Genomic DNA, 188408 nt, shown 5'->3' on the forward strand with positions numbered 1-188408 from the left:
CTGGAGACGACGCTTTTCGGGGCGTACGAGTCGATGCTCAGCGAGGCGCCCCCGGAGCAGGCGGGCGGGGCGGCCGCGATCGGCGAGACCTCCTACCAACTCGGTGCGGGCATCGGCATAGCGCTGCTCGGCAGTGTGATGAACGCGGCGTACACGCCCGGCCTCTCGGGCGTGCCGGGCGTCCCTGCGGCGGCGTCCAAGTCGGCCGGGCACTCCCTGGGCGAGGCCTACGAGGTCGCCGGACACCTCGGCGGGCCCGCGGGCGTGGCCCTGCGCCGGGCCGCCCAGGACTCCTTCGTGCACGGGCTGCACGTGACCTTGCTGGTGAGTGCGGGGTTGTTGGTGCTGGGCGCGGTGATGGCGCTGCGGTTGCCGCGTGCGATGCAGTGCGGCGAGTCCCCGACGGCGGTGGAGCTTCCGTCGCCGCGGGAGGTCGCGGAGTCCCGCGTCTCGGTCTGAGGCCAGGCATCTGGACGTGCGGGACACCGCGTCGTAACGTCAGCCGCGAAGCGTAACTAGCGATGCTAGTTTTGAGCTGGCTCCCGGAGGATGTGCTCATGGCCCCGTTCGACCCCGCCGACCCCCTCGGTATCGACGACCTGCTGGAGCCGGAGGACCTGGCGATCCGCGAGACCGTGCGGACCTGGGCCGCCGACCGTGTCCTGCCGAATGTCGCGGACTGGTACGAGCGGGGGGAGCTGCCGGAGATCAGGGAACTCGCCCGTGAGCTCGGGGAGATCGGTGCCCTCGGGATGTCCCTGAGCGGCTACGGGTGCGCGGGCGCCTCCGCCGTGCAGTACGGGCTCGCCTGTCTGGAGCTGGAGGCCGCCGACTCCGGGATCCGGTCCCTCGTCTCGGTGCAGGGCTCTCTCGCCATGTACGCCATCCACCGGTTCGGCAGCGAGGAGCAGAAGCAGACCTGGCTGCCGCGCATGGCCGCCGGTGAGGTCATCGGCTGCTTCGGGCTCACCGAACCCGATCACGGCTCCGACCCCGGATCCATGCGGACGTACGCCAAGAAGGACGGCACGGACTGGGTGCTGAACGGGCGCAAGATGTGGATCACCAACGGGTCGGTCGCCGGGGTCGCCGTCGTGTGGGCGCAGACCGACGACGCGATCCGCGGCTTTGTGGTGCCGACCGACACACCGGGCTTCTCGGCGCCCGAGATCAAGCACAAGTGGTCGCTGCGGGCCAGCGTCACCAGTGAGCTCGTCCTCGACGGCGTACGGCTGCCCGCCGACGCGGTGCTGCCCGAGGTCGCCGGGCTCAAGGGGCCGCTCAGCTGTCTGTCGCACGCCCGGTACGGGATCGTGTGGGGAGCGATGGGGGCGGCGCGGTCGTGTTTCGAGACCGCCGTCGACTACGCGAAGACGCGGGAGCAGTTCGGGCGGCCGATCGGGGGCTTCCAGCTCACGCAGGCCAAACTCGCCGACATGGCGGTCGAACTGCACAAGGGGATTCTGCTCGCCCACCATCTGGGGCGGCGCATGGATGCCGGCCGCCTGCGTCCCGAGCAGGTCAGCTTCGGCAAGCTCAACAACGTCCGCGAGGCGATCGAGATCTGCCGTACGGCGCGGACGATCCTCGGGGCCAACGGGATCTCCCTCGAATACCCCGTCATGCGGCACGCGACGAACCTCGAGTCGGTGCTGACGTACGAGGGCACCGTCGAGATGCATCAGCTGGTGCTGGGCAAGGCGCTCACCGGACTGGATGCCTTCCGGTAGACCCTGCGCGGGGCAGGGCCGGCGAGCGGCCCTGCCTCAGCTCTGGTTGAAGAAGCCGTCCGTGCGGTGCGCGGACGGGTCGCCGTTCACGATCTCCGTGTTGGCGGGGGACAGCAGGAACACCCGGGTGGACACGCGCTCGATGGAACCGCGCAGTCCGAAGATCAGTCCGGCCGCGAAGTCGACGACGCGCTTGGCGTCGGAGGCCTCCATCGCGGTGAGGTTCATGATGACGGGCACGCCTTCGCGGAAGAGTTCGCCGATGGCGCGGGCGTCCCGGAAGCTGTCCGGGGTCACCGTGCCGATCCGGCGGCCCTTCTCCTCGGCGACGTCCGAAGCCACCTTGACCCGCGGGTCGGTGACCCAGGCATCCCCGGGCTCGGTCCCTTCGGAGTATCCGTCGTCGTCGTAGTAACGCTCGTCATCGTTGTCGTCAACGAGGCCCAGCCAGGCGCTCGCTTTGCGCACCGATCCCATGGACGCCTCCTCTCACAGCGGTCTCTCTTGCTTCTGTATCCCTATGGTCATCCATGATGCGGATCGCGCGCCAAGTGGATAGCCGCCGCGCGGGGGGTTTGTGACGGTACTGGTGCACAGCGAATACGTCGAGAGGCCGGGTGCCCCAAGGGTCGCATCCCATACGGCTGCTGACTGTGAGTGAAATATGATTCTTCACGGCGTACGGGTGAGGGCTGGGGCGTACGGGTGAACGGGGTCGGTGGCCCTTGGCTTTGACGAAGCCTCAGGTCAGAGCGTTACTTCAGCTCGGGTGGGGAGATGCGGGAGACGGTCGTCGCCGAGCCTTCGGTGCCCCATTTCTTGAGGATCCTGGAGTAGGTGCCGTTTTTGATGAGGTCATTCACCGCCGCCTGGAACGCCTTGGCCAGGGGCGTGCCCTTCTTGAAGGCGAAACCCACGTCCAAGCGGTGGTACTCGTTGAGGAACTTCACGCCCTGCTGGTGGGCCACCGCGTAACGCAGGCCGTTGATCGTGGACATCACGACGTCGCTGCGGCCCTGTTGGAGCGAGGACCAGATCGCGCCCTGCTCGTTGTAGGTCTGCACCTTGTAGGGCTTTTTGCAGAGGTGCTTGTTGTCCTCCAGCGTGGCTTCGAACGTCGTGCCCGCGCCGGTCGCCACGTTCAGGCCGCACAGCTGGGTCAGGTCGGTGATCCTGGTGAGCTTGCTGTCGCTGCGGGTGGCGAAGCCCTGGCCGTCGTTGATGTAGGTGACGAAGTCGATCGTCCTGCGGCGCTCGTCGGTCACGCCGAAGTTGCCGACGCCGAGGTCGTACTTGCCGCTGTCGAGGGCCGGCAGGATCGCCTCGAAGCTCGCCTGCTCGGTCTTCAGCCTGATGCCGAGGACCTTGGCGACCGCGTTGGCGAAGTCGACGTCCTGGCCGGCCAGGGTCTTTCCGTCGTCCAGGATCGAGGTGCCCGGCGGCTGGCCGGAGACGCTGACAGCGAGGGTCAGGCTCGTGGTGCCGGACGGCAGCAGTTTGGCCGCCGCGTCGTTCTTCTTGATCGCGGAGACGACGTCAGTGGTGGGGATCGCGTCGGCCCGGGCCGAGGAGGCCGTGGCGGTGTCGTCCGCGCCGGAGCCGCACGCGGTCAGAAGCAGGGTGCCCGCGGTGATGAGGGCGAAGGGAACGATCAGTCCATTTCGGGCATGCATGAGTGAGCGCACAGTGGGGCGGTCTCCTGGAAGCGAGGAACGCTGAGTGAGGGGAGGGCGCGTGTGAAGGCGGGGAGGATGCGCGAAGGCGAGGAAGGAGAACGCGAAAGGCGCCCTGAGGAATCAGGGCGCGCAGTGGGTCAGCTCAACAGGAAGAGGACCACACGCGACCGAAGTCGATGTGGGAGCGCTTGACCAGCCACTGCTGTGGATGCATGGGGTAAGTGGAACAGGCATCCGGTTTGCCGTCAACTGACTTGAGACGTACGGCTCACAGTGTGGACAGCCTTGACAACGAGGGGAAACGCACCCGTAGTCTCGAAGGGCGGCCCTGCTGAGGGGCTCGGCCGCACCCGTGTGAAGGCACCCGTCCGAGTTCTATCGACTCGATGCCACGGAGCCCTCGCATGTCCTCCGACACCCTCGCCAAAGCCTCCTCCGCACCCGGCATACCGGAGTACGCGGATTCCCTGCGGATCGTCCCGCGTCGCCGTCTCGGCCAGTGGGCGGCCGCCGTCACCGTTCTCGTACTGCTCGGGCTCGCCGTCAACTCCGTCCTGCGCAACGACGCCTTCCAGTGGGACGTCGTCGTGGACTACTTCACCACCGACGCGGTGCTGCGCGGGCTGTGGCTCACACTCTGGCTGACCGCGGTCGTGATGACGCTCGGCTTCGTACTGGGCGCGCTGCTCGCGGCCGCCCGGCTGTCCGCCAACCCGGTCCTCAGAAGCGTGAGTTGGGGATACGTCTGGCTGTTCCGGTCGATCCCGATCCTGGTGCAGCTGCTGCTCTGGTTCAACATCGGGGCGCTGTACCCGCACATCCTCGGGGTGCGGACGGTCGACCTGCTCGGCCCGGTCACCGTCGCGGTCATCGGGCTGACCCTGCACGAGGCCGCCTACGCCGCCGAGGTCGTGCGCGGCGGGATCCTCTCCGTCGACCGCGGACAGATCGAGGCCGCGCAGGCGCTCGGTCTCAGCCGATGGCGGCGCTGGTGGCGGATCGTGCTGCCGCAGGCGATGCGCTCCATCGTGCCCCCGGCCGGGAACATGCTGATCGGCACTCTCAAGGGCACCTCCATCGTCAGCGTGATCGCCGTGCAGGACCTGCTCTACTCCGTGCAGCTCGTCTACCACCGCACCTACCAGGTCATCCCCCTGCTGATGGTCGCCACCGTCTGGTACACCGTCGTCACCTCGGTGCTCGGCGTCGGCCAGCACCACCTGGAGAAGCACTACGCCCGAGGCTCGGAGCGCACCCGATGAGGCGCTCGCTGGTGATCGTCGGAGCCGGGCCGCGGGGGACCGGTCTGATCGAGCGGATCGCCGCCAACGCCCCCGAGTTGTACGACGGCCAGGGCCTCGACCTGCACCTGGTGGATCCGCACCCGCCCGGCGCCGGACGCATCTGGCGCGCGGCGCAGTCGCCGCTGCTGTGGATGAACTCGCACGCCGAGGACGTCACCATGTTCACCGACGAGACCGTGGACATGGCCGGACCCGTGCGCCCCGGCCCCACGCTGCACGAGTGGGCCGGCATCGACGGCCGTACCTTCGCGGACCGGCAACTCCAGGGCGCGTATCTGCGCTGGGTGCATGAGCAGGCGGTGGCCGCGCTGCCGGAGGGCGTTGTCGTCCACCACCACCCGAGGCGTGCCGTACGGGTCAGCGGCCCGCGCGAGGGCCGGCAGCAGGTCTGGCTGGAGGGCCGGCCGCTTCCGCTCCTCGCCGACCTCGTCGTCCTGGCCCTCGGCCATCTCGACGCCGAACTGGACGACGAGCAGAGCGCGTTGGCCGCGTACGCCGAGGAGCACGGCCTCGTCCACCTGCCACCGGACTTCACCGCCGACAGCGACCTGTCCGCACTCGCGCCCGGCGAACCGGTCCTGGTCCGCGGATTCGGGCTCGCCTTCGTCGACCTGATGGCGCTGCTGACCGAGGGCCGGGGCGGGCGGTACGACGGGGACACCTACGTCCCGTCCGGGCGCGAGCCGCTCCTCTACGTCGGATCGCGGCGCGGAGTGCCGTACCACTCGAAGATCGGCTACGACTGGACCGGTGAGCGGCCGCCGCTGCCCCGCTTCCTGGGGCCCGCCGAGATCGACGGGCTGCTCGCCCGGCCGGAGGGCTTCGACTTCGGGCGGGACGTGTGGCCGCTGGTGGTGAAGGAGCTCGGATTCGCTCACTACCACCGGCTGTTCACCGTGCATCCGGAGCGGACCGCGATGTCCTGGACCGACTTCGAGGAGAAGTACGCGGCCGGGAGCGAGACGGACATCCAGGCTCTCGCCGCCTCCGCCGTGCCCGACCCCCGTGACCGGCTCGACCTCGCAGCCCTCGACCGGCCGCTGGAGGGGGTGCGGTACGCGACGCACGAGGAGTTCCAGGAGGGGCTGCGGGAGTATGTCGAGCAGGACCTGAGCCGTCGGCATGACCCTGCGTACAGCCCGGACCTGGCCGTCTTCCTGGGGCTGCTCTCCGTCTACGGCCAGCTGGTCCGGCTCGGGAACATCGGCGGATGGTGGCACGGGTTCTTCAGCTATCTGGCCTCCGGGCCGCCCGGACCCCGGTTGCGGCAGCTGCTCGCGCTGTCCCGGGCCGGAGTGCTCAGGTTCGTCGGGGCGGACATGGAAGTCCGCGCCGAGGACGGGGTGTTCCGGGCGTCGAGCCCCACTGTGCCGGACTTCACCGTCCAGGCACGGGCACTGGTCGAGGCGCGGCTGCCCGAGCCGACGGTCCGGCGGGCCCTCGATCCGCTGCTGCGCGAGCTGCACGCCGAGGGGCTCGCCGAGACCCCGGACGGGCTGCTGCGCGTGGACCGTGCCGACGGGCGGGTCCTGGACCGGTCCGGACGGCCCCACCCACGGCGCTTCGCGCTCGGGCCGCACACCGACGGCCGTACTCCTGGCGCCTTCACCCGGCCGCGCACCGGCGGGCCCGCGTTCCGGCAGAACGACGCGACCGCGCGGGCCGCGCTGCTGTTCCTCGGCGAGCTCGCCGGTCGTGCGGCCGCCTAAGCCACCTGGAAAGCAGGGAAGTTCAGCGATGAGTGTCATGGTCGACATCAAGTCCGTCCACAAGAGCTTCGGATCACTGGAGGTGCTCAAGGGCATCGACCTCGCCGTGCACACCGGCGAGGTCACCGTGATCCTCGGCCCGTCCGGCTCCGGGAAGTCGACGCTGCTGCGCACCGTCAACCACCTGGAGAAGGTGGACCGGGGCGCGATCAGTGTGGACGGAGTGCTGGTCGGATACCGGCGCTCCGGCGACAAGCTGTACGAGCTGCCCGAGCGCGAGGTGCTCAGACAGCGCACGCGGATCGGCTTCGTCTTCCAGAACTTCAACCTGTTCCCGCATCTGACCGTGCTGGACAACGTCATCGAGGCCCCGGTGGCCGCGCTGAAGAGGCCACGGAAGGAGGCCGTGGAGTCGGCGCGGCGGCTGCTGGACCGGGTCGGGCTCGCCGACAAGGCCGACGCCTACCCGAGACATCTGTCCGGCGGGCAGCAACAACGGGTCGCGATCGCACGGGCGTTGGCGCTGGAACCCCGGCTGCTGCTGTTCGACGAACCGACCTCCGCGCTCGACCCCGAACTGGTCGGCGAAGTCCTCGACGTCATCAAGGACCTGGCCCGCCAGGGCACCACGATGATCGTCGTCACCCACGAGATCGGCTTCGCCCGCGAGGTCGCCGACACCGTGGTGTTCATGGACGACGGACGCATCGTCGAACAGGGTCCGCCGGCCGATGTGTTGGACGCCCCGCAACACGAACGCACCCGGTCCTTCCTCTCGAAGGTGCTGTGATGCTGCATCTGTCCGCCGCTGTCGACCAGCCGTCCGCCTACGACGCCGCCTCCTACCTCACCCTCGCCCGGCTCGCCGAGCGCGGCGGGCTCGACTTCGTGACGCTCGAGGACAGCTTCGCCCGGCCCGGTCCCGACGCGCTCGCCGTGCTGGCCCGCCTCGCGCCCGCCACCAGCCGGATCGGCCTGGTGCCCACCGTCACGACCACGCATACCGAGCCCTTCCACGTCCAGGCCGCCGTCGCCACCCTCGACTGGGTCAGCCGGGGCCGGGCCGGCTGGCGGATCGACGTGTCGGGCACCGAGGGCGAGGCCCGTCTCTTCGGCCGCCGACAGGCGGCTCCGGCCGACGCTCTGTGGCAGGAGGCGAGTGAAGTCGCCGACGTGGCAGCGAAGTTGTGGGACAGCTGGGAGGACGACGCCGAGATCCGGGACGTGCCGACCGGCCGCTTCATCGACCGGGACAAGCTGCACCACGTCGACTTCCGCGGCACGTCCTTCTCCGTCAAGGGCCCCTCGATCGTGCCGCGGCCGCCACAGGGCCACCCGGTCCGCATGGTCGACGCCACCGACGGTCCCGCCCGCAGGACCGCCGCCCGGTACGCCGACGTGGCCCTCGTCCGCGCCGCGAGTGCCCATCAGGCCGCCGCCGCACGGGACCAACTCCGTTCCATGGCAGCGGATTTCGGGCGCCGCCCCGACCAGCTGCGGGTGCTCGCCGGCCTCCTCGTCGACCTCGGCGACGGCGAGCACGCGGCCGAACCGGGGCACGGCGGGGGCGGCCCCCGGCAGACCCCGCAGGGGCCGCTCTACCGTGGCGGCCCCGTGGACCTCGCCGAACTGATCGCCACCTGGCACGGCGAGGGCATCGTCGACGGCTTCCACCTCACGCCCGTCGAACCACTGCGCGACCTGGAACGGCTCGTCAACGGCACGGTGGCGCTGCTCCAGCACCGCGGGCTGTTCCGCACCTTCTACCCGGGCAGTTCGCTCAGGGAGCACCTGGGCCTCGCCAGGCCCGCCAACCAGTACGCCACAACGGGGGAGCGATGAGCCGTAAGCGGATGCATCTGGCCGCGCACTTCCCGGGTGTCAACAACACCACCGTCTGGGCCGATCCGGAGTCGAAGTCCCAGATCGAGTTCTCCTCCTTCGAGCACCTGGCCCGCACCGCCGAACGCGGACTGTTCGACTTCTTCTTCCTCGCCGAGGGGCTGCGGCTGCGCGAACACAAGGGCCGTATCCACGATTTGGACGTCGTCGGACGCCCCGAGTCGATCACCGTGCTCAGCGCGCTGGCCGGCGTCACCGAACACCTGGGGCTCGCGGCCACGGTCAACACGACCTTCAACGAACCGTTCGAACTCGCCCGCAGATTCGCGACCCTGGACCACTTGAGCGGGGGCCGGGCCGCCTGGAACGTGGTGACCTCCTCCGACGCCTTCACGGGGGAGAACTTCCGGCGCGGCGGCTTCCTCGACCGCGCCGAACGCTATACGCGTGCCGCCGAGTTCCTGGAGGCGGCCAGGGAGTTGTGGGGCTCCTGGACCCCGGACGGGGTCCCGCGGCCGTTCGAGCACCGCGGGCAGCACTTCGACATCGCGGGCGAGTTCACCGTGCCGCGCTCGCCGCAGGGGAACCCGGTCGTCATCCAGGCCGGTGACTCGGACGAGGGACGGGAGTTCGCCGCATCCTCCGCCGACGTGGTCTTCGCACGGCACAGTTCGCTGGAGGAGGGCCGGGCCTTCTACGCCGACGTGAAGCGCCGCCTCGCCAAGTACGGCCGTACGCCCGACGACCTGAAGATCATGCCCGGCATCGGCGTCGTGCTCGGCGACACCGCCGCCGAGGCCCAGGAGAAGGCCGCCGAGATCCGAAGGCAGCAGACCTCCCCGCAGAGCGCGCTCCTCACGCTGGAGCAGATCTGGGGCGTCGACCTGTCCTCCTACGACCCGGACGGCCCGCTGCCCGACATCGATCCGGTGGTCGATCCGGCCCTCACCCAGGGGCGTACCCGGCGCGGCGACACGGTCGCGATCGCCGAGAAGTGGGCGGCGCTGTCCCGCGAGAAGGGCCTGTCGATCCGGCAGACCGTGATCGAGGCGGGCGGCCGGCAGCTCCTCATCGGCACCCCGGACGCGGTGGCCACCGAGCTCGACGAGTTCGTGCAGCGCGAGGCCGCCGACGGCTTCGTCCTCGTACCCCATCTCACCCCGGGCGGTCTCGACGAGTTCGTCGCCGGAGTGGTCCCGCTGCTCCAGGAGCGCGGCGCGTTCCGCACCGCATACCGGGGCACCACCCTGCGTTCACACCTCGGGCTCCCCGAGCCCGTACGGAAAGGCTGATCACATGACCACCGACGCGTCCGACGCCTGGAAGCTGTGGCACGAGCACCGCGTCGAAGCGGTGTCCGAACCCTATGGGCCGCTCGCCCTCATCGGCACTCACTGGTTGGACGACCATCCGGACGGCCGACTCCCGGGCCTCCCCGGCATCTGGGCTCTCGCGGACGACGGCGTGGTGCTGACCGCGACCGGGGCGGACGGCCTGACCGTGGACGGGCGGCCCTTCGACGGAGAGGTACGGCTGAGCGCCGACCTCGGCCCGACCGAGACCGCCCGGGTGGCGTACGGCGAGCGCCGGCTGGTCGTGCTGGTGCGCGAAGGCGTCTGGGGGGTACGGGACTTCGACCCCGCCGCCCCGGCCCGGCGGGAGTTCCGCGGCATCGAGGCCACGCCGTACGATCCGCGCTGGTCGGTGCCGGGGCGCTTCACGCCGTACGACGCGCGGCGGACCGTTCGCGTGCCGAACGCGGACGGGGTCGAACGCGGGCTCGGGCTCGGCGGCGAAGTGGCGTTCGTGTTCGACGGACAGGAGCTGACGCTGAAGGCCGCGGTCCGGGACGACGGCTCGCTGTGGGCGGTTTTCGGCGATACGACGAGCGGGGACGGCAGCTACCGGTTCCGGTTCCTGTACCCCTCCGTGCCGGACGCCGAAGGCCGTACGACGGTCGACTTCAACCGGGCGCTGCTGCCGCCCTGCGCCTTCGCCGACCACTTCATCTGCCCGTTCCCGCCGCCGGGGAACACCCTGGGCGTCGCCGTCGCCGCGGGGGAGCGCAACCCGGGCCGGTGAGCGGCCGGTTCATCCGGACCGCAAAGGTACTTCAAAGGTTGACGGCCGAAAGGCGCCCTTGCGCCTACCGTCCGTTCGGCCGAATACTCCCCCTCAGCGCTTGTCAGGGGCACGGCGTGTTCGGAATCCGGACGGCCGGACCGCTGACTGCGCCTCACGGGCCCCGACCCCACGCGGGCCCCCGACTTCCCCTGGGAGGGAACGAAACGTGAGGATCAAGCGCACCACCCCCCGCAGTGGCATTGCGAGACGGACCCGGCTGATCGCCGGTACCACCGGCCTCGTGGCCGCGGCCGCCATCGCGGTCCCCAGCGCGAACGCGACCGCTGCGACCCCGTTCAGCACCGCCGAACTCAAGAGCGCCAGCAGCTCGGTGCTCAAGGCCGACATCCCGGGCACCGCCTGGGCCGTCGACAGCAAGACCAACCGTGTGGTCGTCACCGTCGACAGCACGGTCTCGCAGACCGAGATCGCCAAGATCAAGGAGCAGGCGGGCAGCAACGCCGACGCGCTCACGATCAAGCGGACCCCGGGCAAGTTCAACAAGCTGATCTCCGGCGGCGACGCCATCTATGCGAGTAGCTGGCGCTGCTCCCTGGGCTTCAACGTCCGCAGCGGCAGCACCTACTACTTCCTGACCGCCGGGCACTGCACCGACGGCGCGGGCACCTGGTGGTCGAACTCCGCGCACACGACCACGCTCGGTTCGACGGCCGGGTCCAGCTTCCCGACCAACGACTACGGCATCGTCCGCTACTCCACCAGCTACCCGACGTCGTCGATCTCCGGCACCGTCGGCAGCGTCGACATCACCAGCGCAGCCACCCCGAGCGTGGGCACCACGGTCAACCGCCGCGGCTCCACCACCGGCATCCACAGCGGCCGGGTCACCGCGCTCAACGCGACCGTCAACTACGGCGGCGGTGACGTCGTCTACGGCATGATCCAGACCACGGTCTGCGCCGAGCCCGGCGACTCCGGCGGCCCGCTGTACGGCAGCAACGGCGTCGCGTACGGTCTGACCTCCGGCGGCAGCGGCAACTGCTCCTCCGGCGGCACGACCTTCTTCCAGCCGGTCACCGAGGCCCTGAGCGCTTACGGCGTCAGCGTCTTCTAGGCCCGCAACGGCCGGCATCGCAGCCGGCACCTGGTGGACCCCCGTACGCATCTGCCGTACGGGGGTTCGCTGTGATCATGACGGGGTCTTTTTCGAGGCTCAGGTCCCGCGCGTCCGGCGGTGCGGGTGACGCCGGCGCCGCCCGCCGTACCCGGGAGGGCAGCAGCGCGGCGCAGGCCAGGGCATGCGCGGCACCGCCGGAGCGGCCGAGCACCGAGGGCGCCGGCCGGCTCCGCCACGTCCCGGGCGGCGTCGGGCACACGGCGTCCCGGCAGACGGTCCGAATCGCCGTAGACGGGGCGGTCGCAGGCCGAAGCGGCAGCCCGGGGTGTCGTGCAGCAGCACCACCGGCGTGCCGTCCGGGGTCGCCGTACTCCTCGACCGTCAGCCGGCGGCCGTCCTGTGTCCTGATGCCGCGGACCACCTGTGTCCTCCGTCTCCCCTTCGTGTACACAGCGGAGTTACCGTCGAAGGGCACACCTTGAGCGCCTGGTTCGGACCCTGGGGGTCGCGATGGTCGAGGAGCTGGTGGCGGCGGGCGTGACGCTCGTGTCCGCCGGAACGGTGTACGTGATGGCGGCCGCGCGGGTCGTCAAGCAGTACGAACGGGGCGTGGTCTTCCGCCTCGGAAAGCTCCGGCCGGAAGTGCGCGGGCCGGGGTTCACGATGATCGTTCCGGGCGTGGACAAGCTCCGGAAGGTCAACATGCAGATCGTGACCATGCCGGTGCCCGGGCAGGAGGGCATCACCCGGGACAACGTCACGGTGCGGGTGGACGCCGTCGTCTACTTCAAGGTGACCTCGCCGGCCGAGGCGGTCGTGCGGGTCGAGGACTACCGGTTCGCGGTCGCGCAGATGGCGCAGACCTCGCTGCGGTCGATCATCGGCAAGAGCGAGCTGGACGATCTGCTGTCCAATCGCGAAAAGCTCAACCAGGGGCTGGAGTTGATGATCGACAGCCCGGCGGTGGAGTGGGGGGTCACGATCGACCGGGTCGAGATCAAGGACGTCTCGCTGCCCGAGACCATGAAGCGGTCCATGGCCCGGCAGGCGGAGGCGGACCGGGAGCGGCGGGCACGGGTCATCAACGCGGACGCGGAGCTCCAGGCGTCGAAGAAGCTGGCCGAGGCGGCCAAGGAGATGTCCGAGCAGCCTGCCGCGCTGCAGCTGCGGTTGCTGCAGACGGTGGTGGCGGTGGCGGCGGAGAAGAACTCGACGCTGGTGCTGCCGTTTCCCGTCGAGCTGCTGCGGTTCCTGGAGAGGGCGGCGCCGACGCCGCAGCAACCGCTGCAGGAGCAACGTCCGCCACTGGAGCCCCGGCTGGATCCGGATCCTGGAGGGGCGAATTCAGGACAGGACTAGACCTCACGGGCTGATGGGGTGTTACTCGCTCGTAGTGTTTGCAGCGTGAATGGCCTGGGGTGACCGTGGACTGTCAAAAATGACGGGGGCGCGCAACCGCGTTCTACGCGCGTCCGGAAGTCACCCTTGTGCGCTCCCTGCGGGGTTCGGAAGAGTAAGGGCTCGTCAACCAGCCTTCCGGCCCGTGAGATCCCCACATTCTCCCGGGCCGACCCCCCACAGGAGGACGCGAGTTGAAGCATCGACGCATACCCAGGCGCCGGATCGTCGTGGCAGGTGCGGGCATCACCGCGCTGGTCGCGGCGGGAGTCACCTTGCAGACTGCGAACGCCAGCGAGACGCCGGCCTCGCCCGAAGTCAAGACCCTCTCGGCCCTCGCGGCCGGAAAGCTCGCCTCGACGCTCGGGGCGGATCTCGGCGCGGACGCGGCCGGGACGTTCTACGACGCGAAGACCAAGAGTCTCGTGGTGAACGTGCTCGACGAGGACGCGGCACGGACCGTGTCGGCGGCCGGAGCCTCGGCCAGAGTCGTCTCGAACTCCCTCGCCGAGCTGAAGAGCGCGCGTACGACGCTCGCCGGCGACGCGGCCATCCCGGGGACGTCCTGGGTGACCGACCCCACCACCAACAAGGTCGTCGTCACCGCCGACCGCACGGTCTCCGCCGCCGAGTGGACCAAGCTCACGAAGGTGGTCGACGGTCTGGGCTCGGTGGCCGAACTCCAGCGCACAAAGGGGGAGTTCAAGCCCTTCATCGCGGGTGGTGACGCGATCAGTGGTTCCGGTGGGCGGTGCTCGCTGGGGTTCAACGTGGTCAAGGGCGGGGAGCCGTACTTCCTCACCGCCGGGCACTGCACCGAGGCGATCTCGACATGGTCGGACTCGAGCGGCAACGAGATCGGCACCAACTCGCTGTCCAGCTTCCCCGACAACGACTACGGGCTGGTGAAGTACACGGCTGAGGTCGATCACCCCAGTGAGGTGGACCTCTACAACGGGTCCGCGCAGGCGATCACGGGCGCGGCGGCCGCGACGGTCGGTCAGTCGGTGACGCGCAGCGGGTCCACGACTCAGGTGCACTCAGGCAAGGTCACCGGGCTGGACGCCACGGTGAACTACGGCAATGGCGACATCGTGAACGGGCTGATCCAGACCGATGTGTGCGCGGAGCCGGGGGACAGCGGAGGGTCGCTGTTCTCGGGGAGCAGCGCGATCGGGCTGACGTCCGGTGGCAGTGGTGACTGCACCTCCGGCGGGGAGACGTTCTTCCAGCCGGTGACGGAGGCGTTGTCGGCGACCGGGGCGTCGATCGGCTGACGTTTTCGGTGCTGCATGGAGTCCCGTCCCCTGTGTGGGGGCGGGACTTTCGCGTTTGCGGCGTGCGCAAGTCCCCTGCCATCGTTATCTGTTCGAGACCTCGCGTTGCTCACGCTGTGCTTGGGGCGGCCGTTACATTTGCGGTTCCTGGGGCGTCAACTTCCTTGTGACCGACGGAAGTTGATCACTTATCAGATCCTTCACAGGCGATCGTTTCGGGGGAAGCGCTGTGCAGAAGATCCAGTTGACCTACTGGTGGAACGAGCACGAGCCCGGTGACGTCGTGGACGTCGACGACCCGACCGCGCGGGAACTGCTCGGTGTCATCGCGCACCCCGCGGAGGGCCTTGAGGACTCCGAGAACTCCGAAGACTCCGATGAGTGAGCCGTACATCACCTTTCCGGATGTGGAACAGCTGGTCGTCGACCTCCTCAAGGACCGCAGTGAGCTGGCGGGGGTCGTCGTGGACGTCGCGCCGCCCTCCGGGTTCGACGGTTCGCAGCGCGCCGTACTGGTCTCCCGGATGGGCGGTGCCTGGGCGGAGGACGCCCGGCTCGACAATCCGCTGGTCGACCTGGAGGTGTACGGCCCCTCCAAGGCCGCGGCCCACACCGTCTCCCTGGTGGCCCGCGCCCTGATGCTCCAGCTCCGGGGTGTGCGCTACGGCGCGGCGGCCGTCATCGACGTCGTCGAGGAGGACGGTCCGCGCTGGCTGCCCGACTACCGGCATGCCGCCGCCAACCGTTACGTCTCGACCACCCGGCTGGTGGTCCGCCCGGCCTGACCGGCGGTCCGCCTCCACATCCCTTCAGCGCGTCATGTCCAACTCCCACCAAGGAGCAGTGATGGCCGGAACGAACGCCAAGGAGATCCGGGTCGCGGGCAGTGGCCGTGTGCTCATCGCCCCGCTCGCCACCGCACCTCCCGCCGACACCAGCGCGGCCTGGGGCGCCGGCTGGAAGGACCTCGGCTACACCACCACCGACGGTGTCAAGATCTCCAAGAAGGACAAGCTGGACCCGGTGGACACCTGGCAGAGCGTCAGCTCGGCGCGGTACGTCTACTCGGACCGCGATCTCAGCTTCAAGTTCCAGCTTCTCCAGCTGAACGAGGACACCCTGCCGTTCTTCTTCGGCGGCGGTCAGGTGAAGGAGACGGCGACCGGGTCCGGCCTCTACAAGTACGAGCTGGCGGCCGAGCCGAAGTTCGACGAGCGGATGCTCGGGCTGGAGTTCACCGACGGCGACGAGGTCAAGTACCGCATGATCATCGCCCGCGGTCAGGTGACCGAGACGGAGGAGCTCGCTCTCGTCCGTACCGCCCCCGTGAAGCTCGGCGTCACCTTCACCGCGCTGGCCACGGTGGACGGTGCCCCGCTGGCGACCTTCCTGATGAAGGACCCGAGCTTCAGCGCGGCCTGACCCCTTCGTTCCTCTCGCAGCAAGGAGCTCGCCCGACATGGCCCCCTTCAACGTCAACGCCGCCCGTGCCCAGCGCCTCGAAGCAGTCGGAAAGAACTGGGAGTTCGAGGTGGACGGGGATGTGTTCCGGCTGCCCACCGAGTTCCCGCGCAGTATCGCCAAGCAGATCGCCGCGCTGGAGGACAACGACATCGACGGACTGCTGGCGCTGCTGCTCGGAGCGGAGCAGTTCGAGCGCTTCTGCAAGTACGACACCAGTGTCCAGGACGTCTCCGCGATCCTGGAGGCGTACGGCAACGAGACGGGCATGACGCTGGGGGAAGGCTGAGCCTCGGTGCGCTGGTCGACGAGCACGCCGAGGCGCTGGAGGCGGATCTGCTCCGCCACTACGGGGTCGACCTCCTCGACTGGTACCGGGGGCGCCTGTCCTCCCGCCGCCTGCGGGTCCTCGTCGGACACCTTCCCGCGGACTCGTCCTACGCCCGGGCGGTCCACGGTGAACAGGCGGACTGGACGGTCACCGACCATCTGCTGGCGGCGGTCGTCGACCATCTCGCCGTAGCCAACTGGATGTTCGCGACGGTTCATCGGGACGAGGACGCGGAGCCGGCGGCTTATCCGGAGGCGGTGCCGCGGCCGGGGGAGGGCGGTACCGGGAGCCCTGAGCAGGAGCCTCGGCCGGCCGTGGAGCAAGGGGCGTCGGCAGCCCAGATCATGGCCTTCCTGAGTTCACCGAGTTGAGAGGAGCCGGTGCGTGGCTGAGGACATCAGGGTCCTGGTCGAGAGGCTGACCACTCGGGTCGGGATCCTGGAGGGCACGGAGAATTTCACTGCGCGGTTCAAGGAGCAGTTCGCGCAACAGTTCGCGAAGGATTCGAGTATTCCGGAAGGGTTCAAGAAGGCCGTACAAGGCGAGATAGCCGCCTGGAAAGAGCAGCAGGACGCCGCACAGAAGAAGCTACTGGACCCCAAATGGCATGCCGACAACATGCCGGTCACCGGCGCCAAGGCGGAGGGTGCCGGTCTGAAGGCCGACCTGTTCGGCGGGCAGTTCGAGTACGGCCTGATCAAGCATGAGAAGACGCTGTTCGACATCAATAAGATCCTGGAGAACCGCGAGCAGAGGGACAAGGACCGTGTCCTCGACAACCGGTTCGCCGAGCTGACCCGGGTCGACAGGAATCTCCGGCAGGCGATCAGCGCCACCCAGGAGCGCATCACCAGAACCGCCAGGGACGTCCGCCGCACCGCGCGCGCCGGTGACCAGCAACTGCGCCAGCAGATCACCACCCTGCGCACCAGCCTCAGGACCGCCAACCGGGTGGCCCACTCGGCGGAGCGCCGCAGCACGAGGATCGAGACCGCGGTCAACCGCCTCGTCCGAACCCAGCACACCGACGATCAACGGGTGCGCAGCCAGGTCACCGCTCTCAAGACCAGGATCAGCAGGATCAGTCAGGTCGCCAACGACGCGGACCAGCGCAGCAAGTCCCTACGGATCAAGGCCAACAATCTGGACCGGCAGGTCAGGGCAGGCCTGCAGCGGGTTCGTGAGCTGGAGGACAGCGCCCGGGGCGCGGGGCGCTCCATCCAGGGCCTGCGCAACGACCTCAACTCCCTCGAACAGACCCTGCGGCGATGACGACCCGCACGACAGCGACAGCGACGGAGCCAACCCACCATGCAGACGTCTCTCGTATCGGTCACCCGGGCGCTGAACCAGATGCGATCCGCGGCCACCAGCACCGGCGGTGCCGTCACGCGGATGCGGACCGCTGTCACCGGGGCCAGCAGTTCGGTCGACCGGCTCAAGAACGCGGCGACCCAGGCGAGCACCGCCACCGGTCGGCTGCGCACCGGCGCCGGTCAGGCGAGTGCCGGTCTCAACCAGGTGCGGACCGCCGCCACCAGGGCCGCGAGCGATGTGCAGCGGGCGGGGCGGAGTGCCGCGTCGGGTGGTGGGCTCTTCTCCCGGTTCAGCCAAGGGCTGCGTACCGCCACCACCGCCCAGCGCGGACTCAACACAGCCATGAAGGCCAACATCCTCGGCGCGATCCTCGCCCTCGTCATGCCGCTCATCACCAAGCTCATCGACATGGCGATGCAGTCGAAGACCGTGCAGGCCGTCATGCAGGCGGCGTTCAAGGTCATCGGGCAGGTGGTGGGGACGGTCATGAAAGGGGCGTCGGTCGCCATCAACTGGCTGATCGACGCCGGGAAGAATGTCGTGAACTGGCTGAAGGCCAACTGGCCGTTGCTCGTCGCCATTCTCACCGGGCCTGTCGGGATCGCCGTGCTCGCGATCGTCAAGCACTGGGACCGGATCAAGGAGGCGGTCGGGTCGGTGCGGGACTGGATCGTCGACAAGTGGAACGCCGTTGTTGACTTTCTGCGGGGGGTTCCCGGGAAGATCTGGGGCTTCTTCGCCGAACTGCCCGACAAACTCATGCACTTGGGCGGCGACCTCGTCATGGGGCTCATCAACGGCATCAAGAACTCGGCCTCGGCCCTTCTCAACACGGTGAAGAACTTCATCGTCAACACCATTCCCGGGCCCATTCGCAGCATCCTCGGGATCTCGTCCCCCTCCAAGGTGATGATGGGTTTCGGCGGGGATGTCGGTGAAGGGCTCGCCCTCGGTATGGAGGGTGCCGGAAACCGAGTGGCGGGAGCCGCCGGACGGCTTGCCACCGCGACCGCGCGCAGTGTGATCGGACCCGGTTACAGCCTCGCCGGGGTCGCCGGCGGGGCGTCGGCCCGGACCGGGGTCGCCGCGGCGAGCGGGCCCGTCACCGTCAACGTGCACCCCCGCCCCGGACAGTCCGAGTACGAGATCGGCCGGATCACCGCCCGCGAACTCGCCTGGGCGGCCAAACGATGACCGAACGGCAGCTCCAGCAACCGGTGTTCGAGGTGGACGGCTGGGCCGGGAACACCGTCGACGACGACGGCGTCGAGTGGTGGGTCACCAGCGAGCAGGGCTGGGCCGCCACCCCACCCGTCCGGCTCACCCTGACCGACCGCCCCGAGCGGCACGGTGCGTTCGACGCCCCCTCCTACCGGGGCCCTCGCGTGGTCACCCTGGAGGGCCTGGCCATCGCCCCCGAACGCGCCGTACGGGAAGCGGCCAAGGACCGGCTGGCCGCCGTACTCGCCGACGGCAGCACGCTGTCGCCGCTCGTCGTCACCGAACCGCACCGCGTCCGGCGGGCGTTGGTCCGCCTCACCGCCGAGACGAAGATCGTCGACCGCAAGTCCGGTGCCTTCGAGTTCTCCCTGACCATGACCGCGCCGGACCCGCTGCGGTACTCGTACGGCCTGAATGTCAGCACCTGCCCACTGCCCTCCTCCAGCGGCGGTGTCGCCTTCCCCCTCAGCTTTCCCCTGGACTTCGGCAGCGGCTCCTCCGGCGGCCGGCTGCTTCTCGAGAACAAGGGCACCGTCCCGACCTGGCCCGTCTGGCGGATCGTCGGGCCCTGCGTGCAGCCGGTGATCAGCAACACCGGAACCGGAGAGGAACTCGCCTTCGAACTCACCCTCCAGGACGGCGAGTTCCTGGTCGTCGACACCGACGCGCGCTCCGTCCTGCTCCAGGGCACCGCCTCCCGCCGTGCCGCGCTGCGGCCCGGCTCCGACTGGTTCCCGCTGCGGCCGGGCGCGACACCCGTGCTCTTCCGCGCCCGCGACTACGCACCGGCCGCCCGGCTGACCGCCGAATGGCGCGACGCCTGGCTCTGACCCGGCCCCTCCCAGCTCCTCAGACAGAAGGAACGCACCCGCATGGCTGACTTCGAGCGCGACTCCGGATGGCTCTCCGGCAGCGTCGTCGACGCCGAGGACGCCCGGCTGGCCACCGGCGTGCTCACCTCGGCAGCGGCCGATCCCGGCAACCCGATCGCGGCCCGCACCGGCATCAGACCCGGCCCCGGCAGCCCGGGCAACGTCGAGGCGACCTCCACGCCCTCGCGCAATGTGACGGTCCGTCCCTTCCAGGGCGTCATCCAGGGCACCCGTACGACCGCCGCGGGCGCGTATCTCATCACGCTCGCCCAGCAGAAGACCCTCGACGTGCTGACCGCGGCCCCGGCCGACTCGTCCAACCCACGCATCGCCCTCGTCGTGGCCCAGCAGACCGACCGGCAGTACGGCGACGAGAGCGACGGCATGCTCGTCCGGGTGGTGGCCGGGAAGGCCGCGGTGACGCCGGTCGCGCCCACGGTCACCGGCGACCACCTCCCGCTCGCCGCGATCACCGTCCGGGCGAACGCGGGCTCGATCACCAAGGACGACATCAAGGACCTGCGGGTCTCCACCGTCGCGGCGGGCGGGGTCCTGCCGCTCCAGGTCCACGAGTCGCTCCCGGCCGACGGCTACTCCGGACAGCGGCTGTACGACCTCGAGACCGGCCTCGACCTGGTCCGTGCCGACACCACCTGGCGTCCGGCGGTCACCGGCGCGGTCCAGTTCTTCGGCCCGGCCGACACGGGCTGGCCGCTGACCAGCGGCTCGGCGGGGGCCACCGGGTACACCTTCAACCAGGTGACCGTGCCGGCGGCGCCGTACCCCCGAATGCTCCTGGTCACCGGGCAGCTGACCGCGCAGACCTCGGGCGCCAACGAGCGCTGGGACCATGTGGTGCGCCTGCAGGACGGGACGCCGGTGTCCCTCGCCTGCTTCCACGGCGGCCCCACGGGGATCACCACCAGCGTCGCCCAGGGCCACCGGCTGCTGCCCGCGGCGACGCCGCTGGTGCTGACGCAGTACGTCGCCCGGGGCGGTGGGATGACGACCGGTACCGCCAGTGTGTTCTCACCCGCCGCGCACTACACCGGCCTGCGCGTGACGGCGTTCCCCGTCCCGTGACCCTGCGACCAGAAGAGGCACGCCCATGAGCACGCCCACCCCAGAACGCGACTCCGGCTGGATCTCCGGCGGGGTCGTCGACGCCGAGGACGCCCGGCTCGCCACGGGCGTGTTCGCCGCACCCGGGGCGAGCCCGGTCCAGGCCCGCAGCGGCATCCGGCCGGCCACCGGAGACCCCGGCCGGGTCCAGGCCACCGCCACCGTCTCCGGCAAGGTCACCGTCGCTCCCTTCCAGGGGGTGATCCAGGGGACCCGGGCCACCGCGACCGGCGCCTACCTCGTCACCCTCGACCAGCAGAAGACCCTCGACGTCCTCGGCACGAACCCCGCCGACACCGCCAACCCGCGCAACGACCTGGTCGTCGCCCGGCAGCGCGACACGCAGTACGGCGACGCCGTTACCGCCATGACCGTCGAACTCGTCAAGGGAACGGCCGCCGCCACCCCCACCGACCCCGCGGCGGCCGGCGACTTCATCCCGCTCGCCCGGATCAGGGTCCCGAAGAACGCCACGTCCATCGCCGCCGCCGACATCGACGACCTGCGCCCCTGGACCTCCGCGGCCGGCGGCATCCTGCGGGTCTGGGGCGAGAGCGGCCGCCCCACTTACCCCTACACCGGCATGTACGTCCACCGCTGGGACACCAACCACCTGGAGTGGTACGACAGTTCGGCGGGATGGCGGGCGGTGAACGACGACACCGGGTGGAACAACCTCACCCTCCTGCCCAACTGGGTGGTGTACAACGCCGAGACACCGGCGGTACGCCGGGTCGGTGCCACTGTCCATCTGCGGGGCGCTGTCCAGAGCACGGTCGCCCTGACGGCCAACGGCACCTCCCTCATCGCCGTTCCGGCCGGTTTCCGCCCGGCGGTGAGGCACCACTGGTACACGGTGATCGGTGGCACCACGCGAGGCCTCGAACTCATGCTCCGTCCGGACGGTGGCATCGCGTTGTATCCCCAGGACTCCCCGCTTCCGGCCAACCAGCTGATCTACCTCAACACCACCTGGCTGGTGGGCTAGTGACCCGCACCCCGACCCGTTACACCTACTACACCGCCGACTTCGCCACCGGCGCCATCACCGACGAACTCCCCCTGTACGACGCCACGTTCAGCACCGAGCTCAACGAATCCGGCGAGTTCCGCGCCCGGTTGCCCCTGGGCGACCCGCGGATCGGCGTCCACCGCCCCCGCGAACTCACCGAGCCCGGCCGCGCCGCCCTCTACGTCGAGCGGGACGGCGTGCTCGTCTGGGGCGGGGTGATCTGGACCGTCAAGTACACCTCCGCCGACCAGCACCTGGAGATCGGGGCGGCCGGTTTCCTGTCCTACTTCGACCACCGCCGGGTCCTGCCCGCCGACTTCGACCCGGCCGCCCCCGACCTGGCACTGGTCAACGTCCCCTTCACCGACCGCGACCAGTGCGACATCGCCCGCGACCTCGTCGCCATCGCCCAGGCGCACCCCGGCGGCGACATCCGGGTCCGCCCCGAGTCCACGGCCCGCTCGGGGATCACCCGCACCCTGGTCTACCCCGGCAGCGACCTCAAGAGCACCGGTGAGGCGCTGCGCGAACTGGCCAGCCTGGAGGACGGCCCCGACTTCCTGTTCGACATGGCGTACGGCAGCGACGGCCGTCCTGTGCGCAGACTCCGCGTCGGCACCCCGCACCTCGGCCAGCAGGGCACCCCGCATGTGTGGGAGTACGGCGCCAACCTCATCGGCTACACCTGGCCGGCCGACGGCGCCTCCACCGCGAACCGGGTCTTCGCCCTCGGAGAGCAGGGCGAGAGCAACCAGCTCGTCGCGGTCGCCGAGGACCCCGCCACCGGGCGCCCGCTCACCGAGACCGAGGTCTCCTACGTCCATCTCACCGACGCGGACCTTCTGCACTCCCAGGCCCGGTCGGCCCTCGCCGCCGTCTCCGCCCCCGTCGTCCTGCCCGAGCTGACCGTGCGCGCCGACCTGGAACCCGTACTCGGCTCCTATCAGGTCGGCGACGACGCCCTCGTCGTCATCAAGGACGTGTTCTTTCCCGAGGGCACCCGGTTCGGCGTGCGGATCACCGGGATCGAGGTCACCCCGGGCAATGACGCGGGCGAGGAGCAGGTCCAGCTGACCGTCACCCCCGCCACCAGCACCCCATGAACCGGAGGAGCACCCCGTGACCAGGATCAACCGCCCCGACACCCTCCTCACCGAGCTCCGCGACATCAAACGCCGCCTCCACGCCCTCGAGACCGCGCAGCGCGCGACGGCCGCCGGCGCCCAGCCGACCGCCGCGGCCGAGCATCTCACCGAGGAATCCACCGAGACCGGCACATCCGGGTCCGAATAGGCCGTTTCCGCAGGTGAGAGGCGATCCGATCGTCGTCGTACACACGTTCGGTTTTTGGTCTATGGTGGAGGTGAGGCGATAGGGAACTGATGCTCGACAGCGGGAGGTGCGGATGCCTGGCTTCACTCATCTGCACACCGTCTCCGGGTTCTCCCTGCGCTACGGCGCCTCGCACCCGGAGCGCCTCGCCGAGCGCGCCTCCGAGCGGGGGATGGACGCCCTCGCCCTCACCGACCGCGACACCCTCGCGGGTACGGTCCGGTTCGCCAAGGCCTGTGCGAAGGCGGGGGTGCGGCCGTTGTTCGGGGTGGGGCTGGCCGTGGAGGAGGCCGAACCCGTCCGGCAGGAGCGGCGCCGTGCTCCCGTGCGCGGAGGTGCCTTCGTCGACGAGTCGGCTCCCCGTGTCACCTTTCTCGCCCGGGACGGTGCCCGCGGCTGGGCCGACCTGTGCCGGCTCGTCACGGTGGCGCACTCGGACAAGGGGGAGCGGGGCACGCCGCTGCTGTCCCGCGCGGAGAACCGGGGGGACGGGCTGACCGTGCTGCTCGGGCCCGCCTCCGATGTCGGCCGGGCCCTCGCCGCCGGCCGTCCCGACCGGGCCGCCCGGCTGCTCGTTCCCTGGCGGGAGACCTACGGCGACGCTCTGCGGCTCGAAGCCGTCTGGCACGGGCGGAAGGGCACGGGACCGGGCTCCCTGCGGCTGGCCGCCCGTACGGTCGGCTTCGCCGCCGAGCAGCGGATCCGCCCCGTGCTCAGCAATGCCGTACGGTACGCCGACGCCGGCCTGGGCCCGGTCGCCGACGTCCTGGACTCCGCCCGCCGCCTTGTCCCCGTCGGCGCCGTCAAGGAACTGGACTCCGGCGAGGCCTGGCTCAAGGACGCGGGTGCCATGCTGGCGGCCGCCGAACGGATCGTCGAGGCCGCGGGTTTCCGCCGCGACACCGCCCACCGGCTGCTGGAGCAGACACAGGCCACGGCCGCCGAGTGCCTGGTCGACCCCGAGGACGACCTCGGGATCGGCACCGTCCACTTCCCCGAGCCGCACCTCGTCGGCGCGGGCCGCCGCACCGCCCAGCGGGCACTGGCCTCGCGGGCGGCGGCCGGGATGGTGCTGAAGGGGTACGCGGGCAAGCCCGCGTACTGGGAGCGGATGCACGAGGAACTGGACATCATCGCCCACCACGGCTTCGCCTCCTACTTCCTGACGGTCGCTCAAGTGGTCGATGACGTACGGGACATGGGTATCCGGGTCGCCGCACGTGGCTCCGGCGCCGGTTCCCTGGTCAATCACCTTCTCGGGATCGCCCACGCCGATCCCGTCGAGCACGGTCTGCTGATGGAGCGGTTCCTGTCCACGCGGCGGCTCGTTCTGCCCGACATCGACATCGATGTGGAGTCCGCGCGCCGCCTCGAGGTCTACCGGGCGATCATCGGGCGGTTCGGGACCGAGCGGGTCGCCACCGTCGCGATGCCGGAGACGTACCGGGTGCGGCACGCGATCAGGGACGTGGGGGCGGCCCTGTCCATGGACCCCGCCGACATCGACCGCATCGCCAAGTCCTTCCCGCACATCCGGGCGCGTGACGCCCGCGCGGCCCTGGAGGAACTGCCCGAACTCAAGGCGCTGGCAGAAGAGAAGCAGCGTCACGGCAGGTTGTGGGAGCTGGTCGAGGCCCTCGACGCTCTTCCGCGGGGGATCGCCATGCATCCGTGCGGGGTGCTGCTCTCCGACGCGACCCTGCTCCGCCGTACGCCGGTCATGCCGACCAGCGGCGAGGGATTTCCCATGTCGCAGTTCGACAAGGAGGACGTCGAGGATCTCGGGCTGCTCAAGCTCGATGTGCTGGGCGTGCGGATGCAGTCGGCGATGGCGCACGCGGTCGCGGAGGTGGAGCGGGCGACGGGGGAGCGGGTCGACCTGGACGCCGTACCGCCGGGTGACCCGGCGACGTACCAACTCATCCGGTCCACCGAGACGTTGGGCTGCTTCCAGATCGAGTCGCCGGGGCAGCGGGACCTGGTCGGGCGGTTGCAGCCGGCCACCTTCCACGATCTCGTCGTCGACATCTCGCTCTTCCGGCCCGGTCCGGTCGCCGCCGACATGGTGCGGCCGTTCATCGAGGCACGGCACGGGCGGGCACCCGTCCGGTATCCGCACCGGGATCTGGAGCGGCCGCTGGAGGAGACGTACGGGGTCGTCGTCTTCCACGAGCAGATCATCGACATCGTCGACATCATGACCGGGTGCGGGCGCGGCGAGGCGGACCGGGTGCGGCGCGGGCTGTCCGACCCGGAGTCGCAGGGGCGGATCCGGTTCTGGTTCGCGCAGCACGCGGCGGCGAACGGATACAGCGCGGAAACGATTCAGCGGACCTGGGAGATCGTCGAGGCCTTCGGGTCGTACGGCTTCTGCAAGGCGCACGCGGTCGCCTTCGCCGTACCGACGTACCAGTCGGCGTGGCTGAAGGCGCACCACCCGGCGGCCTTCTACGCCGGGCTGCTCACGCACGACCCCGGGATGTATCCGAAGCGGCTGCTGCTGGCGGACGCGCGGCGGCGCGGGGTGCCGATCCTGTCGTTGGACGTGAACGAGTCGGGGGTCGCCCATCGGATCGAACTGGTGTCTGAATCCCCTGCCGTGTGGGGACTGCGACTGGCGCTCTCCGACGTGCACGGCATCAGCGAGGCCGAGGCGGCACGGATCGCCGAGGGGCAGCCGTACGCCTCACTGCTGGACTTCTGGGAGCGGGCGCATCCGAGTCGTCCGGTGGCTCAACGGCTGGCACAAGTAGGGGCGTTGGACGCTTTCGGCGCCAACCGGCGGGATCTGCAACTGCACCTGACCGAGCTGCACCGGGGCGCACGCGGCGGCCGTGGGGCCCAACTCCCCTTGTCCGGCGGGCGGAAGACGGCCTCGGCCGGGCTGCCGGATCTCTCCTCCACGGAGAAGCTCAGCGCCGAGCTGGGGGTGCTGTCGATGGACGTCTCGCGCAATCTGATGGACGACCACCAGGAGTTCCTGACGGAGTTGGGCGTGGTCAGCGCGCGACGGCTGCGGGAGGCGCGGCACGGTGAGGCCGTGCTGGTCGCGGGGGCCAAGGCGGCTACCCAGACACCGCCGATCCGGTCCGGCAAGCGGGTCATCTTCAGCACCCTGGACGACGGCACCGGCCTGGTCGACCTCGCCTTCTTCGACGACTCCCACGACGCCTGCGCACACACCGTCTTCCACTCCTGGCTGCTGCTGGTGCGCGGGGTGGTGCAGCGGCGCGGCCCGCGCAGCCTCAGCGTGGTGGGCGCGGCCGCCTGGAACCTCGCCGAACTGGTCGAACTGCGGGACGGCGAAGGCCTCGACGCGGTGGCGGCACGGCTGGCGGAGCCGGTTCCGGTCAGGGCCGGAGACGCGGCCGGGGATCCGACCGGCGGCAGGCGAATCCAAATGCCGACGGGATACGAACTGCATCCATGGGCCGATCTGCGACCGGCGGGTCAAGAGCCTTCACAGATACGGAAGTTGTGGCACCAGAGCCCGGGGAGTGCGGGATGACCATCCTCTGTGTACGTTTCCAGCTGCCGCCGACGCGGGAGGCGGCCCTGCCCGAACTGCTCGGCCTCCTCGAGGAGTTCACGCCGGTCGTCGAAGCGCTGCCGCCGGACCGGGCACTGGCCGATCTGCGGGGCGCCGAACGGTACTTCAAGCGGGACGCCGTCGAACTGGCCTCGGTGATCAGGGTCCGCGCCCTCGCTCTGCACGGCGTCGACTGCGCGATCGGCGCCGGGCCCGGGCCGATGCTGGCCCGCATGGCGCTGAAGGACGCCCGGCCCGGGGTGACCTGTGCGGTCCCCGGGGACGCGGTGGCGGACTTCCTCGCCGGCCGGCCCGTCGCCACGCTCCCCGGTGTCGGCGGTGCCACCGCCCGCGTCCTGTGCGGGTACGGCCTCGACACCCTGGGCCGGGTCGCCGCCGCACCCCTGTCCACGCTCCAGCGCCTGGTCGGCGCCAAGGTCGGCCGCGAACTGCACGAGAAGGCGAACGGCGTGGACCGCGGCCGGGTGGTCCCGAACGGCGTCTCTCGCTCCCTGGCCACCGAACGCCCCTTCACCCGCGACGAGTTGGACCCCGACCGGCACCGCCGCGCCCTGCTCTCCGCCGCCGAGGAACTGGGTTCCCGGCTGCGCGCCCTCGACAAGGTCTGCCGCACCCTGACCCTCACCGTGCGCTACGCCGACCGCACCGCGACCACCCGCAGCCGTACCCTCGGTGAACCCACCGCCCATTCGGTGGCCCTGACCAGGGCGGCGTACGGCATGTACGAGGCGCTCGGTCTCCAGCGTGCCCGGGTCCGCTCCGTCTCCCTGCGCGCCGAGGGGCTCGACCCCGCCGAACAGGCCTCCCACCAGCTCACCTTCGACCCCACCGACGACAAGCTCCGCCGCATCGAGGAGGCCGCGGACCGGGCCCGGGCCCGGTTCGGACCGCTCGCGGTGCTGCCGGGGTCGCTGGCGGCGTAGGGCTCAGTTGGCCCACGGCGGAGTGATACGGGTGCCGTCGGCCAGTTCCGCCTCCAGGCCGATGGAGGTGGTGACCCAGGTGAGGGCGGTGTGATCGGTGGGGTTCTCGACGGCGAAGGTCGCGCCGGGGTTGACGATCACCGTGTCGCCCGCGGTGATCCGATGGGTGGTGTCGTCGAGAGTGATCAGGAGTTCGCCGATGAGCAGATGGAAGATCTCCTCGCGGTTGACGGTGTGAACCGGAGCCTTCGTCCCCGCGGGGATCTCGCCGCGCCAGGCGCAGAGCTCCTTGGCGCCGCTGAGGGGAGTGGCGTACGAGACGAAACGGGCGCCGTGGATCTCGTGGGTGACGGCATCGGACGAGCGGACTACGGGCATGCGGGACCTCCGGGTCCGTAGATGGTCAAGCAGATTGACTATATGAGCTCCATGGTCAAGCTGCTTGACCAATTCGTCAAGGGTTTGGAGCTGCTGCCGCTGGGGTGCGTTCGTGCCTCGGTGATGGTGTCGGTTTCAGCGAGGAACTGGCGTTCCCTCATCGAATGCGTGACCTTCACGGGTGGTGCTCGTTTCCCATGGCGACGGGATCGTCGGGTGGGGCCGGGCGGACCCGCCTCAAGCAGCTGACGCCCGGCGATGAGAAGGTGTTGCGCCAGGTCGGCGGACATCTGGGGTCGCTGGCCTCGAAGGATCTCAAGGCGCGCTGCCGGGACGGCCTGGAGCATTCCGGTCAGGCGTGGGCGGTGCGTAAGCGGGAGTTGACGCCGCTCTCGTCGTCGCGGTGGGCGGGCAGTATCACCAAGGCCTCGCACGACCAGTGGGCGCTGGCCCGGCGTGGTCAGTCGGCGCACATCCAGAACCTGGAAGCGGGCATCCGCACGATCGAGGACCGGCTGTCCCAGCCGATCGGCCACAAGGGGCCCAATGGGGCGCCGGGGGGTTACCGGTCGCGGCGGGAGTGGCATGCGAAGTCCCGGCGGCTGCGGGTGCTTCAGGACCGGCTGGCTGCCGCGCGGGCCGACCGCGAGGCCGGCATCGTGCACGTCGTGCGGGGTGGCAAGCGTCTGGCCCGCGCCCGGCACCACCTGGAGGCGGCCGGGCTGACCGAGGGCGCATGGCGCGAGCGTTGGGAGGCGGAGCGCTGGTTCTGCCAGGCGGACGGTGAGTCGGGCAAGCGGTATGGCAACGAGACGATCCGCGTCAGCCCCGATGGTGAGGTGAGTATCAAGCTGCCCGCGCCGCTCACCCATCTGGCGAACGCCCCGCACGGACGGTATGTCCTGGCCTGCCGGGTCACGTTCGCGCACCGGGGCACCGAGTGGGCCGACCGCGTCGCGGCCAACCGGGCACTCGCCTACCGCATGCACTACGACGCCGGCCGGGACCGCTGGTACCTGACCGCCTTCTGGCAGCTCCCGCTCACCCCCGCTCTCTCGATCGAGGCCGCGCTCGCGCACGGTGTGATCGGCGTCGACATGAATGCGGATCATCTGGCCGCCTGGCGCCTCGACGTCCACGGCAACCCGACCGGCGCCCCGCGCCGCTTCTTCTACGATCTGACCGGCAGCGCGCCCCATCGGGACGCCCAGGTCCGCCACGCCCTGACCGGCTTGCTTTACTGGGCCCGCGCTTGTGGTGTGCAGGCGATCGCGGTGGAGGACCTGGACTTCGCCGCCGAGAAGACCCGGGAGAAGCACGGCCGCAAGAGGCGGTTCCGTCAGCTGATCTCCGGCTTGCCCACCGGTAAGCTCCGCGCCCGGCTGGCGTCGATGGCCGACCAGACGGGCATCGTGGTCATCGCCGTCGACCCGGCCTACACCTCGAAGTGGGGCGCCCAGCACTGGCAGAAGCCCCTCACCACGACGAACCGTAAGACCACTCGCCATGATGCTGCTGCCGTGGTGATCGGAAGGCGCGCCCAGGGACACCCGATCCGGCGACGGACGGCACCGCCCCCTGCTCACCGGAGTGATGAGCAGGGGCATCGGACCGTCCAGGCCGGACCGGGCGTTCCCGGGCGTGAGGGAACCCGCCCCCGCATCCCCGGACCACGGACACGATCCGTGCCGCCCGGACGCGGAGCGTACGCGGGCAACCAGAACGCCCAACACCGTTCGGGGCGTTCGGCTGAGCACGAGACCTGGCAACAGGACTCACTCCCGCTCAGTCCCTAGGAGCGGTGTTTCAATGCCTGAGTGCAGAACTCCGAAGCCCTCGCCCTGGCCGCCGCCCTGCTCGCCGCCGCCGGTGACCTGACCCAGCGCATCAATGACGGGGTCGTGGCCCGGGGGTTCGAGGCGCGGCCCGCCTGGGGCTTCGCTTTCACGCGGCTCGCGCCGGACGGGGCCACGGTTACGGAGCTGGCCGGCCATCTCGGCGTGACCAAGCAGGCCGCGAGCCAGTTGGTCGAGGAGATCGTGCGCAAGGGGTACGCCGAGCGGCGGCCGCATCCCGTGGACGCGCGGGCCCGGCTCGTCGTGCTGACCGAGCGGGGATGGGCCTGCACGCGTGCGGCGGAGGAGGCCGCCGCGGAGGCCGTGCGGTCGTGGATCGATGTGCTCGGTGAGAGTGATGTGCGCGCGTTGTGCGACCGATTGGGGCGCATTGCTCCCCATGGTCCCATCAGGCCCGCCTGGTGATGGTTCATCAGTAGATGCATCCGGCGCGGTTAACACTGCAAGTTTTTACTGACGCGTAACTTCACAAGTGCACTACTCGTCCGTAACTTTCGAATTGAACAGCATCCTCGTGATCCGGATCACAGGGCGTAAGGCCATCGCAACTCCCTTGAGCCGCAAGGAGATCACACGATGCTGCCCTGGAAACGAGCCCTCAGACCCCTGGCCGCCCTGCTCCTGACCGCCGCGGTCGCCCTCGTCCCCGCCGCCGGAGTCGCCCAAGCCGCCCAGGCTCCCAGCCGCGGCTGGAACGATTACACGTGCAAGCCCTCCGCCGCGCACCCCCGCCCCGTCGTTCTCGTCCACGGCACCTTCGCCAACTCCGTGGACAACTGGCTGGCCCTCGCCCCCTACCTGGAGAACCGCGACTACTGCGTCTTCTCCTTCGACTACGGCCAACTGTCCGGAGTCCCCCTCTTCCACGGCCTCGGTCCCATCGACAAGTCGGCGGAGCAGCTGAAGACCTTCGTCGACAAGGTGCTCGCCGCCACCGGCGCCCCCGAGACCGACCTCGTCGGTCACTCGCAGGGCGGCCTGATGCCCCGCTACTACCTCAAGTTCCTCGGCGGAGCCGCCAAGGTGAACGCCCTCGTCGGGATCGCCCCCGACAACCACGGGACCACCCTGTCGGGCCTGACCAGCCTGCTGCCGTACTTCCCGGGTATCCAGGACCTGCTCACCACCAACACCCCGGCCCTCGCCGACCAGGTCGTCGGCTCCCCCTTCCTCACCAAACTCAACGAAGGCGGCGACACCGTCCCCGGCGTCAAGTACACCGTCCTCGCCACCAAGTACGACGAGGTCGTCACGCCGTACCGGAGTCAGTTCCTCAGCGGATCCGGCGTCCACAACGTCCTGCTGCAGGACCTGTGCGCGCTCGATCTCTCCGAGCACGTGGCCATCGGGCTGTTCGACCGGATCGCCTTCCACGAGGTGGCCAACGCCCTCGACCCCGTCCACGCCACCCCCACCACCTGCGCGTCGGCGTTCAGTTGACCGACGCCGGGGCCTGTCCGGCCTGAGCCGCCGGTCAGGCCCCGGAGATCGTTCGGTCAACGGCCGTGCCGTGCACCGCCGTTCGCCGCGCGCCGCCGCACCGAACCGAACAGGATCGCCGCGCCGGCCGCGAGCGTGGCAGCACCGCCCATCGCGAGATACGACGTGCTGCTGTCCCCACCCGTCTCGGCGAGGTTCTGCGAAGTGCCCGCCGCCTTCACGTCGTTGGCCGGAACGCTCGCCGTTTCGGCCACCGGCTCCGCCGACGTACTCGCGTCGTCGTCACCGTGCCCGTCGTGCTCCACCGTCGACTTGCCGGTGCCGTCCTCGATCTGCTCCTCGGAGGGAGCGGAGGCGCTCGGGGCCGGGGTCGGACTGCTCGCCGTGCCACCGGAGTCGCCGCCGAAGGTCACGTCCGAGCAGGAGTAGAACGCCTCCGGACTGTCCGAGCGCTGCCAGACCGCATACAGGAGCTGCTTCCCGGAGCGCTCCGGGAGCGTGCCGGAGAACGTGTAGAAGCCGCCCGAGGCGACCGGGTCGGTGGCCGTCGCGACCGGGTTCGACAGGTCCAGGTCGTCCCAGCCCAGCGGCTGCGCCGGGTCGTAGCCCGACTTGGTGAGGTACACCGTGAAGGTGCCCTTGTGCGGAGCGGTCACGCGGTACTTGAAGGTGTACGACCCACTGCTCACGCTCGTCGCCGGCCAGTCGGCGCGGGCCAGGTCGAGCCCCTTGAACTCGTCGTTGTTCGCGCTGCACAGCCGGCCGTCCGGGATCCGCTCCTGGTGGCGTCCGTTCGCGTCGCCGATGCGGATGCCGTTCCAGTCGTAGAGCGCCTGCGTGCCGCCCGCCGCCACCGCCGCCCTGCACGCGTCCGACGTCGGGCTCTCGGGGCCCTCCGCGTAGCACTGCGAGACCCGGCTGACCGGGTCGCCCATCGAGCCGTGTGCGGACGCGGGCCCGGCGGCCAGTGTGGTCAGGGCGAGCGGGGTCAGGCCGACGGCGACGACGGCTGCGGCCTTGCGGCGTGCGGGCATGGGGGATCTCCTCGGAACCGGTACTGATGGGTGCCGGATCAAAGAAACCGTGAAATCCCCAGCTTGTGACGTGCGGTGGCGATCTTTATGGCCCTCTTAAGGGAGTGCTGAGGCGGAGATCAGACAGTTACCGTGCGCGCATGACGAACGACGAGATCCGACCTGCCGAGGCGGCCGACGTGCCGACTGTGAAGGCCCTGACCGACGCGGCGTACGAGCACTACATCGAGCGCATCGGACGCGTACCGCAGCCCATGGAGCGGGACCACGCGGCGAACGTGGCCGCGGGGCAGGTGTTCGTCACCGGCGACCCGGTGGTCGGACTCGTGGTGGTCGAGGAGCACCCCGACCACCTCTACCTCGACAACATCGCCGTCCGCCCCGACGCCCAGGGGCAGGGCGTGGGTGGACGGCTGCTGCGGTTCGTCGAGGCACACGCGCGTGCGCTGGGGCTGCCCGAGGTCAGGCTCTACACGAACGCGATGATGTGGGAGAACCAGGAGATCTATCCGAAGTTCGGTTATGAGGTCGTGGAACGGCGAGTGGACGGGCCATACGACCGCGTCCACTACCGCAAGCGACTGGTCTGATACGGGGCGCGCCTGCCGCCGTCAGCCGTCGGGCCACCAGGTCCGCGCGATGTCCTTGCGGACCTCGGGTCGTCCCGCGGGGCGCTCGTCGGCCTCCTCGGGGAGTCGCCGGGCATCCGTCCTCTTCAGGGGCTTCTGCACGGTGGTACGGCGCATGGCTGCCTCCTTCAGTGCCTACCGAGTTCCGCGTTCTCACGGAGGTAGACCCTTTTGTGGAGAGTTCCTCATCGGTTACCGGTCTGTCAGTGGCGGCTGTCACGATTCGAGTGTCAGTGGCGGGTGTCACTCTTGGGCGCATGACGGAGAACAGTGACGGCAGGGGTGGCGCGGCGGACGTGGACTGGGACGCCGAAGCGGGGTCCTTCGACGAGGAGCCGGATCACGGGTTGCGGGACCCCGAGGTAAGGGGCGCTTGGGCCGAGCGGCTGCGGGGGTGGCTGCCGGGAAGGGCGTCCGACGTCCTCGATCTCGGGTGCGGGACCGGCAGCCTGTCACTCCTCGCGGCCGAGCAGGGGCATCGGGTGACCGGGGTGGATCTTTCGCCGGCCATGGTGGAACTGGCGCGCGCCAAGCTCGCCGGGCGTGACGCGGCGTTCCTGGTCGGTGACGCCGCGCACCCTCCGGTGGGGGAGCAGCGGTTCGATGTGGTCCTCGGCCGACATGTGCTGTGGGCCTTGCCGGATCCTGGGCGGGTGCTGCGGCGGTGGTGGGGGTTGTTGCGGCCGGGTGGGCGGTTGGTGCTGGTGGAGGGGGTCTGGGGGGCGGTTGGTATATCGGCCGAGGTGGTGAGCGGGCTGGCGGAGCCGCTCGGTGGGAGCGTGCGCGTGGAGCGGCTTTCGGGGGACTCTCTGCTGTGGGGGAAGGACGTGGATGACGAGCGGTATGCGGTGGTGGTGAGGGGCGACTAAAGGGGTGGGAAGGGGGGTTGGGTGTCGGCTGCGGGTTCGTGGGGGCTGGTCGCGCCGTTCCCCGCGCCCCTGATGGGGTGGGCCATGGCCTCCAAGTCGTCCAGAGCTGCCAGTGCCGCTGACGCCGCTCCCGGGTCCCTCTCCCTGAGACCGCTCTCCTCGAACTCGTCCTCGTCCAGGCGCAGTACGTCCGTGCCGTCGGCCGAGACCCACAGGTCCAGGTCCAGGTCCTCCACGACCAACTCGGCGCCGTTCAGCGAGGCCGGGCGGGTGATGTCGCAGTACCAGCCCTTCAGGGTGCCGTCCGAGGAACGGACCTCCTTGACGGCGTACCAGCGGTCCCGCCAGTAGTGCTCGGTGAAGACGTCGCCGGCCTCGAAGCGGACGAAACCGAAGTCGCGGACGCCCTCGCCCGCCCAGGGGGCTCGCACGGTGATGCGGGTGCCGTCGTCGGTGAGGAGCTCGGCCTCGTAACGGATCTTCGTGCGCCCCGCCTTGAGCAGGACGACGTCCACACGCTGAAGGGACTCAGGTGAGTTCGCGGACATGACGTACCTCCGTGGCGCAGATCTCGTATCCGAACCACTTGTTGATCGCGAGCATGGGTTCGTTGCCGGCGTCGTTGCCGGTGAGGGACTCCGTGCAGCCGGCGGCGCGGGCGCGGTGCAGGGAGGCGTTCTTGGCGAGCTTGGCCAGGCCCCGGCCGCGGAAGGCGCGGGCGGTTCCCGTCATGGCGGTGGCATAGCGGCCGGCACCGTCGGTGTGGGCGACGCTGAAGGCGGCGGGGCGGCCGTCGACCAGGGCGATCGTGGTCAGGGCATGGTCGAGGAGCGGATGTTTCCAGTTCTCCTCGATCCACGCGTCGTAGTCCGTGAACTCGGTGCCCACATCGCTCGGTTCGTCTCCCGCCGTCTCCGCGTCCAGCTCGAAGAAGGGGCGCGGGTCGTCGGCGAAGTCGGCGGCGGTGCGCAGTTCGACGCCCGGGGGAGGGGTCCGCAGCGGGGGCAGCGTGCCGTTCGTCAGGTCCAGGCGCAGGAAGTGCGCGGAGCGGCCGGCCCGATAGCCGTGCCGTTCGGCGAACGTGCGGTTCTGCGGCTCGTCCAGCACCCAGGAGTACAGCCTGGTCGCGCCGTGCGCCGCCAGATGCTCCTCGGCGATGCGGACGAGGAGGGCGCCGGCGCCGCGCCGGGTGCGGTCCGGGCGTACGTAGATGTTGAGGTAACCGCGGCCCGGCTCCGGGCTGTCGTGGGCGAGGCCGACCTGGGCCGTGCCGATCACCTCGCCCTCCTCCTCCGCGACGAGGGAGCGGTAGCGGGCGTCCGGGTGGGTGTGGATCGTACGGTGAATGACGCCGGCCGGGGCCCACAGCACGTGGGGAAGGGCCAGATGGCGGGCGTGCGTGAAGGCCTCGACGTCGGCCGGGTCCTGGGGGCGCAGATCGCGCACGATCACGGTCATGAAGGCGCACGTTACGTGGGGGCGTCGCACGAGTGCCTCTCATTTTCCGGTGGGTGCGGGACAATCGGCTCGTGACCTTGAAGATCCACATCGACGACAGCGCCCCGCCGTACGAGCAGGTGCGGGTGCAGATCTCCGGGCAGGCGCGGGCGGGGGTGCTGCCGGTGGGGTACCGGCTGCCGACCGTGCGCGGGCTCGCCGAGTCGCTCGGGCTCGCCGCGAACACCGTCGCCAAGGCGTATCGGGCGCTGGAGAGCGACGGGGTGATCGAGACACGGGGGCGCAACGGCACGTTCGTTGCCGCCGCCGGCTCGGCCGCCGAACGGGGGCTGGCATCGGCCGCCCAGGCGTATGTCGAGCGGGCCCGGCGACTGGGGCTCACGGAGAACGACGCCTTGGCGGCCGTACGGGACGCGCTGCGGGCGGCCTACGGGGAGGACTGAGACAGCGAGGCGAACAGCTGCGCGTTCCGCACGGCGGCCCCGTTCGGGTCGTTGTTGAAGTACGCGTACACGTCCTCGTCCTCGGACCAGGTCTTCTCGATCCGCTCGGCCCAGGTCTCCAGGGACCGTCTGCCGTAGTGCGGCCACGCCCGCGCCCGGCCCTCGTGGAACCGGACGTACCCCCAGTCGGCGGTGCGCCAGAGCGGGGTCACCGGGCGGGCGCGGACGTCGGCCCAGCACAGGGCCGCGCCGCGGGACTCCAGGACCTTTCTGGTCTCCGGCGTCCACCAGGACTCGTGGCGGGGTTCCACCGCGACCCGGGTCGACGACGGGAAACAGGACAGGCAGGCATCCAGCAGCTGCGGGTCGGCCCGCAGGGTCGGGGGGAGCTGGAGCAGCACCGGGCCCAGACGCGGGCCCAGCCCCTCCGCGTGGCTCATCAGGCGGTGCACCGGCTCCTCGGGGTCCTTCAGCCGCTTGATGTGGGTCAGGTACCGGCTCGCCTTCACCGCCACCACGAAGTCCCCCGGCACCCGCTCCCGCCACGCCTCGAAGGTCTCCCGGGTCGGCAGCCGGTAGAACGCGTTGTTGATCTCGACCGTCGGGAAGTGCTCGGCGTACTGCTCCAGCCAGAGCCGCACGGGGACGCCGTCGGGGTAGAGGACGCCCCGCCAGTCCTTGTACTGCCACCCCGACGTGCCGACGAACAGGGTCATAGACCTATGAAAGCACTACAGGTACAGCCCCGCGTCCGCCCCGGGCCGCGGTTCCGGCACCGCCGTCGGTGACGTCCCCCGGCGCAGTGCGTACAGCTCCGCCAGGGTCGCTCCCTCACGGCCCACGCCCTCCTCGGTGCCGAGCCAGCCCACCGCCTCCCGGCGGGTCAGCGGGCCCACCTCGATGCGGGCCAGACAGCGGCCGGGGCGGACAACGGCGGGGTGCAGGCGCTCCAGGTCCTCGTTGGTCGTGACGCCCACCAGGACGTTGCGGCCCTGGCCCAGCAAGCCGTCGGTGAGATTCAGCAGGCGCGACAGGGCCTGGCCCGCCGTGTGCTTCGCCTCGCCGCGGATCAGCTCGTCGCAGTCCTCCAGGAGCAACAGCCGCCAGCGGCCCTTGCCCGTCGAGTCGTCCTCGCCGATCGCGATGTCCATCAGATAACCGACGTCGCTGAACAGCCGCTCCGGGTCCAGGACGCAGTCCACCTGGCACCAGTCCCGCCAGGAGCGGGCCAGCGTACGCAGGGCGGAGGTCTTGCCGGTGCCGGGCGGGCCGTGGAGCAGGAGCAGACGGCCCGCGATGTCCTCCGGGGTCGTCTTCATCAGGGTGTTCATCGCGTCCGCGACCGGTGCCGTGTAGTTGTCCCGGACCTCGTCCCAGGTGCCCGCGGAGATCTGGCGGGTCGTGCGGTGCGGGCCGCGCCTGGGGGAGACGTACCAGAAGCCCATCGTCACGTTCTCCGGCTGGGGCTCGGGCTCGTCCGCCGCGCCGTCGGTGGCCTGGTCGAGGACCTTCTTGGCCAGCTCGGGGTCGGTGGCCGTGACGGTGACGTCGGCGCCGCGGTTCCAGCGGGAGATCAGCAGGGTCCAGCCGTCCCCCTCGGCGAGCGTCGCGCTGCGGTCGTCGTCGCGGGCGACGCGCAGCACCCGGGCGCCCGCCGGCAGGAGCGTGGCCCCGGTGCGGACCCGGTCGATGTTGGCCGCGTGGGAGTACGGCTGCTCGCCCGTCGCGAAGCGGCCGAGGAACAGCGCGTCGACGACGTCGGACGGTGAGTCGCTGTCGTCGACGTTGAGCCGGATCGGCAGAGCGTCGTGTGGGTTGGCAGACATGCCGCCCATGATCCGGCACGGGACCCCCACCCGCACCCGGTTTCCGTGGTGTGCCGGTTGTGTCGCGGCCGTCCCGCGTTTCCGGTCTGTCCTCGACGTCCTGTTACGGAGCTGTGCATCTCCGACATCTGCCCGCACAGGCGTGTTCGCGGATACCGTTGCCCTCAATGGGACGTCATGGGTGGAATTCGGGGGCACTGCGGTGGCGGCTCACCGCTCTGCTCGGTGTGGGCGCGGTAGCTCTGGCGCTGGTGGTGACCCTCCTCAACACGCTTCCGGGCAGCGGCGCGGGCACCGACGGCACCTCGCGCAACGGCGACAAGGTCCACGGCACTCCGACGAGCACGCCGGACGCGGAGACCCCGGAGGTGGGCTGGGGGTTCACACACACCCAGTTCAGCGCCGACGAGGGCAGCTCCACCGCCACCGAGCGCGTCGAGGGACTGCTGGCCGACGCCGGCGGCGTCCCGCAGAACCAGCACATCATGGGCTGGGGCGCCGACAACCCCGAGCCGGTCAAGGGGCGTTACGACTTCGAGGACCTGGACCGGCGCATCGACTTCATCCGCGCCTCGGGCTCCACACCGATCGTGACCCTGTGCTGCGCTCCGGACTGGATGAAGGGCGGCGAGGCGGGCGTCGGCAACACGGACTGGAGCAAGGCGGCACTGGAGACCGCGCCGGATCCCGCGCACTTCAAGGACTACGCCGCGCTCGCCGCGACCGTCGCCAAGCGCTACCCGGACGTACGCCACTTCATCGTCTGGAACGAGTTCAAGGGCTTCTGGAACGACGCGAAGGCCCGCTGGGACTACGAGGGTTACACCCAGCTCTACAACCTGGTCTACAAGGCGCTGAAGAAGGTCAACCCCAAGATCATGGTGGGCGGACCGTATCTCGTGATGGACAGCGTCGACCCGCGCTCCGAGGACGCCTCCGCCGGCTTCAAGGGGGCCTGGGGCGCCATGGACCAGCGGATCCTCGACGCCTTCGACTACTGGAACAGGAACAAGGCCGGCGCCGACTTCGTGGTCGTGGACGGCTCCAGCTACACCAACGACGACGAGCTGCTGCCGAACGAGTTCGCGGCCACCGACAAGTTCACCGCGGTGAGCCGGTGGGTGCGGCAGCAGACCGGGAACCTGCCGCTGTGGTGGGCCGAGTACTACGTCGAGCCCGCCGACAGCCGGGACGAACGCGAGGGCTGGTCCGAGAACCGCCGGGTCGCGGTGCAGGCCGCCGGAATGATCGCGCTGGCCAAGGGCGGCACCACCTCCGCCCTCTACTGGAACCCGGAGAACGAGAAGGGCACGGGCTGCGCGGGCTGTCTCTGGACGCCGACCAGCGGCAGCGGCGGCGGTCGAAAGCTGCCGATGTTCGACCTCGTCAGCCGGTTCAGCAAGGCCTTCCCGCCGGGGAGCGCGTACGAGAACGTCTCCGTCGCCGCCGACGACGTGCCCAACGTCCGCGTCCTTGCCACCGGCAAGACCGTTCTGGTGGTGAACACCGTGAATCGGCAGATCAGCGCTGAGATCGACGGGAAGAAGTTCGACATGCAGGCGTACGAGGTCAAGTGGCTCACCCGCTGAGCCACTTGACCTCCGAATGACGTCCGAAGGGCGTCACTTCATCGTCAGGAACCGCTGCACCAGCGCCGCCAGGAACACCGCGAGCAGCGGCAGCGCGAACCAGAAGCTGCTCTGCAGCCACCGCAACTGCCGCACGCCCGGCCGCACCGCGACCCGCACCACCTCACGGGCCGAGAGCAGCAGGATCAGCGCCAGCGCCGCCAGCGCCCCCACCACCGACCAGGGCGTCCACGTCACCTGCGGCCCGATCGGCCCGGGATCGGCCTTCGGGACCTTCCCCGCGGGCTGATCCCGCAGGGCGTACATGGTCACGTCGTCGTTGGTGAGGACCCGCTTGAGCTCCTTGCGGCTGTCGAGGTTGTCGAGCAGCCTCGGCTCCCACGTCCTCGAATAGCCCACGTCCAGACGCAGATACGTGACCTGGCTGACGTTGACCATCAGATACGAGTTCGGGCCCGCGTCCTTCAGCGACTTCACCAGCCCGGACACCAGCACCGGGTCGGTAGGCGCCAGCGTCGGCACGTAGGACACCTTCTCCATGTCCTTCGCGCCCCACGGCATCGCCGGCGTCACATTGTTCACCGTGTCGTTGGACAGCCACAGCACCCGGACCGTCGGATCGTCGTGCGCGTAGACGTAGCCCATGGCGGCGACCTCGCCGGGCTGGATCCGCTCGAACGGCTCGTTGCCCCAACGGGCGACCAGGAAGCCGCCGATGAGCAGCAGACCCGCCATGAGCGCGGCCACCGGAGCGAGACTGACCCGGTCCTTCTCGCGCTCCTTCGCGGTGACGCCGGTGCGCGGGAAGAGCGCCAGCGCGGCGAGCAGACCGGCGCCCGGCAGGGCGAACATGAAGACACGCAGGGCCATCTCGCCGCCGTACGACTGCATGCCGAAGCCGAGGAACGGCACGAAGGTGAGGACGAGCAGCGCGGCTTCCCGGTACTTGTGGTCGCGCCGCCGCCACCAGCCGTAACAGGCGAGGGCCATGACCCCGCCCGCCAGCAGCACGCGCACGTACAGGACCAGCTTGTGGGTCGAACTGCCGCCCTCGATGCGGCCGGAGACCGACGAGGACACATTGCCGCCGACCCCGCCGACCCCGCCGAACAGGTCGTCGAAGTGACCCGACCAGTACGGCTCGGCCATCCAGCCGATCCAGGCGGCCACCATGACGGCGAACAGGATGGGCAGACCGCGCAGTTCGCTGCGGCCGATCAGGACGAGCGCCGCCAGCACGCCGAGCATCACGAACGGGGTGAGCTGGTGGGCGGGCACGCTCGCCGCGAACAGACCGATCAACACCGCGAGCAGGACGGCTCGTTGGCGGCGGTTCGTGGGTTCGACCTCGGCCTCGCCGGGCCGCCGCTTCGTCCAGATCACGCGCGGGGCGCGGAACCAGACGAGCAGGACCGCCACGAACACCAGGTACAGCAGATAGGTGAAGCCCTGCGGGGAGAAGTAGTCCTGGCCGACCCAGCCGCTCAGCACGAAGATCCAGATACCGGTCCACTTGGCCCGCCAGCTCGCCCGCATGTGCCGTACGAGCAGGAACATCGGCACCAGGTAGAGGAGTTGGATCGCCGTCGGCCACCAGCGGATGACCTCGGTGAAGTCCGTGACCCCGCAGGCCTGCGCCACGAACGCGGCCACCGCGAAGAAGCCCGGCCAGCTCCAGCGGGCGTCCAGGTCGGGCACCGCGGAGCCGGTCCGGTCGATGTAGTCGATGAACCCGAGGTGCTGCCAGGCCGTCGCGAACCGCGGCTCGGCCTCGATCACCGCCGGCAGCGCGTGCAGCGAGAACACGGTCGCCACCAGCGTGACCAGCAGCAGCGCCTTGTGCTCACGGCCCAGCCAGAGCAGCGAGGCGAACACCACGACCAGGAGCGCCGCGCCGACCAGCGTGGGCATCGGCAGGATCGAGATCAGCCCGAGCCCGCCCATCCGGTCCAGGTCGGCCTCGCCCAGGCCGAGGGCCGGCACCCAGTACAGGAGCAGAGCGACGGCCAGCAGACAGCCGAGGAACACACCGAGCCAGGTGGGCTGCAGCCGCTCCCGCCAGGACACGGGACGCGGCGGGTCCGCGGACTGTGGCGCCTCCTCCGGTACGGCGGGCTCTTCCGGTACGTCGACCTCCTTGCCGGCGTCGAACGTCACCTCGAACGGCGCGTCCACCTCCGCCTCGGACGGCCCGAGGGAGGACTCGGAGCCCGGCTCCCTCTCCTCCACCGGCAGCCCCAGATCGGGCGGCTTCTGCAGTGCCCACGTCGGCCGGTCGCGCGTCACGCCCGGCACGGGCGTGCCCGTGGGCGGGGTGCCGGGACCCGGGCGTACGTCGGGACGGCGTTCCTGGTGGTCGAAGTCGACGTGGATGCCCAGGGCGAGGGTGTCCTGGTCGAGCGCCCAGCCGGGGCGGCGGGCGCGGCCGGCGGCCGGTACCTCACGCGCCCCGAGGTCGGCGAGGTCGCCGTCGGGAGCCGCGCTCGCGGGGACCTCGGCGGCCGGTGCGTGCCGGAGCGTCCGGTACAGCTTGGGCGCGGCGATCGCGACGATCACCGCGAGCGCGGAGATCTCGGCGACGCCCGCTCCGGTCAGCCCCATGCGGGGCAGGAGCAGCAGCGTCAGACCGAGCACCAGCAGGCACAACAGGCCCTGCAGCCAGGCGAGTCCGGAGGTGCGGCTCTGCGCGCGCAGCACCGCGAAGTACGTCTCCATGACGACCCGGAGCACCGCGCCGACGGCGAACCAGCGCAGCAGCGGGGTGGCCGCGTCCGCGTAGCCCGAGCCGAACACACCGAGGATCCAGGGCGCCCCGAAGAACAGGACGCCGGCCACCGGCAGCATGATCCGCGCCATCCGCTTCAGTGCGGCACGGGTGTTGGCGGCCAGGCGTGAGGGGTCGTGCGAGCCCTCGACGGTCAGGGAGGCGCCCATGTTGATGGCGAGCAGGTTGCAGGTGCCGCCGATCGTCGTGGTGATGTAGAAGTAGGCGTTGTCCTGGGAGCTGACCTGGGAGGCCACGATCACCGGGACCAGATAGACCACGGCGAGCGAGAACAGCGAGCCGGTGTAGTCGCCCGCGAGGAAACGCCCGATCTCCCTGAGGGAAGGCGGCTTCGCATGGTCCTCGGTGGCCTTCACATGGCGCGGTGCCAGACGCCGGAACACCATCCAGCCCAGCGGCAGCACCGAGACGGCGATCGCCGCGACCCACGACACGAAGACACCGGCCGTCGGGATCGCCACCGCGAACGCGACCAGGAGTCCCAGCTTCACCGCCGAGAACACGGTGTTGCCGACCGGCACCCACAGCGCGCTGCGCAGCCCGGTCAGCACCCCGTCCTGGAGGGTGAGCACGTTCCAGGCGATGACGGCGGCGATGAAGCCGAGGCCGTTCACCGTCCCGTGCAGGAAGCGGTACGACGGTCCCCACATGTCCAGGGTGAGCAGGAAGACGGCCGCGGCGATCGCCACGATCACCGAACTGCCCGCGTACGTACGGGCGATGAGGCGCACGGTGGCGCGGCCCGCGACCGGTATGAAGCGGGCCAGCGCCCCGGTCAGGGTCACCGCGGTCAGTCCCGCGAGGAGTTTCATCGCGGCGATCGCGGCGGAGCCCTGGCCGACCGCCGCCTCGGAGTAGTAGCGGGCGGCCGCCAGCCAGAAGCCGAGACCCAGCACGGCGGAGATACCGGTGTTGAGCATCAGGGCGTAGGCGTTGCGGAACAGCTGGTTGCCGCCTCCCGCGCCGCCCCTGCCGAGGCCGGGCAGCCGAAGACGGCGCCCCGACTGCTCGGGCGCCTTCGCCGCGGTCGACTCGGGCTCGGTCGTGGTCGTCGTGTCAGACACGGGAACGGGAGACCTTCCGGCGGACCTGTCGTGCTCTTCGGACCAACGCGTACCCCTTGGTGAGGGCACGGTCCCTGGCGAAGTCCCGGGCGATCGCACGGCCCTGGACGAGCCGTTCGAACTCCTCGGCCGTGGTGGTGCGGCGCACGGTGAGGCGGGTGAGCGCATACGGCCCCTGGCTCCGGCGCGCCAGGCCGTTGTTCACGGCGAGCGCCTGGCCGTACCCCGTCTCGCGTACCGCCTCGCGCACCCGGCGGCTGGAGTAGCCGTACGGGTACGCGAGCGAGGCCGGTGCGATGCCGAGTTCGTCGGTGACGATCTCCCGGGAGTGGATCAGCTCGTGGCGCAGCGCGCTGTCGTCGAGCTGGTCGAGCTGCGGGTGCGTGTGGGTGTGGCCGCCGATCTCGACGTCCGCCGCGGCGAGTTCGCGGACCTGGTCCCAGTCCAGCATGGTGTCCAGGCCGCCGCCCGTGTCGTACGCACCCCGGATCCAGCCGGTGGAGACGAACACCGTGGCCGTGAAGCCGTGCTTGGCGAGCACGGGCTGGGCGTGGCGGTGGACGCCTTCGTAGCCGTCGTCGAAGGTGATCAGGACGGGCCGCTCGGGCAGCGGCCGGCCGTCGCGCCAACGGGCGGCGAGGTCGGCGGTCCTGACCGGCGTGAGCCCCGACTCGGCGACGATCTCCATCTGCCGGGCGAAGGCCTCCGGGGACACCGACAGCACGCGGGTGGCGGCGTTCGGGTCGGTGGCGACCGCGTGGTACATGAGGATCGGTACGGGCGGCTCAGCCATCTCTCTCCCCCTCGATGTCCGCGACCGCGAACGTGGCACCGCCCCGCCGCGCCCGGACGGTGCCGACGACATACCCGCCGGCCGCGGTGAGCACCCCGGCGACGATCGCGCCCGCCCGTCCCGCGCCCCCCGGCCGGGACAGCGCGGCGTCCCGCAGCCCGCGCACCACCCCGGCCGGAAGCACCCGGGTGGCGTACCGGCGCTCGGACTCAAGTCCCTTGTCCGCGCCGACACTTCGGGCCACGAGCGCCTTCGACAGGCCCTCCGCGTACGCGCGCGTGCGGAAGTACCCGAAGTGCTCGCGCGCCTCGGGCACCCGGTGGTGGATCACCGCCCGGTCGTCGATCAGCAGGACCGCGTCCGGTCTGGCCCGGCTCAGCCGGATGCACAGCTCCGTCTCCTCGCAGCCCAGCGGGCGTTTGTCGCCGTCCCGTCCGATGCCGGTGGCGAATCCGCCCGCGGCGTCGAAGGCGCTGCGACGGAAGGAGGCGTTGCCGCCCAGGACGTTGCGCACCCGGACCAGGCCGGACGGAATGCCCTTGTAGGTGCAGCCGACCACCCAGTCGAACTCCTCGGGGAACCAGGCAGGCCGGCGTCCCGACGCCCAGATCGGCATCGTACGGCCGCCGACGGCCATGACCCGCGGGTCCGCGTATCCCGAGGCGAAGTGGCGCAGCCAGTCCCGCTCGGCGACGGCGTCGTCGTCCAGGAAGGCGATCACCTCGCCACGCGCGGCGGCGATCCCCGTGTTGCGGCCCGCGGACAGGCCGCGGGGGCCCGCGTTGGCGAACACGCGGACCTCCTGAACTTCCTTGTACTCCTTGGTCAGTCGGTCCAGAAGCACCGGATTGTGGTCGACGACCAGCAGCGTCTCCAGGGCCGGGTACGACTGCGTACGCACCGAGGCGACCGCCGCGAGGATGTCCTCCCAGCGGTCCTCGGTGTACACGCAGATCACGACGGAGATGTCGGGATCGCTCAAGACACCTCTCCCCGGTGCGAGTCGAGCATCGGCGAGTGATGGGCGCGGCGGCGCAGCGCACGCCGGTTCGACCGCTCCCCGAGGATCACCTTGAGCACCCGGAACCCGTCCCGGACGGCCCGCAGATTGCTCGCGCCGTGGATGCGGAGGTACTCGTAGCTCGGTATCTCCTGCACCTTGAGCCCCGCCTTGACCACCCGGATGTTCATCAGGGTCTCCACCTCGAAGCCCGTGCAGTCGAGGTCGATCTTGTCGAGGCAGTGCCGCCAGAAGGCGTTGTACCCGTAGCAGAGATCCGTGTAGCGGGCGCCGAACTTGCGGTTGACGATGGTGCACAGCGCCCAGTTGCCGAGTTTGCGGATGAAGGTCATGTCGTCGGTGCCGCCGCCGTTGGCGAAGCGGGACCCCTTGGCGAAGTCCGCGCCCGAGACCAGGGCGGACACATAGGAGACGATCTCGTTGCCGTCGGCCGAGCCGTCCGCGTCGATCATGACGACGATGTCACCGGTGCAGGCTTCGAACCCGGTGATCAGGGCGTCCCCCTTGCCCTTGCCGTGCTGCTTCACGACCTTCACCTCGGGCCACAGCTCGCGGGCCACCGCGACGGTGTCGTCCGTGGAGTTGCCGTCCACCAGAACCACTTCGTGGATCCAATCGGGCAGCGTCTTGAAGACGTACGGAAGGTTCTCCGCCTCGTTCATGGCGGGTATGACGACACTCACCGGTGGCGTGATGGCCAGGTGAGTGGAGATGGGCCGGTACTGGCTGGCTGTCGGCACATCCTGGCCCGCAGTCGCCGGGCGCAGAACTGAACTCATGAGTCTGGTTCCCTCTCGTCCGGTGGACCGCCCGCCCCTGGGCGGTCCGGTTTGTTGCTCCGGTTCGAAAGGGGGGTTCTCACTCACGGCATGCCGGAGGGAATCTCCGTACCTGCCGGGTGAGCTGGCAAAGCTGGCCGACCGCCGTCGTGCTGTGCTTGTTCAAAGAAACGACAGCCGGTCGCGCGGCACGACTCGGTGACAAGTGCGGTCACCGAGCACGGCACCCCCCTACCGCGCCCCGCGCCCCCGTCGCGGTCCTTGAGCCCTCCCCTAGAGCCGCTCGATGACGGGACGGTGCGGGTGTGATGTATGACGGTATTGACGATTGAACCCGTATGGCAAGACCTGGAACGAGGCCTCACGTTTTTGTTGGTTTGACCGTTACAGTCGCGCCGGAGCGGATCTTTCCCATTTTCTTCAGCAGCCTGTCGGCGGGTTCGAACAGCTCCGGCCGCGCCACCACGGCGTTGCGCAGTGCCCGCGCCGGAACCCGGCGGACGCGGTGTCCGACCGCGACCGGGTGCCGACGGGTCACCCACCCCTCCGACACGGTCAGTTCCCGTGTCTTCAGGGAGTCCTTGTACTCCTTCTGCCCCCGGCCCAGATCGAGGTACGCGACGCCGTCGGCGGCGGCCGCCTCGGCCATGCGCAGATGCAGGATCAGGCCAGGGGAGTACTTCGCGTACTCCGGGTCGTACGCCGGGAACCAGCACGCGAGGACGCGCTCGGTGCGCAGCCCGAAGTGGGCGGCGACCGGCTTCCCGTCCGCGTACAGCACCGACAGGATCCCCGCGAACGGCTCGGACCGGGTGTGGAACAACTGCTCCACCAGCCGGGCGATCCACTCGTGCGCGAAGCGGTCGCTGCGGCCGGTCCTGCGGTACTGGGCGGACTTCCAGTCCATCAGCACGCGCAGGGCGGCCGGGTCGCGTTCGTCGTGGACGTAGCGCACCTCGCTCGCCGTGCGGACCAGCCGGCGTTCCTTGGCGAGTGTGGTGCGGGTGAACTTCGGCGAGCGTTCCCGCAGTCCGGCCAGATACGTCTCGTACCCCTGGTCGACGTCCATGACCGGAGAGGGGAACCTGCAGGAGGCTTCCGCCTCGAACGGCCCCTGGCCCTCCACCAGATGGTCGAACTCCCAGACCGCGAGCCCGCAGGCGCGCAGCAACTCCCGGGCGTCCCAAGTGAATCCGGGCCGGTGCACCAGTCCCTGGGCGTCCGAGACGCCGAGGCCGACGGCCCGGCCGACACCGGCGGCGGTTCTCTGGAACGGTAAGAACGCGGCTGGCTCGTCCTGCTCCCGTACGACGGCGATCCGCACGCCCCGCCTGCACCGGCCCACCGCGAGCGCGAACTCGGGGGACAGGAACGGGTTCGCCAGCCCTGGTGAGCCCTGCAGATGGGCCTTGGACTGCATGGCGCTCCACGCCGCCCGGTCGGCGGCGCTCAGCTCGCCGGGGCGGTACACGCTGATGTCCACGTCAGGCGTCCTGACCCTTCGCCGTACGGCGCCGCCGCATCAGCACCAGCAGCAGGATGAGGGCACTGATCACGGCCATCGCCGCGACGCCGCCGCGCGCCGACCATCGGTGCGTGGCCAGCATGCCCTGGGCCACCAGCATGTTGAGGACGACCGAGCCTGCCAGCGAGGCCAGCACCCGGGCGAACGGATCGAGGCCGCGCAGTGCGGCGGCGATGCCGGCGGCGGGTGCCGCGAGCAGGAAGAAGAGCGTGAGCGGGGCGCGCAGCGGCGAGTCGGAGCCGGAGAACGCGAGCAGCGCGCCGAATCCCCCCACGGCGGTCGCGGCGCCCGCGAGCAGCGGTGTCAGGTCTCTCCCCGACGCCTTCGAGGATGTTCCGATACGTGTCGTCTGCATGGGCGACGTTTCCCCCCAGAAAGCGCCGGATGCCGGGCTTCAATGTCGCGCAGTGCCGGGGGAGCCGTCAAGGCCGACTGGTACGGACTTGGACATGGGTGTGGCCCCGGGAGGTGTGAGACACCTCCCGGGGCCACCTGTTCAGTTACTACGGGACGAGCTTCAGGAGCTTGTTGGGCGAGCCGGTGCCGGGGCTGGTGACCGCGTTGGACGTGGCACCGTTGACCAGGGCCGTGGCGACCTGGGCCGGGGTGGCCGAGGTGTGGCCGGCGAGATAGACCGCGGCCGCGCCCGCGACGTGCGGGGTCGCCATCGACGTACCGGAGATGGTGTTGGTCGCGGTGTCGCTGGTGTACCAGCCCGCCGTGATGGAGGAGCCGGGGGCGAAGACGTCCAGGACCGAGCCGTAGTTGGAGTAACTGGCCTGGGCGTCGGTGCTGGTGGTGGCGCCGACGGTGATCGCCTCGGTGACGCGGGCCGGGGAGTACGAGGAGGCGTTGGCGCTGCTGTTGCCGGCCGCGACGGCGTAGGTGACGCCGCTCGCGATCGAGTTCCTGACCGCGGTGTCCAGGGTGCTGGACGCGCCGCCGCCGAGCGACAGGTTGGCGACCGAGGGACCGGAGTGGTTGTTGGTGACCCAGTCGATGCCCGCGATCACGCCCGCGGTGGTGCCGGAACCGGCGTTGTCGAGCACGCGCACCGCCACGACCTTCGCCTTCTTGGCGACGCCGTAGGTGGAGCCCGCGATCGTGGTGGCCACATGGGTGCCGTGGCCGTTGCCGTCGGAGGCGGTGGTGTCGCCGTCGACGGCGTCGTAGCCGTAGGAGGCGCGGCCGCTGATCTGGCTGTGGGTGATGCGGACGCCGGTGTCGATGACGTACGCCGTGACACCGCTGCCCGCGGTGTCCGGGTAGGTGTACGTGCCGGAGAGCGGGAGCGCGGCCTGGTCGATGCGGTCCAGGCCCCACGGGGCACTGGACTGCGTGGTGTCGGCCAGGTGGACGGTCTGGTTCTGCTCCACGGAGGCCACCGACGGGTCCGCGGCGAGTCTCTTCGCCTCGGTCGCCGAAAGCGTGGCGGAGTACCCGTTGAGCGCGGAACCGAAGGTCTTCTTGACCGTCCCGCCGTACTCCTTGATGAGCCCCTTGCCCTCGCTGGACGAGGACGTGAAGCCCGCGTGCTTCTTGAGGGTGATGATGTAGCTGTCCTTGACGGCCGTGGGGGAGCCGGAGGCGAGGACCCTGCCCTCGGCCGGGGCGGCCTCGGCGGGCAGGGCGGTGAGCCCGCCGACGAGGGCGGTGGTCGCCAGGGTGGTTATCGCGGCGAACCGGAACTTCTTGCTACGCAGTTGTGCCATTACGAGGGAGTCCTCCTCATGGGCGACGCGCGCCTGGGTCGGGCGCGCGTCCGTGGGGGGTGTGCGCGTGCTCGCGCACACGACCAGGAGCGTCGCGTTCCGCTCCGGGCTGAGGTAAAGGCTGGGCCATCTACGGGGGTAGAACAAGGGAGTTGAGGAGGCGTCAACAAACCTGTCATGCCCACGAAATCATTGTCGATTTTGGCATGGACACTTCCCGTCGATTCGCGTCGTTGCTACGACAGATGTGGCAGAGATCCTGCTAAAGGGAGGTTCCATGAGACGTTCCCGATTTGCCGCGTACGTCGGCTCGCTCCTCCTCGCCCTCGCCGCCGTCCTCACCGGGACAGGCACCGCCCACGCCGCCGAAGGCCCCTATGTGGCCCTGGGCGACTCCTATTCCTCGGGTGTCGGCGCAGGCAGCTACATCAGTTCAAGCGGCGACTGCAAGCGCAGCACGAAGGCCTACCCTTACCTCTGGGCGGCCGCCAACTCACCCTCGTCCTTCGCTTTCACGGCTTGCTCAGGCGCCCGAACGGGTGATGTTCTGGCGAGTCAGCTGACCCCGCTCACCTCCGCCACCGCCCTGGTCTCGATCACCATCGGCGGCAATGACGCCGGCTTCGCCGACGTCATGACGACCTGTGTGCTCCAGTCCGACAGCTCCTGCCTCTCCCGGATCAACACCGCGAAGGCGTACGTCGACTCGACGCTCCCGGGCCAACTGGACAACGTCTACTCGGCGATCAGCAGCAGGGCCCCGAACGCCCATGTGGTCGTCCTCGGCTACCCCCGCTTCTACCAGCTCGGCGCCACCTGCCTCGGCCTCTCCGAGACCAAGCGGAAGGCGATCAACGACGCCGCCGACTACCTCGACACCGCGATCGCCAAGCGGGCCGCGAACCACGGCTTCGCCTGGGGAGACGTCCGCCCCACCTTCACCGGCCACGAACTCTGCTCCGGCAGCGCCTGGCTGCACAGCCTCAACCTGCTCAACATCGGCGAGTCCTACCACCCGACGGCGGCCGGCCAGTCCGGCGGCTACCTTCCAGTGCTGAACAGCGCGGCCTGATCACCCCTCACGGGGATGCGGTGGGGGAGGCCTCGTCCGTGTCGGACGGGGTCTCCGTCACGCAGGTCAGCGAGAACGGGACCGAGTTGGACGTCTTCTCGACGGGGTCGCGGACCTCCACACTGATGGTGTCCTCGAACGTCCCGCTGTCGTCCTCGGTGGTGACGAACCGCCTGTCCTCCTGCGTCCTGCCGCCACCGGCCGGGAACGTGAGCGTCTTCCAGCCGCCGTTCACCGAGCCGTTCTTCGACACCCAGCGGTAGGTGACCGTCGCCGGGAGCCGGCCGACCGTCAAGGTGGCCGTGAAGTTGGGCGCCGCCGACTTGTCCGGCGGACAGCTGCCCGTGTAGTCGGTGTTCGAACCGGACAGCGAGACGTTCACCGACTGCGGCGGCGGCGCGCTCGTGGTGCTCTCGCTCCGGCTGGGTGACGGGGTGTCGCTGGGCTCGTCCGTCTTGGTCTGCGCGGGTGAACTCACCGCCGGATCGGTGTCCTTGGCGGTCGACCCGTCCTTGTCGCCGTTGTCACGGTTCAGCAGTCCGTACGTCAGCCCTGCGATCGCCAGCGCGAGGACCACCAACCCCGCGATCAGGACGGCGGTCGCGCGGCGATTGCGGTCCGGGGGCCCGGAGGTCGTGACGGGGGTGGAGGTCGGCGTGGGCGCGGGACGGTACGGGGTCGTCGGCGGCTCCTGCGGGAAGGGCGCCGCCATGGTCGGTGCGTACGGCGCCCCCTGCACGGTGCCCGCCCGGGGCGTACCCCCGGCCCCGATGATCCGCAGCTCCTGCTCGGCCCGGTCGGCCGGCAGGCGCTCCGCCGGATCCTTGCGCAGCAGCCCCTCGATCACCGGGGTGAGCGGGCCGGCCCGGTACGGCGGCGGCAGCTCCTCGTCCACGATCGCGCGCAGGGTGCTGAGAGGGGTGGTCTGCCGGAAGGGGGAGTTGCCCTCGACGGCGGCGTACAGCAGCACGCCCAGCGACCACAGGTCCGACTCCGGACCCGGAGTGCGGCCCAGCGCCCGCTCCGGGGCGAGGAACTCGGGCGAGCCGATGACCTCGCCGGTCATCGTCAGCGCCGAACTGCCCTCGACCTGGGCGATGCCGAAGTCGGTGAGCACCACACGGCCGTCGTTCGACAGCAGCACGTTGGCCGGCTTCACATCCCGGTGCAGCACCCCGGCCTCGTGCGCGGCCCGCAGCGCGGAGAGCACCTCGGCGCCGATGTGCGCCGTCCGCTGCGGGCTGAGGGGGCCCTCCGCGTCCAGGAGCTCGGCGAGCGAGATGCCGCGCACCAGCTCCATGACGATCCACGGGCGGCCGTCCTGGGTGGCCACGTCGTACACCGTCACCACGTTGCGGTTGGCGACCCGCGCCGCCGCCCACGCCTCGCGCTCGAGGCGGGCGTACAACCGCTCGACCTCGGACGTCGCCAGTCCGTGCGGCGCGCGCACCTCCTTGACGGCGACCTCGCGGTGCAGCACCTCGTCGCGGGCCCGCCACACGGTTCCCATGCCGCCCTCGCCGAGCGGGGACAGGAGTCGATAGCGGCCCGCGATCAGTCGTTCACTGCCCGGTTCTTCGGACACGGGCGTCCCCCATTCGCATCCGGGCGAAATCTCCACTCCGCGTGATGTTGCACGATTCTGTACAAAAGTAGCTCAGCCGAGTGCGGATGCCGCCCCCTTGAGCACCAATCCTGCCCCAAGAGCCACCACGACGAACGCCGACATCAGGGGCGCGGTCCTGCGCACCAGGGCGGTCATCGGGCTGGCGGCCAGGCGGGGGCGCCTGTCCAGCAGCCGTGTGACTCCACTGCCCAGCCTGACGACGGCGAATCCGGCCGCGGTCAGGGTCAGGGCCAGTCCGACGCCGTACGCCACGACCAGCAGCAGACCGAACCAGGCCTGCCCGAGCGCGGCGGCACCGACGAGCACGACGACGGCGGAGGGGCTGGGCACGAGCCCACCGGCGAAGCCGAGGAGGATCGTGCCGCGGAGGGTGGGGGCGACGGCGTGGGTGTGGGTGAAGCCGCCGTGCGTGTGTTCGACGGCGTGGGAATGGGGGTGCGGGTGGTCATGGTCGTGGGTGTGGCCGTGCCCGTGCGGGTGGTCGTGGGTGTGGCCGGGCGCGTGTGCGTGCGTCCGGGCCTGGGCCCCTGCCGTCGCCGGGACTGCCGTCGCCGGGGCGGTCTCGGTGTGGGCGGCGACCAGGACCAGGGAGCGCTCTTCGGGCTCCCCGGCGTCGTGCGTGTGGGGGTGGTCGTGAGGGTGTCCGTGCCCGTGCTGGTGAGCGCGGGTGCGCAGGGCCCGGCGCAGCAGGGTGACGCCCGCCGCGGTCACCAGCACCCCGCTCGCGATGCCCAGCCAGGCGATCACCGAGGGGGCCGCCGCCGAGCCGGCCGTGACGAGGAGGCCCAGCGCGACCACGCCCAGGGTGTGGGTGACGGTCACGGAGGCGGCCAGCGGCAGAACGTCCTTCATCCGGGCCTTGCCACCGCGAGCCGCCGCCACCGCGGCCATCAGGGTCTTGCCGTGCCCCGGGGCCAGCGCGTGCATCGCGCCGAGGACGACCGCGATGAGCAGGGCGAGCGCCGCGAAGCCGACGGTGAGGTCGTGCCGGGCGACCAGGGAGTCCAGGGCGCGGGTCCAGCGGTCGGCGCCGCGGGGCAGCACGGAGGCGGCGGGGGCGTCCGACTGCTCTTCGGTGAGGGCGGGGCCGCCGGGCCGCACGCGCAGTGAGGCGGTCACGGTGTCGGCGGGGGAGGAGAGCAACTCCTGAGGGTAGGTGGTCAGTTCGTCCGAGACCGACTTCGTGGGCACGTCCGACTTCGTGAGCGTCGTCCGGTCGCCGCGCGCGGTGATCTCGCGCCAGCCGGGCCCGGAGTCGGTGCCCGCGCTGTGGAAGCCGAGGGTGACCGTGGCGTCCTCGGGCAGGCGGGCGGTGAGCCGGCACTCCACGCGGAGGGTGTCGAGCCCGGCCTGACCGGGACGCACACGCGCGTGGCCGGCTCGCACGGTCAGGGCGACCGTACGGCCGTCGACGGTGACCTTGCCGCCCTCCGCCGCCTTCTTGCAGCGCTGAGCCGCCCACTCGGTCATGCCGAGCTTCTCGATGTCCGGCTTGGCCTGGGTGGCCGGGATCTCGGCGAGGTCCTCGACGTGATCGATGCGGAGCGCGCCGGGGCCGGCGACGAGACCGTCGTACCGATTGACGGTGAAGTTGCCGAGGGGGTGGGCGCTCGCGCTGCTGGAAGGGAGCAGCGCGAGCGCACAAGCCGCCGTCAGGACGGCCGTGAGGGACGCGAACAGACGGCGGGGCTTCACTTGGACGCCTCCTTGAGAGCCTTGCGGGCCTGGCGGGCGCCGAGGGGGGAGAAACCGGGGTTGAGCTTCAGGGCGGAGCCGAGATGGCTCCTGCCTTCCTTCCGGTCGCCCGTGGCGAGTTCGATGATCCCGCGGTGGTAGAGGAAGGAGGCGTTGCGGTAGCCGGTGGCGGTGGCCTGCCGGGCGTACGGCAGGGCCTCCTTGTCGCGCCCGTTCACGTGCAGGGCCCAGGCCAGGGCGTCCGCGGTGTGCACGGTGTGCCGGCGAGCCCACTCGGCGCGGGCGGCGCGCAGGGCGGAGGCCTTGTCGCCGTGGTCGGCGGCGGCGAGCGCGGTGTCGAGGTCGGCGTTGACGCCGTTGGCCCGGGCGAGGGCCGTCCAGGCGTCCACGAGCGCGTACTGGTCCTTGGCCTTCGCCTCGTCGCCGTCGGCGCCCCGGTCCTCGTACAGCTCCCCGAGCCCGACGAGCGGCCCGGGCAGCGGATACCGGGCCACGACGGCTTCCATGCCCTTGATCGCGGAGGCGCGGTCCCCGCTCGCGGCCTGGGCACGGGCCCGGCCCTCCAGAGCGGGAAGGTAGGCGTCGTCGGCGGCGAGGGCGCGGGCGTAGTCGGTCAGGGCCGTGTCGTAGTCGCCCTGGTTCCAGGCGAGCTGACCCAGCGCGGTGGCCACGTAGGCGATGTCGCCCGGAGTGGTCGCGGTGGACAGGGCCCGCTCCAGGACCGAGCGGGCGGTACGGACGTCGCCGCGCAGCTCGTGGACGTACGCGTAGCGGGTGAACACCGGGATGCCCGGCCGTCGTTCGTCCGCGAGGTCGGCGGCCTTCGACGCCTCGACGTAGCGGCCGAGTTCGACGAGGGCGTCGATCCGGGAGGACAGGGCGCGCTCGTTGTAGGGGTTCTGCTTGAGCACCCGGTCGGCGTAGGCCAGGGCATCCTTGAAGTCGTGCCGGGCCGCGGCGAGCGCGGCGAGACCGGCGAGCCCCTGCTCGTTGTCGGCCTTCAACTCCAGCGACTTCTTGAGCGCCTGCTGGGCCTGCGGATACCGGGAGGGATCACCCTTGGTCCGCGCCTGTTCGACGTAGGCGAGTCCGAGGGTGGCCCAACTGCCGAAGTCCTTGGGCTGACTGCGCAAATGGGCCTGAACGGCCCTGATGCCCGCGTCGAGGTCCCCACTGGCCATGAGCCCGGGCGAGACCACCGACGACGAACTGGCGACGGTGGTGGTCCCGCCGTCCCGCAGCGCCCCGAAGGCGATCGACCCACCGGTCAGCGCGACGGCCAACAGAGCCGCGCACCCGGCGAGTTGAGCGGCCCGCCAGCGCCGCCCGGCCTCCGAGACCCGCCGCACGGCGGCGACCTTCTCCTCGGCGGCCTGAGCAGAGGGCTCCACGGTCTCCGACGATCCGTCGTGCTCGTTCTCGGGTGCGCTGTCGGTCGTAGACCCGGACATGCCCTCTCCTGATTGGCTCGTGATCGTGTGGTGCGGCGCGGCCCGCACCGTGGGGGATGAGTACGTGCGGGCCGCGCCAGTGAAGGGGAGTTGCAGGTTTTTCAGGCGCTCAGTACGCCCGCCGCCGCATCCGGCGCCACCACATCAGCGCGGCCCCGATGAGCACGATTCCGGCCGCGCCGGCGCCCGCGGACCCGGCCATCAGGGTCATGTTGTCCCCGGAGCCGGAGGAACCCGCCGGGGACAGCGCGTCCCCGAGCTGGTTGCGGACGTCGTTGCCCGAGGTCGTCCCCTTGGCCAGCGGCCCCCGGGAGCCCTCGGTCGGCAGCGCCACGTACGGGAACGACTTCTCGAAGTCCTTGTCGTTCTTGTCGACGGCGTCACCGAGGTCGTTCTTGGACCCGACCAGCTCACCCTCGACGACCTGGAGCGACGCGTCGATCACGTCGTCCGTCAGCCGCCGTCCGTTCGGGAATCCGGCGTTGTCGCCATCAAGCACACCGAGCCGCTTCGGAGAATCGGTGGGCTTGATGGACGTGTTGAGGCGCAGTTCCTCCGCGGGGCGCACGTAGGGCGGCTGGTTCAGCCCCTTCACACCCTTGAGGAACACGTCCACGAGGTCGTTGCGCGGCTCCTTCGGGGCGGGGATCTTGTAGATCGCCTCGATGAGCTTCGGCAGTTCGGGGTTGGTCACGTTCTTCAGGAACTGCCCGTCGTCCCACGGCGAGGACGCGTTGAACTTGTCCTTGTCCTTCAGCGGGTTGACGACCTCGTTGACGAGCGGGTTGCCCAGCCGCGAGACCTGGGAGTAGTACCCCTGCGCGTTCCTGCGCTGGGTCGTCGACCAGATGCCCACGACCGGCTGGTGCGAGGACTCGGCGATCATGTCCGTCGGGACCTGCAGGGCGATCGAGTTGACGTTGTAGCCCTTGAGCGTGTCGTTGCCGACCTCGGTGAGGTTCCCGCCGTACAGCAGGTCGAAGACGCGCAGGTCGGCGAAGAACGGGTCGTCGGCCTGGCCGGCGAACGACGTCGAGTCGTTGGGAAGCTTGTAGACCGCCTGGTCGCGCAGCTTCTCGTAGTTCGGCATGGAGGCCTTGCCGACGTTCGACGGCGCCACCGGGATGTCGTCGGCGAGCTTCGTCTTGTACTTGACCTTCTGGTTCTTCAGCTGGAACAGCTCGATGTCGTACGTCTGCGTCACGTTCAGGTCGGGGTCGTCGAGGCTCTCGACCGCGCCCGTGTTGTACAGGAACGACTTCTTGTTCTTGACGTGCGTCTTGAAGGTGAAGCGGTACAGCAGATCGCCCTGACCGTCACCGTTGTTGTCGATGTGGAGGTCGTACTGCGCGTCCTCGGCGAACTGGTAGAAGTTCGGGCCGCCGCCGGGCTCCTCGAAGGGGATCCAGTTGGCGACGATCGTCGTCGAGTCGGGCTTGTCGGGGCTGACGAACGCGTACACGTCCGTGTTGTCGTACTGGGGGTCACCCGAGATCAGCGGGGCCTCCCGGTGACTGGAGGCGGAAGCCGCCCCCGGTTCCAGCGTGGCCACACCGGCGGCTGCGAGCCCTCCGGCGGCCAGCGCAGCACATACGAGGGTCGCGAGGCTCCTGCGTCCCGAGCCACTCCTGGAGATAGGTGTCATGCCGTCCGTCCTCAGTCCAACTTGCCTGACGCCCGGTGATTCGGAGTGGTGGCCGGGGCGGATTGGTCGAATCTCAAAACTTCTTTTCTGCTGCTCGACCCGCGTTTTCGGCGTTCTGATCCGTAACCCCATCCGGAGGTGTGTTCGTTGCGAATACCTCGTGGGACGGGACGGCCCAGGTGCGGCTTTGCGGGAGGGGGCGACGAGTTGGAAGCGGACGAGCTTCTGATGCTCGTGGCGGGCGGGGACCAGATGGCATTCGAGGAGCTCTACGGGCTCGTGGCGGGGCCGGTGTTCGGGCTCGTACGGCGTGTGGTGCGTGATCCGGCGCAGTCGGAGGAGGTGTCGCAGGAGGTGCTGCTCGAACTCTGGCGGTCCGCCGCGCGCTTCGACCCGCGCCGGGGCAGCGCGCTGTCCTGGGTCCTCACCCTCGCGCACCGCCGAGCCGTCGACCGGGTGCGCAGCGCCCGTGCGGCCGGTGAGCGCGAGCAGCGCGAGGCACGCCGGGCCCACCACCCCGCCTTCGACCAGGTGACCGAGGAGGTCGAGGCGGGCCTCGAACGCGAGTGGGTGCGCCGGTGCCTGGAGCGGCTGACCGAACTCCAGCGCCAGTCCGTCACCCTCGCCTACTACGACGGCTACACGTACCGTGAAGTGGCCGAGCGGCTGTCCCTGCCGCTGGGAACGGTGAAGACGCGGATGCGTGACGGACTGACCCGCTTGCGGGAGTGCCTGGGAGGTGTGGCATGAGCCTCTTCCGCCGGGAAGATCTCCACTCCCTCGCGGCCCCGTACGCCCTCGACGCGCTGGAGCCCGCCGAGCGGGCCCGCTTCGAGAGGCACCTCAAGGACTGCGACAGCTGTGCGGCGGAAGTACGTGCGCTGTCCGAGGACGCGGTGCGGCTCGCGTGGTCGGCCGCAGCTCCGCCGCCGATGGCGATGCGCGACCGGGTGCTGGCCGCCGTACGCACCATCCCGCAGGAGCCCGCCGTACGGCCGGAGCCGGCCCGTGCGCGGCCGGAGCCGGTGCGGGCCCGCAAGTCGCAGCTGCCGCCCCATGTCTGGGGCGCCCAGCCGCCGCCCAGGCAGCGTCGGAGGCGTCCCCTGTTCGTACCGTTCGCGACGGCCACCGCGGCCGCGGCTCTCGTCGTCGCCTCGCTGTTCGCCGTCCAGGCCAACCGGACACAGGACGAACTGGACGCGCAGAAGGCTCAGGCCAGTGAGATCGCCCACGTTCTCCAGGCCGCGGACGCAGCGGCGACCCGGGGGCAGGACGCACAGGGCCGCACCATCGGAGTGATCGCTTCCGCATCGGAGGGGCGCGCGGTCGTCACCCTGAGCGGGTACAGCGCGCCCCCGAGCGGCCGCGTGCGGCAGCTGTGGCTCATGCGCCCCAACGAGCAACCGCGCTCCCTCGGGCTCTTCGCCGCCGACACGCCCTTGGTCGCGGCCGGACTCGACAAGTCCGCGACATCACTCGCTGTGACCGTCGAGCCCGATGGGGGCTCCCCGCAGCCCACTACCCAGCCAGTTGTCCAACTCGCCCTGAAATCGGTTGGATTCGGAGAGTAATCATGGAGGGGTCGTCAACACCCTTACGGGGAAGGTGAATCCTGTGACGCCGATACACGTGTGCCCCCACGGGGCGATAGGGTTACCCTGCCCGGGCCGGGTGGACTCGTACGGGTGGGGAGTGACATGGAACAGATAACAGTGCGCAGGGCGAGGGTCCCTGCGATCACCTGCGGGAGCAGCGCGACCAGTTCGCGCCTCGACCGCCATCTCTCGGTGCTGTCGGGACCTGCCGTCCCGCAGCGAGAGGCGGCTGAGGCGACGTCACTGATGCGCGAGCTGACCGCACGTGACACCACCAAGCAGGAGCGCAGTGACCGGGGTGCGCGGGTGCGCCGCGTCTCGCTGTTCGCGCCCCTGCGCCGACTGCGCCGTTCGCTGTTCGGCGGGCGCTGAGCCGTACGGCTCGCCGGGCCCCCTGGGCTCGGACGTCCCGACCCGCGCTCGACCGGTCGCACCACCCCGGCGTCGTGCTGCCCTCCCGTCCGTCATCCCCACGGCATGCAGCACGATCCAGGTGAGTCGGTCGAGCGCGGGGTACGTCCCCACCTCAGTCCACAAGCCCACCAGACTTGTCATGCACTCCGAGGTCGGCCCGGGCCCCGGCAGGGCCCGAACTTCCCTCCCGGCACGAGGCGTTCAGCCCTCGCCGTGTGCGTACCGCCGTACGGCAAGCGGCGCGAAGACCGCGAGCAGGACCGCACACCACATCAGTGACCCGGCGATCGGATGGGCCACCGGCCAGGCTGCCCCCTCAGGAACCGGGGCGTTGCCGAACAGATCCCGCAGGGCCGTGGTCACCGCGCTGATCGGGTTCCACTCGGCGAGGGTGCGCAGCCAGCCGGGCAGCCCCTCGGTCGGGATGTACGCGTTGGACAGCAGCGGCAGGACGAACGTCGCACCGCCCAGCTGACCGGCGGCCTCCTCGTTCCGGGTGAGCAGGCCGAGGAAGATGCCGATCCAGGTGGTCGCGAAGCGGAACAGCAGCAACAGTCCCAGGGCGCCCACCGCTTGCAGCGGGGACTTCTCGACACGCCAGCCCACCGCGAGCCCCACCAGCAGGAACGGCACCATGCCGGCGGCGGTGACCAGTACGTCCGCGACCGACTGCCCCAGCGGCACGGCCGCCCGGCTGATCGGCAGGGTGCGCAGCCGGTCCGTCACGCCCCGGTGGACGTCCTGGGCCGCCTGGAACATCCCGGTCATGATCCCGTTCGCCGCCGTCGCCACCAGCAGGCCCGGCACCAGGAAGGACCGGTACTCCTCGCCCGGCATCGCCAGCGCGCTGCCGAAGACGTAGCCGAAGAACAGCAGCATGGTGATCGGCATGGTCTGGGTCAGGATCAGCAGCCCCGGGGTGTTCCGGATCCGCTGCAGCTGACGGCCCAGCATCGCGGTGCCGTCGTGGGCCAACATGCTCATGCCGCAACCTCCTTGGTGAGTCGCAGGAAGACGTCGTCGAGGGTCGGCGGCCGGATGCTCGCGTCGAGCAACGGCACGCCCGCCGCGTCCAGTTCACGCACCAGCCGGGGCAGCGTGAGCGTGGTGTCCCGGGTGACCGCGCCGACCGAGTTCCGGAGGTGGTCGAACGACGGCTCCCCGCCGGTGAGTTGGTCGAGCACACCGGCGGCCTTCGCCAGGACGTCCGCGTCCGCGACGACGATCTCGACGTGCGCCCCGATCAACGCCTTGAGCTGGGACGGCGAACCCGTGTGCGCGACCCGCCCCTGGTCCACCAGGGCGATGTCATGGGCGAGTTGGTCGGCCTCCTCCAGGTACTGCGTGGTCAGCAGCACGGTCGTGCCGTCCGCCGTGAGGTCGCGCACGGCGTCCCAGATGAGGTTGCGGCTGGCCGGGTCGAGACCCGTCGTCGGCTCGTCGAGGAACAGGATCTCGGGGCGGCGGATCAGGCTCGCCGCCAGGTCCAGACGGCGGCGCATACCCCCCGAGTAGGTGGACGCGGCCCGATCGGCGGACTCGGTCAGCCCGAAGCGGTCGAGCAGCTCGGCGGCCCGCTCGGCCGGCCCCCGCACCCGGTGCAGCCGGGCGAACAGCCTGAGGTTCTGCCGCCCGGTGAGGTCCCCGTCGACCGAGGCGTACTGACCGGTGACGGCGATGGCGCGCCGTACGGCCTCCGGCTCCCGGACGAGGTCGTGTCCGGCGACCCGCGCGGAGCCGGCGTCCGGCCGCAGCAGCGTGGTCAGCAGCCGTACGGCCGTGGTCTTGCCCGCGCCGTTGCTGCCGAGGATGCCGCAGACCGTGCCCGGGGCGACCGCGAGATCGAGGCCGCGCAGGGCATGGACCTCCCCGAAGCGCTTTTCCAGACCTTCACTAAGTACAGCGTACGTAGAAGTCATGGCAGGACCATAGCGCACTACGTACGCTGTACGTAACTAGGATGGTGGCCGAGGTGATGATCGATGGCGGGCCGAGCGGCCGTACCCGAAGTGATCTGGGCGCGTCCCGAGCGCACGGGGCGTGGGCCCAAACCCGCGTTCACCAGGGCGGACATCGCTGCCGCGGCGGTGCGGCTCGCGGATGCCGGGGGTCTGGACGCGGTGTCCATGCGGCATGTCGCGGCCGAACTGGGCTGCGGGACGATGTCCCTGTACAACTACGTCCCCCGTAAGGAGGACCTGTACGAGCTGATGGTGGACGCGGTCAGCGGGGAGCACGAGCTGTTCGAGCCGACCGGTGACTGGCGGGCCGACATGCTCCGCAACGCGCGCCAGACCAAGGCGCTCATGCACCGGCACGCCTGGTTGGTGCGGCTGATGTCAGGGGTGTACGGGTTCAGCCCCAACGCCCTGCGCTACCTGGAGCACTGCCTCGCCTGCCTCGACCCGCTGGACGCCCCCAACGGCACGAAGATCGAGCTGGTCGCGATGCTCAACGGGTGTGTGACGACGTACGTCTCGAACGAGCTGTCCACGGCCGAGCGGGTGCGGTCGCTGCCGTGGTCGCAGGAGCAGGAGAACGCGGTGCGGATCGCGTATCTCGGCAGTCAGCTGGCGTCGGGGGCGTATCCGCGGCTGGCGGCCTCGTTCATGGAGGACGCGGGGCCGATCGATCTGGACGCGGTGTTCGAGCGGATGCTGGAGCGGGTCCTGGACGGCTTCGCCCCCAGAGGCTAGAGCAGGGCGAGCTGCCCCTCCGGCCCCTCCTCGTGCCCGTCCAGGACCGAGGCCGGCCTTCGTGCCGAGTCCGGGACGGGCAGAACGCCCGCCTCGCGCAGATCGCTCGCCGTGATCCGGGACGTCGACTCGTCCTGGAGGGGCTGGAGGTCCGCCAGCAGGGCCAGCACGGTGATCAGTTCGAGGAGCTCCGACGTCCATGGCTGCGGCCATGTCGCCGGACGGATCGCGGCCAGCGTGCCCGGCTCCGGTTCCGTGACGCGGGCCGTGAACCACTGTTCCAGGACCCGCACTCCGCCGGCCTCGAAGTCCCAGGCCTTCGGCGGTACGGGGGAGATGCGGCCCTCGTCCAGCAGCAGGGCCTCCTCGTCGCGGTCGTAGTCCAGGGTCAGGGGGCGGGACGGCAGAGGTGCGCGGACGTAGGGGCGGCGGCCTCCGGGCAGCTTCGGGCGGTCGCCGTCGCGGCGCATCAGCCAGAGGATGCGGTGGCCCGACTCGACGCCGCGGGACCACAGTTCGGGGTCGTCGGTGAGCGGGACGGTGAGGTCCGGGCGGACCGCCACCAGGGTCCAGGCGAGCACGTCCACGGGTTCCAGCGTGATCCCGAGCCGCGCCCGCAGGTGCTCCAGGAGCCCCGGGGCCAGGTTCGGCTCCGTGCCGCCAGGGCGGCGGTACAGCGGGCGGACCCGTCCGGGGCGGAGCAGGGGGAGGAGGGAGGTGGCCAGGAGCTGGGGGCCGTGACCGTCCGTGGGTGTCTCCACCACGAACACCTGGTCCTCGTCCGCCACCCGCCAGAGCTCGGGCCGGGCCGCGTCGATCAGCCGGTGGTCCGGGATCAGCCACTGCTCGTCGAAGGGCGCGTGCAGGACCCGTACCGGCTCCGGGCAGGGGCCGGTGGCGCGCGCGAGCCTCTCCGTGCCGCCCGTCCGCCCGGGCAGCTGCCCGACCGCCGACCGCAGGGTGCGGGAGCGGGTGGGCTCGAACAGGGCTTCCCGGTCGGGTCCCTCGGCCTTCAGCAGGGCGTCCCAGCGGGCTTTCAGCGTTGCCGCGTCGGGACCCGTCGGCCACCCCCGGCCGAGCCGCGGCGGTGCGACGGACCACGGCATGAGGTCCGCCAGCGGCGGAGCGTCGTCGTGCGTCACGCTGGGCATCGTACGACCTCCCGCCGACAGGCAGTCGGGGCCGGTGAGCTCATGTGGCGTCCAGGGTCACCGTGAAGGAGAACCGGTCGCCCCGGTAGTGGATCACCGCCACGTCGAGCACCCGGCCGTCCGTGTCGTAGGTGACCCCCGTGTAGTGCAGGATCGGGCTCAGCAGCGGGACTTGGAGCAGCCGGGCGGTCTCCGGGTCCGCGAGACGCGCCTCGACGGTGTCCGTGATGCGGCTGATGTCCGCCCCGACGACGTCCCGCAGCACCTTGGTCATCGGCCATCGCGCCAGATCCGACGGGTCGATGCGCGCGGCCAGTTCGGGGCGGACGTAGTTGCGGGCGTGGTTGGTCGGCTCGCCCGTCTGCTCGTCGCTGCGCAGTCGGTGGTACGCCGCCACCTCGTCCAAGTCCGTGAAGTGCTCGGCGAGTTCGGGCGGCACGGGCGACTTGCCGTGCTCCAGCAGCTCGGTCGTCATGCCGGACTGCTGGGCCACGATCGCGTCCACCGAGCCGAGCAGCCGGACGGGGGTGCCCCGGCGGGCGTCCGGCTCGATGAAGGTGCCCCGGCGGCGGTGGCGGCTGATCAGCCCCTCGTCCTCCAGCTCCTTCAGCGCCTGCCGCATGGTCAGCACGCTCACGCCGTAGTGGCCGGCCAGCTGTTCCTCGGTGGGCAGGCGCAGCGGGTCCTGGGGGGAGCGGCCGAGTATCGAGGCGCGCAGGGACTGCGACACCTGGTACCAGAGCGGCAGCTTGCGGTTCAGGACGATCGAGTCCGGGGCGAAGGAGGTCACGGGCTATCCGTACCTTCCGCGGATCGGTCAGTGCAACGGGCGGAAGTGACGTTCGAGGCCGCGCCACACGTCGTCGTAGTGCGGCTGGAGATGGTCCGCCCGGGCCGCGTGCGCGGTGAGCGTCACCGGCCAGCGCGTCTCGAACATGAACGCGAGCCCGTCGTCGACCTTCTGCGGCTTCAGCTCGGCCGCACTCGCCCGGTCGAACGTCTCCCGGTCCGGCCCGTGCGCCGACATCATGTTGTGCAGCGAGCCGCCGCCGGGCACGAAGCCCCCTTCTCCGGAGGCCTTCGCGTCGTAGGCGCCCTCGAGCAGTCCCATGTACTCGCTCATCACGTTCCGGTGGAAGTACGGCGGCCGGAAGGTGTCCTCGCCGACCAGCCAGCGCGGTGCGAACACGACGAAGTCGACGCCGGCCAGCCCGGGGGTGTCCGACGGGGACGTCAGCACGGTGAAGATCGACGGGTCGGGGTGGTCGTAGGAGATGCTGCCGATGACGTTGAAGCGGCGCAGGTCGTAGACGTACGGCACATGGTTGCCGTGCCAGGCGACCACGTCGAGCGGGGAGTGGTCGTAGGTCGCGGTCCAGAGGTTGCCGCAGAACTTGTTGACGACCTCAACCGGCCCCTCGACGTCCTCGTAGGCGGCGACGGGAGCCCGGAAGTCGCGGGGGCTGGCGAGGCCGTTGGCGCCGATCGGGCCCAGGTCGGGGAGTTGGAAGGGCGCCCCGTAGTTCTCGCACACATAACCCCGAGCTGACTCGTCGAGGAGCTCCACACGGAAGCGGACCCCACGAGGGATCAGCGCCACATGGCCCGGCTCCACATGCAGCAGTCCGAACTCCGTGCGCAGCAACAGCCCGCCGCGCTCCGGGACGATCAGCAGCTCGCCGTCGGCGTCGCTGAAGACGCGGTCCATGGAATCGGTGGCGTGGTAGAGGTGCACGGCCATACCGGTGCGCTGCGTGACGTCGCCGTTGCCGCCGAGGGTCCACAGACCGGCGAGGAAGTCGGTGCCCTCGGCCGGCTCCGGCAGGGGGTTCCAGCGCAGCCGGTTCGGGTCCGGGACCGACTCGGTGAAGGGGGCCGTACGGATCCGGCCGTGGTGGGTGTGGGTGAACGCCGGGTGCGCGGCGGAGGGGCGGATCCGGTACAGCCAGGAGCGGCGGTTGTGGGCGCGGGGCTCGGTGAACGCCGTACCGCTGAGCTGCTCCGCGTACAGGCCGAGGGGGGCGCGCTGCGGGGCGTTGCGGCCCTCGGGCAGGGCGCCCGGGACGGCCTCCGAGGCGTGTTCGTTGCCGAATCCGGAGAGATGGGCCAAGCCTTCGGCGGCCTTGCGTGCGTCGGCGCGCGTGCTCGCTGTGTCCCCGCTCATGATCGCTCCCTTGCGCTCTGATTCCTATGGACTACCGTAGGATTACGGTTTCATCGGCGCAAGGGGCCGTCCCGTGGAACCGATTTCCCCGCCGTGACCTCCTCAGGGAGGAGAGCGAGAACCAGACCCCAGGGGGATTCGCGGTGTCGGACCTGTGTTCTACGCTCGCCGGCATGTCGTGGACGCGGGGACTCATTGCCCTGCTCGCGGTCTGTGTCGTGCTGGTGACCGGATCCGTGAGCTGTGGCGCCAATGGAGCGCAGGAGCGCAGGGACGGACAGTCGGTCTCACCGGTGGGCAAGGTCCTCGACGACACCGATGAGGAGGGGCGGCACTACCGCGAGGTGGACAAGGACAACGCCCCCGACGTCGGCATAGAGGTGCAGCCGAACACCGACAACAGCTGGTCGGTGCGGCTGACCGTCGAGAACTTCACCTTCTCGCCCGCCGGGACGAAGCCGAAGGCGGTCTCCGGCCGCGGCGTCGCCGTCGTCTTCGTGGACGACCGCCCCGTCACCACCCTCCGCGCCCCGTCCTGCCGCCTCGCGGCCGCGTACGTCCCGCAGGGCACCCACAAGGTCACCGCCCGGCTGTACGCCGACGACGGCACCGTGTGGGCCGTGGACGGCGACCCGGTGGAGAGCACGGCGGACGTCACGGCCTCGAAACCGCAACCGACGGGCAGCGGCGCTCCGAGCCCGCAGGCCGGAGGGAGCGCGGGCGGCGCCTCGGAATCGCAGGCCGGCATGCGAGCGGGCGGCGGTGGTTCGGGTTCGCGACTCCTCATGAGCGCGGTCGGCGGTGCCTCGGAGGTGCGGCTCACCACGAGCACGGTCGGCGGCGCTTCGGCTTCGCGGCTCGCCACGGCTACGAGTGGCGGTGCCTGGGAAGTGCAGGCCACGGCGAGGGCGGGCGGCGGTGCCCCCTACCCCGAGGACGGCGTGAGCGCTGATGGCGCAGTCTCCGACGCGCGGCTCGCGACGAGCGTCGGCGGTGGCCGATGAGTGTCGCAGGCCCCCGGCCCCGTACCAGGTGGCAGGGTTTTCCGGACCACGGCGGAAAGGCATCATGAAGCCCGTGCCCCAAGCGACCTCGCTTCGCCGCGCCCCCGTGCAGCGGCGCAGCGCCGAACGGCTGACCAGAATCCTCGACGCCTGCGCCGACCTGCTCGACGAGGTCGGCTACGACGCCCTGAGCACGCGTGCCGTCGCCCAGCGCGCCGGCGTGCCCATCGGCTCCGTCTACCGCTTCTTCGGCAACAAGCGGCAGATGGCCGACGCGCTGGCCCAGCGCAACCTGGAGCGCTTCACAGAGGGCGTCACCGACCGTCTCAAGGAGTCGGGCGAGGAGGGAGGCTGGCGTACGGCGATGGACGTCGTCCTCGACGAGTACCTCGCCATGAAACGCACCGCCCCCGGCTTCTCCCTCGTCGACTTCGGCAACCAGATCCCCGTCGGCGCCCGCCACGCGGAACCCAACCACCGGGTCGCCGACCGCCTCACCGACCTCCTCTCCGGCTACCTCGACCGGGAACCGGACGACGACCTGCGCCGCACCTTCCTCATCGCCGTGGAGACCGCCGACACTCTGGTCCACCTGGCCTTCCGGATGGCCCCCGAGGGGGACGAGCGGATCATCCAGGAGGCCCGGGAGCTACTGCGCGCCTATCTGGCGAGGGTTCTGGACTGACCGTCCACAACCCCTCCCCTCCATCCCTACCGGTCGGTATGCTCGCCTGGACAGGCACCGCTGCCCCGGGAGGACCCGTGTCCCGCACCGCTCTGCGTATCTGCCCCCTGTGCGAGGCCACCTGTGGTCTGACGCTCACCGTCGAGGGGACCCGGGTCACCGGCGCCCGCGGCGACCGTGACGACGTGTTCAGCAAGGGGTTCATCTGCCCGAAGGGGGCGTCCTTCGGAGCCGTCGACGGGGACCCGGACCGGCTGCGCACGCCTCTCGTGCGACGGGACGGCGAGCTGGTGGAGGCCACCTGGGAGGAGGCCTTCGACGCGGTCGCCACCGGAATCCGGGGCGTCGTCGACCGGTACGGCGCGAACTCCGTCGGGGTCGTCCTCGGCAACCCCAACGTGCACACCATGGCCGGTGCCCTCTACCCACCGGTGCTGCTCGCCGGGCTCGGCACCCGGAGCGTCTTCACCGCGTCCACGGTCGACCAGATGCCCAAGCACGTCTCCAGCGGGCTGCTGTACGGCGACGCCAACGCCATCCCCGTGCCCGACCTCGACCACACCGACCATCTGCTGCTGATCGGCGCCAACCCCCTGGAGTCCAACGGGAGTCTGTGCACCGCTCCCGACTTCCCCGGCAAGCTCAAGGCGCTCAAGGCCCGCGGCGGCACCCTCACCGTCATCGACCCCCGCCGCACCCGCACCGCCAAGCTCGCCGACCGGCACATCGCCATCCGGCCCGGTGCGGACGCGCTGCTTCTCGCCGCCATGGCGTACGTGCTCTTCGAGGAAGGCCTCGTGGACCCGGGGGAGCTGACCTCGCACCTCCAGGGGCTCGACGAACTCCGGGAAGCCGTAAAGGACTTCACTCCCGAAGCCGTCGCCGACGCCTGTGACGTGGACGCCGGGGTGACGCGTGCCCTCGCCCGCGAACTGGCCGCGGCGCCGACGGCCGCCGTATACGGCCGCATCGGCAGCTGCACCGTCCCGCACGGCACCCTGGCCAGCTGGCTCGTCGACGTGCTCAACATCCTCACCGGCAACCTCGACCGGCCCGGCGGTGCGCTCTTCCCGCAGGCGGCCACCGACCGCACGCCCCGGCCCGCGGGACCCAGCCATGGATTCGCGCTCGCGCGCTGGCACTCCCGGGTGAGCCGGCACCCGGAGGCCAAGGGCGAGTTGCCGCTCTCCGCGCTCGCCGAGGAGATCGACACCGCGACCGCGGAGGGCGAGCCGGTCCGCGCGCTGATCGCCGTCGCCGCCAACCCCGTGCTGTCCGCCCCCGACGGCGACCGGCTCGACAAGGCCCTGGGCGCGCTCGAGTTCATGGTCAGCGTGGACCCGTACCTGAACGAGACCTCGCGCCACGCCCACGTCGTGCTGCCGCCGCCCCCGCCCTCCCAGAGCCCGCACCACGACTTCGCCTTCAACACCCTCGCCGTGCGCAACCAGGTCCGCTACACCCGCCCCGCCGTCCCGCTGGAGCCCGGCCGGATGGCGGAGACGGAGATCCTCGCCCGGCTGATCCTCGCCGCGACCGGCATGCACGGCGCCGACCCGTCAGCCGTGGACGACCTGGTCATCGGCCAGACCCTCGGCAAGGCCGTCAAGGACGCCCACTCGCCCGTGCACGGCCGTGAGCCGGGCGAACTCACCGCCGCACTCGTCGGTGACACCGGCCCCGAGCGGCGGCTCGACATGATGCTGCGCCTCGGCCTCTACGGCGACGGCTTCGGCGTACGACCGGACGGGCTGAGCCTCACCAAGCTGCTCGCGCATCCGCACGGCATCGACCTCGGACCGCTGCGGTCCCGGCTGCCGCAGCCGCTGAAGACCAGGAGCGGCAAGGTCGAACTGCTGCCGCGGCCCATCGCGGACGACCTGCCCAGGCTGCGCGAGGCCCTGCGGCACAAGGCCGACGGGCTCGTCCTCGTCGGCCGCCGGCACCTGCGCTCCAACAACAGCTGGATGCACAACGTCCCCGCCCTCACCGGCGGCACCAACCGCTGCACCCTGCACATCCACCCCGAGGACGCCGAGCGGCTCGGACTGAAGGACGGTGCCGCGGTGCGGGTCAAGGGCGCCGGGGGAGAGGTGGTCACCGAGGCCGAGGTCACCGACGGCGTGCGCCCCGGCGTGGTCAGCCTGCCCCACGGCTGGGGTCACAACCGGCCCGGCACCCGGCTCAGCCACGCCCTCAAGGACCCCGGCGTCAACGTCAACCAGCTCCTCGACGGCAGCCTGCTCGACCCGCTCTCGGGCAACGCGGTCCTCAACGGCATACCGGTAAAACTGGCCGCCGTAGCGGCCCTGTGAGCAGCGCAAAGCTGTGACCAGCAGTTTTGCGCTTATTGCTCGCATGTCAACGTCTTGTTAACGCCGCTTGACGGGTCCTAACGTCATCGCACTGCCGACTCCGGTGGGAGTTCAAGGGCGAACGTTAGGTATCCACTCATGCTGACCATCCTCGGCTTCGCCATGATCGCGACCTTCCTGGTCCTGATCATGATGAAAAAGATGTCGCCGATCGCGGCGCTCGTACTGATCCCGGCACTGTTCTGCGTCTTCGTCGGGAAGGGCGCCAAGCTCGGTGACTACGTCATCGACGGCGTCACCAGCCTCGCCCCCACCGCGGCGATGCTCATGTTCGCGATCGTCTACTTCGGCGTGATGATCGACGTCGGCCTCTTCGACCCGGTCGTCCGGGGGATCCTGAAGTTCGCGAAGGCCGACCCGATGCGGATCGTCGTCGGTACCGCGATCCTCGCCGCGATCGTCTCCCTCGACGGCGACGGCTCGACCACCTTCATGATCACCGTCTCGGCGATGTACCCGCTGTACAAGCGCCTGAAGATGAGCCTGGTCGTGATGACCGGTGTCGCCGCCATGGCCAACGGCGTGATGAACACCCTGCCCTGGGGCGGCCCGACGGCCCGCGCCGCCACCGCGCTGAAGCTCGACGCCAGCGACATCTTCGTCCCGATGATCCCGGCCCTGGCCGTCGGCCTGCTGGGCGTCTTCGTCCTCTCGTACGTGCTCGGCAAGCGCGAGCGCAAGCGCCTGGGCGTGCTCACCCTGGACGAGATCCTGGTGGACGAGAAGGCCGGGGAGAAGGTCGAGGAGACCGAGACGGTGCTCGTGGGCGCCGGCGGCTCCGGCTCCGGCTCGAAGACCCCCGTGGCCACCGGCGGCTCCGGCTCCGGCACCGACGCCGAGGACGAGGCCGGCGACGCGGCGCGCTTCCAGGTCCTCGACCCGAACCGGGCCACCCTGCGTCCCAAGCTCTACTGGTTCAACGCGCTGCTCACGCTCACCCTGCTCACTGCCATGATCATGGAGTGGCTGCCGATCCCGGTGCTGTTCCTGATCGGCGCCGCGCTCGCGCTCACCGTGAACTTCCCGCACATCCCGGACCAGAAGGCCCGCCTGGCCGCCCACGCCGACAACGTCCTCAACGTCTCCGGCATGGTCTTCGCCGCCGCCGTCTTCACCGGCGTCCTCCAGGGCACCGGCATGGTCGACCACATGGCCCGCTGGATGGTGGACGTCATCCCCGAGGGCATGGGCCCGCACATGGCCCTCGTCACCGGCATCCTGAGCCTCCCGCTCACCTACTTCATGTCGAACGACGGTTTCTACTTCGGCGTCCTCCCGGTCCTCGCCGAGGCCGGCGCCGCGCACGGTGTGACCCCGCTGGAGATGGCCCGCGCCTCCCTCGTCGGCCAGCCGCTGCACATGTCGAGCCCGCTGGTCCCGGCCGTGTACGTCCTGGTCGGCATGGCCAAGGTGGAGTTCGGCGACCACACCAGGTTCGTGGTCAAGTGGGCGGCGCTCACCTGCCTGATCATCCTCGGGGCGGGCATCCTCTTCGGGATCATCTGACCTACTCCAACGGAGGACTTGAACCATGGCGCCCGGTGGGAACCGCGGCTGGCTGCTCCGCCTCGTCATCGCCTTCAGCTTCGCGCAGGGGGCGGTGTCGATGGCCCGGCCCGCCGTCTCCTACCGGGCCCTCGCGTTGGGCGCGGACGAACGGGCGATCGGCGTCATCGCCGGTGTCTACGCGCTGCTCCCGCTGTTCGCGGCGGTCCCGCTGGGCCGCCGTACGGATCACGGGCGTTGTGCGCCGCTGCTGCCCGTCGGTGTAGTCCTGATCTCCGGCGGCTGCGCGCTCAGCGGCCTCGCCGACTCGCTCTGGACGATGGCGGTCTGGAGCGGGGTGATGGGCCTCGGCCACCTCTGCTTCGTCATCGGCGCCCAGTCGCTCGTCGCCCGCCAGTCCGCCCCGCACGAACAGGACCGCAACTTCGGCCACTTCACCATTGGCGCCTCCCTCGGCCAGCTGGTCGGCCCGATCGCGGCGGGCGCGCTGATCGGCGGCTCCGACATGGCGGGCACGAGTGCGCTGGCGCTGCTCGTCGCGGGCGCCGGGGCGGCGGTGGCGTGCACGTCCTTGTGGCGCATCGAGCACCGCGACACGGCGGCCAAGTCCCGTACCGGGCAAGGCGACCGGATTCCCGTCGGGCACATCCTGCGGTCCCGGGGCGTGCCCGGGGGCATCTTCATGAGCCTGTCCGTACTGTCCGCCACGGACATCCTCACCGCGTACCTTCCGGTGGTCGGTGAACACCGGGGCATCGCCCCCTCGGTGGTCGGCCTGCTGCTGAGCCTGCGCGCGGCCGCCACCATCGCCTGCCGTCTGGTGCTGACTCCTCTGCTACGGCTGCTGGGGCGCGCGTTGCTCCTCACCGTGACGTGTCTGCTGGCGGCCCTGCTGTGCGCGGGCATCGCGCTGCCGGTCCCGGTGTGGGCGCTGGCCGTCATGCTCGCCGTGCTCGGCTTCTGCCTCGGTGTCGGACAGCCGCTGTCCATGACGACGGTCGTGCAGGCCGCCCCCGACGGCGCCCGCTCCACCGCGCTCGCCCTGCGGCTGACCGGCAACCGCCTCGGTCAGGTCGCCGCGCCGGCCACCGCGGGCCTGGTCGCCGGGGTCGCGGGCGCGGCGGCGCCGTTCGTGATGCTCGGGACGTTGCTGCTGCTGTCGGCGGGGGTGGCGCTGCGGTCACCGGGGCCACCCGGAAAGCCCGGGCCGGACGCCGGAAAGCGGCCGAAACGCCCGGGATTGCGCCGCACGAGTGATATCTGACGGCGCGCCGGGCGCCGATGCGCCCGACCGCTGCGCGCATAAAGGAGAGTTCTGCCGAAAGAGCGATTTGTATGTAAATCGTCTGAATCGGAGGAGCGCGCATGCCCACCCCCACACTCCCACGTACCTTCCGCGTTCGCGCGGGCGCCACTGTCGTCCTCACCGCCCTCGCCGCGGCCGGCGCGTCCTGGGTGGCGGCGCCGACCGCGTCGGCAGCAGGTGAGAACGGCGACATCAGGATCCATCACGTGGGCGTGCCTTTCGGCGTCTCGAAGGATGATCCCAAGGTCTGCAAGTTCTACCTGGATGCCGTCAACTTCGACATCCTCACCACCATCGCCTACACCATCACGCCACAGCCTCCGCTGAGCAGCGCCGCCACCGTCACCGGCGCCATCCAGCTCGCAGGGGGCGCCGGTCACACCGACCCGCTGGGAATGGCGGACGGGCAGTACAAGATCACCTGGATCGTGGCGGGCATCCCCAAGGACAAGGTCTTCCGCGTCAACTGCCACGACGGAAGGCAGGGCGGGGAGCGCCGGGCGGGCGACCAGATCGAGGACCGGCAGAGCGACGGCGCGGGCTGGAGCAAGAACGACCCCAACGGCCCGAAGGGCGGTGTGCACGCGGGCGGCGGCGGGCTCGTCGACACCGCGGCCGCGTTCGCGCCGGTGACCGCCGCGGGGGCCGTCGGCCTGGTGGCGGTCGGCGGTGTCGCGTACTTCCGGCTGAACCGCCGTCGGCCCAATGGCGCCGCGTAGGCGCAGACGCAGGCCCTGGTACCGGACCCGCGCCTACCGCCTCACCAGGACGGCCCTGCTCACGGTCGTCCTGGTGACGGTGGGGGTCCGGTGCACGGGTGACCACAAGTCGACCGTGCCGGGCGGACCGTACGGCCAGGACGCCGTGGCGGCCGCCGGCCCGGAGGCCGAGGTGGCAGTCGGCCCGGACGCCGAAGCGACCGGTGAGCCGGACGCCGAGGTGACTCGTGGGCCGGACGCCGAGGTGACCGGTTGGCCGGACGTCGAGGTGACCCGTGGGCCGGCCCCCTCCGCCCGTCCCACGCCCACCCGCACGCCCCCGCTCCGCCCGCTGCCCCGGTCCCGGCCGACGTCCTTCCGCATCCCGTCCCTGGGCATCGACGCCCCCATCACGGGCCTCGGGCTCATCAAGGGACGGGAGTTGGCGACACCACCGGTGGACAGACCGAAACTCGTGGGCTGGTACCAGGGCGGCCCCACGCCCGGCGAGTCCGGCACGGCGATCGCCGTAGGCCACCGCGACACCAGGACCGGCCCCGCCGTCTTCGCCGCGCTCGCCCAGGTGAAACCCGGCAAAGTGATCGAGGCGGGACGCGCGGACGGTCGTACCGCCGTCTACACCGTGGACCGGGTGAAGGTCTTCGACAAGGAGGGCTTCCCCGACAGAGAGGTCTACGGACCGGCCCGGCGCCCGGAGCTGCGCGTGATCACCTGCGGTGGACTCTTCAAGTGGCGGACGGGCTACACCAGCAACGTCGTCGTGTTCGCCCACCTCACCCAGACCCGTGAGCCGCGGCCGACGAAGAGCGCGACGGCCCGCTGAATCCTGCCGTCCGTTTTCTCACTGGCTGGACTGGAGCGTCTGATACCGCCCAGTCTCTTCCCCCGACCGGGCGCATTCCGTTAACTTCCGTGACTCACAGCCCCGTACGACCCGCCCGGGGCCTCTCGACCGCGGAGCACCAGCGCCTGATTCAGCCCTCGGGGGCACCGTCATGACACGCGCCATCTCCTTGCACGACGTGAGCAAGACCTACACGCGAGGAATCCGGGTGGTGAACCGGCTCTCGCTGGACATCGGGCCCGGCGAGTTCCTCGTCCTGCTCGGCCCCTCCGGCTGCGGAAAATCCACCGTGCTCAGGATGATCGCCGGTCTGGAGGAGATCACCGAGGGCGATCTCCGGCTCGACGGTGAGTACGCCAACGACCTGCTGCCCGCCGAGCGGCGGATGGCGATGGTGTTCCAGAACTTCGCCCTCTACCCCAACATGACCAGCCGGGGGAACATCGGCTTCCCGCTGCGCATCGAGGCCCCCAACGAGGATCCACGCGCACGTGTGGACGCCACCGCCCGCATGCTGGGCATCGAGGACCTCCTCGACCGCTACCCCGGCCAGCTCTCCGGCGGCGAACGCCAGCGGGTGGCGATGGGCCGGGCCATCTCCCGCCACCCCTCCGCCTTCCTGATGGACGAGCCGCTGTCCAACCTGGACGCCAAGCTCCGCAACCATCTGCGGGCCGAAATAGCCGGCCTCACCCGGGAGTTGGGTGTCACCACGGTCTACGTCACGCACGACCAGGCCGAGGCCATGTCGCTCGGCGACCGGGTCGCCGTGCTGCGCGGCGGAGTTCTCCAGCAGGTCGGCACCCCCCGCTCGGTGTACGCGCTGCCGCGCAACGTCTTCGTCGCCGCCTTCATCGGCACCCCGCGCATCAACCTGCTGCGCGGCCTGGTCCGGGCTCCGCTGGACGGCGCGATGACCATCAGTCTCGGCAAGCAGTACCTGCGGCTGCCCGAACCCCTCTCCCTGGACCACCAGTTGCTCCGCGTCCAGCAGGGCCGTGAGGTGATCGTGGGCCTGCGCTCGGAGGCGATCCGCATCGCCAAGCGGACCTCCGCGCGTCCGGGCGAGATGCCGATCACCGGCCTGGTGGAGCACGTGGAGTTCCAGGGCCACGAGGTCCTCGTCCACTTCAACACCGGCTCCCGCCCCGCCCTCGTCCCCGACCTGGAGGCCCCGCGACCCGCTCTACGGCCGACCCGGCGCCGCCGCCGCGACGGCACGGTCCTGGAGCGTCTGCGAGATCGCGCGGGCTCCCTGCGGGCGGGCCCGGTGGTGGTCCTGGAGGACCCGCCGGACTCCGGCCCCGAGCCCACCCCGTCCGACCCCCGCCTCCCCGGTGACCTCGTCGTCCGCACCACCCCGGACCTCGACCTCCGCCGCGGCATGCAGGTCCCCCTCCTCGTCGACATCTCCCACCTCTTCGTCTTCGACCAGCACGGAGAACGCATCTGCCCGTCCCCGGACCACCTGCCGGACTTGGGCGAGTGACGGTCCGGGTGGGGGAGGGTGCGGCTCGGCATTGAGCCCGCCGCCGCTCCGCCGCACCGCCTCCTTCGTCGACAAGGAGGTCACGCCCGGCTTCCCGGGCGGACTGACCGTGCAGTCCGGGCACGGGCAGTGGCGGGACGTGAGCGGGAGGATCGAGACGGAGCGGTCGTACGAGCTGATCCTGCTGTATCCGGCGGGGCAGGCGTCCGCGAGCGACCGGAGGATCGAGGAGATCCGGCGGGCGTACGAGAACACGTTCGGGCAGGAATCCGTGGGGCGGGTGGACGACCGGGCCCGTGCCGACTTCTGATGTCCCTGGACGGTCCGGTCCCGCTCTGGCGCGAGAAAACTATCGTCGCTAGTTTATGAAGCCGGACGACACACGCACGGCCCAGCCCGGGAGGACGCACCATGAAGGCGCACGACGGCATGTACATCGACGGCGAGTGGCGCCCGGCCACCGCCCCGGACCTGATCGAGGTCGTGAACCCGGCCGACGAACAGGTCGTCGGCCGGGTCCCGGCCGGCACCGCCGAGGACGTCGACATCGCCGTACGGGCCGCCCGCGCCGCTCTCCCGGCCTGGGCCGCGACCGCCCCCGCCGAGCGGGCCGCCCGCCTGGCCGCCCTCCGGGACGTCCTGGCCGCCCGCAAGGACGAGATCGCCGAGACCGTCACCACCGAACTCGGCTCGCCCCTGAAGTTCTCGCAGAACGTCCACGCCGCCGTCCCCGTCGCGGTCGCCGCCTCCTACGCGGAGCTCGCGGCCACGCACCCCTTCGAGGAAAAGGTCGGCAACTCCACCGTCCACCAGGAGCCGATCGGCGTGGTCGGCGCGATCACGCCCTGGAACTACCCGCTCCACCAGATCGTCGCCAAGGTCGCCCCGGCCCTCGCCGCGGGCTGCACGGTCGTGCTCAAGCCCGCCGAGGACACCCCACTGGTCGCCCAGCTCTTCGCCGAGGCGGTCCACGAGGCCGGTGTCCCGGCCGGTGTCTTCAACCTGGTCACCGGCCTCGGCCCGGTCGCGGGGCAGGCGCTCGCCGAGCACCCGGAGGTGGACCTGGTCTCCTTCACCGGCTCCACCGCGGTCGGACGGCAGATCGGCGCGACCGCCGGTGCCGCCCTGAAGAAGGTCGCCCTGGAACTCGGCGGCAAGTCCGCCAACGTGATCCTGCCGAGCGCCGACCTCGCCAAGGCGGTCAACGTCGGCGTCGCCAACGTGATGTCCAACTCCGGCCAGACCTGCAGTGCCTGGACCCGGATGCTGGTGCACACCGAGCAGTACGACGAGGCCGTCGAACTCGCCGCCGCGGCCGCCGCGAAGTACGGCGAGCGCATCGGTCCCGTCGTCAGCGCCAAGCAGCAGGCGCGGGTGCGTGGTTACATCGAGAAGGGCGTGGCCGAGGGCGCCCGAGTGGTCGCCGGCGGCCCCGAATCCCCGCGCGAACAGGGCTACTTCGTCAGCCCGACCGTCTTCGCCGATGTCACCCCAGACATGACGATCGCGCAGGAGGAGATCTTCGGCCCGGTCCTGTCCGTCCTGCGCTACGAGGACGAGGAGGACGCCCTGCGCATCGCCAACGGCACGGTCTACGGCCTCGCGGGCGCCGTCTGGGCCGGCGACGAGTCGGAGGCGGTGGCCTTCGCCCGGCGGATGGACACCGGCCAGGTCGACATCAACGGCGGCCGCTTCAACCCCCTTGCCCCCTTCGGCGGTTACAAGCAGTCCGGGGTGGGCCGCGAGCTCGGCTCGCACGGTCTCGCCGAGTACCTCCAGACCAAGTCCCTCCAGTTCTGAGGAGCCTTCCCGTGGTTCGTGCCGCCGTTCTTCCCGCCGTGGGCGCTCCCCTGGAGGTCACCGACATCGACCTGCCGGACCCCGGCCCCGGCCAGGTCCGCGTCCGGCTCGCCGCCGCCGGGGTCTGTCACTCCGACCTGTCCCTGTCCAACGGCACCATGCGCGTCCCCGTCCCGGCCGTCCTCGGCCACGAGGGCGCGGGCACGGTCGTCGCCGTGGGGGAGGGGGTCACCGGCGTGGCGCCCGGCGCCGGAGTCGTCCTCAACTGGGCGCCATCCTGTGGGAGTTGTCACGCCTGCTCGCTCGGCGAGGTCTGGCTGTGCGCCAACGCGCTCAACGGCGCCGCGAACGTCTACGCCCGCACCGCCGACGGCACCGACCTCCACCCCGGTCTGAACGTCGCCGCGTTCGCCGAGGAGACGGTCGTCTCCGAGTCCTGCCTTCTGCCCCTTCCCGAGGGGATCCCGCTCACCGACGCGGCCCTGCTGGGCTGTGCGGTCCTCACCGGCTACGGCGCCGTCCACCACTCGGCGCGGGTCCGGGAGGGCGAGACGGTCGCGGTGTACGGCGTCGGGGGAGTGGGCCTGGCCGCGCTCCAGGCGGCCCGGATCGCGGGCGCCTCCCGGATCGTCGCGGTCGATGTCTCCCCGGAGAAGGAGGAGTTGGCGCGCGCGGCCGGAGCCACCGACTACGTGATCGCCTCCGACACCACCGCCCGCGAGATCAGGGGCCTCACCGGTAAGCAGGGCGTCGACGTCGCCGTGGAGTGCGTGGGCCGCGCGACGACCATCCGCACGGCCTGGGACTCCACCCGCCGCGGCGGCCGTACGACGGTCGTCGGCATCGGCGGAAAGGACCAGCAGGTCACCTTCAACGCTCTGGAGATCTTCCACTGGGGCCGCACCCTCGCCGGCTGCGTCTACGGCAACTCGAACCCGGCCGAGGACCTCCCCGTGCTGGCCGAGCACGTCCGGGCGGGCCGCCTGGACCTCGGTGCCCTGGTGACGGAACGGATCGCGCTGGACGGGATTCCGGCGGCGTTCGACAACATGCTGGCGGGCAAGGGCGGCCGGGCGCTCGTGGTGTTCTGATCGACGGTTGCCCGGACCCCGCCTCGGGTGCTCCGGGCAACCTTCCCGCACAACCGTTGACCCCATACCGTCCGGTCAGTATGTTCAGCCGCCAACGTCCCCACGCACCCACCGGAGTGTGCACCGCATGGACACGGCCCCTTCCGCTCACCCCACTTCCACAGCAGCGCCGGCGACTCCCCACCGCCGTCGCGTCGCCACCGCGGCCGCCCTGGCCTCCGCCGTCGAGTGGTACGACTACTTCGTCTTCGGCATAGCCGCCGCCCTCGTTCTCGGCGATCTGTACTTCCCGGCGGGCAGCTCCACCGCCGGAGTCCTCGCCGCCTTCGCCACCTTCGCCGTCGGCTTCCTCGCCCGGCCGATCGGCGGCATCGTCGCCGGCCAACTCGGCGACAAGCGCGGCCGCAAGCCGATGCTGGTCCTCGCGCTCACCCTCATGGGCGTCGCCACCACGGGCATCGGCCTGCTGCCGACTTACGACACGATCGGCGTCGCCGCCCCGATCCTGCTCGTCCTCCTCCGCGTCGTACAGGGCGTCGCGGTCGGCGCGCAGTGGGGCGGCGCGATGCTGCTGGCCACCGAGTACGCCCCCGAGGGCAAGCGCGGGCTCTACGGCAGCGTCGTCCAACTCGGCGTCCCCATCGGCGTGGTGACCGCCAACACGGTGTTCCTGCTGGCCGGGGCGTTCACCACGGACGCCGGGTTCGCGGCCTGGGGCTGGCGCGTCCCGTTCCTCATCGGCCTGTTCGTCCTCGCGCTCGCCTGGTACATCCACGCCAAGGTCGAGGAGACCCCCGAATTCCGCCAGGCAGAACGGGAGTTGGCCGCGAAGGAGCAGAGCGGGAAGAACTCCCCGCTGCGTACGATCCTGCGCCACCACCTCGGCACGGTGCTCCTCGCGGGCGGCTCCTTCGCCGTGAACACCGCGACCTTCTACATCATGATCACGGGGGTCCTCGACTACACCACCCGCGAACTCGGCATGCAACGCAGTGCCGTTCTCACCGTCTCGCTCTGCATCAGTCTCACCCAGCTGGTGCTGATCCCGGCCGCCGCCGCGCTCTCCGACCGCCTCGGCCGGATCCGGATCTACGGCCTCGGCGCGGTCGGCATCGCCCTGTGGGCGATACCGATGTTCCTGCTCATCGACACCGGGTCGCTGCTGTGGCTGGCGGTGTCCACATTCGTCGCCGGTTGCTTCCTCAGCATCATGTACGGCCCTCAAGCCGCCCTGTTCGCCGAGCTGTTCACGCCGGAGATGCGGTACACCGGCGCCTCCCTCGGCTACCAGATCGCCGCCGTGCTCGGCGGTGGGCTCGCGCCCTTCCTGATGGTGCTCCTGCTGGAGACCACGGGCACGTCGATGGCGGTGTCCGGGTACATCATCGGGCTCTCGGTGATCGCGCTGCTCTGCATCAAGGTGCTTGCGAGCAGGGCGCGTTCACGCGGGGTCTGAGGCGCTCTCGGGCTGCGGCTGCGGCTCCGGTGCCGTCACCGGGGCCGCGGCCGTCCGCCGCGCTCGGGAGCGGGACACCGCCACGCCTGCGAGGCACAGTGCCCCGCCCGCGAGCGTGAGCAGACCCGGGACCTCGCCCAGGGCCAGCCAGGACATCAGGACGACCAGGGCGGGCACCGCGTAGGTGGTGGCGCCCATGCGGCTGGCGGTCGTACGGGCAAGCGCGTAGGCCCAGGTGGTGAAGGCCAGGGCGGTCGGGAAGACGCCCAGGTAGACCATGTTGAGGGTCGCCGAGGCCGGGGCGTCGGCCGCCTCCGACACCAGTTGGCCGGCAAACGGGAGGCAGAGGACGGCGCCGGTGAAGCAGCCGAACGTCGTCACCTGCAGCGGGGTCGCGGAGCCCAGGGCCGGCTTCTGTGCGACGACTCCGCCGGCGTAGGCGATCGCCGCGAGCAGGCACAGGATCACGCCGAGTACCGAGGAACCGCCGTCGTCCGACATCGACAGGCCCACGGTGACCGCGCCGGCGAAGGAGACCGCCATTCCGGCCAGCAGCCGGGGCGGCATCGCGTCCCCGAGCAGCCGGGCGCCGAGCAGGGCGATCAGGATGGGGCCGATGTTCACGACCAGGGCCGCGGTGCCCGCGTCCACCTGCTGCTCGCCCCAGTTCAGGACGACCATGTAGAAGCCGAACCACAGGACGCCGGAGACGGCGATGCCGCGCCAGGCGGAGCGTGGGGGGAGTCCTTCCCGGCGTATCAGGCAGATCACGCCCAGAGCGAGTGCGCCGGAGAGGAGTCGGCCGAGGGCCAGGGCGCCGGGGGAGTAGGCGGCGCCCGCGCTGCGTATGGAGACGAACGCGGAGGCCCACAGGATGACGGTGACGGTGGCTGCGCCGGCTGCGAGGAGTTCGGTGCGGCGGTGGTTCATCATGCTCCTGAGGTTAGGAAGGGGAGGGTGCAAAAGCTCGCGGATTTCGGACGGGTTGCCCCTGGTGGCCTCAGCGGAGCGCCTCTGCGTCGATTCCCAGGAGGTCGGTCAGCGCCCGTTCTCCTGTCGCTGTCACCTTCACCGCTCGCTCCGAGCCGATGCGTACGCACCAGCCCTCGGCCAGGGCGTGCCGGCACAGGGCCGCGCCCGCGACCCCTGCCAGGTGCGGGCGTCGTTCCGTCCAGTCCAGGCAGGCGCGGGCCAGAGGGCGCCGGCCCTTGCGGTCGAGAGGGATGCCCGTGGCCTCGAACCACGCCAGGCCCGCGTTCGTGAGGGCGAAACCCGAGTCCTGACGCAGCAGTTGACGGGACGTCAGCGCGTCCGTCACCGCGATGCCCAGTCGCCCTGCCAAGTGGTCGTAGCACGTACGGCCCCGGGCCATCGCCGAGCCCGCGCTCGACTCCCGCAGGTTTCGCGGGCGTGGGACCGCGTCCGGGGAGACCTGTGCCGCCAGGTCCTCCACCAGGTGGGCCACCCTCGCGTCGGCCAGCCGCACATACCGGTGGCGCCCCTGCCGCTCCTCTGTCAGCAGCCCGCCCGCGACCAGCTTGCCCAGGTGTTCACTGAGAGTGGACGCGGCCACACCCGCGTGCCGGGCCAGCTCGCCCGCGGTCCAGGCCCGGCCGTCGAGGAGGGCCAGGAGGCAGGCCGCCCGGGTCTCATCGGCGATCAGTGCGGCGAGCCTCGCCAACTGAGGTGCCTGCGGGTCCTTGGTCATGTGGTCCAGCATCGCGGACGGATACTTCGGCGCCCACCGAAATATGCCTACGCGGTGGGCCCGACCTGCTCGTACTGCTGGGCAAGGCCGTCCAGCAGAGCCCTGAGCCCGGTCTCGAACGCACGCTCGTCAATCTTCTCCTGCTGCTCGGCGAGAAGGTGCGCCTGGCCGAGATGGGGATAGTCCGCGGGGTCGTAGGCACTCTTGTCGTCGACGAATCCGCCCGCGAAGGAGCCGAGCGCCGAGCCCATGATGAAGTACCGCATCAGCGCGCCGATGGACGTGGCCTGCGCCGGGGGCCAGCCCGCGTCGACCATCGCGCCGTAGACCGCGTCGGCGAGCCGGAGGCCCGCGGGGCGGCGGCCGGGGCCCCGGGCCAGGACCGGGACGATGTTGGGGTGGTCGCGCAGGGCGGTGCGGTAGGAGACGGCCCAGTCGTGCAACGCGGTCCGCCACGCGCGGCCGTCCTCGAACATCGACAGGTCGACCTGGGCGCTCACCGAGTCGGCGACCGCCTCCAGGATCTCGTCCTTGGTGCGGAAGTGGTTGTAGAGCGACGGGCCGCTGACGCCGAGTTCCGCCGCCAGCCGACGCGTGGACAGTGCCGCGAGGCCTTCCGCGTCCACGAGCGCGCGGGCCGTCTCGACGATCCGGTCGGTGCTGAGGAGGGGCTTGCGCGGTCTGGCCATGGCGCACATAGTAGGGCTGCGGAACAGAAACTAGCAGTGCTAATTTAAAGGCGTCGCTCTCAAGTGAGGTGATCTCGTGGTCGACCTGGGGTTGAGTGAGGAGCAGGCTGCCGTCCGGCGGCTGGCGCGGGAGTTCGTGGACCGTGAGATCGCCCCCCATGTCATCGCCTGGGATCGCGCCGAGGAGGTCGACCGGGCCATCGTCAAGAAGCTCGGCGAGGTCGGGTTCCTGGGGCTGACGATCGACGAGGAGTACGGCGGCTCGGGCGGCGACCATCTCGCGTACTGCCTGGTCACCGAGGAGCTCGGGCGCGGTGATTCGTCGGTGCGAGGCATCGTCTCCGTGTCGCTGGGGTTGGTGGCCAAGACGCTCGCCGCCTGGGGGAGCGAGGAGCAGAAGCGCCGGTGGCTGCCGGGGCTCACCTCCGGCGAGTACCTCGGTTGCTTCGGCCTCACCGAACCCGGAACCGGGTCCGACGCGGGAAACCTCGCCACGCGCGCGGTGCGGGACGGCGACGACTACGTCATCGACGGCACCAAGATGTTCATCACGAACGGGACGTGGGCCGACGTGGTGCTGCTGTTCGCCCGGTCGACCGACGCTCCGGGCCACAAGGGCGTCTCCGCCTTCCTCGTGCCCACCGACACGCCCGGTCTGACCCGCCGCACCCTCCACGGCAAGCTCGGCCTGCGTGGACAGGCCACCGCCGAACTGGTGCTCGAGGGCGTTCGCGTGCCCGCCTCCGCGATGGTCGGTGAGGAGGGCAAGGGGTTCTCCGTCGCCATGTCCGCGCTGGCCAAGGGACGGATGTCGGTGGCGGCGGGCTGTGTGGGCATCGCCCAGGCCGCGCTGGACGCGGCCGTCCGCTACGCCGGTGAACGCGAGCAGTTCGGCAAGCCGATCGCCGGGCACCAGCTCGTCCAGGAGCTGATCAGTGACATCGCCGTAGACGTGGACGCGGCCCGGCTGCTGACCTGGCGGGTGGCCGACCTGATAGACCGGGGGCTGCCCTTCGCGGTCGAGTCCTCCAAGGCCAAGCTGTTCGCCTCGGAGGCTGCGGTGCGCGCCGCCAACAACGCGTTGCAGGTGTTCGGCGGCTACGGCTACATCGACGAGTACCCGGCGGGCAAACTGCTGCGCGACGCCCGCGTGATGACGCTGTACGAGGGCACGAGTCAGATCCAGAAGCTGGTGATCGGACGGGCGTTGACGGGGGTCTCGGCGTTCTGAGTACCGTCTGAGTACCTGAGCGGATGTGGCCGGGGTCACGGAGGGCCGAGACTCTGGCCATGAGTGACACACCGGTCAAGCAGCAGAACACGGCCGCCTTCTACGGCCAGGCCGTCGCATCCTTCGCCGTGGCCATGGCCGCCACGGCCGTCGGCATCTTCCGCCTGAACGCCGACTCCTGGGTGCGCGGCTTCCTCGCGATCGCCGTCCTGTACCTCGTCACCTCGGCCTTCACCCTGGCCAAGGTGATCCGCGACCGCCAGGAGGCCGGCCAGATCGTCAGCCGAGTCGACCAGGCCCGCCTGGAGAAACTGCTCGCCGAGCACGACCCCTTCGAGAAGCTGTGACGGGCGATGGTCGGGAGGGGGTTTGACCTGGAGGTCGGGGCTTAGCCGGACGCAGGGCGTGGGCCGCAGCAGCGGGGGTGCAGGGCGTGGGCTTTGCGAGGCCTCGGCACGGTCGGCTTCGAACGCACCGACCGCACACGCCTTGAGCGGCCTCGACTGTGCCCGCACGTCGAGCGTCTCTCCCCGCTGCCCGCGTCCAGTGGAGCTGTGGCTGCACTTCACTGCTCCGGCTCGCGGCTTGCGGCTTGCGCCGCGCTGGTCCGGCTCGCGGCCTGCGTCCCGCTGTTCCGGCCCCCGTCCCGCGCCCCCGCTGTTCCAGTCCGCACCCCGCACCCCCCTGCTCAAGCTCGCGCAGCGCCCCCCCCCGAGCGGGGCAGCTAAGCGCTCGCTCAGGTTCGGCGGTATGGTGGGGGTTCTGACAGTGGAGAGGGGCGTGTGATGACTACGGCGGAGGAGACGGCCGGCGGCGAGACGTCGGCGTGGGGCGAGGTCACGCCCGACGCGGCGCGGCGGCTGCTCATTGCCGCGGTGGAGGCGTTCGCCGAGCGCGGCTATCACGCCACCACGACCCGGGACATCGCGGGCCGGGCCGGCATGAGCCCCGCCGCGCTCTACATCCACTACAAGACCAAGGAAGAGCTGCTCCACCGCATCAGCAGGATCGGCCACGCGAAGGCACTGGAGATCCTCCAGGTCGCGGCCCGCCGCGAAGGCACCGCCACCGAGCGGCTCACGGACGCCGTGAGTTCCTTCGTCCGCTGGCACGCCGGCGGTCGCACCACCGCCCGGGTCGTCCAGTACGAACTGGACTCGCTCGGCCCCGACGCCCGCGCCGAGATCCTCGCGCTGCGCCGGCAGTGCGACGCCGAGATCCGCGGGATCATCGAGGACGGCGTGGCCTCCGGCGAGTTCGACGTGCTCGACGTGAGGGGCACCACCCTCGCCGTCATGTCGCTCTGCATCGACGTGGCCCGCTGGTTCAATGTCGACGGCCCCTGGACGCCCGACGAGGTCGGCGCGCTCGACGCCGACCTCGTACTGCGGATGGTGGGCGCGACCAAGTAGCCGCTTACAGGTAGTACCGCGACACCGACTCCGCGACGCACACCGGCTTGTCGCCGCCCTCGCGCTCCACGCTGAAGGCGACGGTGACCTGGACACCGCCCGCCACGTCGTCGACACCGGTGATCTGCGCGGTGGCGCGCAGGCGGGAGCCCACGGGTACCGGTGCGGGGAAACGCACCTTGTTCGTCCCGTAGTTGACGCCCATCTTCACGCCCTCGACCTTGATCAGCTGCGGTCCGAACAGCGGCAGCAGGGAGAGGGTGAGATAGCCGTGCGCGATGGTGGTGCCGAAGGGGCCCGCGGCGGCCTTCTCCGGGTCGACATGGATCCACTGGTGGTCGCCGGTGGCCTCTGCGAACAGATCGATGCGCTTCTGGTCGACCTCCAGCCAGTCGGTGTACCCCAACTGCTCGCCCACCGCCCCCTTCAGGTCGTCCGCGCCCGTGAAGATCCTCGGCTCTGCCATGTCCGGCCTCCTCGCCACATATTTGCTAAGCGACTGCTTAGCATGGTCGGCCGAGGACCCCATGTCAACGGACCGCGAGGGTGACGGCATGGGTAGGGTTCGAGGGGTGCCCCAGATTCCCGAGAAGATCCATGAGCTCACGGTCGGCCAGCTCGCCGCCCGCAGCGGTGCCGCCGTCTCCGCCCTGCACTTCTACGAGTCCAAGGGCCTGATCCGCAGCCGCCGCACCACGGGCAACCAGCGCCGCTACTCCCGTGACGCGTTGCGCCGGGTCGCGTTCGTCCGGGCCGCCCAACGCGTCGGCATCCCGCTGGCCACGATCCGCGACGCCCTCTCCGAACTCCCCGAGGAACGCACTCCCACCCGCGAGGACTGGGCCCGTCTCTCCGAGGCCTGGCGCTCCGAACTCGACGAACGCATCAAGCAGTTGAACCGCCTCCGAGACCACCTCACCGACTGTATCGGCTGCGGCTGTCTCTCCCTCGACACCTGTGTGCTCTCCAACCCGGACGATGTGTTCGGTGACCGGCTGACGGGGTCACGGCTGCTGGTGGAGCAGAGCGGGGGCCGACGGAAGAACGGGCGCCGGGAGCCGGAACGGCGGGAGACGACGGACAAGCGCTGCTGAGCCGTCGTACGGGCAGTGGGCCCCCTCGGCCTGCCCTACGACAAGCGCTCGGCCCACCGGTACTGGACCAGCCCCTCGGTCACCAACTGCGCGTTGGACACGGCTCGTTGACCGTCCGGCAAAGCCAGCGTGTCCTCCAGGCCGACCCTCGTCGCCAGGCCCAGGCGGCCTGCCAGCCGCAGCACCGGCCAGGCGCCGGCCTCCTCGCCGTGCAGCAGCACGGGGCGGCCGTGGGCCGGACCGAGCTCGGCGAGGAGCGTGCGCGCCGAGGTCTCCGCGGCCTGTGTGTCCGTCACCTCCGCGAGGACCCGCAGCACCTTCGGTCCGAGCGGCGACACCGCGAACCTCGCCGCTGCGTCGGTCCCCGACCAGATACCGGCCTCCACGCCGACCCCCAGGTCGATCAGCGCGGCGGCGATCTCCTCGGCACCCGGCTCGTGCCAGTTCACCGAGGCGTGGTCGGGCAATACGGTCCAGCCCCGGACACGGGCGAGCCGGGCCGCGGGGTCCGGTTCCGCCCAGGCGCCGGTGGTCACTCCGACCGGGACCGACACCCGCGCACGGATCGCCTCGAGTGTCGCCGCGACCACCCGCGGCGACAGACTGTCCCGCCCACACGGTGTCTTGGGGTGGACATGAATGTCCGTGGCGCCCGCCTCGACGGCGTCGGCCGCCGCCTGCGCCATGGACTCGGGCGTGAGCGGCACCGCCGTTCCGTCGGCGGCCCCGCGCGGGCCGTTGAGACACACCTGCACCATTCCTCGATGGTGCCAGGCGGCACCGACGGTTCAACCCCGTCAGAACAGGGGGTGCGGCATCCCCGGCGCACCCCCGGTGCGCTCACACGCTCTAGGCCGACATCAGCAACCGTCCGCGCCTGGCGTCCGCCAGGGCGTCGGGTGTGAGCACGGGCCGCGGCACCAGGATCCCGCAGTCCGTGCAGACCGGTCCGGTCGAGGGCTCGTGGTCGAGTTCGTACTTCCAGACGAGCCGCTCTCCGTCGCACACCGGGCACACCGCGCCCGGTTCGCGCTCCAGCGCGGAGATCAGCCTGCGCAGCACCTCGGCCAGCGAGTCATCGGGGTGCACCCGGGGATCGTCGCACCATGCGACTCCGAAACCGCCCCAGGTCAGCCGGTGCCAGTCGTCCACACTGCCCGGCCTGCGCAACCCGTCGTGCTTCTCCTTCTTGCGCCGCTCGGCGAACTCGACCTCGTAGGCCAGCCAGACCGAACGCGCCTCCTCCAACTCCTCCAGTGCGGCCACGAGCCGCGCTGGGTCGGGGGAGCGGTCCTCGGGACCGAATCCCGCCCGGGAGCACAAGTGGTCCCAGGTCGCCCTGTGCCCATAAGGAGCGAACCGCTCAAGGCACTTGCGCAGCGAGTAGCGCCGAAGCGCCAGATCGCACCGCGGGTCTCGCACCTGTCTCGCCAGACTCCGGAAACCGGCCATCGCCCTGCACCTCCGTCACACCTGCACCTGTACTTCGGTCACTTCGGCGTTGTCGCCGTGCGGACTTCGCACGACGTTGCCGAATAGACGTATCGACAAGCGATTTGGCTCCATCCGATTTCCGATGCCCCCCATAAGCTCGAGAATCCCTGTCAAAACTTGACGCATGTTCATCTTCAATCTCGGGGATACCGGCGGTAACGTCCGGCCACACCCCCCGTCGGTTGGAGCTGCCATGCCACGGCGCACCTCACGCACCGCACTCGACAGACTGAGAACTCCCGGCAGACTCACCGGGTTCCTGAAGACCGCATCCATATGCGTCCTGATTGCCGGTCTTTTGTCCCCGCTTGCCCAGACGGCCTCGGCCGCCGAGGCCACGGCGGCGAACGACTACTGCGGCGGCCAGTGTTCCGACATCCTGCCGCCCGGCGAGAACGGCAACGCGACCCTCGCACAGGTCCTCCTCAACCAGGCCTTCGGAACCCAGCCCGACCACGCCGAGGACCAGCTCGGCCCCTACGCCAACCTGGCCAAGGGCTACTCGGCGCTCACCAACTCCACGATCAACACGTTCTTCAACGACGCGTCGTTCGGGGTCCCCTCCGATCAAGTCGCCTCCACCCTGAGTCCCGCGGGCCGCACCGACGTGAAGATCGTCCGTGACAAGAAGACGGGTGTGCCGCACATCACCGGTACCACCAGATACGGCACCGAGTTCGGCGCCGGCTATGCGGCGGCCCAGGACCGGCTGTGGCTCATGGACGTCTTCCGGCACGTCGGTCGCGGCCAGCTCACCGCCTTCGCGGGCGGCGCCGCCTCCAACCAGGGCCTGGAACAGCAGTTCTGGCGCAACGCCCCCTACAGCGAGGCCGACCTCCAGGCGCAGATCGACAACGCCGTCGCCAACAACGGAGCCCGCGGCCAACAGGCCCTCGCCGACGCCAACGCCTACCTCGCCGGCATCAACTCCTACATCGACGCCTCCGACAGCGGCCGTTACTTCCCCGGCGAGTACGTCCTGACCGGCCACAAGGACTCCGTCACCAACGTCGGCACCATCGACCACTTCAAGATCACCGACCTGGTCGCGCTGGCCTCCGTCATCGGCGCCCTGTTCGGCTCCGGGGGCGGCGGCGAGGTCAACAACGCGATCTCCCTGATGGCCGCCCAGGAGCAGTACGGCGTGACGAAGGGCACCGAGGTCTGGGAGTCCTTCCGCGAGCGCAACGACCCCGAGGCCGTCCTCACCGTCCACAACGGCGAGAGCTTCCCGTACGCGGCCAAGCCCGCGAACGCGCAGGGCGAGGCGCTGCCCGACGCCGGTTCGGTGACCACCGAGCCCCTCGTCCACGACGCCACGGGCACCGGCGCCGACCAGAGCGCGAGCGCGGCCTCCGCCACGGCGACCGCGAACGCCCTCACCTCGGCCAAGCGCGGCATGTCCAACGCCCTTGTCGTCAGCGGCAAGTACACGGCCGGCGGCCACCCGGTCGCCGTCTTCGGACCGCAGACCGGCTACTTCGCGCCCCAGCTCCTCATGCTCCAGGAGATCCAGGGCCCCGGCATCAGCGCCCGCGGCGCCTCCTTCGCGGGCCTGAGCATGTACGTGGAGCTCGGTCGCGGCCAGGACTACTCGTGGTCCGCCACGACCTCCGGCCAGGACATCATCGACACCTACGCCGTCGAGCTGTGCCAGGACGACTACCACTACCTCTACCACGGCACCTGCACGGCCATGGAGAAGATCGAGCAGAAGAACTCCTGGGCCCCGACCACGGCCGACGGCACCGCCGCGGGGTCGTACACCATGAGGGTCTGGCGCACGAAATACGGTCCTGTCGAGTACCGGGCGACCGTCGGCGGCAAGAAGGTCGCCTACACCACCCTGCGCTCCTCCTACCTGCACGAGGCCGACTCGATCATCGGCTTCCAGATGCTGAACGACCCGGACTACGTCAAGAGCCCGCAGACCTTCCAGAGCGCGGTGCAGCACATCAACTACACCTTCAACTGGTTCTACGCCGACTCCACGCACACCGCGTACTACAACAGCGGGAACAACCCGGTGCGCGCGACCGGCGTCGACGCCGAGTTCCCGGTGTGGGCGCAGGCGGCGTACGAGTGGAAGAACTGGAACCCGGCGACGAACACCGCCGACTACACGCCGGCTTCCGCACACCCCAACTCGATCGACCAGGACTACTACGTCTCCTGGAACAACAAGCAGGCGCTCGACTACGCGACGGCCTCCTGGGGCGACGGGTCCGTGCATCGCGGCAATCTGCTGGAAGACCGCGTGAAGAAACTGGTCGCCGCGGGCGGGGTCACCCGGGCCTCGCTGGTGAAGGCCATGGCTGACGCGTCCCTCGCCGATCTGCGCGCGGAGGACGTCCTCCCGGACCTGCTCAAGGTGGTCAACAGCTCGACGGTCACCGACGCCACGGCCGCGGCCGCGGTGAGCAAGCTCCAGGCGTGGCTGACGGCCGGCGGCAAGCGCACCGAGACGTCGGCGGGTTCGAAGAAGTACGCCGACGCCGACGCGATCCGCATCCTGGACGCGTGGTGGCCCCTGCTGGCACAGGGCATCTTCGAACCGGGCCTCGGCACGGACCTGTACACCGCCTTCCAGGCCAACCTGCCCGTCGACGAGTCCCCCTCGGCCGCGCACGGACCCACCGGCGCACACGCGGGCAGCTCCTTCCAGTACGGCTGGTGGAGCTACGTCGACAAGGACGTCCGCGCGGTGCTCGGTGAGAGCGTGCGGGGTCCGCTGGCGGACAAGTACTGCGGCGGCGGCAGCCTCAGCGCCTGCCGGGACATCCTGATCAGCACCCTGAAGACCGCGGCCGGCAAGACCGCGGCCCAGGTCTACCCCGGCGACGACCTGTGCTCGGCGGGCGACCAGTGGTGCGCCGACTCGATCGTGCAGCGCACCCTGGGGGGCATCAAGCACTACAACATCAGCTGGCAGAACCGTCCGACCTTCCAGCAGGTGGTGGAGTTCACTTCGCACCGTTAGGCCGACGGCCGGCGGCGGGTCAGTGGATACGGCCCGCCGCCAGCACCAGTTGGGCCAGCTCGCGGTGGCAGATGTCGCTGTGCGCACCCGAGGGCGGTCCGCCGCGTCTGACGACGGCCGCCGCGTCGACGTTCACGCAGCCCTTCGCGGGCAGCTTCCTGAAGGCGTCGGCCAGCTTGAAGGACGGCGTGTCAGGCACCGCCTGCACGCCGTCGTGGCCCATCGCCCCCCACTTGGCGCCCAGGGTCCGGCCGAGGTCGAAGGCCGCCACCCCCTGTGCGTCACCCGCCATGCGCGAGGCCAGCGGATACAGGGTGCCGAGCGCCGAGTCATGGCTGGAGAAACAGCACACGAGCGGCCCGTCGACGCGGTTCTGCTGTCCCTGGAGCACACCTCCCGCGCGCGTGTCGTGCGGCAGCCGGGTCGCGAACGCGTAGTGCGAGAAGGCCCCTTGGAGCAGCGTGACGGACTTGACCGTCCGCACCCCCTCCGGCAGCCCGCGCAGTGCGAACGACACCAGCCGCCCCCCGAAGCTGTGCCCCACGAGGTGCACCCGCACCCCCGGCGCGGCCTTCGCGAGCTGCCCGATCACCCGGCCGAGCCCGCGCTCGCCCACCGTGCCCGCGCGCCGCTTCATCGCGTAGTACGTCCCCTGCCGCAGCAGTTCGTGCGCCCCGTCCCACGGGTTGGGAAGGGCGAACCCCTCCACCCCGTCGGGGGATTCGAGATGGGCCAGGGCCCGCGCGAACTCCTCGCACACCGTCGCCGCGGACCCGGCGAACATCTCCGGCTCGTCCTGCGGCACCCCCTCCGCCAGCGTGTCCGCCGCGAACAACGCCTGCGGCCCCGGCGGCACGACGTCCACCAGCATCCGCACCAGCCGCCCGAACTCCTCCAGCTCGGCCTCTTCAGGAGGTTGCTGATCGAGCAGCCGGGACAACTGGTCGATCACGGTGGCCCGGCCCGGGAAGGTCTCGAGCAGTGCGTGCCGGGTGTCCTTGTCGAGCACCGGACGCGGCGGCATCTCGGCGGCCACGGACCGCGGGAAGTCCGGGATCGGCTCGTCGGAGAACCGCATCGACGGCCATACGACCCCCACGTACCCGAGCCTCGCCGCCGGCGCGAGCTGCGGGAACGGGGCGAAGAAGCTGCTGTAGAGCCGGGTCGCCCCCGAGCGGTCGCTGTTCCAGCCGTGCGAGAAGACGACCAGGTCCTTGACGCCCCGGTCCACCACCTCCGCGAGCAGCCGGTGCCGCCGACCGGTGTCCGGGTCTCCGTCCGCGTCGAACGTCAGCTCCCAGTACGGCGTCACACTCATCGCCGGATCCGCCATCACCGACCACCTCGTCCCCGCAGTGGTGCGCATCGTCCTACTACCGGGCGAAGTTGGCCATACTCCACGGCTCATCCGTAGAGGAGGTAATTCTTTCGAATCCGCCGGAAAGCCGTCAGCTCCTCCCGCCAGCCCGCCACGACCTCGTCGGTGCCCGCACCGGCGTCGATCATCGTGCGGACCCGGGTGGAGCCGGTGAGCTTGTCGATCCAGTTGTCCGCGCGCCAACCGAAGCCGGACCAGGCCTTCTTGGCGGTCACCAGCAGGGCGATGCCGGTGCGGACGGGGTCGTAGGCGGGCCGGTCGTGGACGTGGATCTGTACGCCGCCGACCGTCTTGCCCTGGAACTTGGAGAAGGTGGGGGCGAAGTACGCCTCTCTGAAGTGCACGCCGGGCAGGCCGAGTTCGTTGGCGGCGGCGGCCCAGCGGCCGTCCAGGCCTTCCGCGCCCAGCAGTTCGAAGGGGCGGGTGGTGCCGCGGCCCTCGGAGAGGTTCGTGCCCTCGAAGAGACAGGTGCCGGAGTACACCAGGGCGGTGTCGGGGGTCGGCATGTTCGGGCTCGGGGGGACCCAGGGGAGGTTCCAGGCGTCGTAGAACTCCGAGCGTTTCCAGCCCGTCATCAGGACCGTGTCCAGCGGGACGGGCGAGGTGAGGAACTCACCGTTGAAGAGACGGGCCAGCTCCGCGACGGTCATTCCGTGTGCCTGGGAGATGGGCTGTCTGCCCACGAAGGTCGCGAACTCCTTGTGCAGGACCGGGCCCTGGGCCGCACGCCCGGTGACCGGGTTCGGGCGGTCCAGGACGACGAAGCGCTTCCCCGCGAGCTGCGCCGCCTCCATGCAGTCGTACAGGGTCCAGATGTACGTGTAGAAGCGGGCGCCCACGTCCTGGATGTCGAAGACGATCGTGTCCACGCCGGAGGCGGTGAAGATGTCGGCGAGGGGCCTGCCGCTCTTGAGGTACGTGTCGTAGACGGGGAGGCCGGTCGCGGGGTCGTCGTAGCGGCCCTCGGAGCCGCCCGCCTGCGCGGTGCCCCGGAAGCCGTGCTCGGGGCCGAAGACGGCGGTCAGGTCGACGCGGGGGTCGGCGTGCATCACGTCGACGATGTGCTGCACGTCTCGGGTGACGCCCGTGGGGTTGGTGACGATGCCGATACGCTCGCCCTCGAGCTGGGCGTATCCGGAGGCGGCCAGGTTCTCGAAACCTGTTCGTCTGTGGGGGTGGGCCGCCTGGGCCGGGGGTGCGGAGGTGAGTGACGCCGTTGCCGTTGCTGCTGCCAGCAGGGTTCGTCTGGATAGGCGCATGAGGTGCACGGTAGGCGCTGCGGCGGGTTGTGGGGAGGTTTCGCTCACCCTTTCCTTCAACATACCGACCGGTTAGTCTGATCGTGCAGTCGAGCCGCAGTCGAAGGAGACCGATGGTGGAAGCCCTGCAGGGTGCCGGAGTGGTTGTGACCGGAGCGGGAGGTGGCATCGGGGCTGCGCTGGCCCGGCGGTTTGCTGCGGAAGGGGCCCGGGTCGTCGTCAATGACCTCGATGCCGGCCGTGCGAAGGCCGTGGCCGAGGAGATCGGGGGCATCGCCGTCGCCGGGGACGCCTCCGCTGTCGTCTCCGACGCCCGCGACGCGCTCGGCGGCAAGGTCGACGTCTACTGCGCCAACGCCGGTGTCGCCTTCGGCGGAGGGAACGCCGACGAGCCGCTCGACGAGACCGGCTGGGCCACCTCCTGGGACGTGAACGTCATGGCGCACGTGCGGGCCGCCCACGCGCTGCTCCCGGGGTGGCTGGAGCGGGGAAGCGGTCGGTTCGTGTCGACCGTTTCCGCCGCGGGGCTGCTGACCATGATCGGGGCCGCTCCCTACGCCGTCACCAAGCACGGGGCGTACGCCTTCGCCGAGTATCTGTCGCTGACGTACCGGCACCGGGGGATCAAGGTGCACGCGATCTGTCCGCAGGGCGTGCGGACCGACATGCTCGCGGCCACCGGGACCGCGGGGGACCTGGTGCTCCAGCCGACCGCCGTCGAACCGGAGGATGTGGCCGAGGCGCTGTTCCGGGGGATCGAGGAGGACCGGTTCCTGATCCTCCCGCACCCGGAGGTCGCCGAGTACTACCAGGCGCGGGCCGCCGAGCCCGATCGCTGGCTGGCCGGCATGAACCACCTCCAGCGCAAGTGGGAGGAGGTCCGATGAGCGAGTCCCGTTACGCCGCCAAGCCCTGGATGGCGCTGCTCAGCGAGGCCCAGCGCGGGCCGGTCGAGCCCGCCGACTCGCTCGTGCACGCCCTGCGGCGGGCCGTCGCCGAGGCGCCGGAGCGGCCCTTCCTCGCCTACTTCGACGGGCGGCTCGGCTATCGCGAGGTCGACGAGCTGAGCGACTCCGTCGCCGGACACCTCGCCGCTCGCGGTCTGGAGCGCGGGGACCGGGTGGCGGTCCTGCTCCAGAACTCCCCGCTCTTCGTACTCGCGCTGCTCGGTGCCTGGAAGGCGGGCGCGGTCGTCGTGCCCGTCAACCCCATGTACAAGGCGGGAGAGGTCGGCCATGTCCTGCGGGACGGTGAGGTGGCCGCGCTGATCTGCTCCGACCGGGCCTGGGACTCGTATCTGCGCGAGACGGCGGCCGGCTCGCCGGTGCGGATCGTGCTGACCGGGTGCGAGCTGGATTTCCAGACCCGCGGGGACGCGCGCGTGCTCACCTTCGAACGGCTGCCGCAGGCCGAGGACGCCGACGACCTGGTCACCGTCGCACGGGCCGGGCACAAGGCGCCCGAAGGACGGGACGTCACACCCTCCGACATCGCGCTGATCAGCTACACCTCGGGGACGAGCGGCACGCCCAAGGGCGCCACCAACACCCACGGCAACATCATGTACAACGCCGAGCGGCAGCGGACCGGGCTCGGGCTGCCCGAGGCGCCCGTGTACTTCGCGCTGGCGCCCCTGTTCCACATCACCGGGATGGTCTGCCAGCTCGGGGCGTGTCTGAACAGCGTGGGCACGCTCGTGCTGGCGTACCGCTTCGAGGCGGGTGTCGTCCTGGAGGCCTTCGCCGAGCACCGGCCGCACTACACGGTCGGCCCGTCGACCGCCTTCATGGCCCTGGCCGCGCATCCGGACGTCACGCGCGAGCACTTCTCGTCGTTCGTCAACATCTCCTCGGGCGGGGCCCCGCTGCCGCCCGCCCTGGTGGAGAAGTTCCGGGCCGGCTTCGGGCCGTACATCCGCAACGGCTACGGGCTGACCGAGTGCTCCGCGCCCTGCGCCTCCGTACCGCCGGAGCGGGAAGCGCCCGTCGACCCGGTGTCCGGGACGCTCGCCGTGGGCGTGCCGGGACCCGAGACGGTCGTACGGATCGTCGACGACAGCGGCGCCGAAGTGCCCTTCGGCGAGCAGGGCGAGATCGTCGTGCGCGGGCCGCAGGTGGTGCCCGGGTACTGGCGGCGGCCCGAGGCGACCGCCGAGACCTTCCCGGACGGCGAGCTGCGCACGGGTGACATCGGGTTCATGGACCCCGACGGCTGGCTGTACGTCGTGGACCGCAAGAAGGACATGATCAACGCGTCCGGGTTCAAGGTGTGGCCGCGCGAGGTCGAGGACGTGCTGTACACGCATCCGGCGGTGCGCGAGGCGGCCGTCGTCGGAGTGCCCGACGGGTACCGCGGGGAGACCGTCAAGGCGTACATCAGCCTCCGTCCGGGTGCGGAAACCGACCCCGATGCGCTCGCCGCGTACTGCAAGGAGAGACTGGCGGCCTACAAATACCCGCGGCAGGTGGAGATCCTGCCCGACTTGCCGAAGACGGCCAGTGGGAAGATCCTCCGGCGGGAACTCCGTTCCCCACCGCACAACAGCGAATGACCTCTCGGAAGGCAGGTGGCGGCACAGTGCCCAGGACGACGGACGGAGACGGTACGCCCGTCCCGCAGCGGCTGCTGGCCGCCGCCACCCGGCTCTTCGCCGAGCAGGGCTACGACCGCACCTCCGTGCAGGAGATCGTCGAGGCGGCCGGCGTCACCAAGGGGGCGCTGTACCACTACTTCGGCTCCAAGGACGACCTTCTGCACGAGGTGTACTCGCGCGTGCTGCGCGTCCAGCAGGAGCGCCTCGACGCGCTCGCGAACGCCGACGAGCCGATCGAGAAGCGGCTGCGGGCGGCGGCCGCCGACGTCGTCGTCACCACGATCGAGAACCTCGACGACGCGATGATCTTCTTCCGCTCGATGCACCACCTGAGCCCCGAGAAGAACAAGCAGGTACGCGCCGAGCGGCGGAAGTACCACGAACGCTTCCGCGCGCTCGTCGAGGAGGGCCAGGAAGCGGGCGTCTTCTCGAAGGCGACCCCGGCCGATCTCGTCGTGGACTACCACTTCGGGTCCGTCCACCACCTGTCGACCTGGTACCGCCCGGACGGCCCGATGGGCCCGCAGGAGGTCGCCGACCACCTGGCCGACCTCCTCCTGCGGGCCCTGCGGCCGTAGAGCGCCTCCTAGAGGTACTTCTTCAACTCCCGTCGCGCGAGCGAGCGCTGGTGCACCTCGTCCGGGCCGTCCGCGATCATCAGGGTGCGGGCACCGGCGTACAGCTCGGCCAGCGGGAAGTCCTGGCTGACTCCGCCCGCGCCGTGCAGCTGGATCGCCCGGTCGATGATGTCGACGACCGCGCGAGGCGTGGCGATCTTGATGGACTGGATCTCGGTGTGGGCGCCCCTGTTGCCGACCGTGTCCATCAGCCAGGCCGTCTTCAGGACCAGCAGGCGGAGCTGTTCTACGGTCACGCGCGCGTCGGCGATCCAGTTGTGGACCACGCCCTGCTGGGCCAGCGCCTTGCCGAAGGCGTCGCGGGAGACCGCGCGCCGGCACATCAGCTCGATCGCCCGCTCGGCCATGCCGATCAGCCGCATGCAGTGGTGGATCCGGCCGGGGCCGAGGCGGGCCTGGGCGATGGCGAAGCCGCCGCCCTCCTCGCCGACGAGGTTCGAGGCCGGTACGCGCGCGTGGTCGAAGATCACCTCGGCGTGGCCGCCGTGGGAGTGGTCCTCGTAGCCGAAGACCCGCATCGCGCGCTCGACCGTGACACCCGGGGTGTCCCGGGGGACCAGGATCATGGACTGCTGGCGGCGGATGTCCTCGCCGTCCGGGTCGGTCTTGCCCATCACGATGAAGATCTTGCAGTCCGGGTTCATCGCCCCGGAGATGTACCACTTGCGGCCCGTGACGACGTACTCGTCGCCGTCCCGTTCGATGTGGGTGGTGATGTTCGTGGCATCGGAGGAGGCGACCTCCGGCTCGGTCATCGCGAACGCCGAGCGGATCTCACCGGCCAGCAGCGGCTCCAGCCACTGCTTCTTCTGCTGCTCGTCGCCGAACTGCGAGAGCACCTCCATGTTGCCGGTGTCGGGCGCCGCGCAGTTCAGCGCGGTGGGCGCGAGCTGCGGGGAGCGGCCGGTGATCTCGGCGAGCGGGGCGTACTGGAGGTTGGTGAGGCCGGCGCCGTACTCGGCGTCGGGCAGGAAGAGGTTCCACAGGCCCTGCCTGCGCGCCTCGGCCTTGAGCTCCTCGACCACGGCCGGGGTGTCCCACGGCGAGGCCAGCCGGTCGCGCTGCTGCTCCGCGACGGCCTCGGCGGGGTAGACGTACTCGTCCATGAAGGCGAGCAGCTTGGCGCGCAGCTCCTCGGTGCGTGCGTCGAACGCGAAGTCCATGCGGATCAGCCTTCCTGGATGCCGTCGTGAAGCGTGGTCAGACCGTGCTGGATGAAGACCGGGACGAGGTCGCCGATGCGGTCGAAACCGCGGCCGACCGTCTGGCCCAGCGTGTAGCGGTAGTGGATGCCCTCCAGGATCACGGCGAGCTTGAACCAGGCGAACGCCGTGTACCAGGACACCGCGGAGACGTCCCGCCCGGAGCGCTCGGCGTACCGCGCGACCAGTTCGGCCGGATCCGGGTGGCCCGGGGCCTGGGCGGTCGTGGAGACGGGGGAGTCGGGCATGTCCAGCGGCATGCTGTACATGACCAGCAGGCCGAGGTCGGTGAGCGGGTCGCCGAGGGTCGACATCTCCCAGTCCAGGATCGCCTTGATCTCGTCGTCGTCGCCCATCAGGACGTTGTCGAGGCGGTAGTCGCCGTGGACGACCGTGGCCCCGGGGGACTGGGGGAGACGGCGGCCGAGGGTCGCGTGCAGCTCGTCGATACCGGCGAGGTCGCGGTTGCGGGAGGCGTCCAGCTGCTTGCCCCAGCGGCGCAGCTGGCGGTCCAGGAAGCCCTCCGGGCGGCCGAAGTCCGCGAGGCCGACCTCCGCAGGATCCACCGCGTGCAGCTCGACGAGGGTGTCCACGAGGGACAGCACGGCGTCGCGGGTGCGCTCGGGTCCGAGGGGGGCGAGCTCGTCGGCGGTGCGGTACGGGGTGCCCTCGACGAACTCCATGACGTAGAAGGGCGAGCCGAGCACCTCCTCGTCCTCGCACAGCAGGACCGCGTTCGGCACCGGCACATTCGTGGGATGCAGGGCGCTGATGACCCGGTGTTCGCGCTTCATGTCGTGCGCGGTGGCCAGGACATGGCCCAGCGGGGGGCGTCGGACGACCCACTTCGACGTGCCGTCCGACACCGCGTAGGTGAGATTCGACCGTCCGCCCTCGATCAGCCGGCCGGTCAGGGGGCCGTGCACCAGGCCGGGCCGCTCGCGGTCGAGCAGACCGCGCAGCCGGTCGAGATCGAGACCTGGTGGGTGGTCGGGGCTCATCTGGGCTCCTTACGCGCGCGTGAACGGTCCCGACCATCATGCCGACTGGTCGGTATGTCGTCCAGAGGGGGAGGGGAACGTGATCCGGACCACGATAGGCCGACAGCTCCCCGCGCGGTGCGTCGGGGAGCTGTCGGTGGTGCTTTCCGGTCGGGTCAGTGGTCGTCCCAGTGGCCCTCGTGGGCGGCGTGCCGGTGGCCGTCGTGGACGTAGTCGACGTGGTCGCCGTGCAGGACGCTCTCGTGTCCGCAGTCCTGGCCGTGCCGGTGCTCGTGGCCGTCGTGCGAGACATGTCCGCCGGGTTCGCACTCGTCCCAGTGGCCCTCGTGCTCGCGGTGCAGATGTCCGTCGTGCGCGTAGTCGACGTGGTCCTCGTGCGGCACCTCGGTGTGTCCGCAGTCCGGGCCGTGGGTGTGCGCGTGCGAGGCGTGTTCGTGGTGGAGGGTGGTCATGGTGCTCACCTTCGAAGCGACGGGCGATGACGTCGGACAGGCTGTCACGCGAAAGGTGCGTATGCGGATATTCAGGTCTGCGTGGCGTATGGGTACGCCGTAGGGGCGAGGGTGAGCACGGCCGGCTCCGGTGTGGGGCGCCGAGCCGCTCAGAACACCAGTGCCGCCCCGCACACCGCCATCGCCACCGTGCACAGGACCGCCACAGTGGCGTGTCGCGGGGTGAGGGCCCTCGGGGTGTCCGACGAGGTCAGGGTGCGGATGCGGTGGTGGGCGAGGGAGAGGAAGCCCAGCCAGAGGGCGCAGCACAGGGCGCAGGCTACGAGTGTGGCGGAGGTCGGGCCGCCGTGCAGGGCCGTCTTCACGGCGAGTACCGCGGAGACGGTGCCCGAGAGGGTCGTACGGCGCCAGGCGAGCCGGGTGCGTTCGGGCTGGAGCCCCGGGTCCCGCTCCGCGGCGCCGGCCTCGCTCATCCCTCCCACCCGACGAGCACCACGACGACCATGGCCACGGCCACCACCGCGACCACCAGGCTCAGCAGCGCCGGGAAGCGGGACACCGGCAGATCCTCGCCCCGTCGCATCGCCCGCTCGCACCGCACCCAGTGGTTGACCGCCCGCAACGAGCACAGCACGCCCGCCGCGAGCAGCGCGAGTGCCAGGCCCACCCGCCAGCCCCAGCGCAGATCCGGCAGGAACTGGTCCACGGCGAAGCCGCCGCCGATCAGGGCGAGCGCGGTGCGCAGCCAGGCCAGGAAGGTGCGTTCATTGGCCAGCGAGAACCGGTAGTCGGGGGTACGGCCCTCCTGCCGCACCTCCTCGGGGGCGAACCAGACGCGGACGTTCCGTGCGAAATCGATCACGCGCACGAGCCTATCGGCCGGGTTCCCGAACGACGTGGTGCGGGCCCCGCTCAACCCATCGACCGGTACGCCTTGAGCCTCTCGTAGGCGGCCAGCCCGTCCGGCACCCACTCCCAGTCCCGCAGGCGCAGCTCGACCTCGTCCTCCGGCAGGAAGTCGTGCCAGGCGACCTCCTCGACCTGGGGGCTGACCGGGAGCTCGCAGCGGACCTCGTAGACCGCGGACCACCAGGTCCGGCCGGCCCCGTCGTCGTACAGGAACTTGAAGAGGAACTCCGGGCGGGGCAGCCCGCTCACGCCGAGTTCCTCCTCGGCCTCGCGCAGGGCCGCGTCGTCGTAGGACTCGCCCGCGCCGACCACTCCGCCGACGAACATGTCGTAGAGCGACGGGAAGACCAGTTTGGTCGGCGTGCGGCGGTGGACGAAGAGGCGGCCCGCGGCGTCGGTGGCCCGGATGAAGACGCAGCGGTGGCGCAGCCCCTCGGCGTAGGCCTCGCCGCGTGGGGACTGGGCGACGACGTTGTCGTTCTCGTCGACGATGTCGAGGATCTCGTCAGCAGCGCTCATGTCCCCATCCAAGCAGCAGCGCTCATGCCGCCATCCAGCAGCAGCGCTCGTGCCGTCCGTCCCGGCGGGCGGGCGTCAGCTCGGCTGGAGGTCGCGCGCGGGTTCCGACCGGGCGGCCCCGCGCGGCATCGCGGGGTGCATCCCCAGCAGCACGATGCCCGCGACGACGGCCGCGAGCCCCAGCGCCTCCCAGGTCAGCGCGGGGGTGTCGGTGCGCAGCCGGTCGCCCAGGAAGCCCACCCCGCACACGATCCCGGCGAGCGGCTGGGCCGCGGTCAGCGCGGGCAGCGACATCCGCAGGGGCGCGGTCTCGAACGCGCTCTGCACCAGGACGAGCCCGGTGACCCCGAGGGCCAGCACGGCGTACGGCTGCCAGGCGGTCAGCAGCTCGGCGAGGCCGCCCTCGGAGAAGCGCTGGCCGCTGACCCGGGTGAGGGCGTCCTGGACGCCGTACAGCAGACCGGCGGCCAGGGCCAGCAGGACCGGGCCCGAGCTGAGGCGGGAGCGTTTGGCGTAGGTCGTGAGCAGCAGGGCGAGGCCGATCATGGCGCCGATGATCAGCCAGTGGCGGAAGGGGTCGGTGACCGCCGTACCGCCGCGTGGCTCACCCGCCACGATGAACGCGGTCACCCCGCCCGCGAGCAGCGCGAGCCCCGCCCAGCCCTGGCGGCCCAGTGGCTGCTTCGTCTGCTTGCGGGAGAGGGCCAGGGCGAAGAGGAGGTTCGTGGCGAGGAGGGGTTCGACCAGGGAGACCTCGCCGTGGCCCAGCGCGATCGCGCCGAGGACCATTCCGGCCACCATCAGGCCGATGCCGCCGAGCCAGCGCGGCACCTTCACCAGGTCGAGGAGGAGTCGGAGCGAGAGGAAGTCGCTCAGCGGGGCCTGACGGGCCGCGTTCTGCTGCAGCACGAAGCCGAAGCCCAGGCAGCAGGCAGCACTCACGGCGAGAATCAGAACCAGAACCGACACGCTGCGTACCTCGATCGTCCGGCCGGCGGCGGGGTGGTTGTCGCCGACTGTAGCGTCCCAGCGTCCGGCTTGCTCCTGGGAGTACCCGTATCCGGGCTGTCGACTCGGCCGCCGAGCCGTTCTCGGCGGCGGGGGTTCCTGTCATGGTGCGGTGCGAGGATGCGCGGCGCCATGGCGTACGCCACAGACGCGGGCCCTTGACCCGGTCCCACCAGCACCGCTTCGCCACAACTTCCTCTCAGGTATGGAGAGTTGACGCGTGTAATGCGCCTTCGGCTCTTGACGCAAACCATTGGCGGGCGGTTGGCTGTCCGTGATCAGTCGATGGCGGTGCGAATCGGCCCGCCGACCTGCCCGCATCGACGGTCGGCCTGCCCGCATCCGCCCAGGCGCCCCTTCCGCCCCACCCCCTCCGCCTCACCCTTCCGCCCCACCCGTCACGCGCCATGTTCCGTGAGGAAAACCCACACGGTGTCCCCGCCCCCGCCCTTCGGCCGCAGTCGAAAACGCGCCGCCCAGGCCTTCGACGCTGCCCTCGACGACGCCGAACTCATCGACGCGCGTGCCGCGTTGGCGCAGGGCAGATGGCAGGCGGCGCGGGCACTGCTCGCCCGGACGGGTGACGAGTGGGACCGGCGGGGCCACCGGATCGCGGTTCTCGCGGCCGAGCCGTACAGCGACGCCTGGGCCAGGGACTGGCTGGTGGCCGAGCCGGATTCCGGCGACGCCTCCGTACTGCTCGCCCTCGCCCTGGTCCAGCGGGTGCGTCGGGGCAAGGGAAAGCCGGCCGTCGCCCGCGAGGCCTGCCGGACCGCGGCCCGCCGCGCGCCCGCCGACCCCACCCCCTGGCTCGGCCTGCTCCTGCTGGAGCGCGACCTCGGGGCGGCGGACGAGGTGGCCGACGTCTTCGGCGAGATCCGGCAGCGGCACGCCGACCACCACCACGCCCACCATCTGATGGTCGCCCGGCTCGCCGAGCGCCGGGCCGACACGGGCCCCGATCCGCTGCACGAGGTCTACGACTTCGCGAACTGGGCCGCCGAGCAGGCCCCCGCCGACTCACCGCTCGCGATCCTGCCGGTCATCGCGCACGCCGAGCGCTACCGGGCCCTGGCCGCCGCCGGGCACGAGCCGCGCGACCCGGCCGCCTCCGGCCACTGGACCGGACGCCGGGCCCGGCAGGTGATGAAGTCGGCCTTCGACTGGTGGCTGGAATGGGAGCACGAGGGCCACCCCCGCCGCCTGGTCGACCTCAACTTCCTCGCCCACGCGAAGGTCTGCGAGGGCCGCGGCGCCGAGGCCGCCGCCCTCTTCCACCGCATCGGCGAACACCCCACCCCGGCCCCCTGGTCCTATCCGGACCACGAGCCGTACTCCGCCTTCCTTGCCGCCCGCGACAGTGCGCTCGGCACGGTGTAGCACCCCCGAACCCCAGAAGGACGGTCCCCATGGCCACCGAGAGTTCCAGCAAGAGCAGACCAGAGATCAGTACGTTCAAGGGGCAGGACCGCGCGCTGCGGGCCGGCCGCCTCGGCACCGGAGGCCTGCTGCTCTCCGTCCTCGCCGCGACCGCCCCCCTCATGGTCGTCGCGGGTGTCATGCCCACTACATTCGCGGTGATGGGGATCGTCGGCCAGCCCCTCCTCTACGTCGTCCTCGGCCTGGTCCTCGTCCTGTTCAGCGTCGGCTACGCCGAGATGAGCCGGCACGTCCACAACGCGGGCGCCTTCTACGCCTACATCTCCCGCGGCCTCGGCGGCACGGCCGGGGCAGGCGCGGCCCTCGTCGCCCTGGTCGCCTACAACGCCCTCCAGGTCGGCATCTACGGCATCTTCGGCTTCGAGGTCTCCGGGCTGTTCGCCACCTACGCCGACCTGTCGGTGGCCTGGTGGATACCGGCCCTGGTGGCCGCCCTGGTCGTCGGCGCGCTGGGCTGGCTGAAGATCGACGTCAACGCGCGCGTGCTCGGCGTCCTGCTCGTCGTCGAGGTCGCCCTGGTCGTCATCTTCGATATCGCCGCGGTCGCCGACCCCGCGGCCCAGGGCCTGTCCCTGCACGCCTTCAACCCGGACACCCTCAGCGGCGCCGGCGTCGGCACCGCCCTGTGCTTCTGCATCGCCGCCTTCCTCGGCTTCGAGCAGGCACCCGTGTACGCCGAGGAGACCAGCCGCCCGCACATCCTGGTGCCCCGCGTGATGTTCCTGGCCGTCGGCGGCGTCGCCGTCTTCTTCGCGCTCAGCAGCTGGGCCCTCACCGTCGCCACCGGGCCCTCCGCGGTCGTCGCCGAGTCGCAGAAGCAGAGCGCCGGACTGCTCTTCGGGCTCACCGAGTCCCGCCTCGGCGGCACGTTCACCGACGTCCTGCACGTGCTGTTCGTGACCGGCATGTTCGCGGCCATGCTCAGCTTCCACAACGTGGTCGCCCGCTACGCCTTCGCGATGGGCCGCGAGGGCCTGCTGCCCGCCGCCTTCGGCCGCACGAACAGTGCCAGCGGCGCGCCCGGAACCGGCTCGCTGCTGCAGACCGCCGTGTCCGTGGTGGTCGTGGTCGTCTTCGCGATCGCCGACGACAAGCCCACCGGCGACCCGACCGTGCCGGTCCTGCACCTGTTCACCTGGTTCGGCAACATCGGCTCCCTCGGCGTGATCCTGCTGATGGCGGCCGCTTCCGCCTCCGTGATCGCCTTCTTCGTCCGGCGCGGCGCGGCGGGCGCCCAGGCCTGGCGGCTGGTCACCTCGGCCCTCGCGGGGATCGCCCTGCTCGTGATCGCCGTCTACACCGTGAAGGACTTCGACGTCCTGGTCGGCGCGGGCCCGGGTTCCTCGCTGAGCTGGGTGCTGCCCGGCATCATCGGGCTCGCCGTGGTGGTGGGCCTGGCGCAGGGACTGCTCCTGCGGGCCCGCAGGCCCGAGGCGCACGCCCGGATCGGGCTCGGCAACGAGGCGTTCCAGCTGGAGAAGGCGGCGGGCGAGGCGTCGTAACCCTCCGCGAACCGGGTGCTCGCCGAGATCCGGGTGAGAAGTGGTTACGGAAGTCTGACGAGCACCCGCGATTCCTGGTCCCGCAGGCCTCGCGGGTGTTCGAATGAGTACGTGAACTCCGAACAGCCCGAGGAGCAGCGCGGTACGCCGATCGGCCGCCGTGTCCTCCTCGGCACCCTCGGCCTGGGCGCGCTCGGCGTGGTCGCCGCGCCCACCCTGCAACGCGGCCTGGAGTCCTTCCTCGGCAGCGCCGCCGACAAGGACCCCACCGGGCTGACGGGCCTGCTCCCCAACGGCGGCGGCTTCCGCTACTACTCGGTGACCTCGTCCGTGCCGCACAAGGACGCCGAGAACTACCAGCTCAAGATCGACGGTCTGGTCTCGCGCCCGCGGACGTACACCCTGGCCGACCTGCGGGCGCTGCCCCAGACCCGGATGGTCAAGGACGTGCAGTGCGTGACGGGCTGGCGGGTCCCGGACACGCCGTTCGAAGGCGTACGGCTGTCCCGGCTGCTGGACGCCGCCGGGGTGACCGCGAAGGCGGGCGCCGTCCGCTTCACCTGCTTCGACGGGGCGTACTCCGAGAGCCTCACCCTCGACCAGGCCCGCCGCTCGGACGTCCTGGTGGCCCTGCGCATGCAGGACAAGGACATCGGCCACTCCCACGGCGGCCCGGTCCGCCTCTACGTGGCCCCCATGTACTTCTACAAGTCGGCCAAGTGGCTGTCCGGCATCACCGTCACCGAGGACGTGGAACCGGGTTACTGGGAGGACCGGGGCTACGACGTGGACGCCTGGGTGGGCCGATCGAACGGGCGGGACGATGCGCCTACGAGTTGACGCCCCACCGCAGGCACGTGTCCGGCGTTTCGGCCGCAGCCAGAAGTGGGTCCACCGCGCGACCGCCGCACTGATGGGTATCTGCGTGGTGACGGCGGCCTGCCTCTACGTCCCCCAGTTCGCCGAACTCGTCGGCCGCCGTGAGCTGGTGGTCCGCGTCCACGAGTGGGCGGGTCTGGCGCTGCCGGTACCGGCCCTGGTGGGCCTGGTCTCCCGCGCCTTCCGCGCCGACCTGGGCTTCCTGAACCGCTTCGGCCCGCACGACCGGGTCTGGCTGCGTGCCGCGCTGCGCCGCGACAAGCGCCGGGCGGCCCGTCCCGCGGGCAAGTTCAACGCGGGTCAGAAGGTCTACGCCGCCTGGATCGCGGGCGCGAGCCTGGTCATGCTCGGCACGGGCCTGCTGATGTGGTTCACCCACCTCACGCCGATCCAGTGGCGCACCAGCGCGACCTTCGTCCACGACTGGCTGGCTCTGTCGATCGGCATCGTCCTCGCGGGCCACATCGGCATGGCGCTGGGCGATCCGGAGGCGAGGAGGGGGCTCAGGACCGGGGACGTGAGCCGGGAGTGGGCGGAACGCGAACACCCCCTGTGGCGGCCGTAGGCCGACAGGGGGCGCCGCAGCCGCCGTACGCCTAGATGACCAGCGAGAGCAGCAGGACCAGACCGCCCGCGAACACCGAGATGATCGTCTCCATGATCGACCAGGTCTTGATGGTCTGGCCGACGTCCAGGCCAAAGTACTCCTTGACCAGCCAGAACCCGGCGTCGTTGACATGGCTGAAGAACAGGGAGCCGGCGCCGATGGCGAGGACGAGCAGGGCCGTGTGGGTCGTCGACATGTTCTCGGCGAGCGGGGCGACCAGGCCGGCCGCGGAGACCGTGGCCACCGTCGCGGAGCCGGTCGCGAGACGGATCGCGACCGCGATCAGCCAGGCGAGGAGCAGGGCCGGTATGGACCAGTCCTCGGATATCTCCAGGACCATCTGACCCACACCGGAGTCGATCAGGGTCTGCTTGAAGCCGCCGCCGGCGCCGACGATCAGCAGGATGCCGGCGATGGGCGCGAGGCCCTTCTCGATGAGCGGGGTGAGGCGCTCCTTGCCGAAGCCGGCGGGGCGAAGCAGCGTGAAGATGCCCACGAGCACCGAGGCCAGCAGGGCGATCAGCGGCGAGCCGACCACGTCGAAGACGCGCTGCCCGGTGTTGTCGGGGTCGTCGATCACGATGTCGACCAGCGCCTTGGAGAGCATCAGGACGACCGGAAGGAGGATCGTGGCGAGGGTGGCCCCGAAGCCCGGGCGCTTCTCCAGGTCCTCCGACGCACGCTGGGGGATCATCCGGTCGGGCGCCGGGACGTCCACCCAGCGGGCCGCGACCTTGGAGAACAGCGGCCCTGCGACGATTACCGTCGGTATGGCCACCAGGACGCCGAGCGCGAGCGTCACACCGAGGTTGGCCTGCACCGCGTCGATCGCGACCAGGGGGCCGGGGTGCGGCGGGACCAGGCCGTGCATCACGGAGAGACCGGCGAGGGCCGGGATGCCGATGCGCATCAGGGAGTAGTTGCCGCGCTTGGCGACCATCAGCACGACCGGGATCAGCAGCACGACGCCGACCTCGAAGAACAGCGGCAGACCGATGACGGAGGCGATCAGAACCATCGCCCACGGCATCGAACGGCCGCCCGCCTTCGCGAGGATCGTGTCGACGATCTGGTCGGCGCCGCCCGAGTCGGCGAGCATCTTGCCGAGGATCGCACCGAGGGCGATCAGCACGCCGACGCCGGCGACGGTGGTGCCGAGGCCGGTGGTGAAGCTGGTGATGGCCTTGTCGAGCGGCGCTCCGGCGACCGCGCCGAGCACGAGCGTGCCCAGGGTGAGCGCCAGGAAGGCATGGAGCCTGAACTTGGTGATGAGCAGGACGATGACGGCGATGCCCGCCAGTACGGCGATGCCCAGCTGAGCGTGACCGGCCGAGGTGATCGGCTCCGGTGCGTCCGCTGCCAGCATCTCGACGCTGAGTCTGGTCACGGGGGTCCCTTGCAGGTACGGGGATGTTCTTCGGAAATAGGGATGAAAAGGGGTGTTACGGGAGTTCGGCGAGCGCCTTCGCGGCCCGCCCGGTGATCTCCTCCGGGCTGCCGGACACGTCCACCACGACCCCGGCCTCGTCCTCCTGGAGGGGCTGGAGCGTGGCGAACTGCGAGTCCAGCAGTGCGGTGGGCATGAAGTGCCCCTGCCGGTGCGACATCCGGTCCTCGATGAGGGAGCGGTCGCCCGCCAGGTGCACGAAGACGACCCCGGGCGCCTCGGCCCGCAGCCGGTCGCGGTACGACCGCTTCAGCGCCGAGCAGCTGACCACCCCGCCGAGTTCCGCCCGCCCGTGCGCCCAGGAGCCGATGGCGTCCAGCCACGGCCGGCGGTCCTCGTCGGTGAGCGGAGTCCCGGCCGACATCTTGGCGATGTTCGCCGGCGGGTGGAAGTCGTCGCCCTCGGCGTACGGAACGCGGAGCCGGGCCGCGAGCAGGGGACCGATGGTGGTCTTCCCGGTGCCCGCGACGCCCATGACCACGACGACCTTCGGGGTACTCATCGCTGCCTCACTGTCTGCGTGTCGTCCTCGACATCCGATGCCGACTCATGCCGACTGATGCACACGCAACTGAAACCGATTAGGTACGACGAATTCAAGAGGCTGTGATGAATAAGTCTGACTTTTTCTTGGTGTGACATGCCCCGTACTCTGAGTGCATGAGCACATCGGGCCGGGGGCTGCACGGCCGCGTACTGGATACCCTCGGCCCCGCCATCACCGCGGGCGACTACCCGCCGGGCAGCGTTCTGCGCACGGACGAACTGGCTCAACGCTTCGACGTCTCACGCTCGGTGATGCGCGAGGCGGTCCGGGTCCTGGAGTCGATGCACCTGGTCGAGTCCCGCCGTCGCGTGGGCGTGACGGTCCGCCCCAAGGCCGAGTGGAACGTCTACGACCCCCAGGTCATCCGCTGGCGGCTGGCCGGCGCCGACCGGCCCCACCAGCTGCGCTCACTGACCGTGCTGCGCTCGGCGATCGAGCCGGTGGCGGCGGGCCTGGCCGCGAAGCACGCGACCGCCGAGCAGTGCGCCGAACTCACCGAGTGCGCGCTCGGCATGGTCGCCAACTCCAAGGGCCACCGCCTCGAGGGCTACCTCTTCCACGACATCGCCTTCCACCGCGTGATCCTCAACGCCTCCGGCAACGAGATGTTCGCCCGCCTCGGTGACGTGGTCGCCGAGGTCCTCACCGGCCGCACCCGCCACGAGGTCATGTTCGAGGACCCCGACCCGGCCGCCGTCACCCTCCATGTCCGGCTCGCCGAGGCGATCCGCGCGGGCGACGCGGGTCACGCGGAGGAGCTGACCCGCGAGATCGCCGAGGGCGCCCTCCAGGAGCTGGACATACTCGCGCCGTAGGTCAGTCGAGGAACTCCCCGTCGACGTACACCCAGGCCCCGTCGACGCGCTCGAAACGGCTGCGCTCGTGCAGGGAGCCACCCTTGAACGAGGCGCGGAACGTCACCGTGCCCGTGCTGTGGAACGCCGAGCCGTCGGTCGTGCCGAGGATCTCCAGTCCGGTCCAGCGCATACCGGGGTCGAAGTCGACGCCCGGCGGCCGGGTCCGCGGGTGCCACGTGCGCAACAGGTACGCCTCGTCGCGCTTCACGAAAGCGCTGTAGCGCGAACGCATCAGCGATTCCGGGGTCGGTGCGGCGGCCGCACCCCGGTGGAATCGGCCACAGCAGGCCTCGTACGTCTCCTCAAGACCGCAAGGGCAGGAGGGCTGGTGGGCGGGGCCGGGAGTGGTAGGGGGCCGGAGATGCGAGGTACGTCGGGGCATGACCACCATTCTGCTAGAACATCGCCTGTGCGTAATCTGTGAAGCCCCTGTTGTGACACGCGCACATCGTGTGCGAGTTGCGCGCGGCACCCTCCACCGAACCTCCCTCAGGGCTGGCGTGAACCCGCCTTGCAGGGCCAACTCCCGACCCTCCACGGTGGGTTGAGCACTTGAGCATCAGGAGTCACAAGCGTGCGTGCTTGAACCCGGACGGCCGTCCGTCCGGGTACTGACGGGGGAAAACTGATGCGGTTCCGCGGACCGACGCGCCTTCGCGCGCCGGAGACCGCCGCGCGCCGCGACGAACCCTCCCTCTTCCGTCTCTTGGTGCCCGTCGATCGGTGCCCGAGAAGGGATTGGAGGGGGAATGCCGACGAATGCAGTGAGCGCCGCCAGGCCGACGTATCCCGGCGTCCATGTCGAAGAGCTTCCCAGCAGCACCCGCACCATCTCCGCCGTGACCACGTCGGTGACCGCGTTCGTGGGGCACACCCGGCGCGGTCCGCTCAACGAGCCCGTACGAGTCACCGGGTTCACCGAGTTCGAGCGCCGCTTCGGGGGCTTGAGCTCGCAGAGCGCCCTCGCCTACGCGGTCCACCAGTTCTTCGGCAACGGCGGCTCCGTCGCCGTCATCGTCCGGGTCGCCAAGTCCGGCAGCGGCAAGGCCGCCTGCGTGGTCCTGGAGTCCACCGAGGGCCACAGCGAGAGCCGCGTCCTCGAAGTGCACGCCAAGGAACCCGGCGTGTGGGGCAACGGCCTGCGCGTCGGCGTCGACTACGACACGCCGCGCCCCGACGAGACCTTCAACCTGCGGGTGTACGACGCCAAGGGCGACGCACGCGAGAGCTTCACCGGTCTGTCCATGGACGAGGCTGGGGGTACCCACTCTGGGGGAGGCCGGTACGCGCCGACCGTGATCAACGCGGGCTCGCGGCTGATCCGGGTCGAGGCCGTCGGCGACGGCCGCCCCGACCCGTCGGGCACCGTCTCCAAGCCCTTCGGGCACGAACTGCCGGACCTGGCCGTCGACCTGACGGTGAAGATCGGTGACGTCGAGCGGGAGTTCAAGCTCCACGACCCGGACTGCGACGGCGAAGCCCCTTCGTCCGTGACCGAGTTGGCGCTCCTGCTGGAGCGCAAGCTGCGGGCCCTGCCCGACGCGCCCGGCAAGCACGGCTTCGCGGGCGTCGAAGTCACCGCCTTCGGGCGGCGGTTGCAGGTCGTCGCCGGGTCCACCGACCCCGACGACGTGGTCCGCTTCCTCGGCGAGTGCGCCAACGACCTGGGCCTGGAGGCCTCCGTCAACCCGCCGGTCTTCCCGCTGGAAGGCGGCGAGGACGGCGAGGCGCCGGGGCCGCGCGATCTCATCGGCTCCGAGGCCGACAAGACCGGCATCCAGGCCCTGCGCTCGGTGGCCGACGTCAACCTGCTGGCCCTGCCGGAGCTCGCGGCCTACGAGAACATCGAGGACGCCCTCACCGTCGTCTCGGCTGCCCAGCGGCTCGCCGAGGAGCGGCGGTTCTTCCTGCTGGTCGACGCGCCCAGCACCTGGGTGAGCGTCGACACTGCGCGGGCCGGGCTCGCCGCCTTCGACGCCGTCCGTGGCAACCACGCCGGCCTGTACTTCCCGCACCTCCAGCTCACCGACCCGCTCACCGGGCGGCTGCGGTCCTTCCCGCCCTCCGGCGCGGTCGCGGGCGTCATCGCGCGCACCGACTCCGAGCGCGGTGTGTGGAAGGCGCCGGCGGGCACGGAGGCGCAGCTCGTCGGAGTGCGCTCGCTCACCGTCGACCTGACGGACCGTGAGACCGGGTTGCTCAACCCGCTCGGCGTCAACTGCCTGCGCACCTTCCCCGTCACCGGCCCGCTGGTGTGGGGCGCGCGCACCCTGGAGGGATCCGACGCCCTCGACAGCGCGTGGAAGTACGTACCGGTCAGGCGGCTCGCACTGCATGTCGAGGAGAGCCTCCAACGCGGCCTCCAGTGGGTCGTGTTCGAGCCCAACGACGAGAGCCTGTGGCAGCAGATCCGGCTGTCCGCCTCCTCGTACCTGCACACCCTCTTCCGCCAGGGCGCCTTCAAGGGCAGCACCCCGCGCGAGGCGTACTTCGTCAAGTGCGACAGCGAGACCACCACCGCCGAGGACGTCGAGAACGGCGTCGTCAACGTCCTGGTGGGCATCGCGCCGGTCCGGCCGGCCGAGTTCGTCGTCGTCAAGATCCAGCAGACGTCGGGGCAGTTCGCGCTCTAGCGGCCCTTGAATCACGGAGAGCTGAAGGAATCCGATGGCTGAGTTCACGGTCAACGCGCATCGATTCGACCCCTACAAGAACTTCAAGTTCCTTGTGCTGTGGGACGGTCGGACGGTCGCCGGCATCAGCAAGATCAGTCCGCTGAAGCGGACCACCGAGGTCGTCAAGCACCGGCACGGCGGCGACCCCTCCTCCCCGCGCAAGTCGCCGGGCCGCTCCGAGTTCGAGGGCATCACCCTGGAGCGCGGGGTCACCCACGACCCCGAGTTCGACCGCTGGGCCAACAAGGTCTGGCAGGTCGGCGCAGGTCTCGGCTCGGAGGTCTCCCTCGCCGACTTCCGCAAGGACATCGTCGTCCAGGTCCTCAACGAGGCCGGACAGGTCGCCGTCTCGCACAAGCTCTACCGGACCTGGCCCAGCGAGTACCAGGTCCTCGGCGAGCTGGACGCCAACGCCAACGCGGTGGCCATCCAGTCGCTGAAGCTCGAGTGCGAGGGCTGGGAGCGGGACTACGAGGTGCCCGAGCCGGAGGAGCCCTCGTTCCTCAACCCGGCGTGAACTGACGGAAGGTGCTGGAATCGGGGGCGGAGATGGCGATCACCGGGGCGGCCGAGCTGCTGGCCGCCTGGGAGGCGGGGCTCGGCGAGCCGGCGACCGGGCGGGCACTGCTGCTGCACCGCACGGCACGGCCGGACGTGGCGGCGGGGCGGCTGCCGGTCCTGCCGGTGGGCGAGCGCGAGGCGGATCTGTTCACGCTGCGCCGGGCACTGTTCGGCGAGCGGATGCAGGTACGGCTGGAGTGCGCCGCGTGCGGGGCGGACATGGAGTTCGACCTGGACGCGGGGGAGCTGGCGCGGTCACTGGGCGGGCGGACGGGCGGGGCATTCGGGTCCCCGGCCGGCGGCGACGGCGTGGCGGCCGGGTCCGGTGATGTCGCGGACGGGATCGCCGCCTCCGTGGCCGCGGTCCACAGCGCCGCGGAGAGCGACGGGTTCGTGGGCGGACCTGACGGTCCCGCGCCCGGCGCCGGTGACTCCTCGGCGGCCGGCCCCGGTTCCGTCATCCGGGTCCGGCAGGACGGCTGGGACGTCGAGTTCAGGCTGCCCGGAGTCGGTGACCTCGCGGCTGCGGCCCGCTCCGGTGACCCGCGTGCGGCGCTGCTCGCCCGGTGTCTGGTCTCGGCGGTGCGCGACGGGGCCGCCGTGTCCGGAGCCGACCTGCCCGCCGCCGTCCAGCACAGGATCGCCGAGGCGGTCGAGGCGGCCGACCCGGGCGCCGATCTGACGCTCAACGTGGCCTGCCCGGAGTGCGGGCAGGCCACCCGGGCCGAACTCGACATCGCCTCCTACCTGTGGACCGAACTGGACTCCTGGGCCCGGGACGTACTGCTCGACGTCCATCTGCTCGCCACCGCCTACGGCTGGAGCGAGCCGGAGATCCTGGCGCTCAGCCCCACGCGGCGCCGCTACTACCTGGAGCTGTGCGCGGATGTCTGACTCCCCGGCCCCCGAGGGGCCCGACTTTCTCGACCGGCTGATCGCCCGGCACACGGCACCCGGACCGGCGGCGACGCGCGTGCGGCCACGGCTGCCCGGTCCCTTCGAGCGGATCGAGGCGGTCCGGGCCGCCACGCCGGCCCCCGACGAGGACACACTGCTGTGGCCCTCGGCCACGCCGTCGGCCGTACCGCCGGCACAGGCGCCCCGTCCGGCCATCGCGCCGACGCGCACGCACACCGAACGGGAGCGGACCGTCGTACGGGAGACACGGGCGCCGGAGCAGCCGGCCCCGCGTCCGGCGGAGCCGACGGCCCGCACCGAGCCGCCGCTGCTGCGGCCCGCCGCCCCCGTGGCGCCGCGGCCGCTGCCCGACGCCGTGCGGCGCGCGCCGGGCCGTGGACGGGCGGAGCCGTTACGGACCGCGGCGACCGGGACCGTTCGCCCGGGCACGGACACCGCCCCGGCCGTGGCCGTGGCGCCGCGGCCCGGTACCGCCGACACGACCGCGGCCCGGGACTCCGTACGGCAGGCCGCGGCACGGCGTCCGGGCCGGGCCGCCGAGCAGGTCGTCCAGGTGCAGATCGGACGCCTGGAGGTGACCGCGGCCCCCGGAGCACCGGAGAAGGGCCCACGCCGGGGCGCCGCGCAGCGCCCCGGAGCGACCGTGAGCCTGGCCGACTACCTGGCACGGGGGCGCGAGTGAGTGGCACGACGAGAGAACCGAGGAACTGACGTCATGAGCAACGCACTGGCCATCGCCCATGTCACCCAGGCCCTCGCTCTGTTGATCGAGAACAACGTGGGGCCGGAGTTCGGCGAGGCCGTCAAGGTCGAGCCGCGCAAGCCGCCGGCCGATCCGCAGCTGGAGCAGCCGACTGTCTCGGTGTTCCTCTACCAGATCACGCCCAACACCTCGCAGCGCAATAACGATCTGCCGACCCGCGCGGCCGACGGCACGCTGGTCAAACGGCCCGCCGCGGCGCTCGACCTGCACTACCTGATCAGCGCGTACGGAGACGAGAGGGAACTGGTCGGGCAGCGGCTGATCGGCTCCGTGGTGCGCACGCTGCACGAGATCCCGATCCTGCCGAAGGACGTCGTCGAACAGGCCGGTGAGCGGCCGTACCTGGCGGGCAGCGACCTCGTCGAGGCGGCGCAGCGGGTGCGGTTCACGCCGACGGTGATGGACGTCGACGAGACGTCGAAGCTGTGGGGGATGCTCTACCAGACCCCCTACACGCTGTCCGTGGTCTACCAGGCGGCGCTCGTCTTCATCGACGGCCGGCAGAGCCCGGTGCCGGGCAGGCCGGTGGAGCGGCCCGAGGTACGGGTGCTGCCATTCGGCGCGCCTGGTGCGCCGGTCCCGCCGGGAGCTGAGTCCAAGACTGACGCAACGTCAAGTGAAGCCGCTTCCGAAGAAGTTGTGCACGAGAAGGCGGACCCGCCCGCCGCGACGCCGGCCAAGAAGGCGGCGAAGGCCCCGGCGAAGACGGTCGCGAAAACCCCGGCCAAGACCCCGGCGCGCCCGCGCAAGGCAGCGCCCCGGGCCGCCAAGCCCGCGCAGGAGTGACACGGCATGGAGACGACGGGGGCAGGTGAGGACATGGGGACGTACGAACAGAGTGCGGCGCAGGCGGATCCGGGCAGTTCGACGCTGACCGCGGAGATCCGGCGTGTCCTGGCCCGTGTCGACGCGCATGCGGCGCGCGTCACGGAGGGGAGCGGCCGTGCCCCCGGAACCGAACTCGCACCAGGCCCCGGGGCCGCTCCTCTCGACGCCCTCACCGCCTGCTTCAGCCTCACCCCCTTCGAGCGGGACCTCGTACTCCTCACCGCCGCACAGGAGTTGGAGCCCACGACGGCCGCTCGCTGTGCCGCCGCCTGTGGTGACCCGGAGCGGGCCTTCCCGACCTTCTCCCTCGCCCTCGCCGCCCTCGCGGAACCGCACTGGAGCGCGCTCACGCCCATCGCCCCGCTCAGGCGCTGGCGGATCGTCGAACCGGACGACGCGGCGGGACTGACGACCACCCGGCTGCGGCTGGACGAGCGGATCCTGCACTTCCTGCTGGGCTCGCCCTACCTGGACGCCCGGCTGCACGGGCAGCTCCGCCGCACCCCGGTGGCGGAGGCGCTGACGCCCTCGTACGACCTCGCCGCGAACCGGCTCGCCGAGGGCTGGACGAACGGGGCACTGGTCGAGGTGACCGGCGGCGACCTGCGCAGCCGGGCCGACCTCGGCGCCGCCGCGGCCGCCCGCTCGGGGCTCGGGCTCTACTCGATGAGCGCCGAGGACGTGCCGACCGACCCCGCGGAGCGCGACCGGCTCTCCCGCCTGTGGCAGCGCGAGGCGATCCTGCTGCCCGCCGCGCTGCTCGTCGAGGCCGGCGAACTGGACCGCGACCAGCGGGCGGCGACCGAGGCCTTCCTGGCCGGAGCCGCCGTACCGGTGGTGGTGTCGAGCGAGGACCCGCTGCGCTCGGAGCGGACCTATGGGGCCCGGGTCACCGTGCCGCGCCTGGACGACGAGGAGCAACTCGGTCTATGGGCGGGCGCGTTCGAGGAGATCGATCTGGATGTGGGAGAACTGCGGTCGCTCGTGGCCCAGTTCCAGCTGCCGCCGCATGTCGTGCGCTCCGCCGCGGCCACCGTACGACGCCGGCTCCCGCACGAGGACGAGCTGGACGCCGCCCAACTCGCCTGGCGGGCCGGGCTCGACGAGGCCCGGATCGGCATGGACGAGCTCGGCCGCCGCATCGAGCCGCAGGCCGGCTGGGACGACCTGGTGCTGCACGAACGGCAGACGAGCGTGCTGCGGGAGATCGTCGCGCACGTACGGCAGCGGGCGACCGTCCACCAGGAGTGGGGCTTCGGCGCCACCCTGCGCCGCGGTCTCGGCGTCACCGCCATGTTCGCGGGCGGCTCCGGCACCGGAAAGACCCTCGCCGCCGAGGTCATGGCGCAGGAACTCGGCCTCGACCTGTTCGTCATCGACCTCTCCCAGGTCGTCAGCAAGTACATCGGCGAGACAGAGAAGAACCTCCGCCGCGTCTTCGACGCCGCCGAACGCGGCGGCGCCCTGCTCCTGTTCGACGAGGCCGACGCCCTCTTCGGCAAGCGCAGCGAGGTCAAGGACAGCCACGACCGGTACGCCAACCTCGAAGTCAGCTACCTGCTCATGCGCATGGAGGCCTACCGGGGCCTCGCTGTCCTCACCACCAACATGAAGAACGCCCTCGACACGGCGTTCCTGCGGCGCATCCGCTTCGTCGTCGACTTCCCCTTCCCGGCCGAGGACGAACGCGCCGAGATCTGGCGCCGCGTGCTGCCGCCGCAGGCACCGGTGAAGGACATCGACCCTTCACTGCTCGCCCAGCTCACCGTCGCCGGCGGCTCGATCCGCAACATCGCCCTGTCCGGCGCCTTCCTCGCCGCCGAGGAGGGTGACCGGCTCCAGATGCGGCACATGCTCGCCGCGGCCCGCACCGAGTACCTGAAGCTGGAGCGCTCGCTGACGCCCACGGAGGTGCGCGGATGGGTGTGAGTCCTATCGGTGAGCCTTCGAAGTTCCGCGTCGAGATAGGGGAGTTGGTGCTGGACGGCTTCCGGGCCGACCCGGAGCGCGTCTCGGCCGCCTTCGAGCACGAACTGACCCGTCTCGTACGGCTGCACGGGGTGCCGTTGGCCGCGCACGGGTCGCTGGCCGTCGACGCCCTGTCCGGGCTGCCGCCCCTGCCCGCGGGCCTCTCCGCGCGACGCCTCGGCCAGGAGCTGGCGCGGGCCGTCCACGAGGGACTGAGCGGACACGGGGAGGTGAGCCGGTGAGCTCCCGGACCCAGGACGCCGGCGCGGAACAGACCGCCGAGCAGCGCCGCCGTAAGCGCAAGGAGCGTGGCGCCAAGTCCCGTACGCCCGAACCGAAGAACATCGTCAGCGGCGCCGGACAGCCTCTCGACCCCGGCGTACGGCGGGAGTTGGAGGAGCAGCTCGGGCACGACCTGAGCCGGGTCCGGCTGCACACCGGCCGGGACGCCGGGCAGCTGACCGAGCTGCTCGGCGCGGACGCGGTCGCCGTCGGCCAGGACGTCTTCTTCCGCGAGGGTGCCTTCAAGCCGGGCACGGACGAGGGCCGCCGCCTGCTCACCCACGAGCTCCAGCACACCGTGCAGAACGCGCACGGCCTCGGCGCGCTGCGGGCCGGCCGTGAGCTGGGCGCCGTCAGCCTGCCGCAGCAGGCCATCGAACGGGAGGCCGAGGCCGCCGTACAGGCGACCTCGCGGGAGGAGCCCGCCCCGCAGGTCGAGGAGGGCCAGGCCACCCCCGGCTGGCTGCGGTACACCACCGTCGACGCCGACCGGATGCGCGCCGAGGCCGTCGACCCCGCGACCCTCGTGGACAGGCTCGCGGGCAACGTGCTGCGCAGCCTGCGCGGCGACCCCACCGACGCCTCCGGCCGCGTCCGCCTCCAACTCGCCCGCATGTCCGAGCAGTTGGAGGACGCGGTCGTGGAGCGGCTGGAATCACGACTGCTCACACCGGAGTACGAGCGCCTCCTCGACCTCGCCGATCAGGCCGACGGCCCCGGCCCGCCCGAGTTGCAGCCCGCCGACGTGCCGTTGCCCGAGATCGACCTCTTCGAAGCGCTCGGCGTGGAACGCGTCCAGTGGCAGAAGAAGCAGGAGTCGGAGCGGAGTTCGGAGGAGCGGCGGACCGCTGACGCCCGCGAGGAACAGAAGGACGCCAGGAACCGCGACGACAAGAGCTCCGGGGACCGCAGCCGGAAGCAGACCGACGCCGCCACCGAGGACCAGGAGTCCGCGCAGCGCACCGAGCAGGAGGACGAGCGCAACGCCTCCCGCAGGCAGGCCCGCGAGGAACAGCAGCAGCAGGACGAACAGGCCTCCGCCGACCGCGAACGCACCGACCAGGCCGCCGACGCGCATGCCGAGGGACAGCAGGAGGGCACCGAACAGGCCAAGGAGGAGCGCAAGGAGCAACGCGAGCGCGAGGAGGCCGACCCGAAGCAGGCCGCCGAGCCGGGCGCCGACAAGCGCAAGCGCCGGGACGACCAGACCCAGCCCGCCGCCGGGTCCAAGCGCGAGGAACCGGACCCGAAGCAGAAGGCCCAGCCCGGCCCCGTACGCCCGGAGAAGGTCGACGAGCGCGCCGAACAGCCCGACTCCGCGCTGTCCGAGCACGGGCTGAACGAGAAGGACGAGGACGGCGGCGCCGAGACCGAACCGCGCGAGGAGGAACGGCCGCTCGGTCTCGAAGCAGGCGCCGACAACGAGGTCGCGGGCGGCGCCGACGACGACGCCAAGGCCGCGGGTGCCGAGCGCGAACCCGGGATCAAGCCCGAGGACCACCTCCCCGAGACCGACCTCGACCTGTCCGCCGTACCGACCGCGGACAGCCTCGAACCCGGCGCCCCCGAGCCGTCCCCGCCCTCCTTTCCCACCCCGCCGCCCACCAAGGCCGAGAAGATCGAGCAGGAGCGGGAGAACCGGGAACGCGAGCAGGACGAGGAGGCGGCCGCACCCGAGCCCAAGGCCCCCGGCCAGGACGAGGGTCCCGTCGAGGGCGAGGCCCCGCAGCCCGAGAACGGGCCCGCCGCCCAGAACCAGGACCGCGGCACCAAGGACCTTCAGGAGACCGAGAAGCCGCTCGACCAGGAGGTCGGCCCGGACCTCGCGGCCCAGGACAAGGAGCGCCCCGAGCCCGAGGCCGAGAAGCCCGACCCCGAGCAGCGGCAGGAGAAGGAGCAGGCCAGGGACGACTCCGAGTCCGGTGACTCCGACCGGGACGACGAGGAGCCGGACGCCAAGGACACGCAGGACGACGCGCGTGAGCAGCGGGATCGTACGGCCGTACAGCCGCAGTCGGGCGCCCAGGCACCGGCGCCCGCCGCCCCGTCCCCGGCCGTGGCCGCCGTAACGAAGCCTGCCGGGGCGCAGACACCCAGGACGCCGGTCGAGGACCGCGACCCCTCGCCCGCCGCCCGGCGTGGCGCCGAACCGCCCAGGTCCGAGCGCGAGGCCCCGCAGGCCAAGAGCCGGGTGCCCAAGGAGAGCGGGCCCGGTGCCGCACCGCGCGGACCCGTCGGGACCGCCCAGAAGACCGGGCCGACGACCGCTGCCGGACCCGGTGCCGCGCCGTCCGCCGCGCAGGCGGCGGTGAGCCCGGCCGCCGAGCAGACCGACACGCCCGGACAGACGGCGGAGGCCGCCGCGCCCCGGCCCGAGGCGTCCCTGGAGAAGGACGGCGGCGGCTGTGCACCGCCCGCGCCCGCACCCGAGAAGGACGAGGGCGGGCAGGGGAGTTGCGGCGGCGGTGGCGGCGAGGCCGCTGCCGAGGAGAAGCAGCCGGAGCCGCCGGACGTCTCGGGACAGGACCCCAAGGCGGCCGTACAGACCGTCGGCAAGCTGGCGCCCGACCAGGCGGCCGCCGCCATGCCCGGGGTGGACAAGGCCGCGGACAAGAAGATCGGCGAGGAGCAGCAGCGGCTCGACGCCGCGCCGCCCACGAAGGAACGTCCCTCCGGCGCGCCCGAGACGCGTTCGGGGCCGCCCGAGGCGGCCCCGGCGGCGGCGCAGGTCACCGGGAAGGTGGAGAAGCTCGGTCCGGAGGACCAGGCCGAGAAGCAGAAGGCCAAGGGCGGGGAGAAGGCCGAGGGCCGGCAGCCCGCCGAGAATGTGCCTCCGCCGCCGCCCCCCGCCGTGCCCGACAAGGGGCTGAGTGAGGCCGAGGCCGCCAACGTCGAGGCCGCGGCCGACGCCATTCCCACCACGGACCCGGTCCTGGAGAACAAGACGGTCGGCCCCGCGCCGAAGATCCGGCTGGAGGGCGCGAGCGACCCGACCCGCACCGACGACCAGGCCGGGGCGCTCAAGGACAAGCAGTCCGACCTCCAGGCGACCGGGCGCGAGGACGCGGCCAAGCCGCTGGGCGAGGACCAGATCTTCCCCGACGCTCCCCGGGAGCAGTTGACCGGCAAGGCATCGGGCGGCGGTGGACGCGGCAAGGGCGGCGGGCTGGAGGCGACTCCCGCCGCGAAGGCCGGAGTCGGCGCGGTCGCCAAGCAGGAGAAGGGCAGCGAGATCGTCGGCGCCTCCGGCACGGCGCAGAGCGACCTCGGTTCCAAGGAGAAGGAACACCAGCAGGGCGAACAGCGGGCCAAGCAGGAGAAGCAGACCGAGATCGACCGCGAGGTCGAGCGCAACACCGCGCAGCAGACCGCCGAACGCGGCCGGGTCGCCCAGGAGACACAGCGGCAGCGCACGGACTGGCGGGCCGAGCAGGACAGGAAGATCGAGGACGCGGACAGCAAGTCCGAGGACGAGCACGGCAAGAGCAACAAGGAGATCGTCAAGGCGCGCGACGACAAGGACAAGGAGGTCGGCGAGCGCAAGGACAAGGACAACGCGCAGATCGACACCGAGCGCGAGAACGCCGAGAAGGAGGCCGAGAAGAAGAAGGAGGAGGAGAAGCCCTCCGGGGGTCTGCTCGGCTGGATCGCCGACAAGGTCGCCGATTTCTTCAAGGGCCTCCTTGAGGCGGTCACCAAGGTCTTCGAGGCCGCCCGGGCCGCGGTCAACGGGATCATCGACAAGTTCAAGGAGTGGGCCAACGCGGCGATCGACTTCGTCCGCGACCTGGCCGTAAAGGCGATCAACGCGCTCGCCGACGTCCTGATCGCGATCGGGGACGTGCTCCTGGCCGCGTTCCCGGAGCTGCGGGACCGCTTCCGCAAGGCGATCGAGGGGCTGCGGGACGCGGCCATCGCTAAGGTCAACGAGCTGGCGGAGGGCCTGAAGAAGGCCGTCAACACCTTGCTGGACGCGCTGGCGGCCGGTCTGAACGCGCTGCTCACCGTCCTTGAGGCGGGCCTGAAGGCGGTCATCAAGGCCTACCAGGCCGTGATCGTCGGAGCGATCAAGTTCGCGCAGGCGGCGATCGAGGCGCTGGGCAAGTTCGCCGCCCTGGTCGCCGACATCGCGCCCGACCCGGGCGGCTGGATCTCCAAGGCGGGCAGCTCGGCCAAGACCGGCATCACCGACCACCTCTGGGGCGCCATCAAGGTGGCGGTCAAGCAGTGGTTCGACACCAAGGTCGAGGGGATCCTCGGGCTCGGCAGGGCCGTCATCGACGTGCTGGTCAAGGGCTGCGTGTCGATCAAGCAGATCGGCAAGATGGCGTGGGACGCGATCATCGCGTCGCTGCCCATGATGATCGCGTCCCTGGTCATAGAGAAGGTCGTCTCGATGATCGTCCCCGCCGCGGGGGCGATCCTGACGATCGTCCAGGGCCTGATGGCGGCCTGGCAGAGCATCAGCTCGATCCTCTCGGCGTTCGGGAAGTTCTGGGCCTACCTCAAGGCGGTGAAGGCGGGCCCCGCGGCATGCTTGTTCGCGGAGGCGGTCGCGGCCGGTGTCGTCGCCCTCCTGGACTTCATCACCAACTTCCTCCTCCAGCGCCTGTCCTCGGCGACCAAGGGCGTCGGCAAGCGGCTGAAGGCCATGTCCCAGAAGATCCTGGAAGGCCTGAAGAAGACCGCCGGCGGCGCGAAGAAGGCGGCGGGAGCAGCGGTCAACTCGGCACGGGGCGCCCTGCGCAACGCCCGCCAGAAGATCGCGGCACCGGCCGCCGCGCGCAGGCCGAAGGGTGAGGCCTCGCCGGATCCGAAGTCTCCGGTGAAGCCGAAGGACACGGCCACGCCGAAGGGACCGGCGAAGCCGGAGCCGACGGCGACGAAGCCGAAGGACACCGCGAAGCCCGCCAGGGACAAGGCTCCGGACAGCAAGTCCCAGGCCCCGTCCAAGAAGAAGAAGGAGATCGAGGGCCCCAAGCCGACCAAGCCCAGGAAGCCCAAGTCCCCTGCGGCGAAAGCCCTGTCGAAGGCCAAGGGCGCGGTCAAGTCCGCCCTGAAGAAGGCAGGCAACGCGGCGAAGACCCTCGGCCGAAAACTGAAGAAGACCAAGGTCGGCAAGGCCCTGAAGAACGGCGCCTCGAAGCTGCGCAACCTCTTCCGGAGGAAGAAGGACCGGCTCCGCGAGGACAAGCGGCGCCAGCACGAGCAGAAGCGGCGGAACCAGGACCGGCGGCGCAAGGACGAGAAGTCCAAGGAGTCGAAGGAGGCGCGGCTTCAGAAGATCGTGGCGCGGATTCGTCCGCGGGTGACCCGCATGCTGGACAAGGGGGTACGCCGTCCCGTCATGCGTGCCGCCCTGGCGGGCATGCGGCTGTGGTACCGCCTCACCGACCTGGGGGTCAACGGCGGCGGACGCTTCCACATCGACGCTCGCCTCAACCCGCTCCTGGAGGTCGCCAAGGGCCTCAGCATGGAAGGGACGGAGCTGGGCGACGCTCTTGACGCGATGGTCGCCAAGGCCACCGACATGCAGAAGACACGCGACCAGGCCACGGAGATGGGACCGCCGACCGGCTCTCGGAGGCCAGGACGGACGGCGAGCGCCGGGACGTCCGGACTGGGCATGCTGCGCAACGCCGGTCAGTCGCCCATGGTGCCGAAGACCCACGAGATCCTCACCCTGACGGGGCCCAACGCCCAGGCCCATTCGCCCACGCTCGGACTGAACCAGCAGCAGCCCACCTTCGGCAACGTCAAGCTGACACCGGGAAACACGGTGGTGCCGCCGGCCTACGCGGACGAGGTCGGAGCACTTGGGCAGAGCAGCGCCCAAGAGGCCGGGCAGGGCGTGCTCGACGTCCAGGCGGGCACGCGGACCAGCGGGCTGTGGCAGGCGAACGCCTCCGACCTCAGCTCCGACGAGCTCGCGAAGCTGAACCGGTACGGACTCATGGGTGTGCTGCTCGGTCGGATCGAGACCGGTCGGTCGCCGTTTTCGGCAGTTCCGAACCTGAGTGTGGCGGCGGCTTCCGCCCGCGGCGGGCAGCACATCGCACAGTCCCTCCCAGGGTTGCCGCTGTCCGGGCGCAAGGGTGACTACGGCACGACGGGCCCCGACAAGAACAAGGGCGGCGCCGCCGCAGGTCGGGACCTCGAAGCACTCCTGGGACTGCGCCGTGGAGCGGGGGCCGACACCTTCCTGGATGACGCTCTGAAGAGCCAGTCACTCACCACGTCCGGTCTGGTCATACCCAGCAACCTGGCCCAGGCCAACGAGGGCAACCGCATGCTCAGCTCCCAGCAGCCCGAACTGTCGAAGGTGGCCGCCCAGTTCAAGCTGAGCCCCAAGTTCGTGCGGGACACGTTCGGCATCGACAGCGGCCGAGGCGTCAAGGGGCTGTGGGAGGACGTCGGCAGCCAGGTCAGGAACAAGGTCGAGCCGCAGCCGTCGGGCGCTGCCGAAGAGGTCCTTCGGAGAATGGCCGCCTCCATGAAGATCTGGGCCGACTCCATGGACCTGGACTTCTCCAGCGAACAGAACAAACGAAAGGCGCAGGGCGAGTTCCTTGAGAAGGTCTGGGACGAGATGCGGGGCCAACTCGGCCTTCCCGACGACGCGGCATTCAGAGCGAGGTTGAAGCGTGGCTGAGCAGCACGACATCCGGATGGTTCTCCGCCCTCCCGCAGGGCGGGAATCCGTGGAAATGGTCACGAGCGCGGGAGAGTGGCACCTCGTCGAGACCAACGAGGGCGAGGAGTCGGCCGCCTACATGGTCTTCAGGACGTGGGCGCCGGCGACGGGCCTCTGGCTGAGCATGGTGGAGGACATCACCACGCAGGCATGCGTCGTGATCGCCTTCGGCCACGACGACGAACAGGTCGCGGACCTCGCGCATCGGATGTCCGTCTTCGTACCGGTCATGTCTCGTGCGGAGGTGGTAGCCGGTCCGGGCGCGGCAGAAGATCCGCAGGAGAGGATTCCGGCCGTCGTGCGTGTCGCACTAGCGGCCGAACCGGAATTCGATGCCGAGCTCTTCCAGGCCCTCACCGCGGCAGCTCAGGATCCCGACCCCTTCGTCAGGAACGCCGCCGCCTGGTCGACCACCTATCTGGACTGGCCGCAGTCGCTCGACCTGCTGCGGGAGCTGGCGTCCCGGGATCCCGACGAACGCGTGCGGCAGTCCGCCCGCGACCTGCTCAACGACTTCGAAGGGGGCGGCTCGTGACCCGCTACGCCGACATCCCCAAACCCATCCGCTCCGGCCTGGTCGTGGTCAACCCCGACACCGGCACCCCCCAACGCGTCATCGTCCTCCAGTTCAACCCGGACACCCTGGAGCGCACCGTCGCCCCCCAGTCCGCCGGTGACAGTGGTGATGGTGGAAGTGGGGGGACGGGGAGCGGGGACCGGAACGAGGCGTTGCGGCTGAAGGGGCCCGCGCAGGAGTCGTGGAAGTTCACGGCGGAGATCGACGCGACCGACCAGTTCGAGATCGCGGCGCCCGACGGCATCTACCCGCAACTCGCGACGCTGGAAATGCTGGTGCAGCCGACGACCGAGCAACTGCGCGCCGCGAGCAGGCTGTCGCAGAAGGGGACCATCGAGATCAGCCCGATCGAGATGCCGCTGACGCTGTTCACGTGGGGGAGCAAGCGGGTCATGCCGGTGCGGCTGACCGAGCTGTCCGTCAACGAATCCGCCTTCGACGTGAACCTCAACCCCATCCGGGCCTCCCTCGGCATCGGGATGAAGATCCTCACGGTCAGCGACCTGCCCGCGGGACACCGCGGCGCCGATCTCTACATGGCACACCTCGCGCAGAAGGAGCGGCTCGCCGCGGCCGCCCGCGGCGGAAGCCTCGGCGCGCTGGGACTGGGCGGCGGCGCACTGAGCGGAAGGGGCTGACGAAGCACACCATGGCCGGAACAGAGCCGTACGAGAACGCCCTGGGCGCGATACCCGGCGCCCATCCCTACCCCCGCACCAGCCGGTACCACGACGCCGAGATCGGCGTGCACCGACAGGCCGACGGGACCGAAGTCCGGTACACAAAGCGGCGGTTGCTGCCGCCCCTCGACCAGCAGGAGACGCAGGACCACACGGTCGGCGCAGGCGAGCGGCCCGACCTCCTCGCGCAGCACTACTTCGGCGACCCGGCCCAGTGGTGGCGTCTCGCCGACGCCAACCCCGTCCTCGATCCACGCGAGTTGACCGACGAGGCGGGGCGGACCATCGAACTGCCCGAGGCCGGGGGAGGCCACCGCGGTGTCTGAACTCCCCGTCGGGCAGGGGCCCGTCCACATCACGCTCCTCATGGGGCCCAAGCTCGCCCGGCCCGTCCCGGCCGAGGTCACCGAGGCGCTGCTGTCCGCGCAGATCACCGCCACGGCGGGGGAGCGCAGCGGCTTCCAGCTGGCCTTCGACCTCACCAAGAACGGGCTCATCAACCGGCGGCTCCTGCCCGAGGGGTTCTTCGACCCGAAGACCCGGATCATCGTCACCGTCAGCGTCCGGGGCACCCCCGACGTGCTCTTCGACGGCCTGATCGTCCGGCAGGAGGTCGGCACCAGCAACCAGCCCGGCCACTCCACCCTCACCGTCACCGGCGAGGACCTGACCCTCCTCCTCGACCTGGAGGAGCGCACCGCCCGCTACCCGAACCTCCCGCCCTCCGAGCGGGTCCTGAACATCCTGCGCCGCTACTCCGACTACGGCATCCGGCCCGACGTCTACACCGAGAAGATCGCCCAACCCCCGCACCAGGACCTGCGCGTGCACTACCAGACGGGCACCGACCTCCAGTACGTCACCGAGCTCGCGAACGCCAACGGCTACACCTTCTATCTGGAGCCGGGCCCCAACCCCGGTCAGTCCTCCGCCCGTTGGGGCCCCGAGGTCCGCCTCGGCATCCGCCAGCACGCCCTCAACGTCAACATGGACGCCAACTCCACGGTCGACCAGCTCACGTTCGCCTACGACGGCACGGCCCGCGAGGAGCCGCAGGCCCGCTGGCAGGACCCCGGGACCCGGGTGTCCACCCTGCTGCCCCAGCCGGCGATCAGCCCCCTGCGCCCGCCGCTCGGCAGACGGCCCACCCCGGCCCTCAAGCGCAAGACGCTCTCCGGCACGGCCAAGCAGCAACGCGAGCAGGCCGAGGCCGAGTTGCTGGCCCGTGCCGCCGTCTCCGCCGACGTCGTCTCCGGCTCGGGATCGCTGGACGTCAACCGGCACGGCTACATCCTCCAGCCCCGCCAACTGGTCGGGGTACGCGGTTCGGGGCGGGCGTACGACGGCGACTACTACGTCAAGTCCGTGACGCACACCCTGCGTCCGGGCTCGTTCCAGCAGAACTTCACGATCTCGCGCGAAGGCCTCGAAGCCCGCAGCGACTACGTCCGGCCCTAATACAGCGACTGTCTCAAGACCCACCAGGAGTTCCCCACCATGGCGGCACCCAGCAACCGCTACCTCGGCAAGTTCCGCGGCCGGGTCGTGAACAACGACGACCCCCTGCGGATCGGCCGCATCACCGTCGAGGTCCCGGACGTCCTCGGCGACGAGCCGTCCACCTGGGCGCTGCCCTGCCTGCCGTTCACCGGCCCGGAGTCGGGGCAGTTCGTGGTGCCGCCGCCCGGCGCGGGCGTGTGGGTGGAGTTCGAGCAGGGGGATCCCAGCTTCCCGGTGTGGACCGGCTGCTGGTACGGCGCCGCCGAGGAACTGCCGCCCGACGCCCGCCGCGAGCTCCAGGCCAACTCGCCGAACAAGCCCGTCGTCGTACAGACCCCGGCGGCCCACAAGCTCGTGCTCAACGACACCGCCGGTGCCGAGCAGGGAATCCTGCTCCAGGCCCAGGGCGGCGCGTACATCCGCATCACGAAGGAAGCCGTGGTGATCGCGACCGGCGCGGGTGCCGAGGTCATCCTGCGCGGCCGTGAAGTGACCATCAACGAGGGCCAGTTGACCGTCCTCTCCAAGCGATAGACAACGGGGGAAGAACTTGTCCGGGAGTCTGCTCGACGCGGGCGCCGTGATCGGCTGTCCGCACGGCGGCCGGGTGACCGCCGCCACCACACAGTCCGGAGGCGTACGGGCCCAGGGCGCCGCCGTCGCCACGGCAGCCCACACCTACGTCGTCACGGGCTGCCCCCACACCGTCGACCGCGTGCCCTCGCCGTGTGTCGCGGTCCGCTGGACCGCCCACGCCGGCGGCGTCACCGTCGACGGCGTACCGGTGCTGCTCGACACCTCCGCGGCCCAGTGCCTGACCGCGGCCTTCGTGCCGCAGGGGCCGCCCGTCGTCCAGGCCGCACAGCGAAAGGTCACGGTCCGATGAGTCCACGCGCCCGCACGCGCTCCGACCTCGCGTTCCCCTTCCACGCCGACCGCCGGGGCCGCACCGCGCACGCGACGCACCCCGAGCACGTCCGCGACCTGATCGAACAACTGCTGTTCACCAGCCCCGGCGAGCGCGTGATGCGCCCCGACTTCGGCTGCGGACTGCTCGACCTGGTCTTCGCCCCGAACAGCCCCGAGCTGGTCAGCACCCTGGAACTGTCCGTGCAGGCCTCCCTCCAGCGCTGGCTCGGCGACCTGGTCGAGGTGGTCGCGCTGGACATCGAGGGCGACGAGAACGTCGTACGGGTCCATCTGTCGTACGTCGTCCGCGCCACCGGCACCGTGCGCGACGACCTCTTCGAAGGGAGGGCGGCATGACCACCCGGCGTGCCAAGGTACGGGCCGCCCAGCTGGGCGGAGTCGACGCCGTCGAGGTCGGCGACGACGGCCTCCTGCTCACCGTCACCTTCCTCGGCAAGGCCCCGCACGGCCTCGGCCCCGAGAACGTCCGCATCGACGGCGGCCGCCGCGTCACCGGCATTACCGCCGTCGACGTCAGCGTCGAACGCGAGGAGGACCCCGAGCTCGACGACCGGCTCTACGTCACCCTCGACCGGACCGGCGACACCTCCCGCTACCGGCTCTCGCTCGTCGAGACCGACCCGTACGGCCGCCCCGGCACCGATCCCTTCCGCGGCTTCGACCAGCGCTACCACAGCGCGGCCTTCTCCTTCCGGCCCGACTGCCCGACTCCCTTCGACTGCAAGGAATCCCAGGAGCCGGCACACGACTTCCCGCAGGCGCCCGTCGTCGACTACACGGCCCGCGACTACGACACCCTCCGCAAGCTGCTCCTGGACCGCCTCGCGCTCACCACCCCCGACTGGATCGAGCGCAACCCCGCCGACCTGGGCACCACCCTCGTCGAACTGCTCGCGTACACCGGCGACCAGATCAGCTACCAGCAGGACGCCGTCGCCACCGAGGCCTACCTCGACACCGCGCGCCGCCGGGTCTCCGTACGGCGGCACGTGCGCCTCATCGACTACGCGATGCACGACGGCTGCACCGCCCGGGCCCATGTCACCGTGGAGACGGCGGGCGACACCACCCTCGCCCCGGGCACCTTCCGCTTCGCCTCCGTCGACGTCCGCGCCCTCGACCCGCACGACCGCCCAGAACCCGGCACGGTCATCGACGAGAACGACCTGGGCGACCTGGACGAGCGCGGTTCCGTGGAGGTCTTCGAACCGGTCGTCGCCACCGACCCGTTGGAGCTGCGCACCGCCCACAACGCCATCCGCCTGTGGACCTGGGGCGGCGAGGTCCACACCCTCCCCAAGGGCACCACCTCGGCGACCCTGCGCGACGAGTGGCGCGACCGGGAGACCTGCCGGGAACGCCGACTGGAGCTGAAGCCCGGCGACTTGCTGGTACTGGAGGAGGTGAAGGGCCCGCGCACCGGCACCCCCGGCGACGCCGACCCCGCCCACCGCCAGACCGTACGGCTGACCTCCGTCCGCCCGGCCGTCGACCGGATCGAGGACCAGCCCGTCCTTGAGGTCACCTGGGCCGCCGAAGACGCCCTCCGCTTCCCCCTCTGCCTCACCACCCGGGGCGGCCGCGACTGCCTCCCCGTCGAGGACGTGACGCTCGCCCGCGGCAACGTCGTCCTCGTCGACCACGGCCGAACGCTCCACGGGCTCCCCGAGACGGTCACCGTCCCGCCCGAGCCGGCCGTCGTCGCCCCCTGCGCCCCGCCCGTCTTCGGCTGCGGCGACCGGGACGAGGGCAACGCGCCCGCCCGGCTGATCAACTTCCTCACGGACAAGGCCGAGTCGGGCGAAGCCCTCGTACCGGACGACATCCGCGAGCTGTTCACCACCGTCGGCGAGGCGGCCACCGTACGCGCCGGACTCGGCCTGGAGCGTGCCGGGCAGCGGCACGAGCGCGTGGTGCCCGGCACGTCGTACGCCCAGGCCGCCGCCCTGCGCACCCTGCTCGCCCAGTCCGTCCACCCCGGCATCGCGACCCGCTTCCGGCCCGTCCTCGGCCGCTCCCCGGTTGTCCAGGCGGTGCCGTACCCGGAGCCGGCCACGGTCGCCGCCGGGCAGGCCGAGCGGATCGCCGCGATCCCCGGGCGCATCCGGCAGCGGCTCGTCGACCTCTGGCGCAGCGCCCGCGACCGCGACGGCCTCGGCGAGGAGGAGATCGCCGAACTCACCCTCGTCTACGGCCTCCACGTCCTCGAACGCCTCGAACTGCACCGCCACCCGGTGCGGGCCCTGCGTGAACTCCTGCACCGCAGCGACCGGTTGCTCGACGGCAAGCTGCGCCGCGTCGAGATCCTCGCGGCCCGCGCCCGCGCCGGAACCGTTCTCGACCCGCACATCGCCTGGGAGATCGCGCACAGTTGGGGTCCACGGTACGCGGCCGGGCTGCACCCCGACGAGCCGGTACTGCGCGGCCCGGCCACCGCCGCGCTCGCTCAGGACCCGCGTCAGGCGCTGCCCGCCGTATGTGTCCAGGACGGTGACGAGAGCTGGGCGCCGCGCCGCGACCTGCTGAACAGCGGTCCGCGCGACCGGCACGTCGTCGGCGAACTGGAGGACGACGGCCGCCTCGCCCTGCGCTTCGGCGACGGCCGGCACGGGGCCCGGCCCACCCCGGGCAGCCGACTAGCCGCGCACTACCGGCTCGGCGGCGGTCGCGCGGGCAACGTCGGTGCGGAGGCCATCAACCACCTCGTCGTCCAAGGGGAGAACCCCCCGGCCGCCGTGATCCGCAATCCCCTTCCGGCAGTCGGCGGCACCGAACCCGAACCCGTCGAGCAGGCACGTCAGTTGGCCCCCCTCGACCTGCGCCGCACCCGCCTGCGCGCGGTCACCGCCGACGACTACGCGGCCCTCGCGAGCGCACTGCCCGGCGTACAGCGGGCCGCCGCCACACTCCGCTGGACCGGCAGCGTCCAGGAGGCGCACATCGCGATCGACGCGTACGGCGACGCACAGCCGCCGGCCGAGCTGCTGGCCCGCGTCGAGCAGTCCCTGGAGGCGTACCGGCGCATCGGCCACGACCTCGTCGTCGGACCCGCCCGGCTCGTACCGCTGGACATCGCGCTGACCGTGTGCGCGGCCCCCGGCCACCAGCACGGGCAGATCCTGGCCGAGCTGTACCGCGTGCTCGGAAGCGGCCGGCCGGGCTTCTTCCACCCCGATGCGCTGACCTTCGGCGAACCCGTCCGGCTCAGCCGGCTGGTCGCCGTCGCCGCGGCCGTCCCCGGCGTCGAGAGCGTCCAAGTGACCCGTCTGCGACGCCTGTTCGAGCAGGACCGAGGAGAGAGGGAGGACGGCGTGCTGCGGCTCGGCCCCCTGGAGATCGCCACGTGCGACAACGACCCGGACCGGCCGGAGAACGGCCGGCTGGCGATATCCCTGGGAGGTGCGTGATGTGCGCCTCCGAAACATGCCTCTGCGGCGGCCATGACGAGCGTCTCGCGCCCGCCCCGATCCACAACCCGCCCGGCCGCACCGCCCTCGACTACCGCGTCGGCGAGTACGGCTCCTTCCTGGCCGCCCTCCTCGACCGGCTCGCCTCACCGGCGTACCCGGCCCTGAACGGCCTCACCGTCCGCACCCCGGACGACCCGGCGATCGGCCTGCTCGACGCCACCGCCGTCCTCGGTGACCTGCTCACCTTCCACTCCGAGCGGATCGCCGACGAGGCGTACATCCGGACGGCGAACGAGCACCGGTCGCTGGTGCTGCTGGGCCGGCTGGTGGGCCACCGCCCGCGTCCCGGGGTCGCCGCGTCCACCTATCTGGCGTACACGCTGGAACGTGACCCGCGCGCCGAGACCCTGACCGTGCGGATCCCGCGCGGCGCCCGCAGCCACAGCGTGCCGGCCTCCGTGGACGAGCAGTCCCTGACGTTCGAGACGAGCGCGGATCTGACGGCTCGCTGGGACTGGAACGAGTTGAAGGTCCGGCGCAGGAGGCCCTCCTTCGTCACCCCCGAGGACCTGGAGCGCCGCTCGGAGCTGTTCGTGGAGGGGACCGCGAACTCACTGCAGACCGGGGACCAGTTGCTCTTCGTCTTCGGTGAACAGGCCGGTGGGCAGCGTGTGTTGCTGCCGGTCGCCAGGACGCGGATCGACCGGGACGACGAGACCACGGCGATCTCGCTGCCGAAGTCGGCTCCGGCGACGTTGAAGGAGCTTGTGGAGGAGGTGCGGCGGTGGGTCGCCGAGCCCGCGGTGCCGGGGGAGCCTGGGGATGAGGCGCCCACGCCCGAGGTGCCGAATCCTCGGCCGGTCAGTCGGTTGATCGACGACATCGACGATCAGGTGCTGGCGCCGCTGCGGGAGGATCTGGACGGCGTCAAGACGCCTGAGCGGCTGGCTGCCCGGCTTGCGGAGCCCGTTGCTCGTCTTGGTGAGGCGCAGGTGTTGGCCGAGCCGTATGAGGATGTTGCTGCGTGGTTCGAGCAGTTGGAGGCAGTTCTTGCGGAACTGGCTGACAGGGCGAGCGAGTTGGCGCCTGCCCAGGACGGTGGTTCGTCGTCTGCCGCGCCGTCTGGGCTGGTCGCGCAGTTCCCCGCGCCCCTAAAAGCGCGAGCCGCTGCTCTTGAAGCGCTGTCCGCCCTACTTCCCGCACTGCGGCCCGCCACCTCTGCGCCAGAAAGCGGTGCCGCACGCCCCACCGCCGACCCCGCCGGTCTCCTCGCCGCGCTCAATCCCTCCCTCGGAACCCTCTACCCGGCCTGGCGGAAAGCCGCCGCCCCCGGCACCCCCCAACTCCTCCGCGAGCTGCTCGCCATGCGGGTCACCGCCGCGCCCTTCGGGGCCACCGCGCCCCTCAAGCCCGTCCAGGACGACCGCGGTCGGGTCATCCGTACCGCGGACTGGCCGCTCACCGGGGCCGTGCTGACCGGGGTGCGGGTCGCCTACGACACCGCGGCCAAGGTGCCGGTGCGGGCGGACTTCCAGTACATCGAGGGGAGCAGCTCGGACCAGCGGGCGGTGACCCTGCCCATCACCCAGCAGGTCAGCTTCGCGCTCGGCGCGGGGCAGGTCGACCTGTCGAGCCGGTTGGGCCAGGATCGCGACCTGAGCTGGCTCACCCGGCGGCCGACGGACTCCCAGGACCCCGGCGTCACCGTCCGGCTCCGCGACGGACTGCCCGACCGCACCCTGTTCGTGTCCCGTCCCGACGAGGACGGCCTGGTCCACGTGGGCATCCACAACGGCACCGCGCAGGAGATCGCGCTGCGTCCGGGCGCGAACGAGCAGTTCACCCACGGCGAGTACGAGGTGAGCCTGCGCTACACGATCGGCAGCACCGAGCCGAACGTCGAGATCGTCATCGCCAGCAAGCCCGAGCCCGTCAACCGCAGCGTGCTCCAGCTGGACTCGGTGCACGACGGGATCAACGTCGGCAGCTGGGTGGCCGTCCAGCGGCCCGCCAAGGGCGACGGGATTCCCGGCGACGCCGCGCTGGCCTTCGTCACCACCCAGGTCAAGGCGGTGCGTACGGCGGCGTACACCAACTACGGGATCACCGGCCGGGGCACCGAACTCACCCTCGCCAACGACTGGTTGGACGAGTTCGACGTCCTCCTCTCCCACATCCGCGACACCACCGTGCACGCGGGGGGCGAGCCCCTGCGCCTGGCCGACGAGCCGCTCGGCGAGGACGTCCACGGCAACGAGATCGAACTCGCCGAGCTCCACGACGGGTTGGCTACAGGCCGTACCCTTATCGTCAGCGGTGAGCGCGCCGACCTGCCGGGAGCCCTTCCCGCCACCGAGGTCGTCACCCTCGCCGCCGCCGACCCCGCCGTGGACCCCCAGCTCCCCGGTGACCGTGTCCACACCCGGCTCACCCTCACGTCCGACCTCGCGCACCGCTACCGCCGTGAGACCGTCCGGATCCTGGGGAACGTCGTCCGGGCCACCCACGGCGAGAGCCGGGACGAGGCCATCGGCAGCGGCGACTCGGACCGCGTCGGCCAGACCTTCGTGCTCTGGCAGTCCCCGCTCACCTGGCTCGCCGACGACAACCCCCTCGGCGCCACACCGGTGTTGGAGATCCGGGTCGACGGTGTCCTGTGGCACGAGGTCGACAGCCTCGCCGGACGCGGCCCCCGCGAGCGCGTCTACATCTCCGGCTCCACCGCCGACGGCCGCACCACGGTCACCTTCGGGGACGGTGTCCACGGCGCCCGGCTGCCCACCGGCCACGACAACGTCCACGCCCGCTACCGCTTCGGCACCGGCAGGGCCGCCAACGTCGCCGCCGACCGCGTCACCCAGCCGCTCACCCGCCCGCTCGGCGTCACCGCGGTCACCAACCCGCGCCCGGCAACCGGCGGCGCGGACGCGGACGGGCCGGGCCTGACCCGCCGTACGATCCCGCTCGCCGTCTCCGCCCTGGACCGGCTCGTCTCCGAGGCCGACTACGAGGACTTCGCCCGCTCCCGCGCCGGCATCGGCCGGGCCGCCGCGCGTGAACTCTTCGACGGGCGGCGGCGCGTGCTGCACGTGACGGTCGCGGGCACGGACGACGTGCCCATCGCGGAGGAGACCCTACGGCCCCTGCGGAGCGCCCTCTCCGAGTACGGCGACCCGGGCCTGCCCGTCCGCGTCGACGTCCGTGAACTGGTCCTGCTGCTCGTCGCCGCCAAGGTGAAGGTGGCCCCCGACCACGCCTGGGAGACGGTCGAGCCCCGGCTGCGACAGATCCTGATGAGCCGACTCGGCTACGAGGGACGGGAGTTGGGTCGGCCGGCCCGCCTCTCCGAACTCCTGGCCGCGGCCCACACCGTGCCCGGCGTCGACTACGTGGACGTGGACGTCTTCACCGGCGTCCCCGCCTCCGCCACCCCGGATGAACTGACCGAGCTGCTCGCCAACCCCGGGGAGCCTCGATCCCAGGTCCCAGCGCACCCGGCGACCTACGACGAGAAGACCCACACGGTCCGGGCCGAGAACGGCGAGACCCTCACCGAGATCTGCGCCCGCCACGGCGTCCCGCTCTCCGAACTCCTGCGCCTCAACCCCGACATCACCGACACCCGGCGCCTCGCCAAGGGCCGGTCGGTGTTCGTCTTCCGCGGCATCCGCCCGGCGCAGCTCGCGCTGCTGTCACCGAAGGCCGCCGACACCCTGATCCTTACGGAGGTCAAGTGACAGCCCCGGACGTCCAGTTCGACACCGCGGCCCCGGCCACGACCCGGGAACCCGACGGCCTCGCCGCCCTCCTGCCCCGCTGGCACCTGCTCCGCGACGCCGAAGAGGGCGAACCGCTGCGCGCGCTCCTCGCGGTGATCGCCGAACAGCTCGACCGCGTCCGTGACGGCGTCCAGCAGGGCTACGAGGACCTGTTCGTGGAGACGGCGGCCCCCTGGGTGCTGCCGTACCTCGGCGACCTCGTCGGCTACCGGACCCTCCCCGGCTACGAACGTGTCCTCACCGGCGGCCTGCACGAGGGCGGACGCGAAGCGCTCGCCGAGGCCGTCGCCCCGCGCGCCGACGTGGCCGCCACCGTCGCGAGCCGCCGCCGCAAGGGCACCCTGCACCTCCTGGAGGAGATCTCCGAGCAGGTCGCCGACTGGCCGGCCCGGGCCGTCGAACTGTCCCGCCTGGTCGCCCAGAACCAGTCGGTGAAGCTGCAGAGGGAGCGGGGCCGCCTCCTCGACCTCCGCGACGGCTCCGCGCTCGCCCTGGCGGGCGGCCCGTTCGACACGACGGCCCGCACGGTGGACGTACGCCGCGCGGAGTCCCGTAGGAGGCAAGGCGGTTGGACCCCCGCCGGAGTCGCCCTCTTCGTCTGGCGCCTCAAGTCGTACTCCCTGACGTCCTCCCCGGCCTACTGCATCGACCGCGCCCGCAACCTCTACACCTTCTCGATCCTCGGCAACGACACCCCCCTGGTCACCAAGCCGGTCCCAGAGCCCTCACCCACCCACATCGCCGCCGTCGACAACGTGCCGGCATTCATCACGCGGCGCCTGCTCCACGACCGGCTCCTGGACTACTACGGCCCCGGCAAGAGCCTCGTCATCCGGCGCGACGGCGAGGACCAGCCCGTACCGCCGTCCGACATCGTGGTCGCCGACCTCTCCGACTGGCGCTACCGCCCCAAGCGCGGCCAGGTGGCCGTGGACCCGGAGCTCGGGCGGATCGCGTTCGGGTCCCGGTCGGCGCCCCGGCAGGGCGTCTGGGTGGACCACCACTACGCGTACGGCGCCGACATGGGCGGTGGGGAGTACGAGCGGGCCAGGGAGCCCCGCCCCGATGCGGAGACGTACCGGGTCGGCCCCGGCCGGCCGTACCGCCAGATCATGGACGCGTACCGGGCCTGGCAGCAGGACCGGCGCGCGGACCGCACCGGACCCGAAGGCATCATCGAGATCACCCACAGCGGTGCCTACCAGGAGCAACTGGACTTCGACCTCGACCCCGGCGACCGCCTCGAACTGCGTGCGGCCGAGGGCACCCGGCCGGTCATCCGCCTCCTCGACTGGTACAGCAACCGGCCCGACGCCCTCAACATCCGTGCCGTGGACACCGACTGCGCTCCGCACGAGCGGCCGCGGGTCGTCCTCGACGGGCTGCTCGTCGCCGGCCGCGGCATCAACGTCACCGGCCCGATGGGCGCCGTGGTCGTCCGCCACAGCACCCTCGTGCCCGGCTGGTCCCTGGAGCCCGAGTGCGAGCCGCACTCGCCCGACGAGCCCAGCATCGTCCTGGAACGCACCACCGCCTGCCTCCAGATCGAGCACAGCGTCCTCGGCACGATCGAGGTCATCGGCGACGAGGTCAGCGAGGACCCCCTCCACATCCACCTCCGCGACAGCGTCCTCGACGCCACAGGACATGACCGCGAGGCCCTGTCCGCCCCGGACTGCCGCCACGCCCACGCCGTGCTCCACGTGCACCGCACGACGGTCATCGGCGAAGTCCACACCCACGCCGTCGAGATCGCCGAAAACTCCCTCTTCACCGGCAAGTTGCACGTGGCCCGGCGCGGCATCGGCTGCCTGCGCCACACCTACGTCCCCGCCGGATCCCGTACGCCCCGCAGGCACCGAAGCCCCTCGCACCCCGCCCCGTTGTTCACCTCCGTGCGCTACGGGACGCCCTGGTACGCCCAGTTGGCGGACCGCTGCCCCGAGGAACTCCGGCGCGGCGCCGACGACGGGGCCGAACAGGGAGCCTTCCACGACCTGTACCGGCCGCAGCGCGAGGACGGTCTGAGGGCGCGGCTCGCGGAGTGCACACCCGCGGGCACGGACGCCGGGATCTTCTTCGTCACCTGAGCGCACCCACAGACCGCACACTTCCTGAACCAGGGGGACCCCCTTCATGCACGCTGACCTCTCCCGCCTCACGTTCCGCCCGGAGCGGCACTATTCGGCGGTGATCGCCCAGCAGGGCCGTGTCCAGCTCGACGCCGACGCCAACGAGCAGACCGCGATCCAGCTCCACCAGGCCCGCACCCTCGCCGCCGACCTGATCGGCCGGCACGGCGGGCCGCGCGACGCCGCGGGCTTCCGGATCGAGTACGTGGGCGGCAGGCACGAGATCGACACCCTGTACATCCACGGCGGCCGTTACTACGTCGACGGCATCCTCCTCGACGCGAACCGCCCCGCGCCCGGCGTCCCGGTGCCCGACGAGGACGACGCCGAGGAGACGGCGGAGCCGCCCGCCTTCTGGACCTACTGGGACCAGCCCGATGCCTTCCGGGACCCGGAGAAGCCCGGCGACCGGCTGCCCTCGCCCGCCCAGTCGCCGTTCGTCGCCTACCTGAAGGTGTGGGAGCGGGCGGTGAGCGCGGCGGAGGACCCCGCGCTGCGCGAGGTCGCCCTCGGTGCCGCGATGCCCGACACGGCCGCCCGCCTGAAGGTCGTATGGCAGGTGCTGTCGCTGTCCCTGGCCGACCTGGCGATCGACGAGACCGACCCGTCCAAGGAGGTCGTCCGCGCCGCCTTCGACAAGTGGGCCAAGGAACAGACTCCGACCGCCCGCCTCGCTGCCCGCAGCGAACGGCCCGACCACGCCGACGAGGACCCCTGCCTGGTCAAGCCCGACGCCCGCTACCGCGGTCCGGAGAACCAGCTCTACCGGGTCGAGATCCATGTCGGCGGCGAGTCCGGGGACGCCACCTTCAAGTGGTCCCGCGAGAACGGCTCTGTGGTCTTCCCGGTCGACGAACTCGACGGCACCTGGGTGGAGTTGGCGTCCCTCGGCCACGACGACAAGCTGGATCTGGACGTCGGCGACTTCGTGGAGTTCACGGACACGGCCTACGCCTCCCGCCTGGAAGCCCTGCCTCTGCTGCGAGTCGAGGAGCTGGACCTGCCCGGCCGCCGCGTCCGCCTCTCCGCCGAGCCGGACCCCGGGGTCGGTCGGCTGCCCCACCTGAACCCCTTCCTGCGGCGCTGGGACCATCACGAGGGGCCCAGGCGCAAGGGTCGTACGTCCGCCCTCAAGGAGGGGGCCGTGAAGCTGGAAGAAGGCCAGTGGCTCCCCCTGGAGGACGGCGTCGAGGTCTACTTCGCCAAGGGCGCCGGCTACCGCACCGGCGATCACTGGATCATCCCGGCCCGCACCGCCACCGGCCGTGTCGAGTGGCCCACGGACCCGGCCCGCCGCCCCCTCCTCCAGGCCCCCTCCGGCATCGTCCGCGGCTTCGCCCCGCTCGCCCTGGTCAAGGGCGAGGGCAGCACCGTCGACCTGCGCTATGCCTTCGGGCCGCTCGCCAGCAGTGTTCCTGCGGCGAGCGAGGCGACGCTCGCCGCGGAGGAACAGGCCCGCCGGCAAGAGGAGGCCGCCGAGGCCGACCCCTCGCACGGACGGTCTCAGACCACGGCGCAGGCGGAAGCGGAGGCTTCGGAGGAAGGAGACCGGTAATGGCGAAGCCGATCAGCGCGTCCAAGATGGTCGAACTCCTGCGCGCGGAGGGCTTGAAAGTCCATGAGGTCCGCAACTGGCGCACCCACAACCGCAACACCAAGGGCCCGTGGGGCCCGGTGAACGGCGTGATGATCCACCACACCGTCACCTCGGGCACCGCCGCCTCCGTCGACATCTGCTACGACGGCTACTCCGGCCTTCCCGGCCCGCTCTGCCACGGTGTGATCGACAAGAAGGGCGAGGTCCACCTGGTCGGCAACGGCCGTGCGAACCATGCCGGGTTGGGCGACAGCGACGTCCTGCGCGCGGTCGTCGACGAGTCCGCGCTGCCCGGCGACAACGAGGCCGACACCGACGGCAACCGGCACTTCTACGGCTTCGAGTGCATCAACCTCGGCAACGGCAAGGACCCCTGGCCCGAGGCGCAGAAGGAGGCCATCGAGAAGGTCGCCGCCGCGATCTGCCGTCACCACGGCTGGAGCGAACGCTCGGTGATCGGCCACAAGGAGTGGCAGCCGGGCAAGCAGGATCCGCGCGGCTTCACCATGGACGGCATGCGCAAGCGGATCGCCGACCGCCTCGGGGGCAAGGATCCGGCGCCCGATCCGAAGCCCACGCCGTCGAAGCCGTCGTACGTCCCGTTCCCGGGCGCGGACTTCTTCCACCTAGGGCAGAAGTCCCCGATCATCACCGCGATGGGCCGGCGCCTGGTCGCCGAAGGCTGCGGCCACTACGAGGAGGGGCCCGGCCCCGAGTGGACCGAGGCCGACCGCAAGTCCTACCGGGCCTGGCAGCACAAGCTGCACTTCCGGGGCAGGGACGCCGACGGCATCCCGGGCAAGGCCAGCTGGGACAAGCTGAAGGTGCCCGTGAGCTGAAGCCCGAAGGCCCGCCCGCCTACGCCGGACCGGCGTTGGTGGGCGGGTGCGCGGGCCGCTCAGGGATGAGCGTGGGCAACGACGGCAGCGCCGTCCCGTACACCCACGCCTCGAACAGCCCGTTCAGCGGCTCGTCCGCGAACCGGTTGACATGGGCCGTGAACGTCGTCGTGGTCACGGCCCCGCCCCGGTGCAGCCCGGCCCAGCCGCGCAGCATCCGGAAGAACGCCTCGTCACCCATCGCGCAGCGCACCGCGTGCACGGTGAGCCCGCCGCGTTCGTAGAGCCGGTCGTCGAACATCGACTTGCGGCCCGGGTCGGCCAGGCGCAGGTCCTGGGGGAGCGAGGACAGCAACCGGTGTGCCGCGGCGGCCAGTTGCTGGGCGGTACGGCCCCCCGAGCGCTCCGACCACAGCCACTCGGCGTACTTGGCGAACCCCTCGTTCAGCCAGATGTGCCGCCAGTCCGCGATGGACACACTGTTGCCGAACCACTGGTGCGCCAGCTCGTGCGCGACCAGCCGCTCCCAACCCCGGGCGCCGTCCACGTGGTTGGCGCCGAAGAGCGACAACCCCTGGGCCTCCACGGGCACATCGAGCTCCTCCTCCGTGACGACGACCGCGTACTCGTCGAACGGATACGGCCCGAAGAGCTCCTGGAACAGCTCCATCATCTGCGGCTGCCGCGCGAAGTCCCGGGAGAACTCCGGCAGCAGATGCGCCGGGATGTGCCCGTGCTGCGGCACCCCGCCAGGCCCGGGGTCACCGAGCAGCACCGTCTGGTACTTGCCGATCGACAGCCCGACGAGATAGCTGGACGTGGGCGCGGCCTGCTCGTACACCCAGGTCGTCGTGGACGCCTTGGTCGTACGGGTCAGCAGCCTGCCGCCCGCCACCACCGCGTACGCCGACGGCGTGGTGATCGAGATCTGGTATGACGCCTTGTCCGCGGGCCGGTCGTTGCACGGGTACCAGGACGGCGCCCCGATCGGCTGGCTCGCGACCAGCGCCCCGTCCTCCAGCTCCTCCCAGCCGAGCCCGCCCCAGGGGCTGCCGACCGGCTTGGGGTTGCCCGACCAGTGCACCTCGACCGTGAACGCGGCCCCCGGCCGCACCGGCTTCGCCGGCCGGACCCGCAGCTTCCCGCCCCGGTGCGTGTAGCGCGCCTGGCGGCCGTCCACCCGCACCCGGCCGATCTTGAAGTCGGACAGGTTGAGCATGAACTCGGCGAGCGGCGAGCGCCCCGCTATGGCGTTGATCCGGGCGCTCCCGGCCAGGCGGTTCGGGCCCGGGCGGTAGTCCAGGGCGAGCTCGTAGCGGTGCACCCGGTACCGGGCGTCACCGTGGTCCGGGAAGTACGGGTCCGGACCCGCCGCCTGCTGAACTGCCACTGCCGCTTCTGCTCCCTGCGCTGCGTTCCCACTCGGATCCACCGGTACACCGCTCACCGACTCCGAGTGGCCCGCGTTCAGGGCCGCCATGCCTCGATCGGGTTGCCGAGCCAGCGGGTGTCGTCCGGGACGGACTCCGCGGCCATGACGAGCGACGCGGGGCCCAGCGTGGTGCGGGCCCCGATCGTGCTGCCGGGCAGCACGATCCCGCCAGGGCCCAGCGTGGCACCCTCACGGAGAACAACAGTATCCGTCCGCAAGATCCGGTCGTGGAAGAGGTGGGTCTGGAGCACGCAGCCGCGGTTCACGGTCGCCGCGTCCTCCAGGGTCACCAGATCGGTCTCCGGCAGCCAGTAGCTCTCCACCCAGACGCCCTTGCCGATCCGCGCGCCGAGCCCCCTGAGCCACGCCGTCAGCACCGGCGTACCGGGCACGGAACCCGCCAGCCACGGCACCGCGAGCACCTCGACAAAGGTGTCCGCGAGCTCGTTGCGCCACACGAAGCCGCTCCACAGCGGGTGCTCCCCACTGCGGTGCCGCCCCACGAGCAGCCACTTCGCGACCACCGACACCAGCCCCGCCGCCGCACCGGCCACGAGCAGCACCACTCCCGCCAGCAGCCAGGCCCACGGCCCGAGCACACACAGCGCGGCCACCGTCAGCACGGCCAGCCAGGCCGAGCAGAACACGGGCACGATCCGGCACAGCTCCACCAGACCACGCGCCCACAGCAGCCCCGCCGAGGGCTCGTACGTCCGGCTCTGGTCGCTGTCGGCCGCGCTGCGCGGCAGCTTCACCGGCGGCAGGCCCAGATACGACGTGCCCTTCTTCGCCTTCTTCGGCGTGGCCGACAGCACGCCCACCAGCCCGCCGTCCGGCACGGTCCGCCCCGGCGCGGTCATCCCGGAGTTCCCGAGGAACGCCCGCCGCCCGATCTCCGCGCGGCCCACCCTGACCCAGCCGCCACCCAGCTCGTACGGAGCGGTCAGCGTGTCGTCGGCCAGGAACGCGCCCTCGCCGACCGTCGTCAGGCTCGGCAGCGCGAGCACCGTCGACACCTCCGCACCGCGCCCGATCCGCATCCCGAGCAGCCGCAGCCACACCGGCGTGACCAGCCCGGCGTACAGCGGGAACAGCGTCTCGCGCGAGCGGTCCATCAGCTGTGTGACGGTCCACGCCTGCCACCCGACCCGGCTGTGCGTCGGATACGTCCCCTCGCGCAGCCCCAGGCTCAGCAGCCGTACGGCGACCAGGATCAGCAGCGCGTACGCCAGCCCGAAGGCGAGCGTGGCCGGGACGAGGGCCAGGGCGGCGCCCTTCAGGGGCGCGTAGGCGGCGAGGAACGGACGGGCGACCAGGAAGGCCGCGCCACCCGCCAGTACCGGGAGCATGCTCATGGAGAAGCCGGCCAGGCCGTACATCACCCGCCAGTACGTCCCCCGCGCCGGCCGCTCCTTCGGCCAGTTGCGCTTGGCCTTGCCCAGCTTGACCGCGGGCGCGCCCGCCCAGCGCTGACCGGTCGGGATCTGCCCGGTGACCGCCGAACCCGGCGCCACCTCGGCGCGCTTGCCGACCCGGGCGCCGGGGAAGAGGATGCTGCGCGTGCCGACAACGGCGTGCGCACCCACCTTGACCTGGCCGATCTCCAGCCGGTCGCCGTCCAGCCACCAGCCGGACAGGTCCACCTCGGACTCGACGGCGGCGCCCCGGCCCAGCTTGAGCATGCCGGTGACCGGCGGCAACGAGTGCAGGTCCACGTCCGGGCCGATCCTGGCGCCCAGCGCCCGCGCGTACCGCTCCAGCCACGAGCCGGTCAGCGAGGTCGCCCCGGTGAACTCGGCGAGTCGTTCGGCCGTCCACAGCCGCAGGTGGACGCCGCCACCGCGCGGGTAGCGGCCGGGCTGCACCTTGCGCAGCAGCACGCGCGCCCCGCCCGCCGCGATCGCCAGCCGTCCGGGCGGGCTGAACAGCAGCAGGGCACCGGCCCCGACCAGCCACCACGAGGTGCTCGGCAGCCAGGAGTACGGCAGAACGTTCCCGAGCGCGGCGAGCGGCACCAGCCAGCGCAGTCCGAGCAGCGTGAACAGGGGGAGCAGGACGAGGGTTTGGATCACCTGGGCCTTGAGCGGCACCGGTGCGATCACCCGCGCCGCCCCGTCGTCCTGCGCGGACTCCTCGAGGTGGCGGGCCAGCTTCCGCAGCGTGGGCTGCTGGTAGATGTCGAGGACGGCCGCGCTCGGGTAGCGGGTGCGCAGCCGGGTGGTCAACTGGGCGGCGGCCAGGCTGCTGCCGCCGATCGCGAAGAAGTCGTCGCGGGCACTGGAGACCGGGATGCCGAGGACTTCCGCCCACTGCTCGGCGAGCCAGGCCTCGGTGCCGTACAACTCCTCCGCGGGGCCGCCCGTTTCGAGCCCCTCGAGCGGCCAGGGCAGCGCGTTGCGGTCCACCTTGCCGGAGGTCCGCGTCGGCAGGTCGCCGACGGGAGCGATCAACGGCACGAGCGCGGCGGGCAGTTCGGCCCGCAGCTTCTCCACGGCGGCGGCGTGGTTCCAGCCGTCCTGCGTGACGACGTACCCGACGAGAAGCTGGTTGCCGCTGCGGGCGGTGCGGACGGCGGCGGCCGCTCCCGCGACCCCGGGCAGCGCCTGGAGAGCCGCGTCGACCTCACCCAGCTCGATCCGCCGGCCCCCGAGCTTGATCTGCTCGTCGGCCCGGCCGAGGAAGACGAGCCCCTCGGGCTCCGCCTTCACGAGGTCACCGCTGCGGTACGCCCGCTCCCAGCCCAACGACTTCAGCGGCGCGTACTTCTCCGCGTCCTTCTCGGCGTCCAGGTACCGCGCCAGCCCGACCCCGCCGATCACCAGCTGCCCGCTCGCGCCCATCGGCACGGGCTCCCCGGCCTCGTCGACGACGGCCAGCTCCCAGCCGTCCAGCGGCAGCCCGATCCGGATCGGCTCCTCGCCGCTCATCAGCGAGGCACAGGCCACCACGGTCGCCTCGGTGGGCCCGTAGGTGTTCCACACCTCGCGCCCCTCCGTCACCAGCCGCTGCGTCAGCTCGGGCGGGCAGGCCTCGCCGCCGAAGATCAGCAACCGTACGTCGTTGAGGGTCTCGGGCTCCCACAGCGCGGCGAGCGTCGGCACCGTGGAGACCACGGTGATCTCCTGCTCGACCAGCCAGGGCCCGAGATCGGCCCCGCTCCTGACCTGAGCACGCGGCACCGGCACCAGACAGGCCCCGTACCGCCAGGCCAGCCACATCTCCTCGCAGGACGCGTCGAAGGCGACCGACAGCCCCGCCATGACCCTGTCAGCAGGACCGATGGGATCGTCGGTGAGGAACAGGGCGGCCTCGGCGTCCACGAAGGCGGCCGCGCTGCGGTGCGAGACAGCGACACCCTTGGGCTTGCCGGTGGAGCCGGAGGTGAAGATGATCCACGCGTCGTGCTCGATGCCGGGCCGGGCGGCGGGGGAGTCGCAGCGCCCGTGGACGGTCAGCTCTTCCCCGGCGCCGACCACGGCCCGGACCTCCGCCTCCCCGAACACCAGCTCGGCCCGCTCGTCCGGGTCCTCGGCGTCGACGGGGACGTACGCGGCGCCCGCCGCCAGCACGGCGAGGATCGCGACGTACAGGTCGTTGGTGCCGGACGGGACCCGGATGCCGACCCGGTCGCCGAGTCCGACCCCGGCCTCGGCGAGCCGCCGCCGCAGCCGCTCCACCTCGACGGCCAGCGCACGGTAGGTGAGCCGGGTGGTCCCGTCGTCCAGGGCGAGCTCGTCGGGGTAGGACCGTACGGAAGCGTCGAAGACGTCGACGAGCGTGCGCGGGGAGGCGGCCGGCCCCCCGGAAAAACGGGCGGTGTCGCCGAACTGTTCGCGGATCTCTGCGCTGAGCTCTTCGTTGAGCAGGCCGAGAGCACTGCTCTCGTGTATCGCTGCCATCGGTCCTCGCGTCTCGATCCCGGAGCCCTCCGGGGCGCTGGCGGGCCGCAGGTCTGCCTGGGGTTGTCCGGCTTCAGCTCGTAACAAGCCGGAAATTTTAGTACGACGCTAGGTTCGACCCCCGGAAACGGCCACCGGGAAAGGCCGTTCGAGGGGTGTGGCAGCTCCGTCGCACGCCTGTGACCTGGTGATCTTCACACCGAGCGAGAGATGCCCCACATACAGCGAACAGGCCGTATACGACGAATCCCCCGGCCGCTGAGCGACCGGGGGATTCGGCTGGTGTCCGAGGGGGGACTTGAACCCCCACGCCCGATAAAGGGCACTAGCACCTCAAGCTAGCGCGTCTGCCATTCCGCCACCCGGACAAGGTGTCTGTCGCGCGGGGTTCCCCTCGCGGCGACGAAGGAAACATTACCAGGCTTTCGATGGACCCCGATCACCCCCCGTCGCTTTCCCCGGCCCCGCGTGAACGGCGTGTGACGGGCCGGGTCCGGTCTTGGGGAGGACCGGTCCGCGGGGGGAGGATGAGGGGAACCACCAGCAGTGACAGCGGGAGGAACAGCGTGAGCGACACGGACACGGCCAGGGGCGTCACCGGCGAGGACGAGGTCGTGGACCTCTGCCGCGAGCTGATCCGGATCGACACCAGCAACTACGGCGACCACTCGGGCCCGGGTGAGCGCAAGGCGGCCGAGTACGTCGCGGAGAAGCTCGCCGAGGTGGGTCTCGAACCGCAGATCTTCGAGTCGCACCCCGGTCGCGCCTCCACGGTCGCCAGGATCGCCGGCGAGGACCCGTCCAGGCCCGCGCTGCTGATCCACGGACACACCGACGTGGTACCGGCCAACGCGCAGGACTGGACCCACCACCCCTTCTCCGGCGAGGTCGCCGACGGGTGCGTGTGGGGGCGGGGCGCCGTCGACATGAAGGACATGGACGCGATGACCCTGGCGGTCGTCCGTGACCGCCTGCGCAGCGGGCGCAGGCCGCCCCGCGACATCGTCCTCGCGTTCCTCGCCGACGAGGAGGCGGGCGGAAAGTTCGGCGCCCGGTACCTCGTCGACCACCACCCGGAGCTCTTCGAGGGCGTGACCGAGGCGATCAGCGAGGTCGGCGGCTTCTCCTTCACGGTGAGCGAGCAGCGGCGGCTCTACCTGATCCAGACGGCCGAGAAGGGCATGCACTGGATGAAGCTGACGGTGGCCGGCACCGCCGGGCACGGCTCGATGATCCACCGGGACAACGCCATCACCGAACTCTCGGAGGCGGTCGCGCGGCTCGGGCGGCACACGTTCCCGGTCCGGGTCACCAAGACCACTCGCGCCTTCCTCGACGAGCTCGGCGACGCGCTCGGCACCGAGCTCGACCCGGAGGACATGGAGGGCACGCTCGCCCGGCTCGGCGGCATCGCCAAGCTCATCGGCGCGACCCTCAGCAACACCGCCAATCCCACCCAGCTCGGCGCCGGCTACAAGGTCAACGTCATCCCCGGCGAGGCCACCGCACACGTCGACGGGCGCTTCCTGCCCGGCTTCGAGGAGGAGTTCCTCACCGACCTCGACAAGATCCTCGGGCCCAAGGTCAAGCGGGAGGACGTGCACTCCGACAAGGCCGTGGAGACCACCTTCGACGGCGCTCTGGTGGACGCCATGCAGTCCGCGCTGGTCGCCGAGGACCCCGCCGCCAAGGCGATCCCCTACATGCTCTCCGGCGGCACCGACGCCAAGTCCTTCGACGAGCTCGGCATCCGCGGCTTCGGCTTCGCACCGCTGAAGCTGCCCCCGGAGCTGGACTTCGCCGGGATGTTCCACGGTGTCGACGAGCGGGTGCCCGTGGACGGGCTGAAGTTCGGCGTGCGGGTGCTCGACCGGTTCATCGACGCGAGTTGACGCCGCAATTCGCCCGCCCGTGCGAAGTCGGCCGGGAAGGGTGAATGTGCTCATACGCTCGTATCCCCATTACTCCCTCCTCGTTACAGGTGATGCGATCCGCTACTTGGGGTCGCTTTGCCAACAAGGAGGAATAATGATCAAGAAGGTCGTCGCCGCTGCGGCTGCCACTGGTGGCCTGATTCTCGCGGGCGCGGGCCTTGCCGTCGCCGATGCGGGTGCTCAGGGTGCCGCTGTGGGCTCCCCGGGTGTTCTGTCCGGCAACGTCGTCCAGGTTCCCGTGCATGTCCCGGTGAATGTCTGCGGCAACACGGTCTCCGTGATCGGCCTGCTGAACCCCGCCTTCGGCAACACCTGCATCAACAAGTGACGTTGTGCCTCGCCCTCGGTAAAGAGGGATGAGCCCGTCGGCCCCGGAGCGCACGCCATGCGTTCCGGGGCCGACCGGTCTATTCGAAAAGAAACAGAACCGCGATGCGGCGGTATTTCGAGGCAAGGTCGAAAGCAGGGATTCAGTAAATGCGACAAGTCACCCGCAAGGGCCTGATGACAGTGGCGGCCGCGACCGGCGTGATCGCCGCGGCAGGCGGCGCCGCCCACGCCGACTCGGGCGCGAGCGGATCAAGCGCGAACTCTCCCGGCGTACTGTCGGGCAACACGGTGTCGGTGCCGGTGCACGTGCCGGTGAACGCGTGCGGCAACACCGTGGACGTCGTCGGGCTCCTCAACCCCGCGATGGGCAACAGCTGCGGCAACAAGGGCGGCTCCGGAGCACACGGCGGCGGTCACCGGGGGCACGGACACGGCGGCCACGGACACGGCGGCCACGGCGGTTCCGGCTCCGGGGGCTCCGGGGGTTCGCATGCAGGCGGACACACCGGTGGCTCACCCGGTGTGGGCTCGGGCAACCACGTGGAGGCGCCGATCGACGTTCCGGTGAACGTCTGCGGCAACAGCGTCGACCTCATCGGTATCGGCAACCCCGCCATGGACAACGACTGCGAAAACGGCTCCGGAAGCGGCTCCGGCGGCGGGCGGCACACCCCGCCCGGCGGCGGCCACCAGACGCCGCCCGGATCGCCGGACCAGCCCGGCAGCCCGGGCAACCCCAGCCACCCTGGCAACCCCGGCAACCCTGGCAACCCGGTGGAGCCCGGCCACCCCGGTTCCCCGGCCACCCCGCCCGGCGGCCACCAGACGCCGGGCGGCGGCAACCACCCCGGTACCCAGACGGTCACCCAGCCCCTGGGCAGCGCGCAGCTCGCCCGGACCGGCAGCGACCTGCCGATCGGCCTGGCCCTCCCGGTGGGCGCCGGGGCGCTCCTGGCGGGCACGGTGCTCTACCGCAGGGCACGGGCCTCGGCCTAGGGCGCACCGCGTGAAACGGAGCGGGCCCCGCCGCGGCGGGGCCCGCTCCGTTCGGCCTGTCTCACCACGTGGCACGCACCTGGCGGATGATCCGCCGGCGCAACCGCACCCTGCGGCTGCCATCGCGCATCAGGCTCAGTCGGTCCAACTCCCAGTGTCCGTACTCGGCATGGTCCGTCAGTAGACGTGTGGCGTCCTTGCGGGAGACCCCCCGCGGTACGTACACGTCGACAAATTCGTATTCCGGCATCGCATCTATTGTGCGGGCCGGGGCCCGGTACGGATAGCGTCTGCACTATGTCTGATGCTGTGCAGCCCACCGCTGCCGAGGTACGTGCCGCCGCCGAGGCGGTCAAGACCGCGCTCGACCGCCACCTGGCCGCGGTCGAACGGAGGTCGGGGGAGGACGACCCCGGCGTCTACGAGGCCTTCAACGAACTGGCCGCGGCCGCCGAGGTGTACGACGAGCTGCTCTACGACCGTTACGACGAGGTCACCCCCTTCGAGATCCCCGGCGCGGAGGACACTCCGCCGTACACGGGCCCTGAGGAGCCGAACGCGCTGAGCGTGCTGATCCGCCGTGACTACGCCGTGGCGGAGCCGCAGCGGTTGCTGGCGCAGGCCCAGCGGGTCGAGGCGGCCGACGACGCTGTCCGCACGGAGGCCTCCGGCACGGTGCACGGCGCGCTGGGGGTGCTGTTCGGCGAGTTCGAGCCCGACGAGATCGCCTCCCGGCACAAGGAGTTCGGTCTCGAGGAGGGCGACTCCACGCTGTGGGTCACCGCGGCGGACGAACCGGCCGAGCCCGGGGAGTGGCTGGAGGCCCCGTTCGACCAGGTCGACGTGGAGCGGGTGGTGTGCCGGTTCGACGTCAGCGCGGTCTTCGACGACGATCTTGACGCCGACCTCGACGACGATGTCGATGACGAGGCCGACGGGGCCGACCTCGAGGACGAGGACCTGGAACCGCTGGACGTGGATCGTCGCTGAGACGCATGAGGCGCGGCCCCGGAGGAACGATCTCCGGGGCCGCGCCCTTTTGCGGGGCGGGATCAGCCGGGCGTCGGTGTCTGTGTCCTGAGGAGGACGGGCAGCCGAGTCGTTCGCGGCTTGGCCGGGATCTCGGCCACCGCCCTCGGAAGGGCCTGTTCCGCGCCCTGGACCACGGACAGATGGCGGTCCGCCCTGCCGAACGCCGTGTAGACCCAGGGGCGGGACAGGGCCTGGGTGGCGTCGCCGGGCAGCACCGCGACCACCGCGGGCCAGCGGCAACCCACCGCCTGGTGTGCGGTCAGGGCCCAGCCGTGGCGTACGGACTGCTCCACGCGCTCCTTCGGTACGACGACGGGGTCGCCGGCGCAGGTCAGATGCAGGCCGTCCGCGTCGGCCCCGACCACGTTGCCCGGGAGCGTATGGCCCGGTGCGGGGGAGTAGGCGACACGGTCACCGGGGTCGAATCCGCCGAAGCGGCCGGGGCCGGGGTTGAGGCGCTCCTTCAGGGCCGCGTTGAGGGCGCGGGTGCCGGCGGCGCCGCCGTGGCCCGGTGTGATCACCTGGGTCTCCTCGGCGGGCACCCCGAGCGCCCGTGGCACGGAGTCCGCGACCAGCTGCACGGTCCGGTGCACGGCCTCGCCCGCGTCCCGCACCGGCACGATCACGACCTCCTTGCCGGGGGCCTCGACCTGGTTCAGCTCACCGATGCCGATACCGGAGACCAGCTCGCCCAGGGGGCCGGGGTCCGGCCTTCGCGAGGCGACCTGCGGGCAGATCCGCGCGGCGAGCAGATCCGCGAAGACCCGTCCCGGCCCCGCCGACCACAGCACCGCCGGATCTCCGCCCAGTACCAGCCGCGCCCCGTCCGGCAGCGACTCCACGAGCAGCGCGGCCGTCTCGACGTCCAGCTGCGGCGCGTCGAGCACCACGAGCAGATCGAGATCGAACGCCCCGTCTCCATCCCGACCGGGTCCTTCGGCACCGGAGAGGAGCCCGGCTACGGTGGCGACGGGCCGGGTGCGGGGTTGTTCGTGCGCGGCGCCGTCCGAGGGCACGGAGCCGGCCGTGCCGCCCTGCCGGTCGGCTTGGAGCAGGGTGCCGAAGCGGTCGCGGCCCAGGGGGCTGTGCGTGGCCGCCCAGGCCCGCAGCCCCAGCCCTCGCGCCGCCGTCAGCAGCGCCGCGGGTTCCGTCAGGGACGCCTGGCCGCCGGTGTGCAGGACCAGACCGCCCGCCGCGACCGCACGGATCAGCTCGGCGGCCGAACCCTCGGCCGACGCGGCGGCACGCTCCCAGTCCTCGGCCGAACCGTCCTCCTTGGGCACGGAGTTGATCAGCCGGGCCAGACCGTCGGCGAGGCTCTCCTCCGCGAGGGCGTAACGCTCGAGCCCGACCAGGATCCGGACCGGCCGCTCCGCGCCCTCCTCGTCGTCCTCCGCGGGTTCCGGCGCCGTCGGGTCGAGGGCGTCCTGGAAGACCAGGGCCTCGGCCTCGGCGATAGTGCTCTGTACGGCCGCGTCGGCGTCCGGCACTCCCCGCTGGACCAGCGCGGCGGTGAGCGCCGGCATCTCCAGCGCGGTGTGCCCGGCGAGCGCAGCCTGTTCCAGGAGCCAGACGGTGACCGCCCGCCCCCGCCGCTCGTCGTCCGGCGCGCACTCCGCGCCGAGCAGCTCCCGCGCGAACCCGTCGGCCTGCTCGGGCCGTACGCCCGTGACCCGCAGCAACTGCCAGGGATCCGACCGCAGCTCCTCGTCGGCCCCTTCCCCAAGAGCCGCGGCGACCTGCGACGCGAGGGCCTTGGGCGCCCCGCCCTCGGCCAGCACACGCTCGACGGCCTCCACGGTCTCCGGCGCGGGCCCGCCGACGGAACCGGCGACACCGACCGCACCGCCGGCCCCGGTCGCCTGCGCCGACACCGGCCGGGGCCGCACCGACTCCTGGGCGGGCCGACGCGGCGGCTCGGGCTCGCTGAAGACGGCGGCCACGGGCTTCGCCCCGCTCTCCACCGCCCGTACGGCCGCGAGGAGATCGGCCGCCTTCCCGCTGAGTTTGGCTCCGCTCTCGACAGGCTGCTGCTTCTCGGCCTTCCGCCGTGCGATCCGCTCCCGCTCGAGCCGCTGGGCCGCCAACTCGGCCTCGGCCTCGGACAGCTGCGCCTTGGCCGCACCGTCCCCATCCACGCCGGCGGAGTCGCCGCCCTCGCCCGCGTCGGCCTCCGGTTCCGCGTCGCCGGCAGACCCGCCACTCACGCCTTCACCGGCGTCGCCCGCGGCCGCCCCCGCGTCACCGCTCTCCGCCACGGAGTCTCGCGCCGATGCGACGCCGTCCGTCGCCTCGCCCGGCGCTCCCTCCGGGCCCTCCGGCTCCGGCGCGGCGCCCCGCGTCCCCGGCTCGGTCTTCTCCGTGGGCTCCGGCTCCGTGCTCACAGCGTGCTCCAGTCGTGATCGGGATAGCGGTGCACGGGCACCGACACATCGTCGAGCGCCCGGCAGATCTCGTCAGGAAGACTAAGGGCCTCCACTGACAATGCCGCCGTGAGCTGCTGCGAGTTGCGCGCGCCGACGATCGGCGCGGCCACTCCCGGCCGGTCCCGGACCCACGCGAGGGCCACCTGGAGCGGTGTCACCGCGAGCCCGTCGGCCGCCGTGGTCACCGCGTCCACGATGCGGCTCGCGGTGTCGTCGAGGTAGGGCGCGACGAACGCCGCGAGATGCTCCGAGGCACCCCGCGAGTCGGCCGGAGTGGAGTTGCGGTACTTGCCGGTCAGGACACCACGGCCCAGCGGCGAGGAGGGCAGCAGCCCGATGCCCAGATCGAGCGCGGCCGGCAGCACCTCCCGCTCGATCCCGCGCTGCAGCAGCGAGTACTCCAGCTGCGTGGCGGCCAGCCGGGTGCGCGTCCCGGGCGCCGCCAGCTGCCAGGTGCCCGCCTTGGCGAGCTGCCAGCCGCAGAAGTTGGAGACCCCGGCATAGCGGGCGCGGCCGCTGCTGACGGCCAGGTCGAGGGCCTGGAGCGTCTCCTCCAGCGGGGTGCAGGGGTCGTAGGAGTGGATCTGCCAGATGTCGACGTAGTCCGTGCCGAGCCGGGCCAGCGAGTCGTCCAGCGCGGAGAGCAGGTGCCCGCGTGAGCAGTCGACGCGGATGTCCGGGTCGGGCACGCTGCCCGCCTTGGTGGAGATGACCAGGTCCCGGCGCGGGACCAGGCCTTCTATGAGACGTCCGAGCAGATACTCGGCCTCCCCGTCGCCGTACACGTCCGCCGTGTCGACCAGCGTCCCGCCCGCCTCCCAGAAGGTTTTCAGGAGGTCCGCCGCGTCGTGTTCGTCGGTGTCCCTGCCCCAGGTGAGGGTGCCGAGTCCGATGCGGGACACGCGCAGGCCGGTACGGCCGAGATGCCTCTGCTCCATGAACGCCGACATTACTGGCCAGAACCTGTCGCGTGGGGGCCTGTGGACAACGGATTGCGACAGGTGCGCGGAGATCACCGTCCGCTCATCGGCACGGGCCGCGACCTGCCCCGGCGCGCCCTGCCGCGCTAAGGTCTGGCGACAAGGACGTTACTGATCGGTAAGGGGAATCGGCCATGCAGCTCGGGATCAACCTCGGCTACTGGGGCGCCGGAATGGACGCGGACAATCTCGCCGTCGCCCAGGAGGCCGACCGGCTCGGATACGCCGTCTGCTGGGCCGCCGAGGCCTACGGCTCGGACGCGGCCACCGTGCTCACCTGGGTCGCCGCCCAGACCGAGCGCATCGACGTCGGCGCGGCCATCTTCCAGATCCCGGCCCGCCAGCCGGCGATGACCGCGATGACCGCCGCCACCCTCGACTCCCTCTCCGGCGGCCGCTTCCGGCTCGGCCTCGGCGTCTCGGGACCGCAGGTCTCCGAGGGCTGGTACGGCGTCAAGTTCGACAAGCCGCTGGCACGCACGCGTGAGTACGTCGAGATCGTGCGCAAGGCCATGTCGCGCGAGCGCCTCTCCTACGAGGGGCAGCACTGGACGCTGCCCCTGCCCGGCGGCCCCGGCAAGCCGCTCAAGCTGACCGTGCACCCCGAGCGCGAGCACATCCCGCTGTACATCGCCGCGATCGGCCCGAAGAACCTGGAGCAGACCGGCGAGATCGCCGACGGGGCCCTGCTGATCTTCCCCTCCGCCGAGCATCTCGAGGACACCGCGATCCGGCATCTGCGCGCCGGGCGGGAGAAGGCGGGCAAGACCCTCGACGGGTTCGACATCGCCCCGACCCTCCCGCTCGCCCTCGGCGAGGACAAGGACGTGACCACGCTCGCCGACACCTTCCGCCCCTACACCGCGCTGTACGTGGGCGGCATGGGCAGCCGCAAACAGAACTTCTACAACCAGCTCGCCCAGCGCATGGGCTTCGAGGCGGCGGCCGCCGAGATCCAGGACAAGTACCTGGGCGGCGACAAGGACGGCGCCGCGGCCGCCATCCCGCACGCCCTGATCGACAAGACGACCCTGCTCGGCTCCGTGGACCGCATCGCGGACCGGATGAGGGAGTACGCGGCGGCCGGCGTCACCACCCTCACCCTGGCCCCCGCCGGCTTCACCCTCGACGAGCGGCTCGCCTCGCTCAGGGCCGGCACCGAGGCCCTGGAACGGGCCGGGCTCGCATAACGGCGCCTGCGCACGGACACACGGCTTGACCGCCGGAGGTTTCCGCGGCCGTGGTGGGGGCTCGGGGGTCTACCCCGCCACGGCCGTCATGTGCTTCAACGCGCGCGTGCCCTGTGCGGTTACGCCCCTGTCGTGACCCCGGAGGTCATCCTTTCGGCGCAGTTGTCCGACACAGCTGTTGCAGCACCCCTCGCGCCGCATTTGACTCTTTCTTTGCGGATTGCCGCGAGTCCGGCAGAGAGGTGCCCCACGATGCTTTCGGCCAAGAGCCTGTTCCAGGAGATCCTCGACAACGACGAGTCCTTCCGGCTGTTCTGCTCCATCGCGGCCAGCGGGGAGTCGCAGGGCGGCTGGGAGAACGCCCGCATCGCGGCGCTGGTGCCGCCGAGCGAGCGCGGACTCGCCCCCAAGATCAGCCGGCACGGTGCCGACGAGGACAAGCACGGGCGGATCTTCAACGCCCTGATGAGGAAGCGTGGTCTCGAACCCGTGCCCGTCCCGCCCGAGACGGACTACACGATGCTCCTGGAAAGGCACGGCATCGGCCTCGCCCACGAGAAGCTCAAGGGCGACGAGCCGCTGACCGTGCAGGACATCGTCACCTACCTCGCCCACAGCAGGGTCACCGAACAACGGGCCTCCGAGCAGATGGAGCTGCTGCGCAAGCACTTCGCGGACCACCCCGAGCTCGGCCGGGCGGTGAAGATGATCTCGGGCGACGAGGACAACCACCTCGCCTACTGCCATGAGGAACTGCTGCGCTTCGCCCACGGGGGCCACGGCCACGCCATCCGGCACACGCTCAGGGAGTGCGCGCTGGCCGAGATCCGCGTCTACCGGGACGTCAGCCTCGCGGTGACGGCCCACATGGGACGCATCCTCGGCTGGTCCCGGGCGAAGTCCGCCGTCCTCGCCGCGGGCATCCACGGCGTCTACGCCTACGAACGCGCCGCGGGCTGGCGCCGCATGGTCTCCCTGAAGCCGCCGGAGCGCCGGGACGCCCTCGGCGGACCCGCCACCTCGGCCCCCGAGTTCGCCTGAGCACCCCTCTACAGCCACCCCCGGCGCTTGAACAGCCGGTACAGCAGCACTTCCAGAACGGCCATCAGCGCGATCACCGCCGGATACGCCCACACCCAGTGCAGCTCCGGCATGTGGTCGAAGTTCATGCCGTAGATCCCCGCGATCATCGTGGGTACGGCCGCCATGGCCGCCCACGCGGAGATCTTCCGCATGTCGTCGTTCTGCCGGACGCTCATCTGCGCGAGATGCGCCGACAGGACGTCCGACACCAGCCGGTCCAGGCCCTCCACCGACTCGTTCACGCGCGCGAGATGGTCGTTGACGTCCCGGAAGAAGGGCCGCGCCCTGTCGTTCACGAACGGCACCGTCCCGCCGTACGCCCCCACGCCCGCGAGCCGGGTCAGCGGCATCGAGAGCGGGACGGTGGCGCGGCGGAACTCCAGGATCTGCCGCTTGAAGGTGTAGATCCGGGATGCGGTGTGCCGCGAGCCGCCGCCGTCCGGCGAGAACACCTCCGCCTCCAGCTCCTCCAGGTCGGTCGCCAGCTCCGTCGCCACCTCCAGGTAGTGGTCCACGACGGCGTCGGCGACCGCGTACAACACCGAGGTGGGCCCCTTGCCGAGCAGCTGCGGCTCCTGCTCGAGGCGCTCCCGTACGGCCTTCAGCGGTGAGCCCACGCCATGACGGACCGTCACCACGAAGGCGTCGCCGAGGAAGAGCATGACCTCGCCGGTGGAGACGGTGTCGCTCTCCGGCTCGTACACCACCGGCTTGAGGACCACGAACAGCGAGTCGTCGTACACCTCCAGCTTGGGCCGCTGATGTGCCTTGAGAGCGTCCTCCACCGCCAGTGGGTGCAGTCCGAACTCACGGGTGACCAGGTCGAACTCCTTCTCCGTCGGCTCGTGCAGCCCGATCCAGACGAACCCGCCCGCCGATCGCGCCTCGTCCAGCGCGTCGGACAGGTCCTCGGGCCCCTCCGAACGATGCCCCTCCCGATAGATGGCACAGTCAACGATCACGGAGTGTGTTCTCCCGTCGCTCGAAGGACGCCGCGGTCCGGCGTACGCCTACCCTGGGCCGCATGCCCACGTTGATCCTTGTCAGGCACGGACGATCCACCGCGAACACCGAGGGACTGCTCGCCGGGTGGACGCCCGGGGTCGCCCTCGACGAGCGCGGCACCGCGCAGGCCGCCTCGCTGCCCGGACGACTCGAAGGAGTCCCGATCTCCGAAGTCGTCGCCAGCCCCCTCCAGCGCTGTCAGGAAACGATTCAGCCGCTGCTCGACGCCCGGCCCGGCCTCCCGGCGCACAGCGAGGAACGCATCGGGGAGTGCCACTACGGCGACTGGTCCGGCCGCAAGCTCGCGGAGCTGGGGGACGAGCCGCTCATGGAGGTCGTCCAGGCGCATCCCTCGGCGGCCGCGTTTCCCGGCGGCGAGTCCATGCGAGCGATGCAGACGCGCGCGGCGGAGGCCGTACGCGAATGGAACGCGCGCGTGGAGCGTGATCACGGAGCCGACGCCGTCTATCTGATGTGCTCGCACGGCGACATCATCAAGTCGCTCGTCGCGGACGCACTGGGTCTTCATCTCGACCTCTTCCAGAGGATCTCTGTCGAACCGTGTTCCATCACTGTCATCCGATACACACGTCTGCGGCCGTTTCTCGTCCGCCTCGGCGACACCGGTGACTTCGCGTCCCTGGTGCCGCGCGAGGAGGCCGCGGGCGGTGACGCCCCGGTCGGTGGTGGTGCGGGCGCACCGTGATCGTCGGGCGCAGTAGGGTGAAGCGGTTCACGCAAGCGCGTTCACGCATGGACGTTCCCGTACTCACGAATCCAATGGAGACAGGACGTGTCCCGTCAGGTGTTCCTCTATGACCCGCCGGACCGCTTCGTGGCCGGCACGGTCGGACTGCCCGGGCGCCGTACGTTCTTCCTCCAGGCCACGGCCGGCCCCCGAGTGACCAGCGTGGCCCTGGAGAAGACGCAGGTGGCCGCTCTCGCCGAGCGGATGGAAGAACTCCTCGACGAGGTCGTGCGCCGCACCGGCGGCAGCGCCCCGGTGCCTGCGGTGTCGCCCACCGAGGTCGCCGACACCGCCCCCCTCGACACCCCCATCGAGGAGGAGTTCCGGGTCGGCACCATGGCCCTCGCCTGGGACGGCGAGGAACAGCGCATGATCGTCGAGGCGCAGGCCCTCGTGGAGCTGGAGGCCGAATCCGAGGAGGACCTCGCCGAGGCCGAGGAGAAACTCCTCCAGGACGAGGAGAACGGGCCCCCGATGCTGCGGGTCCGGCTCACCGGCGCGCAGGCCAGGGCCTTCGCCAAGCGTGCCCTGGACGTCGTCAACGCCGGGCGGCCGCCGTGCCCGCTGTGCAGCCTCCCGCTCGACCCGGAAGGACACGTATGTCCGCGCCAGAACGGATACCGCCGCGGAGCGTGACCACGGCAGAGCTGCTCGCCAGGGGTGAGCTGACGGTTCGCGGACAGATCCGGGACGCGTCCAACGCGGTGCTGCACTGTTCCGTCTCCCACGACGGCCAGGAGGCCCTCTGCGTCTACAAGCCGGTCCGCGGCGAGAGACCCCTCTGGGACTTCCCGGACGGCACTCTCGCCCAGCGCGAGGTCGCCGCGTACGAGGTGTCCGAGGCGACCGGCTGGGGCCTGGTACCGCCCACCGTGCTGCGGGACGGACCCTACGGCGAGGGCATGTGCCAGTTGTGGATCGAGGGCGTGCCGGGCAGCGAACTGCTCGCCCTGGTCGACGCCGAGGAACCCGAGCCCGGCTGGAAGGCCATCGGCTTCGCCGAGGTCGACGAAGGCAGGACCGCGCTCCTGGTGCACGCGGACGACGAGCGGCTGCGCCGGCTCGCGGTCCTCGACGCGGTGATCAACAACGCGGACCGCAAGGGCGGTCATCTGCTGCCCGCCGAGGGCGGCCGTCTCTACGGCATCGACCACGGAGTGACGTTCAACACCGAGAACAAGCTCCGCACGCTCCTGTGGGGCTGGGCCGGGGAACCCCTGACGGGAGAGGCGGTCGACGTCCTCAAGAGCCTCAAGGAGACGCTCGGCCCCTCGGGAGCCCTCGCCCGGCGTCTCGCCGTACTGATCACCGCCGCCGAACTCGACGCCACGCGCGCGCGTGTCGAGGCGCTGCTGGACTCCGGGAAGCACCCGGAACCGAGCGGTGAGTGGCCGGCCATTCCCTGGCCGCCCGTTTAGCAGCACACTGCACACAGGCCCGTACCGCGCAAGAAGGCCTTACCGGCCATCCGGCCCGGTCCGGTTCGTATACGGAACATCCGTCCGGTTAGGCTCATGACATGCATGCCTGGCCCGCTTCCGAGGTCCCCGCCCTGCCTGGTCAGGGCCGCGACCTGAGGATCCACGACACCGCGACCGGTGGCTTGGTCTCCCTTGACCCCGGTCCCGTCGCCCGTCTCTACGTCTGCGGCATCACGCCGTACGACGCCACCCACATAGGGCACGCGGCGACCTACAACGCGTTCGACCTCGTGCAGCGCGTGTGGCTCGACACCAAGCGCCAGGTTCACTACGTCCAGAACGTCACCGACATCGACGATCCGCTCCTAGAGCGCGCCGAGCGGGACAGCCTCGACTGGGCCGCCCTCGCCGAGAAGGAGACGGCCCTGTTCCGCGAGGACATGACCGCCCTGCGGATGCTGCCCCCGCAGCACTACATCGGCGCGGTCGAGGCGATACCCGGGATCGTGCCGCTCGTCGAGCGGCTGCGGGACGCCGGTGCCGCCTACGAGCTCGAAGGGGACGTCTACTTCTCCGTCGAGTCCGACCCGAACTTCGGCAGGGTCTCCAACCTCGACGCGGCCGCCATGCGGCTGCTGTCCGCCGAGCGCGGCGGCGACCCGGACCGTCCGGGCAAGAAGAACCCGCTGGACCCGATGCTGTGGATGGCCGCCCGCGAGGGCGAGCCCAGCTGGGACGGCGCCTCGCTCGGCCGGGGACGCCCCGGCTGGCACATCGAGTGCGTCGCGATCGCCCTCGACCACCTCGGCATGACCTTCGACGTCCAGGGCGGCGGCTCCGACCTCGCCTTCCCGCACCACGAGATGGGCGCCTCCCACGCCCAGGTGCTGACCGGCGAGTTCCCCATGGCCAAGGCTTACGTCCACGCCGGCATGGTCGCCCTCGACGGCGAGAAGATGTCCAAGTCCAAGGGCAACCTGGTCTTCGTGTCGCAGCTGCGGCGCGAGGGTGTCGACCCCGCCGCCATCCGGCTGGCGCTCCTCGCCCACCACTACCGGGCCGACTGGGAGTGGACCGACCAGGTCCTCCAGGACGCCGTGGACCGGCTGGGCCGCTGGCGTGCCGCCGTCTCCCGGCCCGACGGTCCGCCCGCCGAGACGCTCGTCGAGGAGATCCGCGAGGCCCTCGCGAACGACCTGGACGCCCCCACCGCGCTGGCCGCCGTCGACCGTTGGGCCGCCGCGCAGGAGGAGCGGGGCGGAGCCGACATGGGCGCCCCCGGCGTGGTGACACGTGCGGTGGACGCGTTGCTCGGCGTCGCGCTGTAAGGCCGTACCCAAAGGGGCGCTTCCCTCCGCGGTGAGGAAGCGCCCCTTTGTCTTTCAGCCGCCGGTCAGATCCGCTGGATCCGCACGCTGCGCAGGACGTTCGGGGACTGGGTGTCCCACACGCCGACGATCTGGTGGCCGAACGCGAAGGCCTCCTGGATCTGCTGGTGGAGCTGCGGGCCCGGGTTGTTCAGGACCCGGAACTGGCCGTTGATCCGCAGGAAGATCTGCTGCGGCTGCCCCTGGAGCGGGTGCACGATGTCGATGAAGCCGTTCGCCACACCGGAGGCGAGGGCCTGCGCCTGCACCTGCTGGACGATCTGCTGGACCACCTGCTGCGCGAGCTGCGTCAGCTCCTGCTGCACCTGACGCTCCTGCTGCTGCGCCTGCTGGTCCTGCTGCTGTGCCTGCCCGAAGGGCTGCTGCTGTTGCTGCTGGCCGCTCAGCTGCTGCAACAGCTGCTGGAACGGTTGCTGCTGACCGAGCTGCTGGAGCTGCTCCATGGAGCCGGCGCCCGTGCCGAAGCCCTGCTGGCCGCCCTGCGGTCCGAAGCCCTGCTGCTGGTAGGGCGAGGTCGTCGGGAACTGCTGACCCTGTTGCTGTCCCTGCTGGCCCATCTGCGGGGTGATGCTCATGCTGGTGTCACCTTCCGTTTGATGTGACGGGACGTGCCGTGCCGGACCGTCAGCCGGTGATCACCAGGCCGACGATCTCGTCGTCCGAGAACCACACCCGGACGTCGGGCCGTCCGCCCGCGAAGGCGGTGTGGACCGCCTGCCGGATCTCGGGGGACGGGTGGTTGAGGTTGCGCCAGGCGCCCGCCACGAACAGGCGCAGGCGCGGCGGGAGTTCACGGGGGTAGGGCAGAAGCTCGTCCCAGTACCTCTCGGCCTGGCCCGAGCCGACCGCCTCCGGCAGCAGCCGGGTGACCGCCGCCTTGATGTCGGGACGGTTGCCGATCCGCTGGGAGGCGGGGCGGCCCGGTGCGTCCTGCTGCGGGGAGCCCGTGGCGCGCAGCACCGTACGGGCGCGTTCCGGGGACATCGGCGGCTGGCCGGCCGCCTTGAGCATGCCCTGCAGGGCGGCCAGCGCGCCGACCACCACCGGGGAGGCGGAGGACGTCCCGGAGAACGTGTCCGTGTACCAGGCGATCTCCTCGGGCCCGCCCTGAAGGTCGCCGGGCTTGTCCCAGAAGCCGCCGGTGGTCGTCACCTCGCGTCCCCAGCCCTGCGCGTCCACGCGCGCACCGTAGTTGGAGAACGCCAGGCGAGAGCGGTCCGGGCCGTGGTCGCGGCCGTGTGTGCCGGGCGGCGGGGCGCCCGCGCCGACCAGGACGGCACCGGAGGACTGGTTGGAGGGGTTGAACGGGTTGCGCCACCACGCGGGGAACTCGTCGGGGCGGCGCTCGTAGGCGGCGTCGTCGAGGGACTCGCCGCCATTGCCCGCGGCCGCCACGACGAGAACGCCTTTGGCGGTCGCGTACCGGACGGCCGCGTAGTCGTCCGGCCACCACTCGATCGCGATGTAGCCCTTCTGGTCGTCTCGGAGCTCGTAGTCGAACCGCGGTCCGGGACGGTGCAGTTCGACCAGGACGACGTCGCCGGGGCCGAGCCGGTCGGCCGCCGCCTGGATCGCGGCGGCCGTGCCGATGCCCTGGAAGGACGCGGCCGCGGTCACCGCCTCCGGCGCGATCCCGGTCACTCCGCGCCCGCCCGGGTCACCGCCGATGACGCCGATCACGGCGGTGCCGTGGTTGCGCCAGGCCAGGTCGGTCAGCGGGGTGCCGACGACCACGCCGGCGAGCTTGGCCGAAAGGTCCTCGTGGCCCAGCTGCCAGGCGCCCTCGACGTCGATCACGGTCACCCCGTGACCCGTCCCACCGGGGCGCTGCCAGGCCCAGTGGGCGTCGATCCCCTCAGGTGCGGGGCGCAGATAGCCCTGCCTGCTGGTGAAGTCGGGCGTGACGGGCGCGCCCTCCTTCTGCCGGCGGTCGTCGTCCACCGTCGCGGGCACGGCGGGCGGTTTGACGTACGCCGTGTCGATGCCCGGCAGCGCGGCGATCCGGGCCCGCAGTTCCGCCGCCCGGTCCTCGCCGCCGCGTACCCGGTAGAACCGCGCGAGGTCGGGCACGTCCTCGGCGCCCGGGACGGCGGACTGCTGGAGGCGCTCCTCGCTGCCGAACAGCGGCTCCAGGGCGAGCTGTTCGTCGCTGAGGAACATGTTGAGGGCCGACACGTCCGCGCCCGCCGCGGAGCGGACGCCCTCGGCCCCGGCACGCAGCCGGGCCTCGGGGCGGGCGACGACGATCAGTTCCTGTTCGGCCCCCCGGTAGGTGAATCCCGCTCCGTCGGGGCCCGGCCCGGAGGCTCCGGGGCCCTGTGGCGGCTGTACCTGCTCGGTCATCGGGTACCGCTCCCTTCGTCCGTGCGGGTTCTGCGGGTGCAGTGCCTTCCGGGGGACAACCAAGCACCGCAACGGCGGCCCGTCCAGCCCTGGTTCACCAACTCGGTTTAGAAACAAGTTGATTGGGTAACGTGTGCAATCCGTCCGGAAACCGATGTCACGCCACAATCCGGCCGAAGGCTGTGGAGACAGCCGTCATGTGATGGGGTGGGAGCTTCGCTCGTCCGTTCGGCCGGCCGTGCGCCGGCCCCCTTGCGGAAGGACGCACCGTGGCACCCGCAGACCGTTCCTTCGCACGTCGCACACTCCTGACCACGACCGCCGCGCTGACCGGAGCAGCCCTGCTCGGCGGCACCGCGCACGCGGCCGAAACCCGGCAGGCCGCGTGGCCCGCGCAGTTCCCGCTCTCCGACGGCTTCCAGCCCGAGGGCATCACCATCGGCTCCGAGCCGTACGCCTACTTCGGCTCCCTCGCGAACGGAGACATCTACCGGGCGAGCCTCGCCACCGGCCGCGGCAGGATCGTCGCCAAGGGCGCCGGACGCCCGACGGTCGGCCTGAAGATCGACCGGCACGGCAGACTCTTCCTCGCCGGCGGCGACAGCGGCGAGATACGGACCGTCGACGCCCGCTCCGGCGAGACCGAACAGGTGTACGCCACGGGCGGCACCTTCGTGAACGACGTGATCCTCACCCCGGGCGCAGCCTGGTTCACCGACTCCTTCAAGCCGGTGCTCTACAAGCTGGCCAAGGGCGCGGTGACGACCGTACCGCTGACCGGGGACTGGCAGCAGGGAGCCGACTTCACGGCCAACGGCATCGAGCGCACCCCCGACGGCCGCGCCCTGCTCGTGGTGAACGCCTTCGCGAACGGCGGCGGCCTCATGCGGGTCGACCCGCGCACCGGCGCCGCCCGCGCCGTCGACCTGGGCGCGGCGAAACTGCCCAACGGCGACGGCCTGCTCCTGCTCGGCCGGATCCTCTACGCCGTCCAGCAGCAGCAGAACGCGATCGACGTGTTCCGGCTGAACGACGCCGGCACCCGGGGCACCGCGATCACCCGCATCACCGACCCGCGCTTCCGCATCCCGACGACGGTGGCGGCCTGGGGCAGCCGCCTGTATCTGCCCAACGCGCGCTTCGACGTGGAGCCGACGCCCACCACCGAGTACGACGCGGTGGCGGTGCGGCAGGTCTGACACGCCTGAGGGCGGCGCGCATCCCGCGCACCGCCCTCACCGGCCCGACTCTCGGCTCAGACCTCGGCTCAGTCCTCCGACGACGAGTCCTCGTCGTCCGTCTCCGGTTCCGTCTCGGCCTCTGCCTCCGGCTTCGGAGGTTTGGGAGGCTTCGCGCGACCGCTGGGGCTGTCCCTCAGATAGGCCGCGCTGTCACTGCCGTCCGCGGTCGCGTGACCGCCCGGCTGCCCCGGCTGGCCGCCGTCCCGGCGCCGCAGATACCGCTCGAACTCCCGGGCGATGGCCTCGCCCGAGGCCTCCGGCAGCTCCGCGGTGTCCCGGGCCTCCTCCAGCGTCTGGACGTACTCCGCGACCTCGGTGTCCTCGGCGGCAAGCTGGTCCACGCCCACCTGCCAGGCGCGCGCGTCCTCGGCCAGCTCGCCCAGCGGGATCCGTACGTCGATCAGGTCCTCCAGACGGTTCAGGAGAGCCAGCGTCGCCTTCGGGTTCGGCGGCTGCGACACGTAGTGCGGTACGGCCGCCCACAGCGACACCGCGGGTACGCCCGCGTGGGTGCAGGCCTCCTGGAGGATGCCGACGATGCCCGTGGGGCCCTCGTACTTGGTCTCCTCCAGGTCCATCCGCTGGGCCAGGTCCGCATCGGACGTGGTCCCGCTGATCGGAACCGGACGGGTGTGCGGGGTGTCGCCGAGCAGCGCGCCCAGGATCACCACCAGCTCCACGCCCAGTTCGTGGGCGAAGCCCAGCAGCTCGTTGCAGAACGAGCGCCATCGCATCGACGGTTCGATGCCTCGGACGAGTACCAGGTCGCGCGGCTTGTCGCCGCCGACGCGGACCACCGACAACCTTGTCGTCGGCCACGTGATCTTGCGCACTCCGCCGTCCAGCCACACGGTGGGGCGGTTCACCTGGAAGTCGTAGTAGTCCTCGGCGTCGAGCGCCGCGAACACCTCGCCCTTCCACTCCTTGTCCAGATGTGCGACCGCGGTGGAGGCGGCGTCGCCGGCGTCGTTCCAGCCCTCGAACGCGGCCACCATGACCGGGTCGATCAGCTCGGGTACCCCCTCGAGCTCGATCACCCAGCGCCTCCTTCCGACGTGCCCTCGCTTAACGCACCAACCTTACGGCGTCCGGCGGTGGCGCCCGCAGCCCCCTTGCACGGGGGAGTGAACGGATCACTGCCCCGTTCGCCCCCCTGAAACACCCGGGCCTCACCCCGGGGTCTGCCCCGACCCCAGGGGCGCGGGCCGTGTCGCTATGCGGTTCCGCCGCATGGGCGCGACCAGCCACAACGAGCCGGCACCCGCACAATGACGCACCCCTACGGTCTCCGCCGCGAAACTCACAGCGTGGATCGCAGCCACTGCTCCACGCTCGCGATGTGCACCGTCGCCCACGACCGGGCCGCCTCGCCGTCCCGGTCGCGCAGGGCGGCGAGGATCGCGCGGTGCTCGTGCAGGGTGCGGCTGACCGCGTCCTCCTGGGTCAGTCCGCGCCAGATCCGGGCCCGGGTGGTGGGACCTGACAGCCCGTCAAGCAGCGAGCAGAGGACGGAGTTTCCGGAGCTCTGCACGATCCCGCGGTGGAAGTCCAGGTCGCAGGCCACCAGCTCCTCCACCGAGGGGCTGTCGCCGAGCTTGTCCAACTGGGCCGAGAGCGCGTCGATCTGCTGCTCGCTGATCCGGGAGGCGGCCATCGCCGTGGCGGCCGGTTCCAGGATGCGGCGCACGGCCAGGAACTCCAGGACCGTGTCGTCGCGGTGGAAGTCGACGACGAAGCTCATCGCCTCCAACAGGAGTTGCGGATCCAGGCTGGTGACATACGTGCCGTCGCCCTGCCGCACGTCCAGGATGCGGATCAGCGACAGCGCCCGCACGGCCTCGCGCAGCGAGTTGCGGGACAGTCCCAGCTCGGAGGCGAGCTCGCTCTCCTTGGGGAGCCGGTCGCCGGGGCGCAGCGCGCCAGAGACGATCATGCCCTTGATTTTCTCGATCGCCTCGTCGGTGACAGCCATGTCCGGCCTCCTTCTCGCCCCGCATTGCGCTGAGACGTCGGATGTCTCAGCTCATTATGAGGTCTGCTCAGACGAGCGCCTCCAGATCGGCGATCACGGCCCGCTTGTCGCCTTGAACCGCGTACACCATGCTTCAGGCCTCGGCGAGCAGTCGCAGTGCCTCCAGGGAGACCACCGCACCCCGCTCGACACCGGCCGCGACGACCTCCCGGTGCGGGTCGTAGACGCTGGTGCCCTCGTCGTCCACCAGCTCGTCCGCGTTCGCCCCGTCGATCACGAGCACACCACCGGCGACGAGCCCCCGCAGCGAGGCGGTGATCAGCAGCGCCGACAGCTCCATCTCGATCGCGGCGAGCCCGGCGCCGGCGTAGGAGAAGAGGGGGAGGAGCCCGGGCCGGAAGGCCGCCCGTGTCCAGACGATGCCCCGGTGGTGCGGTGCCCCGGTCTCACGGGCGGCGCGCTGGAGCGCGAGGACCGCCTCGGGTGCCGAGACCGCCGGGTACTCGGGCGGCAGCAGCTGCCGGGTGACCCCGTCGTCCCGTACGGCCGCCTCCGCGATGACGAGATCGCCGTCGCCGATCCCGGGCTTCATCGCGCCCGCCGTGCCGAACCGCAGGATCGTGCCGACTCCCGCGTCCGCCAGCTCCTGGAACAGCAGGATCGCACCTGGGCCGCCCACGCCGTGCGAGGCGACGGTGACCGGCACGCCCTTCCAACCGCCGCTGAACACACGGTATTCGCGGTGGTACGACACCTCATCGGCGCCGTCGAGAAGGGCGGCGACGGCGGCCGCGCGGGCCGGGTCGCCGACGACGACCGCGTGCGCCGGTAGCCCGGTGCGGGGTATGCGGGTGACGGGCAGCAGGTCCTGGCTCATGAGGCGGCTCCGGGGGGGGGCGGGTACGGCGACGGCGGCGGGCCGTCGTGCGGAAGCCGGCCGCCACGGCGAGGCCGAAGAGTAGCGCGGCGAGCGGCACCCCGAGGGGCGCGGCACTTGCCGCGACAGCGTGACCGTGGCCACCGCGAGTCCCCGGCGAGGGCGCCCCGTCTCGGTCCGCGGACCATGTGCTGGACTCCATCGCCGCTTTTCGGGCACCTGTTCGACTGTCTCGAACTATGGTTCCCCCAGGTCATGTACGGTGGCGAGAGCCACCGGAACATCAGGAGTGTCCCGAAATGCCCCAGGAACTGCGCGCTGTCGAATGGACCGGATCCGGCCTCGCGCTCATCGACCAGACGCTGCTTCCGCACCGCACCGAGACGATGCATGTCCGCGATGTGGACACCCTCGTCGACGCGATCCAGCGCCTCGTGGTGCGGGGCGCGCCCGCGATCGGGGCGGCGGGCGCCTACGGCGTCGCGCTGGCTCTCCTGCAGGGGGAGCGGGAGAGGTGGTCGGACGCCGAGGTGCGGGCGGCAGTCGCCCGCGTCCGGGAGGCCCGGCCCACCGCCGTCAACCTCATGGTGTGCGTGGACCGGGTCATGACCCGGTTCGGCGAGGGGCTCGACGCGGTGCTCGAGGAGGCCGCGGCGGTTCAGCGCGAGGACGTCTCGGCGAACCGCGCGATGGGCGCGGCCGGTGCGGACTGGCTGCTCGAACGGGTCGGTGCGGACCGGCCGTTGAGGGTCCTGACGCACTGCAACACGGGCGCGCTGGCGACGGCCGGATGGGGGACGGCGCTCGGCGTCATCCGTGAACTGCACGCGCGCGGACGCCTGGAGGTCGTCTACGCCGACGAGACGCGTCCCCTGCTGCAGGGATCCCGGCTGACCGCCTGGGAACTGGTCCAGGAGGGCATCCCGCACTACGTCCAGGCGGACGGGGCCGCGGCAGGAACGATCCTGCGCGGGGAGGTCGACGCGGCGATCGTCGGCGCGGACCGCATCGCGGCGAACGGCGACACGGCGAACAAGGTGGGCACGGTGGGCGTCGCCCTGGCCTGCGCCGACGCGGGCATCCCGTTCCTGGTGGCGGCACCGACGACCACGGTGGACCTCTCCACCGCGACCGGCGACGAGATCCACATCGAACTCCGCGGCGAGGCGGAGGTGCTGGAGTGGGGTGGGATACGGACGGCTCCGGCACAGTCCCGCGGCCACAACCCGGCCTTCGACGTGACCCCGGGGCGCCTGGTGACCGGCCTGGTGACCGAGCGGGGCGTGCTGGAGGTCTCGGCGGGCGAACTCCCGGGCGACCGGCTGAAGTAGCCCCCCACAACAGCGGAAGGGATCCCCGGCACGGGGGATCCCTTCTGTCGTGTCAGCGGCCCGTCAGCTCCAACTCCAGCAGCCACTCCACCACTTCGGTGTGATGCCGGGCCTGCCGGGGATCCGAACCCCACACATACAGGCCGTGCCCGGCCACGACCACCGCCGGCATCCGGGGGTCCCGCGCCGCCTCCAGGCGGTCCCCGAGCACCTTCATGTCCTGGCTGTTGGCGATGACCGGAAGGGGCACCTCGACGTCGTGGGCCGGCTGGCCGACACCCTTCAGCATCTCCAGATCCTTGAAGACGATCCCGCCCGGGTGCCGGTGCCCCATCGCGACGGAGGCGACCGTATGGACGTGCACCACGGCGCCCGCCCCCGTCAACGCGGCGACCCGCGCATGCAGTTCGGCCTCCGCCGACGGCTTGCCGCCGTTCACCGCGGCGCCCCGGCCGTCCACCAGCACCACGTCCGCGGGCGTCAGTTCACCCTTGTCGTGGCCGCTGGCGGTGACGGCGAGCCGCAGCGGATCACGGGAGAGCACCACGGACAGGTTCCCGGACGTCCCCCGCATCCAGCCGAACGAGGCGAAACGGGCGGACTCGGCGGCGAGGACGGCCCCCGCCTCCTCGAGGTCGAGTGCGCTGATGTCGGCGGTCACGAAGTGCTCCTTGAAACGGTGATCTCGTCGAACGTCCCCGCCGCGGCGTGGTCGCCGACGCCTTGCTCGAAGTACGGCTCCCCGGGCCGCCGTATCCCGACGGCATGCCAGCCCGCCGCACGGGCCGCGTCCAACTCGCCGGGGCGGTCGGAGAGAAAGAGGAGCTTCGCGGGCTCGATGCCGGTCGACCCGGAGATCCGGCGGTACGACTCCGCCTCCTGCTTGGGCCCGGCGTTCTCGGTGTCGTAGAAACCGGAGAGCAGCGAAGTGAGGTCGCCCTCGGGGCTATTGGTGAACCAGGCCCGCTGCGCCGCGACGGACCCGGACGAGTACACGTGAAGCCGCACGCCCGAGGAGTGCCAGGTGCGCAACTCCGGTACGACGTCGTCGTAGAAGTGCGAGACGAGGTCGCCGCGGGCGAAGCCCTCGGACCAGATGACGCCCTGCAGCGTCTTGAGCGGGGTCGCCTTGCGGTCCTCGTCGAGCCAGGCGTTCAGCGCCTTCTCCACCCGTACCGCGTCGGCCCCGGGTTCGCCGATCGCCTCGCGTACCTGGGCGACGGCCCGCGCCACCTCGGGGTCGCCGGACCGCTCGGAGAGCAGTGCGGCGAACCGTGAGCGCGCATACGGGTAGAGCACGTCGACGACGAACCCCGTGGCGCTCGTGGTGCCCTCGATGTCGAGCACCACGGCGTCGACGGTGTGGCGCAAGGTCATGCGGCGGCCCTGTCGGCCTCGTAGCCCGCCGCGATGGTGTCGTAGTCCGGGAAACGGGAGGCGATGGTGGAGCCGGTGAAGGTGCCGATCCAGCCGTCCTCCTCGTGGAAGAAGCGGATCGCGGTGAAGGACGGGTTGGTGCCCATGTCGAACCAGTGGGTGGTGCCGCGCGGCACGCCGAGGAGATCGCCCTTCTCGCAGAAGACCGCGTGCACTTCGCCGTCGACGTGCAGGTAGAAGATGCCGGAGCCGGAGACGAAGAAGCGGACCTCGTCATCGTCGTCGTGCGTGTGCTCCTGGAGGAACTTCTCGCGAGCCGCCTTCGCCTTCGCCGGGAACTCCGGGTCCTCGCTGGGGTGCAGACCGAGGACGTCGACGGTGGTGAAGCCCTCCTCGGCGTTCAGCTTGTCGATCTCGGGGCCGTAGGCGGCGAACACCGTCTCGCTGCCGGCGTCGAACGGAACGTCCTCACGGACCGGCCACTGCTCGTAGCGCACGCCGATCGGCTTCAGCGCCTCCGCGATCTCGGCCGGGTCCGAGGTGCGGCGGACCAGGGTCTCGGGGCCGGACTCGGACCAGGTGGTCAGCAGCGTCATGGGAGCAACTCCAGGAGTCTGGAAGGAAAGTCCGGATGCCGAGACAAGCACCGGACGGGCGGGGGAGGAAGAGGGGCGGCGGAGGACGGTCGGCGGCGGTCGGTCAGCCGCGACACGGCGCGCCGGGACAGCGGTGCATGCGGGGCATACACGTCGCTTTCGCGCCAGGTGTCGTCATCGGGGCCTCACTGTGCCGGGTCGGGTGCCGGTCCTGCGATGGTAACTCCAGGCAGGAGGGCGGTCCGGTGTGACGTAGTCGTCGTCTCACCTGGTGAGAAAGCGGTTCCATATCTTTGACGTGTGGCTGAAAACGTTCTCATGATCTGCATATGAAGACGCTGCTGCTCGTGCGGCGGCTGTACGTGGACTTGCTCCGGTCGACCACAGCCAGCTGTCGCTGACCCCTCCCGGAGCCCTCGCGCGCCCCCGCCACCCCTGACGTCGGTGGCGCATTCCTTTCGCTCGCTCCGGGTCACGCACTCCCTCTGTCTTCCCACCTCGTACCTGGAGCCCCTCATGTCCCGTGCCCGCCTCCCGCTTGCCGCGCTCTCGCTGGCCTCCGTCTCCGCCCTCGTCCTCTCCGGCTGCTCGCAGTCCACGGACGCGTCGACGAACACCGGCGACACCGCCGCCTCGGCCTCGGCGGCCACCGGCAAGAAGCCCGCCCCCTTCAGCGCGGGCGCGGTCAAGGTGGCCCTGGTCCGGCAGAGCGGCGCCGGCGACTACTTCGAGCAGTGGGGCAACGGCGCCAAGGCCCAGGCCAAGGCCCTCGGTATCGACCTGACCGTGTACGACGCCCAGGCGGACAACGCCAAGCAGGCCACCGACCTGTCCTCGGCGATCAACTCCGGCGCCAAGGCGATCATCATCGACCACGGCTTCCCGGCGACGATCCAGCCGGAGATCGACAAGGCCGTGAAGAAGGGCATCAAGGTCGTCGTCTACGACGTCGAGACCTCCACCAAGGGCGTGGTGAGCACCGAGCAGGACGACGCGAGCATGGCCCAGGCCGTCCTCGACGTGATGGCGAAGGACCTCGGCAAGAACGCCAAGGTCGGGTACGTCAACGTCGCCGGCTACGCGGCCCTGGACAAGCGGAACACCGTCTGGGCGAAGGAACTCGCCGCGCAGGGCTGGAAGCAGCAGTTCAAGGTCGGCAAGGTCACCGACTCCACGGCCACCGACAACGTTCCCCTGGTGTCCGCCGCGCTCACCCAGCACTCGGACGTGACCGGCGTCTTCGCCCCCTACGACGAACTCGCCAAGGGCACGGTCCTCGCCGTCCAGAACAAGAAGCTCCAGGACAAGGTGAAGGTCTTCGGCGCGGACGTCTCCAACGCCGACATCCAGCAGATGACCGCCGCCGACAGCCCGTGGGTCGCCACGGCGGGCACCGACCCGTCCGCGGTCGGCGCCGCCGTCGTCCGCACGGCGGCCCTGGAGCTGGCCGGTCAACTGGGCAAGACCTCGGTGGAGTTCCCGGCCGTCGCCATCACCCAGGAGTTCCTGCGCGAGAAGAAGATCGAGAACATGGACCAGCTGCGTCAGGCGCTGCCCGCGCTGAACCTGTCGCAGGTCTCGACCGCCGACTGGATCTCGAATGTCGCCCACTGAGACGCCTGCGGTCGGTCTCACCGACGTCAGCATGGCCTTCGGCGGCAAGACCGTGCTCGCCTCCGTCACCCTCGACATCGCCCCGGGCAGTGTGGTCGCACTGCTCGGTGCGAACGGCGCCGGCAAGTCCACGCTGATCAAGATCCTCTCGGGCGTGCACACCGGCCACGGGGGTCAGGTGCGGGTCGCGGGGGAGACCGCGGCTCTCCAGTCCCCGCTCGCCGCCCGGCAGTTGGGTATCCAGACCGTGCACCAGCGCATCGGCGAGGGCATCGTGCCGGGCCTCTCGGTCGCCGAGAACCTGGTCTTCGAGGAGCTGGCGCAGAAGCGCGGGAACCCGTTCCTGAACGGGCGCCGCGTCCTGGCGCGGGCCCGCGAGATCCAGGCAGGTCTCGATCTCGGCTGGAGCGACTCGGTGCTGCGCCGCGAGGTGAGCGAACTCGGCATCTCCGACCGCCAGTTGCTGATCCTCGCTCGCGCCCTCGCGACCCGCCCACGGCTGCTGATCCTCGACGAACCGACCTCCGCCCTGTCTGCCGCCGAGGCCCAACGCCTCTTCGCACTCGTCGAGAGGATGCGGGACGACGGCATAGCGGTCCTCTACGTCTCCCACCGCCTCGGCGAGATCGACGCGCTCGCAGACCGCCTGGTCGTCCTGCGGGACGGCCGTCTCACCGAGGACCAGACCAAACCCTTCGACTGGGACAGCGCCCTGCGCGCGATGCTGGCCCAGGCGCAGGAAGTGACGACGGCACGGCCGGTGCGGGAAGGGGCTTCCGGTGCCGTCGCCCTGTCCCTGCGCGGAGTGCGTCTCCTTGAGGGCCGGGCACCTCTCGACCTCGACCTCCGCGCGGGCGAAGTCACCGGTGTGGTGGGCCTGTTGGGTGCCGGCAAGACCGAGCTGGCCCGCGGCCTGTTCGGCGCCGAGCCCTTCGCGAGCGGTTCCGCCGAACTGGACGGCAAGCCGTACGAGCCGAAAAGGCCCTCCGACGCGATCCGCGCGGGCATCCACCTGGTCCCCGAGGACCGGCACGCCGACGCGCTCGTCCCCGGCTGGTCGCTGGCCCAGAACATCTCGCTGCCGTTCCTGAAGTCGCTGTCCCGGGCCGGCCTCGTCCAGCGGTCGAGGGAGGACGCCCTCGGCCGCGAGACCATCGAGGCACTCGGCGTCGTCGCCCGCGACGAGCACAGCACGGTGGAGGAACTCTCCGGCGGCAACCAGCAGAAGGTCGTCGTCGGCCGCTGGCTCGCCGAGACACCCCGTGTCCTGATCCTGGACGAGCCGTTCCGAGGCGTGGACATCGGCGCCCGCCGGGACATCGGCCGCCGTGCCAGGGCCCTCGCCGCCGAGGGCGCCGCCGTACTCGTGCTGTCCGCCGACGTCGACGAGGTCCTCGAGATCGCCGACCGGGTCGTCGTGCTCGCCGCCGGAGAGATCCACCTCGACGCGTACGGCGAGGACGCGGAACGCGACTGCGTCATCCAGACCATCTCCGCGTCCGTGTGACCCCGGCTCCCTGAGGACTACGCCATGACCACCACCCAGAGCACCGAGGTCCCCACGAAGTCGGCGACCGCGCCGGCGACCTCGACCGCCGTACGCGTCCAGAACGCCGTCATCAAGTACGGCTTCATCTTCGTCACGGTCGCGCTGTTCCTGTACTTCGCGCTGAGCGAGGGCTCCTTCCGCGAGTCGGCGACCCTCCTCGACACCCTCCGCTACGTCTCCGTCGCCGCCATCCTCGGCCTCGGCGTCACCCTCACCATGGCCGTCGGCGGAATGGACATGTCCGTCGGCGCGGTCGCGGGCCTCGGCGTCTCGGTCGCCGCCCAGACGATGGTCGTCTTCAACCAGGTCGGCGCGGTCGCCATCATCGCGGTGCTGGCGGCGGGCGCCCTCGCCGGCCTCCTCAACGCCCTGCTGATCGTCGTACTGAAGATCCCCGACATGCTCGCCACCCTCGGCACCATGTTCGTGATCCAGGGCAGCAAGCTCATCCTGGTCGACGGCCAGTCCATCACCCCGGGCATGACCCTGGACGACGGCAGCACGGCCCCCGGCAGGTTCACCGCCGGCTTCCTGAAGATCGACCGCGGCACCGTCCTCGGCATCCCCATCTCGGTCCTCGTCTTCGGCGGCCTGACGGTCGCCGCCTGGGTCTTCCTCGCCCGCACCCGCTGGGGCCGCGTGCTGTACGCCATCGGCGCCAACCCCGAAGCCTCCCGCCTGGCCGGCATCCGCGTCGGCGCGTACCGGGCCCTGGCCTACGTCCTCTCCGGCGTCCTCGCCTCGATCGGCGGCCTGATCCTGGCCGCCCGCATCGGCCAGGGCGACGTCTCCGCCGGAACCTCCCAGCTGCTCGAGGCGGTGGCCGTGGCACTGGTCGGCACCTCCGTGCTGGGCCGGGGCCGCCCGAACGTCTGGGGCACGGCCCTCGGCGCGGTGCTCATCGGCATCATCACCACCGGCCTGACCATCAAGGGCCTGCCGTACTACACCCAGGACGTCGTCGAGGGCGCGGTCCTCATCCTCGCCCTGGTGTTCAGCTTCACCCTGTCCAAGCGCCGTTCGTCCTAAGGAGACACATGGGCTACCGCATCCTGGAGACCGACGACATCCCGGCGTACCTGAGCGAGCGCGGGCACTGGGAGGACCTGGGCGACATCGCCGTACGGGAGGTCTCCGACGGCAACATGAACCGGGTCTTCCTCGCCTCCTCGGCCGACGGCACCCGCAGCCTCGCCGTGAAGCAGGCCCTGCCCTGGGTACGGGTGGCGGGCCCGTCCTGGCCGATGAACCCCGACCGCGCCGACGCCGAGGCCCGCGCCTACGAGCAGATCGCGAAGGTCGCCCCCGACGAGATCCCGGCGGTCCACGGTTACGACCCCGAGAACTACGCCCTCGTCATGGAGGACATGTCGGACCTGGAGGTCCTGCGCACCCTCCTGAACGAGGGAGAGTCGTACGGCCCCCACACCTCGGCCCGCATCGGCGAACTGGTCGCCCGGCTCTCCTTCGCCACGAGCGACTTCGGTATGCCGTCGGCGGAGCGCAAGGCGCTGATCGCGGCCTCGGTGAGCCCGGAGCTCTGCAAGATCACGGAAGACGTGGTGTTGTCGGAGCCGTACCTCGAGCACGAGCACAACCACTGGCACGAGGGCGTGGCCGACCTGGCGGTGTCCTTCCGCGCGGACGCCGAGCTCCGCACCGAGGTGGCCGAACTCAGGCACCTGTTCATGACCGGCGCCCAGGCCCTCCTGCACGGCGACCTCCACACCGGCAGCGTCATGGTCGGCACCCGTGACGGCGCCCCCGTGGTGCGGGTCTTCGACCCCGAGTTCTCCTTCGTGGGGCCCATCGGCTTCGACCTGGGCCTGTATTGGGCCAACGCCCTGGTCTCGGAGGAACGGGCCCGCGCGCTGGGCGGCTTGACGGACCACGCCGACCAACTCCGGCTGTCCTGGCAGGCGTTCGAGACGGAGTTCCGCCGCCTGTGGCCGGCCCGGGTGGACACGTTCTTCGACGACGCCTACCTGGACCGCTTCCTGAGGACGGTGTGGACGGAGTCCCTCGGCTACGCGGGCACGGAGATCATCCGCAGGATCATCGGCTTCGCCCACCTGACGGACCTGACCACACTGGAGAACCCGGTCCAGGCGTCACGCAGGGCACTGCTCATCGGCCGCGAACTGATCGTGAATCGCCGGGAGTTGACCGACGTGGAGTCTGTGCGGGCGGTCGTACAAGCTACGTAGGCGGGGCCGCATCGACTTGCGGCCTTCGAATGAAGGGCGGCCCCTCGACGAGGAGCCGCCCTTCCCGTGTCACCGTTCACTTCTTGTCGAGCAGATCCTGAACCTTCGCCCGGACGTCGTCCGTGGCAAGCCCCCGAATCGTCAACGTGGTCCTGCGCCGCAGCACATCGTCCGCGGTCTCGGCCCATTCGTTGTCCCGCGCGTAGACGACCTGCGCCCAGATCTCCGGCGCGTCCGGATGCACCCGCTGACCCAGTTCAGGGCTCTCGTTGGCCAGTCGGGCGATGTCGAAGGCCAACGAGCCGTAGTGCGTGGCCAGATGCTTCGCCGTGTCGGCGGCCATGCGCGGACCCGGTGCCGGGTTGTCCACCAGCAGGCGGTGCGCGATCGCGCGCGGGTTGGCGACACCGGGCAGCGGAAGCTTCTTCGGCAGGGACGCGATGGGCTCGAAGTCGTCGCCCAGGGGAGCGCCCGGCAGCGCCTCCAGCTTCTGCATGACCGTACGGCCGATGTGCCGGAAGGTCGTCCACTTGCCGCCCGCGACGGACAGCATGCCGCCCCGGCCCTCCGTGACCACGGTCTCGCGCTTGGCCTTCGCCGTGTCACCGGGGCCGCCCGGCAGCACACGCAGACCCGCGAAGGAGTACGTGATCAGGTCACGGGACAACTGCTGGTCGCGGACGGAGAACGCGGCCTCGTCGAGTATCTGGGCCGTGTCCTTCTCGGTGACCGCGACATCGGCCGGGTCGCCCTCGAACTCCTCGTCCGTCGTACCGAGCAGGAGCATGTCCTCCCACGGGAGGGCGAAGGTGATCCGGTACTTGTCGATCGGGGTGGCCAGCGCGGCCTTCCACGGAGACGTCCGCTTCAGGACCAGGTGCGCGCCCTTGGACAGACGGATGGACGGAGCCGCGTTCGGGTCCTCCATCCTGCGCAGGTGGTCGACCCACGGCCCGGTCGCGTTCAGCACGAGCCGCGCGTTCACGCCGAACTCGTCGCCGGACTGCCGGTCGCGCAGATCCGCGCCCGTCACCCGGCCCTTGGTGAACCTGAGTCCGGTCACCTCGGCGTGGTTGAGCACGACCGCGCCCGCCTCGACGGCCGCGCGGACCGTCATCAGCGCCATGCGCGCGTCGTTCATCTGGTCGTCGCCGTACACGGCCACGGCCTTGAGGTTGTCGGTGCGCAGCTCGGGCACGTCCTGCGCCGCCTTGGCGGGGGACAGGAGGTGACCGACGCCGTCACCGAACGCCGAGAGCGCGGAGTAGGCGAAGACGCCCGCCCCGAGCTTCGCGGCGCCGTGCGGCCCGCCCTTGTACACGGGGAGGTAGAAGGTGAGCGGGTTCGCCAGGTGGGGAGCCACCTGGCGGGATACCGCACGGCGCTCGAAGTGGTTCTCCGCCACCAGCTTCACCGCGCCGGTCTGCAGATAGCGCAGACCGCCGTGGAGCAGCTTGGAGGAGGCGGAGGAGGTGGCGCCGGCGAAGTCGCCGGCGTCGACCAGTGCCACCCTGAGGCCGGACTGCGCGGCGTGCCAGGCGGTGGAGATGCCCAGGATGCCGCCGCCGATCACGAGAAGGTCGTACGACGCCTTGGAGAGCTGCTCCCGGGTCTCGGCGCGGCTCGGGTGGGAGCCGGAGGCCGGGCGCGTACCGAGGGCAGGCACGGACTGCAGGGTGGACTGACTGGTCATGTGGGGTACTTACTCCTCATCAGAACTTCGAGATGAGCTGGTGTGAGCTCTCTCGTCAGTTCTCGTCCTCGAGCCAGCCCATGGTCCGCTCAACGGCCTTGAGCCAGCTCTTGTACTCACGGTCGCGCTTCTCCGCGGCCATGTTGGGGGTCCACTCGGCGGCCCGGCGCCAGTTGGCGCGCAGGTCGTCGGTGCTGGTCCAGAAGCCGACGGCGAGACCGGCGGCATAGGCGGCACCGAGGCAGGTGGTCTCGGCGACCATCGGGCGCACCACGGGGGCGTCCAGGAAGTCCGAGAGTGTCTGCATCAGCAGGTTGTTGGAGGTCATGCCGCCGTCGACCTTGAGTGCCGCGAGCTCGACACCGGAGTCCTTGGTCATGGCGTCGCTGATCTCACGGGTCTGCCAGGCGGTGGCCTCCAGGACGGCACGGGCGATGTGCGCCTTGGTGACGTACCGGGTGAGGCCGGCGATCACACCGCGGGCGTCCGGGCGCCAGTAAGGGGCGAAGAGCCCGGAGAACGCCGGCACGAAGTACGCGCCGCCGTTGTCCTCGACCGAGAGCGCGAGCGTCTCGATCTCGGCGGCGGTGGAGATCAGGCCCATCTGGTCGCGCATCCACTGCACCAGCGAACCGGTGACGGCGATCGAGCCCTCCAGGGCGTAGACCGGTGCCTCGTCGCCGATGCGGTAGCCGACCGTGGTCAGCAGTCCCGAGTACGAGTTGATGATCTTGTCACCGGTGTTCATCAGCATGAACGTGCCGGTGCCGTACGTCGACTTGGCCTCGCCCTCGGCGAAACAGGTCTGGCCGAACAGGGCCGCCTGCTGGTCACCGAGCGCCGAGGCGACCGGGATGCCACCGAGCAGGTCGCCCAGCTTGCCGCCGGTGACCTCGCCGTAGACCTCGGCGGAGGAGCGGATCTCGGGGAGCATCGACAGCGGCACACCGATGGACTCGGCGATCTTCTCGTCCCACTCCAGCGTGTGGAGGTTCATCAGCATGGTGCGGGAGGCGTTGGTGACGTCGGTGACGTGGTGACCGCCGTTCACACCGCCCGTCAGGTTCCAGATGACCCAGCTGTCCATGGTGCCGAAGAGGATCTCGCCGCGCTCGGCGCGCTCGCGCAGCCCCTCGACGTTGTCGAGCAGCCAGCGGGCCTTCGGGCCGGCGAAGTACGAGGCGAGGGGAAGACCGGTCTCGCGGCGGAAGCGGTCCTGGCCGACGTTGCGGCCGAGTTCCCGGCACAGGGCGTCGGTGCGGGTGTCCTGCCAGACGATGGCGTTGTGGACGGGCTCACCGGTGTTCTTGTCCCAGAGGAGAGTGGTCTCGCGCTGGTTGGTGATGCCGATGGCCTTGATGTCGTCGCGGGTGATGCCGGCCTTCTGGATGGCTCCGGCGACGACTTCCTCGACGTTGGTCCAGATCTCGGTGGCGTTGTGCTCGACCCAGCCCGGCTTCGGGAAGATCTGCTCGTGCTCCTTCTGGTCGACCGAGACGATACGGCCGTCCCTGTCGAAGACGATGCAGCGGCTGGAGGTGGTGCCCTGGTCGATGGCGGCGATGAAGGGGCCGGCGGTGTGGGCGTCGGTCACTGTGTGCTCCTGGGGTTCCGTGAGTAAGGGGACGGGCTACGACTGATCTACTACGGCTTTGCTCTGTGGCTGTGTCAGATGTTCTAAGCGAAAGCGATGTTGTAGATGCCTGCAGCGATCGCGCCGCCGATCAGCGGACCGACGACCGGGACCCAGGCGTAGCTCCAGTCGGAGCCGCCCTTGTTGGGCAGGGGCAGGAGAGCGTGCACGACACGCGGACCGAGGTCACGGGCCGGGTTGATCGCGTACCCGGTCGGCCCACCGAGGGACAGACCGATGGAGACCACGACGAGCGCGGTGATCAGGGCGCCCAGGGTGCCCAGGCCCTTGCCGTCACCGTTGAGACCCTGCGTGAGGACGGCGAGCACCAGCACGATCGTGCCGATGACCTCCGTGGCGACGTTCTGCCAGGCGACGCGGACCTCGGGCCCGGTGGAGAAGATGCCCAGCACCGGGCCGGCGCCCTTCTCCTGTGCCTCGACGGCCTTGGCGGTCGTGGCCTGCGCGCCCGGAGCGCCGACGATCTCCTTGTCGGTCAGGTGCGCGTGGAACTGGCCGTAGTAGGCGATCCAGACCAGCGCCGCACCGATCATGGCGCCGAGCAGCTGCCCGCCCCAGTAGATCGGGACGTCACTCCACGGGATGCCGTCCTTCTTGAGCGCGAGCGCGAGCGTGACGGCCGGGTTGAGGTGGGCGCCGGAGAGGGGCGCCGAGGTGTAGACGGCCGTCAGAACGGCGAAACCCCACCCGAAGGTGATGGCGAGCCAGCCGGCGTTACGGGCCTTGGAGGCCTTCAGCGTGACGGCGGCGCACACGCCACCACCGAGCAGGATGAGTATGGCGGTACCGATGGTCTCGCCGATGAAGATGTCGGAGCTGGACACCCGCGACTCCTTTGTCCTTCGTCCAGGGGACCGAACCCCGGGTCCCTCCGGAGGTTCGAGCTGCCCTCGGGGGTGAGAGCGATGCCGGCCCTTGGCGTTGTCACACTCTAGCGCGTATTGCCGGTAGGTGTTCGACAATGCCGACCGATGGACGGGAGTCTTGCTCCGGCGTTACGCGCACGTCAAGGGTTCTGTTATCGAAAACGCGATCGTTATTGATCGCTGTGGGCTGTCGATCTTCTGGGGTGACTGCGCAGTGCGCGATGCCGGACACACTGTGTGCCGACCGGGCGGTATGCCCGTTGTGTCAGAGTGCGGCGCGGACCGGAACGCCGCCCGACGCCCGGCCCTCGCCCGCTGACTCTCACGTACTTCTCAGAACCGCCCGGCGCCCAGATCCCGCGAGACGGCGCGGGCGCAGTCCCGCACGGCCGCGATCAGCTCCGGGCGCAGCGCGCCCTCTTCCTCGGGCCGGCACAGCCGCTCCACCGCGCCCGTGATGCCGACCGCGCCGACCGGCATGCGCCGCCGGTCGTGGATGGGCGCGGCGATGGACGCGACACCCTCCCAGGTCTCCTCCACGTCCGCCGCGTACCCACGCGCGCGCGTGACGTCGAGAATCTGCTCGAACTCCTCCAGCTCGCACACCGTCCGGTCGGTGAACGCCTTGCGGTCGCTCTCCAGCGCCTCGCTGTGCGCGACCGGGTCGTACGCCGAGAGCACCTTCCCGAGCGCCGTGCAGTGCAGGGGCTGCATGGCCCCGATCTCCAGCACCTGCCGACTGTCGTCGGGCCGGAAGACGTGGTGCACGATGAGCACGCCGTGCTGGTGCAGCACGCCCAGATGGACGCTCTCGCCGCTGGAGCGGGCCAGGTCGTCCGTCCAGACGAGCGCCCGCGCGCGCAGCTCGTGCACGTCCAGATAGGTGGTGCCCAGGCGCAGCAGCTCGGCGCCCAGCTGATACCGCCCGGAGGCCTCGTCCTGCTCCACGAACCCCTCCTGCTGGAGGGTGCGCAGGATGCCGTGCGCGGTGCCCTTGGCGAGGCCCAGGGACGAGGCGATGTCCGACAGGCCGAGTCTCCGCTCGCCGCCCCCGAGAAGCCGCAGCATCGCGGCCGCCCGTTCGAGCGACTGGATGTTCCGTGCCATCGCCGTCCTGCCTCCGTCCGCTTCGACACCCGAGTGTTACGGCGTCGCTGCCGCTGTTCGGCAATGTCGAACACTACCGGTCGATGCCGACCTCCCGCTAATGGTCGGTCGGCAACTGTTGAGTCACTGGTATCCCGTTGGTGATCTGCCCGCCAACCTCGTCCGTCCCGTGGACGTGCCGAACATCCCGGCGGGGACCCGGCTACCCTGGCGTGGTGCGCCCGGCGTGGGACGTCTCGCGGGCGCCTGAAGCCGACAGCCGTCGCAACTGAGGGAGCCCTTTCATGGCCTCGTCGCCACTGACCCCTTCCGCCGACAGCCGGACCCGTGTGTCCGCGCTCCGTGAGGCCCTCGCCACCAGGGTGGTGGTCGCCGACGGAGCGATGGGCACCATGCTGCAGGCGCAGGACCCCACGCTCGAGGACTTCGAGAATCTCGAAGGCTGCAACGAGATTCTCAACGTGACCCGCCCCGACATCGTCCGCTCCGTCCACGACGCGTACTTCGCGGTGGGCGTCGACTGCGTCGAGACCAACACCTTCGGGTCCAATCACACGGCCGCGTCGGAGTACGACATCGCCGACCGCGTGCACGAGCTGTCCGAGGCGGGCGCCCGGATCGCCCGCGAGGCGGCCGACGAGCACACCGCCCGCGACGGCCGGCCGCGCTGGGTCCTGGGTTCCGTCGGGCCCGGCACCAAGCTGCCCACCCTCGGCCACATCGACTACGCCACGATCCGCGACGGCTACCAGGCCAACGTCGAGGGACTGCTCGCCGGCGGCGCCGACGCCCTGATCGTCGAGACCACGCAGGACCTGCTCCAGACGAAGGCCTCCGTACTGGGCGCCCGTCGCGCGCTGGAGGCGACCGGCGCCGATGTGCCCCTGGTGGTCTCGATGGCGTTCGAGACCACCGGCACCATGCTGCTCGGCTCCGAGATCGGCGCCGCGCTGACCGCGCTGGAGCCGCTCGGCATCGACATGATCGGCCTGAACTGCTCGACCGGCCCGGCCGAGATGAGCGAGCACCTGCGTTACCTCGCCCGGCACTCCCGCATCCCGCTGCTGTGCATGCCGAACGCGGGTCTGCCGATCCTCACCAAGGACGGCGCGCACTTCCCGCTGGACCCCGAAGGCCTGGCCGACGCCCAGGAGAACTTCGTCCGCGACTACGGCCTCTCCCTGATCGGCGGCTGCTGCGGTACGACACCGGAGCACCTGCGCCAGGTCGTCGAGCGCGTCCGCGAGCTCACGCCCTCCGAGCGCAACCCCCAGCCCGAGCCCGGTGCCGCCTCCCTCTACCAGACGGTCCCGTTCCGCCAGGACACCTCCTACCTGGCCATCGGCGAACGCACCAACGCCAACGGCTCGAAGAAGTTCCGCGAGGCCATGCTGGAGGCCCGCTGGGACGACTGTGTGGAGATGGCCCGCGAGCAGATCCGCGAGGGCGCCCACATGCTGGACCTCTGCGTGGACTACGTCGGCCGCGACGGTGTGGCGGACATGAAGGAGCTGGCCGGCCGCTTCGCCACCGCCTCCACCCTGCCGATCGTCCTGGACTCCACCGAGGTCCCCGTCATCCGGGCCGGTCTGGAGAAGCTCGGCGGCCGCGCGGTCATCAACTCCGTCAACTACGAGGACGGCGACGGCCCCGAATCCCGCTTCGCGAAGGTCACCAAGCTCGCCCAGGAGCACGGCGCCGCGCTGATCGCCCTCACCATCGACGAGGAGGGCCAGGCCCGCACCCCCGAGCACAAGGTCGCCATCGCCGAACGGCTCATCGAGGACCTGACCGGCAACTGGGGCATCCACGAGTCGGACATCCTCATCGACACCCTGACCTTCACCATCTGCACCGGTCAGGAGGAGTCCCGCAAGGACGGCATCGCCACCATCGAGGCGATCCGCGAACTCAAGCGCCGCCACCCGGACGTCCAGACCACGCTGGGCCTGTCCAACATCTCCTTCGGCCTCAACCCGGCCGCCCGCGTCCTGCTCAACTCGGTCTTCCTCGACGAGTGCGTCAAGGCGGGCCTGGACTCGGCGATCGTCCACGCGTCGAAGATCCTGCCCATCGCCCGCTTCAGCGAGGAAGAGGTCCAGACGGCCCTCGACCTCATCCACGACCGTCGCGCCGAGGGCTACGACCCCCTCCAGAAGCTGATGGCCCTGTTCGAGGGCGCCACCACCAAGTCCCTGAAGGCGGGCCGCGCCGAGGAACTGGCCGCCCTGCCCCTGGAGGAGCGCCTCAAGCGCCGCATCATCGACGGCGAGAAGAACGGCCTGGAGGCCGACCTCGCCGAGGCCCTCCAGTCCCGCCCCGCCCTCGACATCGTCAACGACACCCTCCTGGACGGCATGAAGGTCGTCGGCGAGCTGTTCGGCTCCGGCCAGATGCAGCTGCCGTTCGTCCTCCAGTCCGCCGAGGTGATGAAGACCGCGGTGGCCTACCTGGAACCGCACATGGAGAAGGTCGAGGGCGACGAGGCCGGCAAGGGCACCATCGTGCTCGCCACCGTCCGCGGCGACGTCCACGACATCGGCAAGAACCTCGTCGACATCATCCTGTCCAACAACGGCTACAACGTGATCAACCTCGGCATCAAGCAGCCGGTCTCCGCGATCCTGGACGCCGCCGCCGAGCACCGCGCCGACGTCATCGGCATGTCCGGCCTCCTGGTCAAGTCCACAGTGATCATGAAGGAGAACCTGGAGGAGCTCAACCAGCGCGGCATGGCCGCCGACTTCCCGGTCATCCTGGGCGGAGCCGCGCTGACCCGGGCGTACGTCGAACAGGACCTGCACGAGATCTACCAGGGCGAGGTCCGCTACGCCCGCGACGCGTTCGAGGGCCTGCGCCTCATGGACGCCCTCATCGGCGTCAAGCGGGGCGTGCCCGGCGCCAAGCTGCCCGAGCTCAAGCAGCGCCGGGTGCGCGCGAGTGCCGTGACCGTCGAGGAGGAGCGGCCCGAAGAGGGGCATGTCCGCTCCGACGTGGCCACTGACAACCCGGTGCCCACCCCGCCGTTCTGGGACACCCGCGTCATCAAGGGCATCCAGCTCAAGGAGTACGCCTCCTGGCTCGACGAGGGTGCCCTGTTCAAGGGCCAGTGGGGCCTCAAGCAGGCCCGCACCGGCGAGGGACCGACGTACGAGGAGCTCGTCGAGACCGACGGGCGGCCCCGGCTGCGCGGTCTGCTGGACGGGCTGCAGACCGAGAACCTGCTGGAAGCGGCCGTCGTCTACGGCTACTTCCCGTGCGTGTCCAAGGACGACGACCTGATCATCCTGGACCAGGAGGGCAACGAGCGCACCCGCTTCACCTTCCCGCGCCAGCGCCGCGGCCGCCGGCTCTGCCTCGCCGACTTCTTCCGCCCGGAGGAGTCGGGGGAGACCGACGTGGTCGGCCTTCAGGTCGTCACCGTCGGCTCGCGGATCGGCGAGCAGACCGCCAAGCTCTTCGAGGCCAACGCCTACCGCGACTACCTCGAACTGCACGGCCTGTCCGTCCAGTTGGCCGAGGCGCTCGCCGAGTACTGGCACGCGCGCGTGCGTTCCGAGCTCGGCTTCGCGGGCGAGGACCCCAGTGACGTCGAGGACATGTTCGCCCTGAAGTACCGGGGCGCCCGCTTCTCCCTCGGCTACGGCGCCTGCCCCAACCTGGAGGACCGCGCCAAGATCGCCGACCTGCTCCAGCCGGAGCGCATCGGCGTCCACCTGAGCGAGGAGTTCCAGCTCCACCCCGAGCAGTCCACCGACGCGATCGTCATCCACCACCCGGAGGCGAAGTACTTCAACGCCCGCTGAGCCCCCGCATCCCGGCTCGCCGAGCACACTGATCGGATAAGCCGTACACTGGTCGGTCCACCGCAGGCCGGTTCCCCTCGTGGGAACCGGCCTCCTCGTCCCTCAAGGAGGTACGTGGATGACCAGCACGGTCCCCGCGCCATTGACCCGTACGGCGGACGGCTCCGCCCTCCAGGCCGTACTCCTCGACATGGACGGCACCCTGGTGGACACCGAGGGCTTCTGGTGGGACGTCGAAGTCGAGATCTTCGCGCGCCTCGGCCACACCCTCGACGACTCCTGGCGCCATGTCGTGGTCGGCGGCCCCATGACCCGCAGCGCGGGCTTCCTGATCGAGGCCACCGGCGCCGACATCACGCTCGCCGAGCTCACCGTCCTGCTCAACCAGGGCTTCGAGGACCGTATCGAGCACGCCCTGCCCCTGATGCCCGGGGCCACCCGGCTGCTGGCCGAGCTGTCCACGCACCGGATCCCCACCGCCCTGGTCTCGGCCTCGCACCGGCGCATCATCGACCGGGTCCTCGCCTCCCTGGGTCCCCAGCACTTCGCCCTCACGGTCGCCGGAGACGAGGTGCCACGCACCAAGCCGCACCCGGACCCCTACCTGTTCGCCGCCGCCGGACTCGGCGCCGATCCGGCCAGATGCGCGGTGGTCGAGGACACCGCCACCGGTGTCGCCGCGGCCGAGGCCGCCGGCTGCCAGGTCGTGGTCGTGCCCTCGGTCGCCCCCATCCCCCAGGCCCCCGGACGCACCGTCGTCGGCTCCCTCGAAGAGGTCGACCTGACATTTCTGCGCGGCCTGATCACCCTTCGATGACGGAAATGCCTCGGCTGTTCACCCAGCGTGCAGCGCGGATAACGGAGTAATTCCCCAGGTCCCTGTCGCAGGAATTCGAAGCGTGCCGGATGGCCGAATTCCGGTCCGGCGCCCTCCCGTTACGGGTGTGAGGTTCCCCACTCGACGGGGCCTCGACAGGTGGTCGAGGCTGTGCCGGACGCCCCGCTTCGGGGGGTGCGGACGCGCCCATGTGTCCCGATTGATGAAACCCTGCACCAATCCTTCCCCTGACGGGTTTTCGGTGCGTCCACACCCGGTTCCGCTGTGTGATGGAAGCCCAACTCCGGTGGCTGCGAACCCTCCTGCAAGTCCGGACTAATCTCCTGGTGAGAACATCGCCCTAACCCCGTGATCCGCCGCACCACCCATGCATGCCGGGTACACGGACTGAACAGCTGTGGAGAAACTCGAGCATGAACCGCAAGACTTTGGTGCTGCCGGCCGTCATCGGTCTGCTCGCGCCGGTGCTCGCCGCCTGCGGCGGCTCCGACAGCGGCAGCGGCGGAGGCGACGCGATCGCTGTCGGCACCACGGACCGGTTCACCGCCACGAAGGACGCTCCCGCGCCGCTCGACCCCGCCTACGCCTACGACGTCGGCACCTGGAACGTCCTGCGCCAGACCGTGCAGACCCTGATGATCCAGCCCAAGGGCGACGGCGACCCCGTGCCCGAGGCGGCCCAGTCCTGCGGCTTCAGCGACAGCGGCAACGAACGCTACGTCTGCACCCTGCGCGACGGCCTGAAGTTCGCGAACGGTGAGGCCATCACCGCGGCGGACGTGAAGTACTCCATCGACCGCGCCCGCGCCCTCAAGGCGGACTCCGGCGTTTTCGCCCTGCTGTCCACCATCGACACCGTGGAGACCAAGGGCGACCGCGAGGTCATCTTCCACCTCAAGACCGCCGACGCCACCTTCCCGTACAAGCTGTCGACCCCGGTCGCCGGCATCGTCAACCCCGACGACTACGCGAAGAACAAGCTCCGCGACGGCTTCGACGTCGACGGCTCCGGCCCCTACACCATGAAGGCCGACGTCAAGAACGACGAGCTCGTCGACGCCGTGTTCACCAAGAACCCCAACTACAAGGGGTCGTTGACGGTGAACAACGACAAGGTCGAACTGCGCTCCTACTCGGACGCCGACGACATGGGCACCGCCCTCGAAAAGGGCGACATCGACCTCATCACCCGCACCATGTCGCCGCAGCAGATCAAGAAGTTCTCGAACGAGTCCGGCGGCGACGTCGACCTCGTCGAAATGGCCGGCCTGGAGATCCGCTACCTCGCCTTCAACACCAACGCCCCGACCGTGAAGTCCCGTGCCGTGCGCCAGGCGATGGCTCAGCTCATCAACCGCAGCGAACTCGTCTCCAGGGTCTACGGCACCCAGGCCCAGCCGCTCTTCTCGCTGGTCCCGGCCACCATCACCGGCCACTCCAACGCGTTCTTCAACAAGTACGGCGACCCGAGCGTCACCAAGGCCAAGTCCCTGCTGACCCAGGCCGACATCACCACCCCGGTGAAGCTGACCCTCCATTACACGACCGACCACTACGGCTCGGGCACCAAGGAGGAGTTCGAGGACCTGCAGAAGCAGCTCAACGACAGCGGGCTCTTCGACGTCAACATCCAGGGCGCGCCCTGGACCACCTTCCGCCCGGCCGAGCAGAAGGGCAAGTACGACGTCTACGGCATGGGCTGGTTCCCGGACTTCCCCGACGCCGACAACTACCTCGCCCCGTTCCTCGACAAGGACAACTTCCTCGGATCGCCGTACGACAACGGCGAGATCCGCAACACCCTGATCCCGGACTCCCGCCGCGAGGCCGACCGCATCGCCGCAGCCGGAAGCCTGACCGAGATCCAGGACATCGTCGCCGACGACGTCCCCGTGCTGCCGCTGTGGCAGGGCAACCAGTACGTCGCCGCGCGCGACGACGTCACGGGCACCGCCTACGCGCTCAACTCCTCGTCGACGCTGCAGCTGTGGGAACTCGGCCGAGGCGTGAGCGGCTGACCGGCCGCGACGCCTCCAGCACCCCTGGTCTCGGCGGACGGGCCCGGGGATTCCACAAGAATCGACGACAAGGCACTCGCACGTGAACAAGCGCATCCAGTGGCAGGTCCTGCCCATCGTGGCGGGCCTGGGCGCCGGTCTGCTGACCGGCTGCGGCACGGAGTCGGGGGACTCCGGTTCAGGCGGCTCCTCCGTGGTCATGGGGATGTCCGACGACGTCCTCGCCACCGACCCGGCCTCCGGTTACGACCCCGGCTCCTGGCTGTTGTTCAACAACGTCTTCCAGTCGCTGCTCAGCTTCCCCAAGGGCGGCACGGAACCGGAGCCGGACGCCGCCCAGAGCTGCGAGTTCACCGACACCAAGGCCCAGGTGTACGAGTGCACGCTCAAGGACGGCCTCAAGTTCAGCAACGGCGACTCGCTGACCTCCGAGGACGTCAAGTTCTCCTTCGACCGCACGTTGAAGATCAACGACGACGCCGGTCCCGCGATCATGTTCCCGATGCTCGACAAGGTCGAGACACCGGACGAGAAGACGGTCGTCTTCAAGCTCAACACCCCTGACGCCACCTTCCCGAGCAAGATCGCCTCCGGCGCCGGCTCGATCGTCGACCACACGCAGTACGACGCCGACGGCCTCCGCAAGGACGGCAAGGCGGTCGGCTCCGGCCCCTACCAGCTCGACTCGTTCGACGACGACCAGGCCGTGTTCTCCGTCAACGAGAACTACAAGGGCACCGCCGACCCCCAGAACTCCGGCGTCACGCTGAAGTTCTTCCACGGCGACCAGAGCGCCCTGAAGACCGCCCTGACCGACAAGAAGGTCGACATCGCCTACCGCGGCCTGACCGCAGGGGACATCACCGACATCGAGAACGCCTCGCCCGACTCCGGTGTCGAGGTCGTCGAGGGCACCAGCGCCGAGGTCCAGCACCTCGTCTTCAACATGGACGACCCGGTCGCGGGCCGCCTCGGCGTCCGCAAGGCGATCGCCTACCTGATCGACCGCGAAGCCCTCATCCACGACGTCTACCAGGGCACCGCGACCCCGCTCTACTCGATCATCCCGGCCGGTATCGCGGGCCACAACACGGCCTTCTTCGACACCTACGGCGCCCAGCCCTCCAAGTCCAAGGCAGCCGCCGCCCTCGCCGACGACAACATCACCGGCAAGGTGAAGCTGACCCTGTGGTCGACACCGTCCCGCTACGGACCGGCCACCGGCCAGGAACTCAAGACGATCGCCCAGCAGCTCAACGCCAGCGGCCTGTTCGACGCCGACGTGAAGTCCGTGGCCTTCGACCAGTACGAGAAGGACATCGCCGCCGGCAAGTACGGCGTCTACGTCAAGGGCTGGGTGCCCGACTACCCGGACGCCGACAACTTCACGGCCCCCTTCTTCGGCAAGGGCAACGTGCTGGACAACAACTACAGCAACAACGAGATCACCGGCTCGATCATCCCGGAGACCGCCGCCCAGCCGGACCGCTCCGCGACGGACGACCCCTTCGGCACACTCCAGGACATCGTCGCCCAGGACGTCCCCGTCCTGCCGGTCTGGCAGGCCAAGCAGTACGCCGTCGTCCGTGACGACGTCTACGGCCTGGAGTACTGCCTCGACGCCTCCACCGTCTTCCGCTTCTGGGAGCTCAGCAAGGGCTGATCCCGCGACGGCCGCAGACACGAAGAGGGCGCCCCCAGTCAGGCGGGGGACGCCCTCTTCGCTTCGTACCGCTCCCGCTACTGCGCGCCGGGACGCACCAGCCCGCTCTCGTACGCGTACACCGCGGCCTGCACCCGGTCCCTGAGCCCCAGCTTGGTCAGGACGTGACCGACATGCGTCTTCACGGTGGTCTCACTGACGAACAGATCCGCCGCGATCTCCGCGTTGGACAGCCCACGCGCCACCAGCTTCAGCACCTCGACCTCGCGGTCGGTGAGCGTGTGCAGCGTGTCCGGCACCGGCTCGTCGCCGGACGGCAGATGCGTGGCGTACTTGTCGAGCAGCCGACGCGTGATGCTCGGCGCGAGCATCGCCTCACCCGCGGCCACCACCCGGATCGCCTGCACGAGCTCGTTGGCCGGGGCGTCCTTGAGCAGGAAGCCGCTGGCCCCCGCCCGCAGCGCCTCCACCACGTACTCGTCGAGGTCGAAGGTGGTCAGCACGAGCACCTTGGCCGGGCCGTCCCGCCCGGGCCCGGTGATCTGCCGCGTCGCCTCGACACCGTCCATCCGAGGCATACGGATGTCCATGAGGACCACGTCGGGCTGGAGCGCCCGTACCTGGTCGAGTGCTTGAAGGCCGTCTCCGGCCTCGCCCACGACCGCGATGTCCTGCTCGGCCTCCAGGATCATCCGGAAGCCGGTACGCAGCAGCGGCTGGTCGTCGACCAGTAGGACGCGGATGGCCACGTAAGTCTCCTTCGCTAGTCCGGCCCCATTCTGCCCTGTTCACCGATCGCGGGCGTCACCGGCAGTGGGTAGGGCGGGGGAGTGCCGCCGAACTCCGGGCAGTGCTCCTGGTGGTCGCACCAGCCGCACAGCTTGGTCGGGCGCGGCCGCCAGTCGCCCGTCTCCGTGGCCTGCCGGATCGCCTCCCACAGCGCCAGCAGCTTGCGCTCTACGCGCTCCAGGTCGGCGAGGACCGGGTCGTAGGTCAGGACGTCACCGCTGCCGAGGTAGACGAGCTGGAGCCGGCGCGGGATGACGTTCTTCAGCCGCCACACCACCAGGGCGTAGAACTTCATCTGGAACAGCGCGCCCTCGGCGTACTCGGGCCGGGGCGCCTTGCCGGTCTTGTAGTCGACGATCCGCACCTCGCCGGTCGGCGCCACGTCGACGCGGTCGATGATCCCGCGCAGCCTCAGTCCCGAGTCCAGCTCCGCCTCGACGAACAGCTCCCGCTCCGCGGGCTCCAGACGCGTCGGATCCTCCAGCGTGAACCACCGCTCGACCAGCCGCTCCGCCTCACCGAGCCACAGCGCCAGCCGCTCGCCGTCCGGATCGTCGGCGAACAGCTCCACCACCTCGGGCCGGCTCTCCCTGAGCCGGTCCCACTGGCCGGGAACGAGCGACTTGGCCCGGGGCGCGGTCCGCTCCGTGGCCGGGGCGTCGAAGAGGCGCTCCAGCACCGAGTGGACCAGGGTCCCCCGGGTGGCCGCCTCGCTCGGCTTCTCCGGAAGCCGGTCGATCACCCGGAACCGGTACAGCAGCGGACACTGCATGAAGTCATTGGCACGAGAAGGGGAGAGGGAGGCCGGCGCTATGGCGGCCGGCCGCGACACCTCTGCAGCCCCCTCCGCCGTACCCTCTGCCGTCGGCTCGCCCGTGACCGGCGCCACCGCCGCCCCCGGGTCGCCGCTCGCGGCCTCCGCCGTGTCCTCGGTGCTCGTCTCCATGACCACAGACCATACGGCCCGCCACTGACAGTGACCCATTCGCGGCCGTGACCATCGTGGCCCCTGAGAAAACACGGGGGGTGCCGGGGCGGAACGCGTCGCGACCGCCGCATACCATCAACCCGAGACCCTTCCGCACGGCAGGCGCGGAAGACGCTTCGAACGAGGGGACATCGTGGACGAGAGCGGCGGTAGCGGGCAGCCGCGGTCCGGCAAGGACCGGCCGGCCGAGCCCCACGCAGGGCCCACGGCCCAGACCACCGACCCCACGACCCCCGACCCGCACGAGAACGGAACCCGGGCGTCCGCCACGCAGGGCGCCGACACCCCCCGACCCGACGGGGACGGCACTGACGGCACCCCGGCCGACCGACCCACCCCGGAGGCGGCCGCGGACGACAACCCCGCCCAGGAACCACCAACGACCGACGACACCGCCGAGGCCGACGCGGGGCCCGAGCAGAGTCAGCGCCCGTCGGAACCGCCGATGGCCGACCACCTCGGCCCGTCGCCACGAGCGACCGACGACACCGCCGACGCCGACCCAGCCCCCGAGGCCGGTGGTCTCCCGGAGACCGGCGCTGCGTCCGAGGGGAGTCGGCGCCCGTCCGACGCCCCCGCACCCGCACCGGAGGCCGACGGGCCGGCAGGCGAGGGCGTGAGCGGGGATCATGAGTCCGGCCGCCCCCACAGCGGTCACCGACAGCCCGCACCCCCCGCAGACCCGCACCAACCCGAAGAGCCGGACGCCGACCACACCCCTCCGGCCTTCCACGAGGACCACCGCACCCTCGCCCACTCCGGCGCCCCCCA

162 protein-coding genes, 1 tRNA gene and 4 pseudogenes (1 of these 167 only partly in view) are annotated in these 188408 nt (G+C 70.9%); 102 read left to right on the forward strand and 65 right to left on the reverse strand.

What is annotated here, in order from left to right; translation table 11 throughout:
* A protein-coding gene (locus RNB18_RS37330; protein WP_311718525.1) for an MFS transporter crosses the window boundary here: on the forward strand, positions 1-459 show its 3' end. Its footprint begins 1143 nt before the window's first position; only the last 459 of its 1602 coding nucleotides appear in the window; its start codon lies beyond the left edge, outside the window; it ends in the stop codon at positions 457-459.
* A 98-nt stretch (positions 460-557) separates the two neighbouring features.
* Entirely contained in the window at positions 558-1730 is a 1173-nt protein-coding gene (locus RNB18_RS37335; protein WP_311718526.1) for an acyl-CoA dehydrogenase family protein, read from the forward strand.
* Positions 1731-1766: 36 nt separating this feature from the next.
* Here the strand turns inward: RNB18_RS37335 and RNB18_RS37340 are convergent, their stop codons facing one another.
* Together RNB18_RS37340 and RNB18_RS37345 are read right to left on the reverse strand one after the other, a co-directional pair.
* On the reverse strand, positions 1767-2207 hold the full coding sequence (locus tag RNB18_RS37340) for a cell division protein SepF (protein WP_266566745.1): 441 nt from the start codon (positions 2205-2207) through the stop codon (positions 1767-1769).
* Between the two features lie 278 nt (positions 2208-2485).
* Positions 2486-3403 carry an ABC transporter substrate-binding protein gene (locus tag RNB18_RS37345; RefSeq protein WP_311718527.1) on the reverse strand — a complete coding sequence of 306 codons (918 nt, stop codon included), beginning with the start codon at positions 3401-3403 and terminating at the stop codon, positions 2486-2488.
* 407 nt (positions 3404-3810) lie between these two features.
* Between RNB18_RS37345 and RNB18_RS37350 the strand changes: the two genes are divergently transcribed.
* From RNB18_RS37350 to RNB18_RS37380, 7 genes are all read left to right on the forward strand, one after another.
* On the forward strand, positions 3811-4668 hold the full coding sequence (locus tag RNB18_RS37350; protein WP_311718528.1) for an amino acid ABC transporter permease: 858 nt from the start codon (positions 3811-3813) through the stop codon (positions 4666-4668).
* Positions 4665-6419 (forward strand): FAD/NAD(P)-binding protein, encoded by a 1755-nt coding sequence (locus RNB18_RS37355; protein WP_311718529.1) that lies wholly within the window; start codon positions 4665-4667, stop codon positions 6417-6419. The genes RNB18_RS37350 and RNB18_RS37355 overlap by 4 nt, the downstream gene beginning before the upstream one ends.
* A gap of 28 nt (positions 6420-6447) precedes the next feature.
* Positions 6448-7209, forward strand: coding sequence for an amino acid ABC transporter ATP-binding protein (locus tag RNB18_RS37360; protein ID WP_311718530.1), 762 nt, complete (start codon positions 6448-6450; stop codon positions 7207-7209).
* On the forward strand, positions 7209-8261 hold the full coding sequence (locus RNB18_RS37365) for an LLM class flavin-dependent oxidoreductase (protein WP_311718531.1): 1053 nt from the start codon (positions 7209-7211) through the stop codon (positions 8259-8261). Before RNB18_RS37360 ends, RNB18_RS37365 begins: the two co-directional genes overlap by 1 nt.
* Positions 8258-9553 (forward strand): NtaA/DmoA family FMN-dependent monooxygenase, encoded by a 1296-nt coding sequence (locus RNB18_RS37370; protein ID WP_311718533.1) that lies wholly within the window; start codon positions 8258-8260, stop codon positions 9551-9553. Before RNB18_RS37365 ends, RNB18_RS37370 begins: the two co-directional genes overlap by 4 nt.
* A gap of 4 nt (positions 9554-9557) precedes the next feature.
* A complete protein-coding gene (locus tag RNB18_RS37375) occupies positions 9558-10343 on the forward strand; it encodes a DUF1684 domain-containing protein (protein WP_311718534.1) in 786 nt (261 codons plus the stop codon).
* A gap of 208 nt (positions 10344-10551) precedes the next feature.
* Positions 10552-11460: a S1 family peptidase gene (locus RNB18_RS37380; protein WP_311718535.1), complete on the forward strand. Its 909-nt coding sequence runs from the start codon at positions 10552-10554 to the stop codon at positions 11458-11460.
* Positions 11461-11560: 100 nt separating this feature from the next.
* On the opposite strand, the pseudogene RNB18_RS37385 reads toward RNB18_RS37380, so the two are convergent.
* Positions 11561-11884: pseudogene (locus tag RNB18_RS37385) on the reverse strand (alpha/beta fold hydrolase); the annotation flags it as partial.
* 89 nt (positions 11885-11973) lie between these two features.
* On the opposite strand from RNB18_RS37385, the gene RNB18_RS37390 reads away from it, so the two are divergent.
* The 15 genes from RNB18_RS37390 to RNB18_RS37465 all read left to right on the forward strand — a co-directional run bounded on the left by RNB18_RS37390 (position 11974) and on the right by RNB18_RS37465 (position 27279).
* Positions 11974-12822 (forward strand): slipin family protein, encoded by an 849-nt coding sequence (locus RNB18_RS37390; RefSeq protein ID WP_311718536.1) that lies wholly within the window; start codon positions 11974-11976, stop codon positions 12820-12822.
* A 233-nt stretch (positions 12823-13055) separates the two neighbouring features.
* Positions 13056-14138, forward strand: coding sequence for a S1 family peptidase (locus tag RNB18_RS37395; RefSeq protein ID WP_311718537.1), 1083 nt, complete (start codon positions 13056-13058; stop codon positions 14136-14138).
* A gap of 229 nt (positions 14139-14367) precedes the next feature.
* Entirely contained in the window at positions 14368-14523 is a 156-nt protein-coding gene (locus RNB18_RS37400; protein ID WP_311718539.1) for a hypothetical protein, read from the forward strand.
* Positions 14516-14923 carry a hypothetical protein gene (locus RNB18_RS37405; protein WP_311718540.1) on the forward strand — a complete coding sequence of 136 codons (408 nt, stop codon included), beginning with the start codon at positions 14516-14518 and terminating at the stop codon, positions 14921-14923. The genes RNB18_RS37400 and RNB18_RS37405 overlap by 8 nt, the downstream gene beginning before the upstream one ends.
* 61 nt (positions 14924-14984) lie before the next feature.
* Positions 14985-15560, forward strand: a complete 576-nt coding sequence (locus tag RNB18_RS37410) for a phage tail tube protein (RefSeq protein ID WP_311718541.1) — start codon at positions 14985-14987, stop codon at positions 15558-15560.
* Positions 15561-15597: 37 nt separating this feature from the next.
* Complete coding sequence (locus tag RNB18_RS37415; protein ID WP_311718542.1) at positions 15598-15888, forward strand: hypothetical protein; 291 nt, start codon at positions 15598-15600, stop codon at positions 15886-15888.
* Between the two features lie 426 nt (positions 15889-16314).
* Complete coding sequence (locus RNB18_RS37425) at positions 16315-17202, forward strand: GumC domain-containing protein (protein WP_311718543.1); 888 nt, start codon at positions 16315-16317, stop codon at positions 17200-17202.
* 39 nt (positions 17203-17241) lie between these two features.
* The gene (locus RNB18_RS37430) at positions 17242-18441 is read left to right on the forward strand and encodes a hypothetical protein (RefSeq protein ID WP_311718544.1); all 1200 of its coding nucleotides are present in this window, start codon (positions 17242-17244) and stop codon (positions 18439-18441) included.
* Positions 18438-19298, forward strand: a complete 861-nt coding sequence (locus RNB18_RS37435) for a phage distal tail protein (RefSeq protein WP_311718545.1) — start codon at positions 18438-18440, stop codon at positions 19296-19298. Before RNB18_RS37430 ends, RNB18_RS37435 begins: the two co-directional genes overlap by 4 nt.
* 42 nt (positions 19299-19340) lie before the next feature.
* Positions 19341-20423 (forward strand): hypothetical protein, encoded by a 1083-nt coding sequence (locus tag RNB18_RS37440; RefSeq protein ID WP_311718546.1) that lies wholly within the window; start codon positions 19341-19343, stop codon positions 20421-20423.
* Between the two features lie 25 nt (positions 20424-20448).
* Positions 20449-21450 (forward strand): hypothetical protein, encoded by a 1002-nt coding sequence (locus RNB18_RS37445; protein WP_311718547.1) that lies wholly within the window; start codon positions 20449-20451, stop codon positions 21448-21450.
* A complete protein-coding gene (locus tag RNB18_RS37450) occupies positions 21450-22577 on the forward strand; it encodes a hypothetical protein (RefSeq protein WP_311718548.1) in 1128 nt (375 codons plus the stop codon). Before RNB18_RS37445 ends, RNB18_RS37450 begins: the two co-directional genes overlap by 1 nt.
* Positions 22578-22593: 16 nt before the next feature.
* Complete coding sequence (locus RNB18_RS37455) at positions 22594-22767, forward strand: hypothetical protein (RefSeq protein ID WP_311718549.1); 174 nt, start codon at positions 22594-22596, stop codon at positions 22765-22767.
* 112 nt (positions 22768-22879) lie between these two features.
* Complete coding sequence (locus RNB18_RS37460; protein WP_311718550.1) at positions 22880-26314, forward strand: DNA polymerase III subunit alpha; 3435 nt, start codon at positions 22880-22882, stop codon at positions 26312-26314.
* Positions 26311-27279, forward strand: coding sequence for a DNA polymerase Y family protein (locus RNB18_RS37465; protein WP_311718551.1), 969 nt, complete (start codon positions 26311-26313; stop codon positions 27277-27279). The genes RNB18_RS37460 and RNB18_RS37465 overlap by 4 nt, the downstream gene beginning before the upstream one ends.
* A gap of 3 nt (positions 27280-27282) precedes the next feature.
* Here the strand turns inward: RNB18_RS37465 and RNB18_RS37470 are convergent, their stop codons facing one another.
* The gene (locus RNB18_RS37470) at positions 27283-27657 is read right to left on the reverse strand and encodes a cupin domain-containing protein (protein ID WP_311718553.1); all 375 of its coding nucleotides are present in this window, start codon (positions 27655-27657) and stop codon (positions 27283-27285) included.
* A gap of 164 nt (positions 27658-27821) precedes the next feature.
* Between RNB18_RS37470 and RNB18_RS37475 the strand changes: the two are divergent.
* The 3 genes and pseudogenes from RNB18_RS37475 (at position 27822) to RNB18_RS37485 (ending at position 30953) form a co-directional block, all read left to right on the forward strand.
* Positions 27822-29453, forward strand: a pseudogene (locus RNB18_RS37475) (IS200/IS605 family accessory protein TnpB-related protein).
* A gap of 21 nt (positions 29454-29474) precedes the next feature.
* Positions 29475-29918, forward strand: a complete 444-nt coding sequence (locus RNB18_RS37480; RefSeq protein ID WP_311718554.1) for a MarR family winged helix-turn-helix transcriptional regulator — start codon at positions 29475-29477, stop codon at positions 29916-29918.
* A gap of 171 nt (positions 29919-30089) precedes the next feature.
* The gene (locus tag RNB18_RS37485; protein ID WP_311718555.1) at positions 30090-30953 is read left to right on the forward strand and encodes an esterase/lipase family protein; all 864 of its coding nucleotides are present in this window, start codon (positions 30090-30092) and stop codon (positions 30951-30953) included.
* Between the two features lie 56 nt (positions 30954-31009).
* Here the strand turns inward: RNB18_RS37485 and RNB18_RS37490 are convergent, their stop codons facing one another.
* On the reverse strand, positions 31010-31987 hold the full coding sequence (locus tag RNB18_RS37490; RefSeq protein ID WP_311718556.1) for a lytic polysaccharide monooxygenase auxiliary activity family 9 protein: 978 nt from the start codon (positions 31985-31987) through the stop codon (positions 31010-31012).
* Positions 31988-32127: 140 nt separating this feature from the next.
* Here RNB18_RS37490 and RNB18_RS37495 point away from each other — a divergent pair, with 140 nt between their 5' ends.
* Positions 32128-32577, forward strand: a complete 450-nt coding sequence (locus RNB18_RS37495; RefSeq protein ID WP_311718557.1) for a GNAT family N-acetyltransferase — start codon at positions 32128-32130, stop codon at positions 32575-32577.
* A gap of 21 nt (positions 32578-32598) precedes the next feature.
* On the opposite strand, the gene RNB18_RS37500 is transcribed toward RNB18_RS37495, so the two are convergent.
* Positions 32599-32733 carry a hypothetical protein gene (locus tag RNB18_RS37500; RefSeq protein WP_020117828.1) on the reverse strand — a complete coding sequence of 45 codons (135 nt, stop codon included), beginning with the start codon at positions 32731-32733 and terminating at the stop codon, positions 32599-32601.
* Positions 32734-32873: 140 nt separating this feature from the next.
* On the opposite strand from RNB18_RS37500, the gene RNB18_RS37505 reads away from it, so the two are divergent.
* Positions 32874-33485 (forward strand): class I SAM-dependent methyltransferase, encoded by a 612-nt coding sequence (locus RNB18_RS37505; protein ID WP_311718559.1) that lies wholly within the window; start codon positions 32874-32876, stop codon positions 33483-33485.
* On the opposite strand, the gene RNB18_RS37510 is transcribed toward RNB18_RS37505, so the two are convergent.
* Entirely contained in the window at positions 33482-34033 is a 552-nt protein-coding gene (locus tag RNB18_RS37510) for a DUF402 domain-containing protein (RefSeq protein WP_311718560.1), read from the reverse strand. The two genes, RNB18_RS37505 and RNB18_RS37510, sit on opposite strands and share 4 nt — an antisense overlap.
* On the reverse strand, positions 34014-34943 hold the full coding sequence (locus RNB18_RS37515; RefSeq protein ID WP_311718561.1) for a GNAT family N-acetyltransferase: 930 nt from the start codon (positions 34941-34943) through the stop codon (positions 34014-34016). Before RNB18_RS37515 ends, RNB18_RS37510 begins: the two co-directional genes overlap by 20 nt.
* A gap of 71 nt (positions 34944-35014) precedes the next feature.
* On the opposite strand from RNB18_RS37515, the gene RNB18_RS37520 reads away from it, so the two are divergent.
* On the forward strand, positions 35015-35386 hold the full coding sequence (locus RNB18_RS37520) for a GntR family transcriptional regulator (RefSeq protein WP_199873955.1): 372 nt from the start codon (positions 35015-35017) through the stop codon (positions 35384-35386).
* Here RNB18_RS37520 and RNB18_RS37525 read toward each other — a convergent pair.
* Both RNB18_RS37525 and RNB18_RS37530 read right to left on the reverse strand, forming a co-directional pair.
* Positions 35371-36102 carry a DUF72 domain-containing protein gene (locus RNB18_RS37525; protein ID WP_311718562.1) on the reverse strand — a complete coding sequence of 244 codons (732 nt, stop codon included), beginning with the start codon at positions 36100-36102 and terminating at the stop codon, positions 35371-35373. The two genes, RNB18_RS37520 and RNB18_RS37525, sit on opposite strands and share 16 nt — an antisense overlap.
* Positions 36103-36117: 15 nt before the next feature.
* Entirely contained in the window at positions 36118-37212 is a 1095-nt protein-coding gene (locus tag RNB18_RS37530) for a DUF5925 domain-containing protein (protein WP_311718563.1), read from the reverse strand.
* Between the two features lie 167 nt (positions 37213-37379).
* Here RNB18_RS37530 and RNB18_RS37535 point away from each other — a divergent pair, with 167 nt between their 5' ends.
* Positions 37380-38801 carry a GH39 family glycosyl hydrolase gene (locus tag RNB18_RS37535; protein WP_311718564.1) on the forward strand — a complete coding sequence of 474 codons (1422 nt, stop codon included), beginning with the start codon at positions 37380-37382 and terminating at the stop codon, positions 38799-38801.
* A 33-nt stretch (positions 38802-38834) separates the two neighbouring features.
* Here the strand turns inward: RNB18_RS37535 and RNB18_RS37540 are convergent, their stop codons facing one another.
* The 7 genes from RNB18_RS37540 to RNB18_RS37570 all read right to left on the reverse strand — a co-directional run bounded on the left by RNB18_RS37540 (position 38835) and on the right by RNB18_RS37570 (position 48480).
* Positions 38835-42650: a lipopolysaccharide biosynthesis protein gene (locus tag RNB18_RS37540; RefSeq protein WP_311718566.1), complete on the reverse strand. Its 3816-nt coding sequence runs from the start codon at positions 42648-42650 to the stop codon at positions 38835-38837.
* The gene (locus tag RNB18_RS37545) at positions 42643-43443 is read right to left on the reverse strand and encodes a polysaccharide deacetylase family protein (RefSeq protein WP_311718567.1); all 801 of its coding nucleotides are present in this window, start codon (positions 43441-43443) and stop codon (positions 42643-42645) included. The genes RNB18_RS37540 and RNB18_RS37545 overlap by 8 nt, the downstream gene beginning before the upstream one ends.
* Positions 43436-44425: a glycosyltransferase gene (locus tag RNB18_RS37550; RefSeq protein ID WP_311718568.1), complete on the reverse strand. Its 990-nt coding sequence runs from the start codon at positions 44423-44425 to the stop codon at positions 43436-43438. Before RNB18_RS37550 ends, RNB18_RS37545 begins: the two co-directional genes overlap by 8 nt.
* Positions 44422-45243 carry a glycosyltransferase family 2 protein gene (locus RNB18_RS37555; RefSeq protein WP_311718570.1) on the reverse strand — a complete coding sequence of 274 codons (822 nt, stop codon included), beginning with the start codon at positions 45241-45243 and terminating at the stop codon, positions 44422-44424. The genes RNB18_RS37550 and RNB18_RS37555 overlap by 4 nt, the downstream gene beginning before the upstream one ends.
* Before the next feature lie 361 nt (positions 45244-45604).
* Positions 45605-46726 carry a GNAT family N-acetyltransferase gene (locus RNB18_RS37560; protein ID WP_311718571.1) on the reverse strand — a complete coding sequence of 374 codons (1122 nt, stop codon included), beginning with the start codon at positions 46724-46726 and terminating at the stop codon, positions 45605-45607.
* 1 nt (position 46727) lies between these two features.
* Complete coding sequence (locus tag RNB18_RS37565; RefSeq protein ID WP_311718572.1) at positions 46728-47123, reverse strand: hypothetical protein; 396 nt, start codon at positions 47121-47123, stop codon at positions 46728-46730.
* 148 nt (positions 47124-47271) lie between these two features.
* The gene (locus tag RNB18_RS37570; RefSeq protein ID WP_311718573.1) at positions 47272-48480 is read right to left on the reverse strand and encodes a S8 family peptidase; all 1209 of its coding nucleotides are present in this window, start codon (positions 48478-48480) and stop codon (positions 47272-47274) included.
* 277 nt (positions 48481-48757) lie between these two features.
* On the opposite strand from RNB18_RS37570, the gene RNB18_RS37575 reads away from it, so the two are divergent.
* Positions 48758-49552, forward strand: coding sequence for an SGNH/GDSL hydrolase family protein (locus RNB18_RS37575; RefSeq protein WP_311718574.1), 795 nt, complete (start codon positions 48758-48760; stop codon positions 49550-49552).
* Between the two features lie 7 nt (positions 49553-49559).
* On the opposite strand, the gene RNB18_RS37580 is transcribed toward RNB18_RS37575, so the two are convergent.
* The 4 genes from RNB18_RS37580 to RNB18_RS37595 all read right to left on the reverse strand — a co-directional run bounded on the left by RNB18_RS37580 (position 49560) and on the right by RNB18_RS37595 (position 55970).
* Entirely contained in the window at positions 49560-51137 is a 1578-nt protein-coding gene (locus RNB18_RS37580; RefSeq protein ID WP_311718576.1) for a serine/threonine-protein kinase, read from the reverse strand.
* 72 nt (positions 51138-51209) lie between these two features.
* A complete protein-coding gene (locus RNB18_RS37585; RefSeq protein WP_311718577.1) occupies positions 51210-52874 on the reverse strand; it encodes an urease accessory protein UreH domain-containing protein in 1665 nt (554 codons plus the stop codon).
* Positions 52871-54325 (reverse strand): tetratricopeptide repeat protein, encoded by a 1455-nt coding sequence (locus tag RNB18_RS37590; protein WP_311718578.1) that lies wholly within the window; start codon positions 54323-54325, stop codon positions 52871-52873. The genes RNB18_RS37585 and RNB18_RS37590 overlap by 4 nt, the downstream gene beginning before the upstream one ends.
* Before the next feature lie 109 nt (positions 54326-54434).
* Entirely contained in the window at positions 54435-55970 is a 1536-nt protein-coding gene (locus RNB18_RS37595) for a DUF4331 domain-containing protein (RefSeq protein ID WP_311718579.1), read from the reverse strand.
* A 207-nt stretch (positions 55971-56177) separates the two neighbouring features.
* Between RNB18_RS37595 and RNB18_RS37600 the strand changes: the two genes are divergently transcribed.
* The 3 genes from RNB18_RS37600 (at position 56178) to RNB18_RS37610 (ending at position 57937) form a co-directional block, all read left to right on the forward strand.
* Positions 56178-56720 (forward strand): sigma-70 family RNA polymerase sigma factor, encoded by a 543-nt coding sequence (locus RNB18_RS37600; protein WP_057614434.1) that lies wholly within the window; start codon positions 56178-56180, stop codon positions 56718-56720.
* Entirely contained in the window at positions 56717-57541 is an 825-nt protein-coding gene (locus RNB18_RS37605) for an anti-sigma factor (RefSeq protein ID WP_311718580.1), read from the forward strand. Before RNB18_RS37600 ends, RNB18_RS37605 begins: the two co-directional genes overlap by 4 nt.
* Before the next feature lie 126 nt (positions 57542-57667).
* On the forward strand, positions 57668-57937 hold the full coding sequence (locus RNB18_RS37610) for a hypothetical protein (protein ID WP_057614432.1): 270 nt from the start codon (positions 57668-57670) through the stop codon (positions 57935-57937).
* A 243-nt stretch (positions 57938-58180) separates the two neighbouring features.
* Here the strand turns inward: RNB18_RS37610 and RNB18_RS37615 are convergent, their stop codons facing one another.
* Positions 58181-58963 carry an ABC transporter permease gene (locus RNB18_RS37615; RefSeq protein WP_311718581.1) on the reverse strand — a complete coding sequence of 261 codons (783 nt, stop codon included), beginning with the start codon at positions 58961-58963 and terminating at the stop codon, positions 58181-58183.
* Positions 58960-59898 carry an ATP-binding cassette domain-containing protein gene (locus RNB18_RS37620; RefSeq protein WP_311718582.1) on the reverse strand — a complete coding sequence of 313 codons (939 nt, stop codon included), beginning with the start codon at positions 59896-59898 and terminating at the stop codon, positions 58960-58962. Before RNB18_RS37620 ends, RNB18_RS37615 begins: the two co-directional genes overlap by 4 nt.
* 63 nt (positions 59899-59961) lie before the next feature.
* Between RNB18_RS37620 and RNB18_RS37625 the strand changes: the two genes are divergently transcribed.
* Complete coding sequence (locus tag RNB18_RS37625; RefSeq protein WP_311718583.1) at positions 59962-60675, forward strand: TetR/AcrR family transcriptional regulator; 714 nt, start codon at positions 59962-59964, stop codon at positions 60673-60675.
* Here the strand turns inward: RNB18_RS37625 and RNB18_RS37630 are convergent.
* The 3 genes from RNB18_RS37630 to hmgA are packed head-to-tail and all read right to left on the reverse strand — an operon-like array spanning position 60672 to position 63990.
* Entirely contained in the window at positions 60672-61826 is a 1155-nt protein-coding gene (locus RNB18_RS37630; protein ID WP_311718584.1) for a type ISP restriction/modification enzyme, read from the reverse strand. The genes RNB18_RS37625 and RNB18_RS37630 overlap by 4 nt on opposite strands.
* A 40-nt stretch (positions 61827-61866) precedes the next feature.
* Positions 61867-62616 (reverse strand): GntR family transcriptional regulator, encoded by a 750-nt coding sequence (locus RNB18_RS37635; protein WP_311718585.1) that lies wholly within the window; start codon positions 62614-62616, stop codon positions 61867-61869.
* 27 nt (positions 62617-62643) lie between these two features.
* Positions 62644-63990: a homogentisate 1,2-dioxygenase gene (gene hmgA / locus RNB18_RS37640; protein ID WP_311718586.1), complete on the reverse strand. Its 1347-nt coding sequence runs from the start codon at positions 63988-63990 to the stop codon at positions 62644-62646.
* A 173-nt stretch (positions 63991-64163) separates the two neighbouring features.
* Here hmgA and RNB18_RS37645 point away from each other — a divergent pair, with 173 nt between their 5' ends.
* The 12 genes and pseudogenes from RNB18_RS37645 (at position 64164) to RNB18_RS37700 (ending at position 78265) form a co-directional block, all read left to right on the forward strand.
* Positions 64164-64994 (forward strand): hypothetical protein, encoded by an 831-nt coding sequence (locus RNB18_RS37645; RefSeq protein WP_311718587.1) that lies wholly within the window; start codon positions 64164-64166, stop codon positions 64992-64994.
* A gap of 64 nt (positions 64995-65058) precedes the next feature.
* Entirely contained in the window at positions 65059-65679 is a 621-nt protein-coding gene (locus RNB18_RS37650; RefSeq protein ID WP_311718588.1) for a TetR/AcrR family transcriptional regulator, read from the forward strand.
* A 77-nt stretch (positions 65680-65756) separates the two neighbouring features.
* Positions 65757-67994 carry a molybdopterin oxidoreductase family protein gene (locus RNB18_RS37655; protein ID WP_311718590.1) on the forward strand — a complete coding sequence of 746 codons (2238 nt, stop codon included), beginning with the start codon at positions 65757-65759 and terminating at the stop codon, positions 67992-67994.
* 138 nt (positions 67995-68132) lie between these two features.
* On the forward strand, positions 68133-69560 hold the full coding sequence (locus RNB18_RS37660; protein ID WP_311718591.1) for a CitMHS family transporter: 1428 nt from the start codon (positions 68133-68135) through the stop codon (positions 69558-69560).
* A 25-nt stretch (positions 69561-69585) separates the two neighbouring features.
* Complete coding sequence (locus RNB18_RS37665) at positions 69586-70824, forward strand: MFS transporter (protein ID WP_311718592.1); 1239 nt, start codon at positions 69586-69588, stop codon at positions 70822-70824.
* Positions 70825-70925: 101 nt separating this feature from the next.
* A complete protein-coding gene (locus RNB18_RS37670; RefSeq protein ID WP_311718593.1) occupies positions 70926-71585 on the forward strand; it encodes a hypothetical protein in 660 nt (219 codons plus the stop codon).
* The gene (locus tag RNB18_RS37675; protein WP_311718594.1) at positions 71572-72408 is read left to right on the forward strand and encodes a class F sortase; all 837 of its coding nucleotides are present in this window, start codon (positions 71572-71574) and stop codon (positions 72406-72408) included. The genes RNB18_RS37670 and RNB18_RS37675 overlap by 14 nt, the downstream gene beginning before the upstream one ends.
* Before the next feature lie 172 nt (positions 72409-72580).
* Positions 72581-73918, forward strand: a complete 1338-nt coding sequence (locus RNB18_RS37680) for an ABC transporter ATP-binding protein (protein ID WP_311718596.1) — start codon at positions 72581-72583, stop codon at positions 73916-73918.
* 58 nt (positions 73919-73976) lie between these two features.
* A pseudogene (locus RNB18_RS37685) lies at positions 73977-74228 on the forward strand (DUF3574 domain-containing protein); the annotation flags it as partial.
* A 101-nt stretch (positions 74229-74329) separates the two neighbouring features.
* Positions 74330-75718, forward strand: coding sequence for an aldehyde dehydrogenase family protein (locus RNB18_RS37690; protein ID WP_311718598.1), 1389 nt, complete (start codon positions 74330-74332; stop codon positions 75716-75718).
* Between the two features lie 11 nt (positions 75719-75729).
* Positions 75730-76809: a Zn-dependent alcohol dehydrogenase gene (locus RNB18_RS37695; protein ID WP_311718599.1), complete on the forward strand. Its 1080-nt coding sequence runs from the start codon at positions 75730-75732 to the stop codon at positions 76807-76809.
* A 127-nt stretch (positions 76810-76936) separates the two neighbouring features.
* A complete protein-coding gene (locus RNB18_RS37700; protein WP_311718600.1) occupies positions 76937-78265 on the forward strand; it encodes an MFS transporter in 1329 nt (442 codons plus the stop codon).
* On the opposite strand, the gene RNB18_RS37705 is transcribed toward RNB18_RS37700, so the two are convergent.
* The 3 genes from RNB18_RS37705 to RNB18_RS37715 all read right to left on the reverse strand — a co-directional run bounded on the left by RNB18_RS37705 (position 78251) and on the right by RNB18_RS37715 (position 80662).
* Positions 78251-79195, reverse strand: a complete 945-nt coding sequence (locus RNB18_RS37705) for a DMT family transporter (RefSeq protein ID WP_394817735.1) — start codon at positions 79193-79195, stop codon at positions 78251-78253. The two genes, RNB18_RS37700 and RNB18_RS37705, sit on opposite strands and share 15 nt — an antisense overlap.
* Positions 79196-79265: 70 nt before the next feature.
* Positions 79266-79985, reverse strand: a complete 720-nt coding sequence (locus RNB18_RS37710; RefSeq protein ID WP_394817734.1) for an ArsR/SmtB family transcription factor — start codon at positions 79983-79985, stop codon at positions 79266-79268.
* A 35-nt stretch (positions 79986-80020) separates the two neighbouring features.
* Complete coding sequence (locus RNB18_RS37715; RefSeq protein ID WP_266566870.1) at positions 80021-80662, reverse strand: TetR/AcrR family transcriptional regulator; 642 nt, start codon at positions 80660-80662, stop codon at positions 80021-80023.
* 76 nt (positions 80663-80738) lie between these two features.
* Between RNB18_RS37715 and RNB18_RS37720 the strand changes: the two genes are divergently transcribed.
* From RNB18_RS37720 to RNB18_RS37730, 3 genes are all read left to right on the forward strand, one after another.
* Positions 80739-81893, forward strand: coding sequence for an acyl-CoA dehydrogenase family protein (locus RNB18_RS37720; RefSeq protein ID WP_311718603.1), 1155 nt, complete (start codon positions 80739-80741; stop codon positions 81891-81893).
* Between the two features lie 59 nt (positions 81894-81952).
* Entirely contained in the window at positions 81953-82240 is a 288-nt protein-coding gene (locus tag RNB18_RS37725) for a YiaA/YiaB family inner membrane protein (RefSeq protein WP_266526480.1), read from the forward strand.
* 438 nt (positions 82241-82678) lie between these two features.
* Positions 82679-83305: a TetR/AcrR family transcriptional regulator gene (locus RNB18_RS37730; protein ID WP_057614412.1), complete on the forward strand. Its 627-nt coding sequence runs from the start codon at positions 82679-82681 to the stop codon at positions 83303-83305.
* 4 nt (positions 83306-83309) lie between these two features.
* On the opposite strand, the gene RNB18_RS37735 is transcribed toward RNB18_RS37730, so the two are convergent.
* Positions 83310-83771, reverse strand: coding sequence for a MaoC family dehydratase (locus tag RNB18_RS37735; RefSeq protein ID WP_057614411.1), 462 nt, complete (start codon positions 83769-83771; stop codon positions 83310-83312).
* Positions 83772-83877: 106 nt separating this feature from the next.
* On the opposite strand from RNB18_RS37735, the gene soxR reads away from it, so the two are divergent.
* Positions 83878-84399, forward strand: a complete 522-nt coding sequence (gene soxR, locus RNB18_RS37740) for a redox-sensitive transcriptional activator SoxR (protein WP_311718604.1) — start codon at positions 83878-83880, stop codon at positions 84397-84399.
* 35 nt (positions 84400-84434) lie between these two features.
* On the opposite strand, the gene RNB18_RS37745 is transcribed toward soxR, so the two are convergent.
* The gene (locus RNB18_RS37745; protein ID WP_311718605.1) at positions 84435-85157 is read right to left on the reverse strand and encodes a 3-keto-5-aminohexanoate cleavage protein; all 723 of its coding nucleotides are present in this window, start codon (positions 85155-85157) and stop codon (positions 84435-84437) included.
* 91 nt (positions 85158-85248) lie between these two features.
* A complete protein-coding gene (locus RNB18_RS37750) occupies positions 85249-85851 on the reverse strand; it encodes a hypothetical protein (protein ID WP_057614408.1) in 603 nt (200 codons plus the stop codon).
* Between the two features lie 235 nt (positions 85852-86086).
* On the opposite strand from RNB18_RS37750, the gene RNB18_RS37755 reads away from it, so the two are divergent.
* On the forward strand, positions 86087-88873 hold the full coding sequence (locus tag RNB18_RS37755) for a penicillin acylase family protein (protein WP_311718607.1): 2787 nt from the start codon (positions 86087-86089) through the stop codon (positions 88871-88873).
* Between the two features lie 19 nt (positions 88874-88892).
* Here RNB18_RS37755 and RNB18_RS37760 read toward each other — a convergent pair whose 3' ends face one another.
* Both RNB18_RS37760 and RNB18_RS37765 read right to left on the reverse strand, forming a co-directional pair.
* Entirely contained in the window at positions 88893-90206 is a 1314-nt protein-coding gene (locus RNB18_RS37760) for a serine-threonine protein kinase (protein WP_311718609.1), read from the reverse strand.
* 71 nt (positions 90207-90277) lie between these two features.
* Complete coding sequence (locus RNB18_RS37765; protein ID WP_311718610.1) at positions 90278-91510, reverse strand: exo-beta-N-acetylmuramidase NamZ family protein; 1233 nt, start codon at positions 91508-91510, stop codon at positions 90278-90280.
* Between the two features lie 113 nt (positions 91511-91623).
* Here RNB18_RS37765 and RNB18_RS37770 point away from each other — a divergent pair, with 113 nt between their 5' ends.
* From RNB18_RS37770 to RNB18_RS37780, 3 genes are read left to right on the forward strand one after another with little or no spacing between them, the layout of a single operon-like run.
* Positions 91624-92397, forward strand: a complete 774-nt coding sequence (locus RNB18_RS37770; protein ID WP_311718611.1) for an SDR family oxidoreductase — start codon at positions 91624-91626, stop codon at positions 92395-92397.
* The gene (locus RNB18_RS37775; RefSeq protein WP_311718612.1) at positions 92394-94061 is read left to right on the forward strand and encodes a class I adenylate-forming enzyme family protein; all 1668 of its coding nucleotides are present in this window, start codon (positions 92394-92396) and stop codon (positions 94059-94061) included. The genes RNB18_RS37770 and RNB18_RS37775 overlap by 4 nt, the downstream gene beginning before the upstream one ends.
* A 26-nt stretch (positions 94062-94087) precedes the next feature.
* On the forward strand, positions 94088-94681 hold the full coding sequence (locus tag RNB18_RS37780) for a TetR/AcrR family transcriptional regulator (protein WP_311718613.1): 594 nt from the start codon (positions 94088-94090) through the stop codon (positions 94679-94681).
* 8 nt (positions 94682-94689) lie between these two features.
* Here the strand turns inward: RNB18_RS37780 and RNB18_RS37785 are convergent, their stop codons facing one another.
* From RNB18_RS37785 to RNB18_RS37815, 7 genes are all read right to left on the reverse strand, one after another.
* Positions 94690-95904 carry an acyl-CoA dehydrogenase family protein gene (locus RNB18_RS37785; protein ID WP_311718614.1) on the reverse strand — a complete coding sequence of 405 codons (1215 nt, stop codon included), beginning with the start codon at positions 95902-95904 and terminating at the stop codon, positions 94690-94692.
* Positions 95905-95909: 5 nt separating this feature from the next.
* A complete protein-coding gene (locus tag RNB18_RS37790) occupies positions 95910-96944 on the reverse strand; it encodes a phosphotransferase family protein (RefSeq protein WP_311718615.1) in 1035 nt (344 codons plus the stop codon).
* A 155-nt stretch (positions 96945-97099) separates the two neighbouring features.
* Positions 97100-97396 (reverse strand): hypothetical protein, encoded by a 297-nt coding sequence (locus RNB18_RS37795; protein WP_280856574.1) that lies wholly within the window; start codon positions 97394-97396, stop codon positions 97100-97102.
* A gap of 149 nt (positions 97397-97545) precedes the next feature.
* Positions 97546-97869: a DUF202 domain-containing protein gene (locus RNB18_RS37800; protein WP_311718616.1), complete on the reverse strand. Its 324-nt coding sequence runs from the start codon at positions 97867-97869 to the stop codon at positions 97546-97548.
* Positions 97866-98258, reverse strand: coding sequence for a YidH family protein (locus RNB18_RS37805; protein ID WP_311718617.1), 393 nt, complete (start codon positions 98256-98258; stop codon positions 97866-97868). The genes RNB18_RS37800 and RNB18_RS37805 overlap by 4 nt, the downstream gene beginning before the upstream one ends.
* Positions 98259-98308: 50 nt before the next feature.
* A complete protein-coding gene (locus RNB18_RS37810; protein WP_311718618.1) occupies positions 98309-98824 on the reverse strand; it encodes an NUDIX hydrolase in 516 nt (171 codons plus the stop codon).
* A gap of 75 nt (positions 98825-98899) precedes the next feature.
* Complete coding sequence (locus RNB18_RS37815) at positions 98900-99793, reverse strand: DMT family transporter (RefSeq protein ID WP_311718619.1); 894 nt, start codon at positions 99791-99793, stop codon at positions 98900-98902.
* 471 nt (positions 99794-100264) lie between these two features.
* On the opposite strand from RNB18_RS37815, the gene RNB18_RS37820 reads away from it, so the two are divergent.
* The 4 genes from RNB18_RS37820 (at position 100265) to RNB18_RS37835 (ending at position 104218) form a co-directional block, all read left to right on the forward strand.
* Entirely contained in the window at positions 100265-101212 is a 948-nt protein-coding gene (locus RNB18_RS37820) for a hypothetical protein (RefSeq protein ID WP_311718620.1), read from the forward strand.
* A gap of 29 nt (positions 101213-101241) precedes the next feature.
* Complete coding sequence (locus RNB18_RS37825; RefSeq protein WP_311718621.1) at positions 101242-102774, forward strand: APC family permease; 1533 nt, start codon at positions 101242-101244, stop codon at positions 102772-102774.
* A 111-nt stretch (positions 102775-102885) separates the two neighbouring features.
* A complete protein-coding gene (locus RNB18_RS37830; protein WP_311718622.1) occupies positions 102886-103614 on the forward strand; it encodes a molybdopterin-dependent oxidoreductase in 729 nt (242 codons plus the stop codon).
* Entirely contained in the window at positions 103598-104218 is a 621-nt protein-coding gene (locus tag RNB18_RS37835) for a cytochrome b/b6 domain-containing protein (RefSeq protein ID WP_311718623.1), read from the forward strand. The genes RNB18_RS37830 and RNB18_RS37835 overlap by 17 nt, the downstream gene beginning before the upstream one ends.
* Before the next feature lie 31 nt (positions 104219-104249).
* Here RNB18_RS37835 and RNB18_RS37840 read toward each other — a convergent pair whose 3' ends face one another.
* Both RNB18_RS37840 and RNB18_RS37845 read right to left on the reverse strand, forming a co-directional pair.
* Positions 104250-105647: a GntP family permease gene (locus tag RNB18_RS37840; protein ID WP_266379093.1), complete on the reverse strand. Its 1398-nt coding sequence runs from the start codon at positions 105645-105647 to the stop codon at positions 104250-104252.
* A 55-nt stretch (positions 105648-105702) separates the two neighbouring features.
* A complete protein-coding gene (locus RNB18_RS37845; RefSeq protein ID WP_311718624.1) occupies positions 105703-106209 on the reverse strand; it encodes a gluconokinase in 507 nt (168 codons plus the stop codon).
* A 158-nt stretch (positions 106210-106367) separates the two neighbouring features.
* Here RNB18_RS37845 and RNB18_RS37850 point away from each other — a divergent pair, with 158 nt between their 5' ends.
* Entirely contained in the window at positions 106368-107069 is a 702-nt protein-coding gene (locus RNB18_RS37850; protein WP_311718625.1) for a FadR/GntR family transcriptional regulator, read from the forward strand.
* Between the two features lies 1 nt (position 107070).
* On the opposite strand, the gene RNB18_RS37855 is transcribed toward RNB18_RS37850, so the two are convergent.
* A complete protein-coding gene (locus tag RNB18_RS37855) occupies positions 107071-107493 on the reverse strand; it encodes a YchJ family protein (RefSeq protein ID WP_311718626.1) in 423 nt (140 codons plus the stop codon).
* Between the two features lie 367 nt (positions 107494-107860).
* Here RNB18_RS37855 and RNB18_RS37860 point away from each other — a divergent pair, with 367 nt between their 5' ends.
* From RNB18_RS37860 to RNB18_RS37955, 20 genes are read left to right on the forward strand one after another with little or no spacing between them, the layout of a single operon-like run.
* Entirely contained in the window at positions 107861-109744 is a 1884-nt protein-coding gene (locus tag RNB18_RS37860; protein WP_311718627.1) for a phage tail sheath subtilisin-like domain-containing protein, read from the forward strand.
* 34 nt (positions 109745-109778) lie between these two features.
* Positions 109779-110303, forward strand: coding sequence for a phage tail protein (locus tag RNB18_RS37865; RefSeq protein WP_057614384.1), 525 nt, complete (start codon positions 109779-109781; stop codon positions 110301-110303).
* 32 nt (positions 110304-110335) lie between these two features.
* Complete coding sequence (locus tag RNB18_RS37870; protein ID WP_311718628.1) at positions 110336-111241, forward strand: hypothetical protein; 906 nt, start codon at positions 110336-110338, stop codon at positions 111239-111241.
* Positions 111234-111947: a hypothetical protein gene (locus RNB18_RS37875; RefSeq protein ID WP_311718629.1), complete on the forward strand. Its 714-nt coding sequence runs from the start codon at positions 111234-111236 to the stop codon at positions 111945-111947. The genes RNB18_RS37870 and RNB18_RS37875 overlap by 8 nt, the downstream gene beginning before the upstream one ends.
* Before the next feature lie 33 nt (positions 111948-111980).
* Positions 111981-112814, forward strand: a complete 834-nt coding sequence (locus RNB18_RS37880; RefSeq protein ID WP_311718631.1) for a DUF4255 domain-containing protein — start codon at positions 111981-111983, stop codon at positions 112812-112814.
* A gap of 33 nt (positions 112815-112847) precedes the next feature.
* Complete coding sequence (locus RNB18_RS37885) at positions 112848-114785, forward strand: ATP-binding protein (protein ID WP_311718686.1); 1938 nt, start codon at positions 112848-112850, stop codon at positions 114783-114785.
* A complete protein-coding gene (locus RNB18_RS37890) occupies positions 114776-115066 on the forward strand; it encodes a hypothetical protein (RefSeq protein ID WP_311718632.1) in 291 nt (96 codons plus the stop codon). Before RNB18_RS37885 ends, RNB18_RS37890 begins: the two co-directional genes overlap by 10 nt.
* Complete coding sequence (locus RNB18_RS37895) at positions 115063-121758, forward strand: eCIS core domain-containing protein (RefSeq protein ID WP_311718633.1); 6696 nt, start codon at positions 115063-115065, stop codon at positions 121756-121758. Before RNB18_RS37890 ends, RNB18_RS37895 begins: the two co-directional genes overlap by 4 nt.
* Positions 121751-122335 (forward strand): HEAT repeat domain-containing protein, encoded by a 585-nt coding sequence (locus RNB18_RS37900; RefSeq protein ID WP_311718635.1) that lies wholly within the window; start codon positions 121751-121753, stop codon positions 122333-122335. The genes RNB18_RS37895 and RNB18_RS37900 overlap by 8 nt, the downstream gene beginning before the upstream one ends.
* On the forward strand, positions 122332-123015 hold the full coding sequence (locus RNB18_RS37905) for a hypothetical protein (RefSeq protein WP_311718636.1): 684 nt from the start codon (positions 122332-122334) through the stop codon (positions 123013-123015). The genes RNB18_RS37900 and RNB18_RS37905 overlap by 4 nt, the downstream gene beginning before the upstream one ends.
* 11 nt (positions 123016-123026) lie before the next feature.
* Entirely contained in the window at positions 123027-123383 is a 357-nt protein-coding gene (locus RNB18_RS37910) for a hypothetical protein (RefSeq protein ID WP_311718638.1), read from the forward strand.
* Positions 123376-124515, forward strand: a complete 1140-nt coding sequence (locus RNB18_RS37915) for a hypothetical protein (RefSeq protein WP_266379057.1) — start codon at positions 123376-123378, stop codon at positions 124513-124515. The genes RNB18_RS37910 and RNB18_RS37915 overlap by 8 nt, the downstream gene beginning before the upstream one ends.
* 39 nt (positions 124516-124554) lie before the next feature.
* A complete protein-coding gene (locus RNB18_RS37920) occupies positions 124555-125091 on the forward strand; it encodes a phage baseplate assembly protein V (RefSeq protein WP_311718639.1) in 537 nt (178 codons plus the stop codon).
* A 16-nt stretch (positions 125092-125107) separates the two neighbouring features.
* Complete coding sequence (locus tag RNB18_RS37925; RefSeq protein ID WP_059207802.1) at positions 125108-125443, forward strand: hypothetical protein; 336 nt, start codon at positions 125108-125110, stop codon at positions 125441-125443.
* Positions 125440-125823 carry a GPW/gp25 family protein gene (locus RNB18_RS37930; protein ID WP_057614373.1) on the forward strand — a complete coding sequence of 128 codons (384 nt, stop codon included), beginning with the start codon at positions 125440-125442 and terminating at the stop codon, positions 125821-125823. Before RNB18_RS37925 ends, RNB18_RS37930 begins: the two co-directional genes overlap by 4 nt.
* Positions 125820-128894 (forward strand): putative baseplate assembly protein, encoded by a 3075-nt coding sequence (locus RNB18_RS37935; protein ID WP_311718641.1) that lies wholly within the window; start codon positions 125820-125822, stop codon positions 128892-128894. Before RNB18_RS37930 ends, RNB18_RS37935 begins: the two co-directional genes overlap by 4 nt.
* Positions 128894-132634, forward strand: coding sequence for a putative baseplate assembly protein (locus RNB18_RS37940; protein ID WP_311718642.1), 3741 nt, complete (start codon positions 128894-128896; stop codon positions 132632-132634). Before RNB18_RS37935 ends, RNB18_RS37940 begins: the two co-directional genes overlap by 1 nt.
* Complete coding sequence (locus RNB18_RS37945) at positions 132631-134766, forward strand: hypothetical protein (RefSeq protein ID WP_311718643.1); 2136 nt, start codon at positions 132631-132633, stop codon at positions 134764-134766. Before RNB18_RS37940 ends, RNB18_RS37945 begins: the two co-directional genes overlap by 4 nt.
* Positions 134767-134812: 46 nt before the next feature.
* Positions 134813-136363, forward strand: a complete 1551-nt coding sequence (locus RNB18_RS37950) for a DUF6519 domain-containing protein (RefSeq protein ID WP_311718644.1) — start codon at positions 134813-134815, stop codon at positions 136361-136363.
* On the forward strand, positions 136363-137244 hold the full coding sequence (locus RNB18_RS37955; protein ID WP_057614368.1) for a peptidoglycan-binding protein: 882 nt from the start codon (positions 136363-136365) through the stop codon (positions 137242-137244). Before RNB18_RS37950 ends, RNB18_RS37955 begins: the two co-directional genes overlap by 1 nt.
* 19 nt (positions 137245-137263) lie before the next feature.
* On the opposite strand, the gene RNB18_RS37960 is transcribed toward RNB18_RS37955, so the two are convergent.
* The 3 genes from RNB18_RS37960 to RNB18_RS37970 form a co-directional block, all read right to left on the reverse strand.
* On the reverse strand, positions 137264-138634 hold the full coding sequence (locus RNB18_RS37960) for a M1 family metallopeptidase (RefSeq protein ID WP_311718646.1): 1371 nt from the start codon (positions 138632-138634) through the stop codon (positions 137264-137266).
* Between the two features lie 77 nt (positions 138635-138711).
* Positions 138712-142575, reverse strand: a complete 3864-nt coding sequence (locus RNB18_RS37965) for a Pls/PosA family non-ribosomal peptide synthetase (RefSeq protein WP_311718648.1) — start codon at positions 142573-142575, stop codon at positions 138712-138714.
* 280 nt (positions 142576-142855) lie between these two features.
* A tRNA-Leu gene (locus RNB18_RS37970) sits at positions 142856-142943 on the reverse strand.
* Between the two features lie 198 nt (positions 142944-143141).
* Here RNB18_RS37970 and RNB18_RS37975 point away from each other — a divergent pair.
* From RNB18_RS37975 to RNB18_RS37985, 3 genes are all read left to right on the forward strand, one after another.
* Positions 143142-144467, forward strand: coding sequence for a M20/M25/M40 family metallo-hydrolase (locus tag RNB18_RS37975; RefSeq protein ID WP_266526397.1), 1326 nt, complete (start codon positions 143142-143144; stop codon positions 144465-144467).
* A gap of 136 nt (positions 144468-144603) precedes the next feature.
* Positions 144604-144837 (forward strand): chaplin ChpH, encoded by a 234-nt coding sequence (gene chpH, locus RNB18_RS37980; RefSeq protein WP_057614364.1) that lies wholly within the window; start codon positions 144604-144606, stop codon positions 144835-144837.
* Positions 144838-144986: 149 nt separating this feature from the next.
* Complete coding sequence (locus RNB18_RS37985) at positions 144987-145835, forward strand: chaplin (RefSeq protein WP_311718649.1); 849 nt, start codon at positions 144987-144989, stop codon at positions 145833-145835.
* 61 nt (positions 145836-145896) lie between these two features.
* Here RNB18_RS37985 and RNB18_RS37990 read toward each other — a convergent pair whose 3' ends face one another.
* Positions 145897-146085 (reverse strand): DUF5703 family protein, encoded by a 189-nt coding sequence (locus RNB18_RS37990; RefSeq protein WP_007380901.1) that lies wholly within the window; start codon positions 146083-146085, stop codon positions 145897-145899.
* 47 nt (positions 146086-146132) lie between these two features.
* Here RNB18_RS37990 and RNB18_RS37995 point away from each other — a divergent pair, with 47 nt between their 5' ends.
* On the forward strand, positions 146133-146825 hold the full coding sequence (locus RNB18_RS37995) for a hypothetical protein (protein WP_311718651.1): 693 nt from the start codon (positions 146133-146135) through the stop codon (positions 146823-146825).
* A 62-nt stretch (positions 146826-146887) separates the two neighbouring features.
* On the opposite strand, the gene RNB18_RS38000 is transcribed toward RNB18_RS37995, so the two are convergent.
* The gene (locus RNB18_RS38000) at positions 146888-149251 is read right to left on the reverse strand and encodes a helix-hairpin-helix domain-containing protein (RefSeq protein ID WP_311718652.1); all 2364 of its coding nucleotides are present in this window, start codon (positions 149249-149251) and stop codon (positions 146888-146890) included.
* Entirely contained in the window at positions 149248-150231 is a 984-nt protein-coding gene (locus tag RNB18_RS38005; RefSeq protein ID WP_311718653.1) for an aldo/keto reductase, read from the reverse strand. Before RNB18_RS38005 ends, RNB18_RS38000 begins: the two co-directional genes overlap by 4 nt.
* Before the next feature lie 176 nt (positions 150232-150407).
* Here RNB18_RS38005 and RNB18_RS38010 point away from each other — a divergent pair, with 176 nt between their 5' ends.
* Both RNB18_RS38010 and RNB18_RS38015 read left to right on the forward strand, forming a co-directional pair.
* The gene (locus RNB18_RS38010; RefSeq protein ID WP_311718654.1) at positions 150408-151463 is read left to right on the forward strand and encodes an LLM class F420-dependent oxidoreductase; all 1056 of its coding nucleotides are present in this window, start codon (positions 150408-150410) and stop codon (positions 151461-151463) included.
* Positions 151464-151715: 252 nt separating this feature from the next.
* Positions 151716-152504 (forward strand): ferritin-like domain-containing protein, encoded by a 789-nt coding sequence (locus RNB18_RS38015; RefSeq protein ID WP_311718655.1) that lies wholly within the window; start codon positions 151716-151718, stop codon positions 152502-152504.
* A gap of 8 nt (positions 152505-152512) precedes the next feature.
* On the opposite strand, the gene corA is transcribed toward RNB18_RS38015, so the two are convergent.
* A complete protein-coding gene (gene corA, locus RNB18_RS38020) occupies positions 152513-153508 on the reverse strand; it encodes a magnesium/cobalt transporter CorA (RefSeq protein WP_311718656.1) in 996 nt (331 codons plus the stop codon).
* Between the two features lie 62 nt (positions 153509-153570).
* Here corA and RNB18_RS38025 point away from each other — a divergent pair, with 62 nt between their 5' ends.
* From RNB18_RS38025 to mshC, 4 genes are all read left to right on the forward strand, one after another.
* Positions 153571-154257: a histidine phosphatase family protein gene (locus RNB18_RS38025; protein ID WP_266526381.1), complete on the forward strand. Its 687-nt coding sequence runs from the start codon at positions 153571-153573 to the stop codon at positions 154255-154257.
* An 87-nt stretch (positions 154258-154344) separates the two neighbouring features.
* Complete coding sequence (locus RNB18_RS38030) at positions 154345-154935, forward strand: DUF3090 domain-containing protein (RefSeq protein WP_311718658.1); 591 nt, start codon at positions 154345-154347, stop codon at positions 154933-154935.
* Entirely contained in the window at positions 154899-155717 is an 819-nt protein-coding gene (locus tag RNB18_RS38035; RefSeq protein ID WP_311718659.1) for an SCO1664 family protein, read from the forward strand. Before RNB18_RS38030 ends, RNB18_RS38035 begins: the two co-directional genes overlap by 37 nt.
* Before the next feature lie 101 nt (positions 155718-155818).
* Positions 155819-157048 (forward strand): cysteine--1-D-myo-inosityl 2-amino-2-deoxy-alpha-D-glucopyranoside ligase, encoded by a 1230-nt coding sequence (gene mshC / locus RNB18_RS38040; RefSeq protein ID WP_311718660.1) that lies wholly within the window; start codon positions 155819-155821, stop codon positions 157046-157048.
* 65 nt (positions 157049-157113) lie between these two features.
* Here mshC and RNB18_RS38045 read toward each other — a convergent pair whose 3' ends face one another.
* Positions 157114-157683: a hypothetical protein gene (locus RNB18_RS38045; RefSeq protein ID WP_311718661.1), complete on the reverse strand. Its 570-nt coding sequence runs from the start codon at positions 157681-157683 to the stop codon at positions 157114-157116.
* A 49-nt stretch (positions 157684-157732) separates the two neighbouring features.
* Entirely contained in the window at positions 157733-159451 is a 1719-nt protein-coding gene (locus tag RNB18_RS38050) for a S8 family peptidase (RefSeq protein WP_311718662.1), read from the reverse strand.
* 269 nt (positions 159452-159720) lie between these two features.
* Here RNB18_RS38050 and RNB18_RS38055 point away from each other — a divergent pair, with 269 nt between their 5' ends.
* The gene (locus tag RNB18_RS38055) at positions 159721-160650 is read left to right on the forward strand and encodes an SMP-30/gluconolactonase/LRE family protein (RefSeq protein ID WP_311718663.1); all 930 of its coding nucleotides are present in this window, start codon (positions 159721-159723) and stop codon (positions 160648-160650) included.
* Between the two features lie 68 nt (positions 160651-160718).
* Here RNB18_RS38055 and RNB18_RS38060 read toward each other — a convergent pair whose 3' ends face one another.
* From RNB18_RS38060 to RNB18_RS38070, 3 genes are all read right to left on the reverse strand, one after another.
* Complete coding sequence (locus RNB18_RS38060) at positions 160719-161729, reverse strand: PAC2 family protein (protein WP_280856550.1); 1011 nt, start codon at positions 161727-161729, stop codon at positions 160719-160721.
* A gap of 263 nt (positions 161730-161992) precedes the next feature.
* On the reverse strand, positions 161993-162664 hold the full coding sequence (locus tag RNB18_RS38065) for a FadR/GntR family transcriptional regulator (protein WP_057614348.1): 672 nt from the start codon (positions 162662-162664) through the stop codon (positions 161993-161995).
* A 133-nt stretch (positions 162665-162797) separates the two neighbouring features.
* Positions 162798-163541 (reverse strand): nucleoside phosphorylase, encoded by a 744-nt coding sequence (locus RNB18_RS38070; RefSeq protein ID WP_311718664.1) that lies wholly within the window; start codon positions 163539-163541, stop codon positions 162798-162800.
* A 299-nt stretch (positions 163542-163840) separates the two neighbouring features.
* On the opposite strand from RNB18_RS38070, the gene mtnA reads away from it, so the two are divergent.
* Entirely contained in the window at positions 163841-164872 is a 1032-nt protein-coding gene (gene mtnA, locus RNB18_RS38075) for an S-methyl-5-thioribose-1-phosphate isomerase (protein ID WP_311718665.1), read from the forward strand.
* Positions 164873-164924: 52 nt separating this feature from the next.
* On the opposite strand, the gene mtnB is transcribed toward mtnA, so the two are convergent.
* From mtnB to RNB18_RS38090, 3 genes are read right to left on the reverse strand one after another with little or no spacing between them, the layout of a single operon-like run.
* Positions 164925-165533: a methylthioribulose 1-phosphate dehydratase gene (gene mtnB, locus RNB18_RS38080; RefSeq protein WP_311718666.1), complete on the reverse strand. Its 609-nt coding sequence runs from the start codon at positions 165531-165533 to the stop codon at positions 164925-164927.
* Entirely contained in the window at positions 165530-166249 is a 720-nt protein-coding gene (gene mtnC / locus RNB18_RS38085; RefSeq protein ID WP_311718667.1) for an acireductone synthase, read from the reverse strand. The genes mtnB and mtnC overlap by 4 nt, the downstream gene beginning before the upstream one ends.
* On the reverse strand, positions 166246-166845 hold the full coding sequence (locus RNB18_RS38090; protein ID WP_311718668.1) for a 1,2-dihydroxy-3-keto-5-methylthiopentene dioxygenase: 600 nt from the start codon (positions 166843-166845) through the stop codon (positions 166246-166248). Before RNB18_RS38090 ends, mtnC begins: the two co-directional genes overlap by 4 nt.
* 516 nt (positions 166846-167361) lie before the next feature.
* Between RNB18_RS38090 and RNB18_RS38095 the strand changes: the two genes are divergently transcribed.
* From RNB18_RS38095 to mtnK, 4 genes are read left to right on the forward strand one after another with little or no spacing between them, the layout of a single operon-like run.
* On the forward strand, positions 167362-168459 hold the full coding sequence (locus RNB18_RS38095) for a substrate-binding domain-containing protein (RefSeq protein ID WP_311718669.1): 1098 nt from the start codon (positions 167362-167364) through the stop codon (positions 168457-168459).
* Complete coding sequence (locus RNB18_RS38100; RefSeq protein ID WP_311718670.1) at positions 168446-169966, forward strand: sugar ABC transporter ATP-binding protein; 1521 nt, start codon at positions 168446-168448, stop codon at positions 169964-169966. The genes RNB18_RS38095 and RNB18_RS38100 overlap by 14 nt, the downstream gene beginning before the upstream one ends.
* Positions 169967-169990: 24 nt before the next feature.
* Positions 169991-171037: an ABC transporter permease gene (locus RNB18_RS38105; RefSeq protein ID WP_311718671.1), complete on the forward strand. Its 1047-nt coding sequence runs from the start codon at positions 169991-169993 to the stop codon at positions 171035-171037.
* A gap of 8 nt (positions 171038-171045) precedes the next feature.
* A complete protein-coding gene (gene mtnK / locus RNB18_RS38110; RefSeq protein ID WP_311718672.1) occupies positions 171046-172215 on the forward strand; it encodes an S-methyl-5-thioribose kinase in 1170 nt (389 codons plus the stop codon).
* Positions 172216-172291: 76 nt separating this feature from the next.
* On the opposite strand, the gene RNB18_RS38115 is transcribed toward mtnK, so the two are convergent.
* The 4 genes from RNB18_RS38115 to RNB18_RS38130 form a co-directional block, all read right to left on the reverse strand.
* Positions 172292-173908, reverse strand: coding sequence for a glycerol-3-phosphate dehydrogenase/oxidase (locus tag RNB18_RS38115; RefSeq protein ID WP_311718673.1), 1617 nt, complete (start codon positions 173906-173908; stop codon positions 172292-172294).
* 55 nt (positions 173909-173963) lie between these two features.
* Positions 173964-175502 carry a glycerol kinase GlpK gene (gene glpK / locus RNB18_RS38120; RefSeq protein WP_059207830.1) on the reverse strand — a complete coding sequence of 513 codons (1539 nt, stop codon included), beginning with the start codon at positions 175500-175502 and terminating at the stop codon, positions 173964-173966.
* Positions 175503-175585: 83 nt separating this feature from the next.
* Entirely contained in the window at positions 175586-176386 is an 801-nt protein-coding gene (locus RNB18_RS38125) for an MIP/aquaporin family protein (protein ID WP_057614337.1), read from the reverse strand.
* A 375-nt stretch (positions 176387-176761) separates the two neighbouring features.
* Positions 176762-177535 (reverse strand): IclR family transcriptional regulator, encoded by a 774-nt coding sequence (locus RNB18_RS38130; protein WP_311718674.1) that lies wholly within the window; start codon positions 177533-177535, stop codon positions 176762-176764.
* A gap of 284 nt (positions 177536-177819) precedes the next feature.
* Between RNB18_RS38130 and metH the strand changes: the two genes are divergently transcribed.
* The 4 genes from metH (at position 177820) to RNB18_RS38150 (ending at position 185860) form a co-directional block, all read left to right on the forward strand.
* The gene (gene metH / locus RNB18_RS38135; protein WP_311718676.1) at positions 177820-181341 is read left to right on the forward strand and encodes a methionine synthase; all 3522 of its coding nucleotides are present in this window, start codon (positions 177820-177822) and stop codon (positions 181339-181341) included.
* 118 nt (positions 181342-181459) lie between these two features.
* Positions 181460-182158 (forward strand): HAD family hydrolase, encoded by a 699-nt coding sequence (locus RNB18_RS38140; protein ID WP_311718677.1) that lies wholly within the window; start codon positions 181460-181462, stop codon positions 182156-182158.
* Between the two features lie 434 nt (positions 182159-182592).
* A complete protein-coding gene (locus RNB18_RS38145; protein ID WP_311718678.1) occupies positions 182593-184197 on the forward strand; it encodes an ABC transporter substrate-binding protein in 1605 nt (534 codons plus the stop codon).
* 82 nt (positions 184198-184279) lie between these two features.
* On the forward strand, positions 184280-185860 hold the full coding sequence (locus RNB18_RS38150) for an ABC transporter substrate-binding protein (protein WP_311718679.1): 1581 nt from the start codon (positions 184280-184282) through the stop codon (positions 185858-185860).
* 77 nt (positions 185861-185937) lie between these two features.
* On the opposite strand, the gene RNB18_RS38155 is transcribed toward RNB18_RS38150, so the two are convergent.
* Positions 185938-186609 carry a response regulator gene (locus RNB18_RS38155; RefSeq protein WP_020141342.1) on the reverse strand — a complete coding sequence of 224 codons (672 nt, stop codon included), beginning with the start codon at positions 186607-186609 and terminating at the stop codon, positions 185938-185940.
* Between the two features lie 14 nt (positions 186610-186623).
* Positions 186624-187595, reverse strand: a complete 972-nt coding sequence (locus RNB18_RS38160) for a RecB family exonuclease (RefSeq protein WP_311718681.1) — start codon at positions 187593-187595, stop codon at positions 186624-186626.
* 175 nt (positions 187596-187770) lie between these two features.
* Here RNB18_RS38160 and RNB18_RS38165 point away from each other — a divergent pair.
* Positions 187771-188408 (forward strand): annotated as a pseudogene (locus RNB18_RS38165) (hypothetical protein); the annotation flags it as partial.

This window comes from Streptomyces doebereineriae (assembly GCF_031845645.1).
Lineage (GTDB): Bacteria > Actinomycetota > Actinomycetes > Streptomycetales > Streptomycetaceae > Streptomyces > Streptomyces canus.

What these genes read in the sequence shown, in the direction of transcription:
- RNB18_RS37335 (WP_311718526.1), top strand. Translation starts at nt 558, where the DNA reads ATGGCCCCGTTCGACCCCGCCGACCCCCTCGGTATCGACGACCTGCTG.
- RNB18_RS37340 (WP_266566745.1), bottom strand. Translation starts at nt 2,207, where the DNA reads ATGGGATCGGTGCGCAAAGCGAGCGCCTGGCTGGGCCTCGTTGACGAC.
- RNB18_RS37345 (WP_311718527.1), bottom strand. Translation starts at nt 3,403, where the DNA reads ATGCATGCCCGAAATGGACTGATCGTTCCCTTCGCCCTCATCACCGCG.
- RNB18_RS37350 (WP_311718528.1), top strand. Translation starts at nt 3,811, where the DNA reads ATGTCCTCCGACACCCTCGCCAAAGCCTCCTCCGCACCCGGCATACCG.
- RNB18_RS37355 (WP_311718529.1), top strand. Translation starts at nt 4,665, where the DNA reads ATGAGGCGCTCGCTGGTGATCGTCGGAGCCGGGCCGCGGGGGACCGGT.
- RNB18_RS37360 (WP_311718530.1), top strand. Translation starts at nt 6,448, where the DNA reads ATGAGTGTCATGGTCGACATCAAGTCCGTCCACAAGAGCTTCGGATCA.
- RNB18_RS37365 (WP_311718531.1), top strand. Translation starts at nt 7,209, where the DNA reads ATGCTGCATCTGTCCGCCGCTGTCGACCAGCCGTCCGCCTACGACGCC.
- RNB18_RS37370 (WP_311718533.1), top strand. Translation starts at nt 8,258, where the DNA reads ATGAGCCGTAAGCGGATGCATCTGGCCGCGCACTTCCCGGGTGTCAAC.
- RNB18_RS37375 (WP_311718534.1), top strand. Translation starts at nt 9,558, where the DNA reads ATGACCACCGACGCGTCCGACGCCTGGAAGCTGTGGCACGAGCACCGC.
- RNB18_RS37390 (WP_311718536.1), top strand. Translation starts at nt 11,974, where the DNA reads ATGGTCGAGGAGCTGGTGGCGGCGGGCGTGACGCTCGTGTCCGCCGGA.
- RNB18_RS37405 (WP_311718540.1), top strand. Translation starts at nt 14,516, where the DNA reads ATGAGTGAGCCGTACATCACCTTTCCGGATGTGGAACAGCTGGTCGTC.
- RNB18_RS37410 (WP_311718541.1), top strand. Translation starts at nt 14,985, where the DNA reads ATGGCCGGAACGAACGCCAAGGAGATCCGGGTCGCGGGCAGTGGCCGT.
- RNB18_RS37415 (WP_311718542.1), top strand. Translation starts at nt 15,598, where the DNA reads ATGGCCCCCTTCAACGTCAACGCCGCCCGTGCCCAGCGCCTCGAAGCA.
- RNB18_RS37430 (WP_311718544.1), top strand. Translation starts at nt 17,242, where the DNA reads ATGCAGACGTCTCTCGTATCGGTCACCCGGGCGCTGAACCAGATGCGA.
- RNB18_RS37435 (WP_311718545.1), top strand. Translation starts at nt 18,438, where the DNA reads ATGACCGAACGGCAGCTCCAGCAACCGGTGTTCGAGGTGGACGGCTGG.
- RNB18_RS37440 (WP_311718546.1), top strand. Translation starts at nt 19,341, where the DNA reads ATGGCTGACTTCGAGCGCGACTCCGGATGGCTCTCCGGCAGCGTCGTC.
- RNB18_RS37445 (WP_311718547.1), top strand. Translation starts at nt 20,449, where the DNA reads ATGAGCACGCCCACCCCAGAACGCGACTCCGGCTGGATCTCCGGCGGG.
- RNB18_RS37460 (WP_311718550.1), top strand. Translation starts at nt 22,880, where the DNA reads ATGCCTGGCTTCACTCATCTGCACACCGTCTCCGGGTTCTCCCTGCGC.
- RNB18_RS37465 (WP_311718551.1), top strand. Translation starts at nt 26,311, where the DNA reads ATGACCATCCTCTGTGTACGTTTCCAGCTGCCGCCGACGCGGGAGGCG.
- RNB18_RS37470 (WP_311718553.1), bottom strand. Translation starts at nt 27,657, where the DNA reads ATGCCCGTAGTCCGCTCGTCCGATGCCGTCACCCACGAGATCCACGGC.
- RNB18_RS37485 (WP_311718555.1), top strand. Translation starts at nt 30,090, where the DNA reads ATGCTGCCCTGGAAACGAGCCCTCAGACCCCTGGCCGCCCTGCTCCTG.
- RNB18_RS37490 (WP_311718556.1), bottom strand. Translation starts at nt 31,987, where the DNA reads ATGCCCGCACGCCGCAAGGCCGCAGCCGTCGTCGCCGTCGGCCTGACC.
- RNB18_RS37495 (WP_311718557.1), top strand. Translation starts at nt 32,128, where the DNA reads ATGACGAACGACGAGATCCGACCTGCCGAGGCGGCCGACGTGCCGACT.
- RNB18_RS37500 (WP_020117828.1), bottom strand. Translation starts at nt 32,733, where the DNA reads ATGCGCCGTACCACCGTGCAGAAGCCCCTGAAGAGGACGGATGCCCGG.
- RNB18_RS37505 (WP_311718559.1), top strand. Translation starts at nt 32,874, where the DNA reads ATGACGGAGAACAGTGACGGCAGGGGTGGCGCGGCGGACGTGGACTGG.
- RNB18_RS37510 (WP_311718560.1), bottom strand. Translation starts at nt 34,033, where the DNA reads ATGTCCGCGAACTCACCTGAGTCCCTTCAGCGTGTGGACGTCGTCCTG.
- RNB18_RS37515 (WP_311718561.1), bottom strand. Translation starts at nt 34,943, where the DNA reads ATGACCGTGATCGTGCGCGATCTGCGCCCCCAGGACCCGGCCGACGTC.
- RNB18_RS37525 (WP_311718562.1), bottom strand. Translation starts at nt 36,102, where the DNA reads ATGACCCTGTTCGTCGGCACGTCGGGGTGGCAGTACAAGGACTGGCGG.
- RNB18_RS37530 (WP_311718563.1), bottom strand. Translation starts at nt 37,212, where the DNA reads ATGTCTGCCAACCCACACGACGCTCTGCCGATCCGGCTCAACGTCGAC.
- RNB18_RS37535 (WP_311718564.1), top strand. Translation starts at nt 37,380, where the DNA reads ATGGGACGTCATGGGTGGAATTCGGGGGCACTGCGGTGGCGGCTCACC.
- RNB18_RS37545 (WP_311718567.1), bottom strand. Translation starts at nt 43,443, where the DNA reads ATGGCTGAGCCGCCCGTACCGATCCTCATGTACCACGCGGTCGCCACC.
- RNB18_RS37555 (WP_311718570.1), bottom strand. Translation starts at nt 45,243, where the DNA reads ATGAGTTCAGTTCTGCGCCCGGCGACTGCGGGCCAGGATGTGCCGACA.
- RNB18_RS37565 (WP_311718572.1), bottom strand. Translation starts at nt 47,123, where the DNA reads ATGCAGACGACACGTATCGGAACATCCTCGAAGGCGTCGGGGAGAGAC.
- RNB18_RS37570 (WP_311718573.1), bottom strand. Translation starts at nt 48,480, where the DNA reads ATGGCACAACTGCGTAGCAAGAAGTTCCGGTTCGCCGCGATAACCACC.
- RNB18_RS37575 (WP_311718574.1), top strand. Translation starts at nt 48,758, where the DNA reads ATGAGACGTTCCCGATTTGCCGCGTACGTCGGCTCGCTCCTCCTCGCC.
- RNB18_RS37590 (WP_311718578.1), bottom strand. Translation starts at nt 54,325, where the DNA reads ATGTCCGGGTCTACGACCGACAGCGCACCCGAGAACGAGCACGACGGA.
- RNB18_RS37595 (WP_311718579.1), bottom strand. Translation starts at nt 55,970, where the DNA reads ATGACACCTATCTCCAGGAGTGGCTCGGGACGCAGGAGCCTCGCGACC.
- RNB18_RS37605 (WP_311718580.1), top strand. Translation starts at nt 56,717, where the DNA reads ATGAGCCTCTTCCGCCGGGAAGATCTCCACTCCCTCGCGGCCCCGTAC.
- RNB18_RS37610 (WP_057614432.1), top strand. Translation starts at nt 57,668, where the DNA reads ATGGAACAGATAACAGTGCGCAGGGCGAGGGTCCCTGCGATCACCTGC.
- RNB18_RS37615 (WP_311718581.1), bottom strand. Translation starts at nt 58,963, where the DNA reads ATGAGCATGTTGGCCCACGACGGCACCGCGATGCTGGGCCGTCAGCTG.
- RNB18_RS37620 (WP_311718582.1), bottom strand. Translation starts at nt 59,898, where the DNA reads ATGACTTCTACGTACGCTGTACTTAGTGAAGGTCTGGAAAAGCGCTTC.
- RNB18_RS37625 (WP_311718583.1), top strand. Translation starts at nt 59,962, where the DNA reads ATGGCGGGCCGAGCGGCCGTACCCGAAGTGATCTGGGCGCGTCCCGAG.
- RNB18_RS37630 (WP_311718584.1), bottom strand. Translation starts at nt 61,826, where the DNA reads ATGCCCAGCGTGACGCACGACGACGCTCCGCCGCTGGCGGACCTCATG.
- hmgA (WP_311718586.1), bottom strand. Translation starts at nt 63,990, where the DNA reads ATGAGCGGGGACACAGCGAGCACGCGCGCCGACGCACGCAAGGCCGCC.
- RNB18_RS37645 (WP_311718587.1), top strand. Translation starts at nt 64,164, where the DNA reads ATGTCGTGGACGCGGGGACTCATTGCCCTGCTCGCGGTCTGTGTCGTG.
- RNB18_RS37650 (WP_311718588.1), top strand. Translation starts at nt 65,059, where the DNA reads ATGAAGCCCGTGCCCCAAGCGACCTCGCTTCGCCGCGCCCCCGTGCAG.
- RNB18_RS37660 (WP_311718591.1), top strand. Translation starts at nt 68,133, where the DNA reads ATGCTGACCATCCTCGGCTTCGCCATGATCGCGACCTTCCTGGTCCTG.
- RNB18_RS37665 (WP_311718592.1), top strand. Translation starts at nt 69,586, where the DNA reads ATGGCGCCCGGTGGGAACCGCGGCTGGCTGCTCCGCCTCGTCATCGCC.
- RNB18_RS37670 (WP_311718593.1), top strand. Translation starts at nt 70,926, where the DNA reads ATGCCCACCCCCACACTCCCACGTACCTTCCGCGTTCGCGCGGGCGCC.
- RNB18_RS37675 (WP_311718594.1), top strand. Translation starts at nt 71,572, where the DNA reads ATGGCGCCGCGTAGGCGCAGACGCAGGCCCTGGTACCGGACCCGCGCC.
- RNB18_RS37680 (WP_311718596.1), top strand. Translation starts at nt 72,581, where the DNA reads ATGACACGCGCCATCTCCTTGCACGACGTGAGCAAGACCTACACGCGA.
- RNB18_RS37690 (WP_311718598.1), top strand. Translation starts at nt 74,330, where the DNA reads ATGAAGGCGCACGACGGCATGTACATCGACGGCGAGTGGCGCCCGGCC.
- RNB18_RS37700 (WP_311718600.1), top strand. Translation starts at nt 76,937, where the DNA reads ATGGACACGGCCCCTTCCGCTCACCCCACTTCCACAGCAGCGCCGGCG.
- RNB18_RS37705 (WP_394817735.1), bottom strand. Translation starts at nt 79,195, where the DNA reads ATGAACCACCGCCGCACCGAACTCCTCGCAGCCGGCGCAGCCACCGTC.
- RNB18_RS37710 (WP_394817734.1), bottom strand. Translation starts at nt 79,985, where the DNA reads ATGCTGGACCACATGACCAAGGACCCGCAGGCACCTCAGTTGGCGAGG.
- RNB18_RS37715 (WP_266566870.1), bottom strand. Translation starts at nt 80,662, where the DNA reads ATGGCCAGACCGCGCAAGCCCCTCCTCAGCACCGACCGGATCGTCGAG.
- RNB18_RS37725 (WP_266526480.1), top strand. Translation starts at nt 81,953, where the DNA reads ATGAGTGACACACCGGTCAAGCAGCAGAACACGGCCGCCTTCTACGGC.
- RNB18_RS37730 (WP_057614412.1), top strand. Translation starts at nt 82,679, where the DNA reads ATGACTACGGCGGAGGAGACGGCCGGCGGCGAGACGTCGGCGTGGGGC.
- RNB18_RS37735 (WP_057614411.1), bottom strand. Translation starts at nt 83,771, where the DNA reads ATGGCAGAGCCGAGGATCTTCACGGGCGCGGACGACCTGAAGGGGGCG.
- RNB18_RS37745 (WP_311718605.1), bottom strand. Translation starts at nt 85,157, where the DNA reads ATGGTGCAGGTGTGTCTCAACGGCCCGCGCGGGGCCGCCGACGGAACG.
- RNB18_RS37750 (WP_057614408.1), bottom strand. Translation starts at nt 85,851, where the DNA reads ATGGCCGGTTTCCGGAGTCTGGCGAGACAGGTGCGAGACCCGCGGTGC.
- RNB18_RS37755 (WP_311718607.1), top strand. Translation starts at nt 86,087, where the DNA reads ATGCCACGGCGCACCTCACGCACCGCACTCGACAGACTGAGAACTCCC.
- RNB18_RS37760 (WP_311718609.1), bottom strand. Translation starts at nt 90,206, where the DNA reads ATGGCGGATCCGGCGATGAGTGTGACGCCGTACTGGGAGCTGACGTTC.
- RNB18_RS37765 (WP_311718610.1), bottom strand. Translation starts at nt 91,510, where the DNA reads ATGCGCCTATCCAGACGAACCCTGCTGGCAGCAGCAACGGCAACGGCG.
- RNB18_RS37770 (WP_311718611.1), top strand. Translation starts at nt 91,624, where the DNA reads ATGGTGGAAGCCCTGCAGGGTGCCGGAGTGGTTGTGACCGGAGCGGGA.
- RNB18_RS37775 (WP_311718612.1), top strand. Translation starts at nt 92,394, where the DNA reads ATGAGCGAGTCCCGTTACGCCGCCAAGCCCTGGATGGCGCTGCTCAGC.
- RNB18_RS37785 (WP_311718614.1), bottom strand. Translation starts at nt 95,904, where the DNA reads ATGGACTTCGCGTTCGACGCACGCACCGAGGAGCTGCGCGCCAAGCTG.
- RNB18_RS37790 (WP_311718615.1), bottom strand. Translation starts at nt 96,944, where the DNA reads ATGAGCCCCGACCACCCACCAGGTCTCGATCTCGACCGGCTGCGCGGT.
- RNB18_RS37795 (WP_280856574.1), bottom strand. Translation starts at nt 97,396, where the DNA reads ATGACCACCCTCCACCACGAACACGCCTCGCACGCGCACACCCACGGC.
- RNB18_RS37800 (WP_311718616.1), bottom strand. Translation starts at nt 97,869, where the DNA reads ATGAGCGAGGCCGGCGCCGCGGAGCGGGACCCGGGGCTCCAGCCCGAA.
- RNB18_RS37810 (WP_311718618.1), bottom strand. Translation starts at nt 98,824, where the DNA reads ATGAGCGCTGCTGACGAGATCCTCGACATCGTCGACGAGAACGACAAC.
- RNB18_RS37825 (WP_311718621.1), top strand. Translation starts at nt 101,242, where the DNA reads ATGGCCACCGAGAGTTCCAGCAAGAGCAGACCAGAGATCAGTACGTTC.
- RNB18_RS37835 (WP_311718623.1), top strand. Translation starts at nt 103,598, where the DNA reads ATGCGCCTACGAGTTGACGCCCCACCGCAGGCACGTGTCCGGCGTTTC.
- RNB18_RS37845 (WP_311718624.1), bottom strand. Translation starts at nt 106,209, where the DNA reads ATGAGTACCCCGAAGGTCGTCGTGGTCATGGGCGTCGCGGGCACCGGG.
- RNB18_RS37850 (WP_311718625.1), top strand. Translation starts at nt 106,368, where the DNA reads ATGAGCACATCGGGCCGGGGGCTGCACGGCCGCGTACTGGATACCCTC.
- RNB18_RS37855 (WP_311718626.1), bottom strand. Translation starts at nt 107,493, where the DNA reads ATGCCCCGACGTACCTCGCATCTCCGGCCCCCTACCACTCCCGGCCCC.
- RNB18_RS37860 (WP_311718627.1), top strand. Translation starts at nt 107,861, where the DNA reads ATGCCGACGAATGCAGTGAGCGCCGCCAGGCCGACGTATCCCGGCGTC.
- RNB18_RS37865 (WP_057614384.1), top strand. Translation starts at nt 109,779, where the DNA reads ATGGCTGAGTTCACGGTCAACGCGCATCGATTCGACCCCTACAAGAAC.
- RNB18_RS37870 (WP_311718628.1), top strand. Translation starts at nt 110,336, where the DNA reads ATGGCGATCACCGGGGCGGCCGAGCTGCTGGCCGCCTGGGAGGCGGGG.
- RNB18_RS37875 (WP_311718629.1), top strand. Translation starts at nt 111,234, where the DNA reads ATGTCTGACTCCCCGGCCCCCGAGGGGCCCGACTTTCTCGACCGGCTG.
- RNB18_RS37880 (WP_311718631.1), top strand. Translation starts at nt 111,981, where the DNA reads ATGAGCAACGCACTGGCCATCGCCCATGTCACCCAGGCCCTCGCTCTG.
- RNB18_RS37885 (WP_311718686.1), top strand. Translation starts at nt 112,848, where the DNA reads ATGGGGACGTACGAACAGAGTGCGGCGCAGGCGGATCCGGGCAGTTCG.
- RNB18_RS37890 (WP_311718632.1), top strand. Translation starts at nt 114,776, where the DNA reads ATGGGTGTGAGTCCTATCGGTGAGCCTTCGAAGTTCCGCGTCGAGATA.
- RNB18_RS37910 (WP_311718638.1), top strand. Translation starts at nt 123,027, where the DNA reads ATGGCCGGAACAGAGCCGTACGAGAACGCCCTGGGCGCGATACCCGGC.
- RNB18_RS37920 (WP_311718639.1), top strand. Translation starts at nt 124,555, where the DNA reads ATGGCGGCACCCAGCAACCGCTACCTCGGCAAGTTCCGCGGCCGGGTC.
- RNB18_RS37930 (WP_057614373.1), top strand. Translation starts at nt 125,440, where the DNA reads ATGAGTCCACGCGCCCGCACGCGCTCCGACCTCGCGTTCCCCTTCCAC.
- RNB18_RS37935 (WP_311718641.1), top strand. Translation starts at nt 125,820, where the DNA reads ATGACCACCCGGCGTGCCAAGGTACGGGCCGCCCAGCTGGGCGGAGTC.
- RNB18_RS37940 (WP_311718642.1), top strand. Translation starts at nt 128,894, where the DNA reads ATGTGCGCCTCCGAAACATGCCTCTGCGGCGGCCATGACGAGCGTCTC.
- RNB18_RS37950 (WP_311718644.1), top strand. Translation starts at nt 134,813, where the DNA reads ATGCACGCTGACCTCTCCCGCCTCACGTTCCGCCCGGAGCGGCACTAT.
- RNB18_RS37955 (WP_057614368.1), top strand. Translation starts at nt 136,363, where the DNA reads ATGGCGAAGCCGATCAGCGCGTCCAAGATGGTCGAACTCCTGCGCGCG.
- RNB18_RS37965 (WP_311718648.1), bottom strand. Translation starts at nt 142,575, where the DNA reads ATGGCAGCGATACACGAGAGCAGTGCTCTCGGCCTGCTCAACGAAGAG.
- chpH (WP_057614364.1), top strand. Translation starts at nt 144,604, where the DNA reads ATGATCAAGAAGGTCGTCGCCGCTGCGGCTGCCACTGGTGGCCTGATT.
- RNB18_RS37985 (WP_311718649.1), top strand. Translation starts at nt 144,987, where the DNA reads ATGCGACAAGTCACCCGCAAGGGCCTGATGACAGTGGCGGCCGCGACC.
- RNB18_RS37990 (WP_007380901.1), bottom strand. Translation starts at nt 146,085, where the DNA reads ATGCCGGAATACGAATTTGTCGACGTGTACGTACCGCGGGGGGTCTCC.
- RNB18_RS37995 (WP_311718651.1), top strand. Translation starts at nt 146,133, where the DNA reads ATGTCTGATGCTGTGCAGCCCACCGCTGCCGAGGTACGTGCCGCCGCC.
- RNB18_RS38005 (WP_311718653.1), bottom strand. Translation starts at nt 150,231, where the DNA reads ATGGAGCAGAGGCATCTCGGCCGTACCGGCCTGCGCGTGTCCCGCATC.
- RNB18_RS38010 (WP_311718654.1), top strand. Translation starts at nt 150,408, where the DNA reads ATGCAGCTCGGGATCAACCTCGGCTACTGGGGCGCCGGAATGGACGCG.
- RNB18_RS38015 (WP_311718655.1), top strand. Translation starts at nt 151,716, where the DNA reads ATGCTTTCGGCCAAGAGCCTGTTCCAGGAGATCCTCGACAACGACGAG.
- RNB18_RS38025 (WP_266526381.1), top strand. Translation starts at nt 153,571, where the DNA reads ATGCCCACGTTGATCCTTGTCAGGCACGGACGATCCACCGCGAACACC.
- RNB18_RS38035 (WP_311718659.1), top strand. Translation starts at nt 154,899, where the DNA reads ATGTCCGCGCCAGAACGGATACCGCCGCGGAGCGTGACCACGGCAGAG.
- mshC (WP_311718660.1), top strand. Translation starts at nt 155,819, where the DNA reads ATGCATGCCTGGCCCGCTTCCGAGGTCCCCGCCCTGCCTGGTCAGGGC.
- RNB18_RS38045 (WP_311718661.1), bottom strand. Translation starts at nt 157,683, where the DNA reads ATGAGCATCACCCCGCAGATGGGCCAGCAGGGACAGCAACAGGGTCAG.
- RNB18_RS38050 (WP_311718662.1), bottom strand. Translation starts at nt 159,451, where the DNA reads ATGACCGAGCAGGTACAGCCGCCACAGGGCCCCGGAGCCTCCGGGCCG.
- RNB18_RS38065 (WP_057614348.1), bottom strand. Translation starts at nt 162,664, where the DNA reads ATGGCTGTCACCGACGAGGCGATCGAGAAAATCAAGGGCATGATCGTC.
- RNB18_RS38070 (WP_311718664.1), bottom strand. Translation starts at nt 163,541, where the DNA reads ATGAGCCAGGACCTGCTGCCCGTCACCCGCATACCCCGCACCGGGCTA.
- mtnA (WP_311718665.1), top strand. Translation starts at nt 163,841, where the DNA reads ATGCCCCAGGAACTGCGCGCTGTCGAATGGACCGGATCCGGCCTCGCG.
- mtnC (WP_311718667.1), bottom strand. Translation starts at nt 166,249, where the DNA reads ATGACCTTGCGCCACACCGTCGACGCCGTGGTGCTCGACATCGAGGGC.
- RNB18_RS38090 (WP_311718668.1), bottom strand. Translation starts at nt 166,845, where the DNA reads ATGACGCTGCTGACCACCTGGTCCGAGTCCGGCCCCGAGACCCTGGTC.
- RNB18_RS38095 (WP_311718669.1), top strand. Translation starts at nt 167,362, where the DNA reads ATGTCCCGTGCCCGCCTCCCGCTTGCCGCGCTCTCGCTGGCCTCCGTC.
- RNB18_RS38100 (WP_311718670.1), top strand. Translation starts at nt 168,446, where the DNA reads ATGTCGCCCACTGAGACGCCTGCGGTCGGTCTCACCGACGTCAGCATG.
- RNB18_RS38105 (WP_311718671.1), top strand. Translation starts at nt 169,991, where the DNA reads ATGACCACCACCCAGAGCACCGAGGTCCCCACGAAGTCGGCGACCGCG.
- mtnK (WP_311718672.1), top strand. Translation starts at nt 171,046, where the DNA reads ATGGGCTACCGCATCCTGGAGACCGACGACATCCCGGCGTACCTGAGC.
- RNB18_RS38115 (WP_311718673.1), bottom strand. Translation starts at nt 173,908, where the DNA reads ATGACCAGTCAGTCCACCCTGCAGTCCGTGCCTGCCCTCGGTACGCGC.
- RNB18_RS38130 (WP_311718674.1), bottom strand. Translation starts at nt 177,535, where the DNA reads ATGGCACGGAACATCCAGTCGCTCGAACGGGCGGCCGCGATGCTGCGG.
- metH (WP_311718676.1), top strand. Translation starts at nt 177,820, where the DNA reads ATGGCCTCGTCGCCACTGACCCCTTCCGCCGACAGCCGGACCCGTGTG.
- RNB18_RS38140 (WP_311718677.1), top strand. Translation starts at nt 181,460, where the DNA reads ATGACCAGCACGGTCCCCGCGCCATTGACCCGTACGGCGGACGGCTCC.
- RNB18_RS38145 (WP_311718678.1), top strand. Translation starts at nt 182,593, where the DNA reads ATGAACCGCAAGACTTTGGTGCTGCCGGCCGTCATCGGTCTGCTCGCG.
- RNB18_RS38160 (WP_311718681.1), bottom strand. Translation starts at nt 187,595, where the DNA reads ATGGAGACGAGCACCGAGGACACGGCGGAGGCCGCGAGCGGCGACCCG.